The organism is uncultured Ruegeria sp. (assembly GCF_947489545.1).
GTDB lineage: Bacteria > Pseudomonadota > Alphaproteobacteria > Rhodobacterales > Rhodobacteraceae > Ruegeria.
In genome coordinates this window covers 1-180,236 of sequence record NZ_CANLDZ010000009.1, presented here as the reverse complement: position 1 = coordinate 180,236, position 180,236 = coordinate 1, and the positions used below count along the sequence as shown (strand labels likewise).

The following is a 180,236-nucleotide window of genomic DNA, read 5'->3' as shown; positions in this document are numbered from 1 at the left end:
TTCGGCTTCGGCTTCGGCTTCGGCTTCGGCTTCGGCTTCGGCTTCGGCTTCGGCTTCGGCTTCGGCTTCGGCTTCGGCTTCGGAAGTCAGCTCTTGCTCGGCGTCAGCCGGGTCAAGACTTGTATCTTCGGGTTCAACGTTGGATTCGGCATCCGTATTCTCGGCCACAACATCCGATTTAGGCTCTTCCACCGGCTCCTGATCGGTTTTTTTCTTAGCAGCCACCGTCAAATTCCCCTTATCGAATCCAAAATCACCAAAACTGAAGACTGTGCCAAGTTAGTCCGCACCCGGCTCACCCTCAACCCGCATCGCATGTTTCACAAGCTTTTTGACGGCTTTACGCATTTTCTTGGGTGTCGGCTCTTTCGTAACCTTCATTCGCTCATATCCCAATTTTTTAAGGGGTTCAGCCGTTGCTTCGCTAATGGCGGCAAGCAGCAATGGGGCTGGTCCGTCCCAAACGTCGGCAAATTGTCGCGCGGTGCGGGGCGAGAAAATCGGCGCGATAACAGTATTTTCCCCTGCCGCGGCACCAAGGGCTTCATCGGTCAAGGGCAATAGACGCTGTTGATAGATCGGCTGCTCCAGCGTGGTTACGCCCAGCTCAGTCAGTCTTTCAGCGACATTGCCGCGGCTGTGTTCGCCGCGCAGATGCAACAACGGGCTATTCGGCCTGATTTGTAACAACGCCGCCACCAGCTCTTCCGCCGTTCCACCAGCCATATGCGCCTGCCAGCCGGCCCTGTTGGCGGTGTCTGTGGTGGTCGACCCGACGCAATATGCAGGCAGATCGCGGGTGACACCCAGCGAGACCGCCGCGTTCACGCCATTGGCTGATGAGAATATCAAGCCTCGCATGCCGTGTGTCACCACCTGCGTGGCCAACGGTCTGATGTCCAGCAAGGGCGAATGGATGACCGTAACCCGTGATCTGGTGCGGGTCGGCAGGTGCGCGACAAACCTTTCCGAGGCGGCGCGAGGGCGGGTCATCAACAAATACAATGGGCGGCGCCTTCGGCCTTGAGGATTGTTTGCGTCCGCGCAGGGTGTTACCCCGCTTGGCAATCATGATGCAACGGATCAGGCCTATGGTGCAAACACTTACCGTCCTTGGATTGGAGAGCAGCTGCGATGACACAGCGGCCGCAATCGTGCGCCAAACCGAGGGAGCGCAGGCCGAGATTCTGTCCTCGATCGTTCATGGCCAGACCGAGTTGCACAGCGCATTTGGCGGTGTCGTTCCCGAAATCGCAGCGCGGGCGCATGCGGAAAAGCTAGATGTCTGTGTGGTACAGGCGCTCGAAAAGGCTGACATGGCCCTCAGCGACATCGACGCCATAGCCGTGACCGCCGGGCCGGGGCTGATCGGCGGGGTCATTTCCGGTGTGATGTGCGCAAAAGGGCTGAGCGCAGCGACGGGACTGCCGCTGATCGGCGTCAATCATCTGGCTGGTCACGCGCTGACGCCGCGTCTGACCGACGGAATCGCCTTTCCTTATCTGATGTTGCTCGTCTCTGGCGGGCACTGCCAATACCTGATTGCGCACAGCCCCGAAGACTTCACCCGATTGGGTGGGACGATTGACGATGCGCCCGGTGAAGCCTTCGACAAAACCGCGCGCCTTCTGGGTTTGCCGCAACCCGGCGGACCTTCCGTCGAAGCTGAGGCGAAGTTGGGCGATCCCAAGCGGTTCCGATTTCCGCGCCCACTACTGGATCGCCCAGGATGTGATCTGTCATTTTCCGGCCTGAAAACCGCGCTGATGCGGACACGAGATCAGATTGTCGCCGAAAAGGGCGGGTTGACCCGACAGGATCGGGCCGATCTGTGCGCTGGGTTTCAACAAGCTGTTGTCGACACGCTGGCCGAAAAAACCCGCCGGGCTATCGCCCTTTATCTTCAACAAGATCCGGATGACCCGGTCGTCGCCGTCGCAGGAGGGGTCGCTGCAAACTCAGCCATACGAACCGTGTTAGAGACGGTTTGTGCTGAGTTTGGCGCACACTTCACCGCGCCGCCACTTGCCTTGTGCACCGACAACGCAGCGATGATCGCCTATGCGGGTCTTGAGCGGTTTCGCGGCGGTGCCAGCGATGGGTTGGATCTGATGGCCCGACCGCGCTGGCCGCTGGACCAATCCAGCCCTGCCATGCTGGGCAGCGGCAAAAAAGGCGCAAAGGCATGAGCGTATCGATCCTTGGCGCAGGTGCGTTTGGCACGGCTTTAGCCATCTCACTGGCCCATAAAGGGCCTGTTACACTGTGGTCTCGTGACGCCGAGCAGACCAGGCGCATGCAGGAGGCGCGCAAAAACACCCGCCTTCCCGGTGTTGCCTTGCCCACCGAAATCAACGCCACCTCTGATATCGATCACGCGGCACAAGGCGATGTCCTGCTTTTGGCTGTTCCGATGCAGCAGCTTCGCTCGGTTCTGACCCGATATGCGTCCGCGTTGGGGGGCAAAACGCTGGTCGCGTGTTGCAAGGGCATTGAATTGGCATCGGGAATGGGGCCGGTTTCGGTCATTGCGCAGACGATCCCCGAAGCGCGACCTGCTTTGTTGACCGGCCCAAGCTTTGCTGATGATATTGCCCGGGGTCTTCCGACGGCCCTTACGCTTGCATGCTCCGAAGCCGGACTGGGGCACGCCCTGCAAAACGAACTCACCACCGCCAATCTGCGCCTTTACCGCACCACCGATACCGTTGGGGCAGAGCTGGGTGGCGCGTTGAAGAATGTGATGGCGATAGGCTGCGGTGCGAGCATTGGTGCGGGCCTTGGCGACAGCGCCCGTGCAGCGCTTATCACCCGTGGCTTTGCCGAAATGCAGCGCTTTGCTGCCCTGCGCGGCGGTCAGCCAGAAACACTGATGGGGTTGTCAGGGCTGGGTGATCTTGTGCTGACCTGCTCATCCGACTTGTCGCGCAACTACCGGTATGGCCTGTCCCTTGGGCAAAAACAGACATTTGATACATCGACCACCGTTGAAGGCGTCGCGACGGCGCGGGCTGTGGCCGACATTGCCGCCGCTGAAGGGCTGGACATGCCAATCAGCACAACAGTGGCGGAACTCAGCAGTGGCGCCTACAGTGTGACCGAGGCGATTCAATCGCTGCTCAATCGCCCACTCAAGGAGGAATAATATGCTGATCGCCCTGATCGCCCGCGACAAGGCCGGCGCCCTGCAAACCCGATTGGACAACCGGTCTGCCCATCTGGCCTATATCGAAGAAACCGGAGTCGTTGCGCAAGCTGGTCCCCTGCTGGATGGTGATGCAATGACCGGCTCGCTGATTGTTCTTGATGTGGATGATCTGGCCGCAGCGCAACTCTGGGCGGACAATGACCCCTACGCCAAGGCTGGCTTGTTTGACTCGGTCGAACTGATTGCGTGGAAGAAGGTGGTTGGCTGATGGCGTATTGGTTGTTCAAATCCGAACCTTCGACCTGGAGCTGGGATCAGCAAGTTGCCAAAGGCGACGTCGGCGAGGAATGGGACGGCGTGCGCAACTATCAGGCGCGCAATTTCATGCGCCAGATGAACGTAGGGGACCGGGGGTTTTTCTACCATTCCCAGAAAGACAAAGCGATCGTCGGAATTGTCGAGGTTTGTGCCGAAGCCCATCCAGACAGCACCACAGATGACGAACGTTGGGAATGCGTGGACATCAAAGCCATACGCCCTTTCACAGCTGCCGTGACGCTGGATCAGATCAAAGCAGATGAGCGTTTGTCTGAAATGGTTTTGGTCAGAAACTCGCGCCTGTCCGTTCAGCCTGTCAGCGACGCAGAGTGGGTGATTGTCTGTGGGATTGGGCAAACACAGGCGGATTGAAAAAGGGAAGGCCCTGACGACGCAGAACCTTCCCTACCCCACGTGCTCCCTACTCACCACACGTGTATAGAATATGCTGGTTCTGACCGTCCTGGTCACAACCTGACCTTACCCGGTTCACCGTGCCTCGTTCAAACTGCAAGTGCTTAAACTAAAGCTAAAATACAAAACACCCGCCGGCGACCGACGGGTGCTTCCTTAGGGTTGAAACGAGATTAACTGTAGACCGACTCTTTGCCGAAATGCTTGATCAGCATGTAGTAAACGACGGCGCGATACTTGTTGCGCTCTGACATGCCATAGGTTTCCATGGCTTTTTTGATTGCTGCCATAAGTTCGGGCCCATCGGACAGCCCCAGTTTTTTGATGAGGAAGTTGTTCTTGACGGTTTCCAGCTCCGACTCCTGGCTCGCCGCGACGGTCGCCGCGTCCGCATTGTAGATGGCCGGACCGCATCCGATTGTAACCTTGGTCAGCAGGTCCATATCCGCGGTCATGCCACATTTTTTTTTCAAATCTTCAGCATATTTGGCGATAAGTTCGTCGCGTTTACCCATAAATCACTCTCCCTGTTTGCAGTCTTGGCTGCGTTTTTGAAATTCCTGAAAAGGTGCCAGCAGGTTAAACAGAAGAGATCTTCAGACAAAGGGAAAAATTTCCGTCATTCCCCGTAAGCAAAGCCTAGCCGGAACCTAGGTTGATTTTTGGCATGTTATTAATTAACTTAAATGTTAAATTATAAAATCAGGAGAGGACCATGACCGTTTCCCTGCCAAATGAAAGCCCCGAATATAGGACCGCTCGCAACAGCCTGCTTGCAGCCGAAGCAGATCTGAGGGCACAGATCGAAAACGTCGCCAACCTGCGGCGTGATCTACCCAAAGGCGGTAGGGTTCCGCATGACTTTGAGTTTCGCACTCTGCAAGGAGGTGCGGCATCGATGTCATCTCTGTTTGGATCACACGATACGCTGGCTATCTACTCACTGATGTACGGGTCGCAAGCGGAATCGCCCTGCCCCATGTGTTCAGCCTTTCTGGACGGGTTGAACGGCCAGATTGCGCATCTTTCAAGAAAAATCGCCTTTGCAGTTGTCGCAGAAAACACGCCCGAGAAGCTGACCAATCTCAAAACCCAGATGGGCTGGACAGAGCTGCCTCTTTTTTCTGCTCTCGGAACAGATTATCAGCGCGACTACCTAGCCGAGGCGGAAGACGGAAGCCAACTTCCGATCTTGAATGTTTTTCAACGGGATGAGCACGGTATCCATCACTTTTGGAGCTCTGAGTTGTTTTTTCAACCCAGCGACTGGCACCCGCGTCATGTAGATGCCGCATGGCCGCTTTGGAACATTCTGGATTTTACGCCTCAAGGTCGCGGAGATTTCATCCCGCCCCTGCGCTGATATCCAAAGAAAAACGGCGGCCAATCTGGCCGCCGTCTCAAACATGATTTGCCAAGAAATCAGTAACGATAATGCTCGGGCTTGTAGGGGCCTTCGGGCTTCACGCCGATATAAGCGGCTTGCTCGCTGTCCATCTGGGTCAGTTTCACGCCGATGCGGTCCAGATGCAGGCGCGCGACCTTCTCGTCCAGATGCTTGGGCAGGATGTAGACGTCGTTTTTGTACTCATCACCCTTGGTGAACAGCTCGATCTGAGCCAGAACCTGGTTGGTGAAAGAGGCCGACATCACAAAGGACGGGTGGCCTGTGGCGTTGCCCAGGTTCAACAAGCGACCTTCGGACAACAGGATCATGCGGTTGCCCGAAGGCATCTCGATCATGTCGACCTGTTCCTTGATATTGGTCCATTTGTGGTTTTTCAGGTTGGCCACCTGAATTTCATTGTCGAAGTGACCAATGTTGCCAACGATGGCCATGTCCTTCATCTCGCGCATATGCTCGATGCGGATCACGTCCTTGTTGCCTGTGGTGGTGATGAAGATGTCAGCGCTTGCGACTTCGTCTTCCAGAATCACAACTTCGAACCCGTCCATAGCAGCCTGAAGCGCGCAGATCGGGTCAACTTCGGTCACTTTCACACGGGCACCCGCGCCGCGCAGCGAAGCGGCCGATCCTTTGCCCACATCCCCATAACCACAAACCACGGCGACCTTACCGGCCATCATAGTGTCGGTGGCGCGGCGGATGCCGTCGACCAGCGACTCCTTACAGCCGTATTTGTTGTCGAATTTCGACTTGGTTACCGAATCGTTCACGTTGATTGCCGGGAACGGCAGCTGGCCTTCTTTGACCAGTTGATACAGGCGGTTCACACCGGTGGTGGTTTCTTCGGAGACACCTTGAATCTGACCACGCATCTTGGTGAACCAGCCAGGCGATGCCGCCATACGTTTGGCGATCTGCTTCTTGATGGCTTCTTCTTCTTCCGAACCCGGAACCGGGATGATGTCTTCACCCGCTTCGGCACGCGCACCCAGAAGGATGTACAGCGTCGCATCGCCGCCATCGTCCAGGATCATGTTGGGGCCGTCTTCGAACAGGAAGGATTTGTCCAGATAATCCCAATGCTCTTCCAGCGTCTGACCCTTGATCGCAAAGACCGGCACACCTGCCGCTGCAATCGCCGCTGCCGCGTGGTCCTGGGTAGAGAAGATGTTGCAAGACGCCCAGCGCACATCCGCGCCCAGCGCAACCAGCGTTTCGATCAGAACGGCTGTCTGGATCGTCATATGCAACGAACCAACGATGCGCGCGCCTTTCAACGGTTTACTTTCACCGTATTCTGCGCGCAGGGACATCAGGCCCGGCATCTCTGTTTCGGCAATATCCAGTTCCTTGCGGCCGAACTCGGCCAGCGAAATGTCCTTAACGATATAGTCCCCGGCCATCAGGTTCTCCACTCCGGTAAATAATTGTCCGGGCTGCCCCTAGCACTCCTTGGGGCAGGTGGCAACGTGGTAGACTGGAAACGAGCGATGGTGCCGTTAAATTTAGCTGGGTGTCCCCTCAGCCTTGATCTTGGGGATCGCTTCAAAAAAATCCGTGCCAACGGCAACAATACAGCTCAGGCCGTTCGCGTGGGTCACCAGAACGGTGTAACTTCCCGTTTCCTTCGAGGTCCAGACCTCCATGACCGATTGTGCGCCACGTGATTTCTGCAAACCGCCAAAGACCAGTTCTTCCGCGTAGCTGTCCTGCAGCTTGGTAATCACATGCTCGCGCTCTGCACAATTCTGGGCAAAGGCGGGCGGGGCCGTAGCGGCCATTCCAAATGTCAGGGCAATTGCAAACAAACGCTTGAACATGACAAGCTCCTTTCGATACGAGTTTCGTTTCGAGAGGGGCACACACTGGGAGGAGTATGCACCCCCCTCAGTCCATAATATCGGGATCGTATCGCGCCGTTTCAAAGCACGAATGCTCAAGAAAAAGTTGGCAGCAAGTGATCCAGACAGGTACATCCTACCACAAAAGGGCGTATTTAATGTGTCCGACTTCACAAGGCATGGCATAATGGCAACACAACCCAGAGCGTGGCAGAGGATGCTGTCAGGCCGCAGGCTGGACCTGCTGGACCCAACCCCGGTGGATATTGAGATCGAAGATATCGCCCACGGGCTGGCTTTTGTCGCCCGCTGGAACGGGCAAACACAAGGGGACTTTGCCTATTCCGTGGCCGAGCACTCCTTGCTGGTCGAAGAGCTTTTTGGCCGGATTGCACCCAAAACCTCAATAAAATGGCGGCTCGCGGCCTTGTTACACGACGCGCCGGAATATGTGATCGGCGATATGATCTCTCCGGTGAAATCCGCCGTAGGACCAGGGTACGGAGCGCTGGATGACCGGCTGGCGGCGGCCATTCACATCCGGTTTGGCCTACCCGCCGCAGTTCCCGCCACGGTGAAACGCCAGATCAAAAAAGCCGACAAGATCAGCGCCTGGATGGAGGCGACGCAAATCGCCGGATTCTCTGAGACAGAGGCCAGCAAGTTCTTTGGTCGCCCAGACAAGGCGGTTATGGACGGGTTAAAGATCAGGCTACGCCCGCCGGTAGAGGTGCGGCAAGCGTATACGCAGCGGCATTTGGAGCTGATATCGTCGCTATGAATTGGTCGGGTTTATCAAACGTCCGCCGCGAGCCCAAACCGACGATGCAACTACAGTCCCTTGCTTATACCAATCTCACAAGTTAGTGCTCTCACATGTTCCAAGTCCATTACCACGAAGAGCTCATTGGCACTTCGGCACTAGAGGATGGTGACCCGCCGATGGGCTGCGCCGAAGGTGTATTCGTTGCCGAAGAAGGCTTCGCAGATTTCCGAGTGGCCGTTGCGCCGCAACGGGACGATGATCCAGCCATAAGCCGTTGGATTGGATTATCAGTGCGAACCAAGGATGGTGACGAAATTGAGTGCTCAGACGCTGTTCTGTTCGAGTATAAACTTGGCGACCACAAAGAACTCCGGATTGATGTTATAGGAATTCCGCACCCTCATTACGAAGAGTTGTTCCCGGATCGCTATGCTGCCTATGAGCTGAGTCTAAGTAAGGGAAATTCCCGAACTCGTGAATGAAATCAATGACTGCTGCGAACCCTTTGCAGACGCGTGAGTTGGCAAGTAAACTCAACGCGAAGTCTCGAAGTCGTTGGGGGGGAAGTGAAGGAACTTGATGTTGTCTCTTTGAGGAGTGGTCGGGCTGGCGTCGCTGTGGGTTCGCACGGCACAATTGTGCACGAGAATGTAGACGGAAAGATATTCATCGTGGAATTCAGTGATGCGAACGGACGTACAGTCGCTCTCGAAGACTTGGCTCGCGAGGAACTGGAGCTGATTTCAGAGTTTAAGCCTTAGACGTCCGATTTGAGCCCAAATTGACTTATACTTAGCTTTGTCATTTAAGACAGTTGCTGCACTTCCTTCCGTTAACTTGACGAAATTGGAGTGTGGTGCGCATGTCCTTCCTAGATTTGGAGCCGCTCAAATCCAAATGCAATCAGAGAAAGACAGTCTCCACCCATGACACACTCTCGTTCTCTAGGGCTCATCTTTGCATTTGTCGTGTTTTTTTCTGTTGTACCGGCCTCACTACTAAACGCGGGCGCAGACTTCGAGCACCTCTATCAGAAAGCAACGGATGCGCCACGCGAGTGGGAGCAATTCGCGTCAGTTCCGGTTTTCAGGTGGGAACAACCTGTGCTCGAGATATCGTTTCATGTTTCGGGACCAGCTCCCGCCGAGATGCTTAAGTCTATGAATGACGAGTTTGACGCCGATGCCAATTTCCTGGCTGAAAAGGCAAAAAAAACACTCAATTTGTCGCTCTGGAGTAAGGGGGATCAAGAACCCGAAATAGTAGTTTTCATAGGAACTCGTAAGTCACTTTGGAATTTGGTTGGTTATGTCGACGAGACACTAGAGACCGAGTTCGCCAAGGACCTTGTTGGCATACGTGAACGTGGCGAGTCTTTCTGCAGTTCATCGCTTCAGAAGACAAGTTCCGGGACAATTAAGCGGGCGGTGATTTTGGTCGATCGCGACGAACGGCCCAACTATTGCCTGCGTCGAAACCTGATACTCTCGTTCGGTCTGGTCGGTTCCCTTGACAATGGAAAGGCGTCCATACTGGCGTTAGATCAGATGGAAGAATTCTACACACCACTGGATGGGTTATTGCTTGAGCGGCTATACGCCACAGACTGACATTTTCCAGAGCTGAAAAGGCGGCTTTGTCCGCATTGCGGACATCCGCCTCGCAGCGAACGACCAGAATGTCCCTCTCCCCGGTCGGTCGGGCTCTCGGATTCGAGTGGTTCGCTAGAGCCACGACTGCCTGGAGTGCGGCATGGCCTCATTCAGAAGACGCCGCAAAGGCCCGAAATTCGGACGATCATAACCAGTCGCGCAGGATCGGGATCAGCGGAACATCCGCCGCGGGCATGGGGTAACTGCGCAGCTCATTGGCACGGACCCATTTCAGGGATTGCCCTTCTTTTGACTGCGGGATGCCGTCCCATTTGCGGCAAGCGAACAGCGGCATTAGCAGGTGGAAATCGTCGTAGCTGTGGCTGGCGAAGGTCAGCGGGGCGAGGCACGATGCCCAGGTATCAATACCCAGCTCTTCCTGTAGCTCACGGATCAAGGCGGCCTCGGGGGTTTCACCGGGTTCGATCTTACCGCCCGGAAACTCCCACAGGCCGGCCATGGATTTACCCTCGGGCCGTTGCGCCAGCAGCACGCGGCCCTCGATATCGATCAGGGCGACGGCAGACACTAATATGGTTTTCACGAGCGATAATCCGCGTTGATCTCGATATAGCCGTGGGTCAGGTCACAGGTCCAAACGGTCGATTTTCCGTCGCCCAGACCCAGATCAACGGCAATCACCAGATCTTGATCTTTCATATAGGCGGCGGCGGCGTCTTCGCGGTAGTCTGGACTGACCCAGCCCTTTTCGGCCACCAGAATATCGCCAAAGGAAATGCTAAGCAGGTCACGATCTGCCGCAGCACCCGATTTGCCGATGGCCATGACGACGCGGCCCCAGTTCGGATCCTCGCCCGCAATGGCGGTTTTCACCAACGGAGAGTTGGCGATGGCCAGCCCGTGTACTTTGGCGTCGGCATCCGAGACGGCCCCAGTCACACGAATTTCCACGAATTTAGTCGCGCCTTCGCCGTCACGCACCACTTGCTGTGCGAGATCCAGCATGACGGATTCCAGTGCATTGGCGAATGACCCGTTGCCAGTTGCATCCACTCCGGACGCGCCTGTTGCACACAGTAACAGGGTGTCGGACGTCGAGGTGTCGCTGTCCACGGTAATGCAGTTGAATGTCCGGCCCGTCTGGGCATCCAGCAACTGCTGCAACGCCGATTGTTCGACTTGAGCGTCGGTGAAGATGTAGACCAACATCGTCGCCATATCAGGCGCGATCATGCCGGACCCTTTGGCAATCCCCGCAATAGCGACTGTTTTGCCGTCAATCTCGACCTGAGCGCTGGCCCCTTTCGGGAAAGTGTCAGTTGTCATGATGGCCCGCGCGGCGTCTTCCACTGCATGCCTGCTGAGCCCGGACTTCAACGTCTCTAGCTGCGATACGATCCGCTCATGTGGCAACGGTTCGCCAATCACGCCCGTAGACGAAGTGAAAACCCGTTCGACGGCAACGCCCGTCGCGGTGGACACGGCCTGAGTCACTTCGGAGACCGAGGTCTGGCCGTAGTGACCAGTAAAAGCGTTGGCGTTGCCGGAATTGACCAATATCGCTGCGGGCCCGTCATTGGGCCCGCCGATCTTTTCCTGACAATCCAGCACAGGCGCGGCGCGGGTGGCCGACCGGGTGAACACCCCGGCCACCGAAGTACCGGGGTCCAGAACCGCCAGCATGACATCCGTGCGCCCCTGATAACGCACGCCCGCCTCAACCGTGGCAAAACGTACCCCGTCAATGGCGGGCAAATCCGGGAAGGCCGCTGGCGCCAGCGGCGACACCTTAGTGATCGTGGCCAAGGGGGTTACTCCTGAATCAGGTCCAGTTGGCGCAGGACTTCCGGCCCGACCCCTTCAAGTGCAGGGCGTTCGATCTGCGCTTGTTGCGTCAATTCGTCGATACGCGCCTGAATCGCCTCTTGCTGGATGGTCTGAACCAATTCCTCCCGCACGGCGTCCAGTTCAGGGGCTTGGGTTTTGCGCGTGTCATTCAAGACAACAAGATGCCAGCCAAACTGCGTTTGAACCGGGTCCGAGACCTGACCCTTTTCAAGCTCAAGCACGGCCGCCTCGAATTCTGGTACCATCTGGCCCTTGCCGAACCAACCCAATGCACCACCACTTGGTCCAGACGGACCAGTCGACTTCTCGCGCGCCAACTCGGCAAAATCTGCACCATCATCCAATTGCGCCTTGATGGCTTTGGCTTCGTCTTCGGTTTCGACCAGAATGTGGCTGGCGTCGTATTCGTCTTCACCATCAAATTCGGAAAATTGCGCATCATATGCCGCCTGAACCGCCTCATCCGTCGCGACCGCATCCGTCAAGGCATCAACCGTTTGCACTGCGCTCAAGGAACGGGTTTCGTTTTCCAGCGTCAGAGCATGGAGCTTGGACAAGCCATCTTGCTCCTGACCAAGCAGTTGCTGCTGAATGAGCTGTTCGAGAATGAAGTCAAACAGCACATCGTCTTCAGCCTGCTGGTATTGCGGCGGCAATGTCGACGCGGTTGCAATGACGTGACCCAATGTGATCTCATCCCCGTTGACCCGGGCAACGACGGTGCTGGCGTCAGGCTTGGTTTCTGCAGACAGCGGCAGCGCCATCACAGCCGCCAAGGCCAGCGATGGAAGAAAAGTGAGGCCTTTGGGCATGGAATCATCCTATATTCTGGCCGCGACGGGGCGTGGCGTTGACACTTCAGAACCTGCCGCTTACATCGCCTTGAAGCCTTTGACAGGACCATCTTTCATCCCAGCTATCTATGGGTTGCGCGCAAGGTGGGCAAGCCTGTCGCAACCAAGACAAGAAAAGATCCGCTGGAGTGAACATGCTGGGACTCGGAACGCTCGCCAAAAAGGTGTTCGGAACACCGAACGACCGCAAGATCAAGGCGACCCGCCCGCTGGTCGAACAGATCAACGCGCTGGAGCCAGAGTTCGAAAAGCTGCCGGATGAGGGTCTGATCGAGAAGACCGCCGAACTGCGCAAGCGTGCACTGGACGGCGAAAGCCTGGACGACCTGCTGCCTGAGGCCTTTGCCAATGTCCGCGAGGGCGCCAAGCGCGCGCTGGGCCTGCGTGCTTTCGACGTGCAGCTGATGGGCGGTGCGTTTCTGCATCAGGGCAATATCTCGGAAATGAAAACCGGTGAGGGCAAGACGCTGGTTGCGACCCTGCCTGCGTATCTGAACGCACTGACCGGCAAGGGCGTACACGTCGTCACGGTGAACGAATATCTGGCCAAGCGCGATTCAGAATGGATGGGCAAGGTGTTTGCCGCCGTTGGCATGACAACCGGCGTGATCTGGTCAGGCCAGCCCGATGCCGAGAAGCTGGCAGCCTATTCCTGCGACATCACTTATGCCACCAATAATGAGCTGGGTTTTGACTATCTGCGCGATAACATGAAGGCAGATTTGGATCAGGTGTACCAGAAGCACCATAATTTCGCGATCGTGGATGAGGTGGATTCGATCCTGATCGATGAAGCGCGAACCCCTCTGATCATCTCGGGCCCGTCCGAGGACCGCTCGGATCTATACACCGCCATTGATGCGCTGATCCCGTCGCTGAGCGATGATCACTTCACACTGGACGAAAAGTCCCGGAACGTGACCTTCACAGATGAAGGCAACGAGTTTCTGGAAAGCCAGTTGCTAGAGGCGGAGCTGATCCCCGAAGGGCATTCTCTTTACGATCCCGAAAGCACCACTGTGGTGCACCATGTCAATCAGGGTCTGCGGGCGCACAAGCTGTTCCAGCGGGACAAGGACTACATCGTCCGGGACGGCAACGTAGTTCTGATCGACGAATTCACCGGCCGGATGATGCCGGGCCGTCGTTTGTCCGAAGGTTTGCATCAGGCCATCGAAGCCAAGGAAAACGTGCAAATTCAGCCCGAAAACGTGACGCTAGCCAGCGTAACGTTCCAGAACTATTTCCGCCTTTATGACAAGCTGGGTGGAATGACGGGTACCGCGCTGACCGAAGCGGAAGAATTTGCCGAGATTTACGGTTTGGGCGTGGTAGAGGTTCCGACCAACAAACCCATCGCGCGCCTGGATGAAGACGATCAGGTTTATCGTACCGGTGGCGAGAAGTACGACGCGATGATCCAAGAAACCAAGAAGGCCACCGAAAAGGGCCAGCCTGTTCTTTTGGGCACAACATCGATTGAGAAATCCGAGTTGCTGAGCCAGCTGCTGACCAAGGAAGGTATCGAACACAACGTTCTGAACGCCCGCCAGCACGAACAAGAGGCCCAGATCGTCGCCGATGCGGGCCGTTATAGCGCGGTGACCATCGCTACCAACATGGCCGGTCGCGGCACTGACATTCAGCTGGGCGGCAATGTCGAAATGAAAGTGCTTCAGGCGTTGGCGGAAAACCCCGAAGCCGACCCAACCGAGCTGCGCGCAGCCGAAGAAGCGCGCCATGCCGAAGAAAAGCAGAAGGTACTTGAAGCGGGTGGCCTGTATGTGATGGCCTCCGAACGCCATGAGAGCCGCCGCATCGACAATCAGCTGCGCGGCCGTTCCGGTCGTCAGGGTGACCCGGGCCGCACTGTTTTCTACCTTAGCCTTGAAGATGATCTGATGCGTATTTTCGGCTCGGAACGTCTCGACAAAGTTCTGACCACACTGGGCATGAAAGAAGGTGAGGCGATTGTGCACCCCTGGGTGAACAAGTCTCTGGAACGTGCGCAGTCCAAGGTCGAAGGTCGCAACTTTGACATGCGCAAGAACGTACTGAAGTTCGACGACGTGATGAACGATCAGCGTAAGGTAATCTTCAGCCAGCGTCGCGAGATCATGTCGACCAACGATCTGTCCGAGATCGTATCGGATATGCGCGAACAGGTGATTGATGATCTGATTGACGAATACATGCCGCCCAAATCCTATGCAGATCAATGGGATACCGATGGCTTGTACGAGGCCATCAAGGACAAGCTGAGCATCGACGCCCCGGTTCAGGACTGGGCCGCAGAAGAAGGCGTCGATGATGAACAGGTGCGCGAGCGTTTAATCAAATCCGCCGACGAAATGATGGCGCAAAAAGCTGTCGCATTCGGGCCGGAAAACATGCGCAATATCGAAAAACAGGTGTTGCTGCAGACCATTGATGGCAAGTGGCGCGAGCATCTGTTGACGCTGGAGCATCTGCGCTCGGTTGTTGGTTTCCGCGGTTACGCCCAGCGCGATCCGCTGAACGAGTACAAAACGGAAAGCTTCCAGCTGTTCGAAGGTATGCTGGACAGTCTGCGCGAAACCGTAACGCAGCAGCTGTCACGCGTACGTCCTTTGACCGAAGAAGAGCAAAAGGAAATGCTTGCCCAGATGGCGGCCCAGCAAGCCCAGAACCAAAAGGCCGTGGATCAGGCCGCAAACCAGGCCGAAGCAGTGGCCGAAGCCGAAGCTTCAGGCGACCCGCTTCCTGGGTTTGTCGAGGACGACCCATCAACCTGGGGGAACCCGTCGCGCAACGACAAGTGCCCGTGTGGGTCAGGGAAGAAATTCAAGCATTGCCACGGCAGACTGACCTGACGTCACCCGCAGTCAAACACAATGAGTCCGCCTCGCGGCCACAAATTGGCCGTGATTATTAACGACGTTGCGACTCGCTCCTGACACGGGGGGAGAGTGAATTGTTCGTTGTACGGAACTATGTGACCATGTGCGGCACAGTCGCTTGTGCCTTAGGCATTGGCTATCTGATGCAAAATGGAACGTCCGCGCAGCCAAGCGGGGCGCAGGACAATGTGCCTGTCGCTTCGACTGCCGATCAAGCCTCAGTCCTTGCGGGCCTTGAAAGCATCGTCCTGACATCTTCATCACCGTCCGATGCAATCGCAGAACATACAAGCGTTGTGTCCACGACCACACGCAGTTTACCAGCCCCCACCCGAACTCAAAAAAACTGCGCCATGGGTGCTCGGGCCGTTGCAGTGCCCGGCGCCAAAGCACGACTGCGCTTAAAGGCCCCATGCCACCTGGAAAAACGGGTCGAAATTCATCACAGCGGGCTGACCGTCACCCAGATGACCGACAAAAACGGTGCACTGAACCTGACAATTCCGGCATTGTCAGAATATGCGATTTTCCTGATTTCCTTCGAAGATGAAACCGGGACTGTTGCGACAACCCATGTCCCGGACATTGCCGAGCATGAACGTGTCGTACTGCAATGGCGGGGCGAAACCGCGCTGCAGATTCACGCGTTGGAATTTGGTGCCAGTTACGGCGGCGAAGGCCATATCTGGGCGGACACGTCGGCCTACGGGGCGGGCAACGTCGTTAGCCTTGGCCATTCCGGGCTTGTTGATGCGCAAAATATCGAGGTTTATTCTTTCCCGGCAGGTCAGGCGGATCAATCCGGTACGATTGATCTGACCGTCGAAGCTGAAGTGACCGAGGCGAACTGCGGACAGACTCTGAGCGCGCAGTCACTGGAGCTGCGGGCAGACCGCCGCCTGCGGTCACGGGATTTGATACTGAATTTGCCGGATTGTTCGCAAGCTGGTGAGTTTATGGTGTTGAATAATCTGCTCCAAGACCTGAAAGTTGCGGCAAAGTAATCCGCAAGCAGGCTCGACCATCTTATGACATTTCTCCGTGCAGCAGCGGCTGCACTGTTATCGATGACGCTGGCATCAGGCGTCATGGCGCAGGACATCACGCTCACCTCGCATGACGGCAAGGTCGAGGTGACCGGCAATCTGTTGGGGTTCGATGGGGAATTCTACCGGGTCGATACACAATTCGGCGAGTTGACCGTTGATGGGTCAGGCGTCACCTGCGACGGGCCGGCCTGCCCCAACCTGACCGATTTCGTGGCTGAGGTTCGGTTTTCGGGCTCATCCGTGATGGCTGAAACCGTCCTACCCGCGCTGATTATCGGCTTCGCCCAACAAGAGGGTTTGACAGCAACGCCTGCGCGCGTAGATCAAAGCACGTTTCAGTACGAGCTATACCAAAACGGACGGCAAGCTCCGCTGGCGCGCCTGTTCTTTCACCTGGGCAACACCGATCGGGGATTTGCCGATCTGATCGAAAACAATACCGACATCGTCATGGCCTTGCGTGAGATCCGAGAAACTGAACGCGAGGCGGCCCAATCTGCAGGACTTGGCGATCTGACACAGACCCGCCGGTCTCGGGTTGTGGCGCTGGACGCCATGGTGCCAGTGGTGGCGCAAGACAATGTGGTGCGTCAGATCTCGCCCGGCGATCTGGCCGGCGTTTTGTCTGGCGAGATTTCCAGTTGGTCAGATCTTGGCGGTCCGGACGCTCCAATTGCCCTGTACATGCCCGATGCGGGATCGGGACTGGCGCAGGCCGTTGAAGATCAACTTTTGATCCCAGCCGGGGTCGAGCTGTCGGCGTCTGCCATCCGGCATTCACGGGGCAGCGATCTGGTGCGTGCGGTCGCAGATGATCCCTTTGCCATCGGGATTGCCAGTCAAGCCTCAGCCGAAGCGGCCCGCGCGTTGCCGTTAACCGGGGGCTGTGGACATGCGCTGGCCGCAACGCGTCAGTCGATCAAGACCGAAGACTACCCGCTGACATCGCCCATGTTTTTGTACTTGCCCGAACGCCGTCTGCCGCGGGTGGCGCGTCAGTTCCTGTCTTATAGCCAAAGTCCGGACGCTCAGATGGCGATCCGACAAGCCGGTTTTGTCGACCAGACCCCTGAAACGATGCAGATCGGGCTTCAGGGTGACCGTCTGGCCAATGCAATCGTCACCGGCAGCGCCGAGGTCGGATTGGAGGAGTTGCAGCGCATGATCGCGACATTGCGTCCCTTGTCTCGACTGTCTTTGTCTTTCCGGTTCGAGACCGGATCGTCCCGACCCGACGCCCAATCACGATCCAACATCCTGCACCTGGCACAAGCGCTTGAGGCCGGCAGGTTTGATGCCCGCAAACTGGTCTTTGTCGGGTTCAGCGACGGTGACGGGGCCGCCGCAGCCAACGCCCGCATTGCACTACGTCGGGCCCAAACCGTGCGCAATGCCGTTTTGGCAGCGGTAGAAACCGCCATTCCGGACAGCGTTGAGGTTTCAGTTGATGGGTTCGGTGAGGCGATGCCGATGGCTTGTGACGACACCGATTGGGGCCGCAAAGTCAATCGCCGGGTCGAAGTTTGGGTGCAGTAGCGGCTAAAGGTAGCCTTCTGACCGAAAACTAAGTTCGGTTGATTTGCCGATGATCAGATGGTCATGCAGGGTCAACCCGAGTGCTGTACAGGCATCCTGAATGCGATTGGTCATATCTATATCCGATTGTGATGGGGTCGGATCGCCTGACGGGTGGTTGTGGACCACGATAAGCGCCGAGGCGTTCAGCTCTAAGGCGCGTTTGGCGACCTCACGCGGATAAACCGGAACATGGTCAACGGTGCCTTTGGCCTGTTCCTCATCCGCGATCAGCACATTCTTACGATCCAGATAGAACACGCGAAACTGCTCGGTCTCGCGATGGGCCATGGTGGTATGACAGTAGTCCACCAGCGCATCCCAGCCTGAGATTGCATGCCTCTGCATCACACGCGCGCGGGCCATGCGATGGGCGCAGGCTTCGAGGATCTTCAGATCGGTGATTACCGTGTCGCCTGCGCCTTTGATATCTCGCAGTCGTTCCTGAGGTGCAGTCAGCACACGATTGAAATCGCCGAACGTATCGATCAACGTGCGCGCCAATGGCTTCACATCTTGCCGGGGGATGGACCGGAACAGGACCAGCTCCAACAGCTCATAATCCGGCATCGCGGCCGACCCGCCGAACATGAACCTTTCGCGCAACCGCCGCCGATGATCTTTGATGTAGGAAGGTAACCGACCAGACGGCAGCGGCTGCGCGGGTGCTTCGTCCGTGTCAAACAGCATCGAGGCTTCAGCAAAGGCGTCCTGTGTCATGCCGCCACACTGGCGCAGAATCGGTTTCCGAATGGTTAACGCATCTCACCGGCCATGCGCGCCGTGGCGCGACGGACGATCATGTGCAGAAGGATCGAGAACACGCCCAAGGTCAGCATCGCTGCAAACATTAGATCGGTCTTGGCGCGGCCATTTGCCAATAGCATCAGATAACCCAACCCTTGCGACGAGCCGACCCATTCGCCGATCACTGCCCCGATCGGGGCATAAACCGCCGACAGCCGCATTCCCGAGGCCAGCGAGGGCAAGGCAGCGGGAACGCGGATATGCCATAAAACCGTGCGGCGATTGGCCTGCATGGTGCGCGCCAGATCAAGATAGCCCGACGGCGTGCGCATCAGCCCGTCGAAAAAAGATGAAGTTATCGGGAAATAGATAATCAGCACCGCCATCGCCACCTTGGACCACAGGCCATAACCCAACCAAAGCGTCAGCAACGGGGCCAATGCAAAGACGGGCAGCGCCTGCGTGAACACCAGCATCGGCTGCACCAGCACCCGCGCGGCACGGGAATTGGCCAGTTGCAGCGCAGTGATCACCCCCAGAACCGTGCCAAACGCCATGCCAATCACCACCTCAACGGCGGTGATCCAGGTATGCTCGGCGATCACCCAGCGGTTCTGCCACCACGTCTCGGCTACCAGTGCCGGGCCAGGCAAGATGAATTTCGGCAGGCCGGTCAGGGTGACAATGCCTTGCCAGATCCCCAACGCAAACAGGGTCGCAGCGAGGGCCGAGAGGTACTTCATGCCACCTCCTCACGCAGAAGCCGCAGCAGTGAACCTTGGGTTTCCAGCGTCTCAAGATCGTCAACCTTTCGCGGGGCCGGGGCGTGGGGCGGTTGGCAGGGCGTCAGACCTGACGGTGTCATGACAACAATCGATTGGCCCAGTCGCGCGGCCTCACCCGGATCATGGGTCACCAGTAGAACCGTACGGCCGTGTAGCGCCTCGGCAGCCAATTCCTGCATATCGGCCCGAGTGCGGGCGTCGAGGGCCGAAAACGGCTCATCCAGCAACACAATGGGCCGGTCTTCCATCAGCGTACGCGCCAGCGCGACACGTTGACGTTGACCGCCCGAAAGCTCGGAGGGTTTTTTGGTCATGTGGTTCTGTAACTGCATCCGTTCGATCAGACGGTCGCGACGGGCCATATCGGGCTTTTCGCCGCGCAACCGCGCGCCCAACGAGACATTCTGCGCCACAGTTGCCCATGGCAGCAGCAGATCATCCTGCGCCATATAGGCGACCCGCGCCGCGACGGGCTGGCCGTCGCTGGCAATAATCTGTCCGGTGAATTCCGCCCCAGTCTCAAGCCCGGCAATCAACCGAAGAACCGTCGTTTTGCCAACGCCCGACCCGCCCAGCAGACACGTCCATTGCCCCGCCGCAAGGGTCAGGGTCAGCGGCGCGAACAAAGCCGCGCCATCTATACTGGCATGTCCTCTAATCGTAAGGTCGGGCGCTGGGATCATGGGGTCAGGCCCATCTGCCAGAAATTGACCTCGAGCATCGTTGCCGTTTCAAAGGTCTTGCAGAGGTCGGACCATACGGGAAGCTGGTCATAGTTTTCACCCAACCGCCTGATCAACGCCGCATCCAGCAAGGCGCCGATATCATGGCAATAGCTTTGATACTGATCGCCCGCATAGGTGTCGATCCACGGGCGATAGGTCTCCGACGTCGCCTCCTGTGCCAATCGCGATCCGATCTCGGCATAGCCGATGACACAAGGTACCAGCGCCGCAAGCAGGGTCAGGTAGTCGCCGGAATACCCTGATTCCAGGACAAAGCGGGTATAGGCTAGGTTCTCTGGCCGCTCTGGTGTGGCAAACAGCTCTTCGCGCGAGATTCCCGCATCGGCGCAGACGCCCACATGCAACATCATCTCTTCGTGCATCAACCCGTTAACCGTGGCCGAGGCGACCTGCATTTCTTCATGGGTCTGCGCCTTGACCACCGCCAGCGCCCAAGCACGTGAGAAATGGGTGAGGAACACATAATCCTGCCGCAGATAATGTAGGAACGCCTCTCGCGGGAGGGTGCCGTCCTTGAGCCCTTCGACAAAGGTGTGGCGGGTGTAATCCCGCCACGGCCCCTGCGCCGCATCGCGCATCAGCGCGAAGGCTTTGCCATACTCGCTCATTTTGCGGTCACGTCGATGGCAATGTCGCTGACAGGGTTGATGCTGTCGATCATGCCGCTGTCTTTCAGGAACGCTTCGAACCTTGCATAGCGGCCGGCCTCAAGACCCGCCGGGCGCAAGGCAAAGCGAGGCAGCGTGTCGACCCACGCGCGGGCGTTCAGCTCGTCCTGCAATTCGGGCGAGGTGCCTGAGAAGATTTCCCAGCTTTTGTCCGGATTGTTGACGATGTACTGCGTTGCCTTTTCGGTCGCGGCCAGGAAGCGGGTGACCTTGTCGATATCCATGGTTTCGGGATTGGCGACATAGATCAGCTCATCATAGGCTGGCACGCCTTCTTCCTCGATATAGAAACAGGTGCCGGGAACGCCTTCGATATCCATCTGGTTCAATTCGAAATTGCGGTAGGCACCGATCACCGCGTCCACCTGACCGGTCATCAGCGACGGCGACAGCGAGAAGTTCACGTTAATCAGCTCAACCTCGTCCAGTTTGACGCCATACTTGCCCAGAACTGTGCTGAGGACCGCCTCTTCCACGCCTGCAACTGAAAATCCGATTTTCTTACCCTTAAGATCGGCGGGCGATTTGATCGGGCCGTCTTCCAGAACCAGCAGACAGTTCAGCGGGGTGGCAACCAGTGTGCCGACACGTTTGAGCGGCAGGCCCTCGTGGATTTGCAGGTGCAGCTGCGGCTGATAGGACACGGCCAGATCGGCCTGACCAGCGGCCACCAGACGTGGTGGCGCCGAGGGGTCGGCGGGTGGAACGATCTCGACCTCAAGGCCCTGTTCGGCGAAATAGCCGTTCTCCTGCGCCACAATGATCGGGCCATGATCGGGGTTGATGAACCAGTCCAGAAGAACGGTCATTTTATCTTCGGCCCAGGCCGGCGCAGCGGCAAGCAGGGCAATTGCAGCGATCAGCTTCTTCATATCTCGCATTTCCTTCTGTTCACGAGGTCGAGGCCGCGACGAGGACAATCTCGCCCGGCCAATTCGGTTGAATTCGTTCGGCCGCACGCCATCCGCGCAGGCCGGTGGCACAGCACAAAGCCAGTCTTTGGTCTTTGTTAGACTCTATTTTTAGGTTCTCAGGGTTCATACGCTGCGCATCCGGATGGATCGGATCCGGCGCTTCCTGCGCATCGCGTAGCTCAACAATCAGATCGCTCGGTCCAAGTTGAGACGCGCTGATGAATGAAAAATAGGTATCCGGCTCTGGCGCACCATCGAACCGGAACCCGGTACTGCGGCAAGTACGGGCGTCAAACTGCACCATCTGCCCGAGGGGTGAAGGATCGAGTCCCAAGATCAGGTTCAAAGCCATCTGCGCCTGAATCGCGCCCATCACTCCAACGACGGGGCCTAGCACGCCGGCGGTCGCGCAGCTTGCGCCGCTGTCGGGGGCATCGGGGAACACCGCACGCAAGGACGGGGCACCGCCGCAGAATCCACCGACATATCCGGTCAAGCCAAGCACCGACGCGCTGATTAGCGGCTTGCTCATCTCCAGGCAGGTATCTGACAGAGTGTAACTGGCCGCATAGCTGTCCGCACAATCCAAAACCAGATCGACGCCGGCTATGAACTCCGCGACATTAACCCTTGTTAGAGCCTCATTCTTGGCACTAACTTCAATACCAGCGTTAAGCGTGCGGCATCGCTCTGCTGCTGCCTCAACTTTTGGACGACCACAATCCTGTTCAGTGAACAATGTTTGACGGTGCAGGTTTGAAAGTGAGATTATGTCTTCATCCAAGATGGTCAGATGCCCAACCCCGGCCCCTGCCAACAAAGGCAAAACAGGTGCCGCCAGCCCGCCCGCGCCCACAACCAGCACACGCGCAGCCGACAGGCGGGCCTGACCCTTTGCGCCAACTTCCGGCAGGATTGTCTGACGGGCATAACGGCTCATCGCGTAACCTCAATCCAATCGCGTACACGCGCCTCGGGGTCTGCATTTAGTGTGATATCGGTCACGGCCGAGATAATGTCAGCGCCAGCCGCCAACACGCCGGGCGCGCGCTCCACGCTCATACCGCCAATGCCGACCAAAGGAATGTCGCCCACGCGCTGTTTCCATTCCGTCACCCGGGGCAGTCCTTGCTGGTGCCATTTCATCTTTTTCAGGATTGTCGGATAGACCGGGCCCAGCGCCACATAATCCGGGGCCATGGCCAGAACCCGCTCAAGTTCGGTATTGTCATGAGTGGAAACGCCCAGTTTTAGACCCGCATTTTTGATTGCTTTTAGATCGGCGTCATCCAGATCCTCTTGCCCCAGATGAATCCAGTCGCATCCCGCGTCGATGGCGACTTGCCAATAGTCATTCACGACCAACGTGGCGCCATACTCACGGCACAGCTGCTGCGAGATCACGATCTGCTTACGAACCTCGGCAACGGGCTGATCCTTTACGCGCAATTGCACCAGCTTGACGCCCAATGGCAGCATCCGGCGCAACCAATCCGAGTGGTCAAAAATCGGGTAAAATCGATCCAAACTCATGACAAAAAGGCCTTTCCAACAACGGGGGTTGAGGCTTCGGCCATGTCGCGCGGCTCGATCGGGTCGGCCTGACGGGCCAGCTGTCCTGCCTGCACGGCCAATGCCATGGCCTGCGCCATTTCAATCGGATCGCCCGCTCGGGCCACAGCAGTGTTCAGCAACACCGCATCATATCCCAGCTCCATCGCATGGGCGGCGTGGCTGGGCAGGCCGATACCCGCATCTATGACCAACGGCACGTCGGGAAACTCGGCCCGCATCGCGCGCAGGGCGTATTTGTTGTTCAAACCGCGACCAGACCCAATAGGCGCCCCCCAGGGCATCAAAACTTCGCACCCGGCCTCAAGCAGCCGTTCTCCGACGATCAGATCCTCGGTGGTATAGGGAAACACCTGAAACCCGTCCTCGGTCAAAATACGGGCGGCTTCAACCAACTGAAACACATCCGGTTGCAGACTGTCCGTATGGCCGATCAATTCCAGCTTGATCCATGTCGTATCAAACACTTCGCGTGCCATCTGGGCGGTGGTCACGGCCTCTTTGATAGTGTGACACCCGGCCGTGTTGGGCAGGATCTGCACGCCCAGATCGCGGATCATAGTCCAGAAGGTCTGCCCGGTGCCGCCTGCCCCTTCCCGGCGCAAAGATACGGTTGCCACGCCTGCACCACTTGCGCGAAACGCTTGCTCTAGGATGGTCGGGCTGGGATATTGGGCGGTGCCCAGCATCAGCGGGTTGGGCAGCGTGGTGCCATAGAAAGTCTTCATGGTCAGCCCCCCTGCATCGGCGACAGGACTTCGATCCGGTCGCCATCTTTCAGTTCGCGGCCGATGCGAAGGCTTGAGGGGACGAATTCTTCGTTCACGGCGGTGGCGACACGGTCCGAGAATCCGCATTCCACCAGCAGATCAAACAGGGTTTCGGCACGCACATCGCGCGTTTCGCCGTTAAGCACGATCTTCATCGACCATCTCCGAATGTTTGTTCTCAAGCGCCAGATCGGCCACGCCTTGCGCCAGGGCGGGCGCTAACAAGTAGCCGTGGCGATACAGCCCGTTGGCATAGATTGTCCGCCCAAGGCGCCGGATGCGAGGTAGGTTGTCAGGAAAGGCGGGGCGCAGATCGACGCCGATTTCCAGCACCTCAGCTTCGCCAAAAGCGGGATTGACCGAATAGGCGGCGCTGAGCAATTCCAGCATCGAGCGCGCCGTGATGCGGCTGCTGTCCTCAGATTCGATCATCGTTGCGCCCAACATATAGATCCCGTCGCCGCGGGGGACGATGTAAAGTGGCATGCGCGGGTGCAGAAGGCGCACGGGGCGGGTCAGTGTCACGTCGGGGCAGCGTACGACCAACATTTCACCCTTTACGCCGCGCAGATCATGGAGCACCTCACGCGCGTGCAAGCCCCGGCAATCGATTGCGTTTTCCAGCTGTGCAGGGGCCAGTTTCTGGCGAAACTCAACGCCTTTTTCCTTCAGCTGACGACTGAGATCCTGCAGCGCTTGCCGCGGGTCGAGATGCGCCTCGTGTTCGAAAAACAATCCTTTTCCGAATGACCCCATATCAGGCTCTAATTCAGTGATTATACCCCGATCAATGTTGACAAACCCTGTGGTGCGACGGGCAAAGCGGCGCAGATCCGGCAGGTCGCGCGTATTCGCCACGACAATCGTTCCGCGCCTTTGAACTGGTGTTCTGTCCGCCCACCAATCGATGGCCGATTGCCCCAGACGCAAAACCGGTTCTTCGGCACTCTCAAATTCACACCATGGGGCCAGCATCCCCCCGGCCCACCAGGAACATCCATGCGGACCCGGTGGACCGCCCGGATCGAACACCTGCACCCGAGCGCCGCGCGCGACCAGCTCGCTGGCGACGGCCAGACCGGCGACGCCGGACCCTATGACAGACCAAAGCGTCACGTGGGCCAAATCCGATGGAAATGATGCACCGGGCCGTGGCCCGAGCCGACATTCAATGTGTCCGCCTGCGAGATTGCCCCTTGCAGATATTCATGCGCCTGCGCAACCGCTTCCGTCAGCGCCAATCCTTTGGCCAAACCCGCTGCGATCGAGGATGACAATGTGCATCCGGTACCATGGGTGTTGTTCGTGTCCTGACGAGGCGCCTGGAACTCGGCCGCGACGCCGGCGGCATTGATCAACAGGTCGTGGCAGACATCGCCTTTGCCATGGCCGCCTTTCATCAATGCTGAACTTGCGCCCAGAGCACATAAGGCCCGCCCCTGCTCGATCATCTCGGCTGTTGAGCCAGCAACCGGCATGCCCAGCAGGCAAGCGGCCTCTGGCAGGTTCGGTGTCAGGACAGTGGCGCGAGACATCAGAACATCGCGCAAGGTCTGGATTGCTTCACCAGCCAGCAGGGCGTCACCGGATTTTGCAACCATAACCGGATCCAAGACGACCGGACCTGTAAAGCCGGAAATGCCTTGTGCGACGGTAAGAATGATCTCAGGGTTCGCCAGCATACCGATCTTGATCGCCTTGACGTCAAGATCACCAAGAACAGCGTCGATTTGGGCAGAAATGACGTCCAGTGGAATGCCATGTACAGCAGTGACTGCCTGCGTATTTTGGGCGGTGACGGCGGTAACGACGCTGGCGCCATAGACGCCCAGCGCGGACATGGCTTTCAGATCAGCCTGAATTCCGGCACCACCGCCGCTGTCGGATCCTGCAATGGTCAAGGCAATAGGTGCCACGTCGTTGCTCCATCTGTTTCGGGGGCAACGGGTTTGGAAAACGTCTATCGACTTGAGACCGTTCCCTCCGCCGGAATTGCCCGGATCAGGTTCGATGGGTTAGCGATTTCGCGCCTCTCAGCCCATTGATCTGGGCACCCCAACGGTTGGGGCTGACAATCTCAGGGGTGACGCAGGGAATCAAGGGGCAATTTGCCCGTTGTTTGGCCAGTTTGGTCTTTAGTCTATAGCCAAAACAGCCCCTGGCAGGTCAGGGAATGCGAGGCTCTGCCTCGCGCTCCGGGATATTTTCAGCCAAATGAAGCAGGAAAGATATGCTGCCGTTGAACGCATGTTCGGGGAAAGCCGTGTGTATGCTGCGGGGGCAGACCCCCCGCTCAGAAACGCATTAGCCTTTCATGCCATCCCAAAAAGACTTCACAGACGAGAAGAAGCTGTTGGATTCCGGATGGTTGTCTTCGCCCAGATCATCAAACTCGCGCAGCAGTTCTTTTTGGCGGCTGGTCAGGTTGACCGGGGTTTCGACGGCAAGCTCGATCAACATGTCGCCGACACCGCCGCCACGCAGGGCGGGCATGCCCTTGCTCCGCAGGCGCATCTGGCGACCTGACTGACTGCCCGCCGGGATTTGAACACGGCCACGGCCGCCATCGATGGTGGGCACTTCGATAGATCCGCCCAGGGCAGCCTTGGCCATGCTGACCGGCACGCGGCAGTACAGGTTCACACTGTCACGCTCGAACAATTTGTGCTCGGACACTTCGACGAAGATGTAGAGATCGCCCGGAGGGCCACCGCGCATTCCGGCCTCACCCTCACCCGCAAGTCGGATACGAGTTCCGGTTTCGACGCCCGCGGGGATGTTGACCGAGAGGGCGCGTTCTTTTTCGACGCGGCCCGCGCCCTGACAGGATTTACAAGGGTTTTTGATAATCTGACCCAATCCCGAACAGGTTGGGCAGGTCCGTTCTACGGTGAAAAAGCCTTGCTGGGCACGAACCTTCCCCATGCCTGAACAGGTTGGGCAGGTTGTCGGCTCTACGCCGCCTTCGGCACCCGAGCCCTCGCAGGCCGAACAGGCCACGGCAGCAGGCACATTGATGGTCTTTTGCAGGCCGGTATAGGCCTCTTCCAACGTGACGCGCAGGTTATAGCGCAGGTCAGACCCGCGCGCGGCACGGCGTCCGCCACCACCGCCACGTTGACCGCCCATGAAATCGCCAAACAGGTCGTCGAACACGTCTGAGAAAGCGCTGGAGAAATCGCCCTGCCCGCCAAAGCCGCCTCCGGGACGGCCCCCGCCGCCCATGCCGTTTTCAAAAGCCGCGTGGCCAAAGCGGTCATAAGCCGCCTTGCGCTCGGCGTCTTTCAGAATGTCATAGGCCTCGTTCGCTTCTTTGAACTGCGCTTCAGCATCCGGGTTGTCTTTGTTGCGGTCGGGATGCAGCTCTTTGGCTTTCGTACGAAAGCCTTTCTTGATCTCGTCCGCCGATGCGCCCTTGGACACGCCGAGCACATCATAGTAGTCGCGTTTTGACATCAGTGTTTCCTTATGTCTCAACGTAATCGGGCCGGCCCGGTAACCGGACCGGCCCGAAATGGCACGGTTGCCCGTTAGTTACGCTTGTCGTCGTCCAGATCTTCGAATTCGGCGTCGACAATGTCGTCCGCGCCCGGGGCTTCATCCGCAGCTGCAGGTTCTTCATCGCCCTCTTCGGCTTGTGCCTTATAGATGGCTTCACCCAGCTTCATGGCAGCTTCGGTAACGTTCTGAATGCCCGACTTGATCTTGTCGGCATTCTCGGTTTCCAGCTCGTCCTTCAGCGCGGCAATCGCCAGCTCGATGGCTTCGATGGTGGTTGGGTCGACTTTATCGGCATGCTCTTCCATCGACTTTTCTGTCGAATGGATGAGGCTTTCTGCCTGGTTCTTCGCCTCGATCAGCTCGCGGCGTTCTTTGTCCGCCTCGGCATTGTCTTCGGCGTCCTTGACCATCTTGTCGATATCTTCGTCCGACAAACCACCCGATGCCTGGATGGTGATCTTCTGCTCTTTGCCGGTGCCTTTGTCTTTGGCCGAAACCGAGACGATACCGTTGGCGTCGATGTCAAACGTCACCTCGATCTGGGGCATACCACGCGGGGCTGGCGGGATGTCTTCAAGGTTGAACTGACCGAGGATCTTGTTGTCCGCAGCCATTTCGCGTTCGCCCTGGAAACAGCGGATGGTCACGGCGTTCTGGTTGTCCTCGGCGGTCGAGAAGACCTGAGACTTCTTGGTCGGGATCGTGGTGTTGCGGTCGATCAGGCGGGTGAACACGCCACCCAGCGTCTCAATCCCCAGCGACAGCGGGGTCACGTCCAGCAGAACCACGTCTTTGACGTCGCCTTGCAGAACACCGGCCTGAATGGCGGCGCCCATGGCAACAACTTCGTCTGGGTTCACGCCCTTGTGGGGCTCTTTGCCGAAGAATTTGGTGACCTCTTCGATGACTTTCGGCATCCGGGTCATACCACCGACCAAAACAACCTCATCAATGTCGCCCGCCGACAGGCCCGCGTCCTTCAACGCGGCCTGGCAAGGCTTCATCGATTTCTTGATCAGATCGCTAACCAGAGATTCCAGCTTGGCACGGGTCAGTTTCATGACCATGTGCAGCGGCTGCCCGTTGGCACCCATCGAGATGAACGGCTGGTTGATTTCGGTCTGCGAGGTCGAGGACAGTTCGATCTTGGCTTTTTCAGCAGCTTCTTTCAGACGCTGCAGGGCCATCTTGTCGGCAGACAGGTCGACACCGTGTTCTTTTTTGAACTCGTCCGCCAGGTAGTTGACGATGCGCATGTCAAAGTCTTCACCACCCAGGAAGGTGTCGCCGTTGGTCGATTTGACTTCGAACAGACCGTCATCGATTTCCAGAATGGTCACGTCGAAGGTACCACCACCAAGGTCATAGACCGCGATGGTTTGGGTTTCTTCCTTGTCCAGGCCATAGGCCAGGGCGGCAGCTGTCGGTTCGTTGATGATCCGCAAGACTTCCAGACCGGCGATCTTGCCTGCGTCTTTGGTCGCCTGACGCTGGGCGTCATTGAAATAGGCCGGAACGGTGATGACGGCTTGTGTGACTTCCTCACCCAGATAGCTCTCAGCGGTTTCCTTCATCTTACCCAGAGTGAAGGCCGAGATTTGGCTTGGGGAGTACTTTTCACCGCGGGCTTCGACCCACGCGTCGCCGTTGCCACCATTGACGATGGCATATGGCACCATTTTCTTGTCTTTTTCGACTTCTGCATCATCCACACGACGACCGATCAGGCGCTTGACGCCAAAGATGGTGTTGTCGGGGTTGGTGACCGCCTGACGCTTGGCAGGCTGACCGACCAGTCGCTCATCTTCGGTGAAGGCGACGATCGAGGGCGTGGTCCGCGCCCCTTCTGCGTTTTCGATGACCTTCGGCTGCGAGCCGTCCATGATGGCCACACACGAGTTGGTGGTGCCGAGGTCAATCCCTATTACTTTTCCCATTTGCGATCCCTTTCTCTTCAAGGCGATGTCCCGAGGGCTGGACCCTTTATGGCATCCCGTCCCCGATCTGTTGTGCGCGACAGCACTACACCATCGCGCGTCCCGGCGTATATAAGGGCGGGAACAGGGGCCTGCAAGCGTTCAGAAATGCAGGTTTTCGCAAATCTGCGGCCTTTTTCCGCAAGGTTTCGGTAAGGAATGGGAAATCTGGGATGGCACGGCTGCTTTTGCGCGGTTTTGATATCAGAAAAGGCTATCTGGATACGGCGGCACAAGGTCAGCTGATCGACGACCTGCGACCGATTCTGAAAGCCGCACCCTTGTTCCGAGCGATGACCCCGTCAGGCAAGGAAATGTCCGTGCGCATGACCTCGGCGGGCGCGGTTGGTTGGGTCACGGACAGATCCGGGTATCGATATCAAACGCAACACCCCAAAGGTGGCGCGTGGCCGGGAATTCCCGAGTCGGTTCTGAATATCTGGCACGAACTGGCCAGCGCTGAACGTGACCCGGACTGCTGCCTGATCAACTACTATAGTGAAGATGCCCGAATGGGGCTGCATCAGGACAAGGATGAGGCAGATTTTTCCTGGCCGGTATTGTCGATTTCTCTGGGCGACGATGCGCTGTTCCGCATCGGCAACACCACGCGTGGAGGCAAGACCGAATCGATCTGGCTGAATTCAGGGGACGTCGTGATCATGGGCGGGGTCGCGAGGTTGGCATATCACGGCGTGGATCGAATCCGGCACGGATCATCAAAGCTGTTGCCCAAGGGTGGCAGGATCAACCTGACGCTCAGGGTGGCGCATTAGCGGCGGGCGTTCCAGCTTTGCGAGACGTGCTTGCGGGTGAAGAACTCGCCCAGCAGGCCAATCATCAGCAGCGCGATCCCAACCCAAAGGGCGTATTCCCAGCTGGTGTTGCGTGGAAAGTAGTTTCGAAACACAAACCCGCGGCACTGATCGATGATGTGGAACAGCGGGTTCCAGGCAAACATCATCAGAATTCCGCCGCCAAGCGCATTGGCAACGAACATCTTTCCGGAGAACACCATGTTCAGACGGCGGTAAACATTGCTGGCCATAGACGAGAAGGTTGGAAGCCACGGCTTGAGCGCCATGAACACCAGACCAACTGCACATCCTGTGAACCACGACAGGATCAACATTGCAAACGCGCCGCCGGGATCCTGAATCTCGAGCGGTTTGACGGTGACACTGTAGACAAACAGGATCACCAGGATAGACATCATCTGCTTGTAAAGCGTTCCAAACGCAGCCGCCAGAATCATGACCATCACGTTCATTGGGGAGTGCAGCATCATCGGGTTATTGACCCCTTTAACCCCGGAGATGGAACCGACTGATTGGACATGCATCATGAACAGGAAAACACCCGACAGGATGTAAAGAATGAACTCCCCCCGGATCTTGGCAACCCGCGTGCCCATGAATGACATGATCAAATAGAAGATCAGCGCCATCACCACCACCTGCATGATGTTGATCAGGATCGCCATGACCGCGTTCGCATGCTGGGAACGTACACTGCGCACCACCGCATGGAACACCAGTTCCATCGTTGTGAATGCGCCGCCCAGCAGCGTTTGGTTCCGCTTGAAATAAAACACGCGACGCGTCTTCCCTGCTTTGTTGTCCCTAATCTGGCATGAATATCTTGCCGTTCGGTAACCGGCGCATCATAAGTCCGTCATGAGTTTGGATCAACAAACCACAGGAACGGAGCATTTTTGTGACCTATGACGCCCTCATTCCCGTCATCCGACGTTTGGCCCTGGAAGCGGGCGACAAGATCATGGAAATCTACCAGTCGGATGATTTTGACGTCAAAGTCAAATCCGATTCCAGCCCAGTGACCGAGGCAGACGAAGCTGCTGATGCCCTGATTTCCGCCGGGTTGCGCGACGCGTTTCCCGAAATTTTGTTGGTGACCGAAGAACAGGCCGCCTCGCATTCTGAAAAGGGCGATACGTTCCTGATCGTGGATCCTCTGGACGGTACCAAAGAGTTCATCAACCGACGTGGCGATTTCACGGTGAACATCGCTTTGGTTGAAAACGGCGTGCCAACCCGAGGCGTTGTTTACGCCCCTGCCCGCGATCGCATGTTCTATACTCAGGCCGATGGCCAATCTGTCGAGGAAACCGGAGCCTTGGAAAAGGATCAACCGGGTACGGTTGCGCCGATATCCGTGTCGGATCCTGACAATTCGGCGCTTTTGGTTGTGGCTTCTAAATCTCACCGCGATCAAGCGACCGATGACTACATCAACAAATATCAGGTTCAGGACAGCAAGAGCGCGGGCTCTTCGCTCAAGTTCTGTCTGATCGCGACTGGTGAGGCAGACATCTATCCCCGCGTTGGGCGTACAATGGAATGGGACACAGCCGCTGGTCATGCTGTGCTGGCTGGTGCGGGCGGCAAGGTGGTGCGTTTTGATGATCATTCTGCCCTTACTTATGGCAAAGACGGGTATGCAAACCCGTTTTTCATCGCGTACGCCCCAGGTGTAGACCTGAAGGAGGCCTGATGTCCGTACTGCTTGCCATTCCCGCCCGCTATGCCTCATCCCGCTATCCCGGCAAACCTCTGGTGCCTTTGACAGGTGCAAACGGCACTGCGATGACGCTGATCGAACGGTCGTGGCGCGCGGCGAAATCCGTGTCCGGCGTCGATCGTGTGGTCGTTGCCACAGATGATGATCGCATCCGCGAGGTTTCCGAAGCGTTCGGGGCCGAGGTTGTGATGACATCCGAGGCCTGTGGCAATGGCACCGAACGATGTGCCGAAGCCCATAGCGTGTTGGGCGCCAAGTATGACATCGTGGTCAACCTGCAAGGCGACGCTCCGCTGACGCCGCATTGGTTTGTCGAAGACCTTATCTCGGGTCTGCGCGCCGCGCCGGATGCGGGTGTGGCAACACCTGTGTTGCGTTGCGACGGAGACGCGCTGAGAGGTCTTTTAAACGACCGCAAACATGACCGTGTTGGTGGCACGACGGCCGTTTTTGCCAGTGATCATAGCGCAATGTACTTCTCGAAAGAAGTTGTGCCGTTCACGGCGCAAACCTATGCGGGCACCGATCCAACCCCTGTCTTTCATCATGTCGGCGTCTACGCGTACCGCCCGGACGCACTGGAGTCTTATCCGGATTGGCCGGTGGGGCCACTGGAGCAGCTGGAAGGGCTGGAACAATTGCGGTTCATGGAGAACGGCCGCAAGGTTCTGTGCGTCGAGGTTGAGGCCAAGGGCCGTCAGTTCTGGGAGCTCAACAACCCCCAAGATGTGCCTAAAATTGAGGCTATGATGGCAGATATGGGTCTGGATTGACCGCTTTTCCCCCTGACGTTCGCTATTGCGATGGCATAGCAACCTTCAACTCTGACTCTATGGGCGACATATGAAGACTGTTCTCGTAACCGGTGGCGCTGGCTACATCGGATCACATGCCTGCAAGGCGTTGTCGCAGGCAGGCTATACCCCGGTGACCTATGACAATCTCGTCACCGGCTGGCAGGATGCGGTGAAATTCGGCCCGTTCGAACAGGGCGACCTGATGGACCGGGCGCAACTGGACGAGGTTTTTGCCAAACATCAGCCGGTGGCGGTGATGCATTTTGCAGCCCTTAGCCAGGTGGGCGAGGCTATGGCAGAGCCCGCAAAGTACTGGTCAAATAACGTCACCGGTTCCCTGACACTGATCGAGGCCGCGGTTGCTGCGGGATGTCTGGACTTTGTATTCTCGTCCACCTGCGCCACCTATGGCGAGCATGACAATGTGGTTTTGGATGAGACCACATCGCAGCACCCGCTGAACGCCTACGGGGCCTCTAAACGGGCGATCGAAGATATCCTGCGCGATTTCGAGGCCGCCCATGGTCTGCGCCATGTGATCTTCCGCTATTTCAACGTCGCAGGCGCGGACCCTGATGGCGAGGTCGGCGAATTCCATCGACCCGAAACTCATCTTGTTCCATTGATGCTGGATGCAATTGACGGCAAACGGGATGGGTTGACCGTTTTCGGCACCGACTACGAAACGCCGGACGGCACCTGCATTCGCGATTATGTGCATGTCTGTGATCTGGTGGATGCCCATGTTCTTGGGCTGGATTGGCTGGAACAAGGCAAGGACAGCCGGGTGTTCAATCTGGGCACCGGTTCCGGGTTTTCGGTTTTCGAGGTCATCGAACAATCCAAGTCCGTGACCAATCGCCCGGTCCCTTATACCGTCGGTGCCCGGCGGGCAGGTGATTGCACCAAGCTGGTTTCAGGCTCGGTGCGCGCCGAGACCGAACTGGGCTGGAATCCCAAACGCTCTACCTTAGAGATTATGATCTCAGATGCTTGGCGCTGGCACCAGAACGGCCACTACGAGAAATGAGGATCCTGTGACCAGCAACGCGGCACAGATGCTCCCCCAAATCGGATGGGGGCAGAAGTACCGCCTGCGCTGGAAACGTCGTCGTCTTCTCTGGAGATCGTGGCGCAGCCAAAAGCAGCTGTCCTGCCTGATGGATCGAACCAACACAATCGAGCGTGGAGACATTCTGGTTTTTACGACGCTGCGCAACGAAATCACCCGCTTGCCCTGGTTTTTTCGCCACTATCGCCGGTTAGGAGTCGACCATTTTCTGATCGTGGACAATGGCAGCGACGATCAATCAACCGAGTATCTTCTGGATCAGACGGATGTCTCACTGTGGCGGACGCATGCCAGCTATCGTGCGTCCCGGTATGGGCTGGACTGGCTGACCGGGCTGCAGATGCGGTATGGTAGCCGACACTGGAACCTGATGGTCGATGCCGATGAGCTGTTGATCTACGCAAATCACGACCACCGCTCGCTGCACGATCTGACCGCCTGGCTGGACCAGCAGGGGCGCGCGGCGTTTGGCGCGTTGATGCTGGATCTGTACCCCAAAGGTCCACTGGGGTCCCAAGCCTATGATCCCGAAACCGACCCGGCCAAAGCTCTGAAGTGGTTCGATGCCGGGCCGTATCGCACACAGCGGCAAAGTCCGGCGGGCAATCTTTGGGTGCAAGGCGGTGTGCGCGAACGCATGTTCTTTACGCAGGTGCGACAGTGCTCTCCGACCTTGAATAAAATTCCGTTGGTGCGGTGGTCGTGCCGCTATGCTTTCGTGAACTCCTGTCATTCGGTTTTGCCCCGAAACCTGAATGCTGCCTATGACGGGCCCAGAGGAGAAACACCGTCTGGCGTTTTGCTACATACAAAGTTTCTGCCGGAAATTGTCGAAAAGTCTAAAATCGAGAAACAGCGACGACAGCACTTTCACGATCCGGACCAGTTCGGGCCATACTATGATGAGATAATTAACTCCCCGGACATGTGGACCCCAAACTCCACTGAATACGCAGGCTGGGCACAGTTGCAGCAAATGGGCCTGATGAACGCCGGAGGTTGGGAATGATCACAGAAAACAAGGGCATAAAAACCATGCCCGTCACTAACGGCTTTTAAATTCATTGCTTTGCAAGATGCAAAAATGGCATAAACCGGCAAGACCCTGGTGCCAAACACGTCTTGGCAGACACGGGGAACGCTCGCGTTATACAAAAGGTTGGGCAGTCGCGTGAGCCTATGGGGATCATATCGAATGAGATTGCGGCGCAAGCGCCGTATTTTGCGATGTGTCAAAAAACGACGCGAGTTGAAGCCGGCCAGCACCAACACCGCAGCGATCCGTTCGGACGATATTCTGCTGATGAGTGTCATCCGCAACGAAAAGATCCGCCTGCCCTATCTTCTGGATTACTATCGCAAACTGGGCATCAATCACTTTCTGTTTGTCGACAATGACAGTGATGACGGCAGCTTTGAGTTTCTGCAAGCGCAGCCGGATGTCTCGGTCTGGCGCACAAAGACCAGCTACAAGAAAGCGTCTTATGGTTTGGACTGGTCAAACTATCTGCTTCGGAAATATGCGCATGGGCACTGGGTTCTGACCGTCGATCCGGATGAGTTCTTTATCTATCCGTTTTGCGATACACGACCGATCCGCGCCCTGACCGACTGGCTGGACGGCTGCGCCGTGCGCAGCTTTGGCACCATGTTGATCGACATGTATCCGCAGGGGCCAGTGGACGCGGAACCTTACACCGAAGGACAAAACCCATTTGATATCGCGCGCTGGTTTGATGCAGGAAACTACACGATCACAAAGAATCCAGTTTACAAAAATCTTTGGATTCAGGGTGGGCCGAGGGCACGTGTGTTTTTTCAAGAGACTCCGGCCAAAGCGCCTGCATTGAACAAAATCCCACTGGTCAAATGGGATAGGCGCTATGTCTATGTAAGCTCAACTCATTCGCTTTTACCGCGCGGCCTGAACCAGGTCTACGATGAGTGGGGCGGAGAGAAAACCAGCGGCGCCCTGCTGCATGCTAAATTGATCAACACATTGGGCGACAAGGCGCATGAGGAGCTGCAGCGCGGAGAACACTACCGTGGGTCCGGCGAATACAAAGCCTATGCGCAGCAGCTTGAGGGTAAGCCCGTTTTCTGGTGCACCTGTTCAGAGAAGTTCATCAACTGGCGGCAGCTTGAGATTCTGGGTCTCATGTCAAAAGGAAACTGGGCATGAGCAGTCTTGGCATCGTCATGCTGGTACATACAGCATTGGATCGCGCAGAACAGGTGGCGCGACACTGGACTGCAGCCGGGTGCCCCGTCGTGATCCATGTCGATCGCAAAGTGGCGGATGTTGCTTATTCCAAATTTGTCTCGTCTTGCGGAGACAATCCGCTGATTGTATTCTCGGACCGCCATATCTGCGACTGGGGTGGCTGGGGCATCGTCGCCGCCTCGCAATGCGCGTCCGAGCTGCTGCTGGAGTCCTATCCTGATGTCCGTCACGTGTTCTTGTCCTCGGGTGCCTGCCTGCCCTTGCGCCCGGTTCAGGAACTGATCGATTATCTTGCCGACCGGCCCCGCATCGACTTTATCGAAAGCGCAACAACCGCTGACGTCAGCTGGACCATCGGTGGCTTGGATCACGAACGTTTCACGCTGCGCTTCCCGTTTTCATGGCGCAAGCATCGCAAGCTGTTTGACACATATGTCAAATTGCAACGCGCGTTGGGCATCCGCCGACGGATACCCGAAGGATTGATGCCGCATATGGGCAGCCAGTGGTGGTGCCTGACCCGTCAAACACTGTCGGCGGTCCTGCAGGATCCGAAGCGCAAAATCTATGACGCATATTTTCGCCACGTCTGGATCCCGGATGAAAGCTACTTTCAAACTCTGGCGCGTCTGTATTCAACCCATATCGAGAGCCGATCGCTGACTCTGTCCAAATTCGACTATCAAGGCCGGCCGCATATTTTCTATGATGATCATCTGCAGCTGTTGCGCCGGTCGGATTGCTTTGTCGCTCGGAAAATCTGGTGGCGCGCGGATCGGTTGTATCAGTCCTTTCTGACTGATCAGGCCGGAGCAATGAAACCAGCCGAGCCCAATCCCGGTAAGATCGACCGGGTGTTCGCCAAGGCCGTTGAACGACGAACGCATGGCCGCGATGGTTTGTACATGCAAAGCCGCTTTCCCAGACATGGCAGCGAAAACGGCCTGACCTCATCCCCGTATTGTGTATTTCAGGGCTTTTCCGAAGTGTTCGAGGGGTTCGAAGCCTGGTTGTCAGACACTACTGGCGCCAAGGTCCACGGACATTTGTTCGGCCCCGATCGGGCCGAGTTTGCGCAAGGTGAAACCATCATCAACGGTGCGCTCACGGATAGCGCGACGCTACGCGATTACAACCCAACAGCGTTTCTGTCGAACCTGATCTGGAACACGCGCGGTGAACGCCAGTGTTTTCAATTCGGACCAGCCGACACTCAAGACATCAACTGGTTGCTGGCGCGGGACAAAAACGCCCAGATTTCGGTGATCACCGGGGCCTGGGCAATTGACCTGTTCCGATCAAACATGAATTTCGCAGATATCAGAACCGAAGCCGCCCGTCTGCAGCAGATCGAATCCAAACAACTCGAGATTCTGACCTCGGTCTGGACCAAAGCCCGGATGCGCAGTTGGACCCTGGCAGAGTTCATCGAATCCCCGATGGAGCCATTGCAAAGCATTATCGATGAAATCGGAACACAGCAGGCAAGCCACCTGACCGAAGCTCCGACGATGGTCGACCTGTCCGGGTTCGGTCAGTTCCTTCAGAACCTGAAGAACCAGGGAATGCACCCGTACCTGATGGGTGATTTCCCCGCCGATGATGTGTTCGGAACCCAGACCAAACCCTACCGCAAACCCTATCTGGTGCAGTGATCGCCGATGTCAGCCAAGTTCGACTACTTCATCGTTCTGGCCGCAATGCGCACTGGCTCGAACCTGTTGGAAGCCAATCTGAATGCGATTGACGGCATTAGCTGCCATGGTGAGGCGTTCAACCCACATTTCATCGGCCGACTAAAATCCGAAAACCTGCTGGGTGTTTCGCTGGCTGAACGCGACACTGACCCAACACAACTGATCAACGCCATTCGGTCAGCCCCGGGATGCCTGAACGGCTTCCGCTATTTCCAAGACCACGATCCGCGGGTTCTTGAGCCTGCGCTAAACGATCCTAAATGCGCCAAGATCATACTGACCCGCAATCCGCTGGACAGCTATCTTTCGCTGAAAATTGCGCGCGCGACCAAGCAGTGGCAACTGAAGAACATCAAACGCCGTCTGGACGCGCAGGTTGAATTTGATCCCGAAGGATTTGCAGGCTATCTCGATAACCTGCAGCGCCATCAGGAGTTTCTGCTAAACCACCTGCAGAAATCCGGCCAGACCGCGTTTTACATCGGTTACGACGATCTGAACCAGCTGAATGTCCTGAATGGGTTGGCTGGGTGGTTGGGTGTTGAAGGGCGTCTGGATCAATTGGACGATACGCTAAAGCCGCAAAACCCGGCCGCGCCTTTGTCAAAAGTGACCAATCCAGCCGACATGGAACAGTCGCTGGCTGGAGTGGATTGGTTCAACCTGCACCGCACCCCGAATTTTGAACCCCGACGCGGTCCGGCAGCGACACTTTATGTGGCTGCGACCAAAACCCCGCTTATGTATCTGCCCATCCGCAGCGGTGTTGAGCCGGTGATCAGGGATTGGCTGGCGAAACTGGACGAAACCCACCCTGACGATCTGATCACTGATCGCAATCGCAAGCAAACCCGCGCATGGATGCAATCCCAAACGGGGCACCGCAAATTCACTGTTCTACGTCACCCGTTGGCTCGAGCGCACACCGCCTTTTGTACCCGTATTCTGAACAAGGGACCGGGCAGCTATCAGGTGATCCGACACACGCTGCGCAATCGGTTCAAATTGCCGATCCCGGGACAAGTGCGGGACAACAACTATTCCATCGACCAGCACTATGAGGCATTTGCTGCCTTTCTGACCTTTCTGCGCCACAACCTGGATGGCCAGACGCCGATCCGCGTGGACGGAGCCTGGTGCAGCCAGTCTTTGGTGATCGAGGGGATGTCGGGGTTCGCCATGCCAGATCTGATCCTGCGAGAAGAGGAGTTGGGAACGGCCCTGCCCGCGCTCGCCCGTTCAATGGGTCATGCAAACCCACCCGAACCAGAGGTCTGCCCGGAAGACATGCCTTATACGCTGGAGCAGATTTACGACGAACAACTCGAGGCGCTCTCAGCCGAAGCATACCATCGCGACTATTTGCAATTTGGAGTCGGCCCATGGCGGCCGCAGTCGTAAAATCCTATGCGCGCAGGGTGATCAGCGTGCCGCGATTGACCATCGCATAGATCTCTTCAATTTCGTCGTTCTTCACCGCGATGCAGCCCGCTGTCCAATCCGGCGTCTTTTTCGCGCGCTTGAACTCAGACCGCAGATTGGGTTGTCCGTGGATGAAAATATCGCCACCCGGATCAACACCTGCAGCTTTCGCTAATGCGATGTCCTGCGAGTCCGGATAAGAGATTCCCAGCGACAGGTGATATCGGCTTCGGGGATTTCGGCGATCGATCAGATACGTGCCCTCCGGGGTACGACCATCACCGCGTTTTATCTTCGTGCCGTTCGGAGCAAATCCCAAATCAACATCATATTCCCGAAGGACCTGCTCATGATGAAGAAGATAGAGTTTGCGTGATCCCTTGTTCACAACAAGCGAGGTAACCTCGGGCCCATTGTAAGTCAAAATTCTCGGGCCGGCTGAGGCACAAGCCGAAAGGCTCAGCGTTGCCATAGCACCCAATCCAAATACTCGACGATCCATATTTTTCACTGCCTGCTTCTTTTTTTCGGCTATTATGCCAAAAAAAATAAAAACTGAAATCACTTTTTGATGTTCGACTGCTCAATTAAATGGCGTTCGATGATTTCAAGTCGCGCAATTACCTCGTCCCGGTAGGCGTCTGTTTTCACCTCATCTTCGGCATGATGGGCATCCTGCATCGAATTTACGATCAAGCCGACCAGCAGGTTCACCACCGCAAATGTCGTGACCATGATGAATGGGACAAAAAACAACCAGGCATAAGGATACACCTCCATCACCGGGCGGACGATGCCCATCGACCAGCTTTCCAGCGTCATGATCTGGAACAAGGTATAGGCCGACAGCCCAAGATCACCAAACCAGTCGGGGAAAGATTGCGAGAACAGTTTGGTCGAGATCACCGCACCGATGTAAAAGAGAATCGCCATCAACAGGAACACACTAGCCATACCCGGAACGGCCGAGATAAAGCCTTCGACCACGCGGCGCAGACGTGGCGCGACGGAAATGACACGCAGCACCCGCAGGATACGCAGGGCCCGCAATACTGACAGCCCTCCGCCCCCCGGAACCAGCGCAATCCCGACGATCAGAAAGTCAAAGATGTTCCAGCCGCTGGTAAAAAACCTGCGGCCAGTGACGATCAGCTTGATCCCGATCTCGACAACAAAGATGCCCAGGCAAACGCTGTCCAGAAATACGATCAATGGACCCGCTTGTGCCATCAGCGTGGGCGACGTTTCCATCCCCAGCAACACAGCATTGAAGATAATGACACCGGTAATGAACCGCCCGAAGGCTGGCGCTTCGATGATGGCCAGCAAGCGCTGATTGAACCCCATGTCTCGCTCTCTCCTGTCTGCTCAAGATCCGGGGTTCAGCACAAACCGCGCGGCAAGTTCCGTATGTGACGACCATCGAAATTGGTCAACAACCTGTACCCATTTAAGGGTGTATCCTGCATCGACAAGGGATTTGGCGTCGCGCGCAAAGGTCACCGGGTTGCACGAGACATAGGCAATCACCGGGCGTTGCGCCTGAACCAATTCGGCCACTTGCGCTTCGGCCCCTGCGCGCGGCGGGTCCAGGACAACAGCATCAAAGGAGTTCAACTCATCCTGCATCAACGGACGGCGAAACAGATCCCGCACCGCGGTCGTTATACGCTTGAGGCCTTGCGCCCGGCGCCATCCCTTATCCAAGGCCTGGTTCATGGCAGCTTCACCCTCAACTGCGTGGACTTCCGCCATTTTTGCCAATGGGAGAGAGAACGTACCGCTGCCGGAAAACAGATCAACAACTCGCTTAGCGCCCTGAACAGCCTCCAAAACCGCCAATGTTAGAGCCTGTTCGCCGTCTTTGGTTGCTTGCAGAAACGCGCCCGACGGGGGCACGATCGCGACATCTCCAAACCGTTGAACAGGGGCGTGGCGCATGGCAATCACCTCGCCATCCCAACTGAGCCGCGCGAGCGCATGTTTCTCCGTGGCCTGCGCCAGCGCCAGTTCCAAAGGTCCATCCAGTGGCTTGCCACCTTTGACGGCCACATCCAAACCGCCCTCGGACAGGGTCAGGGTAACGGCAAGAGCCCCCTTTCGGCTGCCGCCCAACGCGGCCAGCGCCTCGGCCACTGGAATCGCGGCAATCAGAGCCGGGTCCAACAGATGGCAATCGGGAATTTCTGTGATGGTATCCGAAGCGCGTCCATGAAAACCGGCCAGCGTGCCCTTCTTCGTCCTACGCACAGTGATGGTCGCGCGGCGACGAGATCGTTCCGGCGACGTGTGGATCGGGCGCATAGTCGCCTCTAACCCTTGTGCCGCAAGCGCGTTGCGGACGATGTCGACTTTCCAATCTGCAACAAACGCATCAGACGCATGCTGCAGCTGGCATCCGCCACACGCCTTATAGTGACGGCACGGCGCCTTCACCCGCTGGTCGGAAGGCGTATCCACCCGAATATCAGTCAGGAATTGATCCAGAAGCGTGCCGCTGACCACCTCGCCCGGCAGGGTGCGCGGCGCATAGACTGGGCCATCCGCGATGCCATCGCCCTGGTGCCCAAGGCGGTTTATGGTGAATTGTTGCGTCATAGCTGGCCTGATACCGGGGGATTACCCGCAACAAAACCCTTATTCGGCAGCTTCCGCCTGAATGAACCCGCCCGATTGACGATGCCAGAACCGAGCGTATAGCCCGCCTTTTTCCAACAACGCATCATGGGTGCCGGTTTCTACGATCTGTCCATGGTCCAACACGACAATGCGGTCCATCTCGCTGAGCGTCGACAAACGGTGCGCAATGGCCAGAACCGTCTTGCCCTGCATCACCCGGTGTAGTGCGGTCTGAATCGATGCCTCGACCTCGGAATCCAGCGCTGATGTCGCCTCGTCCAAAACCAGGATCGGCGCGTCCTTCAGAATGGCGCGGGCCAGTGCGATCCGCTGACGCTGACCGCCGCTGAGTTTCACTCCACGTTCTCCCAGATGCGCATCATATCCGGTGCGACCATGCGCATCCTGAAGGCTGAGGATGAACTCATGCGCTTCGGCCTTTTTTGCCGCCTCGACCATCTCAGCCTCTCGGGCGTCAGGGCGACCATAGAGGATATTCTCGCGGGCCGAGCGATTGAACATCGCGGTTTCTTGCGTGACCATGCCGATCTGGCGGCGCAGGCTGTCCTGCGTCACATGTGACACATCCTGCCCATCGATGCTAATTGTACCTTTTTCCCCGTCATAGAGCCGCAATAACAACGAAACCAAGGTTGATTTCCCGGCACCGGAAGCACCGACGATACCCAGTTTCTCACCCGGCTTTACGGTCATATTCAGGTCTGTGACACCGCCAACATCCCGGCCATAGGCAAAGCTGACAGCGTCAAAACTGATGCTGCCTTCGGTAACGTTTAGCTCCCTGGCCTGTGATGCGTCTTCGACCCGGTCGCGTTTGGCCAGCGTCTTCATGCCGTTCTCGATTTCTCCGACATTGGCGTACAGACCCATCAGCGTGAAACTGACCCAGCCTGTCATTTGCGCGATGCGGATCGAAACGGCACCGGCCGCAACGATATCGCCAGCAGTTGCACTGCCGGCTTGCCACAGCCAAAGCGTTGCGCCCAGCAACAGGACCGGGAGAATCCCAGCGAGCGTCATCAGAATGAATCGGAAGCTTGCCGATAGTTTGCCGAAATCCAGCGATCTTTCGCGCAGCTCGACCATCGAGTGCCGCGCGGCCTGATCTTCGAAATCCGCATGGGCAAACAGTTTGACGGTTTTGATATTGGTGATCGTATCGACCACCTGTCCTGACACCATCGCCCGCGCCCCGGCCCGTTCTGCCGATCGTTTGCGGATGCGCGGCAGATACCACCGCACCAGCAAGAAATACACCACAAGCCAGGCCGCAAACGGCAACATCACCAACGGGTGAATAGACCCTAACAAAAGCAAAGAGCCCACAAGTGACGCCAAAGCGAAGACAATTGCGCTAATCGTTTCCGACACGACCGAGGCCATGGCATTCGAGGTCTGCATCTGCTTCTGAGCAATCCGGCCCGCGAAATCGTCATCGAAATAGGTCACGGACTGGCCCAGCGTCCAACGGTTCAACTTGGCCAGAACCAATGGCGGGATGTTAGGCATGACAATGTAATTGTTCGACAGCGACGACAGCCCAAACAGGATGGGTCGCAGCACCATGAAAAACGCCACTGCGCCGAAGATCATCCACATGTTTCCAGCGGTCAGAAAGTCCTCAGGCCCGCTGGAGGTCGCCACATCGATCACCCAACCGAGGATCCAGGCGGTCCCCGCCTCCATCGCGCCAGCGGTTGCCGAGAAGAACGCCGCAATAAACAGCATCGGCCACGCGCCGGATAAGCTCCAGCGAATGAACGCCCCCAAAGTTTGCGGTGGGGGCGTTTCGATGTTCTTGAATGGGTTTATGAGGTCGGCAACCCTCATTCAGCGGCCTCCGGGTTCATGAAGCCGCCAGACTGCCGCGCCCAGAACTGCGCGTAAAGGCCGCCCTGCGACAACAGCTCGGAATGCGCACCCTCTTCCACGATGCGGCCCCCATCCATCACCAGAATGCGGTCCATCTGTGCGATAGTGCTGAGCCGGTGGGCAATGGCGATCACGGTTTTACCTTGCATCATGCCGTAGAGGGTTTCCTGAATTGACGCTTCAACCTCGGAATCTAGGGCGGATGTTGCCTCGTCCAACAACAATATCGGGGCGTCTTTCAAGATCACCCGCGCCAGCGTCACCCGCTGCCTTTGACCACCGCTGAGCTTTACGCCGCGTTCCCCCACATGCGCGTCATAGCCGGTGCGCCCTTCAGGATCCTGCAGGTCAAGGATGAACTCATGCGCCTCGGCCTGTTTCGCCGCTGTGATCATCTGCAATTCAGTGGCATCAGGACGGCCATATAGAATGTTGTCCCGAACCGAGCGATGCAACAATGCGCTGTCCTGCTGAACCATACCGATATGACTGCGCAGACTGTCCTGAGTGACCTGTGCGATGTTCTGATCGTCAATCAGGATAGCGCCGCGTTCAACGTCGTAAAACCGTAAGAGCAGTTTCACGAGGGTCGATTTACCAGCACCAGACCGACCGATCAGGCCAATCTTTTCACCGGGCTGAACGCATATGTTGATATGATCCAGACCACCGGTTTCGCGCCCGTAATGATGCGACAAATCGCGGATTTCGATCTGGCCGTTTGTCAGGCGCAGAGGCTTGGCAGCCGGGGCGTCCAGCAAATCGACAGGTTGCGCAATCGTCTGCATCCCTTCGGCCACAATACCGAGCTGACGGAAGAAGCTGGTCAGCGCCCACATGATCCAGCCGGTCATGGCGTTCAGCCTCAGCGTCAGCGCAGTTGCAGCGGCGACCACACCTACGGTCGCGCTGCCCTGCATCCACAGATAAATCGCCCAACCCACAACACCAACTATCAGCAGGCCGTTCAGGGTGACCAGAACAGCATCCATGACAGTGAAGATCCGCATTTCGACCTGAAATGTGCGGCGCGTTTCCTCGATCGCTTCGCGCGCATAGTCCAATTCTTGCGCGTTATGGGCGAACATCTTAACCGAATGAATGTTGGTATAGCTGTCCACCACACGACCCGTCACGGTCGAGCGTGCATCTGAGGCCGCCTGCGAGGCCGGTCCAACACGTTTTACGGTCCAACGCACCAGCACAGCATAAAACGCGAACCAAATCAGGAGCGGAATAAGCAGGCGCGCATCTGCCGCGTACAGCAGAATCGCCGCGCCGATCAGGTAAGCAAGCGAGAATGAAATCGCGTCAAAGACCTGAAACACCACTTCGCCCGCAGCTGGTGGCGTCTGCATAATCCGGTTGGCGATACGGCCTGCAAAGTCGTTTTCAAACCAACCAACCGATTGACGCAGCACGTGTTTATGCGCGCGCCAGCGGATCAGCGTGCCAAAGTTCGGCAGGATCGTGTTGTTCAACAACAGGACGTCGACCAGATGCAGGATGGGTCGCAACAATAGAATAAATGCGGCCATCCACAGCAGTTCGGTTCCGTGGTTTTGCCAGACTTCGGTCGGCGTGCCGCCCAGCAGATCGACAACGCGGCCCATGTAATAGATCAGTCCGATCTCAACGCCTGCCACGATGATGGAAATAAGTCCGGCCCAGAAAAAGACCTTCATGAAGGGCTGTGAATAATCCAGCATGAACGGCCACAGCCGCGTTGGTGGTGTGTCAGATTCCGTATAGGCGACAAAAGGGTCTACAAGGTTTTCGAAATAGCGAAACATGGAGGATGCTCCAATTGAGCAAGATAAATAGGACGTGCGAAGAAAGATGGCGCCAGAACACCACCCCTACGGGTCGAGCGTTCCGGCTTTAGCCGAACCAGATCCCGTAATACATTCGCATGCCTCCCTCCAAATCAAGTGACAGGCGCAAGTAACCATACTCGATTTGATTTGTCATCCCCTTTTGAGACTTCGTGCTAACCGCCCAGCAAATCTTTGCGGGTCAGGGTAAAGCCCGATGCAATCCAACGCCCTTCCAGCTCGGCCAGTTTCTTGCCCAGCGCCGGCCCGGAAAACTCAGGAATCAAGTCTTTGGCCTTGATCGGAAAACGGGCTGACGCGCCTGAATGCAAGGCCTGCCTCAGGTCTTCGGTCCAAGGTTGCTCGAAGAACGCGCAGCGCAGCAAGGTTTCGTGCAACCCGCCCTCGTCGCCGTAGCGGTATCCCAGTTCAGCAACGCTTGTTGTCGCCTGCGCCTCATCCCGCATGCGGGCAAGGCGTTGCAATTGCGACCGGCTAAGTCGAAGCGTTGTCGCGTCCTCAGACGTCACCATCGCGGCCAGCCGGCGCACAGGATCGGGTTCGGTCGAGGACGCCTGTTCAAGATGGATCAATGGGCCCAAGGCCCGATCATCCGCACCCGGAAGCAGTTGCGCCAAAACCCCGGTGCTGCGCATTGCGGCAACAGATGGCGCAGGATCAGGTGCGGCCAAAAGTTTCAACAGCTCTGCCCCAACGCGTTCGCGTGACAGCAACGCCAACCCGTCCAGGTTTTTGGAAATTGCGGCCATCGCATCAGGATCAAACCCGGCATCCGGATCGCCATACCAGGCGTGAAAGCGGAAGTAACGCAGCGACCGCAGATAGTCTTCGCGAATACGATGCGCAGCGGTGCCGATGAACCGCACATGGCGTTTTTCGAGATCCGGTAAGCCGTTTAACGGGTCCAGAATTGCCCCATCGGGCTGCGCATAGATCGCGTTCATGGTGAAATCGCGACGCGCCGCATCTTCTTCGACCTTGTCAGAAAAGGCTACGACGGCTCGGCGGCCATCGGTTTCCACATCGCGGCGGAAAGTGGTGATTTCATGCGGGATACCGTGGCTGACAATCGTGACCGTGCCGTGTTCAATTCCGGTTGGAATCGCCTTAAGCCCTGCGTCTTTTGCCAACGCAACCACCTGATCCGGCAGCGCATCTGTGGCAATATCGATGTCTCGGACCGGCACACCCAGCAGCGCATTGCGCACGCAGCCACCGACAAACAAGGCCTGGCTGCCCGCCGCAGTCAGGGCGGCACATACCTTTTGAGTCGACTGCTCCGAGACCCAGGGCTCTTCAATCTGCTTCATTCACTCACCCGCGCCGCCAATCCCCGCAATATGCGGGCCGTTGCGCCCCAGATGTAATAGGGGCCGAATGGCACTGTGAAGTACTTTCGCCGCTGGCCACGCCACCTGCGCGACTCTACCACATAATTGGACGGGTCCAGGATGTGCTTGAGTGGAACCGAAAACACTTCGTCCACCTCTCCGGGTTCAGGTATCGCCTGGAATGAGTGGCGCAGAATGGCCACCACTGGTGTTACGGAAAACGACGTCACTGTCTCATGCGTCGGCAGGAACCCCAGCACCTCGGGCAGATCGCTCGGCAGGCCAATTTCTTCCTGTGCTTCACGCAATGCTGCTGCGGTGACATCAACATCGCCCTCATCCTGCTTGCCGCCGGGAAAGGCGATCTGACCGGGATGATGTTTCAGGGCCGAAGACCGTTTGGTCAGGATCAGTCGTGGCACGTCATCGACGACGGAAATTGGTACCAGCACACCTGCCGGACGCAGCTTGCGTCCGGGCGGAAGAACGGTTTCCGGGTTCAGGTCAAAATCGCTGGAGCCGTGACCGGGGCGGCGCAGGGCCGCCCGGATCTGTTCAGACGGGTCATGCACCTTCGGCGTCTTCGGCATCAAACCCAACAGTCGCAGGATCCAGCACGTAATGTGACCCGCAGAACTGGCAATCGGCGGTGACTTCGCCTTCGGGCGTGGTCATCTTTTCGATGTCCTTGGCCGAGTAAATCGACAGGCTTTGGCGCACCCGATCTTCAGAACAGGTGCAGCCAAACTGCACCGATTGCGCGTCGTAGACCCGCGGCTGTTCTTCATGAAACAAGCGCACAAGCAGATCGGTCGGCGCAATCGACGGCCCGATCAGCTCCAAATCCTCCACCGTGTCCAGCAAGATGTTGACCCGGCCCCAGTTTTCGCCTTCTTCGCCATCAACCAGATCTTTGGCAGACAGGATTTCGCCCTCACCCTCATTTGACGCCACAAAAGGCGAGGCCTTTGGCATGTGCTGCAGCATGATCCCGCCGGCGCGCCAATGCTCTCCGACATCGGGCTCGGTGGATTTGCCGAAACTCAGTGAGAATCGTGTCGGCAATTGTTCGGATTGCGCAAAATACGCTTCGGCACAGGCGATCAGCGACCCACCGGCCAAAGGTGTGATCCCCTGATACGGCTGCGTGCCTTCGCCTTGATCAATCATGATGGCGAAATACCCTTCGCCGACTTGATCGAACGGCGCGCCGTTCGTCAAGCGGTCGGGGTCGAAACTGGCATAGGCGCGAATGCGGGCGGGCTCGCCCTCGGCCTGCGGCGCGTAGTAATCGGTTGCGATCATGCGCACGGCGCCCTTGGACTGCACCTGCAACGACAGCTTCCAGCGCAATGATACGGTCTGGCCGATCAATGCAGTCAGCAGGGCCATCTCGGCCACCAACGCTTCGACTTTTTCCGGATAATCATGCTGCTTCAAAATGCCGTCGAGCACACCATCCAGCCGGGCCACGCGGCCACGCATATCCGGTACATCAAGTTGAAAGGGCAGGACGGTATCGTCCCACGCGATTTTCGTTCCAAGAGACATGGGGTTTCCTTACACGCCACGGGTTGGCATACCGCAACCATATAGGTCGAACAGATTTGGTTTTAAGGGGCCATACATGATCAGGCGGTTCGGTGAAACCCCAGAGCCGGGGCGGACATACAAACGAAGGGTCGGAGTTTACGCTTTGCTGCCGCGCGGACGTCATCTTTTGCTGACGTGCCAGACCGAGCCAGGCCCCGATCTACAACTGCCCGGCGGAGGTATTGATCCGGGCGAATCGCCTGTTGCGGCCCTACATCGCGAAGTTTTTGAGGAAACCGGGTGGTCGGTTGCAGCACCCCGCCGTGTCGGCGCATTTCGCCGCTTTACCTATATGCCGGAATACGACCTGTGGGCCGAGAAGATCTGCCTGATCTATCGCGCGCGCCCGGTTCGCAGCATGGGCCCACCGACCGAGGCCTTTCACGAGGCGCTTTGGATGCATAGCGCCGACGCGGTCGAGCTGTTGGGCAGTGATGGTGACCGGCATTTCGCCGGTCTTCACCTTACAGGGCTTTAGGGCCCATTATATTCGAACAACACAGCTGACACATCATCGCCCATGCCATCATCAGGGGACATCACCTGCGTTAATCGCCAGAACATATCATCGAGAAACTCAGGCCCACCCGGGCCCGCTGCGCATTCCAATGCCATTTCGCGCAGCCCGTCTTCGTCCAACATCCCGCCGCCCTCAAGGTGGCATTCCGTAAATCCATCCGAATATAGCAAGAGCTTGTCGCCGGGACGCAGCTGTGTTTGTACCTGCTGAAAAGAGACATCCGGCAACAGCCCGACGGGCAACCCGCCATCGCCCAAAAACTCAGCGCTGCCATCCTGACGCATCACCAAAGGATGGGGGTGCCCGGCTTGGACCATTTTCAAATGCCCGTTGCGCAAATCGACGATGGCATAGACCATCGTGAAATACTCTTCGATCCCCTCATCAGCCATTAGTCGCGAGTTGAGTGTGTCAGCGACATCTTCGGGCGGCAAAAGTGCGTAGAATTTGCTGAACCGCCGTTCCATCGCCACGTTCTGATCAAAGTGATTACTTGACAGGTACCCGCCCAACCGCGCCGTCATCATTGCTGATGTGATGCCGTGACCAGACACATCGATGCTGTAGAACCCCAACCGGTTTTCACCCGGAGAGAACATGCCCACCAAATCACCGCCAATATGGCCACAAGGCTTCAGCAACAAACTGACCTGCGATTTTCCGAACTGTCTGGTCAATTCGGGCACCAGTGATTCCTGGATCTTTCGGGCCTGCATCAGATCTTTGTCGATCGCATCATGGGCCAGCTTGAGGTCTTCAAGCGCGGATTCGATGATCCGGTTCTTTTCAGAAAGCTCGCGCTGCATATCCAGAATGCGGGCGCCTGCCGCAATGCGCGCGCGCAGCTCGTCCGCCTCAAGCGGTTTGATCAGAAAGTCATCCGCGCCAGCATCCAGCCCGCGTGCGACCTCTTGCTTTTCGCTTTTTGATGTCAGGAGGATGAAATAGCTGTATTGCTTTGTATCCAACGCGCGAAACGACCGGCAGAATTCCAGCCCGCTCATCCCCGGCATCACCCAGTCACTTAGGACCAGATCGGGCGGATCACCGGAACACATATCAAGCGCAACGTCGCCGCTGTCCGCTTCGATCACCTCAAATCCCCATTTCTTGAGGGATGCGACCAAAATACGACGCTGAAGGCGACTGTCATCGACGACCAGCACCTTTCGGATTGCGCCGAAGTCCAAATCTGAATTGGCCTGCTCGAGCCTCACCCCTTGCACCCAACAACCCCTACGCTGTGTCATTTTCGCGAACATGACGAGCCTAGTCCTGTGGAGTTTAACATCCGGTGAAAGCCCGCAGCTAAAGAAATTCACTACGCTTAACCAGCTATTTACCGGGCGCACAGTACCAACGGATATGCGCAATCCGATTCAGGAGAATGGCCATGATCCACTGGCCGAGAGTCAGACAATTGCGGGACGAGGTTGGCGCGGATGAGTTCGGTGAGGTCGTCGAGATATTTCTGGACGAAGTTCAGGAAGTGATCACACGCCTGCACACGGATACTGAGCGGCGCGAGCTTGAGCAAAACCTGCATTTCCTTAAAGGCAGCGCGCTGAGCCTTGGGTTCGATCAGTTCTCGAAACTGTGTCAGGATGGAGAACGCAGCGCTGCCGCAGGCAAAAGCATGGACGTCGATTTGTCCGCAATTCTGGCCGCGTATGATGCGTCAAAGTCAGTGTTCCAGGCTAATCTTGCCGCAAACCTGACCTGATCTCAGATCACGAACTGCGCCAGTGTCTCATCCTCGGTGATGTCAGTATAGGTAAAGCCCGCATCATCTAGATGAGCAAACAGGCGCATGAAGTTTTCGGGCTTGCGGGTTTCGATCCCAATCAGGACCGACCCGAAATTGCGCGCTGACTTCTTCATGTATTCGAACCGGGCGATGTCATCCTCGGGGCCCAGAATGCCCAGAAACTCTTTCAAGGCGCCGGGGCGCTGTGGCAGGCGCAGGATGAAGTATTTCTTAACGCCCGAATAGCGCTGAGCCCGTTCTTTCACTTCCGGCAACCGCTCAAAATCAAAATTGCCGCCCGAGGTAACGCAAACCACGGTTTTACCGCGCACAAAGCTTTGAACATCGCCCACCGCCTCAATCGCCAGCGCGCCTGCGGGTTCCAGTACAACTCCTTCGACGTTCAGCATTTCGATCATGGTGGTACAGATACGGTCCTCGGACAGGGTCAACACATCCGACAAATGGCGATCGCGCAGCAACTCAAAGGGCTTTTCGCCGATCCGACCCACCGCAGCACCATCAACAAAAGTGTCGACATGATCCAGTGCTACGGGATGCCCGGCGGCCAAGGCCGCGCGCAAACACGCGCCACCAGCAGGTTCCACGAACAGGCAATGACTGCGATCACCAAACCATGTCGCAACGCCCGCGGACATACCCCCTCCTCCGACCGGCAACACGATATGATCAGGAGCCGCGCCCAGTTGCGCCTCGATTTCGACAGCCAACGAGGCCTGCCCTTCAATCACATCTGCATCATCAAACGGAGACAGAAAGTGCCCACCCTGTTCGGCGCACCATGTCTGAGCGGCGGCAAGCGTATCATCGAAATAGTCGCCAGTCAGGTGGATCTCGATATTGTCGCCGCCAAAGATACGGGTTTTTTGGATTTTCTGTTGTGGTGTCGTAACGGGCATGAAGATCACACCCCGGACGTTCATGTGCTTGCACATGAACGCGACGCCCTGAGCGTGGTTACCCGCACTGGCGCAAACGAACAGATCCTGCCCTGTCTGCTTGCGCATAGCGTTGAAGGCACCGCGAATCTTGTAAGACCGAACCGGGCTCAGATCTTCACGCTTCAGCCAGATATCGGCCCCGTAGCGCTCGGACAAATGTGCATTCCGCTGCATTGGAGTTGCAGGAAAAACAGAACGCATCGCCTGTTCAGCGGCACGGGCGCGGGTCATGAAATCGGTCATGTCAGTGTCAGTGTCGCATCCCCACCTAAAGGGCAAGGAATACATGTGTGTACAGGGGTCAGGTGAGTTCGCGCTTTTCGATGAAAACGCCATACATTGTTGTCAGAATACTCACGTGGAGCAGAGCAACAAACAAGGATGTCGCGATCTCCCAAATTGCTGCAACTCCTGGCATATCAACCAATAGAAACAATGAGGCATCAAGCAAAACCTGCAACGCAACAAGGCACATGAGCACCAAAAAGATCGCACTGGCAAATCCACCAGTCGCTGACCAGGATTCACCTAGCCGCATCGGTTTTTCAAGCGCGGCGGCCGGAAGGACAAGAGCGAAGCGCAACATCAGGTAACCCCCGAGAAATGCACTCAGAGCAAAGGTGAACAGCGCTCCTAGTGGCATCGCGCCTATCAATCCCGCGCTGATCATCACCAATGGTATCAAGATCAACGCAAGTACGAGACTTAGTACCACAGATTTCCAGAGGTAGTTCCCGATGCGACCAAGATTGAAGTCCGGGACAATGCTCGGTGGATATTCCTCAAGCAAGACATAACGGTGCCATGAAACAACGCCCCAAATCAGGAAAATGACCGTTGCAACAACCATCACTGTAACTTGAGCGATACTGCTTCCTGCGCTAGGAGCACTTTGTGTGGATCCATCTCCGGCGAACGCTCCGTTGAGAAGTGCGATGGAGATAAAAATCCCGAAAATCGCCAAAAAAGGGATAAAGAAAATTTTGAAGGTCGCCGGGAAATTCCTGAAAATCATCTTCGCTGCATGCGCAAAAATCTTCCAACCTAACATCCGAACCCAGCTCCTCAACCATTTGGCAAATTACTTGCTGCACATGATCGCAACTTGGAGACAGCGTCAATGTGATCGCCTTGCCCTGTTGCCAAAAAACCGTTAGGGGCCATCCGTCATTTGATAAAGAGGGAATCCAATGTCCGCGCCCAAGAAAGTTGTTCTGGCCTATTCCGGTGGCCTTGATACCTCGATCATCCTGAAATGGCTGCAAACCGAGTATGGTTGTGAGGTCGTGACCTTCACCGCCGATCTTGGTCAGGGCGAAGAGCTTGACCCTGCCCGCAAGAAGGCCGAACTGCTGGGGATCAAGCCCGAGAACATCTATATTGAGGACATCCGCGAAGAGTTTGTCCGCGACTTCGTCTTCCCCATGTTCCGCGCCAACGCGCAGTATGAGGGTTTATACCTGCTGGGCACATCGATCGCACGCCCGCTGATCTCAAAGCGTCTGGTCGAGATTGCCGAAGCCACCGGCGCGGACGCCGTGGCCCATGGCGCGACCGGTAAAGGCAACGACCAGGTGCGGTTCGAACTGGCCGCTTATGCGCTGAACCCTGACATCAAAGTGATTGCGCCGTGGCGCGAATGGGATCTGACCAGCCGCACCCGTCTGCTGGAGTTTGCCGAGGCCAACCAGATCCCAATTGCAAAAGACAAACGTGGCGAAGCGCCGTTCTCGGTCGATGCCAACCTGCTGCACACCTCGTCCGAGGGTAAGGTTCTGGAAGACCCGGCCGATATGGCGCCCGATTACGTCTATCAGCGCACCGTCCACCCCGAGGATGCGCCGAACGAACCCGAATTCATTGAAATCGGTTTCGAGAAAGGCGACGCGGTCAGCATCAACGGCGAAGCAATGAGCCCCGCGACCATTCTGACCAAGCTGAACGAATACGGCGGCAAGCACGGCATTGGCCGTCTGGATCTGGTCGAAGGCCGGTTTGTGGGCATGAAGTCGCGCGGCATCTACGAAACACCCGGCGGCACCGTCCTGCTGGAAGCACACCGCGGCATCGAATCCATCACCATGGACCGTGGCGCGATGCATCTGAAAGACCAGCTGATGCCGCAATATGCCGAAATTATCTATAACGGCTTCTGGTACTCGCCCGAGCGTGAGATGTTGCAGGCCGCCATCGATAAGTCTCAGGAACACGTCACAGGCACCGTCCGCGTGAAACTGTACAAAGGTCTGGCCTCGACCGTGGGTCGCTGGTCTGATCATTCGCTGTATTCCGAGGCGCATGTGACCTTTGAGGAAGACGCCGGCGCCTATGATCAGAAAGACGCCGCCGGGTTCATCCAGCTGAACGCACTGCGCCTGAAGCTGCTGGCGGCACGGGACAAGCGTCTGGCCAAGTAGTCAACGCTTTAGACCAAAACACTGCCTCGGCACGCGGATACGCTGCCGGGGTTTTCTTTTTCAGTTAGGTGACATGCAAGCTCCCGTAGGGTCACTCTTGCCGCAGCCGAGATTTTGTCTTTACGCATGCGTCAACAGTGAAAGGACAAAGATCATGCTTCAGGACATCGTCAACGGCATTCAAAAGGCGCTGGATGGCAAGACCTTTGACGGGTCGTTGAAATTCGATTGTGGTGAGGACGGCGTGATTGTTTTGGCGGATAATCAGGCCTCGACACAGGATCGGGATGCAGACTGCACCATTCGGATCTCCAAAGACAACCTCATCAAGCTGTTGACAGGCAAGCTGAACCCGATGACCGGCGTGGCGCTGGGCAAACTTAAGGTTTCGGGCAACATGGGTGTTGCGATGAAACTGGGACAGTTGCTGGGTTAAAATCCATCACCGCTGCGCTGGCGATAAACTCGTCTCACCAGCGCGTGACAAACCATGTCAGCCAATTGCAAGTTCATCGGAGTCGGGCCACGCTGATCCAGGAAGGAGACTTGCCATGACACGGACTGTGTATCACGACTGCATCAAACCCACCCTGTTGTTTGCACTGATTGTCTTTGTTGCCCTGTTGCGTGCCCAACCAGCGCCAGCTGCGGGAACAGAAACGCTGACCGTGGCGGGCGGGTGCTTTTGGTGTGTTGAATCCGATTTCGAATCCGTCCCCGGCGTGATTGGGGCGGTATCCGGTTATACAGGCGGCACAACCGCCAGCCCAACCTACGACCAAGTGACCAAAGGGGGCACGGGCCACTATGAAGCCGTCCAGATCTCGTTCGATCCGGCCCGTGTGTCACGTGAAACGCTGCTGAACATGTTCTTCCGGTCGGTCGATCCCACCGATGCAGGCGGCCAATTCTGCGATCGGGGCGACAGCTACCGCACCGCTGTCTTCGTCTCTAACACAGGTGAAAAAGCCCAGGCAGAGGCAGCAAAAGCCAATGCGCAAGCGGCTTTGAACCAGACCGTCGTGACCCCGATCCTGCAGCAATCGACCTTTTACCCGGCCGAGGCTTACCATCAGGATTACTACAAAGGTGAAAAACTGGTGTTTACCCGGTTTGGTCCAAAACGTCAGAAGAAAGCCTATAAAGCCTATCGCCAGGCTTGCGGACGGGATGCACGGGTCAAACAGCTTTGGGGAAGCGCTGCGCCTTTCGTCGGGTCCTAGTCGAACTGCGCGTCGCGCACCTCTCGTAAATCAGGAATAACATCAGCGGTGCCGTGCCGCGTGACCATCAGGGCCGCAGCACGGTTCGCCTGCTCAATTGCATGTTCCATTGGCATGCCCCGGTCCATGCCAGCCAGAACGTATCCTGTGAAGGTGTCGCCCGCGCCAGTTGTATCCACGGCCTGAACTTTATGTGCGGCAAATTCGAGCGGATCACATCCCTGTTGCAGATACCGTGCACCCTTGGAGCCCAAGGTCACAATCACATGCCGAACGGGCAGATCCTTTGCGTCCAGGCCAGTGTCCTGACGCAGCTGCTCAGCCTCAACCTCATTCAGGATCAGAAAATCCAGATAGGGCAGAACGGCCTGAACCGCCTGCGCCTGAAACGGCGCTGCGGCGTAACAGACGGTCAAACCCATCTCGCGCCCCAATCGCGCCGCTTCGACCTGCGCATTGGTTTCGTTCTGCAAAACCAACAGATCGCCGGTATTGGCTGAGGCCAACGCCTGCCCCAACTGCGCGGTGTCCAGCGTGTGATTGGCGCCCGGGAAAAGGATGATCAGGTTTTCACCATGTGCGTCTACGGCAATGATTGCGTGGCCTGTGGGAACCTCAACCTCTGCAATATACCGTGTGTCGACGCCATATTCTGTCAGGCGATCCTTTGCCCAACGCCCATCCGTGCCCACGGCTCCGATATGGCTGACCCGGGACCCTGCCCGTGCAGCGGCGACCGACATGTTGGCGCCTTTGCCCCCCAAAAACCGATCCAGCCCACTCGCCGCAAGGGTTTCTCCGGGCGCAGGTAAGTGCGGCAAAGCATAAACCATATCCGCATTGATCGAGCCGAGGTTCCAGATCGTCATGGCTTACTCAATATCGCAGGAGGCCAGGATGGCCATGTTCAGAATGTCATTTGCCGTCGAACCGGTCGAGCAAATCTGGATCTGCTTGTCGATCCCCGACAGGATCGGCCCGATGACCGTGGCCCCGCCCATCTCCTGCATCAGCTTCGTTGAAATCGATGCCGAATGCCGCGCGGGCACGATCAGGATGTTTGCAGGACCGGTCAGGCGCGAGAAGGGATAGGCTTCTTGCTGATCGACATTCAGCGCCACATCCACCGTCATCTCACCCTCATATTCAAAATCAACACCCCGGGCATCCAGGACCGTCGGTGCAACGTGCATCTTCTCGGCCCGTTCGGAGACCGGGTAGCCAAACGTTGAGAAGCTGACAAAGGCGACGCGCGGCTCGATCCCCATATGGCGTGCAACGGCGGCGGCGCGTTCGGCGATATTGGCCAGATCATTTTCATCCGGCCATTCGTGCACCAGTGTGTCGCCGATCAAAACGATCCGGCCCTTGTGCAGCAACGCCGTTACACCTGCGGCGCCATGGACCGCGTCTGCGTCAAACACATGATTGATTCGATCCAGAACATGTGCCGATTTGCGGGTGGCACCGGTCACCAGCCCGTCTGCATGCCCATGGGCCAACATCAGGGACGAAAACACGTGCCGGTCACGGGCTGCCAGGCGATGGATATCTTTGTGGTCAAAGCCCTTACGCTGCAACCGTTTATATAGAAATTCCTTATACGTCTCGAGATGCGTGGTGTTTGCCGCATTCACAACTTCAAGTTCGCGCACGGCATCGCCCAGACCCGCTGCCTGAAGCTTTTCTTTGACGTCATCGGCACGGCCCACAACCAAAGCTTTTCCGAAACCCGAGCGCTGGTACATCACCGCTGCACGCAGCACGCGGGGATCATCGCCCTCGGCAAAGACCATCCGGCTTTGTGCCGCGCGGGCACGGGCGTTCAGGCCGCGCAGGATGCTGGCGGTTGGGTCCATGCGGGATTTGAGGCTCAGCTCATAGGCATCCATATCGATGATCGGACGCCGCGCGGCCCCGGTATCCATACCAGCCTTAGCCACTGCGGGTGGAATACGGTGGATCAAGCGCGGATCGAACGGCGTCGGAATGATATAGTCGCGACCAAAAGTCAGCGATTTGCCATAGGCCATAGCCACCTCATCCGGCACATCCTCGCGCGCAAGCCGCGCAAGCGCATGGGCACAGGCGATTTTCATTTCATCATTGATGGCGCGGGCATGGATATCCAACGCACCCCGAAATAGGTACGGAAAGCCCAGCACGTTGTTCACCTGGTTGGGGTAATCACTGCGGCCCGTGGCGACGATCGCATCAACGCGGACCTCGTGCGCTTCTTCCGGCGTAATTTCCGGATCAGGGTTGGCCATCGCAAAAATGACCGGGTTGTCGGCCATCGAAACAACCATATCCTGCGTCACGGCCCCCTTAACCGACACGCCTAGGAACACATCCGCGTCCTTCATTGCCTCTTCCAGGGTGCGCAATTCAGTCGAGATAGCGTGGGCCGATTTCCACTGGTTCATTCCCTCGGTTCGGCCCTGATAGATCACGCCCTTGGTGTCACAAACGATGCAGTTTTCATGCCGCGCACCCATCGCCTTGAGAAGTTCGATACACGCAATCCCAGCAGCGCCCGCGCCGTTGAGAACGATTTTCACATCTTCAATCTTCTTGCCCGAGATCTGCAGCGCATTCAGCAATCCGGCCGCACAGATCACCGCCGTACCGTGCTGATCATCGTGGAAGACGGGAATATCCATCTCTTCCTTCAGGCGCTGTTCGATAATGAAGCACTCAGGCGCCTTGATGTCTTCGAGGTTGATACCACCGAACGTGGGTCCCATCAGCCGCACGGCGCGGCAAAACTCATCCGGGTCTTCGGTGTCGAGCTCGATATCGATCGAGTTCACATCAGCGAACCGCTTGAACAGAACCGATTTCCCTTCCATCACCGGTTTCGAGCCCAGCGCCCCTAGGTTGCCAAGGCCCAGAACCGCCGTCCCGTTTGAGATCACGGCGACCAGATTGCCTTTGTTGGTGTAGTCATACGCCGTTTCGGGGTTTTCCGCGATTGCTTCACATGGAACAGCGACACCGGGGCTGTAGGCCAGCGACAGATCCCGCTGCGTGGTCATCGGGACGGTGGCCTGCACCTCCCACTTGCCGGGTGTTGGGTCCAGGTGAAAGGCCAGCGCCTCTTCTTTGGTTATCTTCGCTTTGGGCATTTGACAGGTCGTTTCCATGACTTCGGGGCTGATGCGTCATAGCGCAGGCCGGTGCGCGCCTCAACGACAATACGTTTTCACCTTTCACAGCGGATAGGGGGTTTGTAAGGTCGCGACCGGAATACGCCTGAAGGGATCAGCCTTGTCCACAGTCACGCCGATGATGGCGCAATATCTCGCGATCAAAGAAGCCCATGCAGACGCCCTGCTGTTCTACCGTATGGGCGACTTCTACGAGATGTTTTTTGAAGACGCGGTCAACGCCGCCGAGGCGCTGGACATCGCCCTGACCAAGCGCGGCAAGCACAATGGTAACGACATTCCGATGTGCGGCGTGCCGGTTCATGCCGCCGAAGGCTATTTGCTGACGCTGATCCGCAAAGGGTTTCGTGTCGCTGTTTGTGAGCAGATGGAAAGCCCGGCTGAAGCAAAGAAAAGAGGCTCTAAATCAGTCGTAAAGAGGGATGTTGTGCGTTTGGTAACCCCTGGCACACTGACCGAAGACGCTCTGCTAGAGGCGCGGCGGCATAACTTTCTGGCTGCGTATTCCGAAGTTCGGGAGGACGCCGCGCTGGCCTGGGCCGATATCTCAACCGGAGCGTTTCACGTGATGTCATTGACCTCGGTTCGGCTAAGCCCTGAGTTGGCACGGTTGGCGCCATCCGAGCTGATTGTGGCCGATGGGTCCGAGCAAACCTTGCGGGAACCAGTTCGCGATCTCGGCATTTCGCTGACCCCAGTGGGACGCGCCAGCTTCGACAGCACGGCGGCAGAAAAACGCATTTGCGGGCTGTTTCACGTGGGCGCTCTGGACGCATTCGGGAATTTCAGTCGCGCCGAAGTATCCGCAATGGGCGCGCTGATCGACTATCTCGAGATTACGCAGAAGGGCAAACTGCCCCTGCTGCAAACGCCGTTGAAAGAATCCGAGGACCGCGTTGTCCAGATCGATGCCGCCACACGGCGCAATCTGGAACTGACCCGGTCGCTATCTGGCGGTCGCGCTGGGTCGCTGCTGTCAGTGGTGGATCGTACTGTCACACCGGGCGGCGCACGCTTGCTGGAGCAGCGCTTGTCCAGCCCATCGCGCAGTCTGGATATCATCAACGGGCGACTGGACGCGGTTGCATTTGCCGCCGAAGACAGCCTGATTTCTTCGGACCTGCACGAAGCCCTGCGCAAAACCCCTGACTTAGACCGCGCCCTGTCCCGCCTTTCGCTGGACCGCGGCGGCCCGCGTGATCTGGCCGCCATTCGCAATGGCCTGACGCAGGCTTCTGCCATTGCGGCGCTTTGCTCTGATCACGATCTGCCGGTCTTGCTCGCGACCGCCGCGCAAAACCTGGTTGGATTCGATGATCTTCTGGCTTTGCTGGACGAAGCGCTCGTGGCAGAACCCCCGTTGCTGACCCGAGATGGCGGTTTCATTGCCCCCGGCCTTGACGCCGAACTGGACGAGGCCCGCACATTGCGTGACGAGGGCCGTTCGGTCATCGCTGGCTTCCAGCAGAAATACGCAGCGGACACTGGCATCACTTCGCTGAAAATCAAGCACAACAACGTGCTGGGCTATTTTATCGAAACCACGGCAACGCATGCGCAAAAAATGCTGAACCTACCGTTCAGTGAAACCTATATCCACCGTCAAACCACCGCCAACCAAGTGCGGTTCACAACGGTAGAACTGTCTGAGATCGAAACGCGTATCCTGAATGCAGGAAATCTGGCGTTAGAAATCGAAAAACGGCTCTACCAAAGGCTTTCTGGCGAGATTTTAGCCAGAGCAGCACATCTGAACCAAGCCGCCCGCGGGTTAGCTGAGCTGGACCTGACCGCCGGACTGGCCGATCTGGCGCGGGGTGAAAACTGGTGCCGTCCGCATGTCGACGCTTCGCGTGCATTTGACGTACGGGGTGGGCGCCATCCGGTCGTCGAACACGCGCTGCGCCAGCAAAGCGGTGATGCCTTCGTCGCCAACGACTGTGATCTAAGTACGGACGCAGGATCTGCCGTCTGGCTTCTAACCGGGCCGAACATGGCCGGTAAATCAACCTTCCTGCGCCAAAATGCACTGATCGCACTGCTCGCCCAAATGGGCAGCTACGTTCCTGCAGAGCAGGCGCATATCGGTGTTGTCAGCCAGTTATTCAGCCGCGTCGGCGCGTCAGACGACCTGGCACGAGGACGCTCGACCTTCATGGTTGAAATGGTCGAGACAGCCGCGATCCTGAATCAGGCTGATAAGCACGCTTTGGTCATATTGGATGAAATCGGTCGCGGAACGGCCACTTATGACGGCCTGTCAATCGCCTGGGCCACGCTGGAACATCTACACGCGGCAAACCAATGCCGTGCCCTGTTTGCCACCCACTACCACGAACTGACAGCGCTAGCCGGAAAGCTGGAGGGCGTCGAAAACGCCACAGTTGCCGTTAAGGAATGGGAAGGCGAGGTCATCTTCCTACATGAAGTCCACAAAGGGGCCGCTGATCGGTCTTATGGGGTTCAGGTGGCCCAATTGGCTGGCCTACCTGCTTCCGTGGTCGACCGCGCCCGCATTGTTCTCGACCAGTTGGAAAAAACCGAAAGAGAGGGCGGCAAGCAAAAGGCATTGATCGATGACCTGCCCCTGTTTTCGGCCGCAGCGCCGCCACCGCCCCCGACACCCAAATCGTCACCCGTCACGGATATGCTGGATGACATTTTACCGGATGAGCTGTCCCCACGCGAAGCGCTCGACCTGATCTACAAATTGAAAGAGGCGGCCAAACCCTGACCGCCCCTTCATCTTTTCAAAAATACTCTCGCCGAAGGCTTGGCTTCAAGAAGCCAATCAGCTTGCAGGCATGGATGAAACGCCAACCTGCGCCGGGCGCAGCAGGCGGTCGTACAACATGAAGCCTTCGGCCGACACTTGAATGATATCTCCGGCACGGGTGCCGGGCAAAGGCGCTTCGAACATCGCTTCGTGCATATTAGGATCAAACCGATCGCCGACCTGGGGTGTGATCACTTCGATCCCATGTTTTTGGAACACGTCCTTAAGGGCGCGCATGGTCAGCTCAACGCCTTCCAGCAGGGCGCCAGCGACTTCTTTCTGCTCGTCGGTCGCGGCTTCCAGGGCGCGTTTCATGTTGTCGTAAACCGGCAACATGTCGCGCGCCAGTTTCGATCCGCCATATTGCTCAGCATCCCGACGCGCCTTGTCGCCCCGCTTTCGGGCGTTTTCCGCGTCCGCCAGCGCGCGCATGAATCTGTCTTTATATTCATCGCGCTCGGCGCGCAGCTCATCAAGCTCCAGCGCGTCATCGCTGATTTCTGCAAATTCATCCGCCAGCTCTTCCGCCTCGGCGGTTGCGATGTCGTCCAGAAAATCTTCGTTCTTGGGCTCTGCCATTTCTTAACCTCTAGCTCCGGTCGGATATCAGCTTGCCAACCAGTTGCGCCGTATAATCCACGATCGGCACGATCCGTCCGTAATTCAGACGTGTGGGCCCGATGACCCCGACCGCACCGATTATCTTACGATCAGCGTTCATATATGGAGACACCACCAAAGAGGAACCCGAAAGTGAGAAAAGTTTGTTCTCAGACCCAATAAAAATGCGCACACCTTCACCTTCTTCGGTCAATTCAAGGAATTCGGCAATGTCACGCTTGCGTTCTAGGTCGTCAAATAACGTGCGAATACGGTCCAGTTCTTCTGCTTCACCCGGATCACCCAGCAGATTCGCCCGCCCCCGGACGATCAGGCGAGCGGAATCTGATCCATCTCCGTCCCAGGCCGCCATTCCGCTATCAACCATTTCGCGGGCCAGGACATCGATCTCTTGGCGGCGGGCGGTTATCTGGGTTTGCATCTGACGACGTACTTCGCTGAGGGTCCGGCCCTCGATCAGCGCATTCAGGAAATTCGCCGCCTCGCGCATGGAACTAGGCGTTTGGCCGGGCGGCGGCGTGAAGAGGCGGTTTTCCACGTGCCCGTCAGCAAAAACCAAAACCACCAAAGCGCGATCATGAGCAAGTGCAACAAATTCGATGTGCTTAATCTCGGATTCTTGCTTGGGCGTGAGAACAAGGGACGCCCCATGGGTCACGTGTGACAGGGCCGATCCTACCCGATCCAGCATTCCGCCAACATCACCGGCATTGCCGCCAAGCGTGTCGTCCAGCTTTTGACGATCATCCGCGCCCAGATCTCCGACTTCCAGCAACCCATCCACGAACATCCGCAGTCCCTGCTGGGTCGGTATTCGGCCGGCGCTGATATGAGGGCTGTCGAGCAGCCCCAGAAACTCCAGATCTTGCATGACATTGCGCACGGTCGCGGCGCTGACCTTTTCCGACAGGGTGCGCGTCAAGGTGCGGCTGCCGACCGGTTCGCCGCTGTCCAGATAGCTTTCGACGATCAGTCGGAACACCTCGCGGGACCGGTCATTCATCTCGTCCAGAATTTTGCTCGCTTCGCTCATCGGCAATCCCTTGCTGGATTGTCATTAAATAGCAGGCATACGAAAGGTCAATCGGGGTTGCATCGTAACGCTACGGGGCGTTATCCCCAACCCAGCAAACAAAGGATTTCCAATGCGACCCTCAGGACGTGATCTAAACGAAATGCGCGCGGTTTCAATTGAGACCGGTTTCACCAAACATGCCGAAGGTTCCTGCCTGATCAAAATGGGTGACACTCATGTGCTGTGCACCGCCACAATCGAGGATCGCGTACCACCGTTCATCAAGGGGTCAGGGCTAGGTTGGGTCACTGCCGAATACGGCATGCTGCCCCGCGCAACCAACACGCGAATGCGGCGCGAAGCAGCCAGTGGCAAGCAAGGTGGTCGCACTGTGGAAATCCAACGACTGATCGGCCGGTCCTTGCGCGCGGGCGTGGACCGGGTTGCGCTGGGTGAGCGTCAGATCACCGTGGATTGCGATGTGATCCAGGCCGACGGCGGCACCCGTTGTGCCTCGATCACCGGCGGCTGGGTCGCGCTGCGTCTGGCGGTGAACAAATTGATGAAAACAGGTGATGTGATTTCGGACCCGCTGGTCGATCCGGTGGCTGCCGTGTCCTGCGGTATCTATGCCGGTCAGCCAGTGCTCGACTTGGACTATCCCGAAGACAGTGAAGCGGGTGTTGATGGTAACTTCATCATGACCGGCACAAAAAAGCTGATCGAAGTGCAGATGAGCGCCGAAGGCTCGGTCTTTAGCCGTGATCAGATGAACCAACTGATGGATCTGGCTGAAAAAGGCGTCGGCGAATTGGTTGCCGCGCAAAAGGCCGCCGCCGCATGACCCGCAAGTTCGACGGTGACAGGCTGTTGGTGGCCACGCATAACAACGGCAAGCTTGAGGAAATGGCGCATCTGCTTGAGCCTTTTGGCGTAAGTGTTGTTGGCGCTGGTGATATGAACTTGCCCGAGCCGGAGGAAACCGAGGATACTTTCGTCGGCAATGCCCGGATCAAGGCACATGCCGCTGCGAAGGCCACCGGCCTGCCTGCCCTGTCGGACGATTCCGGGATCACCATCGATGCGCTGAACGGCGCGCCGGGCGTTTACACCGCTGACTGGGCCGAAACCGGCAATGGCCGGGATTTCCTGATGGCGATGACCCGTGCCCACAACGAACTTGAAGCCAGGAACGCAGCGCATCCACGTACCGCACAGTTCCGTAGCACATTGGTTTTAGCATGGCCCGACGGCCATGACGAAGTGTTCGAGGGCATCGCCCCCGGTCACCTCGTCTGGCCTATTCGCGGTAAAGATGGGTTTGGCTATGACCCAATGTTTGTCCCCGACGGTCACGACATTACCTTTGCCGAGATGGATCGATGGGAAAAGAACAAGATCAGCCATCGCGGTCGCGCAATGGAGATGTTCGTGAAAGGCTGTTTTGGCAGATGATTGGCGCAACGGGGGCTTTGGCCTGTACGTGCACTGGCCCTTTTGCGAGGCCAAGTGCCCCTATTGCGACTTCAACAGCCATGTATCACGTAATATTAATCAAAAACAATGGCTTACATCCTATCTGAGTGAGCTAAAGAGATCTGCAGCGGAAACGCCGGACCGGGTATTGAACACCATCTTCTTTGGCGGAGGTACGCCGTCGTTGATGGCACCGGAAACCGTGGCTGCGGTACTTGATGAAGCCCGCGCACTCTGGCGCCCTTCCAATGACATGGAAATCACTCTCGAGGCCAACCCCGGATCCGTCGAAGCCAGCCGGTTCGCTGCCTATCGCGACGCCGGTGTCAATCGTATTTCGATGGGCGTTCAGGCGCTGAACGACGATGATCTGCGTCGGTTGGGGCGCATTCATACAGTGGCCGAAGCACGAGCAGCCTTTGACATTGCCCGCAACTGCTTTGATCGCGTCAGCTTTGACCTGATCTACGCACGACAGCACCAAACACTGGATGCCTGGTGCTCTGAGTTGACCGAAGCTCTGTCCATGGCGGTGGATCACTTGTCGCTATATCAACTGACGATTGAGAACGGGACAGCCTTTGGAGACCGCTACGCCGTTGGCAAACTGCGCGGCCTGCCAGAAGACGACAGTGCAGCTGACATGTATCTAGCCACACAAGATATTTGCGAAGCCCATGGGTTGCCGGCTTACGAAGTCTCCAATCATGCGCGCGCCGGGGCCGAGTCGCAGCACAATCTGATCTATTGGCGCTATGGCGATTACGTCGGCATTGGGCCGGGTGCACACGGCCGGATCACTCTGGATGATCGCAAATTTGCAACCGAGACCTACCTGTCTCCGATTGGGTGGCTGACTGCCTCTGCTTCAGGGTCGGGTGAAAAGGAACGCAGCGTACTTTCTTCTCAGGACCAGGCCAATGAATACCTTATGATGTGTATGAGGTTATCCGAAGGTCTATATATAGACAGGTTCGAGCAGCTATCAGGAGATTCTTTATCTGCTTCAAAAATTGATGAGCTTTCTGAAATGGGCATGATCAAGCATCAAGACGGCAGGCTTATTGCAACCAAGGACGGGCGCGCTCTTCTGAACGCTGTCATCCGAGAGCTATTAGGGTAGCGCATGCATTATCTTTGGGCCGCGCTGGGATTGCTGTGTGTCGCACTGGCCGTGATCGGAATCGTGCTACCACTGTTGCCAACGGTCCCTTTTCTTTTACTGGCCGCGTTCTTTTTCGCCCGCTCTTCGTCCAGGCTGCACAATTGGCTGCTCAGCCACCGGGTATTTGGCCCAATGATCCAGGATTGGCAAAACTCGGGCGCAATTCGACCCGGTGCAAAAAAAGCGGCAACTGTTTCCGTTGCCGCCGTGTTTGGACTGTCCGTCGTGATGTCGGCGCCAAATCACGTACTGATCATTCAGGCCATCGTCTTGTCGGGCGTTATGGTCTTTATCTGGACCCGCCCTAACGGCTGAGCTTGGCGCAAAGATCGTCAAGCTGGTCCAGGTTTTCATAGGTCAGCATCACCTGCCCCGTTTCCGTACCGGGCTTGTGATTGATTGTCACTTTCATCGCCAGGATGGCTGACAAATCCTTTTCCAAGGCGCGCGTATCCGCATCCTTCCCCGAATCCAGGTTTCTGGACCGAGGTGTTGGGCGATCTACTTCGCCTTGTTGCTGTTTTTTAACCAGGCTTTCCGTCGCACGCACCGACAAACCATCGCGAACGATGATCTTGGCCAGCTCTGACGGATTCTCTGCGGTGATCAAAGCCCTTGCGTGCCCGGCAGATAATTTCCCTTGGATCACAAGCGACTGCACATCCATTGGCAGCGAAAGCAGGCGCAGAAGGTTGGCGATATGGCTTCGGCTTTTTCCCAGCGCTTCGGCAAGCTTTTCTTGAGTGTGGCCAAAGCGGTCCATAAGCTGTTTGTAGCCTGCCGCCTCTTCCACTGCATTCAGATCTGCCCGCTGAATGTTTTCGATAATCGCGACTTCCAGAACCTCGGTGTCGTCAAATTCACGAACGATTACAGGGATTTCATGCAGTTGTGCCATTTGCGCAGCGCGCCAGCGACGTTCGCCCGCTACGATCTCGTACGCGCCGCCACCCACTGAACGGACGATCAAAGGCTGAATGATGCCTTTTTCCTTCACCGATGCTGCCAGTTCATCCAGCTGCTCGGGCATAAAGGTCCGGCGTGGTTGGTTTGGGTTGGCGCGCAGCTTTTCAATCGGAACATTCAGGTCAGGGCGCCGCGACGTCGTCGGCAAGCGCCCCTCGGAATCCTGCGTGACATCGGCCATTAGGGCAGACAACCCGCGCCCCAAGCCCCTTGGTTTTGTCTTTTTGGCGCTCACGTCGCCCTCCTCACTACCGCTCAGGCGGCGGCTTTATTGTTCTTGTGCATGACCTCGCGTGCCAGATGCCGATAAGCCATCGCTCCAAGCGAGCCCGAGTCATATTGCAAAACTGGCAGCGCATAAGACGGCGCTTCGCTGACCCGCACATTTCTGGGTATCTTGGTCTTAAAGACCATCTCTCCCAGATTGTCACGTGCATCCTTTTCGACCTGGCGGGACAAGTTGTTGCGGTTGTCATACATGGTCAACACAACACCTTCGATTCTCAGGTCCGGATTTGCGGTCTGCCGCACCTCTCGAATCGTGAGCATGAGTTGCGAAAGCCCTTCCAAAGCAAAGAATTCACTTTGCAGCGGAACCAGTATGGAATGGGCCGCGACCATTGCGTTCACGGTCAACAGGTTCAGCGATGGCGGGCAATCAATCAGGACAAAATCCAGCTCAAATGGATCGATTGCGGTTTGGCGCAATGCATCATGCAAAAGATAGCTGCGTTTTTCATTCGAAATGAGCTCAATATCAGCCGAGCTCAGATCCACAGTCGCCGGAACAACATATAAGCCGCCGATTTCCGTTTCCTGTACAACCGCCTCAAGCGGCGCGTCATCAAGGATCAGATCATAAGTGGTCCAATCCCGATCCTCTACACCCAAGCCGGTTGATGCGTTTCCCTGTGGATCAAGATCAACCACCAAAACCCTGCAGCCAGCTTCAGCCAAACCGGCTGCCAGATTGATCGCCGTCGTCGTTTTTCCAACCCCGCCCTTCTGATTGGCTACCGCAATAATACGAGGCCCTGAAGGACGAGACAGATCAACCACGTGATACTCCTTTGATCTTAAGGATAACGGCCTGGGGTTCAGTTAAACTTGTAATCGGCTCCGCGTCGAAATTCCATTCCTCGCGCGCTTCGCCTAGCTCTTTTTTCCAGTTTGCGCCTTTCGGCAACAAAGCTGTCCCATTCTTACTTAAATGCCTGTCACAAAAAGACAATAACGTGCGCAGATCTGCCAAAGCCCGGGCTGATATGATATCTGCGTCCAGCCCATCAACAGCCTCGATTCGCTTGGAAATGACTTTGCAATCAAGGCCACATTCCCGCGCAACACTGCGTAGAAACGCGGATTTTCTTTGATCGCTTTCTACAAGCGAAAAACGTGCTCGCGGCGATTCATCAGCTGCCATTATGGCGCAAACCATCCCCGGGAAACCGCCGCCACTGCCAAGATCCACCCAGCTTTTAAATTCATCAGCAGATCTGTAAACCTGAGCGGAATCACGGATGTGACGCTCCCAGATTTCCGACAGGCTGTTTCGAGAGACCAGATTGATCTTGGGATTCCATCGCTTTACCAAATCGACGTATGTTGTGAGCCGGGAAAATGTTTCACGTGAAACATTCAAATCCTTAAAAAGAGAACACTCGGGTGTCATGCGCGCCTGGCTTCTTTGCGAAGTTTGGCAAGAACCAGTGTTAGGGCAGCCGGCGTAACCCCCTCCACCCGACTGGCCTGCGCGATGTTCTCTGGCTTGGCCTGAGAAAGCTTCTGCTTCATCTCTGATGACAATCCATCCAGCGCGAAATAGTCAAATGCCCGCGGGATTACATAAGCTTCGTCGCGCTTCATTGCGTCGACATCCCTTTGTTGTCGGGCAATGTAGTTCGCATAAAGTGCATCACGCTCGACTTGCAGGCGGATTCCTGGTTCAACATCGTGAAGATCAGGAATCAAAGGCAGCAACCCATCAAAAGAAACATCCGGGAATGCCAGGATCGCCATACCGTCGCGACGATTCCCATCCTGATTGATATTAATACCTGCGGACCGCACCTCTTTTGGTGTGTAAGTTCGGTCGGTCAGTCTTGATTTTACTGCATCAAGTTGGTGCATTTTCTTTTCAAAATGAGATCGTCGGGTCGCGCCTACGCACCCCAGATTCAGGCCAAGTGGTGTTAGGCGTTGATCGGCATTGTCCGCGCGCAACGACAGGCGGAACTCGGCCCGAGAGGTGAACATGCGGTAGGGTTCAGCAACACCACGTGTCGTCAGGTCATCGATCATAACGCCAATATAACTGTCCGCCCGAGTGAAGTGAGCAGGTTCGCGGGCATGAACTTCCAGCGCAGCATTCAGGCCCGCTACCATACCTTGGGCCGCCGCCTCCTCATATCCTGTTGTTCCGTTGATTTGACCCGCAAGATATAGTCCCGGGATCTCCGGCAGCGACAAGGACGCGGTCAGCACGCGCGGGTCTACGTAATCGTACTCAATGGCATATCCTGGTTGCAGAATATCAGCTTTTTCAAGCCCTTTGATCGAGCGCACATAATCTAGCTGAACATCCTGTGGCAAAGAGGTCGAAATACCGTTTGGGTAAATCGTATGATCGTTGACGCCTTCGGGTTCGAGGAAGACCTGATGAGAGTCCTTGTCGGCAAACCGAACGATCTTGTCTTCGATCGAAGGACAATATCTTGGCCCTACGCCATCGATATGACCGCCATACATCGCAGATTTGGCCAGGTTCTTTTCGATGATTTCGTGTGTGCGTTCGTTCGTGTGTGTGATTCCGCAAGCGATTTGCGGCGCAATAACCGATGTGGAAAGGAACGAGAACAGTGTCGGTTCGTCGTCACCGTCCTGACGAGCCAGATCGGACCAGTCAATTGTTCGGCCGTCCAGACGCGGTGGAGTACCAGTTTTGAGCCGCCCCATGCGAAGTTTATAGCCGTCCAGACGCTCGGCTAGCTTGACAGAGGGGCGGTCCCCCATACGGCCACCTGGGCGAGAAATGTCGCCGATATGGATAACGCCGCGCAGAAAGGTGCCGGATGTCAGGATGACAGCACGTGCCGGAATCTCTGAGTCGTCGCCTAGCTTCACTCCTACAACGCGATCACCATCCATCAGAAAATCAACGACTTCGCCAGTGATCACCGAAAGATGTTCCTGGCTCTGCGTTTCCTGTTGCATCGCTGCCTTGTACAACGACCGGTCCGCTTGCGTGCGCGGTCCTTGAACGGCAGGTCCCTTCCGGCGATTCAACAAGCGAAACTGGATACCCGCACGATCCGCAACTCGGCCCATGACACCATCCAGTGCATCAATCTCTCGCACCAGGTGCCCTTTTCCCAGTCCTCCGATCGCCGGGTTACAGGACATAACACCGATATCTGCCGCCGACAGCGTTACCAGAGCTGTGGCCGCACCCATTCTCGCGGCCGCATGCGCAGCTTCGGTGCCCGCATGACCTGCACCAATCACAACCACATCGAAATTTGAATGTTTCACGTGAAACACTCCTCACTTACCGAGACAAAAGCTGGAGAAGATTTCATCCAACAGGGTTTCGACATCTATTCTTCCGACCAGAGATTCAAGGGCCCGGATCGCAGTTCGCAGCTCTTCCGCTGCGATATCATACAAGTCTGGGCCTGATTCCAGAACCGCCATTGCTGATCCAAGAGCATCGACAGCTTTAACAATCGCAACACGATGACGTTCGCGTGTGGCGATACCATGGCTAGTATATCTATGACCGAGTATATACGAAATCTGGGATATCAGCGTATCGATACCCTGCCCCGTCTTACCAGAGATGCCACCGTCTGACTCTGCTCGCAGGTCTGCTTTGGGCAAAACCTGGATGTCACCGTCTTGCATTGGAACACCCAGTTCCTTTGGTGATTCCGTCAAGAACACCCGAAGGTCTGCCGCCTCGGCGCGCTTTCTGGCCAGCTCGATTCCCAGGTTTTCTACATAGTCCTGGGTGTCCCGCAATCCTGCCGTGTCCAACAAAGTCACCGGCAATCCCGCCAGATCCATTCGGACTTCGATGACATCCCGGGTCGTTCCCGCGTATTCAGATGTAATCGCCGCTTCACGCCCGGCCAATGCATTCAACAATGTGGATTTTCCTGCATTCGGCAGACCAACAATGGCAACTTCAAACCCGGTTCGGATCCGTTCGGCTATCTTAACACCGGCCGCCTCGCGTTTCAGATCGGTCATGACACCCGATACAAGATCATGTACTTCGGGTGTCACATCTGTTGGAACCTCCTCATCAGCAAAGTCGATGACCGCTTCCAACAGAGAGGCTGCACATATCAAATCGCGTCGCCATCGTTCCGCCAGCCCGCCCAGCTTACCGGCAAGAATGGTCTGGGCCTGCTTCCGCTGCGCCTCAGTTTCGGCGTCAATCAGATCCGCAAGTCCTTCGACCTGCGTCAGATCCATCTTACCGTTTTCCAAGGCCCGACGTGTGAACTCACCGGGGTTTGCCAAGCGCAGGCCATCCGCCTCGGACAGACACCGCAGCACAGCGTTTACTGAAGCCGTACTTCCGTGGATCTGCAGTTCGGCCACATCTTCGCCGCTAAAGCTTGCGGGTGCCTGGAAGGTCAGAACCAGCCCATCATCTAAACGTGACCCAGACGGGTCACGAAGCGTACACAGCTTCATACCTCTGGCAGACAACTTTCCGCCAGTAAGAGTGGCTGCAGCATGATGCGCGTGCGGGCCAGACAATCGAATGACGGCCACTCCGGCTTTGCCTTGCGCGCTGGCCAAGGCGAAGATCGTATCCATTCGAAGGCCTCGCGTCGGTTAAGACCTGTGTCAGGTATTCATCGAATCGAAGAACTCACCGTTCGTCTTGGTCTGTTTCAACTTGGACAACAGGAACTCAATCGCGTCGGTGGTGCCCATCGGGTTGAGGATGCGGCGCAGAACAAAGGTCTTGGCCAGATCGCCCTTATCGACCAGCAGGTCCTCTTTCCGGGTACCGGATTTGAGGATGTCGATCGCAGGGAACACGCGCTTGTCTGCGATCTTGCGATCAAGCACGATTTCCGAGTTACCGGTGCCTTTGAATTCTTCAAAGATCACTTCGTCCATTCGGCTACCAGTGTCGATCAGAGCGGTGGCGATGATGGTCAGCGAACCACCCTCTTCGATATTCCGTGCCGCACCAAAGAAACGCTTGGGTCGTTGCAGGGCGTTTGCATCCACACCACCAGTCAGAACTTTACCCGAAGATGGGACTACTGTGTTAAAAGCTCTACCAAGTCTTGTGATTGAATCGAGAAGAATAACAACATCTCGTTTATGTTCGACCAAACGCTTGGCTTTTTCGATCACCATCTCAGACACGGCCACGTGGCGCGTCGCCGGTTCGTCGAAGGTAGAAGAAACAACCTCACCCTTCACCGAACGCTGCATGTCGGTCACCTCTTCCGGGCGTTCGTCGATCAGCAGAACGATCAGGTAGCACTCCGGATGGTTCTGTTCGATCGAATGCGCGATATTTTGCAGGATGACCGTTTTACCGGTCCGTGGAGGTGCCACGATCAGCGACCGCTGGCCTTTCCCAATGGGTGAGACCAAGTCAATCACGCGGGCCGATTTGTCCTTGATGGTCGGGTCTTCGATCTCCATCTTCAGACGCTCATCCGGATAGAGCGGTGTCAGGTTGTCAAAAGCGACTTTGTGCTTGGCTTTCTCGGGCTCTTCAAAATTGATCTTGGTAACTTTGGTTAGCGCGAAATAGCGCTCACTCTCATCAGGGGCTTTGATATCACCCTCGACCGTGTCACCGGTGCGCAGCGAGTGCAGGCGGATCATGTCCGGCGAGACATAGATATCATCCGGGCCGGGCAGATAGTTCGCCTCGGGCGACCGCAGAAAGCCGAACCCATCCTGCAGAACCTCAAGCACACCGTCGCCGCCCACGACCCAGCCCTCATCCGCGCGTTCGCGCAGGATCTGGAACATCATCTCGCCTTTTCGCATGGTCGAGGCGTTTTCGATTTCCAGCTCTTCGGCCATGGCCAGAAGGTCTTTGGGGCTTTTGGCTTTCAGATCAGCCAGATTCAGGGATTCAGTAGTCATTATGATACGGACCTCGGCCGCAGGGATCGCGGCGCCAGAATGGAATTTCAACTTGGAAGATACGCCGCCCGGACGGGCGTGTTGCGCCTTTCATAAGCGCCAAAGCGGTCGGAGTCAAACAGGCCTCAGAATTTCAATATCACGGCCAGAACGATCACTACCATCAAGACGGTCGGAACCTCGTTCATCATGCGGTATTGGCGCCCTGTGAGCGTGTTACGCCCCTCTAAGAAGTCTTTACGCCGTGCCATCAGCCAATGATGAAACCACGTCATGCCGATCACAGCTGCGCCTTTGACCCAGGGCCAGCTGTAGTCCCAGCCGACGATGCCAGGAGTAAAGACCATGATCAATCCGCACACCCAGGCCACGATACTTGCGGGTCCCATAATCACGCGCAGCAGCTTGTGCTCCATTTCGAAGAAAATCTCTTGCGCCCCATCGACAGACTGCGCTTTTTCGACGTGATAGACGAACAATCTGGGAAGATAGAACAGACCAGCCATCCACGAGATGACGGCCATGATATGAAGCGACTTCACCCATGGGTACAGCGTGAAAAGAAGATCGGTCATTTTGGTTCTCGGCTTTGTTCGGGACCTACCTAATAAAAATATAAGAAAAGAAAAAGGATGATGGTTTTGTAGGGAGGCCGGAATCAGTGGATTACTTTTTTACACCTATGTTTTCCCCAGGTGGACAGAATCTTTTTCGTCACAAGTGATTCTGTTAATACGAAATTTAACACAATTAAAACAATCGCTTATAACGAAAACACCATCACTCTAGCGGGGATAACTCTCTGGGTAATTCCGGAAACTTGAGTTGTTCCTTTTGTCACAGTTATTCTTGTCCCTGCTGGACTTTTTTAGGGCGACTCGGGGAAGTCTGACGCGAGACTCCCAGGGTTGCGTGTCAACCGGAAAACCATAAAAAGCACCCCAGAACTCTCAATGATTTGCGCACGGGGTTGTCCACATGTCTGTCCCCATCATCCTGGCATCAGGGTCTTCAATCCGAACGCAGCTGCTGGAAAACGCAGGGGTGCCTCATACCGTTCAGATCGCGCGCGTAGATGAGGATACCATGAAACGCGCGCTGTTGGCAGAGGATGCCCCGCCCCGCGATGTTGCGGACGCGCTGGCAGAAATGAAGGCGCGCAGGATCAGTGACAAGAACCCGGGGCTAATGGTTCTTGGGTGCGATCAGGTTCTGGATTTTGAGGGCCGATTGTTGTCTAAGCCCGATACGCGAGAAGAGGCGTTGGCGCAGCTTAAGATGATGCGGGGCAAACGGCACATGCTGCTATCAGCTGCGGTGATCTATCAGGATGGTGAACCGATCTGGCGGCATGTTGGCCAGGTACGTCTTCGCATGCGCGCCAGTTCCGATGCATATCTGAACGATTATGTCGCGCGGAATTGGGACAGCATCCGCCATGCTGTCGGGGCTTACAAGCTGGAAGAAGAAGGCGTTCGCCTGTTCGCCACCATTGACGGGGACTATTTTAACGTCTTGGGTATGCCTTTACTGGAGCTGCTAAATTTTCTGGCTCTCAAAGGGGTGATTGATCAATGACGGACACTCGGGTTCCGCTGGCTGGTGTGATTGGGCATCCCATTGGGCACTCGCGTTCACCCAAGCTGCATGGTCATTGGCTGAAAACCTATGGTTTGCCGGGGCATTATGTTCCAATGGACGTGATTCCGGTAGATCTGGAGACCGTTTTGCGAACATTGCCAAAGGCGGGCTTTGTCGGCGCAAACGTTACGGTGCCACATAAAGAGGCTGCGTTGCGGCTGGCCGATCACGCGTCGGACAGGGCGACGGTCATCGGCGCTGCGAACACACTGGTGTTTCGTGACGACGGATCAATTCATGCCGACAACACGGATGGATATGGATTCATGGAAAACCTGCGCAGCGGTGCCCCCGACTGGAGCGCCTCGGATGGCCCGGCCGTTGTGTTTGGCGCCGGAGGCGCGGCGCGTGCTGTCTTGCAGGCCCTTGCGGATGCCGGAGTTCCGGAAATACTGCTGACCAATCGAACCCGGGCCCGAGCGGATCATCTGAAAGAGGAGTTCGGCCAGCGCATTAGAGTGGTCGATTGGGTTCAGGCGGGTAACGTGATTGAAAACGCAGAGCTGGTGGTCAACACAACATCTTTGGGCATGCAGGGCCAGCCGGAATTGCGGGTGCCGTTGGATGGGTTGCAGCCCGGTGCTGTGGTCACCGATTTGGTCTACACCCCTTTGAAAACGCGTCTTTTGCAAACAGCTGACGATGCTGGATGCACCACGGTCGACGGATTGGGAATGCTGTTGCACCAAGCCGTACCTGGATTCGAGCGCTGGTTTGGAATTCGCCCTGACGTAGACGCAGACACCCGCACTGCTGCTTTGGCATGAGCTTCGCCTTGGGTCTGACTGGGTCCATTGGAATGGGCAAAAGCACCACAGCACAAATGTTTGTCGACGAAGGATGTGCGCTTTGGGATGCGGATGATGCCGTTCACCGGCTGTATTCAAAAGGTGGCGCAGCGGTTGAGCCCATGAGAACTGCCTTTCCGTCTGCGGTCGCGGATGGTGCCGTGAACCGGGACGCGCTAAAGCAGATTATTTCAGGTGATCCGACAGCCTTGAAAACCATTGAGACGATTGTGCATCCACTGGTTGCTGCAGATCGGGCCGCATTTCGCGACAGCACGACCGCAGATATTTTGGTGTTTGACATCCCACTGTTGTTTGAAACTGGGGGTGACGCGGCAATGGACGCCGTGGCTTGCGTATCGATCCCAGCCGAGGAGCAGACGCGCCGTGTGATGGAGCGTGGAACGATGACCGAGGCACAGTTTGAACAGATCCGCGCCAAACAGATGCCAAATGACGAAAAATCTGCGCGGTCGGATTATGTGATTGTCACCGACACGCTGGACCATGCCCGCGCACAGGTGCAGGATGTGGTCAGGCAGATACGGGCGGGATTGGCAGATGCGTGAGATTGTACTCGATACCGAAACCACGGGATTTGACCCCGAAAGCGGTGATCGGATTGTAGAGATCGGCGCGGTTGAGCTGTGGAACCACGTGGCCACCGGCGAAACTTATCATGTCTATATCAACCCGGAACGATCCATGCCCGAAGAGGCGTTTGGCGTTCACGGCATTGGACCCGACCTTCTGGAGCCACCGCGCCCGATTGAAAAAGGTCAGGTGACCCTGAAAGACAAGCCGGTCTTCGCCAAAGTGGGTCAGGGATTCCGCGATTTTGTTGGCGACGCGAAACTGGTGATCCACAATGCGTCGTTCGATATGAAGTTCCTGAACGCCGAACTTGGCTGGATGGGCCTGCCGCCGCTGCCGATGGATCAGGCGCTCGACACGCTGGCGATTGCGCGCAAGCGCTTTCCGGGCTCGCCCGCGTCGCTGGATGCTCTGTGCCGGCGGTTCAACATCGATAACTCGAACCGGGTATTGCATGGCGCTTTGCTCGACTCTGAAATTCTGGCCGAGGTGTATCTGGAGCTGATCGGCGGGCGGCAACCCGATTTTGGCCTGTCTGCATCGGGTTCGACAGCCGCAGGTGGCGGTGATGACTGGCGACCATCCCCGCGCGCAACGGCACTGCCATCCCGAATTACCGAAGATGAGCAAGCAGCGCATGAGACTTTTGTTGAGAAGCTGGGCGAAAACGCCCTTTGGACCCGCGCCTGATCCGGTCAGGCGCGGATGAAAACCTTAAGCGTCAGCGCTTTGCGCCTGCTGCGCCTGGCGGCGCCCCAGCTCATTGCGATACAGGCTGACAAAGTCGATATTGTCCAGATTGACCGGCGGATAGCCACCGTCACGGGTAATATCGCTGACGATGCGGCGCAGGAATGGGAACAACATCCGCGGGCATTCGATCATCAGGAACGGATGCAGTTGATCCTCTGGCACACCTTCGATGTGGAACAGACCGCAGTAGTCAAGCTCGCAAAGGAACAGCACGTCTTCCAGACCTTTGGCCTTAGATTTCAGGTTCAGCTTGATCGACACTTCGTATTGATTATCGGTCGGGCGCTTCTTGGCATCAAGGTTCACCTGAACGGCGATTTCGGGCTGAACATCGCCGGACACGCCTTTTTGAGCCATCACGTTCTCAAACGACATATCCCGGATGAACTGCCCCAAAACACGCATCTGAACCTGCGGGGCGGATGGTGCCGCAGTGTTTTCTGCAGCGTTTTCTTCGGCCATGGATCTACTCCAAATGTAAAAATCGCCACTGCTTAGCAAGTTGGGCGCGACACCTCAATGCTCGGGCGGGCCTTCTACCCATTTGGACGGCTTTGAAGGGTTTTTTCTGGGCCGAACCTCGGTGAATTCTCCGTCAATCACGTCACCCTGACCAAACGGGGCTTTGGTGTTTTGAAAGCCAGGGCCTGGACCCATCTGAAACTGAGTGACTTTGACTTTGGATTTCAGATAGCGAAAAACCGCCATCCTGAAGCTCGGGATCAACAGGGCAAACCCAACTGCGTCTGTGAAAAAGCCCGGCGTCAGTAGCAATGCCCCCGACAGCAGGATCATGGCGCCGTGGGCAAGCGGCTCGGTCGGATCATCAAGTTCGGCAAATGAACGCTGCAATTGTCCCAGTGCCATGCGACCTTGTGTCCGAACCAGAACGGTGCCCAAAACCGCTGTCAGGACTACAATCGCAAGCGTAGGCCAAAGACCGATCAACCCGCCAACTTGAATGAACAGAGCGATTTCGATGATAGGCACCAACAAAAATGCCAAGAACAGGTACATTTGCGCTATCCTTTCTCATAGCTGGGGCTGTGGACTTGCCACCAACTGTCACCTACATAGTGGCATGAGGCCGTGTACACAAAGTCTCGGCGCTGAAAAGAGAATGAAATGAGCAACCACCCCATGATCCAGCTTTTGGTGCTACTTGGCATTGCTGTTTTCCTGATCCTCCGCCTGAGAAGCGTTTTGGGCACGCGCGAAGGTTTCGAAAAACCACCGTTGCAACAGCAGCCCAATGCAAGCAAATCCCGTGGCGATTTCGAAGTCATTGAAGGTGGTCCCGATCATGACATTACGGATCATGTGCCCGAAGACAGTGATCAGGCCCAGACTTTGGCTGCGATGAAGCGCGTCGAGCCCAGTTTTTCCGTCACAGAATTCGTGCAGGGCGCGCGCGGCGCTTATGAGATGATCGTGATGGGCTTCGAGAAGGGAAATCTTGACGAGATTCAGCCGTTCCTGTCGGAAGAGGTGTTCGACACCTTCGTATCGGTTGTTTCCGCGCGCGAAGATCAGGGTCTGACAATCGAAGCTGAATTTGTTGGTGTGCGCGAAACCACACTGTCGGATGCAAAATTCGACAAGGACACCAATCAGGCGGAAATCACCATGCGCTTTGTGGGCGAACTGACATCGGTCGTGCGTGATCGCGGTGGTGATATCATCGAAGGCAACCCCAATACGATCAAACGCCAAAAGGACAGCTGGACCTTTGCCCGAGTAATGGGCAAGGACGATCCAAACTGGCTGCTTGTCGCCACGGACGCATGATTGCAACGCTCCGGTCGCTACTATTGGTGGGTGTCATGACCTCTGCCAGCGCCGCCGGAGCAGAGGCGACGCGCTCTATCCTGTCATTCGAAGATCTTGATGGCTGGGCTGCCGACGATCACGGGGCAGCCCTTTCAGTTTTTTTGAACACATGTGGTGATCTGGCTGGGCCGGATTGGCGGGCGCTTTGTGGTGCGGCCCGGTCGTATGAAGCCGATGCCGCCCGTTCATTTTTCGAATTATTTTTCCGGCCTGTTCTGGTTGAGGACGGGAATGACGCACTGTTTACCGGATATTTCGAACCAGAACTTGATGGGTCCAGATCGCGTTCGGATCGGTTCAAATACCCGATCTACAAGATGCCGCCCGAGGCCCGCGAAGCCGGGCAATGGCTCAGCCGCCGTGACATTCTGACTGGCGATGCGATGCAGGGCCGCGGGTTAGAGATTGCGTGGGTCGATGACCCGGTCGAACTGTTTTTTCTTCAAATTCAGGGCTCGGGCCGTGTGCGCTTGCCAGATGGCGGCGCTTTGCGCGTCGGATATGGCGGCGCAAATGGACACCCCTATCGCTCAATCGGGGTCGAGCTGGTTCGGCGTGGTATCTTAGGCGGGCATGAGGTCAGCGCCCAGATGATCCGCGCATGGGTACGCAAGAACCCCGAGGCCGGCGCAGAGCTGCTATTTCACAACCCGTCCTATGTGTTTTTCCGCGAAGTCACAGGGGTGGCGCCGGAATTCGGGCCGTTGGGGGCGATGAACCGATCCGTGACCACGATGCGCAGCATTGCCGCCGACCCGGCTTTTACGCCACTTGGCGCACCGGTCTGGGTGGAAAAGGATGGCAAAGACCCGATCCGCCGGTTGATGATCGCCCAGGATACAGGATCGGCCATCAAGGGCGCCCAGCGGGCCGATATCTTTTTCGGTACTGGAGATGAAGCGGGTCAGGCCGCTGGACAATTGAAAGATCCGGGTCGAATGGTGGTTTTGTTGCCGATACAACGCGCTTACGCCTTGTTGCCGGATGAATTCTGATGACCCGGCGCAAACTGACGGCTGAAGAGGTCGAGCTTTGGCGGAAGGTCGCGCAAAAGGCGGAACGTTTGCACCCTAAAATCCCTCAGGCTGTTCATCCAACACCCCTACCCAAGCCAAAGCCAAAGAAAAGTCCGAAACCCCGGATTGACGCATTTGAGCTGGGGCAAAACCACCGCGCAAAACCATCCGGGAACAGCCTCAAGCCTTCAGTAACCGAAACGCTCAGAGCGGCTCCGGTTCAGATGGATGTCAAGGCGTTCAATCGGATGAAACGCGGCAAGCTGAAGCCTGAAGGCAAGCTTGACCTACATGGTATGCGGGTTGATACGGCCCATCCGGCGCTAATCCGCTTCATTTTGAATGCGCAGGCACAGGGCAAGCGCTTGGTTCTGGTGGTGACCGGGAAGGGAAAAGACAGGGATGAGCCCGGGCCGATTCCAACGCCGCGTGGCGTCTTGCGCAATCAGGTGCCGAAATGGCTGTCTCTGCACCCATTGGCGCAGGCGGTGATGCAGGTTTCGCCTGCCCATATCAGCCATGGCGGCGACGGCGCTTACTACGTCTATTTGCGGCGCACTCGTTAGAGTGTACGTGCGGCACGGGTCACCCCGATCCACACTAACAGGCACACCAGCAGAAAGAATGCCCCGATCCACAGGAACTGGGTGTCGAGCGAAACGCCATAATCAATCAGAATACCGGTCAGGCCCGGCCCGATGGCTGACCCAAGTACCATGACCGCCGTGACCAGCGCCTTTATCGACCCAATATGCCGCGTACCGTAGAACTCGGCCCAAAAGGCGCTGGGTAAAGTGTTGTTTGCCCCGACGGTCAGGCCCAGAAACACCAACCCGACCATGGCGCCGCTGATCGTAGTCGACATCGCCAGAGTGACAAAGCCCATGGCAAAGGGCAGCTGATAAAACGGCATCATGCGTGCAGTACCCCATTTGTCTAAAGCCCATCCTGCGGCGAACATCGAAAGCAGTGATACGGCGGTGAAGATGGGGAACAGGGCGACCAGTTGGATATGTTGCCAGCCTTTGACTTCGGCCAGATAGACTTGGTGGAAAAAGAACGCGGTGGTGAAGGCGGATGGCGCCAGCACAGATGGCGCAATGAACCAGAACAGCGGATGGGACAAAGCCTCACGCCGGGTCCAGTGACGGCCCTGCATGCCGGTGGACGAGTATTTGTCAGCCAGACTTTGCGGTGTTCTTTCCTGTCGCAGTAAATGCATCAATACAGGGATACCCAGAAGGGTGATGCCGGCAGCAAACATCCACAGCCAGCGCCAATCCAGAAAAACCATTGCAGCCACAAAGGCCAGCGGCAGCAGCGCTTCACCAATCGCAAATCCGATCGCCGCAATCGAAAGGGCTTTGCCGCGCGTGGCTGTGAACCAGCGTGCCATTGCGACCAGGGCCAGATGTGTGCTCATCCCCTGGCCAAAAAGACGCAACAAGAAGATAACAACAGGCAGCAGAACCACCCAGGAATTCAGCGCCATGGCAACGGTTGCCAATACCAGACCGGCCAAAATAATCGGTCCCAGGACACGTACACGAAAGACATCGGTCAACCCGCCGGCCCAGATCATCACGATGGCCGAAACGGTTGTGCCCAACGTATATAGCCCACCCCACGCGCCATGGCTTAGCCCAAACTCTGACCGGATTTCACCCGCGAAGATCGAGATAAAGAACGTCTGACCAAAGCTGGACAGAAAGGTCAGCAAAACCCCTGCGCCAAGCCAGGTTGCATTTTGGCGCAGGTATTGGCGCAGGTGAAACTGTGTCACGGAGAGGTGACCTGTGCCGCTCCCGTCTCGGTCAATACGATTTCTGTGGCGCCGTCAGTATTGATTTCGGTCGCTGGAACCAGGGCTTTCACCCCCGGTCGGTCGCGTCCGAAGGTGTTGTTGACGCGCCGAACAGAGCTGAGGATGGACAAAAGCGCAGGCGACGTCGCTGCAACGAAATGCGATGACCCAGCATCGCTGTTGAACGCGGTCGTGTCGATCACGCTGATCGGGTAGTCTTCCAGTTGCTCAATCGAGTCTATGTTGCCCAACCTTTTGCTGTCAGCAGTGCCGCGCAGCCGGGCCGAGATATTCAGGACCTTGTCCTTTTTTGACACCATCACAACAAACGGATCCGGAGGGTTTTTGATGCTGTCCATCTGCGTTCGAAACAGATCTACGTCCAGATCCGGCGAAATCAGAATGACGCCTTCAATGTTACGTTTGGACCAGCCAGGTTTCCGCAGCTCTGCTTGACGCATCATTTCCATTGTCAGGGCGCCGCCCATGGAATGCGCCAGAACGTTCACATGGGTCACCCCCATCGCTTTTAGCTCGCGGATCGTGCGCTCTAACCCGTCCCGCGCAAACAACATGCTGTCCAGATCATAAGCATAGCCAATTCCGCGCGCCTGACTTGGCCAGGAATAAATCAGGATCGACCCGGGAATTCCGATGTCATGCGCCAGCTGAGCAGCCCGAAACGCGGTTTCGGTCTGAGTTGCATTGTACCCGTGAACAAAAATGGTGACTTCTTTCACACCTGTCAGCCGTTTCCGGAGATCTTGCGGGCCGGAAAACTCGTTAACATCGGCCAAGACAAATTGTTTGTCTGGATTCGGGTCGGCGTAAGAGAATTTCAGGGTCCCCGGGGTATGAGACGGCGGAATTGACACTGTCATCTCCAGATACCGCAGCTGCTCTGCCCTGCGATACCCGTATGACCCATCCGGTTCGCGCGCGCGCGACGTCACGGCAAAGACCGTTTCGGGTGTTCCAACCCGTAGCGCGCTTGGGACGGTTTCGGAAATCGAGCGATCCACACAAGCAGTCAAGGTAACAGCAGTCAGGAGAATAATAAAATAGCGCAGCACAATAAGACCTCGGAGTGTCGTTGCGCTACGCTATTCATTTCCTGCACCGCGTCCAGTGACAACAGGTGAACGCTTGCGATAAAGCAGCGAATTCTGGCTGGTTTGGTTACAGAACGTAACGACTCAGGTCAGCGGATTTGGTCAGTTCACCCAGATTGTCACTAACAAACTGCGCATCGACGGTGATTTCCGCCCCTGCTTTGTCGGGTGCAGCAAAGGACAGGTCTTCGAAAACACGCTCCATCACCGTGTACAGTCGACGTGCGCCGATGTTTTCAACGCTTTGGTTTACGTCGGCCGCAATGCGTGCCAGCGCGGCGATGCCATCCTTGGTGAAATCAACGGTGACCTTTTCGGTGCCCATCAGGGCCGTATATTGACGGGTCAGGGCATTGTCGGTCTCCGTCAGGATACGCACGAAATCCTCTTCAGTCAGCGCCCGAAGCTCGACCCGGATAGGCAAACGGCCCTGAAGTTCTGGCAACAGGTCCGACGGCTTGGCGATGTGAAACGCGCCCGACGCAATAAACAGTATATGGTCAGTTTTCACCGCGCCGTGTTTGGTGGATACAGTCGTGCCCTCGATCAGGGGCAACAGATCTCGCTGCACACCTTCGCGGCTGACATCGCCACCGCGGGCGTCGGCACGCGCGCAGACCTTGTCGATCTCGTCCAGGAATACGATGCCGTTTTGCTCCACGGACTCCAATGCGGTTCGGTTGACGGTTTCGTCGTCCAGTAGCTTGTCCGCTTCTTCCCCGATCAGAAGATCATAGCTTTCCGCGACGGTCATCCGGCGTTTGACAGTACGTCCGCCAAAGGCTTTGCCGAAGATATCGCCCAGGTTCATCATGCCCATCTGGCTGCCGGGTTGGCCTGGAATGTCGAGCATCGGCATCGGGTTCGAACTGTCGGCAAGCTCAAGCTCAATGACCGTATCATCCAGTTCGCCTGCTTTAAGCTTCTTGCGAAACATTTCGCGCGTGCCGTCGCGGGCGTCGGTTCCGGCAATGGCCTCGATCACGCGATCTTCGGCGGCTTCATAGGCTTTTGCTTTCACATCTTCGCGCATGAATTCGCGGGTTTGCAGAATGGCAGCGTCGGCCAGATCACGGACAATCTGTTCCACGTCGCGACCGACGTAGCCGACCTCGGTGAATTTGGTTGCCTCGACCTTGATGAAAGGCGCGCGTGCCAGCTTGGCCAGACGTCGGCTGATTTCGGTTTTACCCACGCCGGTGGGCCCGATCATCAGGATGTTCTTTGGATAGACCTCATCACGAATATCATCGGCCAACTGCTTGCGCCGCCAGCGATTGCGCAACGCCACCGCCACTGCGCGTTTCGCGTCTTTCTGACCGATGATAAAACGGTCCAGTTCCGAGACAATCTCGCGCGGGGTTAGGTCGGTCAAGGGGCAGTCCTTTCGGTCGGCATTGGTGACATTTGGCATAGGTAATCACGGCGACCATGAAAACAACCAAGCCAATTTCGCTGGCAGCGTTGGTTAGCAACGGCGTCTTTGGTTTGCAATTGCTTTCCACCAACAGCGCCATAGGTCAAACGATCAGCGTCTGCTAAAGTGATTTCAATGGTTTGAGTGGTCAGGATTGCGAAATGACAAAGATTGCCAAAATCACGTTGCTGTTTGTCGTGTTTGTCGACCTGATCGGGCAGGGCTTGGTTTTCCCGATTATCAACTCACTAATCATGGAGACAAAATCAGGATTCCTTCCGGAAAGTACGCCATCTGGCCGTAGGCACCTGTATTATGGCCTGGTGATCGGTTGCTTCTTTCTGTCCTGGTTTCTGGGCGTTGTTTATGTCTCGAAAGTCTCGGACTCGATCGGTCGCAAAAATGCGCTTCTGGTCTGTCTGGCAGGCGCATTGGCGGGCTACGCGCTGACCATTGTGGCCTTGTACCTAAACAGTCTGCTGCTTTTGATCGTGGGTCGGTCCATCACCGGGTTCACCGCCGGAAACCAACCTATTGCGCAGGCGGCCATGATTGATGGCAGCACTGATGCGGCGGATCGCGACCGCAATATGGGTTACATCATCACCGGCGTCAGCTTTGGTCTGGTCGGAGGGCCAATCATCGGTGCAGTGCTGTCAGATACCGCCCTGCTGGGCAGCGTAGCAACATTGAAAACGCCGTTTTTTGGCGCGTTTGTTCTGGTTCTCATCGCGATCTTCCTGGTGACGTTTTTCTTCAAGGACACCCGGACTGAACGCGCCGCGTTTGTGTTCCGTCCACGCGACATCACAGACAGCCTGATTGCGGTGCGCGAACATCCGATGGTCCTGAAAATTCTGCCTGTCTATGCGCTGTTCATGATCGCGAATGTCACCTTTTATGTCTTTGTCGACAATTTCCTCACTAGTGCTTTTGGCTATGGGGTGATCGGCGGCAGCATGGCGATGGTGGTTATTGGCGTTGCGCTGGCCTTTTCCAGCACCTTCCTTGTCAAACCCGCGCAAGAGAGGTTCAGCAAACACGCGATCATCTACACGTCGCTTGTGGTCATGGTGGTTAGCGGATTCGCCTTTGCTTTTAGCCCCAGCGGCGTGCTCAGCTACATCCCCGTGTTCTTCTTCTACTTCTTTTTCGGCGTTTCATACCCAACCCTTCTGGGCCTGTTTTCCTCGGCTGTCAGTGAAACGGATCAGGGTTGGGTTATGGGGGTCACAACGGCAGTGTTCTGCCTTGCTGGCGGGGTGATGTCCCTGATCGGCGGAGGCTTGATGAGCATCGACATCCGTGTGCCCTATTACATCGTGATTGTTGCGGCGATCCTCGGGCTGATCGGCATGCACCGCCGCTGGAAGGGCAAAGAAATCTCAGCTTTGTTAGCCTGAGATCGCCTCGACCGTCAGATTGCCATTGGTGTAAACGCAGATATCAGCCGCGATAGCCATGGACTGACGGGCGACGTCTTCGGCCGATTTGTCGCTTTCCATCATGGCGCGGGCGGCGGCAAGGGCAAAGTTTCCGCCTGATCCGATGGCGGCCACGTTATGTTCGGGTTCCAACACGTCCCCTGCCCCGGTGATCACAAACAAGTCTTTACCGTCGGTGACAATCAACATCGCCTCAAGCTTTTGCAGGTATTTGTCGGTGCGCCAGTCCTTCGCCAGCTCGACCGAGGCGCGGGCCAGTTGGCCAGGCGTTGCCTCAAGCTTGGTTTCCAAACGCTCCAACAACGTGAAAGCGTCTGCTGTGGATCCGGCAAACCCGGCGACAATTTCAAACCCACCGGGTGACAGACGACGCACTTTGCGCGCAGTGCCCTTGATCACGGTCTGGCCAAGGCTGACCTGCCCGTCACCGGCGATGACGACCTGACCGCCCTTTTTGACGCCAATGATCGTTGTGCCGTGCCATCCGGGAAAGTCGCTGTCTGCCATGTAAGCCTCCACTATCGTCGGCACCCTATATGGGCCGGGTAGGTCCATGGCGCAACCCGTTCATAAACCGCACAAAAGATATGCACAGGACGCAATCCGGGGTTACCGGACCAGCAATTGTGAGTCTGCACCCTTGAGACTACATGAGCCTTACAACCGACAAGGGGTCGGCTGTTTCAAATACAAGGACTGCGCAAATGGCAACGACCGCAAATATTCATGCGCCGCTCGGAGCAGCTTTCATCCTGCACGTAGTGGACGCCTTCATCAAAGCTTTCGACGGTGCCGTCGAATGGAATGAAGCCCGCAAGACACGCAAGATTCTGGTGAATCTGACTGACGCTCAGCTGGAAGATATCGGGCTGGTGCGCGCGGATATCGCAAACTTCTGATCCCAACCCGGATCTAGGAAGCGGAACGGCCGCCCGGATATCCGAGCGGCTTTTTCTTTGTCATCTCTGCACATATTTGCCGGCTTGATCCGGCAAAAATGCCTCGATCGCGGCCGTTGCGATAACATGGCGTGTGCCCGCTTCATCGTCGGTGACGTCCAGCCCGCCTTTGACTGCGCGAACTTTGGCGCGACCCCGTGGCAGATCGGCGGCAACCAGATCGCAATCCACGGCGTCGGGCTGCTGCACACCGATCGTCACGGATACACGCATTTCCGAATGGTCGATGCCAAGCTTGGAAAACAGTGTGATTGAAGAATGGTGCAACGCATCCTGCACGGCGCGTTGCGCGGCCTTGGTGTAATCCTGACCATACAGGTCGTTTCCCGTGCCCATTTCCAGAATGATACGTTTTTCACTCATTGCGCGGGCTCCATGTTAAACGAGACAATCAGGGCAGCGTTGGCTATGACCGTGCGGCCATCGCCATGCGGCTTGTTGATGTCCAAACCGCCTTTGGTCACGGAAATGTTGGGCTGGCCGTACGGGAAGACAGCTTTTAGCGCCTCCACATCAACCTGATCCGGTTGCTGCACCCCGATCTCGACATCGATGATCATCGCTTCCTTCGGAAACCCGAACAGCTCGGCCATATTGACCGAGTTGTGCCACAGCGCGTCTTTGATGGCACGCAACGCTGCGTCGGTGTAGTCCGTGCGTCGCAGCGACGTGCCCATTCCGAACTCCACAAGAACCCGCGTTTTTGCCATCAGCTGTTCCCTTCGCTCAACAAAAAAGGCGCCCCGATCTGAGGCGCCTTTTGATGATACTGTTACTACCAGATCAGATGGATTCGTCGATCCAGCTTTGCAGCGCGGCTTTGGGGGCGGCGCCGGCGCGGTTGGATACCACCTCACCGTCTTTGAAAATGAACAAGGCGGGGATGCCGCGCACGCCCATAGCGGCGGCGGCATTTGGGTTGCTGTCCACATCGACCTTGGCGATTTTCACCTTGCCGTTGTACTCAGAGGCCAGTTCTTCCAGGGCGGGACCGATTTGCTTACAGGGTCCGCACCATTCGGCCCAGAAATCTACAACAACTGGGACGTCCGAGTTCTTGACTTCGGCGTCAAATGTTTCGTCGGTGACGGCTACGGTCGACATACTCTGTCTCCTGAATGAGATGCGCTTGGGGAGTGAACGTAGGTGCCGCCGGAGGGGAGGTCAAGATATCTGGTTGCGCGACACCGCGTCCGTCACAAGATCGTGTGGCAACCACATCAACTCGGCTGTCCGGGTCCACAGAATTGCGGTTCGGATCTGTTTGTCCGGATAGATTTGCGCCAGGGCTTGCGCATAGGCGCCCATCTGCCGCAGCAGGCCTTCAGGGCACCTCTCCGCCTGGGCTGGAACGGTCACATTTGATTTGAAATCAACCACATGGACTTCAGTTTCCGTCACGATCAGACGGTCCACAACGCCGTGTATGCGCTGCCCATTCAGGTCTGCCGAAATCGGGACCTCGGCCAGCGCGTCATCAGTAAAGATCGGTCGCAAATGATCAGCGGTTAGGACGCGGCTGGCCTCGGACAAAAGGTCTTGCCGTTCTGCTTCGTGCATATCGGGAAGAACCCTGGCGCAAAGCTGTGGCCATAGGTCCTGCCCGGTTCCAGGTAAGTGTTCCAGCAGCAGATGCAGGCGGGTACCGCGAAGTTTGGCCGCCACTTCATCCTGCCCGGCATCGCTGGGCAACGCTTTGGCGCCACCCAGATCTGACGGGCTGAGTGTTTCTGTGGGGATCACCGGCTCTGGCGCGGGTTGTAAGAATACATCCGGCAAATCGAAATGCGGCCGCACTGTTTCAGCATGCTCGACCACAGGCAGCTTGTCCCAATCCCCATGCGACAATCTTCGGATGCCCGAGTTCGGCAATTCGGTTGCCCCTGCCCGCCCCATCGCGGCTTCGACCATCCGATACCAGCTGGTTCCATCTTTGCCGACATCGCCGGCGGCCGCAACGATCAACCATTTTTCGGCCCGTGTTAGAGCCACATATAGCAATCGCAGCCGTTCACTTTCTTCCTTGCTGCGCGCTTCATCCCGCGCTTGCGACACAAGCTTGGGCGACGCATCCGCAGGAACTTTCCACAACGGTGTGCCGTCCGCGACCATAATCTCGGCGTCGCGGGGGGGCTGTCGTTTGCCGGTGTCCGGTAGTATGACAATGGGTGCCTCCAAACCCTTTGAGCCATGCACCGTCATGACCCGGATCATATTGCCGACACCGCTCATCTGGCGTTTGATTTCAAGATCATCGGTCTGCATCCACACCAGAAATCCGGTCAGGCTGGGAATATCCGTCCGCTCATACGCGAGGGCCTGCGACAGCAGCGCGTTAATACCCTCCTCAGCCTCGGCTCCCAAACGGCCAAGCAATTTGCGCCGTCCGTCATGGCGGGTCAGGATGCGCTCGATCAGGTCATAAGGGCGCAAAAAGTCGATCTGACCCCTCAGATCGTCAAGAATGGACAGCGTTTCAGGGAATTCAGCGCAGCGCTTTCGCAACGCTGCCCAGAGAAATTGTTCATCCCGCCGGTGGGCCAGATCAAAAAGCTGTTGTTCTGACCATCCAAACAACGGCGATTTCAAAACGGTGGCCAACGATAGGCTGTCTTCTGGGGTAGCAAGGAAACTCAGCAAAGCGGCCAAGTCTTTGACGGCGAGCTCGGCGCCAACCTTCAGCCGGTCAGCCCCCGCAATGGGCAGGCCTTCGGACTTACAGGCGCGAATGATCTCCGCAAACAAGTCGGATCTGCGCTGAACCAGTATCAGGAAATCACCCGGTTCAACTTTCCGGCGCGCGAACCGCCCCGAAGTTTCACCATCCTCAGGGATCGTTGTTCCGTCGTTTATCATCGTCTTGATCGCTTTGGCGACGCGCTCTGCCAAGATCACCGTGTGATGGCGCGCGCCGGGGCGATCGACTGGATCGGTCCAGTCTCCCTCGGTGTCATCTTCGACTCTTTCCACCACCGGCCACAAATCCACGCGACCGGGCAGATCGGCTTTGAAGGCGCGGTGCTGGGCTTCCTTGTGAAACCCCGCCTCTGTGCGGTTTTCAAACAGGATATCGACAAGGTTTAAGATCGCGCTGGAAGATCGGAAGGAATACTCAAGCGTTGATTCCCACAGTTTAGAGCCTGATTCCGCCAGTTTTCGCCCAAATTCGAACTGCATTCGATCAAAGGCCTGCGGGTCTGCACCTTGAAAGGAATAGATTGATTGCTTCTTGTCGCCGACCACAAAGATCGTGCGCTCAACCCCGGATCTGGCGCCTTCCCCGCTGGTGAATTCTTGCGCCAGTTTTTCGACGACATCCCATTGATCCGGGCTGGTGTCCTGGGCCTCGTCCACCAGAATATGGTCGATGCCGCCGTCAAGACGATAAAGCACCCACTCTGCAACCGCCGGATCGTTCAGTACCTGACGCGCACGCAGGATCAGATCATCGAAGTCCAGCCAGCCACGCAATTGCTTGCGTCGTTCGTATTCGGGCAGGAAGGCAGCGGCAAATCGATGCATAACGGCCGTTTTTTCCGCAGCAACAAGGGCCAGTTCCATTTCTCGGGCTGCTGCAACACGCTCCATCAATGCGTGAAACTCAAGCAGCTGAGATCCTAGTGCTTCCTGAGTTTTTTTTGTAGGAACTGACTTGGTTTTAGCTTCAGGACGATACTTAGCACCACTTTTGTACAAAAAGAGAGAGTACAACTTCTCGACATCAACTTTTTTGGGTGACCGCCAGTTTACCTTGTTCAACTCCCCGGCAAGCTCGACCATGGTCTTTGTTTGGGTGTCGAGCACTTCGCAAACTGACCGGATGAGGTTGACCTCACCGCCTAAAAAAACCCGAGATACCAAAGCGTTCTCATCAAACCCGTCCGGCAGCCCAAAGCGTTGCAGAAGGTCAGGCCTTCGTAATGGGTGCGCAAACAGGTTCCGTTTTTGTGTCACCGCCGCCGTCAGGTTTTCGAACCCAGACTCCGTGACAAAGCGTGCGACATCTTCGATCAGCTTTGCCTGAGGCCCATCTGCGAAGTCTTCGACGATTTCGTCGCGCAATAGCGCTGCGGCGCGGTCCTCCATCTCGCTGAATTGCGGGCTGACCCCGGCTTCGAGTGGGAAACGGCGTAACAGCGAGGCGCAAAACGAATGGATCGTTTGTATCTTAAGACCACCCGGCGTTTCGATAGCGCGGGCAAACAACGTGCGCGCCTGAGCAAGCTGTGCGGGATCGATGACACCCTGAACCCCCAGATCGGTCAGCTGTTCCAGCAGTGGGTCATCCCCCAGCATGGCCCATTCGCCAAGGCGTTTGAACAACCGATTCTGCATCTCGCTGGCGGCGGCCTTGGTATAGGTCAGGCACAGAATGTGCTGGGGTTGCACTCCGCCCAACAACAGGCGCGCGACCCTGTCTGTCAGAACCCGTGTCTTGCCCGAGCCCGCATTGGCGGCGAGCCATGTCGACGCATCGGGGCGCGCGGCCTGCACCTGCCGTTCGGTGGCGTCGTTACGCGGGCTCATGTCAGGTTCTCGGGTTGGGTGTCAGCGGTGCGGTCCCATTCGCCAAACCGGGCCAGATGATCATAGTCGCCCAAGTCTGTGTCCTTGTGCAGCATGCGACGTGATGAAAAGCCTTGATCAGGCTCTAAATAGGTTGAAACCAACTGTTTCAGCTCGATCAACACCTTGTCGACTGGCTCTTTCGTCAGCGGCGCTGTGACCTCTTTGTAGGTGTTGCCCACACCGACAAAGATTGCTTCAGCTACCGAGATGGGGTCGATCCCGTCAATGCCGCCCTGCTCTGCCACGACGGCTTCGATCAGCAGCTGTTTGTCGAATTTTGCCTGCTGGCTTTCTGGCGGAGGCGCGCCGGTTTTATAGTCGATGATCCGCAATGCACCCCGGCTGTTTCGGTCAATCCGGTCTGCGCGTCCTGCGATCGTGAAATCGAGCGGTGTCAAAGCCAGTTTCATCGTAGCCTCAAAAGCAATGGGGCCGCCATCGCCGCGGCGCCTGATTTCGGCGGCTAGAAAGTCGTCCGCGATCCGTTCAAGCCGCGCGTGCCACAGTTTGCGGGCCGTTGGCCAGGCCACATGCTGATCCAACAAGGCGCCGGCCCGGTTCAGAAAGTTCTCACGAGTCAGCAAGGCACTGTCGAGCACGCTGTCTTTGATGAAATGCTCAAGAATTTCGTGAACGACGATCCCGCGCAACAAGGCATCTGGTGCCTGCACTAAGGGGTCGAGCGGCTTCAGCCGCAAAACGTGTTTGGCGTAAATAGCGTAAGGATCACGGATCAGGCGCTTGATCTCGGTCACTGACAGCCGTCTTGGGCGCGCCGCAACCGGAGGCCTGGGCGAGGGTCGCTGTGCCGGAGCAATCCGAGGGGCGTCTTCCAGTGTTTCGGACCAGGTCAACCATTGCTGACCACGGGCACGCATTTCGGCCAACTCTGCAGGGCCACCCTGCCCCGGCAAGCCCTGCAACAAGTTTGCAAGGCGGTTTACCCAGCGCGACGGGACGGTTTCTGCGTCGTCTGATCGAACCGCGCGGGTCAACCAGACCTCTGGCGCGCCAACTGCCTGTTGAAAATCGTGTGCTGATAGACCGATCCGCCGTTCTGGCAGCAGCAGACCAGCCTTGTCACGCATCTGACGGTTCAGCCAGGGGTCGGGTGCAGGTGCTTCTGGCCAGCTGCCTTCGTTCAACCCGCCAAGGATCAGAAGATCAGCCCCCTGAACGCGGGCCTCTAACGTTCCCCAGATCATGATATGCGGATGCGGCGCGTCGCGGTCTCGGACCTCTTCACCCGCAAGTAGTGCGCCGAGCAGATCGGTGAAGTCATGGGCTGTCATGGGGCCGCCATGATGCGCTTCATCCTTAAGGGAGGCCACAAGTTTCAGCGCTTTTTGTCCGGCGTTTTTGTCCCAAATAGTTCCGTTTTCGCCAGTGCTGCCAGCGGATATCGCCTCGGCCAAACTCTGTAGGTGATCGACCCAATCGATCAGTTGCCGCTCGCCCAGGATCTGTTGGTCGCAAAAACGCGTAGTCACCCAGTTGACCCAACCCTCGGGTACGTCTTTTCGGATCGCAAAGGCCGTCAGGCTTGTGGCGTCGGGGAACGGCGGCCCATGTCGCCTGAGGTCAAGTTCCAGATCACGGGTGTGCAGTAAATGGACACCGCGATCTTCACCGTCATGACACAAGGGGTGTTTGAGCAGCGTCAATAGCGCCTCACCATCCAGACGGCGGGCAAACAGCCCCGCGACATGGCGCAGAAACCGTCCGGGGGGTGACAGCTGCAGCGGCAGGCCCGCGCTGTCGTCCGGCAGGATGTTCCACCGGTCCAGCGCAGCGCTGACTTGCCGTGTCAGCATTCGGTCCGGTGTGATCAACGCGGCGGTTTGGCCGGTTTCAGCGGCCTGCCGCAGCCGCAGAGCAATGGCCAGCGCTTCCGCCCGGGGGGATTGTGCCTCGACCAGGGTCAGGTCTTTGGTGGCATCGTGTAAATCTGAAAGCTGCGGACCTTCGGTCATCCAGGCATCCGTGATCGGTGCTGGTCGTAAAGCGAGCGAAACCAAACGGTTACGGGCGGGTGAGGGCGATTGATGATCCGTCCATGGCGCAATCTGGTCCGGCGTGATCTCCAGTCCGCGCATCAGTTTGTGAAACCTGTATTGTGGATGATCTTCTGACGCTAGGGCCTCATCCAGTTCGCGCCATACATGATCGGGCTGATCGAAGTCGTAACCGGGCAGCACCAATGCCCCCTGCGGCAACCGGGCGATCGCCTGCATCAGCATCAAGGTGGTCCCACGCGACCCGGTCGACCCGGCAAGAACAACCGGGTGCTGGGGCGGTGCCACCCTCCAGCGGGCGATCAGGTCTTGCACCACACGCCTTTGGCGGGCTTGTGCATCCATAGCATCCGTTCCGGACTCGATGAAGTGGTCGGTGATCCCGATAAAGGCCTGCGCGCGGGCCCAGTGGCCAGACATGTCACTGACATCCAACTGACGGATTGCGTCCGGAGACACGCCTTCGCCCTGCATCTCGTCGATTAGGGCCGCTAGGCTGTCAGACAGATCGAACAGGGTCGAACGCGCAGCCAGATCGGGTTGCTGTTCCAATAGCTTGGCAATCAGCTGGGTCAGTTCCAACCGGCGTCGTAACGGCGGAATGGCCGGCGGAATCTGCGCCAGATCCAGGCTTTCCCCCAAATCGGTGACCAAAGAAAGTCGCGGTAGCAGGCAGGCCGGGCCTTGGTCGAACAAGCTCCGCACGCGCCGGGCCATCCGCCTTGTGTTGACGACCAGTTGAACGCGGGCCATTGCCTCGGGCGGGCCAGCATTGCGCTGTCGCAGACCTTCGACCAGCGCTTTGGGGAAGTCCGCGCCCGGCGGAACCGCAAAGACGCGGGGCAGGGTGCCGGAGTCAAACATCTGCCAGCAAACCTTCGGCCAGAGCAATCCCTTCGGGTCGTCCGACATCACACCAGCGCCCGGGATATTCCAGTGCAAACAGGCGATCCTGATCAAGCATTTGATCCCAGAGAAGATTCAACGAGAACGCCTTTTGTGGGAAAGCTTGCAAGCCATCCGTTTTAAGGATCTGCGCACCGCCATAGACCAGCCCGTGCCCGCGCGTGATCCGTCCGTCCTGATCCGCAATAAAATCCCCTTGGCCGGTATGACCAATGGTTTGGCTGGTCGGAATACACATCAAAAGGGCGTCCATACGCTCTGAGTCCCAGGCGCTTTGAAGCAAGGTTAAAGGGTTGGGTCCGGCCCAGATCGCGTCCGAATTCATTGTGAAAACAGGATTCGTGACCAGCAAGGGCAGGGCCGCACGCAACCCACCCCCGGTTTCCAATATGTCTGGTGCTTCGTTAGACAGCAGAACACCCTTTGGTGCCAAATGGGCCGAAAGCTGATCTGCACGGTAATGTAGGTTGGCGACGACATGTTGGGGGTTGAGCTCGTTCACGAACTCCAGCGCGTGATCGATCAGCGGCTTTCCGGCGACTTCGATCAACGGTTTGGGCCGATCTTTGGTCAAATCGCCCATTCGGGTACCGAACCCGGCCGCAAACAGCATCAACGCATCAGGACTTCGAGTCATTTCATCCTCAGTTTTGCCAGATTTTCCGGCGTTGGTGCGGGCAGCGCCTGGTGCAGCACGTCTGCAACCGGGGCTAGCGCGGGATGTTCGAGATCGCGCGTCAGGTGCGACCATGTGGCAGGGATCAGGTCCACGTAATGGGGTTTGCCATATTCAGTCGCCAGACGCGCAAAACCGCCCAGGATACGCAGATTACGCTGCGCCCCAAGCACGCTATACGCAGTGCGAAAGTCGTGATCATCCAGCCCCGTGGCTGCGAGGTAGCGGTCGATCATCTGCGTTTCGGTCACGGCGGACACAGTGCGGCGCACGTCCTGCAAAAGCGACATAAGGTCATACGCGGGATGCCCCAGCATGGCGGACTGAAAATCCAGCAAACCGACACGCTGAACGCCCTTGTTTTCAGGCAACCAGATCAGGTTTTCGGCATGATAGTCTCTTTGAATCACGACTTTTGTGCCTGAAGCCTCGTGGTGCAGAATATGGGAGAACCGGTCTTCAAACCGCGCCAGGGCGGTCACGTCGTACTGCCCAAGAATACGTTGCGCATATTTGGTAAAAGAGAGCGCCGCCAATTCGGTCATCAGTTTCGGGTCATAGGACGGCACCGAAAGCAAAGGCGCTTTGTGCAAGTGAACGAGAACGTCGGTTGCGGCCTCATAGAGTGCACGTTCTTTCGCGGGCTCCTGTTCCAGCACGCGAGCAAAAAGATCATCGCCCAGATCTTCGAGCAACAGAAACCCGGATTGCGCATCCACTGCATAGATCTCAGGCGCATTCAGGCCGTTCGAACGCAAGTATTCGGCAACGCGAACAAAAGGGTTGACGTCTTCGCCTTTTTCCGGAGGCGCATCCATCAAAACAGCTGTGCGGCCGCTGACAGGATCGGTCAGGCGCTCATACCGACGGTTCGAGGCGTCCCCAGCCAGCGGCGCGCGGCTGGCGCCGGCCCAGGGCGTTTGCGCAATCAGGGCTTCGGCCAAAGCTGCACGATTTGTCATGCCGCGTTCTCCAGCCTCAGAGCCCATTTCGGGTCGCACCACGACACGGTCAGATGGCGAGTATCCATTGAATCCGGGTCTGTTTGAAAGCTGAGAGTCAGTGCTGTTTTGGGCTTCAACGGGCCAAGTTTGTCAGGCCATTCTACAAGGCATATTGCGTGGTCGAACGCATCTATCAGGCCGAGCTCTTCAATCTCGTCCACCGTGCTTAGGCGATACAGATCGCAATGCCAGATTTCGCCCACTTGCGTGTCGTAGGCTTGCACCAATGTGAAGGTGGGCGACGGGACATCTTCCGGCATATCCATCAGCGATTGTATCAGGCTGCGCGCAAAGTGGGTTTTGCCGCTGCCGATTGTACCTTCCAGCAGTAAGATGTCCCCGGGACCTGCATCAGCGCCAAGACGCGCTGCAAATTCTGCGGTTTCATGCGGTGAATTCAGGGTGATTGAATAGGGCGCCTTGATCATGGCGCCACAATGAACGCGCGTCCCAGCGGCTGCAACCCGGTTCAGGCGCTGATCTGCTGCGTCCTGAGCGAGTCGAGCAACTTAGTGTCTATGGCAAAACGCACAATCGTTGCACCGTTCTGCATTGGTGTCACCGTGCAGTCCAACGCGGTCCCGTTGCGCATCTGAATTTCGGCAGTCCATTCAGCACGATCATCGCGCATTTCGACAAAATCGCGGATTTCTCCCAAGATCGGCGTTGCGACGCAACGATCCTGCCAGCTTCGCGTCACAGCCATCACAGTGTCGGTCTGAAAACCAACCTCACCCGTGTCGCCCCAAAGCTTTTGATAGGCATAGTTTGTCAGCGCCAGCGTTCCATCATCCGCAAAGACCGCGATGGCATCAGCCAGCTTGTCCAGAATCGATTGCATCAGGTCCATTTCAGAGCGGAACCGGCGGGTCAGAGTAATCTCGGCCGTAATATCTTCGAACAAAAAGGCTACGGCACCATCCGGATGCGGTCGGCCGCTGACTGAATAGACAGATCCGGATGGCAAGGACCAGGTTTCCTGATATTCGCCATCTTCTGCGGCCTCGAGCAGGTCGTTCATCTGTCGGCGCCAGCTGCGATAGTTCTTCGGCTCTGGCATCATGTGCTGATCACGCAAGCGGTCAAAAAAGCTGCTGAGGCTGGGGCGGCAGCTTAGAAAATCGGGCGGCAGATTTGTCAGATCGATCAAGGCTGGATTGAACAATGCCAGTTGGCGGTTGCGGTCGAAGATAGCCAATCCAATCGACAGTTGCGCAAAGGTTTTAGTCATTGTCTGAACGAATTTGCGCTGCGCTGTTTCGGCCTGAACAATAGCGTTGACGTCGACGGCGTAGCACAGGCGTCCTTCATCATGCTCGATTTGAGTCAAATCGAACCACAACCTACTACTACTGCCTGCAACATCGACGGAGACGCGCGACTTTCCACCTGGACGCGACTCGTCCTGAGGTGCCGGAAACAACGGTGCGGTCAAATCAGCATCCAGACCGCGTGCCTTTCGCACCAGAGCGACATAGGCCGCATTGCACCATCGAATCCTGTTACTGCTTGTCAGCAACCAAACGGGGTAGGGCGCCCGGTCCATTGCCAGCCGGATGGGGTCGTTCGGATCCCGTAGCCCGGCGTGTTTTGCTTTAGGGGTTTCGCGCAGCTGCACCCGGACGATTCCGTCGATCCACTCGCACACAACCTCACGTTCGACCGTGCAATCGATGGCGGACACGACCAGATTACCCTGATCGCGGACGACCTCTGGTGTTTCAGGAAAAGTCGGGAAATCCCGCTGCAAAAGACGCCGCAAATCGGCCCACCCGGAAACGCGCTCGAACCCCGCAAGGGCGATATCTGAATGGCTTATCAACCGATCGCCATCGGACAAAAACACCGTGTCAAACAGCGAGGAGTTTGTGAACAACCCATAGCTGTCATCACGGCGCCCGCGACGGGGCAGCAACCATTGTATGGCAACGCAACAAGAGACAAGACTGATCGCGGCCAGAATGATCCAGTCGGCCATATCGCACCCCACGCCTGAACGGAACTGAGGCAGATTATGCCGAGGATTGGTTAACGGTGTCTTAACCTATGCCTGAATGTGCTGGTTGACGCCTGACGGAACGGGTGTGTCACCTTTCTGGGCATCAATCAGTTTGCGAGGCCATGACACGCTCACAATCGCCCCTTTGCGATCGCGATGGTCTGACAGATGTTGATACGGGTCAGACCCATTGGCGAATTCCAACTCGGCCCCGCTGCGTTCCAACAAGGTCTTGGCGATGAACAATCCCAGACCCATGCCCTCATATTCGGGACGCGCGCGCTGATCGGATTCTGCCCGCCTGCGACGGACAAATGGATCTCCGATCCGGCCAAGCATCTGCGTAGGATATCCGCGCCCGTCATCCATGATGTTGATGGTGATCAGATCGGGTGTCCATTCTGCCTCGACCCAGACATTGGCCCGGGCAAAATCCACGGCATTCTGGATCAGATTGCGCAGCCCGTGGATAATTTCAGGCTTTCGCAAGATCGACGGGTGTTGCACATCACCGTCCCCCGCAGGGCCTTCGGTAAAGTGAACCACCTTGCCCCGATCTATATGAGGCTCGGCCGCCTCGTGAATGACAGTCGATAGGGGGGCTTGGCGCAGATGCAGATCGTCCTTACCAGCCCGGCCCATGTCACGCAGAATATCCCGGCACCGATTGGCCTGTTCTCGGATCAGGGCGGCATCTTCCTTCAGGTCCGGGCGATCATCCAGTTCTTCGATCAATTCGGAGCTGGCGAGCTTGATCGTGGCCAATGGGGTGCCGAGCTCGTGGGCGGCAGCGGCCACAACCCCACCAAGATCCGTCAGTTTCTGCTCGCGCGCCAGTGCCATATGCGTGGCCGAAAGCGCCTCGGACATCGATTGCACTTCGGTGCTGACCCGATGCGAATAGGCGCCAATGAAGACGATTGCGATGATGATTGCTGCCCAGTTGCCGAACAAAAGGATATCTGGAATGTCCAGGACAAGCCCTAGATCCGTCCGCAATGGCAAATGAAACTCGGCCAGCAAAGTGGTGAGTATTATTGCAACTCCGCCGACAATCAATGTGGACCGGGTGCTCATAACGTTGGCTGAGATTGTCACCGGACCTAGCAGCAGCAATGCAAACGGATTGTTCAACCCGCCCGTCAGGTACAAAAGAATGGCAAGCTGCAAGAGGTCAAACAGCACCATTAGGAAATTCTCAAACTCGGACAGGCGCTTGTTCTGTGGAAACAGCAAGATGGCAGTCAAGTTACCCATAACCGAGATTCCGATGGCCAGATAGCAAAGGCCCAGTTCCAGCTGTACGTGATAATACCGCTGAGCCACCGTAATTGCTGTGAACTGGCCAATAATGGCCACCCATCGCAGCAGGATCAGAGTACGCAGGCGAATCCAGCTGCTGCGTTCCTGGCCGCGCCAAAAGGTCTGGTTGGAATCTGCCATTGGTCCATTATGTCCTGTTGCATAGGCTGATCATCTTGATAGGTGTCCCGGCCGAAACGATCAACAACCCCTTGCGTCTGGATACTCATCATGACCCGCCTTTACGCTATACTCGCTGCCGTCGTTCTTGCCGTTGGCCTTGGCGCCATGTGGCTTGTGACACAGGGTGGCGGGTCAGACGATCAGTTCGCACAATGCCGATCTAGCCAGATCGCAGGTGGCACAGCGGCAATTGGGGGGCCATTTGAACTGGTCAATGGCAAGGGCGAGACGGTCACTGACAAAGAAGTCATCACCGAACCGACGCTGGTTTATTTTGGCTATACCTTCTGCCCGGACGTCTGCCCGTTCGACATGTCCCGCAATGCCGAGGCAATCGACATTCTGGCCGAGCGCGGCCAATCTGTGACACCGCTTTTCATCTCAATTGACCCGGATCGCGACACGCCAGAGGTCGTCGGAGACTACGCCTTTAACCTGCATGAGCGGATGATCGCGCTGACCGGATCACCGGAACAGGTCAAGGCGGCCAGCAAGGCCTATAAAACCTACTACAAAGCGCATGACAAAAGCGACGAATACTACTTGGTCGATCATTCCACCTTTACCTATCTGGTCACGCCCGAACATGGATTCCTCGAGTTTTTCAAACGCGAAGACACGGCCGAGCAGATGGCCGACAAGTTGGGCTGCTTTCTGGACCAGGTCTAACAGTGACACATCGGTTTGACCTTTGTTCCCGCGCTGCTATTACTCATATTCACGCCAAAGGCATGAAATAGCAGAAAGACCCACATATGGCAGACAGTTCTCAGCTTGATATTGGCCCTGACAAATCGCTGCTGTTGGTAGATGATGATGAGCCGTTTCTGAGACGTTTGGCCAAGGCCATGGAGAAGCGCGGCTTTGAAGTGGAAACCGCAGGCTCTGTTGCCGCGGGCCGCGCAATTTCAACAGCCCGCCCACCCGCCTATGCAGTTGTCGATCTTCGGTTAGAGGATGGCAACGGCCTGGATGTGGTCGAGGTACTGCGCGAAAAGCGCCCGGACAGCCGGGTTGTGGTGTTGACCGGATATGGCGCGATTGCCACCGCTGTTGCGGCAGTAAAGATCGGGGCGACGGACTATCTGTCGAAACCTGCAGATGCGACCGATATCACCAACGCGCTACTGGCCAAGGGCGATGAGCTGCCACCGCCGCCGGAAAACCCCATGAGCGCGGATCGCGTCCGCTGGGAACATATCCAGCGCGTTTATGAGCTGTGTGATCGCAATGTCAGCGAAACGGCGCGGCGTTTGAATATGCACCGCCGGACCCTGCAGCGGATCTTGGCCAAGCGCAGCCCGCGGTAAGTGGTTTTGGCCCGTCGGTGTACGCACCGGACCGGCCCTCTGAAACCCCAGATTTCGTTAGGCACGGTCAGTCACGACCGTGCCTTTGTTGCTTGTAACCTAACGATTTGCTGCCGCTCGGGTATTGAAAGTCGTTTTGTTAACCAGTTTTGTGCTATCGCGCTAACCACTGCGAGCTGATGGCCCGCAACATCTCAAGTCTAACGCTCTCAACAGAAAAAGTGAGAACCCCCAAGTGTCTCTTTTGCCAAACACCCCTTACGATGCCCTGAAAATTTCGAACCCCGTCCTTAGGGGGATTGTTTCGCTGGTGACGAAGGCTGCGGAGACGTTTGGGTTTTGGCGACATCCGCGCAAGGGCGCTGCAGGTGATGTCGCCGAGATGAACCTGCTGGACAACCTGTATTGGGTCTACAAGTGTAAAAACCCCGTCGAACTGCCCGAGGCTGAGCTTGAAACCTCAGAGTTCATGCAATCCACTGACGCTCAGTTGTCACAGCGCACCAACGATGACAGCACAACGACGGTCACGTTGAGTTTTGCCGGGGACATATTGCGAACCCACCGGGCCGAGGTCGCGCAGGATCAGGTCTACGCGCAGATCGAAGATCTTTTGTTTCAAGATGACGTTGTAATTGCCAACTATGAATCTCCGGTCACGACACAGCCCCTGGTGGACGAAGTGATCGGAGATGCCGGCCCGCCAGTTGAATGTGCGTCCGAAGATCAGTTCGATGCCCTGACCAGCCATAACGGGAAGGTCTTTGATGTTTTGAACCTGGCGAACAACCATATCTTCGACATGGGTGTTGAGGGGTTGGAAACCACTCTGACCGCGTTGAAGCAAAGAAATATCCTGCAAGTCGGCGTGAATGAAACCGAGTCTGAGATAAATGCGGTTAAATCAATTGAACGAAACGGCATAAAGCTGGGCTTTGCGTCCTGCGCGTTTGGAACCAATGGCCAATCGCTGCCGGAAGGCCAACCCTACAGCGTCAATCTTGCAAAGCTGACGTCAAAACACGAAGCGCCGGATATGGCTCTGCTCAAGACACAGATATCCAACGCCAAAGCGGCCAACTGTGATCTGACCATAGCGATCATCCACTGGGGTCATGAGTTCGAACTGTTCCCGCGCCGCGCGCAGCAAAAAGCAGCCGAAGACTTGGCCGATTTCGGAGCCGATATCATTGTTTGCCATCACCCGCATGTCGCACAATCTATTCAGCTTTATAAGTCAAAGTCGGACAGCAGCCGGATTGTTCCGATTGCCTACTCACTGGGAAGTCTGCTGTGGGGCTTTTCCCATGAGCATATCGCCACCAGCAAAATCCTTCAGGTCGAAGTGCAAAAATCCCAAGGCAGGACGGCGATCACAAACCTCAAGGCAACGCCGGTTCGCTGGCGGGCTCACGAGGTCGAGGGGCGCATTGCTCAGAAAGTGGAGCGAGCGGCCAGCTGATCAGCATTTCAGCTTCGCTTCCGGCAATTTGGCTTGAATTGTCGTTGTCACTGGCCTGCCGCACCGAAACTTGATTGGCTCTACTGTTGTGTCCGCGGTCTTGCCGGAATTGTAGTTCGCAAATCTAGCGCTTGATGAGAAACTATCAGCAAAGTCTGCTATGCGGGACAAAGCCGAGCTCAAAACTTCTTCGGATAAGTGAAAACTTCCGGCCCAAACCGGACACTCGATCAAGTGTAACTTTGCTGCGGTCACACCTGCTTTCCGACATTCGCTGCAACTGCGAATTGCCCGGCATGCTGAACTCACACAAAGCGAAACTTGTCGGACTTTCCCGAAACGCCGCCCAAATCACTGTCGCTCATGCGAGCCATTTGCAAGTCGCCTGTCCGTGAAAGCCCGAAGCCCCATAACTTAAACGGATGTTACCTACTGGTTCTTATTGGTGCTTGTAACGGCACGCCAGTCTTCCTTTGGTGGCCTGTCTAACAGATCTTGGGCGCGGGCCATCATGGCGGCTGAGGCGGGGTCTCCGTTCCGCGCCCGGTCTGCGGCCGCGAATGCGGCAACAGCGTTTTCAAACCGCCCTGCCCGATAATGTGCAAGACCCTGTTCATAAGCCTCTATCCAGGCAAATGGTTCGTCACGCCCATCCGCCATCGCGATCAGTTCGTAGACCACCAGCTCTTCAACACGTCCAAACACGGTAAGCGTGTCCAACTCGCGGACCACGATTGCGTCGGCTGCCTGTCGCCTCGTTTCCGGCCCGATCAAGATTAGCGTTCCATAGTCTTTGTTGGCCCCTTCCAACCGGCTGGCAACGTTCACGACATCACCGATCGCGGTGTAGTTCAACCGCTGCTCTGATCCGATATTTCCGACCAGAGCCTCGCCGCTGTTCAACCCGATCCTGACGCGCAAAGGGTTGCCGGCTTCATCTTCGATTCCGGACGCGGCCACGGCAGCGACAAGGTCCAGCGCTGCGCGGCAGGCGTTTTCAGCGTGGTTAGCATCTTTACGCGGTGCCCCCCAAAACGCCATTACGGCATCGCCAATAAACTTGTCGATCGTCCCACCATTTTGAGTAATGGCAGCAGAGGCCGCGCTGAAGAAGGGCTCCATCAGCTGGACAATCTTTGGGCCAAGTTTTTCGGACAGCCCAGTGAAACCCGTAACATCGCAAAACAACACAGATATCTGCTTCATTTCTCCGCCCGGCTGTATTTTGATGCCCTCAGCAACCAGCATACGCACGAGATCGGTGGGCACGTATTTTCGGAAAGCGGACAAACCAGCGGCCATGCTCGCGGTTGCCGCAGAAAGATTGGCAAGCTCAGACAGTTTGGAGGGTCTGCGCGCAATGCGTTCGACGTCAAAGCGTTCGATTTTGCCAAGATCTTCGGCGATGCGCGCCAACGGATTTGCGACAATGCTTCGGATCAGCCAGATCGCCAGCCCGGTTGCGACCACCACCACACCGATCAAAACGTATATCAGGTCTATCAGCGTTTCATCGATGCCCGACAGAAACGCCGCTTCGGGTATGACCGTGGCAACGCGCCAGCCGTAAAACCCCAGTGGCGTCAGCGCCACCGCGTAAGGCACGCCGTCGATCACGACACGTTTCGTCAACGTGCCCGGAGCATTCGCTTGGGGGTCTGCCAACAACCTTTCGCCTGAGATCATGGCAACTTCATAAAGCCTCCCTTCGCCCATGCGCGCCGGTGTAATCTCATCCGCTTCTGCATCAGGTACCGCAATAACTTTGCCGTCAGCATTCAGTATAAATGCCGCGCCGAATTCGCCGGGAACAAGCGTGGCGAGAAAACGTGACAAACGATCCGTTTCGATTGCAACGGCCAGAACACCTTGCCGCCTTCGGTTGACGTCGATCGGACCAGCAAAGGCGTAGACGGTTTTGTCACTATCCGGAAGGTCGCGCGCTTCGATCCACCCCGCAGAGCTGAGCCCCATGAAGTTTTCAAACCAGGCATGTTCGCGCGGATCATAGGATGTTTCGGTAAAGGTCCGCTCCTCGAACTGAATGTCACCGGGGATAAAGATGTAGCGATCCTTACGCAGCATTCGGTCCCGGATTCCCTTGTCGATTTCAATCATCTCAAGCCCGCCGTCACCTAGACGGTGCGACGCGAAAAAATTGCCATCGGGCCAGCCAAAGAACATCCAAGAGATATTCGGCTGCGCCTGCAATTGTGACAGAAAAACAAACTCGCGCTTGTCGGCCTGTCGCGTCGCGATGACGTTCTGAACAAAGATTGTACGAACGGCGGCCCAGGCGGCTTCGGCCGATCTGAGCGTCACCCCCACCTCGATGCGGACAGTGTTCGCGATCTGGCCGTTGATTTCAGCCGCAAGCATGCGGCTATTGTCGCGCGCAGTCGTCCACCATAGGGAATGGACAATAAAGGTCGACACCCCGATGGATACGGCCACCAGAATTGACACAGCGATGCCCACGCTAAATCGCACTTAAATCTCCGCCAAAAAACTCATACGCTTCAGTATTGAATTGAGACTGCTAGGAGGGCAAAGCTTTCTTAGACCCTATCCCGAAATCTCACACAACTGTTAGGTAGAAGCAAAGGACTGTGTTGAAGCGAGCGCTTGAACCTTGACTGCTGAAGCTGGCCTTTGCGATTTTGCCAGACACTGCGCGCAAGTGAACGTGCGGCCCAAAGCCGTCAGTAACGATCAGCGTCGCTGCGATGCAGCTTCCCCGGGAGCGGACGTTGATAGTCAGCGCAGCACTTCGAAGGTGCCGATGACGGCTATGCGGACGGCGACCGCAGAATTGCGATACGGTTTCGAATGACAGGTTTGGGTCGTCGGCGGAAGGTTGCGAACCAGAAAGTAAAATATGCTGAGAATGCTCTAATGACCCCAATGAACCCGAGGTGACACATACTGCGACTGACATTGATATGTGATCGGCTGACTTTTTCTGCCGTTCGTTGAAATATTTTTTGTGTCAGCTTGCCAAAAGCCACGCACAGCATCACCTCACGACTGCTCGCCGCATTTAAGCAGAGCGAAGGAGACTTAATGTCTACGATTGCGGCACGCTGCTAAGGTTCACCTGATCGGACCGACCTGAACCAAAAGACTTCCGCGCAAGAGACCGGAAGCCCATTTAGTTTACATAAGATCAAGAGACAATTCATTGAATATCGCAACGCACGAACAGCGTATTTTGCACGTTCTGGCGCAAGGTGGAGCTATCCAATTTGAGCGTACGACGAACGCCAAAGTGCGCGAAATCTTCTTTTTAACACGCAAGGGCCATGTCTTGGCTGATTGCTCGCTGAAGCTCTTTGACCGTCTGAGGAAGCGGCGGTTCATCAAATCGGAAAATGGACAACCCTACCGCGCTACACGGCTTGGCATTCGCTCCGTGAACCCCCAATACTCAACCGATAAGGACATTCAGGAAATGAAAAAACCGACAATCAATCCAACGTCTTCGGACGATATTCCGGGGCTAAAAACCGTACTGGACGGCACCGAGCTTTTCCCAAGTACGTTGCTTCCCTACATGCGTGCACCGGCATTGAAAGGCGAAACAGAAGCCCTCTGGCTGACGTGCCATCAAGACGGTGAGGCTGTCGGCCTGTGCTATACGGTCCCCGAAGATTTGGCAGATGGAACCTGGAATATGCTGGCACTTGCGGTACGTCCCGAACTGCAAGGCAAACGTCTCGGGGCTGCGCTGCTCCGGGCGGCGGAGCAGCACTTGAAAGGCAAGGGGCAGCGCATCTTGATCGTAGACACATCCGGCTCTGATGACTTCGCTCTTACACGTAAGTTCCATGCCAAAAATGGTTACGAGGAAGAGGCCCGCATCCGCGACTTCTGGGCCGACGAGGACGATAAAGTGGTCTTCCGGAAGGCTCTCTAACAAGAAAAGCGCTCTGCAAGCAACGCGGCGGAGGGCATCCTTTGCCGACATTCGCCCACTGTGCAGCATCAAGCACTAAGGCTCTGATCCGGACCTTAGCTGCAAGGTCTGCCTATGACCGTAAGGCGGGAACGGCTGCCTTTCGCCCCGAATTTTCGTGTGTCCGGTTCAGATTGAGTTCATGTTTCGAACTGATAAGCTGGATTTAGACTGGATTTTTGGGCGAGGTTTAGAAAATTGAGACAGTGGGTTCCATCATAAAGCTGCGCGATCCAATTGATGCGGACGCACAGGTGCATTTCTCGTATCCGCCTGTAGCAGAGATTGTCCGAATGTATGGTGGTGAAACAACAAGCTTGCCCAAACCCGATCTGGACCGATCAAAACGGTGGCTCGAATGGTTGCGCGGTCACCCCTTTGCCAAGATCATTATCTGCGATGGCGGCCCTGTCGGGCAGGTGAGGTTGCACAGTTTGGATAGGGAGGACAAACGCGCGCGCTTGGCAATTGGGCTATTTGCTGAAGAGCATCTTGGGCGTGGTATCGGGCGAAAAGCAGTTCGTCTTGCCCTTGATCATGCTTTTGGAGACATGGGGCTGCATCGCGTCGACCTTCGGGTGTTGTCATTCAACAAACGCGCTATTCGTTGCTACGCTTCTTGCGGTTTTGTCCATGAAGGCACGGAGCGCGAAGCAGCGTGGATCAGTGGCACTTGGTACGACGACTGGATCATGGGCATTCTCGCGCACGAGCACACTAAAGGAACGTAGTAGATTTCGCTTTGATGGCGACCCGATCGAACAAGCTGCCATTCGCACGTCAAGCTGCATTGGTCGTGTAGGGCTCAATCCGGTCATCCGACGTTTTCGCTAGGACATTGAGCCGGTTCTGGCGACTTCAAGGTCTGCTGAGCGGGACAAACCCGTTATCCGCTTTGCACAAAACTCTCGCTTGTGAAGCAGTCAAAACAAACAAAAACATATACCATGCCTACGTCTGCGAGGCACACTTCATCACCGACTGAGTCTATCTGAGCGTAGAACGTCATTTCACTACCGCAGCTCTTGCAAACTTGCCTACTCTCAGCTTGGACAAAATCGGGCCTACCACCGATTTTCGAGCGTTTTCCGACGGATGCGGCAGCCCACGTGAAGCCAATTACTCGCTCAGCCTCTATTGTAGCTGCCTGCATAACAAGTGGGATTTCGGGAATCTTTTTCATAAGGCCTCGCTGACTGTTAGCCGCTGGTATCATGCTAAGGTGCACGCTTCGTCACAAGGCCAGTAAACGAATTTAGTTCAAAGTATTAGGGTTATGCCCGGTGGCTTTGGGCTCAGAGCGGTCATCTGACGTTTTCAATTGGACATTGAGCCAGTTCCGACGGCCTCAAGGTCTGTTCTGCGTGACGAAGCCGACATTTGGTTACTGCCAGCCAATGTCCGCCTTTCTAACTATGGGACAAGTGCGCTTGGCAATTAAAGCGGTGCTTTCTTTCGAGAATGGGAAACATGTGATCCTATCCGTCTAACTTTTCGCCCGGGTAAGGCATGCAATACGGCTATCATCCTGTATAGCTATTGGTGAAACTCTCTCACCATAATAGCCGTTTTATTGAATTTTCAACACAAGCCATATGCGCTCTAATACTTTCGTTGAGGTGTGCTGATGGTCAGACGGATACGAAAGCAACGTGAAACGGTAGACGGTATTCATCTGGATGCGTCACCGGCATTCCACGTTGGTGGGGATTTGCGCCCGCTGTCCCCGCCCGAATTGTCAGACATTGTGGCCCACGCTTTTGATATCCTTTCAACAGTGGGTATGGCGGGGCTGCCAAAGATGGCAACTCAGCGTGCATTGAAAGCAGGGGCGTGGCACCGCGCGGATGGGCGGTTGTGTTTCTCGGAAGACATGATCCGAAACGCGTTGGAACGGGCGCCTCGCCATGTCACATTGCCGGGTTTCACACCTGAAAGGGATTTACGGATCGGAGGCCGCCGTGTTCACATCGGCACCGGCGGAGCGGCTGTTCAGGTGCTCAATGCCGCGACCGGGGACTATCAGGACAGTCAGCTCAGCGACTTGTACGACCTGATGCGTGTGTTGGATGCGTCGTCAAACATCCACTATGGAGTGCGCCCTGTCGTGGCCCGAGATCTGAGCGATCCCCTAGAGCTTGACGTCAACACCGCGTTTGCTTGCCTTAAGGCGACGACAAAACCTATTGGCATCAGCTTTTGCGACCCAGACCATATCGATCCGATTGTTGATATGTTTGACATCGCACTTGGGCATCCTGGCGCCTTCCGCGACAGACCGTTCTGCATGGCTGTCATTGTCCATGTGGTACCACCTCTTACCTATGCGGCTGAAGGCATAGTGATGCTAGAGAGAGCTGTGCGGGCGGGCATGGTCCCACAGATATGCTCAGCTGGGCAAGCAGGAGCGACCAGTCCGGTCACTTTGGCAGGGGCGTTAGCGCAGGGGTTGGCGGAATGCCTCGCAGGGATGGTGGTGGTTGACAACATCAAAAGAAGTGCGCCCTGCATCTACGCACTGATGCCGTTCATTTCCGATCTGCGCACAGGTGCGATGAGTGGAGGCGGCGGAGAGGCTGCGATTGCAAATGCCGCCGCAGCACAGCTTCTGTCACATGTTGGCCTACCTTCAACCGTCTCGGCGGGAATGACGGACTCCAAACTTGTTGATGCGCAGGCCGGTTATGAAAAAGGCTACACTGTCGCGCTGGCCGGACATGGTGGGGCAGATATGATCAACCTCTCTGTAGGGATGCTCGGTTCCATCATGGTGGCCAGCCCAGAGGCGATGGTTATTGATGATGACATGTGTGGTGCCATCCTACGATCCATCAGAGGCATCGAAGTGAGTAAGGCCACGCTTAATCTGGAAGCTGTCGAACGAGTGGTCACCCATGATGGGCATTATTTGGGTGAAAGCGAAACGCTGAACCGCATGAAATCTGACTATCACTACCCCACTCTTGCTGACCGCCAGAGCGTCGGTGACTGGGTCTTCGCGGGCAGCCTCTCGATCTGGGATCAAGCCCGTAGTCGCGTGGCAGATATTCTCGCCGCCCCACCGCCCACGCACCTAAGTGCTGATGCAGAGGCACGTATCCGAACAAAATTTCCTATTCGCTTGAAGCCATAACAGGAGCCGCCATGCGCGTTTTTCGAAGTATGATCATTGATGTTGAAATCGACCGGGTCTGGGCTGCTGTGCGTGCCTTTGACGGCGTGGTGGATTGGAACCCCGGGGTGGTGGCTGCAACGCTGAAAAACGGGGCCGCCACGGCCACCGGCACCATTCGAAGGCTCGAGATCCCGGACGGTACGGTCTTTCGCGAAACCCTGCTGGCCCATTCTGACGCCGAGTATTTTTACACCTACGATATCATTGAAAGTCCGCTACCGGTGAGCACCTATATCTCAACCCATCGCTTCTTCCCCATCACGCACACGGGTCAGACATTGGGCGTTTGGGAAAGCCATTTCGACTGCGCCCCCGACGTCGCAGATGAGATGGAACGGATCGTCGGGGATGCGATCTACATTGGCGGCATGATTGGATTGAACGAATTTCTCAAGGAGGCACAGAATGGCTGATACTCTCGCCCCCCGCGCGGTGATTGGCGTCATGACGCCAGCTATGAACACTGTAGTGCAGCCTGAACTGGAGCTGCTGCGCCCGCCAGGTGTGACCAATCAGATGCAGCGTTTTCGATTGGGCGGCGATGCAGTGTCGGGCGATTTGCCGGATGAAGCGGATAAATTGATGGACTGCGCGCCATTGGCAATTGCGGTTGGATTGACCACAGATGCAGGCCCCGGCGGGCCGGACAAGCTGGCGAAGCGTTGTGCAGAAGTTTCGCGGCAAGTTGGGATTCCGGTGCTCGGGGCCTCTCAGGCGGACTACCAGGGCTTGCGTGCGCTGGGTGCAAAGCGCCTTGGCATTGTCACGCCGTTTAACGCCGAAGTGGACGCGGTAGTGAAAGCAAACACCGAAAGTGCCGGGTTTGAGGTGGTCGCCATCAAGGGCACTGAGGCACCGTCACTGCCCGCAATCTGCGAAACCCCGTTGGACGACATTCGCGCGGTCTTCGCTGCGGTCGCTGCGTCCGAGTGTGACGTCATCTTGCAAGTCGGGACCGCATTGCCGGTGGTGGCCATGATCGCCGAACTTGAAGCGGAACATCGCAAACCCATCGTGGCCTGCAATGCAGCTGTTTACTGGCAGACGCTGCGCACGGTCGGGATCACTGATCCGATCCATGGATTCGGAAGATTGCTGGAGGCGCACTGAATGCGGACCCATGCGCAGGTTGTCGTCATTGGTGGGGGCGCGGTCGGTGCAGCCATCCTATATCATCTGGCCAAAGCGGGCATAACCGACACCGTTCTGCTGGAAAAGAACGAACTGACGGCCGGGTCAACCTGGCATGCTGCTGGAAATATCCCAACCTACGCCAATTCTTGGCTGGGCATGCGCGCGGGTAACTACGCGTGGCGACTTTACAAAGAACTTGCCGATAACCCTGACGCGCCAATCACCTACCGCCACACGTCGGCAATCTGGCCCGCGCATACACCGGAACGCATGCAGCTTTTTCGGCATCTTTGCGGTGTGTCGCGGTCGGCAGGCTTTGACCTGGCGATGCTCGACCCCATTGAGATTGAGCAGATGCATCCCTATTGGAAAGCAGACGACACTGTTCTAGGCGGCGTTCTTGACCCGTACGAGGGCGACATCGACCCAAGCCAGTTGACCCAGGCCTTGGCGAAACATGCCCGCGCCATGGGGGCGGAGGTGAAGCGGTTTACGACCGTCACGGGGTTGCACCAGCGTCGATCTGGCGAATGGGAGGTTGAGACACCTTCTGGCACACTTATTGCGGGCACTGTCATCAATGCCGCAGGCTCAAACGGCGCAAGGATTGCGGCGATGGCGGGGATGCATGTGCCAGTGGTTACGCTGGAACACCAATACATGGTGACTAGCCCACTGGCTGCATTAGAAAAAGACACGGCCGTCTTCCCCCTCATCCGGGACCCTGACATTCGCTTTTATCTGCGTCGCGAACGCAATGCCTTGCTGCTCGGCTCTTACGCGCACGAAGGCCGCCCGGTCTGGCAAGACGGCGTGCCCCAAGATTTTGACCATCAGCTCTTTGCCGATGACATCGACGGGATGATGGCCGTGTTCGAGGCGGCGGCATCTCATGTGCCGCTGCTTGCCGAGGCGGGGGCCCAGCGGTTTGTCAATGGACCGATCCCTTATTCGCCTGATGCGTTGCCCTTGGTTGGTCCAGCGGCGGGTGTTCGCAACTTTTATCACGCGACAGGTGTGCAGATCGGCATCACGCATTCCGCCGCGATTGGCAAAGCCATGGCTGAATGGCTGTCGGTAGGCGAGACCGAATGGGATCTGTCTGCTTGGGATCCGCGCCGGTTTGGTTCATGGACTACACAAGACTACGCTTGTGCGCGCGCGTCGGAGCACTATGATTTGCAATATGCGATCCCTTATCCGCATCGGATTATGGAAACCGGTCGTCCCGTAAACCAAACCCCACTTTATGAACTTCTGGCCCAGCAGGGAGCTGTCTTTGGCCAGATAGGTGGCTGGGAGCGCGCCTTTTGGTTCAGTCGCGATCAGGCAAGCGATGCCCACGCACTGAGCTTTGCCCATGAGCCCTGGCAGGATGCGGTACGGGTCGAATGTGAGACCGTGCGCGACCATGTCGGCGTGATGGACCACGGCGGATTCACCAAGTTCACCCTAGAAGGGCCAGAAGCAGCCAAGGTGCTGGACAGGGTGTTCTGCGGCACACTGCCCCCCGTCGGTCGCGTGCGCCTGTCTTACATGTTGACCCCGCTGGGCCATATCTGGTCTGAAGCAACAATTGCCCGATTGGCTGACGACAAATTCATGTTGTGCGGCCCAACGATGGCAGTCGACCGTGACTTTGACTGGCTCTCAGCCGCGCTGGGTGATGCCGATGCCATATTGACCAAGGGCTATTCTCAGGACGGCGCATTGCTGGTGATGGGGCCAAAGTCACGCGAACTTTTGCAGTCGCTGACAACGGCCGACCTGAGTGCGACCAGCGCGCCATGGATGAGCGTCGCCGAGATCAATATTGCAGGCGTTCCCGTCACGGCGATGCGTGTAAGCTATGTTGGGGAATTGGGCTGGGAGTTGCATGTCGCCTCAGCCCATTTGACACTTCTCTATGATGCGATTTGGCAGGCAGGTGCCGCGCGCGGCATCTGCAATTTTGGCTCCTATGCACTAAATGCTATGCGGATCGAAAAGGGGTATCATGGCTGGGGTGCGGATTTTGGAACCGAAAATACGCTGTTTGATGCGGGCCTGTACAAATTTGCCAAAATTGGCAAAGCTGACTTCACGGGTTGCACTGCCGTAGCGCAACAAGCAATGCGACAGGCAGACTGGGCTTTCATAGGGCTGGAAGTCAACGACCCCGGACCAGAGCCGCTACCTTCCGACCCCATCATCCTAGAGGGTCGAGCCATTGGGTACCTTACTTCCGTCTCGATGGGGTATCGAACGGGGAAGCTTCTGGCGCTTGGGTACGTGGAAAACGGTACGCTGGAGATGGGCGGCACCTGTTTCGTTCAGGCGTTCGGAGTGATGCGCACTGCCACTCGCCACTCGCATCATGTCTACGATCCGCGCAACGACAGATTGCGATCCTAGCCAAAACCACCGTTGATCGATGACCATTGGGCAAGGGCTTCGGCCACATCCAGAATGGGGCCCGCGTGCTTATCTTCTGAGCGCATTAGCGCACCCCAGGGCACTTCTATACCGTCTTTGCCGACCCGCGCGCCGATGATGCGTCCCGCCTTGATTGCAGGGCGCACAGCCCAACCTGCCAGGACACTGCTACCCTGACCGGCCGCGACCAATTCAACGATAGCTTCGGGCATTTCCACCATCGCCGTCCACTGCGGATACCTGCCTGACGGACGAAAGAGGCGGGCAAACTCGCGGTCAGGTTCTGGCGTTAGCGTGTAGGTTATAAAGTCCTCACCTTCGATGTCGTCCCCTTCAACATAGGCCTTTCCGGCAAGCGGGTGATGGGGCGGAAAGATGAACATCAGCTCATCTTGGAACAGTGAAATCCGATGCGTGCCGATCGGGGTCGCACCCCCTGACGTCAACACTATGTCAGCGTGTCGGTTGGTCAGTGCGCGAACCGGTTCGCGGGTGACACTTGCCATAACCTGAAGCTCGACACCGGGCAGGTGGGTTTGCAGATACTTGGTAAACCCGGGCAGCCAGTGATACGAGCTGTAAGCCTCAACCGCGATGCGAACGACGTGTTCAACTCCGCGATCCATCCGTCGCACATCGCCTTCTGCACGGTCCATTTCGGACAAAACCCGATCCGCCACATCGGCTAGGTATTCTGCCGCCGGGGTCATGCGCAATCGCTTGTGTATGCGTGTAAACAGCACCAGATCAAGCCGCCGTTCGGCCTCTTTGATACGATGCGAAAGTGCGGACGGTGTGACGCCTAAGGCTTCTGCTGCATCGCTGACACGCCCGTGTTCCGCGATCGCACGGATCATCTTGAGGTGACGTAAATCTAGAAAGGGGCCTTCAGACATCATTTTACCTGAGAGAGATTCATCAAACCACCTGATTTTCTTCATTGCTTTTCATCTCTGGTCAAGCCGAAACTTTGACCAAAGACGCACTGCAGGAGAACCACATGACGCAGACAAGTCAGCAAGAGTGGCGCGAAAGGGCACAAAAGGTGCTGCCCGCCGGTGGGTTCGGGAACTATGATCCAAAAGTTATTCTCAAAAAGGGACGTGGATCACGTGTTTGGGATGAGGACGGAAATGAGTATATCGATTTCCTGATCGGTTCAGGTCCGATGTTGGTGGGGCATAACCATCCCGAAGTCATGGAGGCTGTGCAGGCCCAACTGGCTGACGGCGCGACATTTTTCACGTCAAACGCGGTGGGTATCGAATTGGCGGAAGTCATCTGCGATGCGGTGCCCTGTGCAGATCAATTGCGCTATGTTTCAACCGGATCAGAGGCTGACATGTACGCCTTGCGTCTGGCACGCGCGCATACGGGGCGCGATCTGATCCTGAAGTTTGAAGGTGGATATCACGGCATGTCGGGCGAGGCATTGATGAGTATGGCCCCCCAGAGTCTCGCCAACTTTCCGATGCCCGTGCCAGATTCAGCAGGCATTCCGCAGAGTACGCGCGATGGCGTAATCGTGGCACCCTTCAATGACATCACCTTTGCCCGGCAAATCATTGCAGAACATGCCGACACACTGGCGGGCGTCATTGTCGAGCCCCTGCAGCGACTGATCCCGCCTGTCCCGGGATTTCTGGAAGCACTGCGCGAGGAGACGACCCGTTATGGGATTGTCTTGATCTTTGATGAGGTTGTTACCGGGTTCAGGTTGGCATTGGGCGGAGGGCAGGAACTCTATGGTGTCACGCCTGATCTTTGCACATTGGGTAAAGTGATTGGAGGAGGTTTCCCGCTAGCTGCGATTGCTGGCACGTCCGAGGTGATGTCGCACTTCGACATTGAGAAGGTGGGTCAAGAAAAGTTCACGTTTCAGGTAGGTACGCTGAGTGGCAACCCGGTAGCGTCAGCGGCAGGTTTGAAGACCTTGGAAATACTGAAACGGGAGGCCGCTTATGATACCCTGCGACAGGCAGGTCGGAGATTGATGACGTCTCTTGAAAGTGCGGCCAAGAAGGAGGGCATTCCCGCGGTGGTCGTTGGTGACCCTGTTCTCTTCGATATCGTATTTTCTGCAGGGCCAATAGATGACTATCGAGATACCCTTAATACCAACGCAGAATTTCAGAGAATGTTTAGTGTATCACTGCGGCGTGACGGCATCTTAAAGGCTCCAATGAAGTTCTACAGTTCCCTGGCGCTTACTGGAGACGACATTGCCACAACAGAAGAGGCTATTTCAGGCGCTATGGAGGCCTGCGCCCAGCTTTAATTGACCCCAACGAGTGATAGGCAGTCTTGGTCGATACAAAAGAGATCAAAACAAACCAGCCAATGCGCGCCTTGCAATACCATTCAACCGTTGATCCACCGTGCAACATCAGTTTGGGCTCGAACCGGTCATCTGATGGTTTAATTGATCATCGGGTCGGTGCAGACGGCATCAAGGTCCGGCTAGCGGACTTTGCTACCATTTGAGGTAGAGTGTGTATGACTAATTGGTGGACCGGAGACTGAAATGTTGAAAAACTTGTTTTTTAACTTCGAAGGAGAGCTTGAGCAAAACTCAGTGCGGGCATTCGTCTTCCTGTTGGCGTCGCATTTCGCGTTCTTTTTGTTGTTGATCTTTGCAACCTCTACATTCCCAAATCGTGATGTCCTCGTTGCAAATATTGTGATCTGGATTTGGCTATTTTGGATAGTGTATCTTGGTGTGCCGACCGTTAGATACTTGAATAGAAAGTTTGGGAGCATGAAGTAGCTCAGGGCTCGAGCGAGATATTCGACGCGCCTCGTATCAATACCCAATCTCCAACCTCATCAACCTCACGGCCGAAGCTTGACATCACGCCCGGTGCAGACTGACGTTTCGCTTATCCCCAGAGTTTTGCGAGTTGTAAGTTTTGCTCAGATCAAAAGATCGCCTCTCCACACCTGTTACAATTCGTAAGAATTGAGAAAACATCAGGAAAAAGTTGACGCTGATCGTGCAGCTGTCCCTAATCGGGGCGTTGGCGTCCGGGCTGTGTTCCGGGTCCGCCGTTTCCGGCCTAGAGGAAGGGCTGGATGGGGAGGAGAGAAAGATTGGCTCAGACGCAGTCGGGCGCTGAAGGGATGCACTCTCTTCCGGCGCTGCTACATCGCAATGCGGCACAATTCGGGGACGCCCCGGCGTACCGGGAAAAGGAATTCGGAATCTGGCAATGCTGGAGCTGGGCTGAGACATCTGCCGAAGTGCGCTCGCTTGCCCTGGGTTTTCTGGAAGTTGGCGTCGAGAAGGGTGACCATATCGCCGTGATCGGGCGTAACCGTCCGGCGCATTACTGGGCGATGGTCGCTGCACAAATGGTTGGTGCGGTTCCGGTGCCGCTGTACCAGGATGCGGTGGCCGAAGAGATGGCCTATGTGATGGAGCATTGCGGCGCGAAATATGTCGTCTGCGGTGATCAGGAGCAGGTCGATAAAGTCATCGAAATTCAGGAAAACCTAAGCCAGATCAAACACATCCTATACACCGACAAGCGCGGGATGCGGAAATACGATCATTCCCAGATGAATGCGCTTGAAGACATCATGGCTGAGGGGAATGCAGGGCACGCCCGTTTTGATGCGGAGCTGGACAAACGCATTTCCGAGATCACCTACGACGACACCTGCGTCATGCTTTATACCTCGGGCACGACAGGCAAGCCCAAGGGTGTCGTGCTGTCGAATCGGAATGTGATTGAAAGCGCCAAGAACTCGGCGGATTTCGATCATCTCAAGCGCGACGAAGACATCCTGTCTTATCTGCCGATGGCGTGGGTCGGCGACTTCATCTTCTCTATCGGTCAGGCCTACTGGTGTGGGTTCTGCGTGAACTGCCCCGAGAGTGCGGAAACCATGATGACCGATCTGCGTGAGATCGGGCCGACCTATTTCTTTGCCCCACCGCGCGTATTCGAAACTCAGCTGACCAACGTGATGATCCGCATGGAAGACGCAGGCAAGCTGAAGCAGCGGATGTTCCACCACTTCATGGCCCATGCCAAGAAAGTTGGTGGGTTGTTGTTGGATGGCAAGCCGGTTGGCTTTGGTGACCGTTTGAAATACGCGCTGGGCAATATGCTGGTTTACGGGCCGCTCAAGGACACTTTGGGGTACGGCCGTTTTCGCGTCGGGTACACGGCGGGTGAAGCCATTGGGCCAGAAATCTTTGACTTCTACCGGTCTTTGGGCATCAACCTGAAACAGCTCTACGGCCAGACCGAAGCCACGGTATTCATCACCGTCCAGCCGGATGGCGAAGTGCGGGCCGACACGGTCGGCGTGCCAGCGCCGGATGTCGAGCTGAAGATCGATGACACAGGCGAGATCTACTATCGCTCGCCGGGTGTGTTTGTGGAGTATTTCAAGAACCCCGATTCCACGGCTTCGACCAAGGATGCCGAGGGTTGGGTCGCCACGGGTGATGCCGGGTTCATAGAAGAAGGATCGGGCCATCTGCGCATCATCGACCGGGCCAAGGATGTTGGTAAAATGGCCGATGGCTCGATGTTCGCGCCGAAATATGTCGAGAACAAGCTGAAGTTCTATCCCGATATTCTGGAAGTTGTACTGTTTGGGAACGGCAAAGATCGCTGTGTCGCCTTCATCAATATTGACCTGACCGCGGTCGGGAATTGGGCAGAACGCAACAACATTGCCTATGGGTCTTATCAGGAACTGACGGCAAATCCCCGTGTATTAGAGACGATAAAATCCCACGTGGAAGAGGTGAACAAATCTGTTGCTGCCGACGAAATGCTGTCAGGCTGTCAGGTGCATCGCTTTGTGGTGTTGCACAAGGAGCTGGATGCGGATGATGGTGAGATCACCCGCACGCGTAAAGTGCGACGTGGATTTGTCGAGGACAAATACGCTGACATCATCGCGGCTTTGTATGACGGATCTTCGAGTGTCTCGACCACCACCGAAGTGACCTATGAGGACGGCCGCAAAGGCTCGATCAGCGCAACGCTTGAAATCGTTGATGCGCCGGTTGTCGCGGTGGCACAGCATAAGGTTGCGGCGGAATGAGGGTCGGAGGTGCGCCGCTCGACCTGCGGTCATCGCCCCGCCCACAGTCCCGTTTTCGTGTAGTTCAAGGAGCCACACATGCTTGATGCAGCTGATGGATATGTCACCGAGGATGGCCGCCAGATCGGCGGCGTGGTGATGGAGATGAAGAACATCACTCTGCGGTTCGGCGGCGTTGTGGCGATCAAGGATATCTCGTTCGACATTCGCGAAGGCGAGATTCGTGCCATTATCGGTCCAAACGGGGCTGGCAAGTCCTCGATGCTGAATGTGATTTCGGGGTTTTATGTCCCGCAAGAGGGTGAGGTCTGGTTCCACGGGGCCCCACGCCCGCAAATGCGTCCCTATGAGGTTGCGCGTCAGGGGATTGCCCGAACGTTCCAGAACATCGCCTTGTTCGAAGGCATGAGCGTTCTGGACAACGTTATGACTGGGCGCTTGAACTACATGAAGACCAACATTTTTCAGCAGGCGCTGTGGAAAGGTAAAGCCGAAGCGGAAGAGACCGAGAATCGCGAAGCCGTTGAAAAGATCATCGACTTTCTGGAAATCCAGCACATCCGCAAGACGCCGGTGTCACGTCTGCCCTATGGCCTGAAAAAACGCGTCGAACTGGCGCGCGCCTTGGCGGCGGAACCCAAGCTTTTGCTGCTGGATGAGCCGATGGCGGGCATGAATGTCGAAGAGAAAGAGGACATGAGCCGTTTTGTCTTGGATGTGAATGATGAATTCGGCACCACGATCGCCCTGATCGAGCATGACATGGGTGTGGTGATGGACCTGAGCGACCGGGTGGTTGTGATGGATTACGGGCGCAAGATCGGCGACGGCACGCCGGACGAGGTGCGCAACAATCAGGAAGTCATCGACGCTTATCTGGGGGTCAGCCATGACTAAGCTCTGGGCGAAATTGGGGAGGGGCTGGCATGCCTGAACAACTCGTGTTTGCGATGGAGGTCATCCTCAACGGGCTGATGGCCGGGGTGCTGTATGCTCTGGTCGCGCTGGGTTTTGTGCTGATCTACAAGGCTTCGGGGATTTTCAATTACGCCCAAGGGGTTATGGCCCTGTTTGCGGCGATGACGCTGGTTGGAATCATGAACGGTCAGGTGCCGTTTGCGCATCTGATCAACGCGACCTTTGGGACCCATATCCACTACTTCGGTTGGAACGTGCCGGCACTGGTGGCGATTCTTTTGACCATGGCCGTGATGGTGGTTCTGGCCTGGGCAGTGCAGCGATTTGTCATGCGCCATCTGGTCGGGCAGGAACCGATAATCCTGTTCATGGCGACGATCGGCCTGGCGTATTTCCTCGAAGGCGTGGCCGACCTGATGTGGGGGTCCGAGATTAAGACACTGGATGTCGGTCTGCCGCAAGGCATCAACCTGTGGCTGGACGAAGCGACGTTCAACATCTTTGGCTACGGCTTCTTCATCGACAATCTGGATATCGTGGCGACGGTGATTGCTGCGCTGCTGGTGGCCGCGCTGGTGATGTTCAGCCAGTATACCAAGCAGGGCCGGGCGATGCGCGCTGTGGCGGATGACCATCAGGCCGCGCTGTCAGTGGGTATCTCTCTGAACTTCATCTGGATCATGGTCTGGTCGGTTGCCGGTTTCGTCGCCTTGGTCGCGGGCATCATGTGGGGCACCAAGTCAGGCGTTCAGTTCTCGCTGTCGCTGATCGCGCTCAAGGCGCTGCCGGTTCTGATGTTGGGTGGTTTCACATCGATTCCAGGCGCGATTGTTGGCGGTTTGATCATCGGTGTGGGTGAGAAACTGTTCGAGTTTTCCATCGGCCCGCTGGTCGGCGGCGCGACCGAGAATTGGTTCGCCTATGTCCTGGCGCTGATCTTCCTTGTGTTCCGGCCTCAAGGTCTGTTCGGCGAGAAGATCATCGAGAGGGTGTAGGTCTTGACCAAGCTGATCGCCATCATAAACGTGATTGCTTGGGCGGGGTTTTGGGCTTTTGGGTACATCGCTCTGACCACGGATGATCTTAGCGACAGCCAGTTGGTGATTGCTGCGGTCCTGGCCTTTGCCGGGTTGGTGACGGGCGTCATGGCCTACATGAAACTGGTGCGCGTCACCGAGGCAAGCGGTTACGCCAAGGGGTCGAAACAGCTGGATGCCGCGACCCGGAACCGGACGCAGGAAGAATGGGGAAAGTAAGACATGTTCTATCGTGAGGCCGGAGATTTCAAAACCTCCTATACAGATGACAGCCAGACTTTCCCGATCAAGTTTGACCGGTATCGGTATTATGTCGTGCTGGCAGTGGCCTTTGGGATCATCCCGTTCATCATCAACGACTATTGGGTCAATGCGCTGTTGTTGCCGTTCCTGATTTACGCCATCGCGGCGATCGGGCTGAACATTCTGGTTGGGTATTGCGGGCAGGTCAGCCTTGGGACCGGCGGGTTCATGGCCGTGGGGGCTTATGCCTGCTACAAGCTGATGACGGCCTTTCCGGATGTCAGCATGTTTATCCATGTGCTGCTGGCCGGTGGGATAACGGCCGTCGTTGGCGTGCTGTTTGGTTTACCATCGTTGCGGATCAAAGGTTTTTACCTTGCCGTGGCCACACTGGCGGCGCAGTTCTTTCTGGTCTGGCTCTTTAACCGGGTGCCGTGGTTCTACAACTACTCGGCCTCGGGTCAGATCAACGCGCCCGAGCGGGATGTGTTTGGCATCATCATCACTGGCCCGAATGCGCCAGCCTGGGCGACTTATCTGTTCTGCCTGATTTTCCTCGCCTTATGTGCGGTCCTTGCACGCAACCTGACCCGCGGCACCACAGGGCGGACCTGGATGGCAATCCGCGACATGGATATCGCGGCCGAGATCATTGGGGTGAACCCGCTGAAGGCAAAACTCACCGCTTTTGCTGTCAGTTCGTTCTTTGTCGGGATTGCCGGTGCGCTGTTCTTCGCCGTTTACCTCGGCGCGGTCGAGGTGGGTGAGGTGTTTGGTATCCAGAAATCGTTCCTGGTGCTGTTCATGGTGATCATTGGCGGATTGGGCTCGATCTTTGGGTCCTTTGCCGGCGCGGCTTTCCTGGTGTTGCTGCCGGTGGTCCTGAAGGTTGTCGGTGTCGATGTTCTGGGCTGGCCCACCGATATCGTTGCGCATCTACAGCTGGTGATCGTCGGCGCCCTGATCGTTATGTTCCTGATCCTCGAGCCGCACGGGCTGGCGCAGCTGTGGCGCGTCGCGAAAGAGAAACTCAGACTCTGGCCGTTCCCCCACTAGCGGGGCAGGCCCAATCAAAAGACGGGCGGCAAGCCCGAAGACAACGTCGGATCAATCAAGGGAGGAGACACCCGATGAAGACTAAACTGGCAACCATGGCGCTGAGCGCCCTGATGGCCGCAGGACCCGCTGTTGCGGATCTTGTGATCCCCGATCTCAGCTATCGCACCGGGCCCTATGCGGCTGGCGGTATCCCGTTCTCGGATGGCTATAATGACTATTTCACCCTGCTGAACGAGCGCGACGGCGGTATCGGCGGTGTTCCGGTCCGTATGGTCGAATGCGAGACCGGCTATAACACCGAAAAAGGTGTGGAATGCTATGAGGCAACCAAAGGCGAAGGCGCGTTGGTCTATCAGCCGCTGTCGACAGGGATTACCTATCAGCTGATCCCCAAAGTGACCGCTGACGGAATCCCGCTGCACACGATGGGTTATGGTCGGACCTCGGCTAAGAACGGCGACGTGTTCAGCCACACGTTCAACTATCCGGCCAACTACTGGGACGGAGCCTCGGGTGCAGTGAATTATCTGCTTGAGGAAAACGGAGGGGATCTGAGCGGTAAGAAAATCGCGCTGGTTTACCACAACTCGGCCTACGGCAAGGAACCCATCCGCACGCTGGAAGAGCTGTCCAAGAAGCATGGATTTGAACTGGCAGCCCTGCCGGTCGACCATCCGGGTCAGGAACAGAAGTCCCAGTGGCTACAGATCCGCCGCGACAAGCCCGACTATGTTCTGATGTGGGGCTGGGGCGTAATGAACCAGGTTGCCGTACAGGAAGCCGCCAACATCCGTTTCCCGATGGAAAACTTCATCGGTATCTGGTGGTCAGGTTCGGAAAACGACGTGCTGCCCGCGGGCGAAGCCGCCAATGGCTACAAGGCGTTGACGTTCCACAATGTGGGCACGGATTTCCCGGTTTTTGACGATCTGCAAAAGCACGTGGTCGATGCTGGCAAAGCCGCTGGCGCGGGTGATCAGGTTGGCACGGTTCTGTACAACCGCGGTCTTTACGCTGCTGTTCTGGCCGCCGAAGCCATCAAGAAAGCGCAGGAAATTTCTGGCAACGCCGAAATTACTCCGGCAGACATGCGTGATGGTATGGAAGCGCTTGAGATGTCCGAGGCCAAGATGGCTGAGCTAGGCCTGCCTAACTTCGGTCCAACGTTCTCGGTCTCATGTGAAAACCACGGTGGTGACGCTCTGGTTGGTGTGACCCAATGGGATGCGGCGAACAAGACCTGGACGCTGATCTCGGACTTTAAAGCAACAGATGGTGACGTGATTGGTAGCCTGATCGATGAGGATTCCGCAGCTTATGCGGCGGAAAACAAGATCGAATCGCGCTGCAACTAAAGCGCCAAACCATACGGGGCGGCGGCTGACCGCCGCTCCGAACCCGACACACGCACGAGGATATGCGCTGATGCTGGATGCGGCACACACCACTGACGTGCAGGCGGAAACCCTGCTGGAAGTCAACAACATCGAGGTGATCTACAACCATGTGATCCTTGTGCTGAAAGGCGTCAGCCTGAATGTGCCCAAGGGCGGCATCACCGCGCTGCTGGGTGGCAATGGCGCGGGCAAGACAACGACGCTGAAGGCGGTGTCGAACCTGCTGCATTCCGAACGTGGCGAAGTCACCAAAGGCTCAATCAAATATCGCGGGACCAGTGTGCATGAAAGCGACCCGGCCGATCTGGTGGAAAAAGGCGTGATACAGGTGATGGAGGGCCGCCACTGTTTCGAACATCTGACAGTTGAAGAAAACCTGCTGACCGGCGCCTATACGCGCAAGGACGGTAAAGCTGCGATTCAGCAGGATCTGGAGCTGGTCTATACCTATTTCCCCCGCCTCAAGGAGCGTCGCCGATCTCAGGCGGGCTATACCTCGGGCGGTGAACAACAAATGGTGGCGATGGGCCGTGCGCTGATGTCGCGGCCGGAAACCATTCTGCTGGATGAACCCTCGATGGGTCTGGCGCCGCAGTTGGTCGAAGAGATTTTCGGCATCGTCAAAGATCTGAATGAAAAAGAGGGCGTGTCCTTCCTGCTGGCAGAGCAGAATACCAACGTCGCCCTTCGGTTTGCCCACTACGGATACATCCTGGAATCAGGGCGCGTTGTGATGGATGGCCCGGCTGCGGAGTTGCGCGAGAACCCGGATGTGAAGGAATTCTATCTTGGGGTGTCCGACGAAGGCCGTAAGAGTTTTCGCGACGTGCGGTCTTATCGCCGTCGCAAAAGATGGTTGTGAGGGAAAGGAGGATATGGCGATGACTTATTTCGATGCTCTCGAAACGCGCTCGGCAGACGAACGCGCCTCCGATCAGGCCGTAGCGCTGCGCGAGCAGCTTAAGCGCGTAACCTCGGCCCCGGCTTTTGCGGCGCATTTAGCGGATGCGGATATAAATGCCGTTGGATCCGCGGATGATCTGCCTGTCTTGCCTGTCTTGCGCAAGTCAGACCTAAGCCGCGCGCAGGCCGAACGGCCCCCTTTTGGCGGATTTACTGTGAAACCGGCGCAGCATTTCCACCACGTCTTTCAATCACCCGGGCCGATTTATGAGCCAGGCAGCACTGACCATGACTGGTGGCGGATGGGGCGTTTCTTGCACGCTTCGGGCGTGGGAGCAGCGGACATTGTCCAGAATTGCTTTGGGTATCATCTGACCCCTGCGGGCATGATCTTTGAAAGCGGCGCCCGTGCGGTTGGCGCGTCTGTTTTGCCAGCCGGAACCGGACAGACCGAGCTGCAGGTGACGGCCGCGCGCGACATTGGCTGCACGGCTTACGCGGGAACGCCAGATTACCTGAAGGTGATTTTGGATAAGGCTGATGACATGGGCGTGGCCCTGAACTTTTCCAAAGCTGCCGTTGGCGGTGGCGCACTGTTCCCATCCCTGCGTCAGGACTATGCTGATCGAGGAATCTCTTGCCTGCAATGTTACGCGACAGCCGATCTGGGCAACATCGCCTATGAAAGCGCCGCGATGGACGGGATGATCATTGATGAGCATGTGATCATCGAAGTCGTGACCCCCGGAACCGGAACCCCCGTGGTCCCGGGTGAGGTTGGCGAGGTTGTCGTGACTTCGCTCAACCCCGACTACCCGTTGATCCGGTTTGCAACCGGTGACTTGTCGGCGATGCTGCCCGGCCAATCACCGTGTGGACGCACCAATATGCGCATCAAGGGCTGGATGGGGCGTGCCGATCAGACCACCAAGATCAAGGGCATGTTCGTGCGCCCGGAACAGGTTGCCGCGTTGGTCAACAAGCATGATGAGATCGTCAAGGCCCGCGTCATTGCCGCCCGTCAGGGTGAGATGGATACGATGACGGTTCAGATTGAAAGCCCGTGCGAGAACGACCTAGCCTACGCCAAATCGGTGGCCGAAGTGCTGAAACTGAAAGGCGCGGTCGAGGTCGTGGCCCCAGGAAGCCTTCCCAAGGATGGGCTTGTGATCGAAGATCAGCGTGTCTACGAATAATCTTTAATCTGCACTGACGCGCCCCAGCTGATGTTTGACAACCAGTCCTTCACCGCCTGAATCGCTTTCAGATGGCTCTGATCCCTGTGTGACAGCAACCAGACAGGACGTCTTGGGGTGTCTGGAACGGGCAGGGTGCCTATTTGGCGCAAACGGGTATCGTTTTGGCAGGCGGCGATCGGTAATAGGCTCTGCCCCAGACCATTCGCGACGGCTTCGATGGCGGTATTCAGATCCGCCACGCGCAGGGTGGCCACGGAATGCTGGTCAGATTGCGCGCTCATCCATTTCGCCTGCTCCAGATAGGCATGTGCTGTATCGTACAGGACCCATTGCGGCGGTTCGTCCGGCGTTGTCGTGATGGGCGATCTGTAAAGGCCAAACTCCAACCATCCGATGCGCTGCGCAAGGGTATCAGCCCCCCCTGTTTTGGGTGGACCCAATCGCAACGCCAGATCCGCCTCTCGACGGGTGAGGCTTAGGTTTCTGCCTTCGGGCACCAGTTCTAGTGTTATGTCAGGATAGCATTGCTGAAATCCGCGAAACGCGGGCACCAATATCCGGTCAACGACAACAGGAACAGCCGTTACCCGAACAGTGCCAGTCAGGCGGCGTTGATCCATACCAGCCAGCTCTGCCATATGGCGGGTTTCCGTTTCCATATGCAAGGCATGGGCAACCAGCCTTTCAGCTAGCTCGGTAAGCCGTTGTTTTCCAACTGCATCTCGAAACAATAGTTGAGCCGAAAGGGCATGTTCCAACCTGCGAACCCGGCGCGCAACTGTTGTTTCATCTTGGCCCAGTTCTGCCGAAGCTGCGGCAAAGCTGCCCCGGCGGTTTAGCGCAATCAGATATCGAAGGTCGTCCCAGTTCATGTCCGGCATTTCTGCAGGTTAAGTCGGACAAGTTCCGCATTCAATCAGCATCTATGCGGGTTCAATGTGCCTACATCCAAACGGAGGAGACGCATGGCACATATTATCCTTTTCAAAGACAACCCCCACGCCGATCCCGACATTCGTCGCGACCACATGGCTGAACACCTGAACTTCTTAAAGGCGCATAAAGATAAAATCGCTGCCGCAGGGCCTCTGTTCGATGGCACTGGGGCTGGCGCTGGCGCTGGCGGCATCTGGCTGGTGGGTGACAGCGATCCGTCAGAGATCGATCAACTGATACACCAAGACCCGTTTTGGCCCACTGGTCTGCGTGCATCTTATGACATTCTGCACTGGAAGGTCGTTTTCGAGAACCTGTCATTGCTGCGCCCTCGTGACCTGGCCTGAGACGCTTTGGCGCTGGAAATTCCGACGAAATTGGTCGATTAAGGCAGGGCGCATGAGGCGCGCCAATACAAACAGGACGAATGGCCCAGATCGAATACTCACAAAACGGATCACGCAATCGCGGCGCACGGGGTACCCGGCTTTTGGCTGGGGGCTCTTATTGCGTGGCTGCTATTTGCCTGTTGCCGATGGTGGCTGTGGTTCTGGCGGCGTTGACCGGTGGAACAGACACGATCTCGCATCTGATGCAAACTGTGTTGCCTCGCTATACCGCGACCACGCTGATCCTTGTGACTTTGGTGGCGGCGGGCACCTTCTGTATCGGAACCGGTGCGGCTTGGCTGGTGACGATGACGCGTTTTCCTGGTGTTCGGTTTCTTGAAGTTGTTCTGATCCTGCCATTGGCCTTTCCAGCTTACGTTCTGGCGTATGCCTATACCTTTATTCTGGATCACCCCGGCATCGTTCAATCGACCCTGCGTGATATCACCGGATGGGGCCCACGCGACTATTGGTTCCCCGAGATCCGGTCGACCGAGGGCGCGGCTGTGATGCTGATCCTTGTGCTCTACCCCTATGTCTACCTGCTGGCCCGCGCTGCGTTCCTGCAGCAAAGCGCCACAGCGTTTTTGGCGGCGCGAGCGCTGGGCAACAACCCGTGGCTGGCGTTCAAGCGCATCTCACTACCCATGGCGCGTCCGGCGATTGCGGGGGGTGTGCTGTTGGCGGTGATGGAAACCATCGCTGATTTCGGCACAGTGTCTTATTTCGGTGTTCAGACCTTTGCCACCGGGATCTATACCAGTTGGTTTTCAATGGCGGATCGCGCCGCGGCGGCGCAGCTAGCGCTGGGGCTGCTGGCATTTGCACTAATCATGGCCGTTACTGAGCGCAGCCAGCGCGGCAAGGCAAAATACTATCATGCAGGTAAACAACACGTGGCGCAGCCGGCGGTTCAACTGACGGGTTGGCGTGCGGTTGGGGCGTTTGCGCTCTGTGCCATTCCGGTTTTGTTCGGGTTTCTTCTGCCGGTGATTGTGTTGGTCGAAATGGGTCTGCATTCGGAACAGAACCTGTTGTCGCAACGCTATCTGGGCTTCATCCGGAACTCTTTGATTTTGGCAGGTACCGCAGCCGTCGTTACGGTTTCTGCGGCCATCTGCATCGGGTTTTTTCAACGCCTCAGACCAGGGCGTGTATCTTCGGCGGCCGCCTATATTGCACGCCTCGGCTATGCCGTGCCCGGCGGAGTTATTGCCGTGGGCCTGATCGTTCCCTTTGCCGGATTCGACAATGCGCTGGATGCCTGGATGCGCGGCACGTTTGATGTGTCGACCGGATTGCTGGTTACCGGATCGATCTGGCTGTTGGTCGCGGCCTATATGGTGCGCTTTCTCGCGGCCGCACTCAGCGCCTATGAAGGCGGCCAAAGTACCGTTCACGCGAATATGGATGCGGCGGCGCGATCATTGGGGCAATCGCCGCTGGGCACTTTGCGCCGCGTGCATTTACCCATTCTCACCCCTTCGCTGCTAACGGCCCTGCTGATCGTATTTGTTGATGTGATGAAAGAGCTGCCCGCGACGCTGATCATGCGCCCGTTCAACTTTGATACGCTCGCGGTACAGGCCTACCGACTGGCGTCTGATGAGCGCTTGGAAGGCGCTGCGGTGCCGTCACTGGTCATTCTGGCAGTCGGGCTGCTGCCTGTGATTCTGATTTGTCGCCAGGTTGGTCGCCGGTAACACCTTCAATCGAATTGGTGCGGCCTCGCCTATCGGGCTTGATTCAATCGCATTTTCCGGCAAGGCTGCGGGTATGAATATGCAGCCTCCCAGCCGGTTCTCTGCAAACCCGGCGCAGATGCCGGTGGCCTTTGACCGGCGAGAGATGTCTCAGATTCTATCGGTATATGGCCGCATGGTCGCCGCCGGAGAATGGCGGGACTATGGTATTTCAAACCTGCGTGACATGGCGATTTTCTCGATCTTCCGGCGCACTGCGGAACATCCGATTTACCGGGTCGAGAAAGATCCGCGCCTGCGATCCAAACAAGGGATGTATTCAGTTGTTGGGATGGATGGTCGCATCCTGAAACGCGGGCATGATCTGCGGACCGTTCTGCGGGTGTTAGAGCGTAAACTGATCCGGTCTGTCAGTACGGACTAAAGCCGTTTATGCGCGGTCACCGGACCGTCGCCTTGTGCCTGAATTCTGGCAATGGCCTGATCCATCGGTTCAAACGCGACCGCCATATGATGGGCGTTGGCGTGTACCAACATGTTGGGTCCGGACACCCAGGCCACATGTCCTTTCCAGAACAACAGATCACCGCGTTTGGCGGGTGTGTCATCTGGTACCGATGCGCCCAATACACGTTCCTGTTCACCGCTATCACCGGGGCAGGCGATGCCGCAGGCCAGCAAACCAACCTGCACCAGCCCGGAACAATCCAACCCGAACCGGCTGTTGCCTCCCCACAGGTAAGGCGTGCCAAGAAACAGCTCGGCAACAGCGACGGGATCGGTTGCTTTTTCCGTGATCGGCGCGCAGTGAACCGACGGAATAAACCCCAACTCAGTTTCCAGAAATCCGTTCTGTTCCGACAACATCTTTACTTTGCTGCCGTAACTCAGGGAGGTCAGATCGCGGCTTTTCATATCAGCCCGCTCGTAAGCATGCGTCGCGGGTACGGTGATACGATGGGACTCTGACAGCGTTGACCCCAGATGTTCTGAGGCAACCCAGCCGGTATATGAGTCTTTGTCCGACGTGACCCGGCTCCAGCCGCTTATGCGCTCGGCTACCTTTACTGTATCGCCATACAGCAACTGACGATCACGTGGACCGTCTGGCGTTCGCTGCAGGTCCACGACCGGTTGTATGATGCGCCGAGCGGTCACAAGCCTAAGATCCCGGGCAATGCCGTCAGTATTGCGCGCGGGCCTTGACCCAGCCCGCCTTTGCTGCGCCCGGGCGCTTTGCTGGGTTGCCACGCGTAGATGTCGAAATGCATATAGCGGCTGTCTCCGGCAAATCGGCGCAAAAACAGCGCCGCGGTGATCGAGCCAGCAAACCCGCCCGACGGAGCATTGTCCAGATCGGCAATCCCGGGCTCGATCATCGCCTCGTAAGGATCGTGAAACGGCATCCGCCAGACCGGATCGGCAGCCGGTTTGGCGGCCTGGGACAACGCCCCTGCGACCGCGTCATCATCTGTGTAGAACGGTGCCAGATCGGGGCCGACCGCGACACGCGCTGCGCCTGTCAGGGTCGCCATCGAGATCACCAGATCGGGTTGCCTTTCATCAGCCAGGGTCAGCGCATCGGCCAACACCAGCCGCCCTTCAGCATCGGTGTTGTTGATTTCGACCGTTAGGCCCTTGCGAGAGGTCAGAATATCCCCCGGCCGGAATGCATCACCCGCCACCGAGTTTTCGACGGCGGGGATCAGTACCCGCAATTGCAAAGGCAGCTCTAGCGCCATGATTATGCGAGCCAGACCCAGCACGTTGGCGGCACCGCCCATGTCCTTTTTCATCAAGCCCATCGACACACCGGGTTTCAGGTTCAAACCACCCGTGTCGAAACACACACCTTTGCCCACTAGCGTCAACTTCGGTCCGCTGGCACCCCAGCACATGTCGATCAGGCGTGGTGCCTGAGTCGCCGAACGCCCCACCGCATGGATCATCGGGAAATTCTGGTCCAACAGCGCTTGGCCACGGATCACATTACAGGTTGCACCAAACTCGTCCGCCAGGGCCTCGACCGCCACTTGCAATTGATCCGGACCCATATCCGATGCAGGCGTATTGATCAGATCACGCGTCAAAGCTTCAGCGTTGGCGAGTGTTTCGATCCGTCTGGCATCAATGCCGTCCGGGGCAACCAAACCCGCTGTGCTGGCGGATTGGGTGGCATAGCGATCAAAGGCGTAACCGGTCATCAGCCATCCAAGGCACTCTGTTTCCAACTGATCCTCGGATACACCGGACGCAATGTGATAGGTACCTTCTGGCAGGGCTTCGGCCGCCGCGGCCAGGGGAAAGCGTTTGCGCGCTCGCTTTGCCTCGGACCCATATCCGGCCAGGGCCATTTCGGCTGCACCATCTGCACCCGGCACAAGTAGAGCCTGGCCCATCGCGCCGGTAAATCCGTTTGCTGCAATCCATGATTGCACCAACTCCGGCTGGTTCTGCAGCCAGCCCTCCAGATCAGGCTGCGCAATCACGTGCAGCGGCATCGAAAGGTCAGTAGGCGGGACAAAGGACAGGGTCATGGGCGTCTCGGTTGGTTCAATCCGCGCCCAGACTAGTCACCCCTGATCCGCCTGCAACCCCCGTCAGACGGAAAGGTCTTGCTGATCCCAGATGGCTGTCAGCGACCGTTCGCCCACCCGGATCAACCGGCCCAGCGTCGCGCCTGCAGCGACCGCATCCCCTGCATCAACCGAACGGGCCACGTCGCCTGCAACCCGGGCCAGCGCCATCATGCCGATCTGTTCTGAAATTGCGACCAGCGATTTGGCGCATTTGCGCAGCCCGGCCCAGTCACGGCGTCGCCAGAAGCGTTCGCAATTCGATAGCCGAACCGCAAGTTCTTCGATAGTGCGGCACAGCACGTCCAATGCGTTCTTGTCGCCCAGTTGCCGGTACAGACCGCTCAGCCGATCCGGATCGACGCGTACGGATTCCTTGTGTTCAAGTGTGATAATCTTATCCACCACATTCACCCCAGTTTCTACGCCCCCACGGCGCGGGTTCGATATTGGCGATAACTTCCTTTGCAAAACCTTGCAGTGAAGCCGGATAATGGCTCGAATTTTCGTTGAATTCGGTTTAGAGCATCCGGCAGCGACAAAAACAGGGACACTGCAATGGACTTTGCCAAACCTCTGCCGACCTATCTGGTCAAACGGTACCATGGCTGGAAGGCCACCACATATTCCGAAAATCAGGTCTGGTATCGGCGTCTGGCGGATGAAGGACAACGTCCCCGCGCAATGGTGGTCTCTTGTTGTGACAGCCGGGTGCATGTCACCTCGATCTTTGGCGCAGATCAGGGCGAGTTTTTCATTCACCGCAACATTGCCAATCTGGTCCCGCCTTACGCGCCGGATGGCGATCACCACGGGACCAGTGCGGCAATCGAATACGCGGTGACCGCGCTGAAAGTCGCGCATCTTATCGTTCTGGGCCATTCCCAATGCGGTGGTGTCCAAGGCTGTATCGACATGTGCAAGGGCCAGGCGCCACAGCTGGAAGCCAAGGAAAGCTTTGTTGGCCGCTGGATGGATATCCTGAAGCCGAAATACGATTTGGTCGCTGATGTAGAAGACGGCGTCGAACAAGCCAGGCAGCTTGAACGCCAGGCTGTCGTCGCTTCGCTGGAAAACCTGATGACCTTTCCGTTTGTATCTTCTGCTGTCGAAGATGGTGCGCTCAGCCTGCACGGGCTCTGGACCGATATCGGTGAGGGCGGGTTGCAATGCTACGATCCGCTGCACAAGAAATTTGTCACGGTCTGATTAGGCGCAAACATGCCCGAGCTCGAGTGACGCGGATCAGACCTCTGATTTCGCGTCATTTTTTGGTATGATTGCAGGAACTGCACTAGAATCGGATCATATCATGAGATTGATTAAGCGACTTCTCATCACCCTGCTTGTTATTGTTCTGGTCTTGGTTGGGGTGTCTTATCTGCTACCGGGCAAGGCCGAGGTTTCGCGCAGCATCACCATCGATGCACCGCCCGAAGTGATCTTTCCCTACGTGAACTCGATGCAAGAGACGGAGAAGTGGTCACCCTGGCTGTCACGCGATCCAGAAACCAAGCTGTCTTATAGCGGACCGGATGCCGGGGTCGGCAATATTCTGAACTGGAGTTCGGATCATCCCCAGGTTGGCACGGGATCACAAGAGATCATGGAAAGCATAGAGAACCAGCGAGTAAAAACCGCACTGGATTTCGGCCCGATGGGGGCGGCCGAGGCGTCGTTCGTTTTGCAGCCTGAAGGATCCGAGACGCAGGTAACCTGGGGCTTCGAATCCGATCTGGGCCTGAACCCGATGTCACGCTGGATGGGGCTGATGATGGATAAATGGGTTGGCGGCGATTATGAGCGTGGGCTGGATAATCTGAAGGTGTTGGTCGAAGGGCAGGGGTGACCGGACGCGGTTTTCTAAGAAGTATGGGATGTCTTTGCGTAAGCCCATTTTGCCGTTCCTCTGCACCGCTATAAACGGCTTCTGTCCCGGGATAGAAAAACCTTCAACCACTGCAGTGCTTTCAAGCAAGGATTATGGTGGCGCAAAACAAGAGAGTTAGGTCGCACAACGCGAACGAACCTTTGCTGCGTGGCCCGAATGTCTGGCATTTGACCTTCGCGCTTTCGCCGCCCAGTTAACCTGCGTTAATCGTCTCGTCCGGGTTCGTTCGGGTCGCTGGAGAACAGTGCGATCTTGTTACCTTGAGGGTCGCGAAGGTAGCCAACATAAAAGTTAGGCCCATACAAGGCGCGGAAGCCCGGCTGTCCCTCGTCGGAACCACCTGCGGCAAGGGCGGCGGAATGAAGGTCACGAACCTGCTCTTGACTGCGCGCCTCGAACGCGACCATCGCCCCGTTCCCGGCCGAGGCCGGACGGCCATCGAAGGTTGGTTTGACGTAGAATTCAGGCGGCGCGACGGACTGACCCGATTCAACGGGCAGCGCATAGCTTAGGCCCTCAGTACCCTCCTCCAGCTCGTAATTAAGGGCTGGCAGGAACGCAGAGTAAAACAGTTTCGCGCGAGCGATGTCATCAGCACCGACGGTGATGTACGCAATCATGCCGCCTGCTCCTTTCCGCAACTTTGGTCATTGGAATGAGATTTCTGCACAACCGTAAGCCAGCAGGCAAATCGGTTCAATAATCATGACACGATACGGAACATGACCGGCTAATTGGGCGAATTGCGGCGTAAGCTTACGTTGCCCGTCCTGCATCGTAGACGCATCGCTACCGTGAAAAAATCCCGCTGGCAGCGCAGCGGGATTTTGAGGGATCAGATATTTCGTGCCTGACTTTCGATCAGCCTTTTTTCAGAACCTCACGGCCCAGCAGTTCGGCGATTTGTACTGCGTTTAGCGCCGCGCCCTTACGTAGGTTGTCCGAAACGCACCATAGGTTCAGGCCGTTTTCGACGGTCGAATCCTGCCGGATACGGCTGATGAACGTGGCGAAATCGCCGACGCATTCGATGGGTGAGACATAGCCGCCAGCCTCACGCTTATCGATCACCATGATGCCCGGTGCCTCGCGCAGGATGTCGCGGGCTTCATCTTCATCCAGAAACTCTTCGAATTCGATGTTTACCGCTTCGGAATGGCCGACAAAAACCGGGACGCGGACACAAGTTGCAGTGACCTTAATCGACGGATCGACGATCTTTTTGGTCTCAACGACCATCTTCCATTCTTCCTTGGTCGTGCCGTCTTCCATGAAAACGTCGATCTGCGGAATGACGTTGAAAGCAATTTGCTTCTGGAACTTGTTAGGCTCTACCTCGGTCGTCGGGTTGTAAACCGCTTTGGTTTGATCCCACAGCTCGTCCATACCGTCTTTGCCGGCACCTGACACGGATTGATAGGTCGAGACGACAACGCGTTTGATCTTGGCACGGTCATGCAAAGGTTTCAGCGCCACCACCATCTGCGCGGTCGAGCAGTTGGGATTGGCGATGATGTTCTTCTTGGCGTAATCATGGATCGCCTGCGGGTTACACTCTGGCACAATCAGCGGGATGTCCGGATCATAGCGATAGAGCGACGAGTTATCGATCACCACGCAACCCGCTGCTGCGGCTTTTGGGGCATAGTCTTTGGTCGCAGCAGATCCGACCGCAAACAGCGCGATATCCCATCCGTTGAAATCGAATGTATCCAGGTCCTGTGTCGTGAGTGTCTTATCGCCAAAGCTGACCTCTGTACCCAGCGAACGGCGGCTTGCCAACACGGCAAGTTCGTCCACGGGGAACTGGCGCTCAGCCAGGATGTTCAGCATTTCGCGGCCCACGTTACCCGTGGCGCCGACGATGACGACGCGATAGCCCATTTCTAGTCTCCTGAATAAAGGACGCGCGTTCATAGCCGCGATGCAGAAAAGAAAAAAGGGCTTTCGGGGCCGAATTCGATGTTTGACGTCGAATTGATACGGTTGGGTTCGTTTTAGTCCGCGCTTAGCAGTGATCGATAGACGCGAACGATGGCTTCCGCTTCGCCTTCGATTCTAAATTTCTGCTCAACCCGCGCCCTTGCGGCTTGGCCGGCTGCAGTCAACTTTACCGGATCGTCCAGCATTGACCTGAGCGCCAAGGCCAATTCCGGCGCGTTGTCTTTCTCGACCAAACACCCGGTGACGCCGTCTTCGATCTGCGCACTAAAGGCGCCTACGCCGTGGCAGGCAATTGCAGGAACACCAGAGGCCATAGCTTCAAGCGGGGTCAGTCCAAACCCTTCGTGACGGGCCGGGGCAACAAAGATATCCAGCGCTCTGTATGTTTCAACAATCTCTTCCCAAGGGCGTTCGCCCAGAAACCGAACGCGATCCGCAAGGCCGGCGTCTTTCAGCTTTAGTACCTGTTCTTGCTGAAAGGCTTCGAATTCTTTGGTCGCACGGCCGGTGAAAACGATACTGGCCTCGGGGAAGGATGGCAGCACGTCGATCGCCGCGTCGACCAAAAGGTCGACACCCTTTTGTGGCCGGATGCGCCCAAAGCAGCCAATCAAAACCTCATCGGGCAGGCCAAGCTTTTGCCGTAACGCCGGCTTGTCATCGGCTGGGTGAAACAGTTCTGTGTTCACGCCATGCATGATGACCGTTGACGGGTGTTTCAGGAACGACGCTGCCTGTGGTGTCGTGGCAATCAGCGCGTCCATTTTTGAGATCAGCCATTTTGTGAACCCGGAATGATCCCGTTGCGCGGCGGATGTGAACAGAAGTTTCAGGTTTCGCCGCAAGACCGTTCTTAGGAACAGACCCATCAGCATTTCGGTGTTGCGCCGCGCGTGCCAGACCCGCGTTGTGCGGTTCGATAGGAATGGAACTTTGAACAGCCGAATATGCGGCAAATCTTCCGGCAGACCGGGGCCTGTTGCCACAATCCCAATCATCTTTTTTTGGATGGGAAGTAGACGAATGACGGTTGTGGTCACCCCTGAAAGGCTGTGCTTCAGGTTGGGTGCAATGACCTCTATTTCCTGCACAGCACGCTCCTTTCTGAATGATCCTGTCATATTCAGTCCACGCTGTCCCGGCTGAATAGATAGATCACACAACCGATGGCAAGGGTAACAGCAAAAAAGCCAAAAATAGCCGTGTAGGGTGCGGTTGATCCCGTCTCGACGGTGGCAGCATGAATGCGCCCGGTGACGAATTGCGCGATGCCCACGCCTCCGATGCCAAAGAGGTTCAACAAAGTGACCCCGCGCCCCACCAGATGCGGCGGCACAAAGGCGCGACCATGGGCCATGATCACCGGAAAGCTTGCCCCCAAAAACCCGATGACGGCCAGCAGCAGAACCGAAATCCAAATGCCACTGTCAATCCACAGGCACAGCAGGCCCAAAGCCGCAGCGCCCAGCGCATTGCCTGCGAACACCACCCGTTTTCGTGTGCCAAACACCCGGTCGAGCGGCCCATAGACAAACGTTCCTGCAATCATTGCCGCCCCCATCACCAATGTCGCTGTTCCGATCTGGGTGGTGCCGAGCCCAAACACATCGCTCAGATACGGTCCTGCCCACAACCCGCGCAACGCGGCAGACGGAGCGTAAGCGACCAGCATCAGCGGCAGGATCAGCCAAAGGGCGGGCTCTTTCAGCAGATCCAGCAGCGATCCCTTGTGGTCTGTCTCAACCTTGGCGGGGTCGTGTACGCTCAGCCAGATACCGGCGGCGATGGCGGCGGACACCCCGGCTAGCCCAGCCATTGTTGCGCGCCAGCCCATCAGTTCGACCGCCAAAGCTGTTGGATAAGACGCCACCAGATTACCCACCGATCCAACGCCCAGCATTACGGCTGCCAGCGTGGCGAACCTTGCGGGGGGGTATTCGCGCGCGAAGATATAGTAAGACGCCATCAGAACCGGAGAGCACCCGATGCCGATCAATCCCATGGCAATGCTGATATGCAGCGGCGATGTGGCAACGGCGAATACACCCGCGCCACCTGCACCGCCAGCCAATAGCAAAGCCGCGGCTGTCAAACGCGGGCCGACGCGGTCCAACGCCAAGCCCACCGGAATCTGCATCGCCGCGAAGACCAGAAACCAAAGGCCCGAGGCAAATGCCAGATCTTCTGGCGTGGCACCGATATCGTGTTCCAGATCCAGGCTGAGAACCGCCAGAAAAGCGCGAAAGAACTGGCTGAGGACGTAGGCCAGACACAAAATCACCAAACCTGCCTGCATGAACGGCCCCTTCCCAAGGTTCTGAAGGAATGCTTGGCACGCCATGGCAAAACGCACAAGCACGTGTACAATGTTGCAGAGGGCGGACAGCGATCACATTCGAACTATCCTTTGCTCACACCCGAACCTGAGGGGACAATGAAAGACCTTCATTCCGCGTTTTATGAAAACCTGCCTCTGCTGCGTGACTTCACTCGATTGGCGGACCCGGCGCAGTTTACCCCGGTACCTGATGATTGGGTGCTGGGTGTAGCAGATATTGTTGATTCCACAGGGGAAATTGAACGAGGCCGATACAAGACGGTGAACATGGTCGGGGCGGCGGTGATCTCGGCCATGATCAACGCGATGGACGGCAAGCTGTTTCCTTACGTCTTTGGTGGTGATGGTGCAGGCTTTGCCATTCCGCCCAGCGCCGCTGAAACCGCGCGTATCACTCTGGCGTCCTTGCGGCGCTGGGCGGAGGAAGAGTTTTCGATGCCCCTGCGCGCCGCGTTGGTTTCTGTGGCCGAGATAAGGCAAACGGGCAAAGATCTGCGTGTGGCGCGCTATGCGCCATCGACGGGTGTGGATTATGCCATGTTTTCCGGCGGAGGCCTGGCCTGGGCCGATGCGCAGATGAAAGCAGGGAGTCATGAGGTTCCTCCGGCCGATCCAGGAGCAGCGCCCGACCTGACGGGGTTGTCTTGCCGATGGTCCAACAGCCCGGCACAACATGGCCGGATCGTCTCGGTTGTTGTGCAACCCACACCGGCCGCCACCGAAAGCGATTTTTCCGATCTGGTTAAATCTGTGTTGTCCGCATCTGAGGGGCTGGAGCGTGGCGGCCATCCGGTCCCCGTCAACGGCCCGCCGATCACTTGGCCGCCTCCGGGTGTGGACATTGATGCACATGTGTCCCGCAAAGGTCGGAACATGTTTGTGCAAAAAACACTTCTATTGATGCAAAATCTGCTGATCGGACTGCTGTTCAAAACAGGAAAACGATTGGGGCAGTTCGAACCGGAGCATTACAAGCGCATGGTCAGCAGCAATGCTGATTTTCGAAAATTCGATGACGGGTTGAAGATGACCTTGGATTGCGACCAGGGTACACGCGCGCAGATCGAACATCTGCTGGAAGAGGCGCGCGGGCGTGGCAAAATCCGGTATGGCCTGCACGCACAAGACGAAGCAATGATGACCTGCTTTGTCCCGGCGGCTACGCGCGATGATCATGTGCATTTCGTCGACGGTGCCTCGGGCGGCTACGCGCAGGCCGCTGCGACGATGCGCGCCTGACGCGCTATTTTGCTTTCCACTCTCTTGCTAATGCCCTTGATGCCTGTGTCAGCAGCATGACGTCGATCCCTACTGCCAGAAACTGCGCGCCCATTTCGAGATAGGTTTGCGTTGCTTCTTCATTGGTGCCCAGAATGCCGGGTGCCTTACCTGCGGCTTTAGTCCTGGACAGAGCGTCGGCAATCACTTCGCGCACTTCGGGGGCTTTGCTGTTGCCCTGAAATCCCATGTCCGTGGACAGGTCGGCGGGCCCGATAAAAACACCGTCAACACCGTCAACCTGCAGGATCTCGTCCAGCGCCGCCATTCCAGCGCGGTTTTCGACCTGAACCAATAGACAGATTTCCTGATCCGCCGTTTGGATATAATCACTTGTGGTCCCATACGTCGTCGCCCGCGACGCTGATGCGCCGACCCCACGCACCCCCTCTGGCGGATAGCGACAGGCGCGCACCAATTCTCGCGCCTGTTCGGCGCTTTCCACAATGGGCACCAGAATGGTCTGCGCGCCCGCATCCAGAACCATTTTTATCAACCAGGTTTCACCCACCGGTATTCGCACCACCGGATGCGACGCGCTGTTGGCCAGCGCCATCAGCTGATCCCGAATTGATCGAATGTCATTCGGCGCATGCTCACCATCAATCACCAACCAATCGAAACCTGCGGTTCCCATGATTTCGGCAGTGATGGGCTCGGCGAAACTCATCCAGCAGCCGATTTGCCGTTTTCCCTGTGTCAGAGCCTGTTTGAACGTGTTTGTCGGGGCAGCCATTGAGTGTTCTCCAGTCTTAGTCTGTCAGGGATCGGGCGATTTCTGTGATGACATCAAACGCCATCTTTACGTCCTCTTCGGTGGTTTCGAACTGTCCCGCCTGAAAGCGAATGACAAACGTGCCATCCACCCGTGTTTGCGTCAGGTAAATACGCCCGTCGTCATTGATGGCGTTCACCAGGCGTAAGTTCAGGTCCTCCAAGTTGTACAAATCGGCGTTTTCGGTCGGTACAAAACGAAAGGTCCACAGGGACCACATCGGAGGGGTAACTATTTCGAAATCCGGTTCGGCGGCCAGCCGGTCATGCAGATCCTTGGACCAGTTGACGTGATTTCGTAGCCTATCCCGCAGACCTTCAAGACCATAGGCACGGATCACGAACCAAAGCTTCAGTGCACGGAAGCGACGACCCAGCGCAACAGTCCACTCTGAGTAATTGATGATCCCGTCCTTGCCGTGTGTTTTCAGGTATTCGGGGCTGATAGCCAGTGTTTGTACCAGATCATCGGGGTTTTTAAGGAAATGCGCGCAGCAATCGAACTGTACGCCCAGCCACTTATGCGGATTGAAGACGATGCTGTCCGCCTGATCAATGCCCGGCCAATAATGCCGATATTCAGGGCAGATCATCGCAGATCCCGCCCATGCCGCATCCACATGCGTATACAGCCCGTGTTTTTGCGCAATCTCCAGGCAGCGGTCCACCGGGTCAGTCGCTCCTGTCCCGGTTCCGCCAACGCATAGAATGACACCTGCAGGGAGAAAACCAGAGTCTAAATCGGATTGAATTGCCTTGTCCAAGGCTTCCGGATCCATACCCCGCCAATCCCCTTTGATTGGAACGCGTACAAGGTTGTCCTGACCAATCCCGGCCACCCAAATGGCCCGGTCAATCGATGTGTGGACCTCGGATGAACAGTAGACCCGCAGCGGTTTCTTCCCGAACAGACCTTGCTGATTGCCCTGCCAATCCAGCGCCTTTTCACGCATTGTCAGCACGGCGGCCAATGTGGCTGATGAGGCTGAATCCTGAATGACCCCGGCAAACCCTTCTGGCAAATCCAGCGCCTGACGCAGCCAGTCCATCATCCGCGTTTCCATTTCCGTTGCAGCGGGCGAGGTCTGCCACAACATGCATTGTGGCGCGATTGCGCTGGTCAGGAACTCGGCCAAGACTGACGGGGCCGAGGCGTTTGCGTTGAAATAGGCAAAGAACCGGGGGTGCTGCCAATGGGTGATCCCCGGCATCACAATTTTCTCAAAGTCCTGAAAGATGTCTTCCATGGGCTGCGCTTGTTCTGGCGGTGCAGCAGGCAAAGCATTGAGAACGTCACCCGGTTCGGTTCGCGCCCGTACCGGTTTGTCGCCGACATTCTGATGATAGTCCTGCGTCCAGCCCGCGACTTTCTTGCCCCATTCGGCGAACTCATCCCACTTCATTCCGATCCTCCCGTGCGGCACCAGACGGGCGGGCCCGGGGTGCGTAAGTCTTCGAGATCAGTGATAGGTATTCAACAGGCAAGGTCAATTCCGTTTCCTAAGACTCTCAATTCTGGTGGATTGCTTGCGAACCTACTGGATTTCGGCCAAGATTCCGTATGACTGACGAACTTCCACTTACCTCTCGATCTTTGCCGATTGCTCTGCTGAGAGCACGGGAAAAGGTCATGGGTCCCATTCGCACATTGCTGGGCGATGCAGGTGTCACCGAACAGCAATGGCGCGTCTTGCGCGTTCTCAACGAAGAGGGACCGCAGGAACCAACCCACATCGCCGAGAGGGCCTGCCTACTGCTGCCCAGCCTGACGCGCATTCTGCAAAACCTTGAGCAAAAAGACTTGATCGCCCGGCGCAACCATCCGGTGGACCGGCGCCGCCAGATTGTCGAGATCAGCAAGGGCGGTGTGGAAGTTATTCACGCAAACCTTGCCGGCAGCGTTGCACAGGCCGAGCGCATTCGAACTCAACTGGGCCCCGAAAAGTATGAATTGCTGCTGGATCTTTTGACTGAGTTGAAAGATCTGGAGACCTGACCATCGGGTCCTTGAACCCCTGATTTTGGCACCCCGCCGGAGAAGGTAGGGGGAACTCTCCGGCGGGGAGGCCAGACCCAGACTGGATTAAAATCCAGGTCCTCACTTCGAAGCAATTGCAGAACCGAAAATACGGTTCACCGAACGGCCCGAAGGATCCAGGGGGATGGACCTTGTGCCTATGCGCTCCGAAGCGGTCGTAGCCTAATGCCGACTTCTGGTGGTGCCAGCAATAGGTGTCTTCGAGTCAGGGTCGTAGTGCTGTTTTGCCCTGGTAATTTTCCAAGGCGGTTGGTGTTACCGGGATATTGTGCGCAATAGGCACAATATGTCTTCAATCACTTCAATGAACGTTGGCATCTGCAATTCATGCGCAAGCCAAGCTGCAGTACCCAGAAATTCCGAACGGTTTGGACACTCTTCTTTTTTCTACCTCATGTGTCCCGCGAACCAGCTTCCGAATCCGATTGGGCATATCGGTTGGTCGCGCCTATAAAGGCGCAACGAACTGCCGCTGGGAACGGTCGCTGAGATGTGGAAGAAAATTGAGCAAATTCATGCCGAAACAATCTAAGGGTGTTGGCAGAAACTGGCGTGTTCCAATCACTTGCCAGTGCAAATGCGCCTACCACGATGCGTGTTTCGCAATCAAAAGGGATCACTATGCAAGATAACCTGTTCTTTCTGCCAGAACCTATAACCATCCCTGTTGACGGTGAGGCTGGTGCGTATCCGGTTGGGCGGATCTTCTGTGTCGGGCGGAACTACGCAGCTCATGCGGCCGAGATGGGACATGAGGTTGACCGAGAAGCTCCGTTTTATTTTACGAAATCTGCCGCCAATGCGGTTTTGACAGGTAAAACCGTTCCTTTCCCGCCCGGAACCGAAAATTTCCATCATGAGATGGAACTGGCCGTCGCACTCGGCAAGCAGGTGTTTCGCGCCACCAGCACCGAGGCTCTGGATGCGGTCTATGCCTATGGCTGCGCGTTGGATATGACCCGGCGTGACCTGCAAATTCGTGAGCGTAACAAGCAACGACCCTGGGATTTGGGCAAGGACGTCGAAAACAGCGCTGTTTTTGCCCCGTTGACCCGGTCAACCGCCTGGTCGCCGGATGATGACAAGCGCATCCATCTGAGCGTGAATGGAGAAATCCGGCAGGATGCAACCCTGGCCGAGCTGATCTGGAAAATTGACGAAATCATCAGCCATCTTTCAGGCTTCTACCATCTGCGGCCCGGGGATTTGATCCTGACTGGCACGCCGGCTGGCGTCGGTCCAGTGGTGGCTGGGGATGTGATCGAAGGCGGAATTGACGGGTTGGACAGTATCCGGTTGACCCTGTCCGCCGCTGATTAGAGTCTATTTCGGATCTTTTAGCCAATCTTTGGCGAACTCAACCCGATCCAGATTGGCAAAACGTCGAACCCGGTCCAGTTCAGACTGCAGTCTTCGGCTCCGCGCCTCTGACCACCGCACGCGGCGTTCCGGCCAAACAGCCCGTACACGCAGTTCGCCGCAGTCCCGGTGCGCCTTCATGTCGATCCGCCCGATCAGTTTGTCACCTTCCAGCAGCGGGAAAACGTAATAGCCATAAGTCCGTTTGGGCTCGGGGACAAAGACCTCGATCCTGTAGTGGAATCCAAACAGTCGTTCGGCCCGTTTGCGATCACGCAACATTGGATCAAAGGGGCTGAGAACCCTGGTCCGACCAGAAGGCGGTGTCAGCGCGGCCGTCTCGTCAAGCAACCCCGGACGGGCCATGACTTTGCGCAACCGCCCATCCACGCAGGCCATTTCAAGCTCTTCAACGGTGCCATGCTGCAAGGCTGTGGCGCACCACGCCTTGGCTTCGGCGGGGCTGACCGTGTCCCAAAACGCCGCCAGTTCGCCCGATGTAGCGAACCCAAGCCGGTCCAGCGCAGCGTTGCAGAGCCAATCCACCGTCCTGTCAGCGTCGCAGGGCGTGTGACCCGGACAAAGATGCGTCTCGATCACCCGCTCGGTCAGGTCATAGCGCTTCTGAAATCCTTCGCGGCCAATGACCGTCAACGCACCTGAGCGCCACAGGAATTCCAATGCTGTTTTGGACGGGTGCCAGTCCCACCACCCGCCCGACCCTTTCTTTTCATCCTTGCCCACATCCGACGAGGAGACTGGGCCATGATCGCGGATATGTTGCAGCACGGTTTCGAATTGTTGTTCAAACCCGTCGCGTCGCCAGTTTTTCCACCTTGATTTCAACAGATCTGCGTCGCGTTGAAAGCGCAAATGCCAATGCGAATAATAGTCCATCGGAATGACGGCAGCGTCGTGTGTCCAATGTTCAAACAACGCCTTGTCGCGTTCGTACAGGTGTTTGAGGTTCTTGCTGCGATAGCTCGGCCTGCGCGAAAACAGGATCATGTCATGGGCGCGGGCGACGGTGTTGATACTGTCCAATTGAACAAAGCCAAGCCGACGGATCAGCGCAAGAAGGTCTGCGCCTTTGGCGTTCCCCGAAGGCGGTTCAGCCAGCGCATGCCGATCCATAAAAACGGTGCGGGCCGTTTGGTTGTCGATCTGTTGCAGGGCCAATGTCACCAACGCCGTTTTAGCGTTTCACCAAAGCTGATCTTGGGTGTGAGAGTGACACGCGTTTCAATCTCGGAGTCCGGGTCATCCAGCCGCGCCGAGATGATTTCGGCGGCCTTGCGCCCGATCTCCAGACGGCAGGCGTCCATCGTGGCTAGTTTGCGCGGCAGCCCTTGCAGCAGTTCCACATTATTGAACCCGGCCAATCCGATCTGACCGGGAATGTCGATGCCTTGTTCCAGCAGGTACAACAGCCCGCCAGCACCGATCATATCATTGGAGTAATACAGAAAATCCAACTCGGGTGAGCGCTCAAGCATCGTCTGTGTCATCTCGCGGCCCTTGGCCAGCGCAGAGCCGCCAGAGTAAAACTCGCGGTCTTCTATCTCAATTCCATGCTTGCCCAGCACCTCGGTGAACCCTTCGAACCGCTTGCGGGCGCGGTGATCCAGCGGCATCTTGGTGCCCATGAACCCGATATGCTGATACCCGGCCTTCAGGATGGCCTGCGCCATCTCGCGCCCGGCGCGGCGATGCGAAATACCGACCATGGCGTCCACTGGCTTGCCGTCTGTGTCCATGATTTCGACCACAGGAATACCGGCCGAATCCAGCATCGCGCGCGCGGCTTCTGTGTGCTCCAGACCCGCGATGATCACGCCAGAAGGCCGCCACGAGAGCATTTCGTACAGCACTTTTTCTTCTTTTTCGGGCAGGTAGTCGGTGACGCCAACCACCGGCTGTAACTCGGTATCTTCCAGAACCTGATTAACGCCCGTCAGAACCTCGGGAAACACCATGTTTGACAGCGACGGGATGATCACCGCCACAAGATTCACCCGGCTCGAGGCTAGTGCCCCGGCGATCTTGTTTGGCACATATCCCAGCTCTTTTGCGGCGGCCAAAACGCGGGTGCGGGTGGCATCTGATACATCACCCCGATTACGCAGGACCCGGCTGACCGTCATCTCGGAAACTCCGGACGCCTCAGAGACATCGCGGAGGGTAAGCGGGCGTTTTGTTTCAGTGTTCACGGAGGGCACCTGCGTTGTTGTTTTGCCCGATGGTAGCGTGAACAGGGCGATCTGTACAACTGTTGTGCAAAGGCCATGACAACCCCAAAAAACCAAGGTACAGAAGGCGATGCGTGGCCCCGTGGCTCAACTGGATAGAGCAGCCCCCTCCTAAGGGGCAGGTTGCAGGTTCGAATCCTGCCGGGGTCGCCACAAAAGCAAAGAAATACAGATCGTTGTGCTTGTCTTCGCCCTGAATCTTGAGGGAAATCGTAGGATCATGGGTTTGAAACAAATCAAACGATATCTGAGCTAGGGTGATTGAATGGTTCAGCCTTTAGTTTCTTCCAGAGCCGGAAAGAACCCACACGCGCGATAGTAGTGGGGATTGGTATGGCTAAGCCAACGGAAAGCAACGCTCTGGGCCTGGCAAAACCTGACATTTGAGCCAAGCCAACAGCGAAGTTTATGCGAGGTGGGTATCCGTTTTTTTGAGGCGGTCAATGAGGCTGAGCGCAGAGTCTTGCCACGGCTGGTATGATAGGGGTCCTCGGATCGACATCAGTGCCACATATCCAGTCATCGATATTGACGGGGCGCAGAAGCTGCATTGGATCATCTTCGCGGTGTCGCCGGATAAGCGGCTTGCCAGATTTGCCGAAGTAGATACGAAGACCGGTTTCTATATAATTGTCGCCGCCCTCTCTCAGTTTGCCGGACAGATACAGAGATGAAGATGGGCCGTTTTGGGTGTCAAATGCAATTTCTCCTCCTTAGAGAAGCGAACTGTAGTCGTTCTGGAAACCATATCCAAGTTGCAAGTTGGTGTTATCGGTTGGGTAATAAGATGCCAGCGTTCGAAGGAATAAGTCGGAGTCAATTACATCGCCAGCAGTAACGCCTGCTATGGCGTCCAAAGAAAAGCGCCCGCGATAGATAGCCCCCTCGACTCCCCCTTGAAAGATATCAGCGTTCAGCCCGTCTTTTAAGCTTACATAGCTTCCAACGATTCCGATTAGGCCTTTGGACGGATCGCGCCAGAAAGCGTGGAATCCAGCCCCCAACACTCCGACCTCTTCGGAGCCCCCAACGTCGAGATTTGCGGCAATCCCGTCCAGTTGAAGCCCATACTGATGACTCAACGGGACGGTATAAGAACCTGTTGCTGCATAACCGTCATTGTCTCCCAAGACCCCACTTAGTGAGAGCTTACCGTTTGCTCCGTCAACGGCAGGTAAGCTTTCTGCAGAAACGTTTCCGCAAAAGCTGACCGCTGCAATCAAACCCAAAGACAAGAGCTTACGGATCGGTGTTTGCACGGTTTTCCTCTTTAGATGAACGGCTCCCTAAGCAGGGTTTCAGCGGCAGACCAAGCGCGCAATTTAATAGTGTTGTTCCAGGTCGACTATCCCCTGGGTGTGTCTTTCGAGCGACCGCATTAGCACATCCATCAACCCTAAGGCGCAAATTCGGTTCTGGTCAGCGTGAACAACTTCTTTTGCCAGGAAACCGCCACTCGAAAAGAGTATCGCGAGTTAACTGGGACTGTGCGGCGGCAAGTAAATTGCGTGGTGTCCCTCGCTAAAGGCGTCACGCAAGAAGCTAGAGACGCCAACAAGGGCGCGATTTATCCAGAAAGTGCAGATCAGTTCGAAGACACTTTATGATAAACGAGCGGCCTGCGGTCATCCGTTGCCTCGTAGCGGATAATCCCAGTGTTGGCGTCCAGCGTTAGGACTCTGTCCGCAACATCTGCCGGTTCTTCACCGTCGCAAAAAACACGACTGTTTTGACGAAGCATTTTTCCTTCGTCATTCAGTTTCCCTTCAGCCACAATCCAACCGCGCCCGGTCTCACACAACGAAATCACGGATGGGATTATCCGCAGTTCAAAGGTTTCAACACTTGTGAGCGATATTGATAGGTAGTCGATTGAACCGTCGTAAACGTCCAGGCCTTTATACAAACCCGACCAATCATCTTTGTCTGCAAAAGCATGGGACGGTAAGGCAATTGCACCCGCAAGAACCACACTTAGAATTTTATATCTCATGTTGACCTCCAATGTTTGGCTAACTACTCCAAGGCGGACAGTCCTGCGAACCGGGCAAGGAACTCTTCGCTATGCTAATCAGCATACCGTTCAACACGTTCGTCAACGGCTGATCTTGGGCTTATGCCCGACCTCTGCATATCTGCCAAACTTAGGGCCCCAGAGAAAATGGGCGCGCCAACAACCAGCGCGCCCTATCCTTGGGGAGGATAATGATAATCTACGCTTCGAAATACGTTGAAGCGAACTCACTTGAATAACCTTAGTATCGCTGGGTTCGGCAGTCTGGTCAGTGAAGATAATCACACTTCCAAACGTTTTTCTGGGCTGTTGGGTAACCGAACGATTTGCGGACCTTGTTAGGAGCGGTCGCCAGTTGCAGTCTTGTTTATTGAGAGTTGTCGATATTGTGAATAAATACGGACATTTGATCCGTATTCCGCATTGCGCGCTTACCTGACATTGTGAATACTCTAGAATGACGCGTTTCAAGCTTTGGACAGGCGCTGTCTCAGACCTTCGAGGTGCAAGCTTAAAGGGTTTCCATGGTACTACGCAGTTTCTTTGCTCAGGACAGCTCGAGCTTAATCGTTACCGCCAGTTCTAACGGGTCAATCATCGGTAACCCGATAGTCAATAATTCAGATACTCCGGATGGGACCGTCTTCCAGTATTCGGCAGGTACTGGCACGACGGTTACATTGGATGACACATTTGATGTCAATGTTTTCAACGACGATGATCCAGCAAACCACGTTATCACGGATGGGGGCGGCATCGTCGCCAATGGGACGCAGGTTGAGGCAGAGTCTCAAATTATCATCCGAGCGCTTGACAGCGGCGGCAACCCGGTTGGCCCTGAAATCACCGTTTATGTATTTTCTCAAGGTGGCGTGTTCTCGGACGTCTGGGGGTATGCAACTTCCGCGCCACTGCAAAACGGTACGTCATATGTCAAGGTCAGCGGGTCAAACATAGGCACGTCGGCCTATACAAATTTCATGGCCTGCTTTGGCGAGGGAACGTTGATAGAAACTGCGGTCGGTGACGTTCCAGTTCAGAATATTCTTCCTGGTGATGAAGTTTGGACAAAAGACCGTGGGCTACTACCTGTTCGTTGGGTCGGCACCACTGAAGTTCGGGGCTTTGGGACGTTTGCGCCTGTGGTCATAGAAGCCGGTGTGTTGGGCAACACAGGTGAACTTGTCCTGTCTCAACAGCACAGGGTGCTGATTGAATCATCAGGTGTTGAAATGTTGTTTGGCCAATCCGAGGTATTGGTCGCCGCAAAACACCTGTGTGGTCTGCCCGGAGTAAACATTCGGGAAATGGATGCGGTACGGTACACTCATTTTATGTTCGACGGCCACCACATAGTCAGGTCTAACGGAGCCCTGACGGAAAGCTTCTTCTTGGAGAAAAACGCAGTCAAAGCGCTATCGAGCCCACAGCGCCAGGAGATACTTTCACTTTTTCCTTCACTCAATCAAGGAACGAAAGAGTTCGGCAGCACCGTTGCAATGACAATCAATGCGCAAGGAGCGTCGGTTTTGAGGAGCTATATGGCCACCCAATAATTGCCAAATGGCGCCCTTGGGGAGATTGACGAAAACCTGATGCGATCGGAGCTAACCCGACGCAGATGGTCGAGCATCTGTTTGAGCAGAAAGAGCTTTGGGAGGCATGGGAGAATACTTCTGCAATTTGCAACACAACTCCCTGCGGGCGGAGGGATTTGACACTGATATGGCCAGCGCCTCGGAAGTGAAAATTCTCAAACAGATACATCTCCCAGCAGCCAACCAGCCGATGGTAGGCTGTTCAGCAATGCCCTTCACCTGTGTTGTCGCTAACCTGCCCGGCGGATAAGCTATCGTCCACCTGCGTCTCAGGCGTTGCGACGATCGATCAGAGGCTATTGATGCATTGACATTAAACCGAGACAAGGTTGCTCGGCGATCTTCAAATCACATCATCAAACATTGAAATCAAGTCGATCAGGTTGCATACATCAAAGGCTATCAAGACAAGTGAGTGCTTCGATCTAACCAAACCTAAGCAAATTCCGGAATCCAGCGTCTCGCTGAGGATGGTGAGTTTTTCCACTTGAAACTCGCTGTTGGGGTGAGCTTCTGACTGCAGAATTTCCGGCAGTCGATCATTTCGGAACTCTTTAAGTGCGCTCACCAGCTCGTCGGAGCCAAACTCCGCTTCTAATCGTTCCTCTTTGATTTGGAGGAACGCCAACGACACATTTCTCAGTTGGCCGCACAACGTGTTGGGATCAAAACCTCGATCCACTGACGTTTGTTCAAGCGTCTTTCGCAGCATACTCCCAGAGATTCTGCCTGAGACGCCCAACAAATCCGGTCTTGGTAAACCCGGTTTCAGGAACATCCTGGAGCTTGGTGAAGCAGCACTGGCAAAGTGTTTGATCGCAGTGGAAATCGCCAGTACGTCCTCTGGGTCTTCTGTCGCGAGTGGCTTGTCAATCCAGCAGGCAAGCGCCGGATCGTTTGACGCTGAGACCAAGATCAACCGGCGACCGCTAACCTGTAGTTCGAGTGTTTTGTCCTCGATAAGAAATTGCAAGGTTGTTCCCAATACCGCCACATCAATCTGCTGGATTATTGTCGCAAATGGATCCGCCGGATCAAACGTGAGTCGCCCGCTCTCAATCTGGAAAACTGAGTCAGCCAGCTCTGAAAGCTGGGATTGCAATGCGCCCGGCTGGGACATCAGGAAACTCCGGTCATGATTTCTTCGTTAGAATTATATCTATCGACGCCTACTATTCGTGGGCCGCTTGCGTTCAGAGTGCGACGGGTTTTGAATGCCGGATGGTTCATCGGGAATCTACCATAAGGAGCTGTCGTTTTAGCTGGATCGCTGCCAAAACGGCATCGATACCATTCGCCTCATTTGCTTCGATCCGAAACAGTTCAACTAAGTCGCTCAACTCGTGCAACATCGGTATGGCAACCTCTAGTCTGCGATCATCCTGCCAAGCCGCCAGGTCGCCCTCGATTTCCGAGACAACCTGCGCCATTTCCGTCAGCACATCGGAGACATCTATTGATTCACCTTCATGAGCAGGTCGCCCCAGGTGCGAAAGCTTGTCGATGGCAGATTGGATGCAGAGTGAAAAAGGAACGCACAATGCTGTATCTGTGTTTTGATAGTCAGATGCGATGCTATCCAATGAGTCTTCCAAAGACTGGCTCATACGCTGGTCCAGATTGCCAGAGCTGTGATCCGGGATGCTATTCAGAAAGATCTTAGTCTGATCTGCTGCATGCCGGCGGGCCTGGTCTATGTCGCTGCGCAGGATTGACAGCAACTTGTGCCCGCCGGACGCCCTGAACAGTGCCTTGTCTAAACATGCGCCCGCCCGTGCGCGCGCAGCGTCTTCTGTAGACAGTTGGACAACGTCCATGAACACGGACCTATACGCCGATTGTGAATGATCGATGGGTTTGCCATTTCGAAGCAACACCAGCAGCGAGTGGTCCTTTGTTTTGTTGGGCATCCTGTCCCACAGCGCCTGTTCGGCTGCGTCGAAATCATCAGTGAACCAGATTGCGATATCCGTCTGCGGCACCAGCCAGTCCATCGTGGCTTCAAATTCCTCTTTTTGCGGCGGCAGTGTTTTCGCGAGGATTGAAATCTTGGTCAACGCTGGCAATGGCAGCGTCAGATGCGCTGACCGCAGGCCATCGGCTGCAATCTTTGCCAGGTCGAACGGTGGTTTGTGGATGTGTTCGGTTCCAACAGATGTTTCAACTGACATCAGTTTGGTTTCGGAATACGACAGTTGCAGGACATCGCTGAAATCGTTCGGCGGAAGCAAATTCTGACCAAGCAGAAAGTTCAGCAACTGCGCCTTTCTAACCTTTGACGGGCTCAGGATCGAGATCCGGGCAGGGCGGGTTAGCTCTGCCAATAACTCGGTGGCGCGCGCAGTTATTTCGGGGCCGAACTGCCCTTGCGGCAACATTGCCCGAAGCCGCGCCTGCAAATCCAGCGGTGGTCGGGGTACCTGTGTCATCGCCGTGTTTTTCCCCGCAACTGCCGCTGGCAGCTCTCACAGGGTATCAAACACGTCGTCATCGTCATTTTCCCTAGCCCAGTTGAAAGAGTCGCCACACAGCGCTTTGAACAACATCTTGGTCTCACCAATGGATATCTGATCACCGTCATTCAGTTTCTCGTTCGAGATGATCGGCTTGCCTTGCAGGCGTACCAAATTGGTCTTGCCGCCGTGACCTAGCAAAAACATCTGTTGCTCCGGGTCAAAGGCGATAGCCGCATGATTGTCGCGTGAAATCGCCATATCCCCGAAATCAAGGCAAACGGTCTGGTCAGGATTCCGGCCGATATTTGACAGGCCGGAATACAACGTAAAGGCATGGCCGTATCCGGGCCCGTCAATGATGACCAACCAGCCAACGGGCAACGCGGCGTTGTCCGAGGCTGGTTGGTCTTCGGCGCTGAACAGGTCGCGCGTTGAGCTGTCCGATCTGTCGAACCCGACCAGCCTTGTGCGCGTGTCGCGCAGGTTCTGGCTAACCGGGCTGGACGGGTTCAAAAGGGCCTCTGTCATCTGTGTGGCCGGTGTCACGGGGCTATCCGGCTCCTCGCTGATAGCCTGAGGGGTAGTTGAAAAACCGGCTCCGTCGGGCAAACTGTTGGACGAAATCGGATACTGACCCAGGGTCTGGATTGCCTGATCCGCGTCGGCATTATCGTCAACGGGTGTTTCGAACGGTGCGGGTCCCCTGGGCAATTCCTGACTGGAATTGCCCTTTTGACGACGGTTGATCAGATGATCTAACATACTCATTCGCAGCACCTTTCCAGATCAAACCAGTGTTTACACCAGCTCGGTCGAGACATCCTGGAGGAAGTCCAGAAGGCTGTCTGCACTGACCGCTTCCGGGTTCACCGTGTTCGACGGGAAGTACCGAAGGAAGATACCGCGCGTTTCGCCTTCCATGCCTTCGTGATGGCCCATAGACCAGGTTGGGAAGATCCGCTCTCGCACGTCCTGGCACGAGATCAGAATGATGTTCAGGTGACGCTGGTCAGCAGCAATGCGGTGATAGATCGAGCTGACTTCGGCCCGGCCCCCTTCGAGAACCTGAAGGAAGTAGTTGCCGTTGAAGTGCAGCATGCCGGTGACGTTCATCGCCGAGTTGTTGCGCTTACAGATTTCCAGCAATTCGCCCATATTGAGGCTCATGGATGGGTTTCGCTGGCTGTAGTAAATCAGACGTGTGAGGTTCATTTTTCCACTCCGTTAAGAAACAAGTTGTCATGTGACGCAGAAGCATTGGCCGGAACTGGGTCGATGGGCCGCGTCTGGTTTCGGTTTTTCGAGGCTGCTTTGAATGGCACAGTGCCTTGTGCGATCGCGCGTGCAGAGCTGCGGTCGATGGCATCATGGCGACGGCGTTCCGCGCCGGATCCGAACCGACCATTTTCCCGAAGCGCGCCGCGTTTTCTTTGACGTTCACGCTCCATTTCCTGTTGAAGGCGTCTCAGATCGCCGCGGGCCTGATGCATCCTGCGGTTCGCAGTCAAAAGCTCCTGCTGATAGGCTTCTTCAAGCTTAGTGCGGAACTTCAACACGCCTGCCCTACTGGACCGATGCAGCGCGAACAGCAGGATCACAAAGGTGCCCAGCATCAGATAGTCGGGCAAAGGTGCCTCGAACGTCTGGATGTCTGCCAGAACGGCCCTGGCTGGGACTTCCAGGTTGGCAAGTTGTTCAAATATGTCCATGGCGTTTGCCTCCGTTACTGAACGACGAATTCGATTGATTGATCCGACACGCCTGCCAGCTGGACACCACTTTCAGAATACGCGCTGTCCACCACGGCCAGGTGCAAAGTCCACGTCTCCAGGTTCCAACGCACGCGCAGATCAGCGATTCCGGTGCCAGCCAGTTCAAGACTGCCGGCGATCTGAAGACCCGCTTGGCTACAGTCCAACGTGGACTGAACCAATCGAGACACGTCTTGTTGACGGCTGTCCCAGTCGGATGCGGTTTGAGTGACGTAGTGCAACGCGGCGACCCGAGACTGGATCATCTGGATGCAGTAGGGAGCAGCGGGATTGATACTGGCCACCACCTGAACCGGTTCTTCCAAAACCGGTTGAGCAGGCGGCTCTGTCTTTGCAATCACATCTGGCAGCAAATCCATATCGGTGGCGGAGGGGGTGGCCGCCGTTTCAGTCACTGCCTCAGGGTTTAAGGGGGTGTTTTCTACAGTGTTGTGCGGTCGTTGCTTCGGCCTTTTCGGGGTTTCCAAACTGGTGGTAACAGCTTCGCCGTGCAACGCATCAAATGCCGTGCTCAGCGCAGTATTGGCTGGCATGACACCCACTGAAACAATTGCCGCAACAGTCAACAAACCGGTCGCGACGATCATCGAAGGCGCTCGGCCTCTTTTGGCCTCGGCCGTCTCGGCGAGTCGATTGGCACGAGCCAACGGCAACCCGGCACGCTTGCCTGGCGCTCCGTCCATTTGACGCTTCTTAGCCATCACGATTTCCTCTGAAATCTGAATAGAACAGCGCCGTTGTTCGCGGCGAGTTTCTTCACCTCAACATTCACGCCTGCGGCGACTTCGGTTAGCATCTGTTCGTTGTCGATCAGCGAAACAGGGGAATTGTCGTCAGACAAAATCAGGTCCAGCCCAAGTTCGACAACCATCTGCTGCAAAACGCCTTGGAGGCGATGAGAATAAAGGATCATTTTCAGTGTTTCCGGTTGCTTCCTATTTGATACGAATTTGACAGCCGATAGTGTTCAAATTGAGAAAAAGGAAAGGCATCTATCAACTAAAGAGAGGTTTTATTATGTTTTTCTTAATTTTAGAGATGAGTTCAACTTAATTGGCGTATGCGCAAGGCTGGATTTCTGGATCGCAATCTTAAGTCTGCCCGATCCGTGTGATGGAAAAAAACCGGGCCTTGGGCCCGGTTTCGATTAGTCAACGGCGGAGTCTGCCCGAGGGTATTTATCGGAGGCGATTAGCCCTGCACGCTGCTTTCGATCCAGATTTCAACGCGGCGGTTCTTAAGACGCCCTTCGCCAGTCGAATTGCATGCCGCTGGCGCAATCTCACCATATCCGGTTGTGGAAATTTCAATATGAGCCAATTGCCCGACAGCCTCGGCTTTGAGACGATTCATTAACCGCTCGGCCCGGCGCTGCGACAGGCGGCGGTTGCTATCATACGTGCCGATATCATCGCTGAACCCAACCAGTTTGACCTTGGTGCCGCTTGGTTGTTCTTTCAGGAATTCGATCAGCCGGGCCAGTTCGGAAATGCTGCGCTCATCTAAGCGGGACGAACCCGAGCGGAAATGAAACGTGCTGGACAGGCGGTCATGTTTGGAAGCCGTTTCCAGCATTCCGTCGATGATGCTTTTTTCATAGGCCTTGTTCTCGACTGTTTGAGCATAGCTTTTACGCAATCCTGGCATGTGCTGCGGCAGTCGGCCAATGTTCAGGCTCGTGAAACCCGCGACCGATATGGCGTCCTCTGCTTCGCGCGACGTTGCAAAATCCAGCAGACCCTGGGCCAGCTCGTTTTCCATATCGCCGCGGCTATACAGGTAGACCCGACGGACAAACGGATATTCTTCGGTTTTAGTGTAGAATTCATTCGGTACCGTCATCGCACCGCAGGAATCGATAATGTTCAGTGGGTTGGTATCACGCTGGACGCCAAACGGCAGAAAGCTGATCGCGCCTTTGTTTTCGGTTACATACGAGGCTGCTGCGACATCCGATGTGACGGTTTTGACATCAGCAAAAGTGACCCCTGTGTCATCAAACAGCACGGTTTCGAATATCTCGCGCGATGGGGTCATACCAGAGCGTCCGATGGGTTCAATGGGCATATCCGGCCCGTTCAGTTCTTTCCAGTTAGAGATGTTTCCCAGAAATACCTCGCGTAGCTGGTCCATCCCGATTTCCGAAACCGGATTGTCCGGGTGGGTCACGATTGCGATGCTTTCGAGCGCCAACAGATGTTCCTGCTCATCCGACTTCATATTGCCAGCCCCAAGCGCGGCAAGCGCACGCGCTTCATCCGGAAGGATGCGGCGGGAGGACATGCTGATCTCTGCCTCGTTTCGGGCCAGCGCCTCGAATGCTTCTGCTGGTTTGGCGGACGCCATCAGGACCTGCCCAACTTCTTCTCTCAATCCCTGCGCGCCGCCAAGGTCGGCCAGCTTGTCAGGGCTGTTTGGCAGAGGCTGGAATTTGACCTCTCCGCCGGATTGCGATGCATAGCCAGAAAGCAACAGCGGCATGAGTTCGGCACCGATCGAGTCCGAGCCGGTAATCCGCAAGCTGACATCGGATGTATCAGCAGACGGGCACGCCTCGCCCTTGCAGGTAACACGCGATGCACTGACCCGCATTTGGCCAATCACCGTGTCGATCACAAAATGGCCGTCGACGAATTCCACAAATTCTCCGGCCAGCCGAAGCGAGCCGTCGGGCGCGACAAGGTCGACCTGCCCAGACGCGGCCATTGTCGGTACGGCACCGACGCAGGCGATCGCAATGGCACTTGCAAGACTCTTTCTTAGCTTGAGGGTATCCTTCATTGTCAGGTCTCCGTCTTTATTGTTTCGATTGCGCGGGTTGCGCGACGTTTTCTGGTTCTCCGGCGCATGTCAGAGCGACATGGCCTGATTGATGATGTCCGGCGCGTCTTCGATATCTGGAATCAGCGCGGCCAAAAGCGCGTCGTCTTCAGCCGACCGCGGCGCGGCCTTTGCTCTCTGGTTGGTAGATTTCGGTGCGCTTATCGGGACCTGCGCAGGAGTAGTGTCAAACTGAACGACAATAACTGAGACATTGTCCTGTTCGGGCGCGTCTGCTGCCTCAACAGCTGATAGCAGGCGCTGCAAGACTTCGGACGCACCACGTTTGGTTTTTTCGCGGGCCAACCTGTAGATATCTTCATCAGTCAGCGTTTGCAGCCCATCGCTTGCCAAGATAAGCGTATCGTCGTCCTCCAGAGCGATTGGATTGTCCGGGCAATCGATGCGCGGAATTTTCTGCCCCAGCACGGCGGAGGTCAGGCAATTACGGTCTGGATGCGTTGCGGCGATTTCGGCGCTCAGCTGGCCCGAGGCGACCATGGCGTCAATTTGTGGCGCCATCGAGTGATCTTCATTCAAGCGCGTGATTTCGCCCTTGCGGATCAGATAGAGCGGTGAATCCCCGATCGACAGCCAGAACAGCTTTCTGTCAACGACAATCGTGGCAATCAGGGTCGCGCCCATGCCATTACATTCGGTGTTGATATTAATGAAGTCCGACATGGCGTCATTTGCTTCGCCAACCGCATCTCTCAGCAGGGCAGGGATGTTCGCCACGTCCGATTGCAGATCTTTGCGGCGCATCTTCAAGGCTGCAAAGACCTGGCTCACAACAATGGAGCTTGCCATGTCACCCGAGACATGCGCGCCCATACCATCGGCAAGCACGCCAATGCCAAAGCTCTCGCCCTGCGGAAAGTCAGCGACCAGGCAGTCTTCCTGATAGTCGCGCGCGCCCACATCAATGCCGGTTGCCACGTTGAAACAAGGTTTATTGGTCGACCGCATTGCCGTTGTCCTTTTGGTCAGTAGTGTCCCAGCGGAAAGCGGAGTCACACAACGCCTTGAAAACCAGTTTGGTTTCGCCGACCTGAATTTCGGCACCGCTTTCGATTGATACAGTTTCGGTGACGGGCGATCCGTTCAGCCGCACCAAATTGGCCTTGCCACCATGGCCCAGAAAAAACTCATTGGTGCTGGGGTCATAGACAATGGCCGCGTGATTATTGCGCGAGATCGCCCTATCACCGAAATCCAGGCAGACGGATTGATCCTCGCCGCGCCCAATGGTCGACAGGCCCGCCGCCAAAGCGAAGCACTGGCCTTGCCCCGGTTCGGTTGCCACAACCAGCCAACCCACCGGAATGAAACTTGTTTTCGAGCTATCGGCGGTCCGATCCGGCTCTCGCCCTAGGTCGCTGCTGTCAAACCCGATCAGCCGCGTTTTTTCGGCGTTTACCTGAGGGCGCGACACAATCGCGGGCGAGGGCATCGACACCGTCGAAAAGGCAATGGGCGGAACCGAGACCGGCTTGAGGGGCTCGGGCGCTATGGCTTGGCTGGGGTTCCGGCTGCGCGCTCTGGGTCTTTTGAAAAATCGCATGTGGATTACACCGCTGGCTTGCTGCTCGGGGTCATGATGAGGCCCCTGTTTCGATGCTTTCGACCCACATGGTGCCCGCGCGGCTGACCGCAAGCTGCGCCTGGCTTTGGCCGGATGTGATCTTCTCGGCCAGCAATCGCGCCATAGTCGCACCGTCTGAGATTCGCTCGTTCGTGCCAACCATGGCCACAATTGTATCGCCCGCCTTCAGGCCGCTATTGGTGTCCGGTGCCACATCGATGACCGTCGTCAGCCATACCGACCCGTCGAATTGCGTCTGAAAGCGAAACCCGTTCCGGAGATCGGTCATATAGATGATCGGGGCCGTGACCTGAGTGTACATGCGTGTGCCGGCACCCGGGTTTTCGGCGACCACACGAAAGCTGATTTGCTTGCCGTCACTTTGCTTTGCAAGCTGGCGCAGCGTGTCCTCAAGATCATTCACCTGAGCACCATCGACTTCGACAATCCGCTCACCGGATGACAGACGATTTGAAAAACTGTCGTTCACGCTTACGATCACGTTTTCGCTGTTTGAGCGGAAGGGCAGATCAAGCGCCCACGAGGCGACCACTTCGCCATCGACATAAGAGTCGACAAAAGCCTCAAGTGCGGGGGTCGTTACAACATCAAGCCCGGCGGAGGTGTCCACGGTCTCTTCGCTCGCAACCGTTGCAATCTGTGCGGCCAGATCATTGGGCGTATCAGCTGCGGGCACCTCGGATGATTCCGGATCGGCTGTCGAAACTTGCGCCTCTTCCTGCGCAGCGATTGCCGGCGCGGGAGTCTCGGCAGCCGCCACAGTCTCCACTTGCGATGGGCTTGTTTCAAAAATGGCACTGGTCGCCCTGCTGATGCGCGGGTTGTCCAATGTCAGATATGCCACCCCACCAACGATGCAGGCCGCAATTGCAATGGCCGAAACGCGGCCAAGCAGGTTTGACGATTTCGAGGCTACCTTGACCCGCTTGGACGGCCTGGCGGAGATCCGGTGTGAGACGCGTTTGGGCTTGCGGCTGATGGATGGAACCTGCTTGGAAGCACGTTTGGCGCGCGATTTGACCGGCGTTTCCATCATGATCGACCATTCCGCCGCTGACGTGACCCGGTCTTTCGGCAAGATCGCCATAGCCTTGTCAATCGCTGAGCAGAATGCCTCATCATAGTCGGACGTCATCTTCCCAAGTGGGATGTAAGGGTCCGGTTCTTTGGCGACATGAGAGGCGATCCGGAGCTGACTGTCAGGCGGCAACTGGCCGGTGATCGCATGATAGAAGCTGGCAGCAACCGAATACAGATCGCTGCTGGGCCCCTGTTCACTGCCCGCGATATAGAACTCCTGAGGAGAGTAGCCGTCCTTGACGACGCGCAATGCAGACAAGGCCCGCGTGGCCTTGGTGGCCTGCTCGCGCGCTGCGCCGAAATCGATCAGAACCGGCGTCAGTTCATCCGTGATGATAATATTGTCGGGCGAGATATCGCGGTGCAGCATCCCTGCGGAATGCACGAACCCGATGGCATCCAGAACCTTGCGCAGGACGGCCTTGACCTGATCGGGCCGCAGCAGAACCACCTTTTGTTCGATGATAGCCAGCAGGTCATGACCTTTCACAAAGTCGATAGCCATGTAGGCGGTGTTGTTTTCCTCAAAAACCTGGTGAACACCGACGATATAGGGATGTTCAAGCTTGGCCAGCGCGCGGGCCTCTTGCGAGAAAAGTCGGACAATTGATCGCAGCTCGCCCACATGGGATTCGGACCGGGCCTCGATCTGCTGTCCGTTGCGGCGGCAGAAAGACTGGGGAAAGCACTCTTTGATGACGATCTGCCGATCCAGACTGTCTGTCGCCAGATACGTAATCCCAAACCCGCCAGAATTTAAGTAACGTATGATCTTGTATTGGCCCCGCATAAGCGTGGTGCCGGGTTCAAGTTCATCTACATATTTCTGGCTGTCGTGCTGCCGCGCGTCATCAACCATGCCTCACCTCGAAACAAAAAACTCACCATGTTGGAGAGGGTCCCACTCAATTCAGGCGAGAAAGTGGTGGTTAGCAGTCATTATTTAGAAATTTTCTTATATTATGAGGTAATACCAAAAGATGCTTTAAAATAGCGAGAAATCGTCCGCGAAAACGACACTACTTTCATGTTGAGGTCTGAATTTTGCCCAAATGCTGTGGAATATTCTCTTAAAGGTTGTTGGCCATGTTGCATTTTGATGATAGTTCTCCACATTGACGATGTTATGATAAACAGAGACGGGCACATGAACGCTAACGACACCCTGACAATCCCTGGCGCTTTCTCTTCCGAAGATGTCTATGGTCATGTCGGGCAAAGACTGCGCGGTTTGCGAACCGAACAACGCATGACCCAAGCAGAGGTTGCAAGCATTCTGGACATCAGCCCGCAGCAATACCAGAAATACGAAGACGCCCAAAGCAGATGCAGTCTGCCCTATCTTATCGCACTCGCTGATTTTTATGCGGTGCCCATCGAGTCTATGCTGCCTAACTCTCCAAAAAAAAGTGTTAGAGTCGAAAAGCCAGCAGAAATGCCGGTCGAAGCTGATTTGCTGGCGCGTCTCGTAAGCTCCTTTGTGAAGCTTTCGGATGTTGATGAGAAGCTGAGGCTGGTGCAACTTGTGGAAGCTATCGTTTCGGCTGAGCAGAAATAGGAGATGGCGTGACGCAACGCAGTATTGACCAGTTCCTGCAGGAGCGAGGCGAAGAAGACAGCGAAGATTTCAAATCACATTCGGCTGTCGTTTGTCTCGCAGAACCTGGAGTTCCTGTTGTTTTTGTTTCTGACGAGTTCATAACGCACACCGGCTATTCTTCAGAAGAAGTGATCGGTCGGAGTCTTGATTTACTTCAAGGGCCTGAGACCGAGCCTGAAGCGATTGAACAGTTTCGTGAGCTTATCAAGAACTGCCAGAATGGCACTATACGCATAACTAACTACCGCAAGAACGGAGAGCTCTTTGTCCACGAATGCGAATTGCGCCCGATTCGCGATGAGAGTGATGTAGTTACGCATTTCATTGCCATTCAACGTCCAATTTGATGTGCCCGCTCGATCCAGTTACTCGGGCCTAGTGCGACTGTGACGTTCTGCGGATATCCATCGCGGGTTTGATTACCTCCAGGGTCATTTGGAATCTATCGCAAACTTTGGTGCCCAATTGACGAGCATCAGGTATGTGGCGTTTGTTGCCACAGAATAGCTTTCGAACATGTTTCAGCATGCTCTCGTTAAAGGGCGCGCTATCAGAACCGCGGTCGGAGCGACGATCGGGCGCCCGCCTGGGAACAGGCCCAACAAGGCGGTCGTAACAAAGGTCATTTGCCTAAAGGTTGACTTTGGACGTATCTCGACCCAAGTGAGAGCTGATACGTATCTTGCGCCTGTTATGACGTTTGCAAAGCACAACGAGCAGAATTTACTGCATGCTGAGCGAAAGTATACTTTGTCTAAGGTTTGCGAGACGTTTCAGTGTCTGTTTTGAGTATTGGTTTTGATCGGAATAAGCGGTTTTCCAGTGATTCAATAGAAACGAAGATCGTCACTGGTTGACCTCTCGCTTCTTACTGTTCACTCTTCAATCGGTTCCCTCTTTTGCGAGGCAGTAATGAATTTTAAGAGCCTGATTTATACCTTTCTAACTTGTTTCTCTACCTGGTTTGCTTTCCCTGCTGTTGCTCAAACACAGGGAACGTGCGTCGTAACACGCGTGGAGGGGCAGGCGACCGTTTCTGCCCGAGGCGCATCTACCCAGTCTGCGGTCGTCGGTTTGGGTTTAGGGCGGAATGCAAAGCTGCGCACGGAAGTTGCCGCGCGGGTCACCATGACCTGCTCGGCTGGTCTAGAAGTTGTTGTGGGACCAGAGACCGAGATTGATTTGCTTGGTCTGCTTGAGGGTGAAACGCGCCCCTTTGGTCTTCGCTTGATTGACGGTATCGCCGGGTTTCTGTTTTCCTCAGAAGATGGGAACGGTGTGCAGGTGAGAACACCATCAGCTGTTGCCGCTGTCCGTTCCACTGAATGGGCGATGCAGGTCGAGAACCGGGCAAGCGCCATTTTCACACGAGAAGGTACGGTGTTTGTTGTGGTTGATGATGCCGATGCAAAACTGGGACCCGGGGAAGGTATTGATGTGTCGTCCTCTGGTGAAATTGGCTCGGTCACGGATTGGGCGCGGACACGTATTGAGACATTCGACGCACTTCTTGGATCAGAATGGTAGTACGCGACGGGTTTCGACGCGCAAGACGGATTACCGGGGCGATTGTGCTCATTCTGAGTCTGGTGACCGCGATCTGGCATCCCGGAGATCGAAGTGCGTTTTGGCAAGGAGTCGAAGGTCGGCTGCTTGATGCCAGATTCCTTTGGCGTGGCCCTTTGACGCCACCGGAAGGGGTCGCAATTATTGCGTTTGATGATGCGGCAATGTCCCAGCTCGAAACCTTTCCGCCGTCTCGATCCGCTTTGGCAAAGGCGGTGTCTTTTGCAGCCGAGGCAGGCGCAGAAGCAATTGCTTTGGATTTTCTGCTGATTGATCCGCGTGAGGGCGACGTTGGCCTTGCCGAGGCGTTGGCAGGAACCAGTGCTGTTCTTGGTGTGGCTGAAGCACCTGCTGATGCTGGGTTGCAGGATCTCGAGAGTGGTGACTTTTCGGTCGTGATCGCGCCTGAATTGAACAAACCTCTACCGGCATTGGGACCGACTGAGACGCTGCGTGGGAGTGCTTTGATCGGTCATGTGACCCTTCGCCATGACACCGATGGCGCGGCACGCAGACTTGGTGCGGCGCAGTATCTGGCGACCGAAGACGGCAACGCTTGGTATCCTTCGCTCGCCATTGCAGCCGTGAAGGCGTCGGATGATGAGCTGGATTTGCGACTGAGGTCGTCGCTAACAAGCGGGCGTCTTTCAGTTGGGAAAACACTGATCGCTTTGGACGGCCGGGGGGCCATTCCCTTGAACTTCTATGGGCCGGGGGGCACAATTCCAACCTACTCCTTCGCAAGCCTTGGCGATGCGGACCTAACGGGCAAAATCATATTTGTCGGAGCCACCGCAACCGGGTTCGGTGACCGGCACGCCACCTCGTATGATGCTACGTTTCCCGGAGTTGAGTTGCATGCAACCTTGGCTGCAAACGCGATCGAACAACGTTTCCTGAGGCGTGACGCTGTGACGTGGGTATGGGACGTCGCGTTGGCTTTGATGGCATCCACGCTTGGGTTCTTCGCAGCGAGGTTGGACCGACCCTGGCTCGGGGCTTTTGCGACCGCTGCGGCGTTCTGCGTTCTGGCCCTTGTGTTGCAAGCCGCGTTCGTCGCCGGGTGGTGGCTGGATGGGGTCACGGCGCTCCTGTCGCTGCTGCTGGGCGCGAGTGCAGGTATCGGGTTGCGACTTGTGCAACATCGTAGGCGTGCTGCGAATCTCGCGCTGTACCAATCGCCTCTGATTGTTGAGCGGTTGGCAGATGCGACCGACCCCCGCTTTGAAGCTGCAGCACGGCCTGCGGTTGTTTTGTTTGTCGACGTTGCAAATTTCACGGCATATTCCGAAAAGCTTGGCCCCGAAGGCACGGCCGATTTTCTGCGACTTTTTCATGGGATTGTTGAGCAGTCCGTTGAACCGCTGCGCGGAATAATCACGCATTTTGCCGGGGATGGCGCCATGGTTGTTTTTGGCCTGCCAGAGCCAGGTTCGGACGACACAATTCGCGCGTTGCGCTTCATCGAAGCGCTGTATGTGGCGGTTGGTTCAAGTTCAGACTGGCCCGGTCTTGGTCTAAGGGTCGGCGGACATGCTGGCCCGGTCAAGACCAGTATCATTGGCGGCAAGCGTCACAAACAGCTTGCCGTCAGCGGCGACGTCGTGAACACCGCCAGCCGCCTGCAGGACTTCGCCAAATCTCAAAGCGCAGCTATTGCTCTGTCCAGTGCGCTCTTGATGTCGAATCCGGATGCGCATGACCGAGCTTCGAAAATGGGATTGCGGCCAGCCGGCCTACACACGCTTCGTGGTCGGAACGAACCGATTGAAATCTGGATAGGCCCGTCCCCGGTCAATGTCGAGCTTTAGGTGTGAGATCCCCGAACAATACCATCCGGGATGTGACGCAAACTTCTTTTTAGAGCTAACGCAGACACAGCGACACAGGCAATTGAGTGGGTTTGGCCCGGTGCTATGCTTCCTTGGCACGCAAGGATGTACATTTTCTGTCGGTTTTCGATACCGCCGATCCTTGCGCGGTCCTACGCTATTTGGCTTTGATACAAAGGTGGGCTTTCCAATATCACGGAAAGAAACGGGCTTCTGTTCGTTCTTGCTGCGCGTCGGTGGGGTGTATCCTTTAAGCAAGGCGGGATCAGAGCCTGACAAAACCTGAAATTCAATCGGCTTTTTCTTAATGGTGAGAACTGGGCCAGCTTCGGAATCGTGAGGGCACCGAGTAGAACGTCGTCTATCGCCTGAGATTTCAGACGACTAATCAGGGGTTGGTACGGTTGGTTGGAAAAGTACCAGCATAAACAATTGTTTGCGCGGATTTTTGGTGCCCAGGAGAGGACTCGAACCTCCACATCCTTGCGAATACTAGCACCTGAAGCTAGCGCGTCTACCAATTCCGCCACCTGGGCAGGTGTCGTGGAGGGGCGTTTAAGCCTACTAGCGGAAAGCGTCAACCAGATTCGGATGGTTTCTCGAAAGTTTTTTGAATCGCTCAGAAGGCAGGGCGCGTACAGCGGCCGAGGTCGCATTTGCCAGCGTTCGCGCGGCGAATTAGCGCCTTGTTCCAAGGTCGTCTGAGCGTTAGTTCTAAGGCGCAACTACTGAGCAGGAGCTCTCTCATGTCCAAACTGGTCACGATCTATGGCGGATCGGGTTTTGTCGGTCGATACATCGCGCGGCGCATGGCGAATGAGGGATGGCGCGTGCGGGTCGCAGTGCGGCGCCCAAACGAGGCGATGTTTGTCAAACCCTATGGCGTTGTGGGTCAGGTCGAACCGGTCTTGTGTAACATTCGCGATGACGCTTCGGTCGCGCTGGCGATGCGGGGCGCAGATGCGGTTGTGAATTGTGTGGGCGTGCTGAATGAGTTGGGCAAAAACGAGTTTGATGCTGTACAAGCGGACGGCGCCGAACGGATCGCCCGGCTAGCGGCGGCGCAGCGTATTGCTCGCATGGTTCATATCTCGGCTATTGGTGCGGACGCAGAGGCCGCCAGTGAGTACGCGCAAACAAAGGCACATGGTGAGGCCGGAGTGCTGGCGCATATGCCTGACGCGGTGATCCTGCGCCCATCCGTCATTTTCGGGACCGAAGACCAGTTCTTCAATCGGTTTGCTGGTATGACTCGCATGGCACCCGTCTTGCCTCTGGTTGGTGCTGGGACAAAATTCCAGCCGGTCTACGTAGATGACATCGCAAAAGCCGCAGTGAAAGGTGTGCTTGGGCAGGCCGAAGCAGGGGTTTATGAGTTGGGTGGTCCCGAGGTGAAAACTTTCCGGGCGTTGATGCAACAGATGCTTGCCGTGATTCACCGCCACAGGGTCATTATTGGTATGCCATTCTGGATTGCTCGGATCATGGCCGGGATGCTGGATATCCTGAAATTCGTCAGTTTCCAGCTATTTCCCAACCATATCCTGACACGGGATCAGCTAAAGAACCTGCGTCACGACAATGTCGTGTCGGAGGACGCCAAAACCTTTGAGGATCTGGGGATCGAGCCCACAACGCTTGAATCAGTGTTGCCAGAGTATCTGTGGAAATTCCGGCCTTCTGGTCAGTATGATGACATCCAGAATTCGGCGGGAAACCTGCGAACCTGATCAGCTATAGGCGATCACCAATAGAACGATGCCCAGTATGACGCGATAGATGACGTAAGGCGTGAAGCTGACACTGCGCAACAAGCGCATCATCAGGGATAGGGCCAACAGGGCGGATACAAAGGCGAATACGGCAGCGGTTGCACCGTCTTTGGCCAACTGGGCATCTGCCTGACGCGCCACGTCCACAGATAAGAGAACACCCGAAGCTATGATAGTTGGGATAGACATGAGCATGGCAATCCGGGCTCCGTCTTCGCGGGTATACCCCAGATGGCGGGCGCCGGTGATGGTGATGCCAGACCGTGACGTCCCGGGGATCAGTGCCAGAACCTGCCAAAGCCCCATGACGGCAGCATCGCGCAGGCCCCAATCTCTGGCGTCTTTGGTTTGCTTTCCTTTCTGATCCGCCCAATACAGAACAAGGCCAAAGCCCAGCATCGTCCAACCGATGACAGCGACCGAACGCAGGGCCGCGCTAAGGCCCGTCACATGGAGAATCAGGCCGGCAATCACTGTTGGAATTGTGGCGACGATCAAACCAAGGGCCAAGCGCGCTTGTGGCGTATCCGTGCGCCCGGTCAGTGCCCGCGGCAAGCCGATTATGGCTTGTTTAACGTCTGACCAGAAGTACAGCACAACTGCACCCAGGGTGCCGACATGCACTGCCACATCGATGGCCTGGCCCTGATCCGCGAGGCCAGTCAGGCTGGGCAACAGGATAAGATGGCCCGACGAAGATATGGGCAAAAACTCAGTAATTCCCTGAATTATTGCAACGAGAATCAATTGAAAGAGACTCATCTGCCCTGCCGTGCTGCCGTCACGCGTTATTCGCGTTTCTTGAGTATAAGTGTCCTGCCGAAAAGGAAAGCACCCATAAAGGTCCGATTCGGAACTAAAACTACGGTGTTTTTCCGCTCAAATGCCATGAGCATCAGACTTTTTGGTATTTATGTCAGTAGTATTGACTTTTCATCCGAAAACCCATCCCTTAAACAGATCCGACCAAGCCAATTCATGGAGTCAGAGCCGTGGCCAAGCAACCGATGCTGAAATTTGTGCAGATCGACCGCGTCATGCCCGAAAAGCGTGCCGCCAATGACCGCAAGGAAGACTTTGACGAGATCTACGCTGAATTCGCCGCCGAAAAAGCCGCTGAACAGGCCAGCCGCTGCAGCCAGTGTGGTGTTCCCTATTGTCAGACGCATTGTCCGCTTCACAACAATATCCCCGATTGGCTGAACCTGACGGCGACCGGGCGATTGGAAGAGGCGTATCAGACCAGTCAGGCCACCAATACATTTCCTGAGATCTGCGGGCGTATCTGCCCGCAGGACCGGTTGTGCGAAGGCAATTGCGTGATCGAGCAATCAGGTCATGGCACGGTGACCATCGGAACTATTGAGAAATACATCACCGACACAGCCTGGGACAAAGGCTGGGTGAAGCCTGCGCAGCCGTCTGCCGAACGACCGGAAAGCGTCGGCATCATTGGTGGCGGACCAGGTGGGTTGGCGGCAGCAGACTTACTGCGCCGCGCGGGTATTCAGGTTACGATCTATGACCGCCATGATCGCGCGGGCGGGCTGTTGATGTATGGCATTCCCGGCTTCAAACTGGAAAAGGATATCGTGCAACGGCGCAATGACCTGCTGGCAGATGGCGGGGTTGAATTTGTGCTGAACTGCGACGTTGACGCAGCCAAGTTCGACGAAATCCGCGCCAAACATGTTGCGGTGATCATTGCGACGGGCGTTTACAAATCCCGCGATCTGACCATGCCCGGCAGCGGTCTGGCCGGGATTGAAAAAGCGATCGATTTCCTGACCGCTTCGAACCGCAAAAGCTTTGGTGATGTTGTCGAGGATTTCGACAATGGCCGCTTGAATGCCGAAGGGAAGAAGGTGGTGGTTATCGGTGGTGGCGACACCGCGATGGATTGCGTACGTACTTCGGTCCGGCAGGGTGCGACATCGGTCAAATGTCTCTACCGCCGCGACCGAGCCAACATGCCCGGATCGCTGCGCGAAACCCAGAACGCCGAGGAAGAAGGCGTAATCTTTGAATGGCTGAGCGCGCCCAAGGGATTCACGGGTGACGCGAAAGTCTCAGGAGTGATGGTGCAGAAAATGCGGCTGGGTCAGCCCGATGCCACCGGTCGTCAGGCGCCCGAGGTGATCGACGGCGCTGACTATGTGGAAGACGCTGATCTGGTAATCAAGGCGCTGGGGTTTGAACCCGAAGATTTGCCAACACTTTTTGGTCAGCCCGACCTTCCGGTTACGCGTTGGGGCACCGTCAAAGCCGCATTCCAGACCGGCGAGACGGAAATGGACGGCGTCTATGCCATTGGTGACATTGTGCGCGGTGCATCTTTGGTGGTTTGGGCCATCCGCGACGGTCGCGACTGTGCCGAAGCCATAATCGACCGGTTCAACGCCAAAGCTGCCGTCGCAGCGGAATAAGCAACAGCTCAGCGACAGGAGGGTTCTGAAATGCCCGAATTGCAAGGTCAATGCATGTGTGGCGCGGTTACAGTGACTGCGACCCCCGCGAAAGAGGCGCTGGGCGCCTGCCATTGCGACATGTGCCGCCGCTGGACCAGCTCGATGCTGGTGACCTTCCCGGCCGAGCCGGGATACGCCGCCTTGGGGCCAGTCAAAACGTTCACGTCGTCGGACTGGGCCGAACGCGCCTTTTGTTCAGACTGTGGATCTGCGTTGTGGTACCGGATCACGCTGCCGGGCGAGATGCATGGCCAGACCCAGATGGCCGCCGGGTTGTTCGGTAATGGCACCGGAAGTGCGCTGAAGCTTGAACTTTACATCGACAAAAAACCCGAAGGGTACGCGTTCGCAGGTGAACGCCGTCAAATGACCCAAACCGAGGTCGAAGCCATGTATGCCCTGCCGGCAGAAGGAGACAGCCAATGACCAAATATGATGCCGATTGGGTGCGGGCTGAGGAAACAAAGCGCAAGTGGATGGCCGAAAACGGCCTGTATTCTGAAGACGAAGAACATTCGTCTTGCGGCGTTGGCCTTGTTGTCTCGGTCGACGGCAAAAAAAGCCGCAAGGTTGTCGATGCAGGTATCGACGCGCTCAAGGCGATCTGGCACCGGGGTGCCGTGGATGCGGATGGAAAGACCGGCGACGGCGCCGGCATTCACGTGCAAATCCCGGTTCAGTTCTTCTATGACCAAATTCGCCGTACGGGTCACGAGCCCAATCTGGACGAGTTGATTGCCGTCGGTCAGGTGTTTCTGCCGCGAACCGATTTTGGCGCGCAGGAGCAATGCCGAACCATCGTGGAAACCGAGGTTCTGCGCATGGGCTACTACATTTACGGCTGGCGTCATGTGCCCGTCGATGTGACGTGCCTGGGCGAAAAAGCAAACGCGACCCGCCCGGAAATCGAGCAAATCCTGATCTCGAATACCAAAGGTGTTGACGAAGACACCTTTGAGCGTGAGCTTTATGTCATCCGTCGTCGCATCGAAAAGGCCGCCATGGCTGCCGGGATTTCCGGCCTGTATCTGGCATCACTGTCCTGCCGCTCGATCATCTACAAGGGTATGATGCTGGCTGAACAGGTGGCGGTCTTCTACCCCGACCTGATGGATGAACGCTTTGAAAGCGCCTTTGCGATTTATCACCAGCGCTATTCGACCAACACCTTCCCGCAATGGTGGCTGGCTCAGCCCTTCCGGATGTTGGCCCACAACGGTGAGATCAACACTCTGAAGGGCAATATCAACTGGATGAAAAGCCACGAAATCCGTATGGCAAGCGGGACTTTCGGAGATTTTGCAGAAGATATCAAACCAATCATCCCGGGTGGATCGTCGGATTCCGCCGCATTAGACTCTGTTTTCGAAGTTCTCGTGCGCGCCGGACGTTCTGCCCCGATGGCCAAAACCATGATGGTGCCGGAAAGCTGGTCTAAGCAGGCCGTTGAGCTGCCACAGGCGTGGCGCGATATGTATTCCTATTGCAACTCGGTGATGGAGCCTTGGGATGGCCCGGCCGCGCTGGCCATGACGGATGGTCGCTGGGTCTGCGCCGGTCTGGACAGGAACGGCTTACGCCCGATGCGATATGTGGTGACTGGCGACGGTCTTGTCATCGCCGGATCCGAGGCTGGAATGGTGCCGATTGATGAAGCCACCGTGGCGGAAAAAGGCGCACTTGGCCCCGGGCAGATGCTGGCCGTGGACATGAAGAAGGGCAAGCTGTTCCGCGACAAGCAAATCAAGGACAAGCTGGCCCGTGCGCTGCCGTTTGGTGAATGGGTTGGCAAGATCAACGATCTGGATGACATCTTAGGCGGCATCGCTGAAACCCCGATCTTTTCAGGCGCAGAGTTGCGAAAGCGTCAGATTGCAGCTGGATATTCAGTAGAAGAACTGGAACAGATCCTTGCCCCTATGGCTGAAGACGGCAAAGAGGCTCTGGCTTCGATGGGCGATGACACCCCATCGGCAGTTCTTTCCAAACAATATCGACCACTCAGCCATTTCTTCCGCCAGAACTTCAGTCAGGTGACGAACCCGCCGATCGATAGCCTGCGTGAATACCGCGTTATGTCGCTGAAGACACGTTTCGGGAATCTTAAGAACGTGCTGGACGAAGACAGCAGCCAGACCGAAATCATCGTTCTTGAGAGCCCGTTCGTGGGCAACGCGCAATGGGACAAGCTGGTCGAAAATTTCAACGCACCTCTGGCAGAAATCGACTGCAGCTTTGAACCCGGTCAAGGCGCGCTAAGCACCGCATTAGCCCGTGTTAGAGCCGAAGCAGAAGAAGCTGTGCGGTCCGGCGCTGGGCATTTGGTGCTGTCAGACATGAATTCCGGTGAGGGTCGCGTTGGCATGCCGATGATCCTGGCGACCAGTGCGGTGCATTCGCATCTGACGCGCCAGGGTTTGCGAACCTTCTGCTCGCTTAACGTACGCGCGGCGGAATGTGTGGATCCGCATTACTTCGCTGTTCTGATTGGCTGTGGGGCGACAGTTGTGAACGCCTATCTGGCCGAGGATTCTCTGGCGGATCGGATCGATCGCGGCCTGTTGGATGGCAGTTTGTCTGAAAACGTCGCGCGCTATCGTGATGCAATTGACCAGGGCCTGCTGAAGATTATGGCCAAGATGGGCATTTCGGTGATTTCGTCCTATCGCGGTGGTCTGAATTTCGAGGCTGTTGGCCTCAGCCGAGCCATGGTGGCCGAGTATTTCCCAGGTATGACCAGCCGGATCTCTGGCATTGGTGTGACTGGCATTCAATCCAAGCTCGAAGAGATCCATGCCAAGGGTTGGGACAGCGGCCTGGACGTTCTGCCCATCGGCGGTTTCTACAAAGCGCGTAAATCGGGTGAGACCCATGCGTGGGAAGCAACCTCGATGCACATGATGCAAATGGCTTGCAACAGAGCCTCATATGAGCTGTGGAAGCAGTATTCGGCCAAGATGCAATCGAACCCGCCGATCCATTTGCGCGACCTGATGGATTTCAAACCCCTGGGTAAGCCGGTACCGATTGAAGAGGTGGAATCCATCACTTCGATCCGAAAGCGGTTCGTCACACCGGGTATGTCTCTCGGGGCGTTGTCGCCCGAGGCACATAAAACGCTGAATGTAGCGATGAACCGGATTGGTGCGAAATCCGACTCGGGCGAGGGTGGTGAAGATCCGGCGCATTTTGTACCCGAGCCCAACGGCGACAATCCATCTGCCAAGATCAAGCAAGTAGCCTCTGGCCGGTTTGGTGTGACAGCCGAATACCTGAACCAGTGTGAAGAGCTGGAGATCAAGGTCGCCCAGGGTGCGAAACCCGGTGAAGGCGGTCAGCTGCCCGGCATGAAGGTCACCGACCTGATCGCGCGTCTGCGTCACTCGACCAAAGGCGTGACGCTGATCTCGCCGCCGCCTCACCACGACATCTACTCGATCGAGGATCTAGCGCAGCTGATCTATGACCTGAAACAGATCAATCCGCGCTGCAAAGTGACGGTGAAATTGGTGGCGTCCTCGGGCGTCGGCACGATCGCGGCCGGTGTAGCCAAGGCCAAGGCGGATGTGATCCTGGTCTCGGGGCACAATGGCGGCACCGGGGCATCGCCTGCAACCAGCATCAAATATGCCGGACTGCCGTGGGAAATGGGTCTGACCGAGGCACATCAGGTTCTGGCGATGAACAACCTGCGCGATCGCGTGACCCTGCGGACCGACGGTGGTTTGCGCACCGGTCGTGACATCGTCATGGCCGCGATGATGGGGGCTGAGGAATACGGTATCGGCACCGCCGCGCTAATCGCAATGGGTTGTATCATGGTGCGTCAGTGCCAGTCGAACACCTGCCCGGTTGGCGTCTGTACGCAAGACGACTCTCTGCGTGCCAAGTTCACCGGCAATGCAGACAAGGTGGTCAACCTGATCACCTTCTACGCTCAGGAAGTCCGCGAGCTGCTGGCCAGCCTCGGCGCACGGTCTGTTGACGAGATCATCGGTCGGGCTGATTTACTAGCTCAGGTCAGCCGTGGGTCTGCGCATCTGGACGACTTGGATCTCAATCCACTACTGATTACCGTCGATGGTGCGCATGACATCGTCTATAACCGCGACAAAGAGAGGAATGCGGTACCCGATACACTGGATGCAGAAATCGTCCGCGATGCAGCCCGCTTCTTGAAAGACGGTGAAAAGATGCAGCTGTCCTATGCCGTGCAGAATACGCATCGGACCGTTGGTACGCGCGTCTCCAGCCATATTGTGCAGAACTTCGGCATGCGGAACACATTCCAGCCGGACCACTTGCATGTGAAACTGCAAGGTTCGGCGGGTCAGTCCTTGGGCGCCTTTGCGGCGCCGGGGCTGAAGCTTGATGTGTCGGGCGATGCGAACGACTATGTCGGCAAAGGCCTGTCCGGTGGCACGATTGTTGTGCGTCCGCCGCAGGTCAGCCCGCTGAAAGCGGATGATAACACTATCATCGGCAACACGGTTCTGTATGGCGCGACCGACGGCCATTTGTTTGCCGCAGGTCGGGCCGGCGAGCGGTTTGCTGTCCGCAACTCGGGCGCCAAAGTGGTGGTCGAAGGGTGCGGCTCGAACGGGTGTGAATACATGACTGGTGGTATTGCCGTTATCCTGGGTGACATTGGCGCAAACTTCGGCGCCGGGATGACCGGAGGTATGGCGTATCTCTATGACCCGGACGGCAAAGCGCAATTGCTGATGAACATGGAAACACTGGTGACGTGTCCGGTAACCGTGGATCATTGGCACGATCAGCTGAAATCTCTGATCAGGCGTCATGCGGACGAGACCGGAAGTCGAAAGGCGGCGGATATCCTGCAACACTGGGATGTAGAAAGCGGCCACTTCCTGCAGGTTTGCCCTAAAGAAATGCTCAACAAGCTCAGCTATCCGCTGAGTGCCGAAGCTGAGGCCGTTCCGGCTGAGTAAACGCTGACACAATCAAGGGCCTCGCATGCTATTGTTGCAAGCGAGGCACGGTTTTGCAAAACTTCCGTAGCCCTTTTTTCAACCTCCACAATTCGGACAAAAAGCGTTGACATCTTGTAGATGTTTACCGGTTAACCTCGGGATCCGTTTGGGTATCCAGTTGGAGCAGTTTTGTGGCGACATATCTCGATCAGTTTTATTCGTTTGACCCCGCGAATCCACCTGCCGGAGGTACGTTTGTAACCGTCGACAAGTTCATTCTGGACGACGTGGACAACGACGATGAAATCGACGCACCAAGTGGCGACACAGTCAACGGTCAGGATGTAACTGCCTCGTGGCCCGGCGACACAGTAACGATGAATGTGACCGGTGTTGGAAACATCACATATACTGGTACGACGTTCTATCTAGCGGACGGCACACGGGTTTTCACGCCGACGGATGGCCAAGTACTGCAACCTGGCACGTTTGTGTCTTCCACATTCGTCAACACTCAAGGGCCGCTCGATGTAACGACTGATTTGGGGCCGCCCTGCTTTACGCCAGGCACTCTGATTGCGACACCCGACGGCTTGCGACCTATTGAAGAGTTGATGGCTGGCGATCTGGTGGACACCGCCGACAACGGGGCACAACCACTGCTGTGGATTGGTAAGACGACTGTTCTGGCCGAGGGTAAATTTGCACCTGTCAGGATCGACGCGGGAATACTCGGGCTGGATGAGCCGTTGCTGGTGTCGCCTCAGCACAGGATGCTGATCGCTGACTGGCGGGCGCAATATCTGTTTGGCTATTCCGAAGTGCTTGTCGCGGCTCATTGCCTGGTCAATGGTGATACTGTGACGCGGGTCGAGGGTGGAGAGGTTGAGTATATTCACCTGCTTTTCGCCCGACATGAAATCATCTTTGCCAATGGGGCAAAAAGCGAAAGCTATTACCCTGGTCATGCTGTGCTGCAGCCTGAGCGCGACACTCAGATGGAAATCCTGCAGTTGTTCCCTGAACTGCGTGCGCGTCGACCCATGTTGCCAGAGACGGCGCGCCCTGTGGTGCAACCGCGCGAGGCCCGGGCAATCGAAATTTAGGCCGTTCCAAACGCGCGGCATGCGTCGTATAGCAGGGATATGGCAAAGAAAGCAGCCCGCAAGTCACGCGGTAAAAAAAGCAAGGCATCCAAGAGGAAGATACCACTGGTGGGGCAGATTCGCCGTTGGGTGACGCGCGCCGCGCTGGCATCTGTGGCGTTTGTGGTCGGGTTGGTCTTGCTCTATACGGTCGTTAACCCGCCGGTCACACATACGATTTGGTCGGAATGGCGTCGTCTGGGGCGTGTTGATCGGGACTGGGTGCCGATTGAGGAAATTTCTCCGATGATGGCACGATCTGTCGTCGCGGCAGAGGACGCAAATTTCTGTTTGCATTGGGGCTTCGACGTCGATGCCATCCGCGATGCGTTGGAAGATGGCGGGTCGCGCGGCGCATCGACGATCACGCAACAGGTGGTGAAAAACGTGTTTCTCTGGCAAGGTCGCAGCTATGTCCGCAAGGCGCTGGAAACATCCATTACACCGGTTGTCGAGATATTTTGGAGCAAACAGCGTATTCTCGAGGTCTATTTGAACGTTGCCGAGACTGGTGAAGGCATATTTGGCGTCGAGGCTGCGGCGCAAAATAACTTCAATGTCACTGCCGCCAAGCTGTCTCCGGTTCAGGCGGCGCGCATTGCGGCGATCTTACCTTCCCCTCGCAGCAGGTCGGTCAAGGACCCGTCTGTTCGCACCCGAAGGCGGGCCGCAGCCATATTGGATGGAGCGGCCACCATCCGCGCAGATGGTCGCGCGGATTGTTTCGAGGATTGAAACCTGTACCCCGGCAAGGCTAAAGCTGAAGGGTACATATTGGTTCGAATGGAAATCCATGGCGCGTCTGTTTCACGTCCCCCTATCCCCGTATTGCCGCAAGGTTCGTCTGTCTCTGGCGGAGAAGAAGATAGAAGTTGAGTTGGTCCAGGAAAAATACTGGGAGCAAGACCCGGATTTCCTGCGCCGTAACCCGGCTGGAAAAGTGCCTGTCCTGCGCTTGGATGGGCAGATCATGTCCGAAAGCGCGGCCATCTGCGAATATATTGAGGAAACTCGGCCAGAACCCCCGCTGATGCCGAAAAAACCCGAAGCCCGGTTCGAGGTGCGTCGGCTGGTTGGTTGGTTCGACGATAAGTTTCATCACGAAGTAACGTCGAAGCTTTTATATGAGCGGGTCAACAAGAAGGTGACCGGTCAGGGCTACCCTGACAGTAAGAACGTTAAAGCCGGTGCTAAGGCCATCAAATATCATCTGGACTACATGGCCTGGCTGCTGGATCAACGGCGCTGGTTGGCAGGGGATCAAATGACACTGGCCGATTTTGCGGCGGCCGCGCATCTGTCATCGTTGGACTATGTCTCGGATGTGGATTGGAACCGCAGCCAGGCGGTCAAGGATTGGTACGCCAAGATCAAATCCCGCCCGGCGTTCCGGTCGATCTTGGCGGATCAGGTGCCAGCGTTCCGCCCTCCGGCCCATTACGCTGATTTGGATTTCTGATAGGATGGACGAGCAGGGGGCTATCTGCCCCCTCTTGGCCCTTTGGGCCAATTCACCCCTGAGGATACTTTGGGCCAGATGAAGTGCGGATCGGATTTGAAGGACAGGCTTGTAAAGCAGGCCTTATCCGAAGGTTTTGTATCCTGCCGGATTTGCAAGACGTGGGATGTTCCGCAGGTGCCTGCGCGATTGGATGCGTTTCTTGAGGCCGGATATCATGGGCAGATGGGGTGGATGGCAGAGCGCTCCCACTGGCGCGGTGATCCGGCAGCGCTTTGGCCTGAGGCACAATCGGTGATCATGCTAGCCGAGAGCTATACACCCGAACACGATCCGACCGAGGTGCTGAAATACCCGGACAAAGCGGCGATTTCAGTTTACGCACAGAACAAGGACTACCACGATCTGGTCAAGAAGCGCCTGAAACGGTTGGCGCGGTGGCTCATCGCCGAGGCGGGAGGTGAGGTGAAGGTGTTTGTCGATACAGCACCAGTGCCGGAGAAAGCGCTGGGTCACGCGGCAGGGCTGGGATGGCAAGGCAAACATACCAATCTTGTCAGCCGCGATTGGGGCAACTGGATCTTTATAGGCTCTGTTTTTTCGACTTTGGACCTACCATCGGATCGTGCGGAAGTGGATCATTGCGGATCATGCCGCGCCTGTTTGGACAGCTGTCCAACAGATGCATTTCCTGCGCCGTATCAGTTGGACGCGCGGCGTTGTATCTCATACCTGACCATCGAACATAAAGGACCGGTTGAGGAAGAGCTGCGCAGGAAGATGGGCAACCGGATTTATGGGTGCGACGATTGCCTGGCGGCGTGCCCCTGGAACAAGTTTGCGGTGGCGGCCAGCGATATCCGCTATGCGGCGCGCGATGATCTTAAGGCGCCAGCACTGGCTGAACTGGCCGAGCTGGATGATGCAGCGTTTCGTGCAAAATTCTCGGGTTCGCCGATCAAGCGGATCGGACGGGATCGGTTTGTGCGCAATGTATTGTATGCCATCGGCAATTCCGGCGCGTCGGATTTGCGACCCGCGGCACAAGCGCTGACCGAAGATCCGGATCCGACTGTGGCCGATGCAGCGCGCTGGGCAGTGAAACAACTGTCATAGGTGCCGCAAACAGGCTGGACGTGTCGGTTCAAACCGCTACACCCGTCTCCAAGGAATAAAAGGAGGACCCGATGGCCTTGGCTTTGGGGGTGGATACGGGCGGAACCTATACGGATGCGGTGTTGATCCGGGATGAGACAGAGGTGATCGCCTCGGCCAAGTCTCTGACTACGCGTGCGGATCTGGCGATCGGCGTGGGCAAGGCGATCTCGGCCGTGTTGGACGACGCACAGGTGTCGGCGGATCAGATTTCTATGGCATCTCTTTCGACCACTTTGGCTACGAACGCTTTGGTCGAGGGGCAGGGTGGTCGTGTGGCCCTGATATATATTGGTTTCAAAGACAGCGATCTGGAAAAGCACGGGCTGAAGGATGCGTTGAAGGGAGATCCGGCGCTGATCATCGCGGGTGGACACACCCACGCAGGTGCCGAAGTTTCGCCGTTGGATGTCGCCGCGCTGACTGCGTTATTAGACTCTCACAAGGGTATTTCAGGTTTTGCCGTTGCGGCGCAATTCGCCACCCGTAACCCGGCGCATGAACTGGCAGCTGCGCGGGTCATAGGGGAAAAGACCGGTGCCCCAGTCACCTGTTCCCACCACCTGTCTGCCAGGTTGAACGGCCCCAAACGCGCCGTGACAGCCGTTTTGAATGCGCGATTGATCGGGATGATCGATCGTTTGATCGGTCGCGCGCAGGACCAGTTGCGGGATCTGGGGATTGCGGCACCAATGATGGTTGTGCGTGGAGACGGGGCGCTGATGAGCGCGGAACAAGCGCGCGCGCGACCAATTGAAACGATCCTGAGTGGTCCGGCTGCGTCCATCGTGGGCGCACGTTGGTTGACCAATGCTGAAAATGCGTTGGTCTCGGATATCGGTGGGACGACAACGGACGTGGCGTTGATCCGGGATGGAAAGCCGGCGATTGACCCGGCGGGGGCGCAGGTCGGTGGATTTCGGACGATGGTCGAGGCTGTGGCGATGCGCACGCACGGTTTGGGCGGCGACAGTCAGGTGCGTGTGGTGACTGAAGGCTTGGACGGCGGTGTATTTCTGGGTCCGCGCCGGGTGTTGCCGGTTTCCTTGATTGCATCAGAGGCCCCCGACGCCGTGCATGCGATTCTGGACCAGCAGTTATGCGCGACAACCGTTGGCGAACATGACACGCGGTTTGCACGCCGGGTTCCGGGTATTCACGCGGATGGTGTCGGTCCTCGCGAAGAAGGTTTGCTGGACCGGCTTGGTGATCAGGTCATGCCGCTGAGCAGCCTGTTGCGAACACGTATGGAGAACGGTGCGCTGGCGCGGTTGGTGGATCGCGGGATTGTTCAGGTTTCGGGCGTCACCCCATCTGACGCAAGCCATGTTCTGGGCGGTCTGGATGCGTGGGACGCAGATGCGGCGCGCAAGGCGCTAGAGCTTTTCGCCCGAAAGCGGATCGGCTCGGGCGATGTGTTGGCCAAATCCCCTGTCCTGCTGGCGCAGATGATCGTGGACCAACTGACAAATCAAACCAGTTTAACCTTGTTAGAGACAGCTTTTGCCGAAGAAGCCGACAGTTTCGGAGTGTCGCCACAAGAGTTGGCGCGACATGTTCTGACGCAGCGCGGTCTTGCGCAGCATCGGGGGCTACTGGCACTGGATGCGGCGTTGAATGTCGATGTTGTAGGGCTGGGCGCATCGGCCCCTAGCTACTATCCGGCCGTGGGCGAGAAATTGCGGTGTCGGATGATCCTGCCCGAACACGCCGGGGTCGCGAATGCCATCGGAGCCGTTGTCGGACGGCTGACCCTAAGGCGATCGGGGACTGTCACCTCTCCGTCTGAAGGTCGATACCGGGTGCATCTGGAGGATGGGCCGCAGGATTTCAATGCATCGGATGAAGCATTGGCCTTGTTAGAGACTGTTTTGAAGAACGAAGTAAAAGGCGCGGTGCAGCAGGCCGGGGCCCAAGACATCCGCGTGGTGGTTGACCGGGACATCAAAACCGCCCGGGTCGAGGCACAGGACGTGTTTGTCGAAGCGTTGATAACCGTCGAAGCCAGCGGCCGACCCAGGGTTGCGTCGGGCTAGCCCCCCTCAACATCCGAGAGGGGCTGGGTAGGTGGTGCGTTATTCGGCTGCGTCCGCGCGTTTAGGCAAAACCCAGTCCTGACGCGGGAAGTGACATGTGTAGCCATGCGGGATGCGGAGCAGATAGTCCTGATGCTCAGATTCTGCTTCCCAGAAGGACCCGACCGGCTCGACCTCGGTCACGACTTTGCCCGGCCATATTCCACTGGCATCCACATCGGCGATCGTGTCCAGCGCGACGTTCTTTTGCGCGTCGTCCACATAGTAGATGGCCGAGCGATAGCTCATCCCTCTGTCATTGCCTTGTCGGTTCACGGTTGTTGGGTCGTGGATCTGGAAGAAGAACTCCAGCAAATCCCGGTACGAAATCTGGTCTGGATCGTAAATGATCTCGATCCCCTCGGCGTGGGTGCCGTGGTTGCGATAGGTCGCATTGGCCACGTCGCCGCCGGTATAGCCGACGCGAGTGGTGCTGACGCCGGGCAGCTTGCGGATCAGGTCCTGCATGCCCCAAAAGCAGCCCCCGGCCAGAACAGCGCGTTGTTCCGTCATTGGATGTCCTCCACATGATTCAGATATTCGCCATAGCCTTCAGCCTCCATCTCGTCGCGATGGATGAACCGCAGCGCGGCTGAGTTGATGCAATAGCGCAGCCCGCCATGTTCGCGCGGGCCGTCTGGGAAGACATGACCCAGATGACTGTCGGCATGTTTCGAACGCACCTCGGTACGGATCATACCCAAGGTCGCATCCCGAAGTTCCTCAACATGTTCGTGGACAATGGGCTTGGTGAAGCTGGGCCAGCCACAACCTGATTCGTATTTGTGTGTCGAGGCGAACAGGGGCTCACCCGAGACGATATCCACATAGATACCGGGTTCCTTGTTATCCAAATGTCTGCCGGTGCCGGGGCGTTCCGTGCCGCTGCGCTGTGTGACATGGAACTCTTCCGGCGAGAGGGCTGCAATGGCCTCGGGGTCTTTGGTGTAGTTGGTCATGGCTCCTCCGTCAGGTTCGGTGTTAGTTCAATATTTGGGGGTGCAGGCGCGGAAAGCAAAGTCATATTTCAAAAGGCTCTCGCAGTCGTGCGTTTGAACTGGTGCCAATGAGCTAATCAGGCCGAAGCTTTGTCGCCCTGAGCGGGCTGTTTCGACAACTGTACGGCCAGAATGCCCAGCGTCGTAATACCAACGCCAATCGCGTCCAGGGATCCCAGCTTTTCACCAAGCAGGATCGCCGCAATAGTGACGCCAAAGACCGGATTTAGAAAGTGGAAGGTGGCGGCCCGCACTGCCCCGATCCGATCCAGCAGCAGGAACCAGATGAGGGTTGCCAGCAGACCGGGAAATAAGGTGGTGTAGGCAAACGCCAGCACCAGTGGGACTGTCGGGTGGATGTAGATCATTTCAAAGACCGGGGCCGCGACGAACAAGACCGCTGAGCCCACAAGCATTTGCAGCCCGACTACCATCATGAAGTTCCCGCCGGACGTCGCCCCCCGTACGGCCAGAGTGGCAAAGGTCAACGCCAACGCGCCGATACCGCAAAGCGCGACGCCGAACATATCGACACCAGCGCCAATCCGGCTGCCCATGATGAGCGCTACACCGGCGAACCCAGCCAGCAGACCGATCAAGCCGAGCGGTCGCAGTTTTTCACCCAAAAGCAACCATCCGATCAGTGCCACCAACAGGGGCATGGTCGATGCGATGATCGCAGCCACAGAGGCTTCGACCGTTTGCATAGCGTAGAAATTCAGACCCAAATAAAGAGCATTCTGACATATTCCGAACAGAATGGTGGCGCGCCACTGAGGTCGCGTCAGCCGCCAGCTTTGACCCATCGCACGGGCAATAACGACCCCCAGAATGCCCGATATCAAAAACCGCAAAGCCAGCGAAAACAACGGCGATGCATCGGACACAATGATCCGCGCCGAAGTGAAGGCAGATGACCAGATCAGGGCAAATACCAACCCCATGGCTATAGCGCGCAGATCCATGGAGACCCCCTGTCACATCGCGCGGACTGTTCCCGATTCTGAAAAAAGCTGCAAGCGTTGCGCGTTAAAAAAGACACATCCGCCCTGCAAGATTACCGATCCTTGTGTTTTTATTGATTGGTCAGCCAATTAAAGATAGCTCTGGTAAAATCTGACATATCAAGGGAGGTTTGTCGGTGCTTCTGGAGTACATACTGTCTTTTGGCGTCCTGCTCGCGTTGGGTCTGGTCGCCTTCTTCGTTGTGAAATGGTGGGATCTGCGCTGTGTTGGCGTGACACCGGTTCACTTGTTCACATTCATCGCGATCCTGTTTACATCCGGACTGGATGTCGGCCTGATCATGTTCCCGCTGACCGAGTTCGGTGGCTATGCCGAAGACCCGGCCTACGCCTTTGCCAACCCATTGGCAATCGAGTTCGGCTTCTGGGGCTTTCTGATCTGGGCCTTCTACTTCCTAACGGCGTTCTACTTCTGTGTGATCGAGCCGCGTGTGAAGTTCTTTGAGATCCCATTGGTCAAACTGATCAATAACGTGGTCATCATTGGCACCTGCGCGTTTACCGCCAGCTTGTTCCTGATCTACCTGCCCGGTTACTTGCCCGAGGTGGGTGATGGTGAATCCGTAGTCACAACCTTCTATGTCATCGTCTTCGTGGTCATTCTGGCGGCGGCCTATTCGTCGACCGACCTGAAATATGTGCGCATTCTGTCGGTTGGTTCGACCATCCTGTTCCTGACGCTGATCCTTGGAATGTGGGTCGCAGCAGGCATGGGCATGACTGGTTTCGTTGAAACCGGCAGCAATATCGGCGCCTACTTCACCAACCTGCACAAGTTCGTTCTGCCGTTGACCGACTATCACGCCTTCTACCTGTTCTGGTGGTTCGCATGGTCGATCATGATCGGCCAGTTCACCTCGCGCTTTGTGGGCGGGTTGAAAACCTGGCAACTGCTGGCGGCGCTGCTGATCTTCCCGTCTATCCCGCTGGGGATCTGGTTCACCGTTCTCTATTACTATCACCTGAATGGTATCAGCACCGCAGGCATCACCAACATCGCGATGGTGATCGTGGGCGTGACCTTTGTGATCAACTCGCTGGACTCGCTGATCAGGCTCTATACCGACAACCTGAACATGACGGTCGAGCGGTTTGGCAAGGCAGCCTATGTCGCCGGTAACGTCGCATTGCTGTTTGTTCTGACCCTGCTGTTCCAGAGCCAATGGCTGCAAATCCAGTGGATCGGAGCGGTTGTCGTCGGCCTCTATCTGGCCTGCGTGGTCTTTATCCTGATCACCAAACGCAAAGAGGTGTTGAGCATCGATTCAATGCCCGAAGGGCGTGACCTGGACTTCCACAAGGTTGAGACAGTTCACTGACCGATCATCACAATCAAAACTTGAAAAGGGCACCGCATTTGGTGCCCTTTTTTGTGCCGTCCATCGCAGTTGTCCGCTATGCAGGACCAAACTGACTTCAGACGACCAGCATCCGAGGTCCGGATTGAAGTAAGCGCGTGACTTCGCGATATTCTAAGTCGGGCACAGATGTCT

Annotated in this window: 170 protein-coding genes, 2 tRNA genes, 1 pseudogene and 1 riboswitch; of the genes and pseudogenes, 81 read left to right on the top strand and 92 right to left on the bottom strand. The window is 56.5% G+C overall.

What is annotated here, in order from left to right; genetic code table 11:
* Positions 1-225 (bottom strand): annotated as a pseudogene (locus Q1B13_RS14340) (hypothetical protein); the annotation flags it as partial.
* Positions 226-279: 54 nt separating this feature from the next.
* Positions 280-993 (bottom strand): uroporphyrinogen-III synthase, encoded by a 714-nt coding sequence (locus Q1B13_RS14335; RefSeq protein ID WP_299081041.1) that lies wholly within the window; start codon positions 991-993, stop codon positions 280-282.
* A gap of 98 nt (positions 994-1,091) precedes the next feature.
* Here Q1B13_RS14335 and tsaD point away from each other — a divergent pair, with 98 nt between their 5' ends.
* Genes tsaD through Q1B13_RS14315 form a run of 4 tightly spaced genes read left to right on the top strand, consistent with a single transcriptional unit; the run spans position 1,092 to position 3,838 of the window.
* Complete coding sequence (gene tsaD, locus Q1B13_RS14330) at positions 1,092-2,189, top strand: tRNA (adenosine(37)-N6)-threonylcarbamoyltransferase complex transferase subunit TsaD (protein WP_299081043.1); 1,098 nt, start codon at positions 1,092-1,094, stop codon at positions 2,187-2,189.
* Positions 2,186-3,145, top strand: coding sequence for an NAD(P)H-dependent glycerol-3-phosphate dehydrogenase (locus Q1B13_RS14325; RefSeq protein ID WP_299081047.1), 960 nt, complete (start codon positions 2,186-2,188; stop codon positions 3,143-3,145). Before tsaD ends, Q1B13_RS14325 begins: the two co-directional genes overlap by 4 nt.
* Position 3,146: 1 nt before the next feature.
* Positions 3,147-3,416 (top strand): YciI family protein, encoded by a 270-nt coding sequence (locus tag Q1B13_RS14320; RefSeq protein ID WP_299081050.1) that lies wholly within the window; start codon positions 3,147-3,149, stop codon positions 3,414-3,416.
* A complete protein-coding gene (locus Q1B13_RS14315) occupies positions 3,416-3,838 on the top strand; it encodes an EVE domain-containing protein (protein WP_299081053.1) in 423 nt (140 codons plus the stop codon). The genes Q1B13_RS14320 and Q1B13_RS14315 overlap by 1 nt, the downstream gene beginning before the upstream one ends.
* 215 nt (positions 3,839-4,053) lie before the next feature.
* On the opposite strand, the gene Q1B13_RS14310 is transcribed toward Q1B13_RS14315, so the two are convergent.
* Complete coding sequence (locus Q1B13_RS14310) at positions 4,054-4,395, bottom strand: DUF2853 family protein (protein ID WP_299081056.1); 342 nt, start codon at positions 4,393-4,395, stop codon at positions 4,054-4,056.
* Positions 4,396-4,595: 200 nt separating this feature from the next.
* On the opposite strand from Q1B13_RS14310, the gene Q1B13_RS14305 reads away from it, so the two are divergent.
* Complete coding sequence (locus Q1B13_RS14305; RefSeq protein WP_299081059.1) at positions 4,596-5,243, top strand: DUF899 family protein; 648 nt, start codon at positions 4,596-4,598, stop codon at positions 5,241-5,243.
* A 59-nt stretch (positions 5,244-5,302) separates the two neighbouring features.
* Here Q1B13_RS14305 and ahcY read toward each other — a convergent pair whose 3' ends face one another.
* Complete coding sequence (gene ahcY, locus Q1B13_RS14300; RefSeq protein WP_299081062.1) at positions 5,303-6,691, bottom strand: adenosylhomocysteinase; 1,389 nt, start codon at positions 6,689-6,691, stop codon at positions 5,303-5,305.
* Between the two features lie 102 nt (positions 6,692-6,793).
* The gene (locus tag Q1B13_RS14295) at positions 6,794-7,108 is read right to left on the bottom strand and encodes a hypothetical protein (protein ID WP_298937883.1); all 315 of its coding nucleotides are present in this window, start codon (positions 7,106-7,108) and stop codon (positions 6,794-6,796) included.
* Between the two features lie 208 nt (positions 7,109-7,316).
* Here Q1B13_RS14295 and Q1B13_RS14290 point away from each other — a divergent pair, with 208 nt between their 5' ends.
* The 4 genes from Q1B13_RS14290 to Q1B13_RS14280 all read left to right on the top strand — a co-directional run bounded on the left by Q1B13_RS14290 (position 7,317) and on the right by Q1B13_RS14280 (position 9,505).
* Positions 7,317-7,910: an HD family hydrolase gene (locus Q1B13_RS14290; RefSeq protein ID WP_299081064.1), complete on the top strand. Its 594-nt coding sequence runs from the start codon at positions 7,317-7,319 to the stop codon at positions 7,908-7,910.
* A 95-nt stretch (positions 7,911-8,005) separates the two neighbouring features.
* Entirely contained in the window at positions 8,006-8,377 is a 372-nt protein-coding gene (locus Q1B13_RS14285) for a hypothetical protein (RefSeq protein ID WP_298937881.1), read from the top strand.
* Between the two features lie 33 nt (positions 8,378-8,410).
* Complete coding sequence (locus Q1B13_RS27015) at positions 8,411-8,656, top strand: DUF4926 domain-containing protein (protein ID WP_367180706.1); 246 nt, start codon at positions 8,411-8,413, stop codon at positions 8,654-8,656.
* Between the two features lie 207 nt (positions 8,657-8,863).
* The gene (locus Q1B13_RS14280; RefSeq protein WP_299799854.1) at positions 8,864-9,505 is read left to right on the top strand and encodes a DUF2927 domain-containing protein; all 642 of its coding nucleotides are present in this window, start codon (positions 8,864-8,866) and stop codon (positions 9,503-9,505) included.
* Positions 9,506-9,692: 187 nt separating this feature from the next.
* Here Q1B13_RS14280 and mutT read toward each other — a convergent pair whose 3' ends face one another.
* From mutT to Q1B13_RS14265, 3 genes are read right to left on the bottom strand one after another with little or no spacing between them, the layout of a single operon-like run.
* Positions 9,693-10,091: an 8-oxo-dGTP diphosphatase MutT gene (gene mutT, locus Q1B13_RS14275; protein ID WP_120633087.1), complete on the bottom strand. Its 399-nt coding sequence runs from the start codon at positions 10,089-10,091 to the stop codon at positions 9,693-9,695.
* Complete coding sequence (argJ, locus tag Q1B13_RS14270) at positions 10,088-11,314, bottom strand: bifunctional glutamate N-acetyltransferase/amino-acid acetyltransferase ArgJ (RefSeq protein WP_299081069.1); 1,227 nt, start codon at positions 11,312-11,314, stop codon at positions 10,088-10,090. Before argJ ends, mutT begins: the two co-directional genes overlap by 4 nt.
* A 5-nt stretch (positions 11,315-11,319) precedes the next feature.
* Positions 11,320-12,168, bottom strand: a complete 849-nt coding sequence (locus Q1B13_RS14265) for a peptidylprolyl isomerase (protein ID WP_299081072.1) — start codon at positions 12,166-12,168, stop codon at positions 11,320-11,322.
* Positions 12,169-12,344: 176 nt separating this feature from the next.
* Between Q1B13_RS14265 and secA the strand changes: the two genes are divergently transcribed.
* The 3 genes from secA (at position 12,345) to Q1B13_RS14250 (ending at position 17,674) form a co-directional block, all read left to right on the top strand.
* Positions 12,345-15,062: a preprotein translocase subunit SecA gene (secA, locus tag Q1B13_RS14260; RefSeq protein ID WP_299081074.1), complete on the top strand. Its 2,718-nt coding sequence runs from the start codon at positions 12,345-12,347 to the stop codon at positions 15,060-15,062.
* A gap of 101 nt (positions 15,063-15,163) precedes the next feature.
* The gene (locus tag Q1B13_RS14255; protein ID WP_299081077.1) at positions 15,164-16,093 is read left to right on the top strand and encodes a hypothetical protein; all 930 of its coding nucleotides are present in this window, start codon (positions 15,164-15,166) and stop codon (positions 16,091-16,093) included.
* A 24-nt stretch (positions 16,094-16,117) separates the two neighbouring features.
* Positions 16,118-17,674, top strand: coding sequence for a substrate-binding domain-containing protein (locus Q1B13_RS14250; RefSeq protein ID WP_299081079.1), 1,557 nt, complete (start codon positions 16,118-16,120; stop codon positions 17,672-17,674).
* A 3-nt stretch (positions 17,675-17,677) separates the two neighbouring features.
* Here the strand turns inward: Q1B13_RS14250 and radC are convergent, their stop codons facing one another.
* The 13 genes from radC to dnaK all read right to left on the bottom strand — a co-directional run bounded on the left by radC (position 17,678) and on the right by dnaK (position 29,353).
* Entirely contained in the window at positions 17,678-18,433 is a 756-nt protein-coding gene (gene radC / locus Q1B13_RS14245) for a DNA repair protein RadC (RefSeq protein ID WP_299081081.1), read from the bottom strand.
* A 35-nt stretch (positions 18,434-18,468) separates the two neighbouring features.
* Positions 18,469-19,203 carry an ABC transporter permease gene (locus tag Q1B13_RS14240; RefSeq protein ID WP_298935931.1) on the bottom strand — a complete coding sequence of 245 codons (735 nt, stop codon included), beginning with the start codon at positions 19,201-19,203 and terminating at the stop codon, positions 18,469-18,471.
* A complete protein-coding gene (locus Q1B13_RS14235) occupies positions 19,200-19,928 on the bottom strand; it encodes an ABC transporter ATP-binding protein (protein WP_299081083.1) in 729 nt (242 codons plus the stop codon). Before Q1B13_RS14235 ends, Q1B13_RS14240 begins: the two co-directional genes overlap by 4 nt.
* A complete protein-coding gene (gene tenA, locus Q1B13_RS14230; RefSeq protein ID WP_299081086.1) occupies positions 19,925-20,599 on the bottom strand; it encodes a thiaminase II in 675 nt (224 codons plus the stop codon). The genes Q1B13_RS14235 and tenA overlap by 4 nt, the downstream gene beginning before the upstream one ends.
* Positions 20,596-21,531, bottom strand: a complete 936-nt coding sequence (locus Q1B13_RS14225; protein WP_299081089.1) for an ABC transporter substrate-binding protein — start codon at positions 21,529-21,531, stop codon at positions 20,596-20,598. The genes tenA and Q1B13_RS14225 overlap by 4 nt, the downstream gene beginning before the upstream one ends.
* Before the next feature lie 19 nt (positions 21,532-21,550).
* Entirely contained in the window at positions 21,551-22,513 is a 963-nt protein-coding gene (locus tag Q1B13_RS14220) for a HesA/MoeB/ThiF family protein (RefSeq protein ID WP_299081092.1), read from the bottom strand.
* On the bottom strand, positions 22,510-23,106 hold the full coding sequence (locus tag Q1B13_RS14215; protein WP_299081095.1) for a thiamine phosphate synthase: 597 nt from the start codon (positions 23,104-23,106) through the stop codon (positions 22,510-22,512). Before Q1B13_RS14215 ends, Q1B13_RS14220 begins: the two co-directional genes overlap by 4 nt.
* Positions 23,103-23,873, bottom strand: a complete 771-nt coding sequence (locus Q1B13_RS14210) for a thiazole synthase (protein ID WP_299081098.1) — start codon at positions 23,871-23,873, stop codon at positions 23,103-23,105. The genes Q1B13_RS14215 and Q1B13_RS14210 overlap by 4 nt, the downstream gene beginning before the upstream one ends.
* Before the next feature lie 2 nt (positions 23,874-23,875).
* Entirely contained in the window at positions 23,876-24,070 is a 195-nt protein-coding gene (gene thiS / locus Q1B13_RS14205) for a sulfur carrier protein ThiS (protein WP_299081100.1), read from the bottom strand.
* The gene (locus Q1B13_RS14200; RefSeq protein WP_299081101.1) at positions 24,054-25,031 is read right to left on the bottom strand and encodes an FAD-dependent oxidoreductase; all 978 of its coding nucleotides are present in this window, start codon (positions 25,029-25,031) and stop codon (positions 24,054-24,056) included. Before Q1B13_RS14200 ends, thiS begins: the two co-directional genes overlap by 17 nt.
* Positions 25,028-25,831, bottom strand: a complete 804-nt coding sequence (gene thiD / locus Q1B13_RS14195) for a bifunctional hydroxymethylpyrimidine kinase/phosphomethylpyrimidine kinase (protein ID WP_299081104.1) — start codon at positions 25,829-25,831, stop codon at positions 25,028-25,030. The genes Q1B13_RS14200 and thiD overlap by 4 nt, the downstream gene beginning before the upstream one ends.
* A gap of 45 nt (positions 25,832-25,876) precedes the next feature.
* Positions 25,877-25,983: riboswitch (TPP riboswitch) on the bottom strand.
* Positions 25,984-26,219: 236 nt separating this feature from the next.
* Positions 26,220-27,371 carry a molecular chaperone DnaJ gene (dnaJ, locus tag Q1B13_RS14190; protein WP_298935920.1) on the bottom strand — a complete coding sequence of 384 codons (1,152 nt, stop codon included), beginning with the start codon at positions 27,369-27,371 and terminating at the stop codon, positions 26,220-26,222.
* Between the two features lie 74 nt (positions 27,372-27,445).
* Entirely contained in the window at positions 27,446-29,353 is a 1,908-nt protein-coding gene (dnaK, locus tag Q1B13_RS14185; protein ID WP_298935919.1) for a molecular chaperone DnaK, read from the bottom strand.
* A gap of 212 nt (positions 29,354-29,565) precedes the next feature.
* Between dnaK and Q1B13_RS14180 the strand changes: the two genes are divergently transcribed.
* Positions 29,566-30,168 carry an alpha-ketoglutarate-dependent dioxygenase AlkB gene (locus Q1B13_RS14180; protein WP_299081107.1) on the top strand — a complete coding sequence of 201 codons (603 nt, stop codon included), beginning with the start codon at positions 29,566-29,568 and terminating at the stop codon, positions 30,166-30,168.
* Here the strand turns inward: Q1B13_RS14180 and Q1B13_RS14175 are convergent.
* Positions 30,165-30,986 (bottom strand): ABC transporter permease, encoded by an 822-nt coding sequence (locus Q1B13_RS14175; RefSeq protein WP_298935916.1) that lies wholly within the window; start codon positions 30,984-30,986, stop codon positions 30,165-30,167. The two genes, Q1B13_RS14180 and Q1B13_RS14175, sit on opposite strands and share 4 nt — an antisense overlap.
* A 122-nt stretch (positions 30,987-31,108) precedes the next feature.
* Between Q1B13_RS14175 and cysQ the strand changes: the two genes are divergently transcribed.
* From cysQ to Q1B13_RS14140, 7 genes are all read left to right on the top strand, one after another.
* Positions 31,109-31,906, top strand: coding sequence for a 3'(2'),5'-bisphosphate nucleotidase CysQ (gene cysQ / locus Q1B13_RS14170; protein WP_299081109.1), 798 nt, complete (start codon positions 31,109-31,111; stop codon positions 31,904-31,906).
* Positions 31,906-32,706, top strand: a complete 801-nt coding sequence (locus tag Q1B13_RS14165) for a manno-octulosonate cytidylyltransferase (protein ID WP_298935914.1) — start codon at positions 31,906-31,908, stop codon at positions 32,704-32,706. Before cysQ ends, Q1B13_RS14165 begins: the two co-directional genes overlap by 1 nt.
* A gap of 70 nt (positions 32,707-32,776) precedes the next feature.
* Positions 32,777-33,760, top strand: coding sequence for a UDP-glucose 4-epimerase GalE (gene galE / locus Q1B13_RS14160; protein WP_299081112.1), 984 nt, complete (start codon positions 32,777-32,779; stop codon positions 33,758-33,760).
* 7 nt (positions 33,761-33,767) lie between these two features.
* Positions 33,768-34,811 (top strand): glycosyltransferase family 2 protein, encoded by a 1,044-nt coding sequence (locus Q1B13_RS14155; RefSeq protein ID WP_299081114.1) that lies wholly within the window; start codon positions 33,768-33,770, stop codon positions 34,809-34,811.
* Positions 34,812-34,997: 186 nt separating this feature from the next.
* Positions 34,998-35,984 carry a glycosyltransferase family 2 protein gene (locus Q1B13_RS14150; protein WP_299081116.1) on the top strand — a complete coding sequence of 329 codons (987 nt, stop codon included), beginning with the start codon at positions 34,998-35,000 and terminating at the stop codon, positions 35,982-35,984.
* Positions 35,981-37,681, top strand: a complete 1,701-nt coding sequence (locus Q1B13_RS14145) for a beta-1,6-N-acetylglucosaminyltransferase (RefSeq protein ID WP_299081118.1) — start codon at positions 35,981-35,983, stop codon at positions 37,679-37,681. The genes Q1B13_RS14150 and Q1B13_RS14145 overlap by 4 nt, the downstream gene beginning before the upstream one ends.
* A 6-nt stretch (positions 37,682-37,687) precedes the next feature.
* Positions 37,688-39,124, top strand: coding sequence for a nodulation protein NodH (locus tag Q1B13_RS14140; RefSeq protein WP_299081121.1), 1,437 nt, complete (start codon positions 37,688-37,690; stop codon positions 39,122-39,124).
* A gap of 4 nt (positions 39,125-39,128) precedes the next feature.
* Here Q1B13_RS14140 and Q1B13_RS14135 read toward each other — a convergent pair whose 3' ends face one another.
* The 8 genes from Q1B13_RS14135 to Q1B13_RS14100 all read right to left on the bottom strand — a co-directional run bounded on the left by Q1B13_RS14135 (position 39,129) and on the right by Q1B13_RS14100 (position 48,374).
* Positions 39,129-39,647: a L,D-transpeptidase family protein gene (locus Q1B13_RS14135; RefSeq protein ID WP_298935907.1), complete on the bottom strand. Its 519-nt coding sequence runs from the start codon at positions 39,645-39,647 to the stop codon at positions 39,129-39,131.
* Between the two features lie 59 nt (positions 39,648-39,706).
* Entirely contained in the window at positions 39,707-40,492 is a 786-nt protein-coding gene (locus tag Q1B13_RS14130; protein ID WP_299081124.1) for an ion transporter, read from the bottom strand.
* A gap of 21 nt (positions 40,493-40,513) precedes the next feature.
* Positions 40,514-41,743: a class I SAM-dependent RNA methyltransferase gene (locus Q1B13_RS14125; protein ID WP_299081127.1), complete on the bottom strand. Its 1,230-nt coding sequence runs from the start codon at positions 41,741-41,743 to the stop codon at positions 40,514-40,516.
* 39 nt (positions 41,744-41,782) lie between these two features.
* Complete coding sequence (locus Q1B13_RS14120) at positions 41,783-43,615, bottom strand: ABC transporter ATP-binding protein (protein ID WP_299081130.1); 1,833 nt, start codon at positions 43,613-43,615, stop codon at positions 41,783-41,785.
* The gene (locus Q1B13_RS14115) at positions 43,612-45,450 is read right to left on the bottom strand and encodes an ABC transporter ATP-binding protein (RefSeq protein WP_299081133.1); all 1,839 of its coding nucleotides are present in this window, start codon (positions 45,448-45,450) and stop codon (positions 43,612-43,614) included. Before Q1B13_RS14115 ends, Q1B13_RS14120 begins: the two co-directional genes overlap by 4 nt.
* A gap of 197 nt (positions 45,451-45,647) precedes the next feature.
* Positions 45,648-46,802 (bottom strand): CCA tRNA nucleotidyltransferase, encoded by a 1,155-nt coding sequence (locus Q1B13_RS14110; RefSeq protein WP_299081136.1) that lies wholly within the window; start codon positions 46,800-46,802, stop codon positions 45,648-45,650.
* Positions 46,799-47,413, bottom strand: coding sequence for a CoA pyrophosphatase (locus Q1B13_RS14105; RefSeq protein WP_299799841.1), 615 nt, complete (start codon positions 47,411-47,413; stop codon positions 46,799-46,801). Before Q1B13_RS14105 ends, Q1B13_RS14110 begins: the two co-directional genes overlap by 4 nt.
* Positions 47,388-48,374, bottom strand: coding sequence for an Hsp33 family molecular chaperone HslO (locus tag Q1B13_RS14100; protein WP_299081142.1), 987 nt, complete (start codon positions 48,372-48,374; stop codon positions 47,388-47,390). The genes Q1B13_RS14105 and Q1B13_RS14100 overlap by 26 nt, the downstream gene beginning before the upstream one ends.
* Positions 48,375-48,450: 76 nt before the next feature.
* Here Q1B13_RS14100 and Q1B13_RS14095 point away from each other — a divergent pair, with 76 nt between their 5' ends.
* A complete protein-coding gene (locus Q1B13_RS14095; protein ID WP_299081145.1) occupies positions 48,451-48,894 on the top strand; it encodes an NUDIX hydrolase in 444 nt (147 codons plus the stop codon).
* Here the strand turns inward: Q1B13_RS14095 and Q1B13_RS14090 are convergent.
* A complete protein-coding gene (locus Q1B13_RS14090; RefSeq protein ID WP_299081148.1) occupies positions 48,891-50,153 on the bottom strand; it encodes a PP2C family protein-serine/threonine phosphatase in 1,263 nt (420 codons plus the stop codon). The two genes, Q1B13_RS14095 and Q1B13_RS14090, sit on opposite strands and share 4 nt — an antisense overlap.
* 176 nt (positions 50,154-50,329) lie before the next feature.
* Here Q1B13_RS14090 and Q1B13_RS14085 point away from each other — a divergent pair, with 176 nt between their 5' ends.
* Positions 50,330-50,659, top strand: a complete 330-nt coding sequence (locus Q1B13_RS14085; protein ID WP_299081151.1) for an Hpt domain-containing protein — start codon at positions 50,330-50,332, stop codon at positions 50,657-50,659.
* Between the two features lie 2 nt (positions 50,660-50,661).
* On the opposite strand, the gene ilvA is transcribed toward Q1B13_RS14085, so the two are convergent.
* Positions 50,662-51,888 carry a threonine ammonia-lyase IlvA gene (gene ilvA / locus Q1B13_RS14080; protein ID WP_299081153.1) on the bottom strand — a complete coding sequence of 409 codons (1,227 nt, stop codon included), beginning with the start codon at positions 51,886-51,888 and terminating at the stop codon, positions 50,662-50,664.
* A 58-nt stretch (positions 51,889-51,946) separates the two neighbouring features.
* Positions 51,947-52,696: a hypothetical protein gene (locus tag Q1B13_RS14075; RefSeq protein WP_299081155.1), complete on the bottom strand. Its 750-nt coding sequence runs from the start codon at positions 52,694-52,696 to the stop codon at positions 51,947-51,949.
* A 139-nt stretch (positions 52,697-52,835) separates the two neighbouring features.
* On the opposite strand from Q1B13_RS14075, the gene Q1B13_RS14070 reads away from it, so the two are divergent.
* The 3 genes from Q1B13_RS14070 (at position 52,836) to msrA (Q1B13_RS14060) (ending at position 55,285) form a co-directional block, all read left to right on the top strand.
* Complete coding sequence (locus Q1B13_RS14070) at positions 52,836-54,062, top strand: argininosuccinate synthase (RefSeq protein WP_299081157.1); 1,227 nt, start codon at positions 52,836-52,838, stop codon at positions 54,060-54,062.
* 154 nt (positions 54,063-54,216) lie between these two features.
* On the top strand, positions 54,217-54,498 hold the full coding sequence (locus Q1B13_RS14065; RefSeq protein WP_299081158.1) for an SCP2 sterol-binding domain-containing protein: 282 nt from the start codon (positions 54,217-54,219) through the stop codon (positions 54,496-54,498).
* Positions 54,499-54,613: 115 nt separating this feature from the next.
* The gene (gene msrA, locus Q1B13_RS14060; RefSeq protein WP_299081161.1) at positions 54,614-55,285 is read left to right on the top strand and encodes a peptide-methionine (S)-S-oxide reductase MsrA; all 672 of its coding nucleotides are present in this window, start codon (positions 54,614-54,616) and stop codon (positions 55,283-55,285) included.
* Here the strand turns inward: msrA (Q1B13_RS14060) and Q1B13_RS14055 are convergent.
* Together Q1B13_RS14055 and Q1B13_RS14050 are read right to left on the bottom strand one after the other, a co-directional pair.
* Positions 55,282-56,154, bottom strand: coding sequence for a ribokinase (locus Q1B13_RS14055; RefSeq protein ID WP_299081164.1), 873 nt, complete (start codon positions 56,152-56,154; stop codon positions 55,282-55,284). The genes msrA (Q1B13_RS14060) and Q1B13_RS14055 overlap by 4 nt on opposite strands.
* 3 nt (positions 56,155-56,157) lie before the next feature.
* The gene (locus Q1B13_RS14050; RefSeq protein WP_299081167.1) at positions 56,158-58,413 is read right to left on the bottom strand and encodes an NADP-dependent malic enzyme; all 2,256 of its coding nucleotides are present in this window, start codon (positions 58,411-58,413) and stop codon (positions 56,158-56,160) included.
* 160 nt (positions 58,414-58,573) lie between these two features.
* Between Q1B13_RS14050 and mutS the strand changes: the two genes are divergently transcribed.
* On the top strand, positions 58,574-61,189 hold the full coding sequence (gene mutS / locus Q1B13_RS14045; protein WP_299081406.1) for a DNA mismatch repair protein MutS: 2,616 nt from the start codon (positions 58,574-58,576) through the stop codon (positions 61,187-61,189).
* A 57-nt stretch (positions 61,190-61,246) separates the two neighbouring features.
* Here mutS and Q1B13_RS14040 read toward each other — a convergent pair whose 3' ends face one another.
* Positions 61,247-61,810, bottom strand: coding sequence for a nucleotide exchange factor GrpE (locus tag Q1B13_RS14040; protein WP_298935886.1), 564 nt, complete (start codon positions 61,808-61,810; stop codon positions 61,247-61,249).
* Between the two features lie 10 nt (positions 61,811-61,820).
* The gene (gene hrcA / locus Q1B13_RS14035; RefSeq protein ID WP_298935884.1) at positions 61,821-62,885 is read right to left on the bottom strand and encodes a heat-inducible transcriptional repressor HrcA; all 1,065 of its coding nucleotides are present in this window, start codon (positions 62,883-62,885) and stop codon (positions 61,821-61,823) included.
* 112 nt (positions 62,886-62,997) lie between these two features.
* Here hrcA and rph point away from each other — a divergent pair, with 112 nt between their 5' ends.
* Genes rph through Q1B13_RS14015 form a run of 4 tightly spaced genes read left to right on the top strand, consistent with a single transcriptional unit; the run spans position 62,998 to position 65,823 of the window.
* Positions 62,998-63,711, top strand: coding sequence for a ribonuclease PH (rph, locus tag Q1B13_RS14030; RefSeq protein ID WP_298935883.1), 714 nt, complete (start codon positions 62,998-63,000; stop codon positions 63,709-63,711).
* Positions 63,708-64,322 (top strand): RdgB/HAM1 family non-canonical purine NTP pyrophosphatase, encoded by a 615-nt coding sequence (rdgB, locus tag Q1B13_RS14025; protein WP_298935882.1) that lies wholly within the window; start codon positions 63,708-63,710, stop codon positions 64,320-64,322. Before rph ends, rdgB begins: the two co-directional genes overlap by 4 nt.
* Positions 64,312-65,466, top strand: a complete 1,155-nt coding sequence (gene hemW, locus Q1B13_RS14020) for a radical SAM family heme chaperone HemW (RefSeq protein WP_299081170.1) — start codon at positions 64,312-64,314, stop codon at positions 65,464-65,466. Before rdgB ends, hemW begins: the two co-directional genes overlap by 11 nt.
* A 3-nt stretch (positions 65,467-65,469) precedes the next feature.
* Positions 65,470-65,823: a YbaN family protein gene (locus tag Q1B13_RS14015; protein WP_299081172.1), complete on the top strand. Its 354-nt coding sequence runs from the start codon at positions 65,470-65,472 to the stop codon at positions 65,821-65,823.
* Here the strand turns inward: Q1B13_RS14015 and Q1B13_RS14010 are convergent.
* From Q1B13_RS14010 to Q1B13_RS13980, 7 genes are all read right to left on the bottom strand, one after another.
* A complete protein-coding gene (locus Q1B13_RS14010) occupies positions 65,813-66,709 on the bottom strand; it encodes a ParB/RepB/Spo0J family partition protein (RefSeq protein ID WP_299081175.1) in 897 nt (298 codons plus the stop codon). The two genes, Q1B13_RS14015 and Q1B13_RS14010, sit on opposite strands and share 11 nt — an antisense overlap.
* Before the next feature lie 20 nt (positions 66,710-66,729).
* Entirely contained in the window at positions 66,730-67,533 is an 804-nt protein-coding gene (locus Q1B13_RS14005) for an AAA family ATPase (RefSeq protein WP_298935878.1), read from the bottom strand.
* Positions 67,526-68,146, bottom strand: a complete 621-nt coding sequence (gene rsmG / locus Q1B13_RS14000; RefSeq protein ID WP_299081177.1) for a 16S rRNA (guanine(527)-N(7))-methyltransferase RsmG — start codon at positions 68,144-68,146, stop codon at positions 67,526-67,528. The genes Q1B13_RS14005 and rsmG overlap by 8 nt, the downstream gene beginning before the upstream one ends.
* The gene (mnmG, locus tag Q1B13_RS13995) at positions 68,143-70,005 is read right to left on the bottom strand and encodes a tRNA uridine-5-carboxymethylaminomethyl(34) synthesis enzyme MnmG (protein ID WP_299081179.1); all 1,863 of its coding nucleotides are present in this window, start codon (positions 70,003-70,005) and stop codon (positions 68,143-68,145) included. Before mnmG ends, rsmG begins: the two co-directional genes overlap by 4 nt.
* A gap of 12 nt (positions 70,006-70,017) precedes the next feature.
* Entirely contained in the window at positions 70,018-71,304 is a 1,287-nt protein-coding gene (mnmE, locus tag Q1B13_RS13990) for a tRNA uridine-5-carboxymethylaminomethyl(34) synthesis GTPase MnmE (RefSeq protein ID WP_299081182.1), read from the bottom strand.
* Between the two features lie 30 nt (positions 71,305-71,334).
* Entirely contained in the window at positions 71,335-72,606 is a 1,272-nt protein-coding gene (rho, locus tag Q1B13_RS13985; protein ID WP_298935873.1) for a transcription termination factor Rho, read from the bottom strand.
* A 125-nt stretch (positions 72,607-72,731) separates the two neighbouring features.
* A complete protein-coding gene (locus Q1B13_RS13980) occupies positions 72,732-73,181 on the bottom strand; it encodes a CopD family protein (RefSeq protein WP_299081184.1) in 450 nt (149 codons plus the stop codon).
* Between the two features lie 403 nt (positions 73,182-73,584).
* Between Q1B13_RS13980 and Q1B13_RS13975 the strand changes: the two genes are divergently transcribed.
* The 4 genes from Q1B13_RS13975 to dnaQ are packed head-to-tail and all read left to right on the top strand — an operon-like array spanning position 73,585 to position 76,319.
* Positions 73,585-74,184, top strand: coding sequence for a nucleoside triphosphate pyrophosphatase (locus Q1B13_RS13975; RefSeq protein WP_299081186.1), 600 nt, complete (start codon positions 73,585-73,587; stop codon positions 74,182-74,184).
* Complete coding sequence (locus tag Q1B13_RS13970) at positions 74,181-75,014, top strand: shikimate dehydrogenase (RefSeq protein ID WP_299081189.1); 834 nt, start codon at positions 74,181-74,183, stop codon at positions 75,012-75,014. The genes Q1B13_RS13975 and Q1B13_RS13970 overlap by 4 nt, the downstream gene beginning before the upstream one ends.
* Complete coding sequence (gene coaE, locus Q1B13_RS13965) at positions 75,011-75,604, top strand: dephospho-CoA kinase (protein ID WP_298935869.1); 594 nt, start codon at positions 75,011-75,013, stop codon at positions 75,602-75,604. Before Q1B13_RS13970 ends, coaE begins: the two co-directional genes overlap by 4 nt.
* Positions 75,597-76,319, top strand: a complete 723-nt coding sequence (gene dnaQ, locus Q1B13_RS13960; RefSeq protein WP_298935868.1) for a DNA polymerase III subunit epsilon — start codon at positions 75,597-75,599, stop codon at positions 76,317-76,319. Before coaE ends, dnaQ begins: the two co-directional genes overlap by 8 nt.
* 24 nt (positions 76,320-76,343) lie before the next feature.
* On the opposite strand, the gene secB is transcribed toward dnaQ, so the two are convergent.
* Positions 76,344-76,844, bottom strand: a complete 501-nt coding sequence (gene secB / locus Q1B13_RS13955; protein ID WP_299081193.1) for a protein-export chaperone SecB — start codon at positions 76,842-76,844, stop codon at positions 76,344-76,346.
* A gap of 54 nt (positions 76,845-76,898) precedes the next feature.
* Complete coding sequence (locus Q1B13_RS13950) at positions 76,899-77,399, bottom strand: FxsA family protein (RefSeq protein WP_299081196.1); 501 nt, start codon at positions 77,397-77,399, stop codon at positions 76,899-76,901.
* Between the two features lie 108 nt (positions 77,400-77,507).
* On the opposite strand from Q1B13_RS13950, the gene Q1B13_RS13945 reads away from it, so the two are divergent.
* Genes Q1B13_RS13945 through Q1B13_RS13935 form a run of 3 tightly spaced genes read left to right on the top strand, consistent with a single transcriptional unit; the run spans position 77,508 to position 79,794 of the window.
* Entirely contained in the window at positions 77,508-78,170 is a 663-nt protein-coding gene (locus Q1B13_RS13945; protein WP_120633028.1) for a Tim44/TimA family putative adaptor protein, read from the top strand.
* Positions 78,167-79,207 carry a murein transglycosylase A gene (locus Q1B13_RS13940; RefSeq protein ID WP_299081199.1) on the top strand — a complete coding sequence of 347 codons (1,041 nt, stop codon included), beginning with the start codon at positions 78,167-78,169 and terminating at the stop codon, positions 79,205-79,207. Before Q1B13_RS13945 ends, Q1B13_RS13940 begins: the two co-directional genes overlap by 4 nt.
* Positions 79,207-79,794: a Smr/MutS family protein gene (locus Q1B13_RS13935; RefSeq protein WP_299081202.1), complete on the top strand. Its 588-nt coding sequence runs from the start codon at positions 79,207-79,209 to the stop codon at positions 79,792-79,794. Before Q1B13_RS13940 ends, Q1B13_RS13935 begins: the two co-directional genes overlap by 1 nt.
* Here the strand turns inward: Q1B13_RS13935 and Q1B13_RS13930 are convergent.
* From Q1B13_RS13930 to hslU, 3 genes are all read right to left on the bottom strand, one after another.
* The gene (locus Q1B13_RS13930; protein ID WP_299081206.1) at positions 79,791-81,011 is read right to left on the bottom strand and encodes an MFS transporter; all 1,221 of its coding nucleotides are present in this window, start codon (positions 81,009-81,011) and stop codon (positions 79,791-79,793) included. The two genes, Q1B13_RS13935 and Q1B13_RS13930, sit on opposite strands and share 4 nt — an antisense overlap.
* Positions 81,008-82,105 (bottom strand): alpha/beta fold hydrolase, encoded by a 1,098-nt coding sequence (locus Q1B13_RS13925; RefSeq protein WP_299081211.1) that lies wholly within the window; start codon positions 82,103-82,105, stop codon positions 81,008-81,010. Before Q1B13_RS13925 ends, Q1B13_RS13930 begins: the two co-directional genes overlap by 4 nt.
* 106 nt (positions 82,106-82,211) lie before the next feature.
* On the bottom strand, positions 82,212-83,519 hold the full coding sequence (gene hslU, locus Q1B13_RS13920) for an ATP-dependent protease ATPase subunit HslU (protein ID WP_299081214.1): 1,308 nt from the start codon (positions 83,517-83,519) through the stop codon (positions 82,212-82,214).
* 203 nt (positions 83,520-83,722) lie between these two features.
* Here hslU and Q1B13_RS13915 point away from each other — a divergent pair, with 203 nt between their 5' ends.
* Positions 83,723-84,964 carry an MFS transporter gene (locus tag Q1B13_RS13915; protein ID WP_299081217.1) on the top strand — a complete coding sequence of 414 codons (1,242 nt, stop codon included), beginning with the start codon at positions 83,723-83,725 and terminating at the stop codon, positions 84,962-84,964.
* Here the strand turns inward: Q1B13_RS13915 and hslV are convergent.
* On the bottom strand, positions 84,956-85,513 hold the full coding sequence (hslV, locus tag Q1B13_RS13910) for an ATP-dependent protease subunit HslV (protein WP_298935857.1): 558 nt from the start codon (positions 85,511-85,513) through the stop codon (positions 84,956-84,958). The genes Q1B13_RS13915 and hslV overlap by 9 nt on opposite strands.
* Positions 85,514-85,710: 197 nt before the next feature.
* Here hslV and Q1B13_RS13905 point away from each other — a divergent pair, with 197 nt between their 5' ends.
* The gene (locus Q1B13_RS13905; protein WP_298935856.1) at positions 85,711-85,905 is read left to right on the top strand and encodes a DUF1127 domain-containing protein; all 195 of its coding nucleotides are present in this window, start codon (positions 85,711-85,713) and stop codon (positions 85,903-85,905) included.
* Between the two features lie 60 nt (positions 85,906-85,965).
* Here the strand turns inward: Q1B13_RS13905 and Q1B13_RS13900 are convergent, their stop codons facing one another.
* From Q1B13_RS13900 to regB, 10 genes are all read right to left on the bottom strand, one after another.
* On the bottom strand, positions 85,966-86,328 hold the full coding sequence (locus Q1B13_RS13900; RefSeq protein WP_298935855.1) for a Lin0512 family protein: 363 nt from the start codon (positions 86,326-86,328) through the stop codon (positions 85,966-85,968).
* Entirely contained in the window at positions 86,325-86,675 is a 351-nt protein-coding gene (locus Q1B13_RS13895) for a Lin0512 family protein (RefSeq protein ID WP_299081220.1), read from the bottom strand. Before Q1B13_RS13895 ends, Q1B13_RS13900 begins: the two co-directional genes overlap by 4 nt.
* 73 nt (positions 86,676-86,748) lie before the next feature.
* Positions 86,749-87,069 (bottom strand): thioredoxin, encoded by a 321-nt coding sequence (trxA, locus tag Q1B13_RS13890; RefSeq protein ID WP_298935853.1) that lies wholly within the window; start codon positions 87,067-87,069, stop codon positions 86,749-86,751.
* 60 nt (positions 87,070-87,129) lie between these two features.
* A complete protein-coding gene (addA, locus tag Q1B13_RS13885) occupies positions 87,130-90,492 on the bottom strand; it encodes a double-strand break repair helicase AddA (protein ID WP_299081223.1) in 3,363 nt (1,120 codons plus the stop codon).
* Complete coding sequence (addB, locus tag Q1B13_RS13880; RefSeq protein ID WP_299081225.1) at positions 90,489-93,413, bottom strand: double-strand break repair protein AddB; 2,925 nt, start codon at positions 93,411-93,413, stop codon at positions 90,489-90,491. The genes addA and addB overlap by 4 nt, the downstream gene beginning before the upstream one ends.
* A complete protein-coding gene (locus Q1B13_RS13875; RefSeq protein ID WP_299081227.1) occupies positions 93,406-94,092 on the bottom strand; it encodes a nucleotidyltransferase family protein in 687 nt (228 codons plus the stop codon). The genes addB and Q1B13_RS13875 overlap by 8 nt, the downstream gene beginning before the upstream one ends.
* The gene (locus Q1B13_RS13870; RefSeq protein ID WP_299081229.1) at positions 94,089-95,093 is read right to left on the bottom strand and encodes a phosphotransferase; all 1,005 of its coding nucleotides are present in this window, start codon (positions 95,091-95,093) and stop codon (positions 94,089-94,091) included. The genes Q1B13_RS13875 and Q1B13_RS13870 overlap by 4 nt, the downstream gene beginning before the upstream one ends.
* Complete coding sequence (gene tsaE, locus Q1B13_RS13865; RefSeq protein WP_299081231.1) at positions 95,090-95,563, bottom strand: tRNA (adenosine(37)-N6)-threonylcarbamoyltransferase complex ATPase subunit type 1 TsaE; 474 nt, start codon at positions 95,561-95,563, stop codon at positions 95,090-95,092. The genes Q1B13_RS13870 and tsaE overlap by 4 nt, the downstream gene beginning before the upstream one ends.
* A gap of 41 nt (positions 95,564-95,604) precedes the next feature.
* Positions 95,605-97,113 carry a PAS-domain containing protein gene (locus Q1B13_RS13860; protein WP_299081234.1) on the bottom strand — a complete coding sequence of 503 codons (1,509 nt, stop codon included), beginning with the start codon at positions 97,111-97,113 and terminating at the stop codon, positions 95,605-95,607.
* A 66-nt stretch (positions 97,114-97,179) separates the two neighbouring features.
* A complete protein-coding gene (gene regB / locus Q1B13_RS13855) occupies positions 97,180-98,577 on the bottom strand; it encodes a sensor histidine kinase RegB (RefSeq protein ID WP_299081236.1) in 1,398 nt (465 codons plus the stop codon).
* Positions 98,578-98,667: 90 nt separating this feature from the next.
* On the opposite strand from regB, the gene Q1B13_RS13850 reads away from it, so the two are divergent.
* The 3 genes from Q1B13_RS13850 (at position 98,668) to Q1B13_RS13840 (ending at position 101,391) form a co-directional block, all read left to right on the top strand.
* A complete protein-coding gene (locus Q1B13_RS13850) occupies positions 98,668-99,288 on the top strand; it encodes an SCO family protein (RefSeq protein WP_299081239.1) in 621 nt (206 codons plus the stop codon).
* An 86-nt stretch (positions 99,289-99,374) separates the two neighbouring features.
* A complete protein-coding gene (locus Q1B13_RS13845; RefSeq protein WP_050604676.1) occupies positions 99,375-99,929 on the top strand; it encodes an ActR/PrrA/RegA family redox response regulator transcription factor in 555 nt (184 codons plus the stop codon).
* A 310-nt stretch (positions 99,930-100,239) separates the two neighbouring features.
* On the top strand, positions 100,240-101,391 hold the full coding sequence (locus tag Q1B13_RS13840) for a CapA family protein (RefSeq protein ID WP_299081241.1): 1,152 nt from the start codon (positions 100,240-100,242) through the stop codon (positions 101,389-101,391).
* 429 nt (positions 101,392-101,820) lie between these two features.
* On the opposite strand, the gene Q1B13_RS13835 is transcribed toward Q1B13_RS13840, so the two are convergent.
* A complete protein-coding gene (locus tag Q1B13_RS13835) occupies positions 101,821-103,881 on the bottom strand; it encodes an adenylate/guanylate cyclase domain-containing protein (protein ID WP_299081244.1) in 2,061 nt (686 codons plus the stop codon).
* A 691-nt stretch (positions 103,882-104,572) separates the two neighbouring features.
* Here Q1B13_RS13835 and Q1B13_RS13830 point away from each other — a divergent pair.
* The 6 genes from Q1B13_RS13830 to Q1B13_RS13805 all read left to right on the top strand — a co-directional run bounded on the left by Q1B13_RS13830 (position 104,573) and on the right by Q1B13_RS13805 (position 112,049).
* Positions 104,573-105,307 carry a GNAT family N-acetyltransferase gene (locus Q1B13_RS13830; protein ID WP_299081247.1) on the top strand — a complete coding sequence of 245 codons (735 nt, stop codon included), beginning with the start codon at positions 104,573-104,575 and terminating at the stop codon, positions 105,305-105,307.
* Between the two features lie 245 nt (positions 105,308-105,552).
* Positions 105,553-106,077 carry a GNAT family protein gene (locus Q1B13_RS13825; protein ID WP_299081250.1) on the top strand — a complete coding sequence of 175 codons (525 nt, stop codon included), beginning with the start codon at positions 105,553-105,555 and terminating at the stop codon, positions 106,075-106,077.
* An 896-nt stretch (positions 106,078-106,973) separates the two neighbouring features.
* On the top strand, positions 106,974-108,479 hold the full coding sequence (locus Q1B13_RS13820; RefSeq protein WP_299081253.1) for a trimethylamine methyltransferase family protein: 1,506 nt from the start codon (positions 106,974-106,976) through the stop codon (positions 108,477-108,479).
* 11 nt (positions 108,480-108,490) lie between these two features.
* Positions 108,491-108,934, top strand: a complete 444-nt coding sequence (locus tag Q1B13_RS13815; protein ID WP_299081255.1) for an SRPBCC family protein — start codon at positions 108,491-108,493, stop codon at positions 108,932-108,934.
* Positions 108,927-109,631 carry a hypothetical protein gene (locus Q1B13_RS13810; protein ID WP_298935835.1) on the top strand — a complete coding sequence of 235 codons (705 nt, stop codon included), beginning with the start codon at positions 108,927-108,929 and terminating at the stop codon, positions 109,629-109,631. Before Q1B13_RS13815 ends, Q1B13_RS13810 begins: the two co-directional genes overlap by 8 nt.
* Positions 109,632-112,049: an FAD-dependent oxidoreductase gene (locus Q1B13_RS13805; RefSeq protein ID WP_299081258.1), complete on the top strand. Its 2,418-nt coding sequence runs from the start codon at positions 109,632-109,634 to the stop codon at positions 112,047-112,049.
* On the opposite strand, the gene Q1B13_RS13800 is transcribed toward Q1B13_RS13805, so the two are convergent.
* A complete protein-coding gene (locus Q1B13_RS13800; RefSeq protein ID WP_299081261.1) occupies positions 112,046-113,011 on the bottom strand; it encodes a LysR family transcriptional regulator in 966 nt (321 codons plus the stop codon). The genes Q1B13_RS13805 and Q1B13_RS13800 overlap by 4 nt on opposite strands.
* A 59-nt stretch (positions 113,012-113,070) precedes the next feature.
* Here Q1B13_RS13800 and Q1B13_RS13795 point away from each other — a divergent pair, with 59 nt between their 5' ends.
* From Q1B13_RS13795 to Q1B13_RS13755, 9 genes are all read left to right on the top strand, one after another.
* Entirely contained in the window at positions 113,071-114,348 is a 1,278-nt protein-coding gene (locus Q1B13_RS13795) for an aminotransferase class III-fold pyridoxal phosphate-dependent enzyme (RefSeq protein WP_299081264.1), read from the top strand.
* A gap of 842 nt (positions 114,349-115,190) precedes the next feature.
* Positions 115,191-117,134 carry an AMP-binding protein gene (locus Q1B13_RS13790; RefSeq protein WP_298935945.1) on the top strand — a complete coding sequence of 648 codons (1,944 nt, stop codon included), beginning with the start codon at positions 115,191-115,193 and terminating at the stop codon, positions 117,132-117,134.
* A gap of 78 nt (positions 117,135-117,212) precedes the next feature.
* Positions 117,213-118,031, top strand: coding sequence for an ABC transporter ATP-binding protein (locus tag Q1B13_RS13785; protein ID WP_298935830.1), 819 nt, complete (start codon positions 117,213-117,215; stop codon positions 118,029-118,031).
* 29 nt (positions 118,032-118,060) lie between these two features.
* On the top strand, positions 118,061-119,047 hold the full coding sequence (locus Q1B13_RS13780) for a branched-chain amino acid ABC transporter permease (RefSeq protein ID WP_298935829.1): 987 nt from the start codon (positions 118,061-118,063) through the stop codon (positions 119,045-119,047).
* 3 nt (positions 119,048-119,050) lie between these two features.
* On the top strand, positions 119,051-119,308 hold the full coding sequence (locus Q1B13_RS13775) for a hypothetical protein (protein WP_299081267.1): 258 nt from the start codon (positions 119,051-119,053) through the stop codon (positions 119,306-119,308).
* Between the two features lie 3 nt (positions 119,309-119,311).
* Positions 119,312-120,388, top strand: a complete 1,077-nt coding sequence (locus Q1B13_RS13770) for a branched-chain amino acid ABC transporter permease (protein ID WP_299081271.1) — start codon at positions 119,312-119,314, stop codon at positions 120,386-120,388.
* 74 nt (positions 120,389-120,462) lie between these two features.
* Positions 120,463-121,746, top strand: a complete 1,284-nt coding sequence (locus Q1B13_RS13765) for an ABC transporter substrate-binding protein (protein WP_299081274.1) — start codon at positions 120,463-120,465, stop codon at positions 121,744-121,746.
* Positions 121,747-121,816: 70 nt separating this feature from the next.
* Positions 121,817-122,650, top strand: a complete 834-nt coding sequence (locus Q1B13_RS13760; protein WP_298935824.1) for an ABC transporter ATP-binding protein — start codon at positions 121,817-121,819, stop codon at positions 122,648-122,650.
* A gap of 19 nt (positions 122,651-122,669) precedes the next feature.
* Entirely contained in the window at positions 122,670-123,887 is a 1,218-nt protein-coding gene (locus Q1B13_RS13755; protein WP_299081277.1) for a phenylacetate--CoA ligase family protein, read from the top strand.
* Here the strand turns inward: Q1B13_RS13755 and Q1B13_RS13750 are convergent.
* Positions 123,878-124,771 (bottom strand): LysR family transcriptional regulator, encoded by an 894-nt coding sequence (locus Q1B13_RS13750; RefSeq protein WP_299799835.1) that lies wholly within the window; start codon positions 124,769-124,771, stop codon positions 123,878-123,880. The genes Q1B13_RS13755 and Q1B13_RS13750 overlap by 10 nt on opposite strands.
* 84 nt (positions 124,772-124,855) lie before the next feature.
* Between Q1B13_RS13750 and Q1B13_RS13745 the strand changes: the two genes are divergently transcribed.
* The 3 genes from Q1B13_RS13745 (at position 124,856) to Q1B13_RS13735 (ending at position 127,342) form a co-directional block, all read left to right on the top strand.
* Positions 124,856-125,173, top strand: coding sequence for a YciI family protein (locus Q1B13_RS13745; RefSeq protein ID WP_299081283.1), 318 nt, complete (start codon positions 124,856-124,858; stop codon positions 125,171-125,173).
* Between the two features lie 80 nt (positions 125,174-125,253).
* On the top strand, positions 125,254-126,918 hold the full coding sequence (locus tag Q1B13_RS13740) for an iron ABC transporter permease (RefSeq protein WP_299081286.1): 1,665 nt from the start codon (positions 125,254-125,256) through the stop codon (positions 126,916-126,918).
* 73 nt (positions 126,919-126,991) lie between these two features.
* Complete coding sequence (locus Q1B13_RS13735; RefSeq protein ID WP_299081289.1) at positions 126,992-127,342, top strand: DUF2794 domain-containing protein; 351 nt, start codon at positions 126,992-126,994, stop codon at positions 127,340-127,342.
* Here the strand turns inward: Q1B13_RS13735 and Q1B13_RS13730 are convergent.
* The 3 genes from Q1B13_RS13730 to Q1B13_RS13720 form a co-directional block, all read right to left on the bottom strand.
* A complete protein-coding gene (locus tag Q1B13_RS13730) occupies positions 127,339-128,076 on the bottom strand; it encodes an NlpC/P60 family protein (RefSeq protein ID WP_299081292.1) in 738 nt (245 codons plus the stop codon). The two genes, Q1B13_RS13735 and Q1B13_RS13730, sit on opposite strands and share 4 nt — an antisense overlap.
* Positions 128,073-129,455 carry a M17 family metallopeptidase gene (locus tag Q1B13_RS13725; RefSeq protein WP_299081295.1) on the bottom strand — a complete coding sequence of 461 codons (1,383 nt, stop codon included), beginning with the start codon at positions 129,453-129,455 and terminating at the stop codon, positions 128,073-128,075. The genes Q1B13_RS13730 and Q1B13_RS13725 overlap by 4 nt, the downstream gene beginning before the upstream one ends.
* Positions 129,456-129,518: 63 nt before the next feature.
* Entirely contained in the window at positions 129,519-129,908 is a 390-nt protein-coding gene (locus Q1B13_RS13720) for a hypothetical protein (protein WP_299081299.1), read from the bottom strand.
* 144 nt (positions 129,909-130,052) lie between these two features.
* On the opposite strand from Q1B13_RS13720, the gene Q1B13_RS13715 reads away from it, so the two are divergent.
* Together Q1B13_RS13715 and Q1B13_RS13710 are read left to right on the top strand one after the other, a co-directional pair.
* Complete coding sequence (locus Q1B13_RS13715) at positions 130,053-130,703, top strand: carbonic anhydrase (protein ID WP_298935815.1); 651 nt, start codon at positions 130,053-130,055, stop codon at positions 130,701-130,703.
* A gap of 103 nt (positions 130,704-130,806) precedes the next feature.
* A complete protein-coding gene (locus Q1B13_RS13710; protein WP_299081302.1) occupies positions 130,807-131,343 on the top strand; it encodes an SRPBCC family protein in 537 nt (178 codons plus the stop codon).
* A gap of 245 nt (positions 131,344-131,588) precedes the next feature.
* Here the strand turns inward: Q1B13_RS13710 and Q1B13_RS13705 are convergent, their stop codons facing one another.
* From Q1B13_RS13705 to Q1B13_RS13690, 4 genes are all read right to left on the bottom strand, one after another.
* Entirely contained in the window at positions 131,589-132,005 is a 417-nt protein-coding gene (locus tag Q1B13_RS13705) for a VOC family protein (RefSeq protein WP_299081305.1), read from the bottom strand.
* A 241-nt stretch (positions 132,006-132,246) separates the two neighbouring features.
* A complete protein-coding gene (locus Q1B13_RS13700) occupies positions 132,247-133,269 on the bottom strand; it encodes an aspartate-semialdehyde dehydrogenase (RefSeq protein ID WP_298935811.1) in 1,023 nt (340 codons plus the stop codon).
* Between the two features lie 113 nt (positions 133,270-133,382).
* Positions 133,383-134,420 carry a glycosyltransferase family 4 protein gene (locus Q1B13_RS13695; RefSeq protein WP_299081308.1) on the bottom strand — a complete coding sequence of 346 codons (1,038 nt, stop codon included), beginning with the start codon at positions 134,418-134,420 and terminating at the stop codon, positions 133,383-133,385.
* Between the two features lie 32 nt (positions 134,421-134,452).
* Positions 134,453-135,625 (bottom strand): MFS transporter, encoded by a 1,173-nt coding sequence (locus Q1B13_RS13690; RefSeq protein WP_299081310.1) that lies wholly within the window; start codon positions 135,623-135,625, stop codon positions 134,453-134,455.
* Positions 135,626-135,763: 138 nt separating this feature from the next.
* Here Q1B13_RS13690 and Q1B13_RS13685 point away from each other — a divergent pair, with 138 nt between their 5' ends.
* Positions 135,764-136,906 (top strand): DUF3095 domain-containing protein, encoded by a 1,143-nt coding sequence (locus Q1B13_RS13685; protein WP_299081313.1) that lies wholly within the window; start codon positions 135,764-135,766, stop codon positions 136,904-136,906.
* 4 nt (positions 136,907-136,910) lie between these two features.
* Here Q1B13_RS13685 and Q1B13_RS13680 read toward each other — a convergent pair whose 3' ends face one another.
* Together Q1B13_RS13680 and Q1B13_RS13675 are read right to left on the bottom strand one after the other, a co-directional pair.
* Positions 136,911-137,681, bottom strand: a complete 771-nt coding sequence (locus Q1B13_RS13680; RefSeq protein WP_299081316.1) for an HpcH/HpaI aldolase/citrate lyase family protein — start codon at positions 137,679-137,681, stop codon at positions 136,911-136,913.
* A 16-nt stretch (positions 137,682-137,697) separates the two neighbouring features.
* Positions 137,698-139,122, bottom strand: coding sequence for a pyridoxal-dependent decarboxylase (locus Q1B13_RS13675; RefSeq protein ID WP_299081319.1), 1,425 nt, complete (start codon positions 139,120-139,122; stop codon positions 137,698-137,700).
* Between the two features lie 158 nt (positions 139,123-139,280).
* On the opposite strand from Q1B13_RS13675, the gene hpaR reads away from it, so the two are divergent.
* Together hpaR and Q1B13_RS13665 are read left to right on the top strand one after the other, a co-directional pair.
* Positions 139,281-139,715, top strand: coding sequence for a homoprotocatechuate degradation operon regulator HpaR (hpaR, locus tag Q1B13_RS13670; RefSeq protein ID WP_299081321.1), 435 nt, complete (start codon positions 139,281-139,283; stop codon positions 139,713-139,715).
* 663 nt (positions 139,716-140,378) lie between these two features.
* Positions 140,379-141,077 (top strand): fumarylacetoacetate hydrolase family protein, encoded by a 699-nt coding sequence (locus Q1B13_RS13665; RefSeq protein ID WP_299081324.1) that lies wholly within the window; start codon positions 140,379-140,381, stop codon positions 141,075-141,077.
* Positions 141,078-141,080: 3 nt separating this feature from the next.
* Here the strand turns inward: Q1B13_RS13665 and Q1B13_RS13660 are convergent, their stop codons facing one another.
* Positions 141,081-142,295 carry a crosslink repair DNA glycosylase YcaQ family protein gene (locus tag Q1B13_RS13660; RefSeq protein ID WP_299081409.1) on the bottom strand — a complete coding sequence of 405 codons (1,215 nt, stop codon included), beginning with the start codon at positions 142,293-142,295 and terminating at the stop codon, positions 141,081-141,083.
* A 2-nt stretch (positions 142,296-142,297) separates the two neighbouring features.
* A complete protein-coding gene (locus tag Q1B13_RS13655; RefSeq protein ID WP_298935803.1) occupies positions 142,298-143,326 on the bottom strand; it encodes a LacI family DNA-binding transcriptional regulator in 1,029 nt (342 codons plus the stop codon).
* 115 nt (positions 143,327-143,441) lie between these two features.
* Between Q1B13_RS13655 and Q1B13_RS13650 the strand changes: the two genes are divergently transcribed.
* Positions 143,442-143,518: transfer RNA gene (locus tag Q1B13_RS13650), tRNA-Arg, on the top strand.
* A gap of 560 nt (positions 143,519-144,078) precedes the next feature.
* Here Q1B13_RS13650 and Q1B13_RS13645 read toward each other — a convergent pair.
* Both Q1B13_RS13645 and Q1B13_RS13640 read right to left on the bottom strand, forming a co-directional pair.
* The gene (locus Q1B13_RS13645; RefSeq protein WP_299081327.1) at positions 144,079-144,624 is read right to left on the bottom strand and encodes a hypothetical protein; all 546 of its coding nucleotides are present in this window, start codon (positions 144,622-144,624) and stop codon (positions 144,079-144,081) included.
* A gap of 326 nt (positions 144,625-144,950) precedes the next feature.
* Positions 144,951-145,358, bottom strand: coding sequence for a hypothetical protein (locus tag Q1B13_RS13640; RefSeq protein ID WP_299081330.1), 408 nt, complete (start codon positions 145,356-145,358; stop codon positions 144,951-144,953).
* A 545-nt stretch (positions 145,359-145,903) separates the two neighbouring features.
* Here Q1B13_RS13640 and Q1B13_RS13635 point away from each other — a divergent pair.
* The gene (locus Q1B13_RS13635; protein ID WP_299081333.1) at positions 145,904-146,935 is read left to right on the top strand and encodes a Hint domain-containing protein; all 1,032 of its coding nucleotides are present in this window, start codon (positions 145,904-145,906) and stop codon (positions 146,933-146,935) included.
* A 385-nt stretch (positions 146,936-147,320) separates the two neighbouring features.
* Here Q1B13_RS13635 and Q1B13_RS13630 read toward each other — a convergent pair whose 3' ends face one another.
* The 11 genes from Q1B13_RS13630 to Q1B13_RS13580 all read right to left on the bottom strand — a co-directional run bounded on the left by Q1B13_RS13630 (position 147,321) and on the right by Q1B13_RS13580 (position 157,570).
* On the bottom strand, positions 147,321-148,097 hold the full coding sequence (locus Q1B13_RS13630) for a hypothetical protein (RefSeq protein WP_299081336.1): 777 nt from the start codon (positions 148,095-148,097) through the stop codon (positions 147,321-147,323).
* Positions 148,098-148,203: 106 nt separating this feature from the next.
* On the bottom strand, positions 148,204-149,406 hold the full coding sequence (locus Q1B13_RS13625; RefSeq protein WP_299081339.1) for a hypothetical protein: 1,203 nt from the start codon (positions 149,404-149,406) through the stop codon (positions 148,204-148,206).
* 36 nt (positions 149,407-149,442) lie between these two features.
* Positions 149,443-150,201 carry an FHA domain-containing protein gene (locus Q1B13_RS13620; protein ID WP_299081342.1) on the bottom strand — a complete coding sequence of 253 codons (759 nt, stop codon included), beginning with the start codon at positions 150,199-150,201 and terminating at the stop codon, positions 149,443-149,445.
* A gap of 30 nt (positions 150,202-150,231) precedes the next feature.
* Entirely contained in the window at positions 150,232-150,645 is a 414-nt protein-coding gene (locus Q1B13_RS13615) for a BLUF domain-containing protein (protein WP_298935796.1), read from the bottom strand.
* Positions 150,642-151,142: a hypothetical protein gene (locus tag Q1B13_RS13610; protein WP_299081345.1), complete on the bottom strand. Its 501-nt coding sequence runs from the start codon at positions 151,140-151,142 to the stop codon at positions 150,642-150,644. The genes Q1B13_RS13615 and Q1B13_RS13610 overlap by 4 nt, the downstream gene beginning before the upstream one ends.
* Positions 151,143-151,156: 14 nt before the next feature.
* A complete protein-coding gene (locus Q1B13_RS13605; protein ID WP_299081348.1) occupies positions 151,157-151,906 on the bottom strand; it encodes a hypothetical protein in 750 nt (249 codons plus the stop codon).
* The gene (locus tag Q1B13_RS13600; protein ID WP_299081351.1) at positions 151,906-152,118 is read right to left on the bottom strand and encodes a hypothetical protein; all 213 of its coding nucleotides are present in this window, start codon (positions 152,116-152,118) and stop codon (positions 151,906-151,908) included. Before Q1B13_RS13600 ends, Q1B13_RS13605 begins: the two co-directional genes overlap by 1 nt.
* 278 nt (positions 152,119-152,396) lie before the next feature.
* Positions 152,397-153,986, bottom strand: coding sequence for a phosphate ABC transporter substrate-binding/OmpA family protein (locus tag Q1B13_RS13595; RefSeq protein ID WP_299081354.1), 1,590 nt, complete (start codon positions 153,984-153,986; stop codon positions 152,397-152,399).
* Between the two features lie 69 nt (positions 153,987-154,055).
* Positions 154,056-154,994 carry a protein phosphatase 2C domain-containing protein gene (locus tag Q1B13_RS13590; protein WP_299081357.1) on the bottom strand — a complete coding sequence of 313 codons (939 nt, stop codon included), beginning with the start codon at positions 154,992-154,994 and terminating at the stop codon, positions 154,056-154,058.
* On the bottom strand, positions 154,978-155,589 hold the full coding sequence (locus Q1B13_RS13585) for an FHA domain-containing protein (protein WP_298935790.1): 612 nt from the start codon (positions 155,587-155,589) through the stop codon (positions 154,978-154,980). The genes Q1B13_RS13590 and Q1B13_RS13585 overlap by 17 nt, the downstream gene beginning before the upstream one ends.
* Before the next feature lie 31 nt (positions 155,590-155,620).
* On the bottom strand, positions 155,621-157,570 hold the full coding sequence (locus Q1B13_RS13580) for a serine/threonine protein kinase (RefSeq protein ID WP_299081360.1): 1,950 nt from the start codon (positions 157,568-157,570) through the stop codon (positions 155,621-155,623).
* A gap of 168 nt (positions 157,571-157,738) precedes the next feature.
* On the opposite strand from Q1B13_RS13580, the gene Q1B13_RS13575 reads away from it, so the two are divergent.
* The 4 genes from Q1B13_RS13575 (at position 157,739) to Q1B13_RS13560 (ending at position 161,688) form a co-directional block, all read left to right on the top strand.
* Positions 157,739-158,269 carry a helix-turn-helix domain-containing protein gene (locus Q1B13_RS13575; RefSeq protein WP_367180705.1) on the top strand — a complete coding sequence of 177 codons (531 nt, stop codon included), beginning with the start codon at positions 157,739-157,741 and terminating at the stop codon, positions 158,267-158,269.
* Positions 158,270-158,277: 8 nt separating this feature from the next.
* Positions 158,278-158,658 (top strand): PAS domain-containing protein, encoded by a 381-nt coding sequence (locus Q1B13_RS13570; RefSeq protein ID WP_299081362.1) that lies wholly within the window; start codon positions 158,278-158,280, stop codon positions 158,656-158,658.
* Positions 158,659-159,325: 667 nt separating this feature from the next.
* Positions 159,326-159,838: a FecR domain-containing protein gene (locus tag Q1B13_RS13565; protein ID WP_298935787.1), complete on the top strand. Its 513-nt coding sequence runs from the start codon at positions 159,326-159,328 to the stop codon at positions 159,836-159,838.
* On the top strand, positions 159,832-161,688 hold the full coding sequence (locus Q1B13_RS13560) for a CHASE2 domain-containing protein (protein ID WP_299081368.1): 1,857 nt from the start codon (positions 159,832-159,834) through the stop codon (positions 161,686-161,688). Before Q1B13_RS13565 ends, Q1B13_RS13560 begins: the two co-directional genes overlap by 7 nt.
* 470 nt (positions 161,689-162,158) lie before the next feature.
* Here Q1B13_RS13560 and Q1B13_RS13555 read toward each other — a convergent pair.
* Positions 162,159-162,245, bottom strand: a tRNA-Leu gene (locus tag Q1B13_RS13555).
* Between the two features lie 210 nt (positions 162,246-162,455).
* Between Q1B13_RS13555 and Q1B13_RS13550 the strand changes: the two genes are divergently transcribed.
* A complete protein-coding gene (locus Q1B13_RS13550; protein WP_299081371.1) occupies positions 162,456-163,439 on the top strand; it encodes a complex I NDUFA9 subunit family protein in 984 nt (327 codons plus the stop codon).
* Here Q1B13_RS13550 and Q1B13_RS13545 read toward each other — a convergent pair whose 3' ends face one another.
* Positions 163,440-164,243, bottom strand: coding sequence for an undecaprenyl-diphosphate phosphatase (locus tag Q1B13_RS13545; protein ID WP_299081374.1), 804 nt, complete (start codon positions 164,241-164,243; stop codon positions 163,440-163,442). It lies immediately after the preceding gene.
* A 230-nt stretch (positions 164,244-164,473) separates the two neighbouring features.
* Here Q1B13_RS13545 and Q1B13_RS13540 point away from each other — a divergent pair, with 230 nt between their 5' ends.
* From Q1B13_RS13540 to Q1B13_RS13505, 8 genes are all read left to right on the top strand, one after another.
* Entirely contained in the window at positions 164,474-165,907 is a 1,434-nt protein-coding gene (locus Q1B13_RS13540) for an NAD(P)-dependent oxidoreductase (protein ID WP_299081377.1), read from the top strand.
* 30 nt (positions 165,908-165,937) lie between these two features.
* Positions 165,938-166,375: a GFA family protein gene (locus Q1B13_RS13535; protein WP_299081380.1), complete on the top strand. Its 438-nt coding sequence runs from the start codon at positions 165,938-165,940 to the stop codon at positions 166,373-166,375.
* Entirely contained in the window at positions 166,372-170,904 is a 4,533-nt protein-coding gene (gltB, locus tag Q1B13_RS13530) for a glutamate synthase large subunit (RefSeq protein ID WP_299081383.1), read from the top strand. Before Q1B13_RS13535 ends, gltB begins: the two co-directional genes overlap by 4 nt.
* 173 nt (positions 170,905-171,077) lie before the next feature.
* Positions 171,078-171,992 (top strand): Hint domain-containing protein, encoded by a 915-nt coding sequence (locus Q1B13_RS13525; protein ID WP_299081386.1) that lies wholly within the window; start codon positions 171,078-171,080, stop codon positions 171,990-171,992.
* A gap of 39 nt (positions 171,993-172,031) precedes the next feature.
* On the top strand, positions 172,032-172,766 hold the full coding sequence (gene mtgA, locus Q1B13_RS13520; RefSeq protein WP_299081389.1) for a monofunctional biosynthetic peptidoglycan transglycosylase: 735 nt from the start codon (positions 172,032-172,034) through the stop codon (positions 172,764-172,766).
* 58 nt (positions 172,767-172,824) lie between these two features.
* Positions 172,825-173,490 (top strand): glutathione S-transferase family protein, encoded by a 666-nt coding sequence (locus Q1B13_RS13515; protein ID WP_299081412.1) that lies wholly within the window; start codon positions 172,825-172,827, stop codon positions 173,488-173,490.
* A gap of 78 nt (positions 173,491-173,568) precedes the next feature.
* Complete coding sequence (gene queG / locus Q1B13_RS13510) at positions 173,569-174,606, top strand: tRNA epoxyqueuosine(34) reductase QueG (protein ID WP_299081391.1); 1,038 nt, start codon at positions 173,569-173,571, stop codon at positions 174,604-174,606.
* Positions 174,607-174,677: 71 nt separating this feature from the next.
* The gene (locus Q1B13_RS13505; protein WP_299081394.1) at positions 174,678-176,681 is read left to right on the top strand and encodes a hydantoinase/oxoprolinase family protein; all 2,004 of its coding nucleotides are present in this window, start codon (positions 174,678-174,680) and stop codon (positions 176,679-176,681) included.
* Positions 176,682-176,720: 39 nt separating this feature from the next.
* Here Q1B13_RS13505 and msrA (Q1B13_RS13500) read toward each other — a convergent pair whose 3' ends face one another.
* The 3 genes from msrA (Q1B13_RS13500) to Q1B13_RS13490 all read right to left on the bottom strand — a co-directional run bounded on the left by msrA (Q1B13_RS13500) (position 176,721) and on the right by Q1B13_RS13490 (position 178,683).
* Positions 176,721-177,233: a peptide-methionine (S)-S-oxide reductase MsrA gene (gene msrA, locus Q1B13_RS13500; protein ID WP_299081397.1), complete on the bottom strand. Its 513-nt coding sequence runs from the start codon at positions 177,231-177,233 to the stop codon at positions 176,721-176,723.
* Complete coding sequence (msrB, locus tag Q1B13_RS13495; protein WP_299081400.1) at positions 177,230-177,679, bottom strand: peptide-methionine (R)-S-oxide reductase MsrB; 450 nt, start codon at positions 177,677-177,679, stop codon at positions 177,230-177,232. Before msrB ends, msrA (Q1B13_RS13500) begins: the two co-directional genes overlap by 4 nt.
* A gap of 116 nt (positions 177,680-177,795) precedes the next feature.
* On the bottom strand, positions 177,796-178,683 hold the full coding sequence (locus Q1B13_RS13490) for a DMT family transporter (RefSeq protein ID WP_299081403.1): 888 nt from the start codon (positions 178,681-178,683) through the stop codon (positions 177,796-177,798).
* Between the two features lie 182 nt (positions 178,684-178,865).
* Here Q1B13_RS13490 and Q1B13_RS13485 point away from each other — a divergent pair, with 182 nt between their 5' ends.
* Entirely contained in the window at positions 178,866-180,062 is a 1,197-nt protein-coding gene (locus Q1B13_RS13485) for a BCCT family transporter (protein WP_299081415.1), read from the top strand.
* The last annotated feature ends 174 nt before the right edge of the window (positions 180,063-180,236 follow it).

What these genes read in the sequence shown, in the direction of transcription:
- Q1B13_RS13800 (WP_299081261.1), bottom strand. Translation starts at nt 113,011, where the DNA reads ATGAAGAAAATCAGGTGGTTTGATGAATCTCTCTCAGGTAAAATGATG.
- Q1B13_RS14225 (WP_299081089.1), bottom strand. Translation starts at nt 21,531, where the DNA reads ATGAAGAAGCTGATCGCTGCAATTGCCCTGCTTGCCGCTGCGCCGGCC.
- Q1B13_RS13550 (WP_299081371.1), top strand. Translation starts at nt 162,456, where the DNA reads ATGTCCAAACTGGTCACGATCTATGGCGGATCGGGTTTTGTCGGTCGA.
- radC (WP_299081081.1), bottom strand. Translation starts at nt 18,433, where the DNA reads ATGACACAGGACGCCTTTGCTGAAGCCTCGATGCTGTTTGACACGGAC.
- Q1B13_RS14290 (WP_299081064.1), top strand. Translation starts at nt 7,317, where the DNA reads ATGGCAACACAACCCAGAGCGTGGCAGAGGATGCTGTCAGGCCGCAGG.
- Q1B13_RS14095 (WP_299081145.1), top strand. Translation starts at nt 48,451, where the DNA reads ATGATCAGGCGGTTCGGTGAAACCCCAGAGCCGGGGCGGACATACAAA.
- rho (WP_298935873.1), bottom strand. Translation starts at nt 72,606, where the DNA reads ATGACTACTGAATCCCTGAATCTGGCTGATCTGAAAGCCAAAAGCCCC.
- Q1B13_RS13585 (WP_298935790.1), bottom strand. Translation starts at nt 155,589, where the DNA reads ATGCGATTTTTCAAAAGACCCAGAGCGCGCAGCCGGAACCCCAGCCAA.
- Q1B13_RS14130 (WP_299081124.1), bottom strand. Translation starts at nt 40,492, where the DNA reads ATGGGGTTCAATCAGCGCTTGCTGGCCATCATCGAAGCGCCAGCCTTC.
- secB (WP_299081193.1), bottom strand. Translation starts at nt 76,844, where the DNA reads ATGGCCGAAGAAAACGCTGCAGAAAACACTGCGGCACCATCCGCCCCG.
- Q1B13_RS13710 (WP_299081302.1), top strand. Translation starts at nt 130,807, where the DNA reads ATGAGATTGATTAAGCGACTTCTCATCACCCTGCTTGTTATTGTTCTG.
- coaE (WP_298935869.1), top strand. Translation starts at nt 75,011, where the DNA reads ATGAGCTTCGCCTTGGGTCTGACTGGGTCCATTGGAATGGGCAAAAGC.
- Q1B13_RS14310 (WP_299081056.1), bottom strand. Translation starts at nt 4,395, where the DNA reads ATGGGTAAACGCGACGAACTTATCGCCAAATATGCTGAAGATTTGAAA.
- Q1B13_RS14050 (WP_299081167.1), bottom strand. Translation starts at nt 58,413, where the DNA reads ATGCCCAAAGCGAAGATAACCAAAGAAGAGGCGCTGGCCTTTCACCTG.
- Q1B13_RS13970 (WP_299081189.1), top strand. Translation starts at nt 74,181, where the DNA reads ATGACGGACACTCGGGTTCCGCTGGCTGGTGTGATTGGGCATCCCATT.
- Q1B13_RS13615 (WP_298935796.1), bottom strand. Translation starts at nt 150,645, where the DNA reads ATGAACCTCACACGTCTGATTTACTACAGCCAGCGAAACCCATCCATG.
- Q1B13_RS13505 (WP_299081394.1), top strand. Translation starts at nt 174,678, where the DNA reads ATGGCCTTGGCTTTGGGGGTGGATACGGGCGGAACCTATACGGATGCG.
- Q1B13_RS13860 (WP_299081234.1), bottom strand. Translation starts at nt 97,113, where the DNA reads ATGGCCGACTGGATCATTCTGGCCGCGATCAGTCTTGTCTCTTGTTGC.
- Q1B13_RS14055 (WP_299081164.1), bottom strand. Translation starts at nt 56,154, where the DNA reads ATGACGATCTGGAACCTCGGCTCGATCAATGCGGATATGGTTTATGCT.
- msrB (WP_299081400.1), bottom strand. Translation starts at nt 177,679, where the DNA reads ATGACCAACTACACCAAAGACCCCGAGGCCATTGCAGCCCTCTCGCCG.
- Q1B13_RS13770 (WP_299081271.1), top strand. Translation starts at nt 119,312, where the DNA reads ATGTTCTATCGTGAGGCCGGAGATTTCAAAACCTCCTATACAGATGAC.
- mnmE (WP_299081182.1), bottom strand. Translation starts at nt 71,304, where the DNA reads ATGGATACGATCTTCGCCTTGGCCAGCGCGCAAGGCAAAGCCGGAGTG.
- Q1B13_RS13690 (WP_299081310.1), bottom strand. Translation starts at nt 135,625, where the DNA reads ATGCAGGCAGGTTTGGTGATTTTGTGTCTGGCCTACGTCCTCAGCCAG.
- Q1B13_RS14320 (WP_299081050.1), top strand. Translation starts at nt 3,147, where the DNA reads ATGCTGATCGCCCTGATCGCCCGCGACAAGGCCGGCGCCCTGCAAACC.
- Q1B13_RS14125 (WP_299081127.1), bottom strand. Translation starts at nt 41,743, where the DNA reads ATGACGCAACAATTCACCATAAACCGCCTTGGGCACCAGGGCGATGGC.
- secA (WP_299081074.1), top strand. Translation starts at nt 12,345, where the DNA reads ATGCTGGGACTCGGAACGCTCGCCAAAAAGGTGTTCGGAACACCGAAC.
- Q1B13_RS14315 (WP_299081053.1), top strand. Translation starts at nt 3,416, where the DNA reads ATGGCGTATTGGTTGTTCAAATCCGAACCTTCGACCTGGAGCTGGGAT.
- galE (WP_299081112.1), top strand. Translation starts at nt 32,777, where the DNA reads ATGAAGACTGTTCTCGTAACCGGTGGCGCTGGCTACATCGGATCACAT.
- Q1B13_RS13600 (WP_299081351.1), bottom strand. Translation starts at nt 152,118, where the DNA reads ATGATCCTTTATTCTCATCGCCTCCAAGGCGTTTTGCAGCAGATGGTT.
- trxA (WP_298935853.1), bottom strand. Translation starts at nt 87,069, where the DNA reads ATGTCGACCGTAGCCGTCACCGACGAAACATTTGACGCCGAAGTCAAG.
- Q1B13_RS13605 (WP_299081348.1), bottom strand. Translation starts at nt 151,906, where the DNA reads ATGGCTAAGAAGCGTCAAATGGACGGAGCGCCAGGCAAGCGTGCCGGG.
- Q1B13_RS14100 (WP_299081142.1), bottom strand. Translation starts at nt 48,374, where the DNA reads ATGTCTCTTGGAACGAAAATCGCGTGGGACGATACCGTCCTGCCCTTT.
- Q1B13_RS13665 (WP_299081324.1), top strand. Translation starts at nt 140,379, where the DNA reads ATGCAAGATAACCTGTTCTTTCTGCCAGAACCTATAACCATCCCTGTT.
- Q1B13_RS13750 (WP_299799835.1), bottom strand. Translation starts at nt 124,771, where the DNA reads ATGCCGGACATGAACTGGGACGACCTTCGATATCTGATTGCGCTAAAC.
- rsmG (WP_299081177.1), bottom strand. Translation starts at nt 68,146, where the DNA reads ATGACACCCGAGTGTTCTCTTTTTAAGGATTTGAATGTTTCACGTGAA.
- addA (WP_299081223.1), bottom strand. Translation starts at nt 90,492, where the DNA reads ATGAGCCCGCGTAACGACGCCACCGAACGGCAGGTGCAGGCCGCGCGC.
- Q1B13_RS14180 (WP_299081107.1), top strand. Translation starts at nt 29,566, where the DNA reads ATGGCACGGCTGCTTTTGCGCGGTTTTGATATCAGAAAAGGCTATCTG.
- Q1B13_RS13545 (WP_299081374.1), bottom strand. Translation starts at nt 164,243, where the DNA reads ATGAGTCTCTTTCAATTGATTCTCGTTGCAATAATTCAGGGAATTACT.
- tenA (WP_299081086.1), bottom strand. Translation starts at nt 20,599, where the DNA reads ATGAGCGAGTATGGCAAAGCCTTCGCGCTGATGCGCGATGCGGCGCAG.
- Q1B13_RS13980 (WP_299081184.1), bottom strand. Translation starts at nt 73,181, where the DNA reads ATGACCGATCTTCTTTTCACGCTGTACCCATGGGTGAAGTCGCTTCAT.
- Q1B13_RS13755 (WP_299081277.1), top strand. Translation starts at nt 122,670, where the DNA reads ATGACTTATTTCGATGCTCTCGAAACGCGCTCGGCAGACGAACGCGCC.
- Q1B13_RS13635 (WP_299081333.1), top strand. Translation starts at nt 145,904, where the DNA reads ATGGTACTACGCAGTTTCTTTGCTCAGGACAGCTCGAGCTTAATCGTT.
- tsaE (WP_299081231.1), bottom strand. Translation starts at nt 95,563, where the DNA reads ATGATCAAGGCGCCCTATTCAATCACCCTGAATTCACCGCATGAAACC.
- Q1B13_RS13685 (WP_299081313.1), top strand. Translation starts at nt 135,764, where the DNA reads ATGAAAGACCTTCATTCCGCGTTTTATGAAAACCTGCCTCTGCTGCGT.
- mtgA (WP_299081389.1), top strand. Translation starts at nt 172,032, where the DNA reads ATGGCAAAGAAAGCAGCCCGCAAGTCACGCGGTAAAAAAAGCAAGGCA.
- Q1B13_RS13535 (WP_299081380.1), top strand. Translation starts at nt 165,938, where the DNA reads ATGCCCGAATTGCAAGGTCAATGCATGTGTGGCGCGGTTACAGTGACT.
- tsaD (WP_299081043.1), top strand. Translation starts at nt 1,092, where the DNA reads ATGGTGCAAACACTTACCGTCCTTGGATTGGAGAGCAGCTGCGATGAC.
- Q1B13_RS14135 (WP_298935907.1), bottom strand. Translation starts at nt 39,647, where the DNA reads ATGGATCGTCGAGTATTTGGATTGGGTGCTATGGCAACGCTGAGCCTT.
- Q1B13_RS14140 (WP_299081121.1), top strand. Translation starts at nt 37,688, where the DNA reads ATGTCAGCCAAGTTCGACTACTTCATCGTTCTGGCCGCAATGCGCACT.
- Q1B13_RS14150 (WP_299081116.1), top strand. Translation starts at nt 34,998, where the DNA reads ATGAGATTGCGGCGCAAGCGCCGTATTTTGCGATGTGTCAAAAAACGA.
- Q1B13_RS14110 (WP_299081136.1), bottom strand. Translation starts at nt 46,802, where the DNA reads ATGAAGCAGATTGAAGAGCCCTGGGTCTCGGAGCAGTCGACTCAAAAG.
- Q1B13_RS13895 (WP_299081220.1), bottom strand. Translation starts at nt 86,675, where the DNA reads ATGGCAAAAACGCGGGTTCTTGTGGAGTTCGGAATGGGCACGTCGCTG.
- msrA (WP_299081161.1), top strand. Translation starts at nt 54,614, where the DNA reads ATGACACGGACTGTGTATCACGACTGCATCAAACCCACCCTGTTGTTT.
- dnaQ (WP_298935868.1), top strand. Translation starts at nt 75,597, where the DNA reads ATGCGTGAGATTGTACTCGATACCGAAACCACGGGATTTGACCCCGAA.
- Q1B13_RS14285 (WP_298937881.1), top strand. Translation starts at nt 8,006, where the DNA reads ATGTTCCAAGTCCATTACCACGAAGAGCTCATTGGCACTTCGGCACTA.
- Q1B13_RS13640 (WP_299081330.1), bottom strand. Translation starts at nt 145,358, where the DNA reads ATGAGATATAAAATTCTAAGTGTGGTTCTTGCGGGTGCAATTGCCTTA.
- rph (WP_298935883.1), top strand. Translation starts at nt 62,998, where the DNA reads ATGCGACCCTCAGGACGTGATCTAAACGAAATGCGCGCGGTTTCAATT.
- thiS (WP_299081100.1), bottom strand. Translation starts at nt 24,070, where the DNA reads ATGAAGATCGTGCTTAACGGCGAAACGCGCGATGTGCGTGCCGAAACC.
- Q1B13_RS14220 (WP_299081092.1), bottom strand. Translation starts at nt 22,513, where the DNA reads ATGAGCCGTTATGCCCGTCAGACAATCCTGCCGGAAGTTGGCGCAAAG.
- Q1B13_RS13805 (WP_299081258.1), top strand. Translation starts at nt 109,632, where the DNA reads ATGCGGACCCATGCGCAGGTTGTCGTCATTGGTGGGGGCGCGGTCGGT.
- Q1B13_RS13490 (WP_299081403.1), bottom strand. Translation starts at nt 178,683, where the DNA reads ATGGATCTGCGCGCTATAGCCATGGGGTTGGTATTTGCCCTGATCTGG.
- Q1B13_RS13590 (WP_299081357.1), bottom strand. Translation starts at nt 154,994, where the DNA reads ATGCGGTCGACCAATAAACCTTGTTTCAACGTGGCAACCGGCATTGAT.
- Q1B13_RS13900 (WP_298935855.1), bottom strand. Translation starts at nt 86,328, where the DNA reads ATGAGTGAAAAACGTATCATTCTGGAAATGGGCACGGGAAACGACCTG.
- Q1B13_RS14120 (WP_299081130.1), bottom strand. Translation starts at nt 43,615, where the DNA reads ATGAGGGTTGCCGACCTCATAAACCCATTCAAGAACATCGAAACGCCC.
- Q1B13_RS13610 (WP_299081345.1), bottom strand. Translation starts at nt 151,142, where the DNA reads ATGGACATATTTGAACAACTTGCCAACCTGGAAGTCCCAGCCAGGGCC.
- Q1B13_RS13815 (WP_299081255.1), top strand. Translation starts at nt 108,491, where the DNA reads ATGCGCGTTTTTCGAAGTATGATCATTGATGTTGAAATCGACCGGGTC.
- Q1B13_RS13735 (WP_299081289.1), top strand. Translation starts at nt 126,992, where the DNA reads ATGAATATGCAGCCTCCCAGCCGGTTCTCTGCAAACCCGGCGCAGATG.
- Q1B13_RS14325 (WP_299081047.1), top strand. Translation starts at nt 2,186, where the DNA reads ATGAGCGTATCGATCCTTGGCGCAGGTGCGTTTGGCACGGCTTTAGCC.
- Q1B13_RS13795 (WP_299081264.1), top strand. Translation starts at nt 113,071, where the DNA reads ATGACGCAGACAAGTCAGCAAGAGTGGCGCGAAAGGGCACAAAAGGTG.
- Q1B13_RS14065 (WP_299081158.1), top strand. Translation starts at nt 54,217, where the DNA reads ATGCTTCAGGACATCGTCAACGGCATTCAAAAGGCGCTGGATGGCAAG.
- Q1B13_RS13785 (WP_298935830.1), top strand. Translation starts at nt 117,213, where the DNA reads ATGCTTGATGCAGCTGATGGATATGTCACCGAGGATGGCCGCCAGATC.
- Q1B13_RS14085 (WP_299081151.1), top strand. Translation starts at nt 50,330, where the DNA reads ATGATCCACTGGCCGAGAGTCAGACAATTGCGGGACGAGGTTGGCGCG.
- Q1B13_RS13560 (WP_299081368.1), top strand. Translation starts at nt 159,832, where the DNA reads ATGGTAGTACGCGACGGGTTTCGACGCGCAAGACGGATTACCGGGGCG.
- Q1B13_RS13700 (WP_298935811.1), bottom strand. Translation starts at nt 133,269, where the DNA reads ATGGGCTATCGCGTCGTCATCGTCGGCGCCACGGGTAACGTGGGCCGC.
- Q1B13_RS13905 (WP_298935856.1), top strand. Translation starts at nt 85,711, where the DNA reads ATGGCAACGACCGCAAATATTCATGCGCCGCTCGGAGCAGCTTTCATC.
- ilvA (WP_299081153.1), bottom strand. Translation starts at nt 51,888, where the DNA reads ATGACCGATTTCATGACCCGCGCCCGTGCCGCTGAACAGGCGATGCGT.
- Q1B13_RS13915 (WP_299081217.1), top strand. Translation starts at nt 83,723, where the DNA reads ATGACAAAGATTGCCAAAATCACGTTGCTGTTTGTCGTGTTTGTCGAC.
- Q1B13_RS14070 (WP_299081157.1), top strand. Translation starts at nt 52,836, where the DNA reads ATGTCCGCGCCCAAGAAAGTTGTTCTGGCCTATTCCGGTGGCCTTGAT.
- Q1B13_RS13740 (WP_299081286.1), top strand. Translation starts at nt 125,254, where the DNA reads ATGGCCCAGATCGAATACTCACAAAACGGATCACGCAATCGCGGCGCA.
- ahcY (WP_299081062.1), bottom strand. Translation starts at nt 6,691, where the DNA reads ATGGCCGGGGACTATATCGTTAAGGACATTTCGCTGGCCGAGTTCGGC.
- Q1B13_RS13790 (WP_298935945.1), top strand. Translation starts at nt 115,191, where the DNA reads ATGCACTCTCTTCCGGCGCTGCTACATCGCAATGCGGCACAATTCGGG.
- Q1B13_RS14210 (WP_299081098.1), bottom strand. Translation starts at nt 23,873, where the DNA reads ATGAAGACTTTCTATGGCACCACGCTGCCCAACCCGCTGATGCTGGGC.
- Q1B13_RS13680 (WP_299081316.1), bottom strand. Translation starts at nt 137,681, where the DNA reads ATGGCTGCCCCGACAAACACGTTCAAACAGGCTCTGACACAGGGAAAA.
- Q1B13_RS13765 (WP_299081274.1), top strand. Translation starts at nt 120,463, where the DNA reads ATGAAGACTAAACTGGCAACCATGGCGCTGAGCGCCCTGATGGCCGCA.
- hrcA (WP_298935884.1), bottom strand. Translation starts at nt 62,885, where the DNA reads ATGAGCGAAGCGAGCAAAATTCTGGACGAGATGAATGACCGGTCCCGC.
- Q1B13_RS13760 (WP_298935824.1), top strand. Translation starts at nt 121,817, where the DNA reads ATGCTGGATGCGGCACACACCACTGACGTGCAGGCGGAAACCCTGCTG.
- hslV (WP_298935857.1), bottom strand. Translation starts at nt 85,513, where the DNA reads ATGGCAGACAGCGACTTTCCCGGATGGCACGGCACAACGATCATTGGC.
- Q1B13_RS13580 (WP_299081360.1), bottom strand. Translation starts at nt 157,570, where the DNA reads ATGGTTGATGACGCGCGGCAGCACGACAGCCAGAAATATGTAGATGAA.
- Q1B13_RS13675 (WP_299081319.1), bottom strand. Translation starts at nt 139,122, where the DNA reads ATGAAGTGGGATGAGTTCGCCGAATGGGGCAAGAAAGTCGCGGGCTGG.
- Q1B13_RS14305 (WP_299081059.1), top strand. Translation starts at nt 4,596, where the DNA reads ATGACCGTTTCCCTGCCAAATGAAAGCCCCGAATATAGGACCGCTCGC.
- Q1B13_RS13705 (WP_299081305.1), bottom strand. Translation starts at nt 132,005, where the DNA reads ATGATTGCGTACATCACCGTCGGTGCTGATGACATCGCTCGCGCGAAA.
- Q1B13_RS13575 (WP_367180705.1), top strand. Translation starts at nt 157,739, where the DNA reads ATGTTGAGGTCTGAATTTTGCCCAAATGCTGTGGAATATTCTCTTAAA.
- Q1B13_RS14165 (WP_298935914.1), top strand. Translation starts at nt 31,906, where the DNA reads ATGTCCGTACTGCTTGCCATTCCCGCCCGCTATGCCTCATCCCGCTAT.
- Q1B13_RS14115 (WP_299081133.1), bottom strand. Translation starts at nt 45,450, where the DNA reads ATGTTTCGCTATTTCGAAAACCTTGTAGACCCTTTTGTCGCCTATACG.
- rdgB (WP_298935882.1), top strand. Translation starts at nt 63,708, where the DNA reads ATGACCCGCAAGTTCGACGGTGACAGGCTGTTGGTGGCCACGCATAAC.
- Q1B13_RS13845 (WP_050604676.1), top strand. Translation starts at nt 99,375, where the DNA reads ATGGCAGACAGTTCTCAGCTTGATATTGGCCCTGACAAATCGCTGCTG.
- Q1B13_RS13975 (WP_299081186.1), top strand. Translation starts at nt 73,585, where the DNA reads ATGTCTGTCCCCATCATCCTGGCATCAGGGTCTTCAATCCGAACGCAG.
- regB (WP_299081236.1), bottom strand. Translation starts at nt 98,577, where the DNA reads ATGGCAGATTCCAACCAGACCTTTTGGCGCGGCCAGGAACGCAGCAGC.
- Q1B13_RS13630 (WP_299081336.1), bottom strand. Translation starts at nt 148,097, where the DNA reads ATGTCCCAGCCGGGCGCATTGCAATCCCAGCTTTCAGAGCTGGCTGAC.
- Q1B13_RS14145 (WP_299081118.1), top strand. Translation starts at nt 35,981, where the DNA reads ATGAGCAGTCTTGGCATCGTCATGCTGGTACATACAGCATTGGATCGC.
- Q1B13_RS14240 (WP_298935931.1), bottom strand. Translation starts at nt 19,203, where the DNA reads ATGAAGTACCTCTCGGCCCTCGCTGCGACCCTGTTTGCGTTGGGGATC.
- hpaR (WP_299081321.1), top strand. Translation starts at nt 139,281, where the DNA reads ATGACTGACGAACTTCCACTTACCTCTCGATCTTTGCCGATTGCTCTG.
- queG (WP_299081391.1), top strand. Translation starts at nt 173,569, where the DNA reads ATGAAGTGCGGATCGGATTTGAAGGACAGGCTTGTAAAGCAGGCCTTA.
- Q1B13_RS13620 (WP_299081342.1), bottom strand. Translation starts at nt 150,201, where the DNA reads ATGAGTATGTTAGATCATCTGATCAACCGTCGTCAAAAGGGCAATTCC.
- gltB (WP_299081383.1), top strand. Translation starts at nt 166,372, where the DNA reads ATGACCAAATATGATGCCGATTGGGTGCGGGCTGAGGAAACAAAGCGC.
- Q1B13_RS14295 (WP_298937883.1), bottom strand. Translation starts at nt 7,108, where the DNA reads ATGTTCAAGCGTTTGTTTGCAATTGCCCTGACATTTGGAATGGCCGCT.
- Q1B13_RS13715 (WP_298935815.1), top strand. Translation starts at nt 130,053, where the DNA reads ATGGACTTTGCCAAACCTCTGCCGACCTATCTGGTCAAACGGTACCAT.
- Q1B13_RS14215 (WP_299081095.1), bottom strand. Translation starts at nt 23,106, where the DNA reads ATGAGTTTGGATCGATTTTACCCGATTTTTGACCACTCGGATTGGTTG.
- Q1B13_RS13810 (WP_298935835.1), top strand. Translation starts at nt 108,927, where the DNA reads ATGGCTGATACTCTCGCCCCCCGCGCGGTGATTGGCGTCATGACGCCA.
- dnaJ (WP_298935920.1), bottom strand. Translation starts at nt 27,371, where the DNA reads ATGTCAAAACGCGACTACTATGATGTGCTCGGCGTGTCCAAGGGCGCA.
- Q1B13_RS14235 (WP_299081083.1), bottom strand. Translation starts at nt 19,928, where the DNA reads ATGATCCCAGCGCCCGACCTTACGATTAGAGGACATGCCAGTATAGAT.
- Q1B13_RS14265 (WP_299081072.1), bottom strand. Translation starts at nt 12,168, where the DNA reads ATGCCCAAAGGCCTCACTTTTCTTCCATCGCTGGCCTTGGCGGCTGTG.
- Q1B13_RS13625 (WP_299081339.1), bottom strand. Translation starts at nt 149,406, where the DNA reads ATGACACAGGTACCCCGACCACCGCTGGATTTGCAGGCGCGGCTTCGG.
- Q1B13_RS13745 (WP_299081283.1), top strand. Translation starts at nt 124,856, where the DNA reads ATGGCACATATTATCCTTTTCAAAGACAACCCCCACGCCGATCCCGAC.
- Q1B13_RS13935 (WP_299081202.1), top strand. Translation starts at nt 79,207, where the DNA reads ATGACCCGGCGCAAACTGACGGCTGAAGAGGTCGAGCTTTGGCGGAAG.
- dnaK (WP_298935919.1), bottom strand. Translation starts at nt 29,353, where the DNA reads ATGGGAAAAGTAATAGGGATTGACCTCGGCACCACCAACTCGTGTGTG.
- Q1B13_RS13945 (WP_120633028.1), top strand. Translation starts at nt 77,508, where the DNA reads ATGAGCAACCACCCCATGATCCAGCTTTTGGTGCTACTTGGCATTGCT.
- Q1B13_RS13515 (WP_299081412.1), top strand. Translation starts at nt 172,825, where the DNA reads ATGGCGCGTCTGTTTCACGTCCCCCTATCCCCGTATTGCCGCAAGGTT.
- Q1B13_RS14335 (WP_299081041.1), bottom strand. Translation starts at nt 993, where the DNA reads ATGACCCGCCCTCGCGCCGCCTCGGAAAGGTTTGTCGCGCACCTGCCG.
- Q1B13_RS14040 (WP_298935886.1), bottom strand. Translation starts at nt 61,810, where the DNA reads ATGGCAGAGCCCAAGAACGAAGATTTTCTGGACGACATCGCAACCGCC.
- Q1B13_RS13950 (WP_299081196.1), bottom strand. Translation starts at nt 77,399, where the DNA reads ATGTACCTGTTCTTGGCATTTTTGTTGGTGCCTATCATCGAAATCGCT.
- mutS (WP_299081406.1), top strand. Translation starts at nt 58,574, where the DNA reads ATGATGGCGCAATATCTCGCGATCAAAGAAGCCCATGCAGACGCCCTG.
- addB (WP_299081225.1), bottom strand. Translation starts at nt 93,413, where the DNA reads ATGTTTGACTCCGGCACCCTGCCCCGCGTCTTTGCGGTTCCGCCGGGC.
- Q1B13_RS13940 (WP_299081199.1), top strand. Translation starts at nt 78,167, where the DNA reads ATGATTGCAACGCTCCGGTCGCTACTATTGGTGGGTGTCATGACCTCT.
- msrA (WP_299081397.1), bottom strand. Translation starts at nt 177,233, where the DNA reads ATGACGGAACAACGCGCTGTTCTGGCCGGGGGCTGCTTTTGGGGCATG.
- Q1B13_RS13850 (WP_299081239.1), top strand. Translation starts at nt 98,668, where the DNA reads ATGACCCGCCTTTACGCTATACTCGCTGCCGTCGTTCTTGCCGTTGGC.
- Q1B13_RS13780 (WP_298935829.1), top strand. Translation starts at nt 118,061, where the DNA reads ATGCCTGAACAACTCGTGTTTGCGATGGAGGTCATCCTCAACGGGCTG.
- Q1B13_RS13725 (WP_299081295.1), bottom strand. Translation starts at nt 129,455, where the DNA reads ATGACCCTGTCCTTTGTCCCGCCTACTGACCTTTCGATGCCGCTGCAC.
- Q1B13_RS14015 (WP_299081172.1), top strand. Translation starts at nt 65,470, where the DNA reads ATGCATTATCTTTGGGCCGCGCTGGGATTGCTGTGTGTCGCACTGGCC.
- Q1B13_RS13870 (WP_299081229.1), bottom strand. Translation starts at nt 95,093, where the DNA reads ATGACAAATCGTGCAGCTTTGGCCGAAGCCCTGATTGCGCAAACGCCC.
- Q1B13_RS13820 (WP_299081253.1), top strand. Translation starts at nt 106,974, where the DNA reads ATGGTCAGACGGATACGAAAGCAACGTGAAACGGTAGACGGTATTCAT.
- Q1B13_RS13875 (WP_299081227.1), bottom strand. Translation starts at nt 94,092, where the DNA reads ATGACTCGAAGTCCTGATGCGTTGATGCTGTTTGCGGCCGGGTTCGGT.
- Q1B13_RS14075 (WP_299081155.1), bottom strand. Translation starts at nt 52,696, where the DNA reads ATGTTAGGTTGGAAGATTTTTGCGCATGCAGCGAAGATGATTTTCAGG.
- Q1B13_RS14105 (WP_299799841.1), bottom strand. Translation starts at nt 47,413, where the DNA reads ATGCCGAAGACGCCGAAGGTGCATGACCCGTCTGAACAGATCCGGGCG.
- Q1B13_RS14250 (WP_299081079.1), top strand. Translation starts at nt 16,118, where the DNA reads ATGACATTTCTCCGTGCAGCAGCGGCTGCACTGTTATCGATGACGCTG.
- Q1B13_RS13595 (WP_299081354.1), bottom strand. Translation starts at nt 153,986, where the DNA reads ATGAAGGATACCCTCAAGCTAAGAAAGAGTCTTGCAAGTGCCATTGCG.